The sequence below is a fragment of the Stenotrophomonas sp. VV52 genome, assembly GCF_002893095.1.
Lineage (GTDB): Bacteria > Pseudomonadota > Gammaproteobacteria > Xanthomonadales > Xanthomonadaceae > Stenotrophomonas > Stenotrophomonas aracearum.
In genome coordinates this window covers 340,220-535,788 of the sequence record NZ_PKQQ01000003.1, presented here as the reverse complement: position 1 = coordinate 535,788, position 195,569 = coordinate 340,220, and the positions used below count along the sequence as shown (strand labels likewise).

The window sequence follows — 195,569 nt, the reverse complement described above, 5'->3', positions numbered from 1 at the left end:
TCCGCCACCTGGGCGACTCAGGGGGCGAATTGTGGGCATGTCCGCGAAGGTTGTCAACGCTTTTGTTAAATTTCTTCACATTCCTGCATGGGGGTCGCCAATGACCCATTCTGCACACCGCCACGCGGTACCATGGAGGTCGATGAAAACAAAGAAACCGACCCGGGGCGCGAAAGCCCCCAAGTCTCCGGCGCCCAAGCAGGCCGCCGGTCCGTCGGGCAAGCCCCGCGCTGGCGCTGCCAAGTCTGGCAAGAAGCTGCCGCCCTGGATGCCCGAGTCCATGAACACCCCCGCGCCGCCCCGTGGCGGCAAGCGCAGCGGCCCCCGGCCGGACCACGGCGCACCGGTCCCGACCCGTCGCAATCCGCACCCGATGCCTGCCGGCAGCCCGGTGGACGACCCGTATGCCGCCCGCGAAGCTGAACGGTATGCCCAGCCCATCGCCAGCCGCGAAGCCATCCTGCAGCTGCTCGACCGCTGCGACGGCCCGCAGACCCATGAAGAGGTCGCCGTCCAGCTGGGCCTGACCGAACCCGACCGGGCCGACGCCCTCGGCAAGCGCCTGGGCGCCATGGTCCGCGACGGCCAGCTGGTGCAGAACCGCCGCGGCGGCTTCGCCCCCGTGCAGGCCACCAACCTGATCACCGGCGTGGTGATCGCCAACCCCGAGGGGTTCGGCTTCCTGCGCCCGGTGGAAGGCGGCGACGACCTGTTCCTGGCCCCGTATGAAATGCGCAAGGTCATGCACGGCGACCGCGTGCTCGCCAACGTCACCGGCATCGACCGCCGCGGCCGCCGCGAAGGCAGCATCGCGCGCGTGCTGGAGCGCGGCATGACCCGCATGATCGGTCGCTTCAGCGTCGAGTTCGGCATCAACTACGTGGTGCCCGACGACAAGCGCATCCAGCGCAACGTGCAGATTCCGCCCGACCAGACCGGCGACGCCCGCGACGGGCAGCTCGTGGTGTGCGAAATCACCCAGGCCCCGGACACCCGGCGCCCGCCGATCGGCCGCATCATCGCCGTGCTCGGCGACAAGCTCACCGCCTCGCTGATCGTCGAAACCGCGATCCACGGCCATGAGCTGCCGTTCGAGTTCCCGCAGGCCGTGCTCGACGAAGCCGCCGCCGTGCCGATGCAGGTCGAGCCGCAGATGATCGGCAACCGCGTGGACCTGCGCAGCACGCCGCTGGTCACCATCGACGGGGAAGACGCCAAGGACTTCGACGACGCCGTCTACTGCGAACCCAACGCCGAAGGCTTCCGCCTGGTGGTGGCCATCGCCGACGTCTCCAACTACGTTCGCCCTGGCACCCCGCTCGACGACGAAGCACAGAAGCGCGCCACCTCGGTGTACTTCCCCGGCTTCGTGGTGCCGATGCTGCCCGAGACCCTGTCCAACGGCATCTGCTCGCTGATGCCCAAGGTCGACCGCATGTGCTTCGTCTGCGACATGCAGGTCGGGCGCGACGGTGAAGTGGCGCATGCCCGCTTCTACGAAGCGGTGATGAATTCGCACGCGCGCCTCACCTACAACCAGGTCTGGCAGGCGGTGGGCGAGAACGACCCGGCCGCGCGCAAGCAGATCGAGGCCGTGCTGCCCCAGGTCGAACGCCTGCACCAGCTGTACAAAGTGCTGGCCAAGGCCCGCACCAAGCGCGGTGCGATCGAATTTGAATCGTCCGAAGTGCGCTTCGTGCTCGACAACACCGGTGAGGTCACCCAGGCCGGCATGATGGTGCGCAATGACGCGCACAAGCTGATCGAAGAGTGCATGATCGCCGCCAACGTGCAGGCTGCGCGCTACCTGCTCAGCAAGCACATGCCGGCCCCGTTCCGCGACCACGCCAAGCCGCCGGAAGCGAAGTACGACGACCTGCTGGAGTTCCTGAAGGAATTCAAGCTGAGCCTGCCGCCGTGGTCCAAGGTGCAGCCGGGCGACTACACCAAGCTGCTCAAGAAGGTGCGCGAGCGCCCCGACGCCGCCCTGCTGGAGTCGGTGCTGCTGCGCAGCCAGAGCCTGGCGGTGTATTCGCCGGACAACCAGGGCCACTTCGGCCTGGCGCTGGACGCTTACGCGCACTTCACCTCGCCGATCCGCCGCTATCCCGACCTGCTGGTGCACCGTGCGATCAAGCATGCGCTGAGCGGCAAGCCGCTGGACAAGTTCACCTACACCCAGCGCGAAATGGCCGCGCTGGCGCTGCAGTGCTCCGAACGCGAGCGCCGGGCCGACGAGGCCGAGCGTGAAGTGGACGAGCGTTACCGCGCCGCGTGGATGGAAAAGCACGTGGGCGGCGAGTTCGACGGCGTGATCAGCGGCGTGACCAGTTTCGGCCTGTTCGTCGAACTGGACGAGTCCAAGGTCAACGGCCTGGTCCATGTCACCCAGCTGCCGCACGACTATTACCAGTTCGACGCCACCCGCAAGACGCTGAGCGGTGAGCGCCGGGGCAAGAGCTACCGCCTGGGCGACCGCGTGCGGATCCTGGTGCTCAAGGCCAGCATGGAAGAGCGCAAGATCGACTTCCGCCTGGTCGAAGACAAGGAAGAGCAGGAGCCGACCCTGCCGCCCCGGGGCCAGCCCGCAAAGCGCCAGAAGCAGAAATACTGACCGGTATCGCCGGCCGTCGGCATGACGCCGTAGTGCCGGCCGCCGGCCGGCTCCCCGTAGACCCAGAACGGAGTCCCCACATGAACCCGGTTCCCGAATTCTCCGGTGGCTGCCAATGTGGGGCGATCCGCTTCCACGTCCGTGGCGCGCTGCCCGACCGTTCGATCTGCCATTGCCGGATGTGCCAGAAGGCCTTCGGCGCGTATTACGCACCGCTGGTCTCGGTGCGCGGCGCCGATTTTCAATGGACCCGGGGCGAACCGCGCCGGTTCCAGTCCTCCAACCATTTCCGCCGGGGCTTCTGCGCCGACTGCGGGACCCCGCTGACCTATGAGGGCGAGGACGGCATGGCCGTGGCGGCCGGGGCGTTCGACGACCCCAGCCGGCTGCCGCCGACCGTCCAGTACGGGACCGAGTCCAAGCTGCCGTTCGTGGACCAGCTGGGCGGCCTGCCGGTGATCCTGCTGGAGGACGACCCGGACGCCGAGCGCCTGCGCAGCCTGGTCTCCCACCAGCACCCCGACCGCGACACCGAGCGCTGGCCACCCCGGTGATCCCGGGCGCCCGGCCTCCCGATGCTCTACCATTACCACCCCCTGTACCGGTCCCGCCCCCGCAATGAGCAAGCAAAGCCAGTGGATCGTCGGCGTCAACGCCGTCGCCTCCTCGATCGAGAACGATGCCGATAACGTCCGCGAAGTGCTCATCGAGGCCAGCGCGAAGAACCCGCGGCTGACCGAAATCGAAGAGAACGCGCGCCGAAAGGGCATCGACGTGCGCAAGGTCAACACCCAGGCGCTGGACGGCGTGGGCGGCTCGGTGCGCCACCAGGGCGTGGCCGCGCGCTACCAGGCCGCGCGCACCTACGGTGAGAACGAGCTGGAAGGGCTGGTCACCGCCGCCGAGGGCAAGGCGCTGCTGCTGGTGCTCGACGAGGTCCAGGACCCGCACAACCTGGGCGCCTGCCTGCGCAGCGCGGCCGCCGCCGGAGCTACGGCGGTGATCATTCCGAAGGACAAGTCGGCCACGGTGAATGCCACCGTGCGCAAGACCTCGGCCGGCGCCGCCGACCGCATTCCGGTGGTGGCGGTGACCAACCTGTCGCGCTGCCTGAAGGACCTGCAGAAGCAGGGCGTGTGGATCTATGGGCTGGCCGGTGAGGCCACCACCTCGCTGTATTCGATCGACCTGAAGGGCAACGTTGCGCTGGTGCTGGGCGGGGAAGCTGATGGCATGCGCCGGTTGACGCGTGAGAACTGCGACGGGTTGGTGAAGATTCCGATGCCGGGGGATATCGAGAGCCTGAATGTCTCGGTCGCTGCGGGTGTAAGCCTGTTTGAAGCGGTGCGTCAGCGCAGCTGACGCGGCGCTTCAAACAGGCGGTAGCAGCCGACCGTTGGTCGGATGGCATTCGGGCGGTGCAACCGCCCGCGCGCGGGGGTCACCCCGCGCTTCCCCCCAACGCCTTGAACAACGTCACATCGTTCACCAGCAGCTTCTGCTTCACCGCAGCCAGCGACAACTCCGCGTCGCGACGCGTCTGCTGCGCTTCCAGCCAGGTGCGCAGATCCGTGGCGCCCACCCGGTAACGCACCTCGTACATCCGCTCGATTTCCACCGCTTCGTCATACGACGCCTGCGAGGCCGCCACCTGCGCAGCGAACTGGGTGCGCGCCGACAGCGCGTTGTCCACTTCCGAAAGCGCCGTGTACAACGTGCGCCGGAAGGTGTTCGCCGCGATCTGGTAATCGGTGCCGGCGATCTTCGTGTCCAGCTGCGCCTGTCGGATGTTCAGGAACGGCAGCGACAGCCCCGCGCCCAGTGACGCCACCGGGTTCTTCAACACGTCCGACAACGTGGTCCCTCCCGTGCCGACCCCACCGGTCAAACTCAGCGCCGGGTAATAGCTGGTCGCGGTCACCTTGATGTTCTTCAGGCTGTTGCGCAGCCGCAGCTCGGCCGCGCGCAGGTCCGGGCGACGGCCGAGCAGGTCGGCCGGCAATCCCTCGGCAATTTCCGGCGTGGCCGCGATGTCCAGCACCTGCGGTTCGTCGGCCTGCGGCCACGGCTGCCCGTCCAGCAGCACGGTCAGCGCATTGCGGCTGGCCACGCGCTGCTGCTCCAGCGCGCTCTGCGCGGCCCGCTGCGCCTCCAGCTGCTGGGTCGCCTGGCGCACTTCCAGTCGCGACACCGCGCCGGCGTCGAAGCGCGCCTGGACCAGCTCCTGCGTGCGCTGCAGCCGTTCCAGGTTGGCCTGGCCGGCGCTGATCGACTGGTTGAGATAGGCCAGCGTCCAGTACTGGGTGGCCACGTCGCTGATCACCAGCAGCGCGGTGTTCTGCAGGTCCTCTTCGCTGGCCTGCGCCTCCCACTGGGCGATGTCGCGCTGCGCGCGCAGGCGTCCCCACAGGTCGATCTCCCACTGCAGCGACACGCCTGCCGAACTGCTGCGATTCCAGTCCGCGTTCTGGTCGATGGCGCGGTTGCCATTGCTGCTGACGCTGCCCGAAGGCTGCGGCCACAATGCGTTCCCGGAAAGCCCGACCTGCAGGCGCGCACGCTGCACCGCCAAGCCCGCCGAGGCCAGGTCGGTGTTGGCCTGCAGCGCCCGGTCGATCACCCGGTCCAGGCGCGGGTCGCCGAAGCCGGTCCACCATGCATCATCGCGTACGTCGGCCTGCAACGTCGGCGCTGGGTTCGACACCGTGGCCGGTGCATTGAGCTGCGCATCGCCACGACCATAGACGGCCGGCACGCTGGGAGCGTCCACCTTGTACTGCCCGGTGCTGACGCAGGCCGACAGCATCACGGCAGTGGTGCAGGCCAGCGCCAGTGGGCGCAGGGCAGGAACGGACTTGAACAGGGATGCCATCTTCATTCGCGCGCCAGCGCCTCCACGGGATCGAGTTGGGCCGCATTGCGTGCCGGAAGGAAGCCGAACGCCACGCCGATCAGGCTGGAACACGCGAACGCGGCCACGATGGAAGCGGTGGAGAACAGCATCCTGAAATCAGGGGCGAAGGTGTCGAACACCCAGCCCACCACCAGTGACAGGCCTACGCCGAGCAGCCCGCCGAGCAGGCATACCAGCACCGCTTCGATCAGGAACTGCTGGCGGATGTCGCTCTGCCGCGCACCGACGGCCATGCGTACGCCGATCTCGCGGGTGCGCTCGGTCACCGACACCAGCATGATGTTCATCACGCCGATTCCGCCGACCAGCAGCGCGATCGCCGCGATCGCGCTGATCAGCAGGGTCATGGTGCGCGTGGTCTGCTCCATGGTGTCGCGGATCTCGGCGCTGTTGCTGAGGAAGAAATCCTCGGTGCCATGGCGCATGACCAGCAGCTTGGAGATCGCCGCCTGCGCCGCATCCATCGGGGTGTCATCGTCCACGCGCACGGTGATGCTGGAGACATGGCTCTGGCCGAGCATGCGTGACATCACGGTGGTGTAGGGCACCCAGATCGACAGGCTGGTGCTGCTGCCAAAGCCCATGCTCTGGCGCTGGGCCACGCCGATCACCCGCACCGGCACGTTGCCGAGCAGGATCACCTGGCCGACCGGGTCGGCGCCGTTGGGGAAGAACTGGGTGCGGGTGTTTTCATCGATCACTGCCACCTGGCCCAGCCCCTTCACCGCGTCGGCGTCGAAGAAGCTGCCCGCGCTCAGGGTCACACCCTTGACCCGGAAGAACTGCTCTCCGACGCCGCTGACCTGCGCGGTGGCCGACTGGTTGCGGTAGCGCGCGGTGACCGAGGAGGAGACGCTGGGGGTGACGCTGTCGATGTAGCTCTGCCGCGCCAGTGCGTCGGCGTCGCTGGCCTTGAGCGTCTGCACCCGCGCCGAGCGCATGTCGCCGAAGCCGCGCCCGGGGTAGACGTCGATGGTGTTGGTGCCCAGCGCGCTGATGTTCTGCAGGATCTGCTGCTGCGAGCCATTGCCCATCGCCACCACCGAGACCACCGAGGCGATGCCGATGATGATGCCGAGCATGGTCAGGAAGGTGCGCAGGCGATGCGCGTTCATCGCCAGCAGCGCTATGCGGAACGCTTCGGTGAAGCGGTCGCGCGCGGCGCGCCAGCTGTGGCCCTTGGCCGCGGCCACGGTCGGGGTGCGCTGGGCGCGGTAGGCCGGCGCCTTGTCGTTGCTGCGGTCGGCGATGATCTCGCCGTCGCGGATCTCGATGATGCGCTGGGCGTGTTCGGCCACCGACATGTCGTGGGTGACGATGATGATGGTGTGGCCCTCGGCATGCAGCTCGCCGAGGATGCCCATCACTTCCTCGCCGGATTTCGTGTCCAGCGCGCCGGTCGGTTCGTCGGCCAGGATCACCTCGCCACCGTTCATCAGCGCCCGCGCGATCGACACGCGCTGCTGCTGGCCACCGGACAGCTGGCCGGGCTTGTGCTGCATGCGGTCGCCCAGGCCCAGCCGCTGCAGCAGCTGCTCGGCGCGCGCGCTGCGTACCGGGCCGGGGCTGCCCGCGTAGACCGCCGGCACTTCCACGTTACCGCGCGCGTCGAGGTGGCCGAGCAGGTGGTAGCGCTGGAAAATGAAACCGAAATGTTCGCGGCGCAGTTCGGCCAGTTCGTCCGGCAGCATGCTGCCGGTTTCGCGGCCGGCCACCTGGTAGCTGCCGCGTGTCGGTCGGTCCAGGCAACCGAGGATGTTCATCAGGGTCGACTTGCCCGAGCCGGACTGGCCGACGATGGCCACCATCTCACCGGCGGCGATGTCCAGGTTGACGTCGCGCAGCACGGCGATGGTCTCATCGCCGGCGGGGAACTCGCGGCGCAGGTCGCGCAGCCGCAGCAGCGGCGTGCCGGTGGGGGCGTGTTTCATCGGCGTGGCCCGCCCATGCCCGGGCCGCCCATGCGCATCTGCGCCCCGCCACGGTTGCCGCTGCCAGCGGCCGGGGTGGCGCTGCCTTCGCCGACCACCACTTTTTCGCCTTCCTCCAGGCCCGAGGTCACTTCGGCGCTGGAACCGGTGTTGATGCCGATCTTCACCTTGCGCGGCTGCGGCATGCCGTCCTTGTCGGCCACGCGCACCACGTACTGGCCGTCGCGGGTCTTCGGGCCCAGTGCCACCGACGGGATGATCAGCACGTCCTTGGCCTGCTTGAGCAGCACCGAGACCTGCGCGGTCATGTCGATGCGCAGGGTACCGTCCGGATTCTCCACGTCGAACAGCGCGTTGTAGTACACCGCCGAACTGGCGCTGGAGCTGGACGAACTGGAACTGCTGGAGCTGTCGCTGGCGATCGAGGACGGGGCCGGATTGATCTGGCGCAGCGTGGCGTGGTACTTGCGCTCCGGGTCGCCCAGGGTGGTGAAGTACACCGGCATGCCGGCCTTGATCTTGACCACGTCGGCTTCGCTCACCTCGGCATTGACCGTCACCAGGTCCAGCCGCGCCAGCATCACGATGGTCGGTGCGGTCTGGTTGGCGTTGACGGTGCGACCTTCTTCAGCCACCACCGCCACCACGGTGCCGTCCATCGGCGCGGTGATGCGGGTGTAGGCCAGGTTGGCGTTGGCCGTGCCCAGCTCGGTCTGTCGGCCCTGGATCTGCGCATCGAAGGAGGTGACCTGGGCCTGTGCGGTTTTCAGCTGGGCTTCGGCGGTGTCGAACTCGGCACGCGAGGTGGCTTCCGCCGCCAGCATTTCCTTCTGCCGGGCGAACTCGAGTTCGGCCTGGCGCAGGGTGGCCTGCTGTACCGCCCGCTGCGCGGTGACCTGGTCCAGCGCGGCCTGCGCGTTGAGTACCGCGTTGCGCTGGGTGGTGGCGTCGATCTCGGCGATCAGGTCGCCCTGCTTGACGGTATCGCCCAGCTGCACCTTCAGCGACTTGATCTGGCCCGAGGCCTGCGCACCGACGCTGACCAGCTTGTAGGCATCGATCACGCCGGTGGCTTCGACCGTCTGCTCCAGGTCGCCGCGGGTGACCGGGCTGGTGGCCAGGGTCGGCGCGCCCGGCTTGCGCAGGGTCCATGCGACAATGCCGCAGACCAGCACGAGCAGTGCGATGACGAGCAGCACGCGGCCGCGGCGGGTAACAGGCAGTCGGGGCTTCACGATGATGATCAACTCAACAGGCCGGCATGCGGCGTTGTCAGCATTGTGAAGAGCGGGGCAGGGGGGCTCAACGCTCGCCGTGTAACGCCGGGTAACAGCGGCGCGATTGCATGTGTCGGCATGTATCGCGCGCCGTGCTTGAAACATGCGTACGCAAACCAGAGGATGCGGTTCAGCTCCCGACAGGGGATCATCGCCGCATGGAGACCACAACGATGCAACGCCTGCTGATCGTCGATGACGACAACGACATCCGCCAGCTGCTGGCCGAACAGCTCGGCCGCGCCGGCTACCAGGTCAGCACCGCCAGCGATGGCCAGGGCATGCGCCAGGTGCTGGAACGCGAACACGTGGACCTGATCGTGCTCGACCTCAACCTTCCGCGCGAAGACGGCCTGACCCTGTGCCGCGACCTGCGCGCGCGCTCGAGCACGCCGGTGATCATGCTCACTGCGCGCAGCGAGCCGATCGACCGCGTGCTGGGCCTTGAGATGGGCGCGGACGATTACCTGGGCAAGCCGTTCGAACCGCGCGAGCTGCTTGCGCGGATCCGCAACGTGCTGCGCCGGACCGAAGCGCTGCCGGCCAACCTGGAACCGCTGGCGATCCGCCGTGCGCGCTTCGCGCACTGGACCTTCGACCTGGAAAGCCGCCACCTGGTCGACCCGGACGGGCGCGTGGTGGTGCTGTCCGGCGCCGAGTTCCGCCTGCTGCGGGTGTTCGTGGGGCATGCCAACAAGGTGCTCTCGCGCGAGCAGCTGGTGTCGCTCAGCAGCGGCCGCAGCTACGAATCGCAGGACCGCGCGATCGACCTGCAGGTCAGTCGCCTGCGCAACAAACTGGCCGGTGACGGCGGCAGCGACGGGCTGATCAAGACCGTGCGCAACGAAGGCTACGTGCTGGCGGCGGCGGTCACGCTGGAATGATGCGCCTGCGCCGCTTCTTCGCCTCGATGGTCGGGCGCCTGTTCGTGATCCTGCTGCTGGGCATGAGCGTGGCCGCGATCGGCGCCACCATGCTGGCCGGGACCAAGCGCCAGCAGGAGTTCGAACGCCAGAACCTCACCCGCATTGCCGACCGCCTGCAGGGCTTCGTCAACATGCTCGACGGCAACCCAGAGCTGCGCGACCGGCTGCTGGAGGTGGGCGGGCCGGCGGTGCGCCGCCTGCCGCAGGGCGCGCGGCTGGGTCGCGAAGACACGGCGCTGATGGATCTGCTCCAGGACCGCACGGGTCCGGTGTCGCACGCCACCGTGCATTTCACCTCGTTCCGCTCCTGCCTGCCCAAGGCCCAGGAGCTGTGGCCGCCGCCGTCGCAGCTCCGTCGCAAGCCGCCGCATGAGCGTGATCCGGCCTTCATTCCGCCCAAGTGCCGGGCGGTGCAGCTGCCGCTCAGCGACGGTACCGAGCTGTCGCTGTCGCTGGAGTCGCCGGCCATCGCGCACAACGGCATCCTCGAGGTCGACCCGCTGTTCCTGACCCTGCTGGTGCTGGCCATCGCGGTGCTGGCGTACGTGGTCGCGCGCATGGCCAGTGCGCCGCTGCAGCAGCTGGCGTCGGCCGCGGCCGAGCTCGGCGACGACCTGCAGCGCGAACCGTTGCAGGTCATCGGTCCGCTGGAGGTCCGGCGCGCCGCCGAAGCCTTCAACGCCATGCAGAAGCGCCTGCAGCGCACCCTCGGTGAACGCACCCAGATGCTGGCCGCGATCACGCACGACCTGCAGACCCCGGTGACCCGGCTGCGCCTGCGCCTGGAGAACGTAAGCGACGAAGCACTGCGCGAGCGGCTGATCGGCGACCTCGGCGCGATGCAGGCGCTGATCCGGGAAGGCCTGGAGCTGGCGCGCAGCGCCGAAAGCGCCGAGCCCCGGGCTGCGCTGGACCTGGATTCGCTGCTGGAGAGCATCGTCGAGGATGCGCTGGAAGCCGGCGCAGAGGCGGAGTTCGCGCAGCGCAGTGGCGCGGTGCTGATGCTGCGCCCGCTGGCCATGCACCGGCTGTTCTCGAACCTGGTGGACAACGCGATCAGCTACGGCGGCATCGCCCAGGTGCGGGTCGAGAAGGGTGCCGAGGGGGTCCGGGTGCGCGTCCGCGACCGGGGCCCCGGCCTGGCCGAGGACGAGCTGGAGACCGTGTTCGACCCGTTCGTGCGGCTGGAAACCTCGCGTTCGCGGGCTACCGGCGGGGCCGGGCTGGGCCTGACCATCGCCCGCGCGCTGGCCGAGAAGGACGGCGCCACCCTGCACCTGCGCAACCACCCGCAGGGAGGTCTGGAGGCGATCGTGCACTGGCCGGCACCGCCGCGCCCGCCCGGCAGCCGCGCCGGCTGAGCGCGGCACGGGCAAAGCGGCGCGGATTTGCCTACTATGTGCATCCCCCGCCAGCTTTTGCCGCATGAGTGCGTCCAATCTGGCCGGCTTCCTTTCCAGCTCCCTGCCGGATCCTTGCGGATGAGGCAAGGGGGGCGCTGGACCCGGTGGCGGCCGGTACGAGCAGCATTGACCCTTCAGCGCCTGTGCCTGGCGCTGGCGTTGCTGTGCCTGTTCGCCGCGCTCCCGGGCACGCTGGCCGCGCAGGACGGTCCGCCGCCGCTGCGCGACTACGCCATCGACGTGTGGACCTCGCGCAACGGCCTGCCGCACAACTCGCTGCGTGACATCGCGCAGACCCCGGAAGGGCACCTGTGGTTCGCCACCTGGGAAGGCCTGGTGCGCTACAACGGGCTGGATTTCACCGTGTTCGACCGCAGCACCCGCCCGGGCCTGCGCGACAACGGCGTCGGCGCGCTGTTCGTCGACCGCGACGGCGGCCTGTGGATCAGCGACTCGCGCGGCAACGTGACCCGGCGCAGCGCCGACGGCCGCTGGCAGGTGTTCCCGCACCAGCCGCCGGCGCCGCAGGTGCTGATCCAGGCCATGCAGATGGACAGCCACGGCCGGCTCTGGCTGCTGTACGAAGGCAACGGCATCGGCAGCCTGACCCGCGAGGGGCGCTTCGAGTACCAACGTCCGCCGGCCGATGTGCCGATGGCGATGAGCTTCACCAAGCTGGTGGTCGACGCGCAGGACCGGGTCTGGGTCGGCACGCTCGATGGCCTGGTGGTGCGCGGCACCGACGGCGTGCTGCGCCGGGCGCCGGAAAGCTTCGGCCTGGGCCGTGGCCTGGTCTGGCCCTACCGCGCTCCGGACGGGGTGCTGTGGATCGTCGCCGGCGAACGCATCTACCGCATGCAGGACGGCGTGCCGCAGCTGCAGCACAGCCTGGGCACGGGCATGCATATCACCTCGATGCTGCAGGACCGCCACGGCGACCTGTGGCTGGGCACCGAGAACCAGGGCCTGCTGCGCCTGTCGCGGCACGGCCTGGAGCGCCTGCCTGCGGGACTGTCGCTGCCCGGCGGGCGCGTGGTCAGCCTGCGCGAGGACGCCGAAGGCAGCATCTGGGTGGGCGCCAATGGCGGCCTGTACCGCCTGCGCGAAACGCTGTTCAGCAGCTTCACCGAACGCGACGGACTCAGCGGCGATTACGTGCGCACCGTGCTGGAAGACCGCAGCCGCCAGTTGTGGGTGGGCAGCGCCAGCGGCCTGGACCGACGCGACAGCCAGGGCCGGTTCCAGCCGGTGCCGCTGCGCAACAGCGGGGGCAAGACGCCGTCAGTGCTGAGCCTGGCCCAGGACCAGGCGGACGGACTGTGGGTGGGCACCTTCGGCGACGGCATCCTGCACCTGGACAGCCAGGGCCGCATGCTGCGGCGTTACGGCGCCGAAGACGGCCTGCCGGGCGGCAACATCCGTGCGATGAGCGTGGCCCGCGACGGCGCGGTCTGGGCCGGTACCCAGAAGGGCGTGGCCCGGCTGGACGCCAACGGCGTGACCGTGCCGGACGTGCCGGGCATGCCGACCGGGCTGATCACCGCGCTGGCGCATGACGCGGAAGGCGACCTGTGGATCGGCACCATCGAAGGCATCCGCGTGCTCCGCGGCGACCGCGTGCAGGCCATTGACCTGGCACCGCTGGGCGGCGGGCGCAGCGTGTTCGGCTTCCAGCAGATCGGCGACGCGATGTGGATCAGCAGCGACCGCGGGCTGTACCGCTACCAGGACGGCAAACTGGCCCGGGTCGGGCTGGAGCAGGGCATGCCGGTGGACACCGTGTTCCAGCTGGTGCCCGACCGCATCGGCAACGTCTGGATCAGCAGCAACCGCGGCGTGCTGCGCACCGACATGGCGATGCTCAACGACGTCGCCGACGGACGCACGCGCCGGATCGAAGTCGAGCATTACAACGAAATCGACGGCATGGCCAACTCGCAGGCCAACGGCAGCTCCGGCCCGTCGGCGATCCTGCGCCAGGACGGCACCTTCTGGGTGGTCACCGCCGGTGGCCTGAGCACGGTCGATCCGCTGCGCCTGCAGCGCTTCCGTGAGCGGCTGGCACCGCCGGCGGCGATCGAAACGGTGCTGGTCGACGGCGTGCCGCTGCACTGGCAGGGCGCCAACCACAACACCCTGCCGGGCGGGCGACGGCTGAGCATCAGTTACGTGGGCCTGAGCTACCTGATGTCCGAGCGGATCCGCTACCGCACCCGCCTGGACGGGCTGGACACCGCCTGGATCGAACGCGGCCAGCAGCGCAGCGTGGAGTTCATCGGCCTGCCGCCGGGCGAGTACACCCTGCACGTGGGTGCCGCCCACCCCGGCGGTACCTGGGGCAGCAGCGAAGCGGTGTGGTCATTCACCGTCGAGCCGTTCCTGTGGCAGCGGCGCAGCGTGCAGTTCATTGGCGGCCTGCTGCTGCTGGCCGGGCTGGTGGCGCTGTACCGCTACCTGATCAACCGCTACAAGGCCAGCAACGTCCGCCTGGCGCGCCGCGTCGATGCTGCGACCCGCGACCTGCAGGCGCAGACCGCCAGCCTGCAGGCCTTGAACGAAGAGAAGACGCAGCTTGCCGCGCGCCTGGCAGTGCAGGCCGAGCAGTTCGAACGACAGGCCCGTGAAGACGCGCTGACCGGCCTGCCCAACCGCCGCGCGTTCGACGAAGCGCTGGCACGCGACTTCGCCCGTTCGCAGCGCAGCGGCCATCCGCTGTGCCTGGTGGTGCTGGACATCGACCACTTCAAGGAAGTGAACGACCAGCACAGCCACAGCGTGGGCGACGTGGTGCTGGCGGAAGTGGCGCGGGTGATCGCCTCGGCCTGTCGCGATTCGGACATGCCGGCGCGAACCGGTGGCGAGGAATTCACCCTGCTGCTCAACGACACCCGCCTGGCCGAAGCGGCGCAGGTGTGCGCGCGCCTGCGCGGGCTGTTCCATGACCATCCGGACTGGGCCGGGGTGCCCGGCCTGCAGGTGACCTTCAGCGCCGGCCTGGTCGAGCTGGATGCCGCCGACCGCACCCCGATGCTGCTCTACCAACGCGCTGATCGCGCGCTGTACCGCGCCAAGAGCGAAGGTAGAGACCGGACCGCGATCGGTTGATTACCGGGTAGCCCGGCACCGCGCGGACACGCATGGCGTGTCCCTACGCCGCATTGCCGCCGACCCGCGTAGCGACACGCCATGCGTGTCCCACGGAATCCCAGATCAGGGACGGGGCCAGGCGTTGGCAATGGTGCAGAACAGCTTCGCCGTCTGCTCGGTGTCATACACCGCGCTGTGCGCTTCGTTCGCATCCCAGCCCAACCCGGCGGCGACCGCCGCACGCGCCAGCACCGTCTGCCCATAGGCGATGCCCGCCATGGTCACGGTGTCGAACACGCTGAACGGATGGAACGGGTTGCGCTTGTGCCCGACCCTGTTCACCGCCGCGTTGACGAAGCCCAGGTCGAAATGCGCGTTGTGCCCGACCAGGATCGCGCGCTGGCAGCCATATTTCTTCATCGCCACGCGTACCGGCGCGAACACGTGGTCCAGCGCGTCCTTCTCGCTCTTGGCCAGGCGGAACGGGTGGTCGAGGATGATCCCGGTGATCTCCAGCGACTTCGGATCGATCTCCAGCCCTTCGGCCGGGATCACGTGCGCGCTGGCGGTCTGCCCCGGGTAGAGCAGGCCGTTGTCGTCCATTTCGATCGGCACTGCGGCGATCTCCAGCAACGCATTGCGGTTGCAGTCGAAGCCGCCGGTTTCCACGTCCACCACCACCGGCAGGAAGCCCCGGAAGCGGGTCGCCATCATGCGTTGGCCCAGCGAGGGCGCGTCTACGGCATCCACCGGGGCAGCGGCGGTGTGGGGGAGTTCGTCAGTCATCGACGCAGTTTAGCAGAGCGGTCTGACCGCCCCGTTGCGGCGTCTGGCCAGCCAGCCGTCCACGCTCAGCCGACCGGCCCCGCCCAGCAGCAGCGGCAGCAGCATGGCAATGAACAGCACCGGCAGCTTGAAGTTGCCGAAGCCCTGGTCGCTGATCGCATAACCCTGCACCAGCATGGCCAGCGAGTCCCATTCGGCCGGCCAGTGCACCGTTGCGGTGGCCACCACGGTCAACCCGATCAGCAGGGCGGCGGTGGTGCGGGTGGCCAACCCGAACAACAGGCAGGCGGCGCCCACCAGTTCCAGCCAGGTTGCGGCGTGCCAATTGACGGCCGAGGGCAGCCAGCGGAACGGCAGCGGGAAGTCGGCCTGCACGCTGTCGAACCAGTTCACCCCGTGCAGCTTCTCGCGCCCGGATTCGAAATACTCCCACGCCAGCAGCAGGCGCAGGCCGAGCGGTGCCAGCCAGGGGTCGAGCGCACCCAGGCGCGCGTGCAGTGCGGAAACGGGGGAGGGCATTGGCATTGGAAACTCCAGGCAGCAGGAAGAGTCCAACAAGAGGTCCGGCACGCGGCACTGGATGCGCGCGCCGGGCGCGGGGTTCAGCTGCCGGTCGGGCGCGCCGGACCGATCACCCCGGCGGCCTGCAGCTGCGCCAGCAGCGCACGCCCGGGCTGTTCGAGGGCGGCAACGTCCAGGCCGTTGGCCTCGGCCAGCTGGCGCAGGTGGTCGGCGCCGCTCCGCGCCCCGGCGTCGTCCAGTTGCGCCAGCAGGGCCCCGGCCAGCGGGCTGAGCTGAGAAAACACGATGCTGCTGTCGGCCACCCGCCGCGCGAGCAGGCAGGTGGGTTCGGGTGGTGGGGATGCGGGCTGGAATCCGGCGCCGATCCGCTGCACTGGCCACGCGTAGACCAGTGGCCACGCCAGCGCCGAACGGGCGAGGGCGTCCTGCCATGGATCGAACGCCGCGCCGTCGGCGGGCAGCGGCCGGGCCTCACTCGACTGCAGCGCCAGTTCCACCCACTCGTAGTGCGCCAGCTCGGCCAGGAACGGGCGGGGCAGCGACGGCTGCTGCTGCAGCCACTGCACGAACTCGCCGGCGACCTCTGTAAACAGCGGCGACACGCAGCGGTGCTCGATGAAGTAGCGCCGGCACAGCGCATCCCATTCGTCGGCGCCCAGGACCTGGAGCAGCACAGGGAAACTTCCGCCCAGCAGGCTTCGCAGGTTGTTGAACAGCAGATCGCGGTAGATCTGCAGCCGACGCGGTTCAAGTCCTTCGGGCGCGGGCTGGCCCCGTGGGTCGCGCAGGTGCAGGGTAAGGGCGGACTGCTGGTCGCGAAGAACCCCGCTCATGCGGCCGCTCCGTGTGCCGCATCCCCGCCGTGGAGGATGCGTCGCATCTGCTGCAGTTCCCCACGCAGTTCCGCGTAGGTCGGGAAGTTGAAGTCGCGTTCCAGCAGCGCCGGGCGCGGGCCGAAACGGGCGCGCGCCTTCGCCAGCAGCGCCCACACCGGGTCGATCACCGCGCTGCCGTGCGTATCGATCTTCAGGTCGTCGGCTTCATCGTAGTGCCCGGCCACGTGCAGGCACACCACGCGCGATGCCGGCAGCCCGTCGATGAATTCAACCGGATCGAAGCGATGGTTGATCGCATTGACGTACACATTGTTGACGTCCAGCAGCAGGTCGCAGTCGGCCTCCTCCAGCACCGCCAGGGTGAAGTCCAGTTCGCTCATCGCCGCGTGCGGGGTGAGGTAGGTCGAGACGTTCTCGACCGCGATGCGCCGGCCCAGCCGGTCCTGCACCTGCGCGATGCGCGCGGCGGTGTGGCGCACCGCTTCGTCGGTGAACGGCAGCGGCAGCAGGTCGTACAGGTGCCCGTCGTCGCTGCAGTAGCTCAGGTGCTCGCTGTACAGCCGCACCTTGTGCGTGTCCAGGAAGCGGCCGACCCGGTCGACGAAGTCCAGGTCCAGCGGCGCACTGCCGCCAAGCGACAGCGACAGGCCATGGCAGGTCAACGGGTAACGCGCGCTGAGCCCCCGCAGGCGCTCGCCGGGCATGCCGCCGAGTCCGATCCAGTTCTCCGGCGCGCATTCGAGGAAGTCGATATCGCCCGGCGGCGCCTGTTCCAGATCGTCGAGCAGGGCGCGGCGCAGGCCCAGTCCTACCGCCGCCGCAGGCAGCGGCGGCAGGACCCCGGGGCTCACGCCGACGCGCGGGTCAGTGCCCAGCACCGCACTTGCCTTCACCGCACTTGCCCTCGGCGGTCTTCTTTGCGGCTGGCGCAGGCTTGGCCTTGTCGGCCCCGCACTTGCCTTCGCCGCACTTGCCTTCAGCGGCCTTCTTGTCGGTGCCGTGCTGCTTGGCCTTCTCGGCGCCGCACTTGCCTTCACCGCATTTGCCTTCGGCCGCCTTCGCGTCGGCCTTGGGCGCGGCCTGCGCGGCCAGGGCGTAGCCCTGGGCCAGGTCGGTCATCGACAGCGCCGAGGCGGTGCCGGCCAGGCCGAGGCCGCCGGCGAGCGCGGCGCAGGCCAGCAGGGAGGCGTGTTTGGTGGACAGGGTCATGGAAAAATCTCCTTGTAGAGGCCCGGGGGCCAGGGTGGTGCCAATGAAGCATGCCGGATTTGCCGGCATGCGGGGGACGCTCAGGCCAGGTACTCGCGCGCCATGACGCGGGCGCGGTGCAGGCGGGCCTTGATGGTTTCGGGGGTGGTGGCCAGCCGCTCGGCCAGTTCGGCGATCGACAGGCCTTCCAGGTCGCGCAGCAGGATCACTTCGCGATAGTGCGCCGGCAGCGATTCCAGCGCGGCGGCGCAGTCGCGGCGCAGCGCCACGTCGTCGCACTGCGCGGGTGGCAGGATCTCCTCGCGCAGCTCTTCGTGCCGCCACTGGCACCGCGCGCGCTTGAGCCGGTTGCACTCGCGCTTGACGATGCGGAACGCCCACGAGGTGAAGCACTCCACCAGGCGCAGGTCGCAGAGCCGCCGCGACACGGTGATCAGGCTTTCCTGCACCGCGTCTTCGACATCGTTGATGACGCAGTGGTATTCGGCATAGCGACGCAGGTGCTGGCGCGAATGGCGCAGCACGCGGTCGAGCGCGGCGCGGTCGCCGGCATGGGCGGCGCTGAGTTCGAGCGGGCAGAGGGTCTGCATGCGGCAACGGGATCCTGGTGGGCTGGCACAGGATAAGAGCGCTGCGGGGGCAGGAAGGATGCGCGGGTGGATGGACGGGTACAGGCGCGATTCAGCGCTGGCGGTCCGTTTGCGACAAAAACAACAAGGCCGATACGCAGTATCGGCCCTCGCTTCGCCCGGACGCCTTGCGGCGACGGGCTTACAGCTTTTCGGTGCTGGTCTCGTCACGCTTCTCGCGCGGCGGCAGCGCCTGCTCGCCATGCACCAGGAACCACACGTTCTCGGCGATGTTGGTGGCGTGGTCGCCCACGCGCTCCAGGTTCTTGGCCATGAACAGCAGGTGGGTGCACGGGGTGATGTTGCGCGGATCTTCCATCATGTAGGTCAGCAGCTCGCGGAACAGCGCGGTGTACTGCGCGTCCAGGCGCGCGTCATCGTCGCGCAGGGCGAGTGCGCCGTCGGCGTCATTGTCGCGATAGGCCTCAATGGCGCGCCGGACCTGCTGCGCCGCAAGGCGGCCCAACGAACGCAGGCCCTGGATCTGCGGCAACGGCGGCATCTTGCTGAGCGCGATCGAGCGCTTGGCCACGTTGGCCGCATAGTCGCCGATGCGTTCGATGTCGGCCGGGATGCGCAGGCCGGCCAGGATTTCGCGCAGGTCGCGCGCCATCGGGCCACGCAGCGCCAGGCGCATGACATCGTGGCTGATCTGCTGTTCCAGGCTGTCGATCGCCTCGTCGTTGGCAATGATGCGTGCCGCGGCGTTGTCGTCGCGGCGTTCGATCACGTCCAGCGCCGCTTCCAGCTGTGCCACGGACATTTCGCCCATGCGCACGATCTCGGCCACCAGCCGCTGCTGTTCTTCGTCGTAGCTCTTGACGATGTGGTCGTTCGGAATGTTCATTGTGATTCCCGTGGTGCCGGGCGGTGCCCGGCTGGTTTATCTGGAAACGTGCGGAAGGATCAACCGAACCGGCCGGTGATGTAATCCTCGGTCTGCTGCTTGTTCGGCTGCGAGAAGATCACTTCGGTGCGGTCGTGTTCGATCAGGTCGCCCAGGTACATGAAGGCCGTGTAGTCGGAAACGCGCGCGGCCTGCTGCATGTTGTGGGTGACGATCACGATGGTGTAGTCGTGCTTGAGCTCTTCGACGAGCTGCTCGATGCGGCTGGTGGAGATCGGGTCCAGCGCCGAGGTCGGCTCGTCGAGCAGCAGCACGTCCGGGCGCAGGGCCACGGCGCGGGCGATGCACAGACGCTGCTGCTGGCCACCGGACAGGCCCAGCGCGCTCTGGTTGAGCTTGTCCTTCACTTCGTCCCACAGCGCGCCCTGGCGCAGCGCATGCTCGACGCGGTCGTTCATGTCCGCCTTGGACAGCTTTTCGTGGTGGCGGATGCCATAGGCCACGTTCTCGAAGATGGTCATCGGGAACGGCACCGGCTTCTGGAACACCATGCCGACCTTGCTGCGCAGGCGGTTCATCGGGTACTTCGGCGACAGGATGTTCTCGCCGTCCAGCAGCACTTCGCCCTTGGCTTCCAGCTTCGGATACAGCGCGTAGATGCGGTTGAAGATGCGCAGCAGGGTCGACTTGCCGCAGCCGGAAGGACCGATCAGCGCGGTGACGCGCTTTTCCGGAATCTCCAGGTTGATGTTCTTCAGCGCGTGGAACTTGTCGTAGTAGAAATCCAGTCCGCGTGCAGCCAGCTTGGTCGGCGCCGGGTTGCCAAGGTTTTCATGCGAGGCCGGCACCGCGATGCGCTGCATCGGCACGGCATTGGTGAGGTCGTTCATGGCGATATCCGCGGAAAGGTCAGTCATGGGAGATGCGGTTGCGCAGCAGGATGCCACGCGCGGAGAGGCTGACCAGCAGTACGAACAGGGTCAGCACCAGCGCGCCGGCCCAGGCCAGCGTCTGCCAGGATTCATAGGGGCTGCCGGCAAACTGGTTCATCACCACCGGCACGCTGGCCATCGGCTGGAACACGTTGCTGTTCCAGTACTGGTTGCCGAAGGCGGTGAACAGCAGCGGGGCGGTTTCGCCGGAAATGCGGGCCAGCGCCAGCAGGATGCCGGTGATGATGCCGGCGGCCGCACTGCGGTACAGCACCTGCACGGTCACCTTCCACTGCGGGATGCCCAGCGAGAGCGCCGCTTCGCGCATCTGCGAAGGCACCAAGCGCAGCATTTCGTCGGTGGTACGCACCACCACCGGCAGCACGATGAAGGCCAGCGACAGCGCACCGGCGAATGCCGAGAACTGCCCACCGGTCTGCATCACGTACAGGGTGTAGACGAACAGGCCGAGCACGATGGACGGTGCCGAGAGCAGGATGTCATTGACGAAACGCACCACCGTACCGGCCTTGCGGGCGTTGCCGTACTCGGCCAGCCAGGTGCCGGCCAGCACGCCGAGCGGGGTGCCGATGGCGATGGCGAGCGCACACATCACCGCGCTGCCGAAGAAGGCGTTGGCCAGGCCGCCTTCCTGCATGGGCGGCGGGGTCATCTTGGTGAACAGGTCCAGGTTGATCCCGGCCAGGCCCTTGGAGGCCAGGGTGAACAGGATCCAGCCCAGGAAGAACAGGCCGAACAGCGCGGTCAGGCACGACAGCAGCAGCGCGACGATGTTGACGATGCGGCGGCGCAGGTACAGCGGCTGCGCGTTGGAAGCGACGGCGGTGGACATCAGTTGCCCTCCTTGCGGGACAGGCGCATCAGCATCAGGCGGGCGATTGCCAGCACCACGAAGGTCACGATGAAGAGGACGAAGCCGAGCAGCAGCAGCGCCGAACGGTAGGTTTCGGTAGCCTCGCCGAAGTCATTGGCGATCAGCGCGGCGATGGTGGTACCCGGCTCCAGCAACGACGGCGACAGGCGCACGCTGTTGCCGATCACGAAGGCCACCGCCATGGTTTCACCCAGGGCGCGGCCGAGGCCGAGGAAGATGCCGCCGATCACCGCCGAGCGGGTGTAGGGCAGCACGATGTCCCAGCTCACTTCCCACTTGGTGGAGCCCAGCGCGTAGGCCGATTCCTTCAGGCGGGTCGGCACGGTCAGGAACACTTCGCGCATCACCGAGGAGATGAACGGAATGACCATGATCGCCAGCACGAAGCCGGCGGTCAGCACGCCGATGCCCAGCGGTGGCCCCTGGAACAGCGGGCCGATGATCGGCCATTCGCCCAGGGTTTCATTGAGGGTGGGCGTTACGTACTCGGTCATCACCGGCACCAGCACGAACAGGCCCCACATGCCGTAGATGATCGAGGGAATGCCGGCCAGCAGTTCGATGGCGGTACCGACCGGGCCACGCATCCAGCGCGGCGCCACTTCGGTGAGGAAGAAGGCGATGCCGAAGCTCACCGGCACCGCGATCACCATTGCGATCAGGGCGGTGACCAGGGTGCCGTAGATCGGAGCCAGTGCACCGAACTTGTTCTCCACCGGATTCCAGTCGGAGGAGTAGAAGAAGCTCAGGCCCTGCTCCTGCAGGGCATGGCGGCCGCCCCACAGCATCGAGAGCGCGGCGCAGGCCAGGGCGACCAGCACCAGTACCACGGTGGTGATCAGCACCCATCGAAACAGTTTGTCGTTGCGGGCGTCACGCAGGTCGCGCGTTGACGGTGCGGGTACAGGCTGGGCGATGGCATTCATTGGAAAGGCTTGGGCCCGAGTGTGTGAAGGGTTTTGCCGGGCAGGGCCCGGCACTACAACCGGAGGGGCCTGCGCGTTGCGCAGGCCCCGGTTTTCTTATTTGAATTCAGCAGTCCAGTAGCCTTCGATCTGCTTGACCAGTTCCGCCGGCAGCGGCACGTAGTGCAGTTCGTTGGCCTGGGCCTGGCCGTTCTCGAAGGCCCACTTGAAGAACGCCAGGGTGTCCTTGCTGCGCTTGGCATCCTTGGGCTGCTTGTGCATCAGCATGAAGTTGGTGGCGGTGATCGGCCACGCCTGGTCGCCCGGGGCGTTGGTGATGACCAGGTTGAAGTCCTTGGCGCTGGCCCAGTCGGCGCTGGCAGCGGCGGCGGCGAAGGTTTCAGCGCTCGGCTGCACCCAGTTGCCGGCGGCGTTCTGCATCGAGGCGTACGGCATGCCGTTCTGCAGTGCATAGGCCAGTTCGACGTAGCCGATCGAGCCCTTGATCTGCTTCACGTACGAAGCGACGCCTTCATTGCCCTTGCCACCCACGCCGTCCGGCCACTGCACCGAGGTGCCTTCGCCGACCTTGCTCTTCCAGTCCGGGCTGACCTTTGACAGGTAGTTGGAGAAGTTGAAGGTGGTGCCCGAACCGTCCGAACGGTGGACCAGGGTGATCTTGCCGTCGGGCAGCTTCACGCCCGGGTTGGCGGCGACGATGGCCGGGTCGTTCCAGGTCTTGACCTTGCCCAGGAAGATGTCGGCCAGCAGGGCGCCGCTCAGGCGCAGCTTGCCGGCTTCCAGGCCCTCGATGTTCACCACCGGGACCACGCCGCCGATGGCGGACGGGAACTGGCCGAGCCCGGCCTGGGCCAGCTCTTCGCTGGACAGCGGCTTGTCGGATGAACCGAAGTCGACGGTGCCGGCCTTGATCTGGGCGATACCGCCGCCCGAGCCGATCGACTGGTAGTTGATCTTGGCGCCGGTGGCGGCGTTGTAGTCGGCCGACCACTTGGAGACCAGCGGGAAGATGAAGGAGGCGCCCGCGCCGGAGATCTCGGCGGTCACCTTGTCGCCAGCGGCCGGGGCGGCGGCGGGTGCGTCGGCGGCCGGTGCCGTGGCCTGGCCTTCAGCGGCCGGCTTGCAGGCGGACAGGCCCAGCGCGATGGCCAGGGAAAGGGCGGCAAAGCTGGCCGAATGCAGTTTCATGCGTCACTCCGTAGCGGGATGGGGTGCCGGGCTGGCCGGCTGACGCTGCTATGAAATGATGTTTTTGTTACAGCTTGATGACGTCGTGACAGAGGGCACGTTAAACCCCCGCAGGACAAGGCCTGGCGGGCCCCCAGGCGGGGCAGGGCGCCCAATAAAAAAGCGCGGATCAGCAGATCCGCGCCGGAGAGGTGCCGCCAGGGGGAGAGAGGACCTGGCGGCACCTTTGCCTGGGTGGTGTATCGACCAGCGGTCGATACCTACCGTGGTAGGTCACGACCGCTGGTCGTGACGGCCAATCAATATTTCAGGTTCTGCGACCAGTAGGTCTCGATCTGCTTGACCAGGCTGTCCGGCAGCGGCACGTAGTCCAGCTGCTTGGCCTGGGCGTCGCCGCTCTTGTAGATCCAGCGGAAGAACTCCTGGGTGGCCTTGGCGCTGTTCACGTTCTTCGGCTGCTTGCGGACCAGGATGAAGTTGGTGGCGGTGATCGGCCACGCTTCGGCGCCCGGGGCGTTGGTCATGACCAGGTAGAAGTCCTTGGCGTTGGCCCAGTCGGCGCTGGCGGCAGCGGCGGCGAACGACTCGTCGCTCGGCAGCACGACCTTGCCCGACGCGTTCTTCATCGCGGCGTAGGACATCTTGTTCTGCAGGGCGTAGGACAGTTCGACGTAGCCGATGCCACCCTTGATCTGCTTCACGTACGCGGCAACGCCTTCGTTGCCCTTGCCACCGATGCCGACCGGCCACTGCACCGAGGTGCCTTCGCCGACCTTGCTCTTCCACTCCGGGTTGACCTTGGAGAGGTAGTTGACGAAGTTGAAGGTGGTGCCCGAACCGTCCGAGCGGTGCACGACGGTGATCTTGCCGTCGGGCAGCTTGACGCCCGGGTTCAGGGCGGTGATGGCCGGGTCGTTCCAGGTCTTGATCTTGCCCAGGAAGATGTTGGCCAGGGTCGGACCGTCCAGCTTCAGCGCGCCCGGGGCGACGCCGGCCACGTTGATCACCGGCACCACGCCGCCGATCACCGACGGGAACTGGGCCAGGCCGGCCGAGGCCAGCTCTTCCGGCTTCAGCGGGGCATCGGACGAACCGAAGTCAACCGTCGCGGCCTTGATCTGGGCGATACCACCGCCGGAGCCGATCGACTGGTAGTTGACCTTCTTGCCGGTCGCGGTGCTGTAGTCGGACGACCACTTGGACATGACCGGGTAGATGAACGATGCGCCCGCGCCGGTCACATCGGCGGCATTGGCGGCGAACACGGACGACGCGGCGAGGACGGCAACAGCGGCGCGCGACTTGAAGGCGTGGATCACGGGGTGGCTCCTGGGATGGATGATGGTGCGGGGTTTCCCGCCCGGTGCCTATTCCATAACGGTTCCGTGACAGCGCGTGGTCTGTCATATGACGGGACGGTGACACGCGTCATCGGCGGCCCGGACACGCATGGCGTGTCCCTACGCACACGGAACCGGCACGGACGCATGGGGTGACCCCGGGCGCGATCGCGTAGCGACACGCCACGCGTGTCCCACGGAACCCCAAACGAAAAAGGGCGCAGCCCAAGCTGCGCCCTTTCCATTACACAGGTGACGTGCGACTTACCAGAAGAACTGCAGGCGCGCTTCCAGGATGTTCGGATCGTCATTGACGAAGGTACGGCTGGCCGAGCTGTACTTCTTGCTGTCCACCATCACGTAGTTCAGCGCGAACTTGGTGTTGGAGCGCCAGTAGTAGTTCACGCCCACGGTCCAGATATCCATCTTGCCGCCGAGCACGCCGTCCACGATCGGCGGACGACCGGCAACCGGATTGGCGTTCAGATGGCCGTCGTCCAGGTTCATCGAGTCGTAACGCGCGCCCAGCTGCCACATGCCACGGCCCGGCTCGTCCGGCAGGCCGGTGGTCGGGGTGCCGCCCTTGTAGCCCCAGCTTTCGCCGGTGATGTTCCACAGGCCGCTGACGTAGAAGCCGTCGCTGGTGTAGTTGTCGCGCGTCATGCGCTTGGCTTCGCTGGTGTAGTACTCGGCCTGGGCCTTGAACGGGCCGCCGATGTACATCGCTTCCGCGCCGATCGTCTTGACCCGGTCGGTGTCGGTCAGGTTGCCGCTGTCGACCAGGCGCGCGGTGGCCAGGTCGGCATTCGGACGGGCACGCACGCGCAGGGTGTCGGCGTCGGTGTCGTAGTCGACATAGCTCAGGCCGAAGTGCAGGACCTGGCCCTTCTCGTTGATCGGCGCCCAGGTACCACGCGCGCCGTAGCCGCTGCCGTGGGCCAGGTTGCGGGTCAGTTCGCGGCCGAAGGCGCTGGCGGTGACCGACCAGTTGGCGTCGCCGAAGCTGTACGCGCCACCGAGGCGACGGGCCACGGCGTAGGTGTTGGTGACCGCAGCCTTGGAGATGAAGTCGTTGTTCTTGGTGCTGGACAGTTCTTCCAGGCTGTTGGGCTGCTTGAACTGGCCCAGCTGCACGAAGTGGTTGGCGTTGCCCGCCAGCTTGTACTTCACGTTGGTGTCCAGGAACTTGTCGGCCTTGGCGTCATAACCGACCACCCATTCCACGTTGCCCGGGCCCTTGCCCTTGAGCACCAGCTCGGCACGGCGCAGCTCGAATTCGCTGTCCTTGCCGTTGGCGGCATCGCCACCGTTGAGGTCGGTCACATCGTTGTCGAACCAGTTGCCGTCGGCCTGGACCAGGCCTTCGAAGGTGATCTCCGAGCCGCCGATCACGTCGATGGCCACTTCAGCGTGGGCGGCCGGCACGAACAGCGCAGCAGCCACGGCCGCAGTGAGGAGTTGGCGATGCAGTTTCATGGAAAGGAGCCTTGCAGGCAGGTGGGAAGATGCTGCGCAGGCTAATAAGTGAAGATTGCGTAAATATGACAGTTTCAGACAAAGCGTCCCCAAGCCCGGGCCCGATGGCAGCTGGGGTTGCCCACGCTGCCTGAAACAGATGACTGCCCGGTTGCGTCCAGATGGCAGTCGGAATGCCGGCTCAGGCGGCGGTTTTCTGCTTGAACCGGCACAGGTCGCGGATCACGCACTGCGGGCAGTCCGGCTTGCGCGCCTTGCACACGTAACGGCCGTGCAGGATCAGCCAATGGTGGGCGTCGAGCAGGAACTCGGCCGGAATCGTCTTCACCAGGCCGTCCTCGACGGCGCGGACGTGCTTGCCCGGCGCCAGCCCGGTCCGGTTGGCCACCCGGAAGATGTGCGTGTCCACGGCCATCACCGGTTCGCCGAAGGCGGTGTTGAGCACCACGTTGGCGGTCTTGCGCCCGACCCCGGGCAGGGCCTCCAGCGCGGCGCGGTCGCGCGGCACCTCGCCGCCATGCTGTTCGATCAGCAGCCGGCAGGTGGCAATCACGTTCTTCGCCTTCGCATTGAACAGCCCGATGGTGGCGATGTATTTCTTCAGCCCGTCTTCGCCCAGCGCCAGGATCGCCTGCGGTGTGTTCGCCACCGGGAACAGTTTGCGCGTGGCCTTGTTGACGCCGACATCGGTGGCCTGCGCCGACAGCGCCACCGCCACCAGCAGTTCGAACGGCGTGCTGTATTCCAGTTCGGTCTTGGGATGCGGATTGAGTTCGCGCAGGCGGGTGAACATTTCCACCACGTCGGCCTTGGGCATGCGCGCGCTGCGCGGTGCGGCCCGGGGCGCGGCTTTTGCAACGGTTGGCATCAGGAAGGTTTTCCAGCGGCCTTGGCCTTGGCGCGCGCGAGGATCGCAGCAGCGGCTGGCGGCAGGGCCGGTTTCAGGTCGGGGGTGGGGGCGGGCGGGGCGCGGCGTGCCTCGCGTTCGGCCGCGCGTCGCGCCAGCCGTTGCGCGCGCGCCTGGTAGCGCTCACGCGCGGCCCAGGCGCGCTGCAACTGGCGCTGGGCCTGCAGCAGGCGGGCCGGCAGGTCGGGGTGGCCAGGCACCAGGGTGTCGTCGCCGGGCGCGGGCACGTAATCCATCAACCCCGCCGCGAGCGCCGCGTCCAGATCGTCGGCCAGCACGCAGCGCAGCACCTCACCTCCCTGAACCACGGAGCGGTTGACCGGGCGCGCAGGGGTGGCACCATCGTCGGCAACGGTCAGGGGCACGTCGGCCACGGCGGAAACTCCTGGTAAAACGTTAAAAAAAAGTGATTTTGAACTCTGGAAACGAAAGCAGGTCAAAGCCTCCGTCGTTAGTGGCGGTTCAACGTTGCGGCGGCTATCCTAACCCGTCGCCTCAGGGCGGCCCAATGCGTCCTGAGTTACCACCCCTGGAGAAACGTTTGATGAAGTTGCGTTCTATCGCGGTCGCCGTCGCGGCCCTGGCCCTGACGGGCAATGCCTTCGCCCAGGACACTTCGTCCGAAAAGGGCAAGCTGAGCTATTACTTCGGTTACGACTACGGCAACAACCTGGCCGAGCTCACCCAGCGTGGCGAGCAGCTGGACATCAACTCGGTGGTGAAGGGCCTGCAGGATGCCTACGCCAAGAAGCAGCCGGCGATCACCGCCGAGCAGCTCAAGCCGGCCGTTGAAGCGTTCCAGAAGCGTGAGCAGGGTCGTGCCCAGGCCGCCAAGGCCGAGTACGAGAAGGCTGCCGGCGAAAACAAGACCAAGAGCACCCAGTTCCTGGCCGCCAACAAGGCCAAGGCCGGCGTGCAGACCCTGCCGAGCGGCGTGCAGTACCGCGTCGTTGAAACCGGCTCGGGCGCCAAGCCGACCCAGGCCAGCACCGTGCAGCTGGAAGTGGCTGGTCCGTACCCGTTCGGCCAGCGCCCGGCCGAAGCGCGTCCCGCCCAGCAGATTCCGTCGATCAAGGTCAGCGAAGTCGAAATGAAGGCCATGCGCGAAGTGCTGCTGCAGATGCCGGCCGGTTCCAAGTGGGAAGTCACCCTGCCGCCGGAGCAGGCCTACGGTGCCGATCCGCGCACCCCGTTCCCGCCGAACGTGGCCGTGCAGTTTGAAATCAAGTTGGTCAGCGTCAAGTAACAACGGCTGAAAACAGAAAACGCGTCGATGGCAACATCGGCGCGTTTTTTGTTTCTGGATTCGCGTTACTGTTGCCCCGTGCATTATCCGGAACATTCCCCCCATGCCATGCCCAGCCCCTGCATCGGAATCTGCGCGCTCGACCGCGCGGGCCTGTGCGGTGGCTGCCTGCGCAACGTGGACGAAATCACCCGCTGGTCGACCATGACCCGACACGAACAGGAACACGTGATGCAGCAGGTTTTGCCGCTGCGTGAGCAGCTGCGACAGTCGCTGGGCAGCTCGCTGGCCGCGCACGAGCGCCTGCTGCGCGCGCTGCATCCGCTGGATGCGCCGCCCGGCGGCGATGGCTGGAACCGCAGCGAGCTGGCCGACCTGCTGCCCCCCGGGCCGCCGGTGGAAGCGGCGGTGCTGGCCGGCATCATTCCGCGTGCCAGCGGTGCGCAGGTGCTGCTGACCCGGCGCACCGACACCCTGCGCCAGCATGGCGGCCAGGTCGGCTTTCCCGGCGGACGCCAGGAGCCCGATGACCGCGACGCGGTGGCCGCGGCGATCCGCGAAAGCAACGAGGAGATCGCCCTGCAGCACGACCAGGTGCAGGTGCTGGGCTACCTCGATCCTTTCGTGACCATCACCGGCTACCGGGTGATGCCGGTGGTGGCGGTGATCGACCCGGGGTTCGTGGCGGTGCCACAGCCCGATGAAGTGGCCGAAGTCTTTGAAGTACCGTTCGATTACCTGATGGATCCGGCCAACCTGCACCAGGTCGAGATCGACCACCGCGGCCGGATCCGCCATGTACTGGAGTACGGCTGGCCCGGCCAGCGGATCTGGGGCGCGACCGCCGCCATCCTGTACAACCTGCGCCGCCGCCTGGAGCAAACCGAATGACTGCCCCGAATCCGGAAAGCTGGACCACCCTGGTCGACGTTGCGACCTTGTCGAACGTGCTGGGCCAGGCCGACACCCGCCTGCTCGACGCGCGCGCCACCGCCAGTGCCGCGCCGCGGCTGCTGGATGTGCGCTTTTCCCTGGCCGACCCGCAGTCCGGGGCGCAGGCCTACGCGCAGGGGCACCTGCCGGGTGCCGTGCAGGCCGATCTCAACCGCGACCTGGCCGACATGGACCGGGTCGGACACGGCCGACACCCGCTGCCGGACAGCGAGGCCTTCGCCGCCACGCTGGGGCGTTGGGGCATCGGTCCGGACACGCAGGTGGTGGTGTACGACGGCGGCGATGGCAGCATGGCCGCCGCGCGGGCATGGTGGCTGCTGCGGCTGATCGGGCATGCCCGGGTCGCGGTGCTCGATGGGGGCGTGGCTGCCTGGCAGGCGGCGGGCCTGCCGCTGGATACCGGGGTGCCGCAGGTGACCGCGCTGCCGCCCTATCCGGGCCAGTTCGACATGACCCAGGTCGCATCGGTGGAAGAGGTCGCCGCGCGGCTGAAGCATGCGCCAGGCTGGCTGCTGGACGCGCGCGCCGGCGAACGTTTCCGCGGTGAGGTGGAGCCGCTGGACCCAGTCGCCGGGCACGTGCCCGGTGCGGTCAACCGTCCGTTCGGGTTGAACGTGCACGCGGGCCGGCTGCGCCCCGCCGCCGAGCTGCAGGCCGAACTGCGGCCGTTGATCGGCCGCCATGACCCCAGCGAGGTGGTGGTCATGTGCGGCTCGGGCGTGACTGCATGCCACCTGCTGCTGGCGATGGAAGTGGCCGGGCTGCACGGCGCCCGCGTCTACGCGGACTCCTGGAGCGGGTGGGTAGGCGATTCCTCGCGGCCGGTGGCGACCGGCGGGTAATCAGGGGGCCAACGGCTCCAGCGCCACCGCCGCCAATACCCGTGGCCACGGAAACAGCGGGCCCGGGTCGCGTTTGCGCGCCACCTGGCGTTCGGGGTCGTCGCTGGCCGGTTCCAGGCGCGTGTCCAGGCTTTCGTGCCCTGCAATGTGGCGCAGGCCTGGCAGCGTCAGGCACAGGTGCTGCAGCAGGTCGATCAACGCGGCGATCTGCGCGTCCGGGTAGGCCTCGGCCATTTCCTGGTGGCGCGAGTCCAGCCAGTGCGGATAGCGCCCGCTGTTGACCAGCTCGATGCCGATCGAACGCGGGTTGTAGCCGCTCACATGATGGGCGACGCGCTCCACCGGCACGTACTGCACGATGCTGCCGTCGCGGTCGATGTAGTAATGCCCGCTGTTGCCGCTGCCACTGTCGTACAGCACCCGCTCGCCATAGCGGCGGGCCATCTCCAGGTCCGGCAGTTCGGTGCAGTGGATCACCACCAGGTCCACCTCTGCCGGCGCGCGCTCGCCCAGTTGCGCCACGTAGGGCAGCGGCTGCGGGTCGATCCGGGGCGGGGCGCGTTCGGGCATGCGCCGATGCTAGCATTCAGGGATGAGCGCTTACATCGATTTCCGCCCGGTGGCTGCATGAGCCGCGGCCACTGCATCCTGTCCCATGGCTTTGAAAGCGGCCCCGACGCCACCAAGGTCACCGCACTGGCCGACGTGGCCGAGCGCCTCGGCTGGACCCACGAACGCCCCGATTACACCGACCTGGACGCGATGCGCGAGGTCAGCAGCGTGGGCGACGTGCCGGCCCGCCTGCAGCGCCTGGTGGAACGCGCCCGCGCGGCCGCCGCGCAGGGGCCGGTGGTGCTGGCCGGTTCGTCGCTGGGGGCCTACATCTCGGCCATCGCCTCGTTGCAGGTACCCACCCGCGGCCTGTTCCTGATGGTGCCACCGACCCGGATGGGGCCAATGCCGAGGCTGGACGCGGCGCCGGTGCCGACCAGCGTGGTCCACGCCTGGCAGGACGAGCTGATCCCGGCCGCCGAGGTGATCGCCTGGGCCCAGGCGCGCTCGGCCCGGCTGCTGCTAGTCGAAGACGGGCACCGCCTCGAAAACCACGTCGAGGCCTCCGCGCGCGCGTTCGAAGAGCTGTTGAAAGGCGTGTAAATCGGGGGGTGTGACGGTCCCCCGGCAGCGGTCACGTACAATGCCCGGTCCGCTGACCTGCCGAACCTGATTCCGTGAAATTCTTTGTTTCCTGCGCCAAGGGCCTGGAATACCTGCTCGCCGACGAACTGCTGGCGCTGGGCCTGCCCCGTGCCACCGCCACCATTTCCGGCGTCAACGCCGAAGGCGACCTGCCGCAGGCGCTGAAGGTGGTGCTGTGGTCGCGCCTGGCCAGCCGGGTGCTGTGGCCGCTGGCCGAGTTCGACTGCCCGGACGAGGGTTCGCTGTACCAGGGCGTGTCGTCGATGCCGTGGGCCGACCACATCAGCCCGGAGCTGACCCTGTCCGTGGACGCGCATGTGTCCGGTACCGAGATCACCCACGCGCGCTTTGCCGCGCAGCGGGTCAAGGACGGCGTGGTCGACAGCCTGCGTGCGCAGGGCCTGGAACGGCCGTCGGTGAACACCGAGTTCCCCGACGTGCGCATCAACCTCTCGCTGCGCAAGGGCCGTGCCTCGATCTCGATCGACCTTGGCGGCGGCCCGATGCACCGGCGCGGCTGGCGCATGGCGCAGAACGAAGCGCCGCTGAAGGAAAACCTGGCGGCGGCGGTGCTGATGCGCGCCAACTGGCCGAAGATCCACGCCGAAGGCGGTGGCCTGCTCGACCCGATGTGCGGCAGCGGCACGCTGCTGATCGAAGGCGCGCTGATGGCCGCCGACGTCGCCCCGGGCCTGCAGCGCCACGGCAGCATTCCGCCGAGCCGCTGGCTGGGCTTCGACCGTGACGCCTGGAACAGCCTGATGGCCGACGCGCGCAGCCGCGAAACCGCAGGTCGGGCCGCGCTCAAGCAGGTCATCCATGGCAGCGACATCGACCCGCATGCGATCCGCGCGGCCAAGGAAAACGCGGAGACCGCCGGCGTTGCCGAGGCGATCTGGTTCGGTGTGCGCGACGTGGCCGACGTGCAGGTGCCGCCGCAGGAAACCGGCTGCGTGGTCTGCAACCCGCCGTACGACGAGCGCCTGGCCGCCGACGCGGTGCTGTACCGCCGCCTTGGCGACGCGCTCAAGCGCGCGGTGCCGCAGTGGCGGGCCAGCCTGCTGTGCGGCAGCGCCGAACTGGCGTTTGCCACCGGCCTGCGCGCCAACAAGAAGTACCAGCTGTTCAATGGCGCGATCGAATGCGCACTGATCGTGTGCGATCCCATCGCAGTGCCGCAGCGCGAGAACGCGGGCCAGCCGCGCGAGCTCAGCGAAGGCGCGCAGATGGTGGCCAACCGCCTGCGCAAGAACATCCGCAAGTTCAAGACCTGGAAGGCGCGCGAGCAGGTCACCTGCTACCGCGTCTACGACGCCGACCTGCCCGAGTATGCGGCTGCCATCGACGTGTACCAGGAAGATGGCGGCGCCGGCCGCACCTTCCTGCACGTGCAGGAATACGCGGCACCGGCCACCATTCCCGACGTCGACGTGCGTCGCCGCCGCAATGAACTGCTGTCGGCCGCGCGCGAGGTATTCCAGGTGCCGGCCGAGCAGGTCGCGCTGAAGTCGCGCGAACGCGGCAAGGGCGGCAGCAAGTACGGCCGCTTCGAACAGCGCGGCGAGTTCGTGCTGGTGCGCGAGAACGATGCGCTGCTGCGCGTGAACCTGTTCGACTACCTGGATACCGGCCTGTTCCTGGACCACCGTCCGCTGCGCTGGCACATGGCGCAGGAAGCGCAGGGCAAGCGGTTCCTCAATCTGTTCTGCTACACCGGCGTGGCCAGCGTGCAGGCGGCGGTGGCCGGCGCGGCCTCCACCACCAGCGTGGACCTGTCCGGGACCTACCTGCAGTGGTGTGCCGACAACCTGGCGCTGAACGGCAAGGGCGGCAGCCAGCACCAGCTGATCCAGGCCGACGCGCTGGCCTGGCTGGAGGCGGAGCGGCACCGCTTCGACGTGATCTTCTGCGACCCGCCGACCTTCTCCAACTCGGCCCGCGCCGAAGACTTCGACGTGCAGCGCGAACATGTGCGCCTGCTGCGTGCGGCCGTGGCGCGGTTGAGCCCGGAAGGCGTGCTGTACTTCTCGAACAACTTCCGCCGTTTCAAGCTGGACGAAGAAGCGATCAAGGAATTCGCCGAGTGCCGCGAGATTTCCGCCGACACCATCGGTGAGGATTTCGAGCGGAATCCGCGCATCCACCGCGCGTGGGAGCTCAGGCGCTACGGCGCCTGATGGATTGGCGGGGTTCGCGCGGTGTCACGCCACCGCGCTGATCACACCGACAACCGGCAACACCCACGCCAACGGCGCGATCCAGCGCGGTCGCCACGGGTACAGCCCAAAGGCGATCAGCACCCCGCTGATCGTCATCGCACCCAGCCACAGCACCGGCCCGGCGGCCCAGCCGTGGTCGGCGACACAGATGCCGAACGCCGTGGCCAGCAACGCCCAGCCCAGCCAGCGCCACAGCCGCATGCGCGCCGGTCCCGCATGCGCCTTGCCGTGCAGGTCCAGCTGGTGCTTCTCCATGGCGAGCGACAGCGCAGTGAACGCGGAGAAGCACACCGTGATCGCCAGCAACATCATGCGCTGGCCTCTGCCGTCTGCGCCGAAGCAGCGGCAGCCGCCGCCATCTGGCGCTTCTTTTTCTCCGACGCGCTCAGCGCCGGTTGCCAGCGCTGCATGCGCAGGCCGCAGTACGCCAGCATCGCGCCGAACGCCAGCATCACCAGGTCGAACCCGGCCAGCACCCAGTCGCCGTTGCGCAGGGTCACGCCAAGGTGCGCGTGGGTGGTGAAGGCATTGAGGAGCGGGATCAGCGCGAACAACGCGGCACCCAGGTACAGCTGCCAGGCCCACATCATGCGCTTGGGCCAGATGAAGGCGGCCAGCAGCGCCGCGCCCCACGCGTAGAAGAACACGCTGGCTTCGGCCTCGGCGCGTTCGGCCATCTGCACCGGCAACAGCCGGTTGCCCCAGAAGTAGGCGGCGAAGGCGATCGGCAGGCCGGCCACCGCGCCGATGTTGAGCGCATCCACCAGGCGCAGGCCGAAGCCGATGCGACCGCTCTTGGCATGCTTGGGACGTTCCTTGACCGCCCACAACACCACGCCGCTGGCCACCATCAGGCAGCCGACCAGGCCGGACAGGAAGAACAACGCGCGCAGGCCCCAGTCCGCGAAGCGGGCCAGGTGCAGGCCATACATCACTCCGCGCGTCTGGGTGGCGCCGCCTGGTACCGGGCTGTGTTCCACCAGTGCGCCGGTCACTGCGTTGTAGCGCAGCGATGGCGTGTCGATCGACAGGCGCTTGCCGTCGCGCTGGTAGATGTCGATCACCGCATTGGCCGCGCCCGGATGGAACACGGTGAAGCCACTCACCTGCGCGCCCTTCCACTCGGCCCGCGCGCTGTCCAGCAACTGCTGGATCGGCAGCGAGGGGGCGCTGCCCGCGGCGGGCTCGGCCGGGTCGGCCAGGCGTGCGAACGCTTCGCTGAAGAAGGCGTCCTCGTCCTTCGGATAGGCCACGCTCACGCCCTGCGGCAGGTACATGAACATCAGCGTGACGATGCCGGTGTAGGTGATCATCGCGTGGTAGGGCAGGGCCATCACCGCGCTGACGTTGTGGAAGTCCAGCCACGAACGAAGGCCTTTTTCAGGCCGGAAAGTGAAGAAGTCCTTGAAGATCTTCTTGTGGGTGATCACCCCGGTGATGATCGCCACCAGCATGAACATCGCGCAGAAGCCCACCAGGTAGCGCGCCCACAGCACCGGGATGTAGTGCAGGTCGAAATGCAGCCGATAGAAGAAGTCGCCGCCTCGCGTTTCGCGCGCCGCCACCTCCTCGCCACTGGCCGGGTCCACGGTTGCATCGCCGAAGCGGCCGCCGCCGCGCCGGCGCTTTTCACCTTCCACCGGCGGCTTCACCATCGACTCGGGATTGCGCCAGAACATGCGCATGGCCGGGTTGCGCGGGTCGGGCAGGGTCACGTTCCAGCTCTCGGCCTGCGGCGCCTTGTGCTGCAGGAAGCTGATCGCGCGCTCGGCGGCGACCTCGCTGCTGACGCTGCTGCGCGGCAGCTCCGGGCGCATCCAGCGGCTGATTTCCTCGCGGTAGTAACTCGCGGTGCCGGCCATGAAGATCAGCAGCAGCAGCCAGCCGACCAGCAGCCCGGTCCAGGTATGCAGCCAGGCCATGGACTGGCGGAATCCGTTTTTCATGCGCGCGCCCCCAGTGCGAGCGTGCCCAGCCAGAACAGCACGGCGGGCGCGGCGATCCCGATCCACGCGCGCAGTGCGGTGCGGGTGGCGAAGGCCCACAGTGCGGCGCAGGCGCACAGCACGATGGCCACCAACATGCCGGTCAGGACCGCCTGGGCGCGTGCGATCGGCAGGGCCACGGCAAAGAACATCGCGCAGGTCGCAGCCAGGGCGTAGCCACCGACAATGGCGGCGAGCGAGCGGGAAAGCACGCCCAGCCAGGGGCGGGCGAAGAATCCACCGAAGCGGTTGAACCCGCTGGCAACTGGCGTGCTGTCCACGAACACCTGCATTGTCGAATCGAACAACGGACGTCACCGGCCGGGGCCGGTGACAGGAGAGGGTGGCCATCCGTGGCCAAGCCGCCGCACGGGGCGGGGGTATCCCTGGAGATCGTCTTTTCCCGAAGCGTTCAAGACGACATTCGGGCAAGCATTCAGCTCGTGAATGATAGTCATTATCATTCGCTTCGGCAAGGTCGATGGATGTCGTGCGTGATCCAACCCAGCTACTGCACCTGCGATACTCGGAACATGAACAAAGCACACGCACGCACTCTCGCGCTGGAAGCCCTGCCCGATCCAGTCGGCCGCAATCCGGCGGAAGTTGCCGTCGATGACAACTGGTGGGCGAAGGTCAGGGACCTGTACGACCTCACCGACGACGTGGTCATGCTCGACAACGGCTACTGGGGCTCCATGGCACGGCCAGTGCAGGAGGCGTTCCAGCACGGCACGGCGCTGGTGAACCGGGACAATGCCTGGTTCGGCCGGCGTACCTTCCCGGCGCTGTTCGAACAGGCGCGCGTGCAGTTGGCGCAGACACTGGGCGTGGACAGCGACGAGATCGCGCTGACCCGCGGCGCGACCGAAGCGATGCAGATCCTGATCAGCGGCTACCGCAATCTGCAGCCCGGCGACATGGTGCTGTACGCCGATACCGACTACCCCAGCATGATCACGGCGATGGAATGGCTGCAGGCGCGGCGTGGCGTGGCCGTGCAGCGCATTGAACTCCCCGAGCCGTTCGACCACGACAGCATCATGGAGACGTACCGAAGCGCGCTGGAGCAGCACCCGCGCACGCGGCTGGTGCTGCTGACCCAGGTCAGCCACCGCCACGGCCTGCTGCTGCCCGTCGCCGAGATCAGCGCGCTTGCACGCGCCGCCGGTGCAGGCGTGGTGCTGGATGCCGCGCACGGCATCGGCCAGGTCGACACGCCCTTGCGCGATCTCGATGTCGATTTCATCGGCATCAACCTGCACAAATGGATCGGTGCGCCGGTCGGAGCGGGAGCGGTCTACATCCGGCGCGGTCGCCTGGACGACATCGACCCGTACATGGGCGAGGCGGAGACCGGCCATATCGACTCTCGCGTGCACACCGGCACGGTCAATTTCGCGACCTTCCTGGCGCTGCCGGTCGCGCTGGCGCTGCACGAGCGGATTGGCGTGGCGAACAAACGCGCGCGTCTACTGCGCCTGCGCAATCAGTGGCTCGACGCGCTGCGCGACGACCCGCGCATCCAGCTGCTGGCCTCCGCAGACCCACGCCTTTCCAGCGCCATTGCCGCGTTCCGGCTGCGCGGGCGTTACGACATGGACGCGAACATGGCCACTGCCGAGCGCATGCTGCAGCAATCCGGCGTGTTCGTCGTAGCCCGCGAAGGCCTGGCCTCCGGTGCCTGCATCCGCGTCACCCCCGGCATTTTCAGCACGCCTGCACAGATGCAGGCGCTGGTGGAGGCCATCAAGGGGGTGGCGGGGTAGGGTAGTTCAGCTCCGGGGTGTTAAACCGGGGCAATGATCATGCGAACCCCAAGCGCGGCGAGCACCCGTTGCACGGTGTCAAAACGAGGGTGCGCACCGGGCTTCAACGCCTTGTAAAGACTTTCCCGACCGAGCCCCGACGCTTCGGCCACCTGGGTCATTCCCCGGGCGCGAGCCACTGCCTGCAATGCGTCCTGGAAGTGAACGGCATCGTCCGCTGCCAAGGCTTCGGTGAGATAGGTCGCTATCGCGGCATCGTCGACAAGATGATCGGCGGGGTCGAAAGCGGCGAGGGCTGGCTTGCTCATGTTCGGGTCCTGGAGTGGCAGGAATGCAGTGCGGGCGGCATCAGGAATCATGCAGATGGAGAGAGGCAAGCCTATGTGCGTGCTGGATGTCCGACGCCTGGCTGTCCTTGTCGCCCGCGCATAACAGGATGATGATCTCCCTGCCGCGCCGCGTGAAATACACGCGGTAGCCGGGGCCATGATGGATCCGCAGTTCGCTGAGACCGCAACCCAGCGATTTGACGTCGCCGGGCAGCCCATTGGCCATACGCTGGATGCGTTCGGCGATGAGTGCCCGGGCTCGCGTGTCGCGCAACCGGCGCATCCATTTGCCGAACTCTTCCGTTGCCTGCACCGATATCATGCCGCAACTGTATCCAAATAGATACAGTGCGCAAGTCTAGTTGTCGGATTTGCCTTGTCGCCGATCAGCGCGACGCGCAGGCCTTGGCGATCTCGCCGTTCATGCTTTCAGGAATGGGGCGGCCGAAGGCTTCGCCGAACTCGCGGCGGGACCGCAGTTCCTGACACTGCTCCGGATTGGCAGCGCCATCGATGACGGTGCCGCGTACCGGCGGTTGGTTGCGGCCGGCCTCGGCCTGCATGCGGCGGCGTGCGTCGTAGAGCTCGCGCTGGGCGCGATTGCGCTCTTCCCAGCTCAGATTGGGATCCCGGGTGATCGGCCGGGTCACGCCGGTGTCGTGCTCGGGGGCGCAGGGCACGGTCTGGTACACGGTCTGGCCGCCGACCGCGCACTTGTACACCCGCCCGGCGTGGGCATTGCAGGCCAGCGCACACAGCGCCAGCGTCACGATCATCCTTCGCATCATTCCCCCCGGACGGGCCACTCCAGCCCTGAATGCGCGGCAGAATACGCGAACCACGTCGCAAAAACACCCGGTCAAACTGTCAACCGACTCGCATCGACCCCACCACGGTAGAGCCACGCCCTGCGTGGCTGCCCCGTCAGGCGCCTACCACCGCATCCACACCGTCAACGCATGCAGCAACAGTCCGATCAACCCACCCACCAGGGTGCCGTTGAAGCGGATGAACTGCAGGTCCCGCCCCACGCTCAGCTCCAGCTGTTCCACCAGGTGCCGCTCGTCCCAGCCCTTCACGGTCTGCGCGATATGCGTGGTCACCCCTTCGCGCAGGCGGCTGGTCAGGCGCTCGGCACCGTCCATCAGGTGCTGGTTCAAGGCCTCGCGCAGCGACGGGTCGTCCTGCAGCGCCTGCCCGACCTTGGCCAGGCTGCGCCGCAGATGCCCGGCCAGCGCCGAGTCCTCGCTGGACAGGTCCGCCCGCAGGCTGGCGTGGATGCGCGCCCACAGGCCCTGCACGTAGTCCTGCACGGCCGGGTGGTCGATTACCTGTTGTTTCAGCTGCTCGACCTTGTCGGCCAGCGCAGGGTCGTGGCGCAGGCGCTGGATGTAGTCGCCCAGCCAGGCCTCATAGTCCTTGCGCAGCGGATGTTCCGGCTCGGCCAGGATCTGCTGCAGTTCGGCCAGCACCGCGTGCGCCATGCGCTCGGCCAGGCTGTCGCCGATCTCGTCGATCGGCTTGACCCAGTTCACCGTGCTGGCCAGCTTCGGCCACTCGCGCTGGATGTAACGCACGATCAGCTCGGAGGCGCGCTGCTTTACGGCCTCGTTGTCCATCCACCGGCTGATCCGGTTCAGGCCTTCGTCCAGCACCCGCTGGTGGCGGTTGTCGGCGGTGAGCAGGCCCAGCAGTTCGCCGGCGGTGGCGGCGGCGTTCCACTGCCGCAGTTGCTCAACCACGAAACCCTGGATGCTGCGCCGAACCGCCGCTTCATCGAGGAAGTCCAACGCCTGCAATGCCCAGCCACGCGCCATGTCGGCCAGCAACCGCGAACGCGCCGGATCGGCCAGCCAGCTGCCGAGCCGGCTGGCCGGGTCGAACACCTGCAGGCGGGCCAGCAGTGCCTGCGGCTCCAGGAACTGGTCGCGCACGAACACCGCCAGGCTGTCGGCGATGCGCGCCTTGCTGCGCGGAATGATCGCCGTATGCGGAATCGGCAGGCCCAGCGGGCGGCGGAACAGCGCCACCACCGCGAACCAGTCGGCCAGCGCGCCCACCGCCGCCGCCTCGCAGAACGCCGACACCCAGGCCCAGATCCCGCGCTCACCGTTGAGGTGGCTGATGATGAAGCCGGCCAGCATGGCGGCCAGCATCAGCAGGGCGATGGTCTTCAGGCGACGCAGCTGGGCGCGGCGGGGATCGACGGGAGTGGCGGACGAGTTCATGCGCCCAGTCTATCCACAGCCAGATGATCAACGCTTGACGCGTAGTGCCGGCCGTTGGCCGGCTCCGCACGTTGCCGGATCTGCGTGGAGCCGGCCAGCGGCCGGCACTACGCGCGCCGTGTTGGGTTTACGCGTCGGCGGCCAGCGGCCGGCATCACCCCGCGCGCAGCGCGGCCAGCTGGCGCTTCAGCGCGTCGTTTTCGAGCGTCAGCGCGATGATCCGCTGGCGCAGCTCAGCGGGGCCTTCGCCCAGCGATGCCAGTGCGTCGGCGATCTCCGCTTCCCGACTGGCGTCGACCTCCAGCTCGCCATCGGCACTGTGCAATACCTCCTGCACCGGCTTGCGCGGCTTGCGCTTGGCTTCGCGTACGCGCTTGGCGGCCTGCTTCAACTCGTCCTTGCCGGCGACCGCTGCCGCGCGCTGTTCTTCTTCCGGCAGGTCGGACACCGCTGCCGCCGCGCTGATCGAGATGACGCCGCTCTTGACCGCCTCCACCAGTTCCGGCGCCGCCTGCTTGTGGATGCGTTCGATCATCGTGACCTGGCTGCTGCTCAGCCGCGCTTCGCGCGCCATGTCGGCACGGCTGACCTTCGGCGCCGGCGCCCACGGCGGGCTGTCTTCATCGCCTTCCGGGGTGGCGTCGGCGATCTCGCCGTCGCTTTCGCGCTGCAGCTGGGCCTGGTCAGCGCGGTGGCGCTCGGCCAGGATGTCGCGCTTGCGCAGCGCCAGCACCCCACGCTGGAAGTCGGAGGCGCTGCGCCGGCCCAGGTGCTGCTCGATCATCCACAGGTGCACATCGTCCATCGACTGGAAGCGGGTGTTCTGCACCGTCTGGAACGGCAGGCCGTGCTTCTGGCAGATGCCGAAGCGGTTGTGCCCGTCCACCAGCACGTCGTTCCACAGCACCAGCGCGTCGCGGCAGCCCTCGGCCAGGATGCTCCGCTCCAGGGCCTCGTGCTCGTCGGCGGTGAGCGGATCGATATAGGCCTTGAGTTCTTCTTTGACGACGATGTCCATGCAATCCGGGGCGACGGGTAATGACCCGCCATTCTATCAACCGGTGGCGCGGATCATCTCGCCAAGCACGTCCACGATCCGGTCGATCTGCTCGCGCTCGATGATCAACGGCGGCGACAGGGCGATCACGTCACCGGTGCAGCGCACCAGCAGTTGGCCGTCGCGGAAGCAGCGCTCGAACACCTCGTAGCCGCGGCTGCCCGGCGCACCCTTGCGCGGCGCCAGTTCAACCGCGCCGATCAGCCCGAAGTTGCGGATGTCCACCACGTTCGGCAGCCCGCGCAGGCTGTGCAGCCGGGTCTGCCAGTACTCGCCCAGCTCGATGGCGCGGTCGAACAACCCTTCCGCCGCATAGGTGTCCAGGGCGGCCAGCGCCGCCGCACAGGCCAGCGGGTGACCGGAATACGTATAGCCATGGAACAGCTCGATCGCGCCCGGCGGGCCCTGCATGTACGCATCGTGGATGGCGTCGGAGACCAGCACCGCGCCCATCGGCACCGCGCCGTTGGTCAGTCCCTTGGCCATCGTCAGCAGGTCCGGGGTGACCCCGAAACGCTGGGCGGCGAAGGCGTTGCCGACCCGGCCGAAGCCGGTGATGACCTCGTCGAACACCAGCAGGATGCCGTGCTGGTCGCAGATTTCGCGCAGGCGCTGCAGGTAGCCCGGCGCCGGCAGGATCACCCCGGCCGACCCCGCAATCGGTTCGACGAACACGGCGGCAATGGTCGAGGCGTCGTGCAGCGCTATCAGGCGTTCCAGGTCCTCGGCCAGCTCGGCGCCATGGCGCGGCAGGCCCGGGCTGAACGCGTTGCGCGACAGATCCAGGGTGTGGCGCAGGAAATCGCTGCCGGCCAGCAGCGGGCCGAAGCCCTTGCGGTTGTTCGGCAGGCCGCCAATCGACAGGCCGCCGAAACCGACCCCGTGGTACGCCTTCTCGCGGCCGATGAAACGGGTGCGCTGGCCTTCCCCGCGCAGGCGGTGGTAGCCGAGCACGATCTTCATCGCCGTATCCACGGCTTCGGAGCCGGAGTTGGTGAAGAACGCGTGGTTGAGCGGCCCCGGCGCCAGCGTGGCCAGGCGTTCGGCCAGCACGAACGGCAGCGGCGAGCCCATCTGGAACGGCGGGGCGAAATCCAGCGTGGCGGCCTGCTGCTGGATCGCCTGCACGATGCGCGGCCGCGCATGCCCGGCGTTGCAGCACCACAGCCCGGCGGCACCGTCCAGGATCGGCCGGTCGTCCGCGTCGTGGTAGTACATGCCCTCGGCGCGCACCAGCAGGCGCGGTGCGGCCTTGAACTGGCGATTGGCGGTGAACGGCATCCACCAGGCGTCCAGTGAGTGCGGCCGCCCGTTGTGTGGCATGTCGGTGCGTGGCATGAGGCGACCCCCGGTTCCGGATGACCGCACTGTAGCGCAGCGCGGGGCAGGCAACTGTCACGGTTGCAACCATGCCGCCGGTGCGTGGCATCCGCGTGGCAGAATCGGGCAGCTGATCCTTTCGCCCGTGAACGATGTCCACTTCCGCTGCCGCCACACCTGCCGTCAACTCGCCCCGTCGTGTGCTGCTGGCCAGCCTGATCGGCACCACCATCGAATTCTTCGATTTCTACATCTACGCCACGGCGGCCGTGCTGGTGTTCCCGCACCTGTTCTTCCCCGACAGCAGCGAAGGTGCGGCGCTGCTGCAGTCGCTGGCGACCTTCGCGGTGGCGTTCATCGCCCGGCCGGTGGGTTCTGCGGTGTTCGGCCACTACGGCGACCGGATCGGCCGCAAGGCCACGCTGGTCGCGGCGCTGCTGACCATGGGTGTGTCCACCGTGGCGATCGGCCTGCTGCCCACCCATGCCAGCATCGGGCTGGTGGCGCCGGCGCTGTTGGCGCTGTGCCGGTTCGGCCAAGGCCTGGGGCTGGGCGGCGAGTGGGGCGGGGCGGTGCTGCTGGCCACCGAGAACGCGCCGCCGGGCAAACGCGCCTGGTACGGCATGTTCCCGCAGCTGGGCGCGCCGCTGGGCTTCCTGCTGTCGGCCGGCATCTTCCTGCTGCTCGGCCGCGCCATGAGCGATGCCGACTTCCTGCAGTGGGGCTGGCGCGTGCCGTTCCTGGCCAGCTCGCTGCTGGTCGCGGTGGGCCTGTGGGTGCGCCTCAACATCCATGAGACCCCGCAGTTCCAGGCCGCGCTGGACCGCAACGAACGCGTGCGCCTGCCGATGTGGACCGTGCTGCGCCACCACCCGCGCACGCTGCTGCTGGGCACGCTCGGTGCGTTCGCCACCTTCGTGCTGTTCTACCTGATGACGGTGTTCACCCTGGGCTACGGCACCACCGTGCTCGGTTACAGCCGCGAGCAGTTCCTGCTGCTGCAGATGGTCGGCATCCTGTTCTTCGCCGCCGGCATTCCGATCTCGGCCAAGTATGGCGACCGCTGGGGCACGCGCCGCACCATGATCGTGGCCAGCGGGCTGATCCTCGCCTTCGGTGTGCTGTTCGCCCCGCTGTTCCAGGCCGGCCATCCGTGGATGGTGGTCGCGTTCCTGTCGCTGGGCCTGTTCCTGATGGGCCTGACCTACGGCCCCTGCGGCACTTTCTTGGCCGAGATCTACCCGGTACAGGTGCGCTATACCGGCGCCTCGCTGTCGTTCAACCTGGCCGGCATTCTCGGCGCGGCGCCGGCGCCGTATGTGGCCACCTGGCTGGCCGGGCGCTTCGGCCTGGTAGCAGTGGGCTATTACCTGTGCCTGACGGCGGTGGTGACCATCGTGGCGCTGCTGGCCATGGGCCGGCCGACGCGGCTCAGCGGAAAATCCGCTTGAGCGTGCGGCCCAGCCAGGTGCCCTGCTGGTGGTCGCGGGCGAACTGGTTGAGGTGCTGCTTGACCGTTTCCGCGTAGGCCTTGTCGTCGCCGCGGATGTGGTTGAACAGCCAGCGCGACAGCATGGTGCGCAGTTCGTCGGTGATGTCTTCGCCGGCCTGGAAGCGCAGCCGGTATTCGACCACGCGCTTGCCGAAGATCTCATGCACGCGCTTGTGCGCAGCGCAGAACGGATAGCCGGCCTCCTCCATCAGCTCTTCCTCGAAGGCGAAGTGCGACATGGTGTAGTCCACCAGTTCGTCGATCACCTCGGCCACGGCCAGCGTGTGCAGGCTGGTCTGCGCCACATGCAGGTGGTTGAGCATCTCCACGATCCGCATGTGCTGGTGATCGATCACGTCGATGCCGATGTTGAGGTCGTCCTGCCAGACCAGAAGTGCCATGCTGCGTTCCCATGCGGTGTGCCGGGAACGACTCTAGGCAGGGCAGCGCTACCGTGCGTTGATCTGGATCAAAGCACCAGTGCGGGTTCGCGCGTCGCCGTGGCCACGCCCGTGCTGCAGACCCGGTTGCGGCCAGCGGCCTTGGCCAGGTAGAGCTGGCGGTCCGCTTCGGAAATCAGCCCATGCAGCGCGTCGCCAGCCGGGCGCAGGCAGCACACGCCGATGCTGACGGTCATGCGCAGGATAGTGTGGCCAAGGTCGACTTCCAGCGCGGCGATGCGCTGGCGCAGGATCTCGAAATAATCGATGGCCTCATCTTCCTCCAGCCCCGGAACAAGCAGGCAGAACTCTTCGCCGCCGAACCGCGCGATCAGGTCCTGGTCGCGCGCGTGGTCGGCCACGGCGGCCGCGACCGCGCGCAGCGCATCGTCGCCGGCTTCATGGCCGTGGGTGTCGTTGATGTGTTTGAAGTGGTCGATGTCGATCATCGCCACGGCGACCTGCTCGCCCTTCAGCTCCAGTTTCGGCAACTGGCGCTGGCTCTGCTCCAGGAAACAGCGACGGTTCGGCAGCCCGGTGAGGAAGTCGCGCGTGGCCAGGTCCTGCAGGGTGCCGATCAGCTCCAGCTGGTCCACGTTCTGCGAGACGCGGCAGAAGAATTCCTCGCGCGAAAAGGGCTTGCGCAGAAAGTCGTTCGCGCCGTTCTTGAGGAAGCGCGGGATCAGCGAGGGGTCGGTGTTGCCGGAAATGCCGATCACCGCGACCTTGTCGCGCGAGCGCAGGGTGCGCAGGCGACGGGTGAACTCCACGCCCTCCATGCCCGGCATTTCCTGGTCCACCACCGCCAATCGGATCGCCGGGTGCGCTTCGATGGCCTTGAGGCCTTCGGCACCGTCGGCGGCCTCGTAGACCTCGTGGCCGTACATGCGCAGCAGGGAGGCCGCGTAGAGCCGTGCGGACATCGAGTCGTCCACCACCAGCGCGGCGATCCGGCGGTTGCGGTCCAGCCGCTGCACCAGCCACACCAGGTAGTCCACGCTGCCCGGCGTATTCTTCAGCACGTAATCGATGATCTGCTGCTGCAGCACGCGCTTGCGCAGGTCCTCGTCGTACACGCTGCTGACCACCACTGTGCGCAGCCCGCGCGACAGGAAGAAGTCCACCACGTGGTCGCGGTCGCCGTCGGCCAGCACCAGCCCGGTCAGCACCAGGAACCAGCCCTTCTCTTCGTCCAGCAGGCGCCCGGCCTCGGCCAGGCTGGTCGCCACCGACACCGGCAGCTCCAGCCGCTGCTCGATGGCCTCCTTGAGCATGCTGGTGAACGTGCGCGAGTTCTCGACCAGCAGAATCCGCTGAGGCAGGTCTTCCCCGGGGGCGCTGTCCAAAGCGCCCTGAAACAGTGCCGGCATGTTGCGTACGCTCGAATCCGAGAGGGTCGGAAGTAATAGCGGCGCCTTCACGCCGGACTTTAGGGGCAATCTTCGGATCTGTGAGGTGGGTGTCGTTGGGAAAAAGCGGCCTGTCACATTCCCAGCGGCCATGAGCGTATCCGTAGCGCCGGGCTCTGCCCGGCGGCTTCACCCAATCACGTCCCGCAGCTTGTACCAGGACATCGCCGCCACCAGCAGCGGGGTGCGCAGCAGCTTTCCGCCCGGGAAGCGCTTGTGCGGAATGCGTTCGAATACGTCCAGGCGCTCGTTCTGCCCTGCAATCGCCTCGGCGATCACGTCGCCGGCCAGGCCGGTGGCGGCGACACCATGGCCGGAAAAACCCTGTGCGAAGTACACGTTCGGGGTCAGCCGGCCCCAGTGCGGGGCGCGGTTGCGGGTGATGTCCACGTAGCCGCCCCACACCTGCTCCATGCCCACGTCGGCCAGCTGTGGGAACACCTGGTGCATGCGCCGGGTCATCACCCCCCGCAGGTTGGGCGGCGGCAGCGCCGAATAGCTGGCGCGGCCGCCGAACAGCAGGCGGTGGTCGGCGCTGAGCTTGAAGTAGTCCAGCGCCCAGCTCACGTCGGCCACGGCCATGTCGTTGCGGATCAATGTGCGGGCGCGCGCTTCGCCCAGCGGGGCGCTGGCGCCGATGTAGGTGCCCACCGGCATGATCCGGCTTTCCAGCTCCGGCGCGATGCCCTGCAGCCAGGCATTGCCGGCAATCACCACCTGGTTGGCCGTGAGCGTGCCGTGCGCGGTACGCAGCTGCGGGCGGGCGCCGCGCACCAGCGCCTGCACGGGGCTTGCTTCATGGATCACCACGCCCAGGCTTTCGGCCGCACGCGCCAGCCCCAGCGCATACGCCAGCGGGTGCAGGTGGCCGCTGGCCGCATCGAACATCGCGCCCCGGTAGCGCGGGCTGTCCAGCTGGCCACGCAGCTGCTGCCGGTCCCACCACTGCAGCGGATAGTCGTAGCGTTCCACCAGCGCCTGCATGCCCTGGCGCAGTCCACGCTCCTGGCGCGCATTGATCGGCACGCTGGCGTGGCCGTCGCGCCAGTCGCAGGCGATGGCGTAATGCTGCAGGCGGTGGCGCAGCAGGGCCATGCCCTCGCGTGAAAAATCGAACAGGCGGCGTGCGTCGGGGTGGCCGACCAGGTGTTCCAGCGTGTCCACCTCGCAGCCGTAGCCGACGATGGCTTGGCCGCCGTTGCGACCGGATGCGCCCCAGCCGACCCGGTGGGCTTCCAGCACCGTTACCCGGTAGCCGCGCTCGGCGAGCGAAAGCGCGGCCGACAACCCGGTGTAGCCCGCGCCGAGCACGCAGACATCGGTGGCTTGGTCGCCGCGCAGCGGCGCCCGCAACGGCTGGGCCGGCAGGCTTTCGGCATACCAGCTGGGCGCGTGGGCCAGGCCGGCCTGGCTCATCGGCGGCACCGGGGAACAGGGGAAAGGGCAACGCTCATGGGGCACAGCATGCCAGCAACCGGTGTTCACGGCAGGTGCGCCCGTCGTGACGTGGTTGGTTGCGCCCGTGCAGGGGGCAGGGGTAACGTGCCCGGCATGACCACTCGAACGCGCTCGCGCAAAGCCACGTCCCCGTCGCGCAAGGCCGCTGCGCCTTCGCGCAAGGCGCCGTCCCGCAAGGCCGCGCCCAAGCCGGTGGCCGAAGAGAGCGCGCTGCTCCGCTGGCTCAAGGAGCGCCACATCACCGAGGTGGAGTGCCTGGTGCCGGACATCACCGGCAACGCGCGCGGCAAGATCATCCCGGCCGACAAGTTTTCGCATGACTACGGCACGCGCCTGCCCGAGGGGGTTTTCGCCACCACGGTGACCGGCGAGTACCCCGACGATTACTACGAGCTGACCTCGCCGTCGGACTCGGACATGATCCTGCGCCCGGACCCGGACACCGTGCGCATGGTGCCGTGGGCCACCGACCCCACCGCACAGATCATCCACGACTGCTACACGAAGCACGGCGAGCCGCACGAGCTGGCCCCGCGCAACGTGCTGCGCCGGGTGCTGGACGCCTATGCCGAGCTGGGCCTGCGCCCGGTGGTCGCACCGGAACTGGAATTCTTCCTGGTGCAGAAGAACACCGACCCGGACTTCCCGCTGCTGCCGCCGGCCGGTCGCTCCGGCCGCCCGGAAACGGCGCGGCAGTCGTATTCGATCGACGCGGTCAACGAATTCGACCCGATCCTCGACCTGATGTACGACTACTGCGACGCGATGAAGCTGGACGTGGACACGCTCATCCACGAATCCGGTGCGGCGCAGCTGGAGGTCAACTTCACCCACGCCAATGCGATGGACCTGGCCGACCAGGTGTTCCTGTTCAAGCGCACCATGCGCGAGTCGGCGATGCGGCACGGGGTGTACGCCACCTTCCTGGCCAAGCCGATGGAAACCGAGCCGGGCAGTGCCATGCACATCCACCAGAGCCTGGTGCGGATCAGCGATGGCCACAACGTGTTCAGTGGCGATACCGGCGGCGAGGAATTCAGCCCGCTGTTCGGGCATTACCTGGCCGGGCTGCAGAAGTACGTGCCGGCGGCGATGGCATTCTTCGCCCCGAACGTGAATTCCTACCGGCGGCTGGTGTTCGGCGAGGTTTCCCCGAGCAACGTGCACTGGGGTTTCGACAACCGCACCTGCGGCCTGCGGGTGCCGATGGATACGCCGGAAAACATGCGGGTGGAAAGTCGCTTCGCCGGTTCCGACGCCAACCCCTACCTGGCCTTTGCCGCCACCCTGGCCGCCGGCCTGCTGGGCATCCGCGAGCGGGGCTCGCCGACCGCGCCGGTCAGCGGCAGCGCCAAGGAGCTCGGCTACGAGCTGCCGCGCTCGCTGGGCGAGGCGCTGGACGGGCTGGAAGGGTGCCCGGAGCTGCGCGAGATGCTGGGCGAGCGCTTCTGCCGGGCCTACGTGTCGGTCAAGCGCAAGGAATACGAGACCTTCTTCCGGGTGATCAGCTCCTGGGAGCGCGAGTTCCTGCTGCTGAACGTGTAACCGGCCGAGCCGCCCGATCAGGCATGGCCGGGCGGGCGCCGTGCTGGGAAAATGGCCAGTTGCCCGTTAGGCTGGCACCGTCGTGCCGGTCTGGCCGGTTCCCCCACCTCGCTCCTGACCTGTGGAGAGTCCGATGAAGCTGCGTATCCTCACCCTCGGCATTGCCGTCACCCTGCTCAGCGCCTGCGGTGGCGCCAAACAGGACGACAGCAAAGTGCTGAACGTCTACAACTACAGCGACTACATCGCTGAAGAGACCATCCCGAACTTCGAGACGGCCACCGGCATCAAGGTGACCTATGACGTGTTCGACAGCGACGAGATGGTGGAAACCAAGCTGCTCGCCGGTGGCAGCGGCTACGACGTGGTGGTGCCGACGCTGAACTTCTTCGGCCGCCAGATCCAGGCCGGGGTGTTCCTGCCGCTGGACAAGAGCAGGATCCCGAACCTGGCCAATCTCGACCCGGAGATGATGAAGCGCATCGCGCAGCAGGATCCGGACAACAAGTACGGCGTGCCGTACATGATCGGCACCACCGGCATCGGCTACAACGTGGAGATGCTCAAGGAGCGCTTCGGCGGCAGCACCGAGATCGCCAACAGCTGGGACCTGATCTTCAAGCCGGAAAACATCGCGAAGATGAAGGACTGCGGGATCACGATCCTGGATACCCCGGCCGACATGATCCCGATCGCGCTGCATTACCTGGGCGAAGACCCGCACAGCCATGATCCGGCGGTGATCCAGAAGGCGGCCGACCTGCTCAAGAGCATCCGGCCGTACGTGCAGAACTTCCACTCCTCGCAGTACGTCGGGTCGCTGGCCAATGGCGGCACCTGCCTGGTGGTGGGCTGGTCGGGCGACATCATCCAGGCCCGCGACCGCGCGGCCGAGGCGGCCAACGGCGTGACCGTGGCCTACTCGATCCCGAAGGAAGGCGCACCGCAGTGGTTCGACATGCTGGCCATTCCCAAGGACGCCAAGCATCCGGAAGCGGCCTACGCCTTCATCAACTACCTGCTCGACCCGAAGGTCGCGGCGGCCAACACCAACTTCATCCACTACGCCAACCCGGTGAGCGTGGCCACCCCGCTGGTGGACGAAGCGATCCGCAACGACCCGACCATCTACCCGCCGGCCGAGGTCGCCGCGAAGATGTTCACCTATTCGATCAACCCGCCGGAAGTGGACAAGCTGTACACCCGGTTGTGGACCGAGGTGAAGACCGGTCGCTGATAGCCGGCATTGCGTGGGACACGCGTGGCGTGTCGCTACGTTGACGGTTCCCGCGTAGTGACACGCCATGCGTGTCCTGCGCGGTGGCTGGCGAGGTGGGCCTGGATGTGCGGCAGCAACGCTTCGGCGTCGCGGCCGCCGTTGCACAGGTAGCTGGAACTGACCCGCTGCAGGTTGTACAGGCCGACGAAAAACAGGCCCTGTTGCGATGACACCCCGTACTCGCCCAGCGGGTAGCCGCGGGTGTCGAACACGTTGTCCAGCTCCAGCCACGACCAGTCCGGCGCGAATCCCGTCGCCAGCAGCACCGAGCGAATGCCTTCCGCTTCAAGATCCAGCACGTCGCGCGCGTGCTCAGGCTCCCAGTCCAGGTAGACCTCTTCGGGCAGGTAGCGCGCATCATCGGTGCGCGCTTCCACCGCACCGGCGAAATGCGCATCGGCCACCGCATGCAGGCGCTGGTACTCCACCCGCGTGGCCGCGATCGCGTCGCGCACCTGCGGGCGCACATCGTTGAACCGCGCCACCTGGCCCTGCAGTGACTGCAGCCGGCCCAGCAGCACCACCCCCTGCCGATGCATCGAGAGCAGGCTGATCGAGCTGCCTTTGCCCTGTTCGCCCTTGCCCGACACCAGCGGAAATTCGGCGTTGCGCGCGCTGCGCAATGCCCCCGGCACCCCGGCCAGTACCGCCGGATGCTGGCTCACATGCCGGTGGATCAGCCCCGACTGGATCCACCAGTCCAGCGAATCCCGACCGCGCAGCCGGCGCAGGTTCATCGCCCGCGAGGCGATCGACCAGTAAACGTTGCGCCCGGCCGCGCGCAGGTCCTGGGCGATCTGCGCGCCGGACTGCCCACCGCCCACCACCAGCACACCGCCCTCGGGCAGCTGTCCGGCGTGCCTGTAGTCGCCTGAGTGCAGTACCGAAAGCCCGCGGCAGGGCACGAACGGCACCCGCGGCAACTGCGGCCGCCGGTACTCGCCGGTCGCCACCACCACCGCCCGTGCCCGCAGCGGGCCCTTTCGGGTTTCGATCCGGTACCCGCCCGCATCGTGCGTGACCCGGCGCACCGGGCATTGCTCGATCACCGGCAGCGCCTGCTCACCGGCATAGCGGCCCAGCAGCGCGACCACCTCATCGCCGGTGGCGAATCCCTCCGGGTCGTTTCCGGTATAGACATATCCGGGCAGCGCCGTCGTCGCATTGGGCGTGTTGGTCTGGAACGAGTCCCAGCGGCGCCGCCAGGCGCAGCCCACGGTCTCCGCTTCCAGGACCAGGTGGCGCACGCCGGCACGCACCAGGGTCGCGCTGACCGCGAGTCCGGACTGGCCGGCCCCGATCACCACCACCTCCCATGGAACGGCCCCGTCGTCATCGGCCACGTTGAATGCTTCATCGGGTGCCCACCGGGTGTGCTGCAGCATGCGTCGTTCTCCCTGTTCGATCCTTGGATGACCGGGGAATGTCGTGGTCGCTGGCGAAACGGGTCAACGCGGGGAGAACCAGAATGTGATGCCGCCAGCCCTTCTGCGGATCGGAGCCGCGCAGGTGTGTCCCCGGTCAACATCCCGCGTTTTCCCGCATGTTCCGTGATCGGAAACGTCACCCGCTCCAACGTTTTTGGACCCTTCCATCAGCCGCTGTAGGGGCAGCAGGTCAAGGGGGTGTATCCACATGTTCGAGAAAGGTGCAGAAGTCGACCTCCCAGTGACGTGACCTGCTCGCTCGAAAGACTCCTGGGGAATGGTTTGTGCTGTCGACTTCGTCTGGCAGCTTGCCAGGGACGGCGCAGCGCGAGTTCCGGTGTTCTACGCTGTCGAAGTAGGGGGTGTCTGACGGACGACCAGTCGCCAGGCGGTTAGCGTCATGTGTTGGTGTGCTGAGACGGAGGGTCGTGCCCTGGATTTGCGAACCGCATCTCCTTGCGAACAGGAACGGCTGCACAGAAATGATCGAATGCATTGGATGAGTGCAATTGCGATCCTTGAGGTGAGGTTGATCATGGTAGAAATCGCCCCGCTGCTCTGGTCAATATTTGATAGTGCAGTGAGCCGCCATCTACGTTACAGGATCAAAGATTATGACCTCACGCATCATTGGCAAGATCAACTTGGATTCGTACGACTTCAGTACGGACGTAGCGTTTCTGAACGCCGTTGAGAAAAGTCCGGAGGAATACGACGAATTCGCTTTCGGGTACTGGAAGAACCTATCGCTCTATAACGGGTCCGGGCGAACTGATGACACGCAGTACCGCAATTGCGACGTTGCGAAGCCCACTGAGTACATGAGTGGATGTCCGTCGATCGCCAGGATGCTCTCCGACAACTTTGATCTATCGTTGGTCAAGATGGTTCGTGCCAGGAATTTGATCTCAGGTCTCGTCATTCCGCATCGAGACTTTGTAGAGCTCGATCCCAATGTTTCCTACTTCCGCGTCTTCATTCCGATTGAGTTGAACCTAAATGCTTATCACTCGGATGAGTCCGGAGTGTTCCAGATGAAGCCGGGGGAGGTCTGGTTCCTGGATGCAGCGGTCAGCCATGCAGCCGTGAACTTCTCGAGCGAGAGCAGGATGTTCATCTGTCTCGACTTCGCTTTCGATGGCGCGTTCGCAGAGGACGAAATTTTCGCCGCATCTGCGCAGGTTGCGAGCAGCTCCCGCGACATCCACGTGCTGAGGCCCAGCCTGCCGTCGAATACTCTGAGTGAGATGCTTGATACCTTCACACATGGCATTGATGCCGGCGCCATAAAACAGCAGATTCTTGAAGCTGCGAAGGTCCACTTTCGATTCAACGTCCCAATTGAATCCTGCTATGACTGGCTGATCAAGGCAGCGTTGGCGTCCCCAGTTGCGAGTGCCGATGTTGCCGAGCGGCTCAGGGGGATGAAGAGATATCTCCTGGAGGCCCGTGGCATGAATGAACGTTTCTCCCTCGATTCGCAGTGAGTTGCTGTGGATAGGTCGAACGTCATGCTGAAGCTTGCGCCGTTTGCGTTCCTCGTAACGTGGGGCAGCGGCGCTGTGTTCGTGAAGCTGGGACTTGAAGAAGTGTCAGTCTGGCCATTCCTGGCGGTCAGGGCCGTGGGGGCCTTTCTGGTGCTCACCGCAGTCTGCATTTTTGCATTCAGGGGGCAGATTGCTGCCAGGCTGTTCGGATACCCTGCCGCGGTTCTAGGGAAGATATTGGCGGCTGGTGTTCTTCTGCAGGTCGCTTATCAAGGCGCCTTCTTTCTTGCCATCAGTGAGGGAATGTCTCCGGGCTTGTTGGCCATCATTCTTGGACTTCAGCCCATTCTTGCTTCGCTGATCGGCCGGGAGGATGCCGGCGTCAAGGGGTATCTGCTTCTGGCTTGCGGATTCCTGGGCCTGGCCGTTTCAGTTGCAGGATCACGTGAGATCGGCGGGCTGGGCTTTTCAGGTGCAGCGTTCGGTGTCCTGTCCGTCGCTTCGATCAGCGCAGGTTCTGTCCTCCAGCAGCGCGTTACCGTACACCCGCTGGCGTCCTCGTTTCACCAAAGCTTGGTTGCAGCTGTGGTTTTTCTGGTTGTGATGCTGTTCACTGATGCTCTTTGGGCGCCGGGGGCGAAATTCGTGCTGGCTGCCTCGTGGATGATCGTCGTGGTTTCCACGGGCGCAACACTGCTTCTGCTCTACATGCTCAAGCATGATTCTGCGGGCAAGGTCGGATCATTGTTCTACTTGGTACCCGCCGTGGCGCTTGCATTTGACTACTTGATGTTCGGGCAGAGCGTGTCCTTGATGACAGTGGCGGGCGCTCTTCTTGTAGTGACTTCGATCATTCTCTATCGCAGGCATCAAACAGGAGCGAGCTCGGTCAAACGGACGTCAAGGGGCTGACCCGGACCGCCAGCGGCTCGATCGGCGGTGCGCCTGGGTCCGGGACGTTCACACAGGTTCAGCGGGTGACCGGCTAGGGTTTGCCAGGGGGGCCGGGAGGGGCAAGGTAGGTGCTCGTTGCCCCGATCCGGTATCGCAGCTGTCGCCAACGGTCGCTAAAATGGCCCATTCCCCACCTGATGCCGCTCCCGGAGCCGCTGCCCATGCCATTTGAAGCCAAGCCGGAAGGTGAGGTCGTCCCGGTCCTGGAGCCGGGCTATCTGTCCATCCGCGCGCTGCGCAAGGAATTCGACGGCTTCGTCGCGGTCGACGACGTCAACCTGGACGTGCGCAAGGGCGAGATTTTCGCCCTGCTGGGCGGGTCGGGCAGCGGCAAGTCGACCCTGCTGCGCTGCCTGGGCGGCTTCGAGACCCCCACCGCCGGCAGCATCCAGCTGGACGGCCAGCGCATCGACGCGCTGCCGCCGTACCAGCGGCCGATCAACATGATGTTCCAGTCCTATGCGCTGTTCCCGCACATGACCGTGGAGCAGAACATCGCCTTCGGCCTGAAGCAGGACGGGCTGGCCCGCGACGCCATCCAGCGCCGGGTCGGCGAAATGCTGGAGCTGGTGCAGCTGCAGAAGCTGGCCAAGCGCAAACCGCACCAGCTGTCCGGCGGCCAGCAGCAGCGCGTGGCGCTGGCGCGCTCGCTGGCCAAGGGGCCCAAGCTGCTGCTGCTGGACGAGCCGATGGGCGCGCTGGACAAGAAGCTGCGCTCGCAGATGCAGCTTGAGCTGGTCAACATCATCGAAACCTCGGGCGTGACCTGCGTGATGGTCACCCACGACCAGGAAGAAGCGATGACCATGGCCACCCGCATCGCGGTCATGGACGCCGGCTGGATCCAGCAGGTGGGCAAACCGGACGAGATCTATGAGCAGCCGGCCAACCGCTTCGTGGCCGGCTTCATCGGCTCGGTCAACCTGTTCGAAGGGGTGATCGACGAAGACCTGCCCGAGTACGTGACCGTGCGCACCCCGCTGTTCCCGGCCCCGATCTACGTCGCGCACGGCATCACCTGCTACGAAGGGCAGGAGGTGGCGTTCGCGCTGCGCCCGGAGAAGGTGATGATCGGCAAGGACGAACCGGCCGGGGACACCAACAAGGCGCAGGGCGTTATCGAAGAGATCGCCTACTTCGGCAGCCACTCGGTCTACCACGTGCGGCTGCCCAGCGGCGCCAAGGTGCTGTCCAACTTCGCCAATTCGCAGCGCTGGGCCAGCGACGGCCTGACCTGGGGCGACAGCGTCTGGGTGCACTGGCGCGACAACGACGGCGTGGTGCTCACCGCATGAACGCCACCGGCTGGAAGCGCTGGCTCCCGGGTACGCGCAGCGGCGTGATCGCCGCGCCCTACCTGTGGCTGCTGCTGTTCTTCGCGGTGCCGTTCGTGATCATCCTGATGATCTCGTTCGCCCGCACCCAGGTCGGCTCGCCGCCGTACACCTGGCTGCTGGAATACGTGGACGGTGCGTTCTCGCTCAAGCTGCACCTGGGCAACTACGCGGCGCTGGTGAAGGACAGCCAGTACGCGCTGGCCTACCTGAGCTCGATCAAGATCGCGGTGATCGCCACGCTGTTCACGCTGCTGATCGGCTACCCGATGGCGTACGTGATCTCGCGGATGTCGCCGGCCGCGCGCAACGTGGCGATGATGCTGGTGGTGCTGCCGTCGTGGACCTCGTTCCTGATCCGCGTATACGCGTGGATCGGCATCCTCGACCGCAACGGCCTGCTCAACCAGCTGCTGCTGAAGATCGGCCTGATCGACGCGCCGCTGCAGATCCTGTACACACCCACCGCCGCGTACATCGGCATCGTGTACTGCTACCTGCCGTTCATGGTGCTGCCGCTGTATGCCAACCTGGTCAAGCTGGACAACCGCCTGCTGGAGGCGGCCTACGACCTCGGCGCCAAGCCGTGGCAGGCGTTCCTGCGCATCACGCTGCCGCTGTCGCGCACCGGCATCATCGCCGGCTGCATGCTGGTGATGATTCCGGCGGTGGGTGAGTTCGTCATTCCGGAAATGCTCGGCGGGCCGGACACGCTGATGATCGGCCGCGTGCTGTGGGGCGAGTTCTTCAACAACCGCGATTGGCCGACCGCCTCGGCGGTGGCGATCGTGATGCTGGCCCTGCTGCTGGTCCCGATCCTGCTGTTCAACCGGGTGCAGCAGCGTGAGCTGGAAGGGAAGCTGGCATGAGCATGGTGCGCCGCAGCCGCTGGCTGGGCTGGACGGTCCTCGGGCTGGGCTTTGCCTTCCTGTACCTGCCGATCCTGCTGTTGATGATCTACTCGTTCAACGCCTCCAAGCTGGCCACGGTGTGGTCCGGCTTCTCCACGCGCTGGTACGGCGAGCTGTTCAACAACCGGCAGATCCTCGACGCGCTGTGGATCAGCCTGAAGGTGGCGTTCTGGACCGCCAGCGCGGCCACCGTGCTGGGCACCATGGCCGCCATGGTGATGACCCGCTTCAAGCGCTTCCCCGGCAAGACCATGTTCGGGGCGCTGATCACCGCGCCGCTGGTGATGCCCGAAGTGATCCTGGGTTTCTCGCTGATGACGCTTTTGGTGGCGATGGGCGGCATTCCCGGCTTCCCCAGCCGCGGGGTCGGCAGCATCTGGATTGCGCACGTGACCTTCACGCTGTCCTTCGTGACGGTGATCGTGTCCTCGCGCCTGCAGGAGCTGGACCGTTCGCTGGAAGAGGCGGCGATGGATCTGGGGGCGAGCCGGCTGAAGGTGTTCTTCCAGATCACCCTGCCGATCATCGCACCGGCGCTGGTGGCCGGCTGGCTGCTCGCCTTCACGCTGTCGCTGGACGACGTGGTGATCGCCAGCTTCGTGGCGGGGCCGAATTCGACCACCCTGCCGATGAAGGTGTTCGCCTCGGTGCGCATGGGCATCAAGCCGGAGATCAACGCGCTGGCCACGCTGATGGTGCTGGCGGTGTCGGTGGCGGCGGTGGTGGGCTGGTTCATCACCTCGCGCAGCGAGAAGCGCCGCCAGCGCGACATGCAGATGGCGTTGCAGGACCCCGCGTGATTCCTGCCGGGCAGAGCCCGGCACTACCGAGGACGCGGCATCACGTACGGGGTCGACCTCGTAGCGCCGGGCTCTGCCCGGCCGCCGTTCGCGACGCTGTGTCGCACCTGCGGAACGTGCTTCGCCAGTTCCAGCAACATCCGGCTCACAAGGGCAGGCGCACACTGGTGCCCTGTCTTTCGGAGCACCGCGATGACCGTCGAAATCGTCAACCCCGCCACTGGCCTGGTGACCTACCGCCATGAACTGCTGAAGGCTGCCGAGGTCGAACAGCGCCTGGCCGCCGCCGCCGGGGCCTTCCCGCAGTGGGCGGCACAGACGCTGCAGGCGCGCGGCACGATCCTGCGCGGCATCGCCGCCCAGCTGCGCGCGCGCAAAGACGACATCCAGCACGCCATGACCACCGAGATGGGCAAGCTCAAGGGCGAGGCGCTGGCCGAGGTGGAGAAGTGCGCGCAGGCCTGCGAGTACTACGCCGACCACGCCGCCGACTACCTCAAGCCGCAGCTGATCGATACTGAAGCCCAGCGCAGCTACGTGCGCTACGAGCCGATCGGCTGCGTGTTCGCGGTGATGCCCTGGAACTTCCCGATCTGGCAGGTGTTCCGCTTCCTCGCTCCGGCATTCATGGCCGGCAACGTGGCATTGCTCAAGCACGCCAGCAACGTGCCGCAGTGCGCCGACCTGATCCTGGCGGTGTGCCGCGACGGCGGCTTGCCAGACGGCGTGTTCGATGTGCTGCACATCGACAACGACCAGGCTGCCGAGGTGCTGCGCGACAAGCGGGTCAAGGCGGTCACCCTGACCGGCAGCGAGCGGGCAGGGCGCTCGATCGCGGCCAATGCCGGCGACCAGCTCAAGAAGTGCGTGATGGAACTGGGCGGCAGCGACGCCTTCGTGGTGCTGGACGACGCCGACCTGGACAAGACAGTGGCCGCCGCGGTGAAGTCGCGCTTCGACAACAGCGGCCAGACCTGCATCGCGGCCAAGCGGTTCATCGTGGTCGACGCGATTGCCGACGCTTTCGTGAAGAAATTCGTCGCGGCCGCGGCGGCACGCGTGTACGGCGACCCGCAGGACGAAAAAACCACCCTGGCGCCGATGGCGCGTGCCGACCTGCGCGAGGAACTGCACAAGCAGGTCCAAGCCAGCGTTGCGGCGGGGGCCACGGTGCTGCTTGGTGGCGAACCGGTGCCCGGCACCCACGCCGGCTACCCGGCCACGATCCTGGACAACGTAGTGCCGGGCATGCCGGCCTATGACGAGGAGCTGTTCGGCCCGGTCGCGGCGATCCTGCGCGTGCGCGACGACGCCGACGCGCTGCGGGTGGCCAACGACACCACCTTCGGGCTGGGCGGCAGCGTGTGGAGTGGCGACCCGGTGCGTGGTGAAGGCATCGCAAAGCGCCTGGAATGCGGCGCCGCGTTCGTCAACGCCATCGTCAAGAGCGACGTACGCCTGCCGTTCGGCGGCAGCAAGCGCTCAGGGTTCGGTCGCGAACTGGCCGACCATGGCATCCATGAGTTCATGAACATCAAGACGGTTTACGTCGCCTGACGGATTGCGTCGCGAGGCATGGCATCGCCTGGGTCGGCCAACGGCCGACGCTACCGAGGGGTGGGCGTGTTTCCACGAGTAGCGCCGGCCGTTGGCCGGCCCAGGCGGTCTACAACCACTTCGCCCGCTTGAACAACCAATACAACCCGACACACACCGCCCCAACCCCGACGATCATCGCCGGATACGCCCACGACTTGTCCAGCTCCGGCATGTGCGCGAAATTCATGCCATACCAGCTGGTGATCAACGTAGGCGCGGCCAACAACGCCGCCCAGGCACCCAACCGCTTCACCGTCTCGCCCTGCGCCAGCGTCACCAGCGACAGGTTCACGTTGAGCGCCGTGCCCAGCATCTCGCGCAGGGTGTCGATCACATCGCTGATCCGCACCGCATGGTCGTGCACGTCGCGGATGTACAGCTTGACTTCGTCGGGGATCAGCTCGCCAGGGTAGCGGCGCAGCTGCGCCAGCACGTCCTGCAGCGGCGCCACCGCCATCCGCATCTTGTTGAGTTCGCGCTTGAGCTCATACAGGCGCACCACGGTGCTGCGCTGGTAGCTGTCGGCGAAGATGTCCTTCTCCAGCGAATCCAGCGTGTCGCGGAAGTCGGTGGTGATCGGCAGGTAGTTGTCGACCACGAAATCCAGCACGCCGTACAGGCAGTACGAGGCGCCCATGGTCAGCAGCTGCGGTTCGCGCTCGACCCGCGCCCGCACCGGCGCATACGACAACGAGGCGCCATGGCGCACCGTGACCAGGAAGCGGGGGCCGAGGAACGCATGGGTTTCGCCATACTCGATGCGGTCGTGCACCCGCTGCGCGGTGGTGACCACCACGAACAGCGTATTGCCGTAGGCCTCCACCTTCGGGCGCTGGTGCGCGTTGCGGGCATCGTCGATGGCCAGGTCGTGCAGGCAGAACTCTTCCTGCAGCTTGAGCAGCACCGAATCGGCCGGGTCGTACAGGCCGACCCACACGAACCCATTGTTGCTCGCGATCACATCGCTGATGTCATCCAGCGCGATGTCGTGGCGCTTGCCCTGGTCGTCGTAGTGCACGCAGTTGATGACGCAGGTGGGATTGGCAGTGCTTTCCATGGACGACATCCTGCGTCAGCGACCCGTGACAGCCAGGTCACGACGGCCCAGCACCCACGCCAGCGCCACATGAACCGGCAGCAGCAGCACGATCCATTGCAGGTTGATCTGCGGCTGCAGGGTCAGCCAGTGCAGCACCAGCCCGAGCGCGGACAGCGCCGCCACCGCCCACAGCAGCACCCGGAACCACGCGCGCGGGGTGCGCCCGCGCAGCAGGGTGATCGCGCCCGGCAGCAGCAGCAGGCACAGCGGCGATAGCTGCAGCAGGTTGCGGTTGGCCCAGGCGGCATGGTGCGCGCTGAAGCCCCACAGGAAGGTCAGCAGCGCGCCGGCAATGCCGCAGAACAGCCACAGCGGCAGGGCCAGCCCACCGAGCAGGCGCGGCCGGCGACGCAGCGCGACCACGCCGGCAGCCAGCACCAGCCCGCACAGCAGCCACGGCCACCAGCGGCGCGCGAACTCGGCCGGCTCCGGTGCGATCCGGTGCGGCAGCAGTTCCTGTTCGGACTGCACCAGCGGGCGACCTTCGCTGTTGCGTACTTCGCGCAGGGCCGCAGCCAGGCGCATCGGCACGAACGCTTCCTGCCAGCGCGACAGCGGCTGGTCGGCGAACGGGCCCAGGCCGATGTCGAAGCCCAGCCACATCCACGGCGCCGGCGAGGCCAGCCGCACCGATTCGCTGCGGTAGGTGTTGCCGCGCGAGCGGCCGGACAGCTGCGAATGCAGTCCGCCGCCGAGCGCACCATCGATCGCATCGCGGACCATGGTGGCGCAGTTGGCGGTGTAGTAGTCGTAGCGGTAGCGCGCGTTTTCAGGCTTGGCGCGTTCGGCGAGCGAAGCGGCGAGGGTACGCGCCTGCTCCGGACTGAGGTCCAGCCACTGCAGGTTGGCGCCGCGGCCGCTCTCCTGGTAGTACGACAGGTCCTGCTCCAGCGGCAGCGCCACCAGGTAGTACATCATGTCGCCGCGGATGAAGCGGCTGATGAAATCCGGTTCGCCGGGATCGAAGTAGCCGAAGTTGTACGAGGTGGCCCCGCCCGTGACCGGGTCGACCACCACGATGGCGTCATGCCCGAAGCGCTCGAAGAAGATCGAGCCGGGCTGCATGGTGACGATGCCGATCCGCGGCGGTGGCGTTTCGGCCACCGCAAACGACGACAGGCTGGCCAGCACCAGCAGGAACAACAGGCGGCACAACGGCCACCGCATCAGCAGGGGCCGCATGGCGTGGGTCAATCCTCGATGGAGATGTCGGGCGGCAGCACGGTCACGTGGAACGCCTGCACGCGGCGCGCGTCGGCACGGGCCACCCGGAAAACGAAGCGGTCCAGGGTGAGCTCATCGCCGGTTTCGGGCAGGTGCCCGATCGCCTCGGTGACCAGGCCACCGATGGTGTCGTAGTCGTCGTCGGAGAACCCGGCGCCGAAGCGCTCGTTGAAGTCCTCGATCGGGGTCAGCGCGTCGACCACGTACTGGCCGTCGGCCTGGATCGCGATCTGCGCGGTGTGGTCCTCGGCCTCGTCGTGCTCGTCGTCGATCTCGCCGACGATCTGCTCCAGCACGTCCTCGATGGTGACCAGTCCGGCAACGCCGCCGTACTCGTCGACCACGATCGCCATGTGGTTGCGCGACAGGCGGAATTCCTTGAGCAGCACGTTGAGCTTCTTGGCCTCGGGGATCAGCACCGCCGGGCGCAGCAGCTCGCGCACGTTGGCCGGCCCGTTGTCGGCGACCACGCCGCGCAGCAGGTCCTTGGCCAGCAGCACGCCCAGGATGTCGTCCTTGTTGTCGCCGTGCACCGGGAAGCGCGAATGGCCGGATTCGACCACCTGCTTCATCAGTTCCAGGAAGGGGGCTTCTACCGGCAGCGAGACCATCTGCGAACGCGAGATCATCACGTCGCCTACGGTGAGCTCGGCCACCGAGATCGCGCCTTCCATCATCCGCAGGGTGTCGGCGGCAACCAGGCCGTCGTCGTGCGCGGTGTGCAGGACCGCCACCAGCTCGTCGCGGGTGTGGGGTTCGCCGGAGAAGGCAGAGGTCAGGCGTTCCAGCCAGCTGCGCTTCTTTTCATTTTGCTCCGGGAGGGAGCTACTACTGTCGTCTTCAGACATCTCTGCAAAAAAGGCACCCGGCGAGCCGGGCGTTGGGGCCAATATAGCAGGATGCGGGCCGCTGTCAGCGCTGGTCCACCGGGGTGTTCACGGACGGGGGCAGGGTCCCGGTCGGCGCGGCAGGGGTCTCCGCAGGCGTCGGCGCCTGCTCGTCCTCGGCCGGCAGGTCCAGGCTGTAGGTGCAGCCGGCCAGGGTCTTGCCCGGGTGGGTCTTGACCGTGGACACGCTGAGGATGATGGACTCGATCATCGGCTCCCCGGTGCGCGGATCGGTCACGTCGCGGGCGACCACTTCGCGGCCGGCCATGAATTTGTCCGGATTGTCCACGCCGTCCTCCAGCGCCAGCGCCTTTGCGAGCGGGCGCGGGTCGGCCACGTCCAGGATCGCCATGATGCTGGGGCCGGACACAGTCAGGTACTCCACGCGCTGGCCGAACACCGTGATCGGGCTGGCGAGGCGATACTCGCTCATGAACTGGTTGGTCTGCGGCAGCGGTGCCAGGCCGTTGGCCACCGCCTTGAGCGGGTCGGCCACCACGCCGGCCACGGCGTCATAGTCGGCCACGCGCTGGCGGCATTCGATCAGGGCGGCCAGGTCCAGGCGTGGCGTCGTGCTGGCGGACACCTCGGGGGCGGGCGCCTGCGGAGCTGCCTTTACCGGGGAGGAGGCCAGTACGGCGGCCAAGATCATCGGGCCCAGGCAGGCGGTGCGCAGCAGCGTCATGGACTCAGCGCTCGCCGGCATAGGGGTCGGCGATGCCGAGGTCGGCCAGGATCTCGCGCTCCAGCTGCTCCATCGCCTCGGCTTCCTTGTCGTCCTCATGGTCCCAGCCGAGGAGGTGCAGCGCACCGTGCACGGTCAGGTGCGCGTAGTGCGCATTGAGCGCCTTGCCCTGTTCGACCGCCTCGCTGGCCACCACCGGGGCGCAGATCACCAGATCGCCCAGCAAAGGGAACTTGACCCCCTTGGGCAGGCCTTCGGGCAGTTCCGCCGGGAAGCTCAACACGTTGGTGGCGTAGTCCTTGCCCCGGTAATGCCGGTTCAGCGACTGGCCTTCCTTCGCGTCCACCACCCGGATCGCCAGGTCGGCTTCACGGATGCGGCCCTTCAGCGCGGCGGCCACCCACTTGCGGAAGCTCACCGCCGACGGCAACCCGGCCCGGGGCAGGGCATAGCTGACGGCAACATCGAGGCGGACGGGGCCCTTGGTCATGGCAGATTCCGGTGTTTCACGACAGAAGACGCCCATTATTACGCGCACGCGTCCACCCGCGGTAGAGCCACGCCCTGCGTGGCTGCGCCGCCGGATGCTTCACGCGTCCGGCTTGACCTGCTGCAGATCGCGCCGGTCGTACGCGCCCACGATCCGCGCCACCAGCGGGTGGCGCACCACGTCGCGCGCTTCGAAGAAGGTGAAGCTCACCCCGTCCACGTCGCGCAGCACCTCGACTGCGTCGCGCAGGCCGGACTTCACGTGCTTGGGCAGGTCGGTCTGGGTCAGGTCGCCGGTCACCACGGCGGTGGAGCCGAAGCCCAGCCGGGTCAGGAACATCTTCATCTGTTCCACGGTGGTGTTCTGCGCTTCGTCCAGGATCACGTAGGCATCGTTGAGGGTGCGCCCGCGCATGTAGGCCAGCGGCGCGATCTCGATGACGTTCTTCTCCAGCAGCTTTACCACTTTCTCCACGCCCAGCATTTCGTACAGCGCGTCGTACAGCGGGCGCAGGTACGGGTCGACCTTCTGGCTCAGGTCGCCGGGCAGGAAGCCCAGCTTCTCGCCGGCCTCCACCGCCGGGCGCACCAGGATCAGCCGCTGCACGCGCGATTCGTTGAGCGCGTCGACCGCGCTGGCCACGGCCAGGAAGGTCTTGCCGGTGCCGGCCGGGCCGATGCCGAAGTTGATGTCATGGGTGGCGATCTGGTGCAGGTAACGCGCCTGGTTGGCGCCACGCCCGCGCACCGTGCCGCGCTTGACCTTGATCGCCACGTCCTGCGCTTCGTAGCTGCGCTCGACCAGCTGCTCGACATTGGCCTGGTTGAGCCGCAGGTGGATGGCGTGGCTGTCGAAGGTGGTGTCGGCGGCCTCCACGTACAGCGCTTCGATCAGCGCCTGCGCCTCTTCGGCCACCGCCTTCGGCCCGGTCACCCGGAACACATGGCCGCGGTTGGCGATCTCGACGCCCAGTTTCAGTTCGATCTGGCGCAGGTGTTCGTCGAACGGGCCGGCCAGGTTGGCCAGGCGCTCGTTGTCTTCAGGGGCCAGGGTGAAATCGCGGTGTGCCAGTGCGGTCATTGCGTCCGGCGGCCGCAGTCGCAACGACCGTGCCGCGTAATGAAAGGGGACAGACAGGGTAGCGCGCCCCCGGTGACGGCCGCTACACGCCCGAACTTCTCCACACCCACTGTGCAACAGCGCATCAGCAACCTGTGGATAGCTCCCCGCGAACCTACTCCCGCAACGCCCGCCACCCCATGGTCAAAAAATGGACACAACCGCCCGGGTTTTCCACACCGCTTGTGGGCCGCTGCTGGAGAAACATGTGGATAACCCCGCACACCCCAGCAACCGCAAGGGTCACGAAAGCGTGATCATTTAGTGACCATCGTCCACGCCGCAGTGATCGACATGACCCGTCCTTCACGTAGGCATGCGCAAGGTGATGACTTCACCACCGCCCTGACCGCGCCCGGGATCCGCCGATGCCTGCAGCCCGCTACCTGCCCCTGCGAGGACTCCTGCTGGCGGTTGCCGGGTGCGCGCTGTCCGGCTGCAAACCCACCCCGCCCGCCGCACTCGGCACCCTCGAATGGGACCGCATCACCGTACCGGCACCGGCCGCCGAAACCATCGTCGGCATCGGCGTGCGCGAAGGCCAGCAGGTCGCGGCCGGCGCCGCGCTGCTGCAGCTGGAACCGATCCGCACCGCCGCCCAGCTGCAGGCGCTGGAGGCGCAGGCCAGTCAGGCCGGGCAGGCCCTGCGGGAACTGCGCGATGGGCCCCGCCGCGAAGACATCGACCAGGCCCGCGCCACGCTCGCGTCCGCCCGCGCCGAGGCGGTGGACGCCTCGGCGTACTACCGTCGCCTGCAGCCGCTGGGTCGCCAGCAGCTGGTCGCCGCGTCCGACGTGGACCGCGCCCGCGCCGCAGCGGGCAGCGCGCAGGGTGCAGTGCGCGCGGCAGAGCAGGCGCTGTTGGCGCTGGAGCACGGCACCCGTGTCGAGCAGGTCGCGCAGGGCGAAGCCGCGTTGCAGGCCGCGCAGGCGCAGGCGGCCGCACAGGCGGTGACTCTGCGCAAGCTCGACCTGGTAGCGCCGCGCGCCGGCCGGGTCGACGCGCTGCCCTACAAGCTGGGCGACCAGGCGCCGGTCGGTGCGCCGCTGGTGGTGCTGCTGGTCGGCGAACGCCCGTATGCGCGGGTCTACCTGCCCGAACCCCTGCGGCTGAAGGTCCGGGTCGGGCAGGCCGCGCAGGTGCACCTGCAGGGCCGCGACGGCGCATTGCCGGGTCGCGTGCGCAGCATCCGCAGCGATCCGACCTTTACGCCTTACTACGCGCTCAGTGGCGAGGACGTCTCGCGACTGAGCTGGCTGGCCGAGATCGAACTGGACCCTGCCGACGGCAGGGCGCCCTTGGCGGATCTCCCCGCAGGCGCGCCGGTACGGGTCGAGTTTTGAGCGCCACCGCGCCCGGCAAGGCAGCTGACGATACCCAGCCGCTGGCCATCCGCGCACGCGGCCTGACCAAGCGTTTCGGCAGCCTGGCGGCGGTCGACCATGTCGACCTCAGCGTGCCGCGCGCCAACGTCTACGGATTCCTCGGCCCGAACGGCTCGGGCAAGTCGACCACCATCCGCATGCTGTGCGGCCTGCTCACGCCCACCGAAGGCGAGATCGAGGTGCTGGGCCTGCGCATTCCCGAACAGGCCGAAGCACTGCGCCGTCGCATCGGCTACATGACCCAGCGCTTTTCGCTGTTCGAAGACCTCACCGTGCGCGAGAACCTGGAGTTCCTGGCCGCCGTGCAGGACATCCCGCGTGCCAAGGCCGCGCAGCGGATCGACGCGCTGCTGCAGCAGTACCGGTTCGAGGACCGCCAGAAGCAGCTGGCCGGCACCATGAGCGGCGGCCAGAAGCAGCGGCTGGCCCTGGCCGGGGCGGTCATCCACGAGCCCGAGCTGCTGTTCCTGGACGAACCGACCAGCGCGGTCGACCCGGAGTCGCGACGCGATTTCTGGGAAAAACTCTTCGACCTGGCCGACGCCGGCACCACGCTGCTGGTCTCCACGCACTACATGGACGAGGCCGAACGCTGCCATCGGCTGGCCATCCTTGATCGTGGCGTGCTGGTCGCCGACGGCAGCCCGGCCGAGCTGACTGCGGCATTGCAGGGGCGCACCCTGGAAGTGCATGCCGCGCAGCCGCGGCAGGCGCAGCGTGCGCTGGCCGGCCTGCCGGGCGTGCTCAGCGTGGCCCAGATCGGCAACACCCTGCGCGTGCTGCTCGACAGCGGCGATGACGCGCAGCCGCGCCTGCAGCAGGCTCTGCGCGAGGACGGGCAGGGCGCGGAGGTGGTGCGCAGCGAACCCAACCTGGAAGACGTGTTCGTCTCGGCCACGCGCGGCCGCGAGGCACCGGCTGACGCCGAGGCCACGCGATGAACCTGCGCCGGCTGTGGGCGATCGTGCTCAAGGAACTGCGTCAGATGCGCCGCGACCGCATCACCCTGGCCATGATCGTCGGCATTCCGGTGATGCAGCTGGTGTTGTTCGGGTACGCGATCAACCTCAACCTGCGCAACCTGGACACCGGCATCGCCGACCAGGCCGGCACCTCGGCCTCGCGCGCGCTGCTGATGGACATGGTCGCCACCGGCGTGATCACGCCGACCCTGCACGTGGACACGCCCGAACAGCTGATGACCGCGCTGCGGCGCGGGCAGGTCAGCCTGGGCATTGTGATTCCGCCGGATTTCGAGCGCCGTCGCTTCGACGGCCGCGAAGCGGTGCAGGTGCTGGTGGACGGCAGCGATACCGTGGTGCAGAGCGCGGCGGTGCAGCTGGCGCAGGTGCCGCTGGATACCCAGCCGCTGCGCAATGACCGGCCGCTGCGTGCCGGCGCGGCGGGGTCTGCGGGGCAGATCAGCGTGGTGGCCTTCTACAACCCGGAGCGGCGCTCGGCGATCAACATCGTGCCGGGGCTGATCGGGATCATCCTGACCATGACCATGGTGATGTTCACCGCCGTGGCGATCGTGCGCGAACGCGAGCGCGGCAACATGGAACTGCTTATTGCCACACCGTTGAGCAGCAGCGAGCTGATGGTGGGCAAGGTGCTGCCGTACGCGGCGATCGGGCTGATCCAGACCACGCTGGTGCTGCTGCTGGGGATGTGGCTGTTCCAGGTGCCGGTGCGCGGCAGCGTGCTGGACGTCTACCTGGCGGCGGTGCTGTTGATCGCGGCGAACCTGTCGCTTGGCCTGCTGATCTCGACCAAGGCGCAGTCGCAGTTCCAGGCCATGCAGATGACGATGTTCGTGTTCCTGCCATCGATCCTGCTGTCCGGCTTCATGTTCCCGTTCGCCGGCATGCCGCGCGTCGTGCAGTGGGTGGCGGAGATCCTGCCGCTCACCCATTTCCTGCGCCTGGTGCGCGGCATCATGCTGCGCGGCGCACGCTGGTGGGAGCTATGGCCGGAAGTGCTGGCGCTGCTGGCCTTCATCGTGGTGATGATGACGCTGGCGATTCTGCGGTTCCGCAAGCGATTGGATTGATCAGGCGACCACCAGCCGCCCGCGCAGCGAATTGCTGTACGCCTCGGTGATTTCCACGTCGACCAATTGCCCGACCAACCGCGCCTGGCCCGGGAAATTCACCGAGCGCATGTTCTCGGTCTTGCCGGTCAGCTCGTCTGCATTGCGGCGCGAGGGGCCTTCCACCAGCACCGTCTGCACCGTGCCGACCATCGCCTGCGAAATGGCCGCGGCCTGCTCGTTGATGCGCGCCTGCAGGCGCGACAGGCGTGCATGCTTCTCGGCGTCGGTGATCGTATCTTCCAGGTCCGCCGCCGGGGTGCCGGGGCGACGCGAATAGATGAAGGAGAAGCTCTGGTCGAAGCCCACGTCTTCGATCAGCTTCATGGTCTTCTCGAAGTCCGCCTCGGTTTCACCGGGGAAGCCCACGATGAAGTCCGAACTGATCGAAATGTCCGGGCGCACCGCACGGAGCTTGCGGATCTTCGCCTTGAACTCCAGCGCGGTGTAGCCGCGCTTCATCGCCGACAGCACGCGGTCGCTGCCGGCCTGCACCGGCAGGTGCAGGAAGTTGGCCAGCTGCGGCACGTCGCGGTAGGCATCCACCAGCGAGTCGCTGAACTCCAGCGGGTGCGAAGTGGTGAAGCGGATCCGGTCCACGCCGTCGATCTCGGCGATGGTGCGGATCAGCAGCCCGAGGTCGGCGAGCTCGCCGTCGCCGTACGGACCGCGATAGGCGTTGACGTTCTGGCCCAGCAGGTTGATCTCGCGCACGCCCTGTGCGGCCAGCTGTGCCACTTCCACCACCACGTCCTCGAACGGGCGGCTGACTTCGGTGCCACGGGTGTAGGGCACCACGCAGAACGAGCAGTATTTGGAGCAGCCTTCCATGATCGAGACGAAGGCCGAGCCACCCTCGGCGCGCGGTTCGGGCAGGCGGTCGAACTTTTCGATTTCCGGGAAGCTGATGTCGACCTGCGATTTCCCCGATTCGCGGCGCTGGCGGATCAGTTCCGGCAGGCGGTGCAGGGTCTGCGGGCCGAACACCAGGTCCACGTGCGGGGCGCGCTTGATGATCGCCTCGCCTTCCTGCGAGGCCACGCAGCCCCCCACCCCGATGATCACGCCACGGCCGTTGTTCTTCAGCGCCTTCCAGTAGCCGAGCTGGCTGAACACCTTCTCCTGCGCCTTCTCGCGGATCGAGCAGGTGTTCATCAGCAGCACGTCGGCCTCGGCCGGGTCGTCGGTCAGCTCCAGGCCTTCTTCTGCGGCAAGCACGTCGGCCATCTTGGTCGAGTCGTACTCGTTCATCTGGCATCCGTGGGTCTTGATGTACAGCTTGCCGCGCACCGGGCCGGCCACCTGCGGGCGGGCGCCGGGCAGGGGCAGCAGGTCGGGGCGGGGCGAATCGGTGGCAGGCACGGTGGTGCCGGCCGAGGTCGGCAGGGTCGAAGCTGGCGTCCCGGTCATGGCGCTTATTCCAGTCGGGTGGGCGGGCGCGCGGCCCTGGGTGGGGCGGCGGAATGGGCGGGCATTGTACCGGTTCCGGGGCCGGGCCCCCGGGCAGAACGTGACGCGGTATGTGAATGTCGCGTCAAACCCTTGGCAAGGGCCCGCGAAACGGAGACACTCCGCGCCATGAAGGGGATTCTGGGGATCGCTGCGCTGGCCTTGGCTGCGCTGACCGCTATGCCGGCCAGTGCGGGCACCCTGTACAAGTGCGTCGGCGCCGACGGCATCTCCAACTATGTCAGCAAGCGCCTGCCCGGTGCCAGCTGCAGCGTGGTCAGCAGCTACCGCCCGGACCGCAGCGCCCCGCGCCGCTACGTTCCGCCACCGGCCGCAGCCCCCGCGCCCGCGCCTGCGCCAGCCGCCACGGTGGCGGTCGCAGCTGTCGACGGCGCCAAGACGGCCAGCGCCATCACTCCTGCTTCGGCCCCGGCCCAGCCCGCCACCGTGCTCACCGCCGCCTCGGCCCCGACCGCCGCACCGTCCGCTGGCAAGGCGCCGCGCGTGGTCAACGGGCAGGTCTACTCCTACATGCAGGACGGGGTGCGCCACTACACCAGCCAGCGGCCGGCGCAGCTGGCCAGCCTCGGCCAGGTCCGCACCATCCGCTACAGCTACATCGAGCGCTGCTATGCCTGCGGCGCCAACCCGGGCGTCAACTTCGGCTCGGTCCGCCTCAACACCACCGCCTTCCAGTCCGAGATCTCCGCCGCGGCGCGCGAGTTCGGGGTGGAAGAAGCGATCGTGCGCGCCATCATCCACGCCGAATCGGCCTACAACCCGACCGCGCTCAGCCGCGCCGGCGCGCAGGGCCTGATGCAGCTGATGCCGCCCACCGCGCGTCGCTTCGGCGTCACCGACTCCTACGACGCCGCGCAGAACATCCGCGGCGGCGTGCAGTACCTGTCGTGGCTGCTCAAGCGCTTCAACGGCAACCTGACCCTGGCCGCCGCCGGTTACAACGCCGGCGAAGGCGCGGTCGACCGCCATGGTGGCGTGCCGCCGTACAGCGAAACCCAGTACTACGTGAAGCGCGTGGCCCAGTTGGCCGAGCGCTATCGCGGTGCCACCAGCACGGCGCAATGATGTCCGGATCCCGTCGATCATCGGACTGAATGCGTTGTGCGCAGGACTTTGCTTCCGCTATAGTCGTTCCTGATTCATTGTGGACTGGCCCCCACCGGTCTGCTGGCAGCCTCAAGCTACCTAAATCAATATCGGAGTGCCGGATGGCCAACGATGGGGTAAACGATCCAGTAAACACTGGACGTCGACGATTTCTTTCAGCAACCACTGCAGTGGTGGGAGCGGTCGGCGTCGGTTTTGCAGCAGTTCCGTTCATCAAGTCCTGGAATCCCAGTGCCCGCGCCAAGCTGGCCGGTGCGCCCGTGACTGCCGACATCAGCGCGCTGCAGGAAGGCCAGCGACTGGTCATGGAGTGGCGAGGCCAGCCGATCTGGATCGTCAAACGCTCCAAGGCCATTCTCGAGTCGTTGCCCGGGCTGGACGGTCGACTGCGCGATCCGCAGTCCGAGAACAAGGACCAGCAGCCGGCCTACGTGCTCAAGCAGAACCCCGAATTCCGTTCGATCAAGGCCGAGGTCTCGGTCCTGGTCGGGCTGTGCACGCACCTGGGCTGCTCGCCGGAAATGATCGCCGAGATCCGCCCCGAGCCGTTCGACCCCGAGTGGAAGGGCGGCTACTTCTGCCCCTGCCACAAGTCGCGCTTCGACATGTCCGGCCGCGTCTTCCAGGGCGTCCCGGCGCCGATCAACCTGCTGGTGCCGCCGCACCATTACCAGGACGACAGCACCATCATCATCGGCGTTGATCCGCAGGGGGCAGCGTAAGCATGGCCAACATCCTTTCCCGTACCGCCACCGGCGTCGCCGACTGGGTCAACGCGCGCGCGCCCGGGCTGATGCCGGTGTACCGCAAGCATGTCAGCGAGTACTACGCGCCGAAGAACTTCAACCTCTGGTACTACTTCGGCTCGCTCGCCCTGCTGATCCTGGTCAACCAGATCGTCACCGGCATCTTCCTCACCATGCATTACAAGACCAGCGCGGCGGAAGCGTTCGCGTCGGTCGAGTACATCATGCGCGACGTGGAGTGGGGCTGGCTGATCCGCTACATGCATTCCACCGGGGCCTCGCTGTTCTTCATCGTGGTCTACCTGCACATGTTCCGCGGCCTCATGTACGGCAGCTACCAGAAGCCGCGCGAGCTGGTCTGGATCCTGGGCATGCTGATCTACCTGGTGCTGATGGCCGAAGCCTTCATGGGCTACGTGCTGCCGTGGGGGCAGATGTCGTTCTGGGGCGCGAAGGTGATCATCTCGCTGTTCGGTGCGATCCCGGTGATCGGCAACGGACTCACCGAATGGATCATGGGCGACTACCTGCCCAGCGACGCCACCCTCAACCGCTTCTTCGCACTGCACGTGATCGCACTGCCGCTGGTGCTGCTGCTGCTGGTCGTGCTGCACCTGGGTGCGCTGCACGAAGTGGGCTCCAACAACCCGGACGGCGTGGAGATCAAGAAGGGCCCGAAGGGCAACCGCTGGTCGCCGACCGCGCCCACCGACGGCATCCCGTTCCATCCGTATTACACCCTCAAGGACGGCGTGGGCGCCGGGTTCCTGCTGGTGCTGGCGGCCTTCATCATCTTCTTCGCGCCGGGCTTTGGCGGGCTGTTCCTGGAACACGACAACTTCACCGAGGCCAACCGCCTGGTCACCCCCGAGCACATCAAACCGGTCTGGTACTACACGCCGTACTACGCGATGTTGCGCGTGGTGCCCAACAAGCTGGGTGGCGTGATCGTGATGTTCTCGGCCATCGCCATCCTGTTCCTGGTGCCATGGCTGGACCGCGCGCGGGTCAAGTCGTACCGCTACCGCGGGGTGCTGTCCAAGGCACTGCTGGGGGTGTTCGCGGTGTGCTTCATCTGGCTGGGCGTAATCGGCTCCGGCCCCGGCACCGACGCGCATGAAACCTATGTCGGGCGCGTGCTGACCTTCCTCTACTTCGCCTTCTTCATCACCATGCCGATATGGACCAAGCTGGACAGGACCAAGCCGGTACCGGACCGGGTGACCACGCATGACTGACCACTGGATTGTCCGGCTGGCCTGCGCGGCCGCCCTGATGCTGGCGAGTACCGTGGCCGGTGCCGCCGAAGGCGGCAAGACCCTGCAGGCCGGCAACGACCTGGGCGACCGCGCGTCGCTGCAGCGCGGCGCGCAGCTCTACATGAACTACTGCTCGGGCTGCCACGCGCTCAAGTACCTGCGTTACTCGCGCATGGCCGCGGACCTGGGGCTGAGCGAAGAAGAGGTCATGAACAACCTCAACTTCACCGGCGTGCCGATCGGCGAACCGGTGCCGGTGACCATGCCGCATGCCCAGGCCGAGAAGTGGTTCGGCAAGATGCCGCCGGATCTCAGCCTGATCTCGCGGGTGCGTGGCAGCGACTGGGTCTACACCTACCTCAAGTCGTTCTACCTGGACCCGACCCGGCCGCTGGGCTGGAACAATGCCTTGTTCCCCAATGCCTCCATGCCCAACCCGCTGTGGGAAATGCAGGGCCTGCAGCATGCGGTGAAAGGCAAGCCGGAAGCACCGGGCGCCGATGCGCCGGTGACCGGACTGACCCTGGCCCAGCCCGGCAGCCTCGACCCGGGGCAGTACGACCAGGCGGTGCGGGACATCACCAATTTCCTGGAGTACGCCGGCGAGCCGGCCGCGCTGAAGCGGCAGCAGCTGGGCGTGTGGGTGGTGCTGTTCCTGGCGTTGCTGACCTTCCTGATCTACCTGTTGAAGAAGGAGTACTGGAAGGACGTGCACTGAGGTTTGCGATTGGCGGCGTCTATCTACATCGATCGGCCTATTGGCTTTTGTGATGGGCAGTTGCACACTCGGGACCTGTGACGACTGTCGGCAATGGGCCGGCGGCGCCGATGCAGTCGACGGATATCGGCTGCTGGAGAGCCTTTGATGGCGGCGAGCGTACGCATGCGGAATACCCTGACGCTGTTTTCCTCGAACGACGACGTGCTGTGCCATCGCGTGCGCCTGGTGCTGGCTGCCAAGGGCGTTACCTATGATTTCGTCCCGGTCGACCCGCAGAACCCGCCCGAGGACCTGATCGACCTCAACCCGTACCACTCGGTGCCGACCCTGGTCGAGCGCGAGCTGGTGCTGTACGCGGCCTCGGTGGTCAGCGAATACCTCGACGAACGCTACCCGCACCCGCCGCTGATGCCGGTCGACCCGCTGTCGCGTGCGCGCATCCGCCTGGCGATGCTGCGCATCGAACACGACTGGGTGCCGCAGGTGCAGGCGATCCAGCTCGGCAACAAAACCCAGGCCGAAGCCGGTCGCAAGCGCCTGAAGGAACTGCTGACCAGCGCGGTGCCGCTGTTCAAGGCCAGCAAGTTCTTCCTCAACCCGGAAATGAGCCTGGCCGATTGCGCCATGGCGCCGATCATCTGGCGCCTGCAGTCGCTGGACGTGCCGCTGCCCAAGGACGGCAAGTCGATCGAGGACTATGGCAACCGCATCTTCCGCCATCCCGGCTTCATCCGCAGCCTCACCGACCAGGAAAAGAAGCTGCGCGAGCTGCCGGCCTGAGAACCGTTTCGCTGCGCGGACGCGTACACTTGCGGCATGACTGAAGACACTTTCCGCATGACCAGCCACCGCCCGTACCTGTTGCGGGCCCTGGTGGAATGGATCAACGACAACGACCTGACCCCCCACATCCTGGTCGACGCCGGCATGCCCGGCGTGCAGGTGCCGCCGAGCGCGGTGAAGGATGGTCGGGTGGTGCTCAACATCGCCGAACGCGCGGTGGTGCGCCTGCATATCGACAACGACAGCGTGAGCTTCTCGGCGCGCTTTTCCGGCACCAGCTACCCGGTGCAGGTGCCGATCTCGGCCGTGCTGGCGGTCTACGCCCGCGAGACCGGCCAGGGCATGGCGCTGCCGGACGACATTCCCGGCCACGAGCCGAGCCCGGACGATACGCTGCCGCCGGACGACAGCCCGACCCCGGACGACACCCCGCCCAAGCCCAGCGGTCGCCCGCACCTGCGGGTGGTGAAGTAAAAGCATCGCCGCCCGTTGGGCGGCGATCTCTTTTTCCCTATGCGTCTTCGGCGCCGCTGGTATCCACGCTGCGGCGGATCTCGCTGATGCGCGCCGCCGACGGCCCCACGAACGCCACCAGCTGGTCGCCACGCAGCACCATGCGGCCGGTGTGGCGGTCGATGCCGTCGTGCGAGTACTCGAACCGGTAGGTGCGCTCCCAGCCCAGCCAGCCGTTCTCCTTGCGGCACACGCGGATGCTGCTGGCATGCACGGCCTGGTCCAGCCACTGCACGTCGGCGGCGCGGCAGGCGTTGCGGCCCAGTTCGATCGCGCGCTCGGCGGCGGCGCGCGACGAGTTCCAGAACGCGTAGGCGAAGGCACCGCCAATCATCAACAGGATCAAGCTGGGCATCGGCGGCTCGGCACGGCATCGGGGTCAGGAACCTCCAAGATGGCGACGAACCGGTCGCGGATCAACCCGGCTGCGGTTCGTCCACCTTGTTGGGCGGCTGCTGCGGCTGCTGCGGAGCCGATTGCGGCGACTGCGGCGGCACGGGTCGCGGCGGAACCACGCGCGGGAAGGTCAGCTTCTGCGGCGGCGGGGTCGCCGGTACGCCTGGCTGGGCGGTTGCAGGCGGTGGGGGAGTGGTCGGCGCATACGCGGGCACGGGCGCCGTCGCGGGCGTCGGCGCTGGCGGGTAGCTGGGCGTGTATCCCATCGGCGAGGTCGCCACCAGCTTCAGCAGGGCTGCCCAGTCCTGGCGGTTGAAGTTGCACTCGTCTTCGCGGCCCGGCGTGCAGCCGATGCCGTACGGATCGTAGGAGCGGGCCGGCGGCAGCTGGATGCGGCCGTTGCGGTCCAGCGGCAGTTTACGCATCGCCACCGTGTTCATGACGTTGCCGCCGATCAGGTACAGCGTGTGGTCGCCGCCCATGTTGGCCGCGATCACCACCTCGCAATGCGATTTCCAGTTCGCCACCTTGCCCCCGCTGAGCTGCTGTACCAGTCCGGCGTAGCTCAGCGTCTCGTCGCGGTCGCGCAGGTAGCACAGCAGGTCGCCGGGGGCGGGTTTTTCCTGCGCCGGGTCGCTCATGCGGTACGGGCCGCTGTTCTGGTACGCCGCGCGGATGTAGTCGATGTGGCGCGGCGAGCGGGTAAAGCCCGGCACGCCGGCCCGGCTCATTACCCAGGAAATGAACGCCGCCGACCACGGGTTGTCGATCAGGAAGGCCCGGCAGTCGCTGTCGCTGTAGCGCGTGCCGAACGGCTGCATGCAGCTGGTCGCGCCGGGCTGGCTGCCCATGGGGCCCAGGGTGCCGCTGTCGCGCCAGTACGCAACCACGCGCTGCCAAGCCGGCATGCTGTCGTCGGAAAGGTACAGCCGCTCGGCCTCGCTGACGCCGAGGTTGGCGGCGCGTCCTTCGGCGTCGATGAAGGGCCGGTACCACAGGCGGTGCTCGTTGCAGGCGGTGCGCACGATGCTGACGGCCAGCGGGCTCAGTCCATAGCGCGGTGGGATGTCGCAGACTTCGGCGGCGGCAGCGGTGCCCGGCAGCAGCAGCGCTGCGGGCGAGAGGCAGGCAAGCAGGAGCAGGGGGCGCATACGCGCTCTCCAGGTGGGGGCACGCACAGCGTCGCAAACACGCCTTGCCCGCACCGTGAAAATCCGGAATCCGACGCTACCGCGGCGGATCGCCCAGCTTCAACGACAGATCGATCGCCTGCACATGCTTGGTCAAGCCCCCGATCGAGATGCAGTCCACTCCGTCTTCGGCAATCGCCCGCAGCCCAGCGAGATCCACGCTGCCGGACACCTCCAGCGGAATCCGCCCGGCGGCAATGCGCACCGCCTCGCGCCGCATGGCGGCGTCGAAGTCGTCGATCAGGATCCGGTCGCACCCCACGGCCAGCGCCTCACGCAGCTGGTCCAGGTCTTCCACCTCCACCACCAGCGGCAGCTGCGGCCACTGCGCGCGTGCAGCCTGCACCGCTGCGGTCAGCGACCCGGCGGCGCGGATGTGGTTTTCCTTGAGCATCACCGTATCGAACAGGCCCTGGCGGTGGTTGTCGCCACCACCGCAGCGTACCGCGTACTTCTGCGCCACGCGCAGCCCCGGCAGGGTCTTGCGCGTGTCCAGGATGCGCGTGCCGGTACCGGCCACGGCAGCCACGTAGCGGGCCGTGGTAGTCGCGGTACCGGACAGCGTCTGCAGGAAATTCAGCGAGGTGCGCTCGGCACTGACCAGGCTGCGGTTGCGCCCGTGCAGGATCGCCAACACCGTGCCGGCGGCGACCGTATCGCCTTCAGCGACCCGCCACTCGATCCGCACGTCCGGATCCAGCGCCTGGTGGGTGGCGTCGAACCACGGCCGGCCGGCGATCACCGCGTCCTGCTTGCACAGCAGGTAGGCGCTGTCCGGGCGGTCCGGGAGCAGGGCGGCGGTGACATCGCCGCTGCCGATGTCCTCGGCCAGGGCGCGGGCCACGTCGGCCTGGACCTGCGCCGGGGCCGGAGGCGTCAGCGGGGCCGGGCTCATTTTTCCGGGAAGTTGGCGATCTGCGCGGTGTCGATGGCCTCTTCGGCCAGCAGCACCGGAATGCCGTCGTCCACGCGGAAGACCTGCTTGCGGTCGCGGGTCAGCAGTGCCTCGCGCAGCTTCTCGCCCTGCGGGTCGCCGCTGGCCTTGGCCACGGCACCGGCCGCGATGGCCTGGTTCAGCGCCTCAAGGCCCGTGGCGTCAAGGAGGGACAGGGGCTGGCGGGTGTTCGGCGAGCACAGCCGATCGATGACTTTGCGATCCATGGGGTTCTTCGTAATGCGTGGAAGGCGGCTAGAATACGTCTTTAAGGCAGGTGACGGCCAATGACCCCCAACCAATCCGCGCCGCTCGTCGGCATCGTCATGGGTTCCCGCTCCGACTGGGAGACCATGCAGCATGCGGCGCAGAAGCTCGACGCGCTCGGTGTTCCCTACGAAGTCAAGGTGGTGTCCGCGCACCGGACCCCGGACGTGCTGTTCACCTACGCCGAACAGGCCGGCCCGCGTGGCCTGCGCGCGATCATCGCCGGTGCCGGCGGCGCCGCGCACCTGCCGGGCATGATCGCGGCCAAGACCGCCGTGCCGGTGCTCGGCGTGCCGGTGCAGTCCAAGGCCCTGAACGGCATGGACTCGCTGCTGTCGATCGTGCAGATGCCGGCCGGCATCCCGGTCGCCACCTTCGCCATCGGCAATGCCGGGGCCTCCAATGCCGCGCTGTTCGCCGCGGCAATGCTGGCGCCGGAACAGGCCGCCATCGGCCAGGCGCTGGACGCCTTCCGCGCCCGCCAGACCGAAGACGTCATGGCCCACGACGACCCACGCCAATGACCGTGAAGACCGTTGGCATCCTGGGCGGCGGCCAGCTCGCCCGCATGATGGTCCTGGCCGGCGCCCCGATGGGCCTGCGCTTTGAACTGTTCGACCCGGCCGCCGACGCGTGCGGTGGCCAGGTGGCGCCGCTGCAGGTCGCCGCCTTCGAGGACGAGGCCGCGCTGGCCGCGTTCGCCGAACGCGTGGACGTGGTCACCTTCGATTTCGAGAACGTGCCCGCGCGCAGCGCGCAGTTCCTGGCCGAGCGCGTGCCGGTGTATCCCAATCCGGACGCCCTGGCCGTCGCCCAGGATCGCCTGAGCGAGAAAACCCTGTTCGCCGGACTGGGTATTCCGCTGCCGCCGTTCGCCGACATCCGCAGCCGCGATGAGCTGGCCGCCAGGGTCGGCGAGTTCGGCCTGCCGTGCATCCTCAAGACCCGCCGCTTCGGCTACGACGGCAAGGGCCAGTTCCGCCTGCGCAGCGCCGCCGACATCGACGCGGCCTGGGCCGAACTCGGTGGGCAGGTGGAGCGTACCGGCCTGATCCTGGAAGGTTTCGTCGCGTTCGAGCGCGAGGTCAGCGTGGTCGCCGTGCGCGGGCGGGACGGTGAGTTCCGCGCCTGGCCGGTGACCGGCAACTGGCATGTCAATGGCGTGCTCTCGGCCAGCGTGGCACCGGCAAGCCTGTCACCCGCGCAGTACGAGGCCGCCATCGGGTACGCCCACACCCTGGCCGAGAAGCTGGACTACGTGGGCGTGTTCGCCCTCGAACTGTTCTGCCGGGGCGAGGAACTGCTGGCCAACGAAATGGCGCCGCGCGTGCACAACTCCGGGCACTGGACCATCGAAGGCAGCGAAACCTCGCAGTTCGAAAACCACCTGCGCGCCGTACTCGGCCTGCCGCTGGGCGACACCCGCATGCTCGGCCATGCCTGCATGCTCAACTGGATCGGCGAGATGCCCGAAGCGGCGGCGGTGCTGGCCCAGCCGGGCGGCCACTGGCACGACTACGGCAAGCAGCCGCGCGACGGGCGCAAGGTCGGCCACGCCACCCTGCGCGGCGATGACGCGGCGCAGCTGGCGGCGGAGATCGAAGTGGTGGGCACCCGACTGCAGCGAACCGAACAGGTCGCTCCGGCGCTCGCAACGCTGCGCGGGTAATTACTCGCGCAGCTGCGAGGCCACGAAGTTCCAGTTGACCAGCTTCCAGAACGCCTCGAGGTAGCGCGCGCGGTCGTTCTGGTAGTCGGTGTAATAGGCGTGCTCCCACATGGAGCACGCCAGCAGCGGCGTGCTCTGCCCGGTCAGCGGCGTGCCGGCATTGCGCGTGGCCTGGATCGCCAGCGCGCCGGATGGGTGCTGCACCAGCCACACCCAGCCCGCACCGAACAGGCCCAGCGCGACCCGCTCGAACTCCTCACGCAGGCGCTTGGCATCGCCGAAATGGCGGCTCACCAGCTCGCCCAGCCGCCCCTGCGGATCGCCGCCCGCGCGCGGTGACAGGCACTGCCAGTAGAAGGCGTGGTTCCAGGCTTGGGCCGCCGCGTCGAACAGGCTGCCCTGGCTCTGCCGCACGATCTCCTCCAGCGACAGCTCGGCCAGCTCGGTGCCTTCGATGCGTGCGTTGACAGCCTCCAGGTAGGCCCGATGGTGCTGTCCGTGATGCAGGTCCAGGAGGGTGGCCGACAGGTGCGGCTGCAGGGCGGTACGGTCGTAGGGCAGGCGGGGCAGGTCGAAGGGCATGGGTCGCAGCAGGGCCAGTAGGATTACAATGATCGTTACAGGGAGTCTATCCGACCGCCGAGGTGGGGTGCCCCGTTGCGCAGGGAGAGTGTGGTGGCGGTGATGCAGCAGATCCAGGCCGAAGTGGAGAAGTACCCCCTCGTGTTGTTCATGAAGGGCACGCCACAGTATCCCATGTGTGGTTTCTCCAGCCGGGCCGTGCAGGCCCTGATGGCTGCCGGCGCGGTCGCGCTGCGCACCGTCAATGTGCTCGAGGAACCCGAGATCCGCGCCAACCTGCCGCGCTTCTCCAACCTGCCCACGTTCCCGCAGTTGTTCATCAACGGCGAGCTGATCGGCGGCTGCGACATCGTGCTGGAACTGTTCGAATCCGGCGAGCTCAAGCGCATCGTCGAAGAGGCCTCGCAGCCATGAGCGCGGTCCCGTCCGTCGGGGTCGGGACCGGGGCGCTGGCGGGCCGCGTCATTCTCATTGCCGGCGCCGGCGGCGGCTTCGGCAGCGCCGCCGCCGTGGCCTGTGCCGAAGCCGGGGCCACCGTGGTCCTGCTCGGGCGCAAACCGCGTCGGCTCGACCGCGTCTATGCGGCGGTCGAAGCCGCAGGGCCCGAACCACTGCTGTACCCGATGGACCTGGAAGGGGCCACCCCGGACGACTACGCCACCCTGGCCGAACGCCTGCAGTCCGAACTGGGCCGGCTCGACGGCGTGCTGTACTGCGCGGCCGACTTTCCGGGCCTGACCCCGTTCGAGCACGCCGACCCGGCGGCGTTCGCACGCGCGGTACACGTCAACCTGACCGCCCCGGCCTGGCTGGCCCAGGCCTGCCTGCCGCTGCTGCGCCAGCGCGACGATGCCGCGCTGGTGTTCACCGTGGACGATCCCGAGCGGGTAGGGCGTGCCTTCTGGGGCGGGTACGGTGCGGCCCAGCACGGCCTGCGTGGGCTGATCGCCGCGCTGCACGACGAACTGGCGCGCAGCCCGGTGCGGGTCAGTGGCCTGCAGCCCGGCCCGATGCGCACCGCGCTGCGGGCCCGCGCGTTCTCGCTGGACGAGGACGGCGTCGCCCGCGAACCGGCCGTTCACGCCGCCGCCGCCGTCGAACTGCTGTCCGCCGCTGGCGTGGCGCATCGGGGCCAGGTACTGGCCTTGTCGTAACCGGCCGGACACACCGGCTTGGCACCCTGATCGGGTGTACCCGCGAACCCGGGTTCGCTACCGCACCTGAACGGCGGAAAGTGTCGCATTTGGTCCAATTCAGCCAAATGTGAAGAAGGCGTCACGATCGCGTTGTGATGGCGTGTGTTTTGTCGCCAAACCGTCATACAGCGGGCTTATCGTGTTAATCTAGTGTTAACCGTTGCGGCTGAAACCAGCCTGCGGCAAGGGAACCCAGATAAAAGTCCATGCAGCTGCCTGAACGGCTGCTGCCTGGGCGCGCTTTTTTTTCCGTCATCGCCAACTCGCATCGAGGCTACTCCCAATGATCGACCCACGCTGTCTCCGGATGTCCAAGCTCACCCTTGGCCTCATGGCTGTACTTGCTGCCGCCCCCGCCTTCGCCCAGAGCACCTCTGCCGGTGTCGGCGGCCAGGTCATGTCCGCCGCTGGCCAGCCTGTCGCTGGCGCCGAAGTCACCATCACGCACGTCGAGTCGGGCACGGTCAGCCGCGCCACCACCGATGCTGCGGGTCGTTACAACGCGCGCGGCCTGCGCGTGGGTGGTCCGTACACCATCACCATCACCAAGTCCGGTGAAGGCACCAAGACCGAAGACGGCGTCTATCTGGGCGTGAACCAGACCGGTACCGTCAACGCCGCCCTGACCGGCGACGTCGCTGCCACCAACCTGGAAGCGGTGCAGGTCGTCGCCGTGGCCGGCGGTTCGGAAGTCTTCAGCTCCACCAAAATGGGCTCGGGCACCAACATCAGCCAGCAGCAGATCGAGACGGCCCCGTCGATCGGCGGCAACATCCAGGACCTGATGCGCCTTGACCCGCGCGTGACCTTCATCGACCGCGCCTCGGGCTCGATCTCGGCCGGTGGCCAGAACCCGCGCTTCAACTCGATCAACATCGACGGCGTGTCCGCCAGCGACACCTTCGGCCTGGAAGGCAACAACATGCCGACCCGCCGCCAGCCGGTCGCCATGGAAGCCATCGAAGCGCTGGACATCAACCTGTCCAACTACGACGTCAGCATCGCTGCCGCCGCCGGTGCCACCGTCAATGCGGTGACCAAGTCCGGTACCAACGAATTCCACGGCTCGGTCTACGGCACCTACCGTGACGGCGACTGGTTCGGCGACAACCCGGAAGGCCAGAAGTTCAACGGCTTCACCAAGGAAGAAACCTACGGCATGACCGTGGGCGGCCCGATCGTGAAGGACAAGCTGTTCTTCTTCGCCAACTACGAGAAGTTCAAGCAGGCCGCCCCGGGCGCCGACCTGAGCGGCACCGCGCTGGGCAAGGCCAACCCGCAGTTCACCCTGGCCGACGTGACCCGCGCGCAGCAGATTGCTGAAGGCTACGGCATTGCCGCCGGTGGCCTGGAAAGCAACGGCGACACCGAGATGGAAGAGTACGCGCTGAAGCTGGACTGGAACATCAGCGACGACCACCGCGCCAACATCCGTTACAGCAAGATCGACCAGAGCAAGCTGCGCATCAACGGCATGACCACCAGCTCGGCCTCGCTGAGCTCGTACTGGTACCAGCACGACAAGGTCAACGAGAGCTACGTCGCACAGCTGTTCAGCGACTGGAGCCCGAACTTCTCGACAGAGCTGAAGGCCTCGTACCGCGAGTACTCGGCGATCCGCAACGTGTCGACCGACGCGCCGAGTATCCGCATCTTCTTCGGCGGCAGCGAAGCTTCGCCGAGCGGCGACTCGCTGTACCTGGGTACCGAAGTCAACTCCCAGAACAACATCCTGGAAACCAAGGCGTGGAACTACTACGCCGCGGGTACCTGGACCCTGGGTGACCACGACGTCAAGTTCGGTGCGTCGTACGACACCAACGACATCTACAACTACTTCGGCGCCACCTCGTGGGGTGCCTACACCTTCTACGGCCTGGACAACTTCGCTGCCGGCCGCTGGAGCAGCTACAACTACAACCCGGAGCGCAGCCCGGGCTCGATTCCGGCGGACTACAAGTTCAGCAACCTGGCCCTGTTCGTGCAGGACACCTGGTACGTCAACAACAACCTGACCCTGACCCTGGGCGTGCGTGCCGACCGTGCCGACACCAGCCCGGCGCCGGCCTACAATGCCCCGGCCTCGGCATTCTTCGGTCTGGACAACAGCGAAGTGCTGAGCAACAAGTTCCTGATCCAGCCGCGCGCGGGCTTCAACTACACCTTCGACACCGATCGCCAGACCCAGCTGCGCGGCGGCGTGGGCCTGTTCCAGGGTGATGCCCCGCAGGTGTGGCTGAGCAACAGCTACTCGGCGACCGGCTTCAACAATTCGGTCTACTCCTACACCAGCGGCTACAACCCGGCGCTGCCGTTCAGCCCGAACAAGGACACCCAGCCGGTCCCGACCACCCCGGGTTCGAACCGCCAGAACGTGAACTTCGTCGGCAGCGACTTCAACATGCCGTCGGTGTACAAGGCCAACCTGGCCTTCGACCACGAACTGCCGTGGTACGGCGTGGTGGCCTCGGCCGAGCTGCTGGTCACCAAGGTCAAGGACGCGCTGTACTACAAGAACCTGAACCTGGGTCCGGTGCAGTACCAGGGTCCGGACGGCCGTGACATGTACTACTCCATCGGCAGCACCGGTACGGCCTGGGGCACCGGCAATGCCCGTGCGGGTCGCAACCAGGCCTACGACTCGGTCTACGAGATCGCGAATACCGACAAGGGTCGCACCTCGCAGTTCACCGTCTCCCTGGCCAAGCCGTGGGCGCCGGACAGCGACTGGTCCTGGAACATCGGTTACACCTACACCGATGCCACCGAAGTCGGCACGCTGACCAGCTCCACCGCCAGCTCGGGCTGGGGCTACCAGTACGCCTTCAACGCCAACGACGAAATCGAAAACACCTCGCGCTACCAGATCCGCGACCGCCTGTCGGGTGCGCTGAACTGGAAGCACAAGTTCTTCGGTGATTACGAAACCCGCGTCGGCCTGGTCTACGAAGGCCGCAGCGGCCGTCCGTACAGCTACGTCTACGTGAACGATGCCAACGGCGACAGCCGCACCGCGAACGACCTGTTCTACGTGCCGGCCGGCCCGGGTGACGTGCTGTTCGGCAACCTGACGTCGGCAGGCGTGTTCACTGCCGATGCCGCGATGGAAGCGTCGTTCAACGAGTGGCTGAAGAACAACCCGCAGCTGGCCAAGTACGCGGGCAGCTACGCCCCGGCCAACCAGTTCCGCACCGGTTGGATCAACACCTTCGACCTGCGCGTCAGCCAGGAACTGCCGGGCTTCATGAAGGGTCACAAGTCGGAGATCTGGATCGACGTCCAGAACATCGGCAACATGATCAACAAGGACTGGGGCAACATCTACGACTACGGCTTCTTCGCCGATGCGCGTGTGGCCACCCTGCAGGGCATCAAGGACGGCAAGTACGTGTACAACTTCCGCGGCGCGGACGAGCCGGCAGTGGCCAACAACGACGCAGACGGCTTCGACGTCGGTGTGTCGCAGTGGTCGGTCCAGCTGGGCTTCCGCTACCAGTTCTGATGAACTGAGCGGGTAAAGCAGTAAATGAACGGCCGGGGAAACCCGGCCGTTTTGCTTTTAAAGGGGGCAGCAGTAAAGTTGGCAACCTTAGAGGAAGCGAAAAGAATGGAAATGACCATCATTGAAAAGCCGGCGCGCGCGCTACCGGTGCAGGACGCGCGGATCTACCCGCGCGGTGGACTGGACGTGCTTTCCCGTGCCGAAGTGGCGCGCCTGCGCGACGCCTCCGGCGGCGGCATGCACGAGCTGCTGCGGCGCTGTGCCCTGGCAGTGCTGACCAGCGGCAGTGCCTCCGACGATCCGCGCGCGGCGCGCGATCTGTACCCCGACTTCGACATCCAGGTCGCCCAGCAGGACCGCGGCGTCCGCATCGATCTGGTCAACGCGCCGGCCATGGCCTTCGTGGACGGCGAGATCATCCGCGGCGTGGCCGAGCTGCTGTTCGCGGTGGTGCGCGACCTGGCCTACATGGCCATCGAGATGGGCCCGGCCTATGCGGCCGAGCTGGAATCGTCCGAGGGCATCACCAACGCGGTGTTCGGGCTGCTGCGCAACGCGCGCATCCTCAATCCGGGCGACCCGAACCTGGTGGTCTGCTGGGGCGGCCACTCGATCGGCCGCGACGAGTACCTGTACACCAAGCAGGTCGGCTACGAGCTGGGCCTGCGCGGGCTGGACATCTGCACCGGCTGCGGCCCGGGTGCGATGAAGGGCCCGATGAAGGGCGCCACCATCGCCCATGCCAAGCAGCGCAAGCACACCACGCGCTATATCGGCCTGACCGAGCCGGGCATCATCGCCGCCGAGTCGCCGAACCCGATCGTGAACCACCTGGTGATCATGCCGGACATCGAGAAGCGTCTCGAAGCGTTCGTGCGCATCGGCCACGGCATCATCGTGTTCGCCGGTGGCGTCGGCACCGCCGAAGAGATCCTGTACCTGCTCGGCATCCTGCTGCGCGAGGAAAACAAGGACCTGCCGTTCCCGCTGATCCTGACCGGCCCGACCGTCGCCGCGCCGTACTTCGAGCAGATCGACCGCTTCATCCGCCTGACCCTGGGCGATGCCGCCGCCGAGCGCTACCAGATCATCATCGGCGACCCGGTGGCGGTGGCGCGGCAGATGTCGGCGGGGATCAAGCGCGTGCGCGAGCACCGCCTGGCGCAGAAGGATTCGTTCTTCTTCAACTGGTCCATCGAGATTCCGTGGGAGTACCAGCAGCCGTTCGTGCCGACCCATGAAGCCATGGCCGCGCTCGACCTGCACCACGGGCGCCCGCCGCATGCGCTGGCGGCCGACCTGCGCCGCGCGTTCTCCGGCATCGTCGCCGGCAACGTGAAGGAAGACGGCATGCGCCGCATCGAGCAGTTCGGCCCGTTCGAGATCCACGGCGACGCCGACATGATGCAGGCCCTGGACGAACTGCTGCGCGCCTTCGTCGAGCAGCGCCGGATGAAGATCTCCGGCGAATACCAGCCCTGCTACCGGGTGCTGGCCTGAGCTGAAAGGGCAGGGCGGACGGGGAGTCCGCCCGGCCCGCTCACCGTACGGGTGTCAACGGTTTGACGCCCGTCGCCCTTGGGCGACCGTTCGTCCCTCCGGCGCTTGCCGCTGGGCGGCGGGGCGTTCATTGTCCTGTCATCACGCTGGGGAGCGTCCCATGTCTTTACGCCGGTCCAAAGGCTTCACACTCATCGAACTGATCGTCACCGTGTCCGTGGTGGCCATCCTCGCTGCGATCGCCTTTCCGAACTTCCAGAGCCTGATCCGTTCGAACCGACTCGCCACCACCCATAACCAGGTGATCGGCCTGGTGAACCTCGCCCGCAGCGACGCGATCCGCAACAACCAGGGCGGCGCGGTCTGCGGCAGCAGCACCGGCACCAGTTGTGACGGCAAATGGGACCAGGGCATGCTCGCTTTCAGCGATAGCAATGGAGACGGCGCCTTCAGCAACGCCGAAACCGTGCTGCGCTACACCGCAGTCAACAGTGCGCTGATCGTCGCGGGTCCTACCAACGCCCTGATCGCCTTCGACGGCCGGGGGCGTCGCCGCAACGGCACCGATCAGGAAGTGACCCTGCGTCCGCAGAAATGCGACAACCAGCCGCTGCAGAGCACGATGACCATCAACGCCTCCGGCCAGGTCACGACCGTGAAGGGAGTCTGCAAATGATCCGTAACCCCTATCGTCCGCGGGGCCGCCAGCGCGGCTTCAGCCTGCTTGAAGTGCTGGTCGCCGTGGTGGTGCTGGCGTTCGGCCTGCTCGGCTTCGCGCTGCTGCAGACCATGAACGTCCGCTATGTCCAGAGTGCCAACTACCGCACCCAGGCCACCAACCTCGCCTACGACCTGACCGAACAGATGCGCAGCAACCGGCATGCGTCGGAGTGGTACAGCAATGCCACCTTCGCGGCGGGGACCAAGACCGCCGCCGGGGTGTGCGCGCGTCCGATCAACGACGTCACGGTGGAGCAGAACATCGCCCGCTGGCAATGCCAGGTAGTCAAGGCCCTGGGCAACAACGCCTCGGCGAATGTGACCGTGTCCGCAGGCGTGGCGACGGTCCGGGTCAGCTGGGCCGATGAGCGTTGGAGCAGGACCGCGCCGGATGCAGCGACCACCTTCGAAATCGTGACCCAGCTATGAGAGGTCCGCTCATGATCCGCAGCCGCCAGGCCGGCCTGTCCCTTATCGAACTGATGGTCTCCCTGGTCATCGGCCTGATCCTGATGCTGGGCGTCACCCAGGTCTTCCTTGCCTCCAGCCAGGCATCGCGGCTTTCCGAAGGCGTGGCCCGCGCGCAGGAGAACGGCCGTTTCGCGCTGGATTTCCTCGAGCGCGACATCCGCATGGCCGGGCACATGGGATGCGTGAATGACCAGGCGCACTTCATCAAGGAAACGGGCCTGCCCCGCAACAACTTTGTGGCTGCAACCGGCGCTGGCAGTCCGCTGGACTTCAGCGTAGCCATCCAGGGTTATGAAGCGCCCGGTACCGCGCCAACCGATACGCTCAACGTGGGCGGCGGCAGCCTGCCGACGGGCCTGCCCGCGTCGATCAGCAACCTCAACCCGAAGCCGGTGGCCGGCAGCGACGTCCTGGTGCTGCGTTTCCTGGCGCCGGAAGGCGTCCCGGTGACCGCCATCAATGCCCAGGAGCTGACGCTCGCTGCGGACAACGATCGCTGGAAGCGCCTCACGGAAAACGGAATCGCGACGCCGACCATGTTCGGCATCGCCAACTGCGAATACGTGGATGTGTTCGCAGGGACGCTGGCCGCCAACAAGCTCACCGCCGGTACCGTGGACCTCACGCGCTATGCACCGCAGCCCGAGCCGACCGTGGTGTACCGCGCGGAGTCGATGGTCTACTACATCGGCGACGGTACCAACGGCCCCGGCCTGCGCCGTGCGCGCGCCAATTCGGCCGGCCTGTATACGATCAACGAAGAGCTGGTCGAAGGCATCGAGAACCTGCAGCTGATGTACGGGCTGGATAACACGCTCGACATTACCGGCGCGACCCCCCCGGTCGGCAACATCACCTCGCAGAAGGTGGCCTCCGGGGTATCGGTCGACACCAATGCCGCCGGTGCTGGCGAATGGCGGCGGGTGGGCCTGGTCCAGGTAGGCCTCGTTGCGCGCAGCTCCGACCGGACCGGCAACGCCAAGCCGACGGACGCCGCCGCCCGGCTCGGCGTGCTGGGCATGACCTACAACCAGGATGCCGTCACCGATGGGCGTTATCGCACCGCCTATGAAGTGAGCATCGCCCTGCGCAATCGCCTGTTCGGGAACTGACCATGAACCGCTCGCCGCATCCCCGTGCCTTCCCGCCCGTCCGCCACCAGCGGGGCGCCGTGCTGTACGTCGCGCTGATCATGCTGCTGCTGCTCGCGCTGATCGGCATCGCCGGCATCCAGGTCGCCGGCATGCAGGAAAAGATGGCCTCCAACTACCGCGCCGCCAGCCGTTCCTTCCAGAACACCGAAGGCGCCGTGCGCAACGCGGAGGACGCCGTGGAAGCGATCACCGACCGGGAGACGCCGGCCAACGGCAGCCTGGTCGACGTCACCAGCATCACCCAGAACTGCGAAGACGGGTTCGATCCGGTCCAGTGGGGCAGGGATCTGGCCAAGAACAATGAGGCTGCGCCCAAGGTACGGGTACGCCAGATCGACCAGTGCGGTGGCCCGGGCAGCAATTCGCAGGACCAGGGGCTGCCGATCGACCAGGCGACGGCCACCTTCCAGATTACCGCGTATGCGGCCGACGACCCGGCAAATCCGACGTCGCGCTCCGTCATCGACACCATTTTCAAGCTCTGAGGACCGTGGCCATGGCTACGCGCAGATTCAAGTGGACGGCCGCCGGCTCGGCGGTGGCAGTGATCGGCCTGGCATTCGTGGGCTACAACCTGATTGCCGCGCAGGGGCAGGGCATCCTGGCCCAGAAGCCGCTGAACATTCCGGCCGACACCACGCCGGCCTTCATCATGGCGGTGGATGACTCCGGCTCGATGACCTTCCAGACCCAGTTCCCCGGCCAGGACGGCGAGGGCTGCTGGAGTACCAGTCGGCTGAGCTTCTTTGACGCCAATGGCGTGGTGAACACATCGGGCAACTGCGATTACTTCTATCTGATGCCGGGGCCCCGCATCAGCGGCAGCTACTACGGCCTGCCGCCGTTCGACTCGCTTGGTTTCGCGCGCTCGTCCCAGTACAACCCTACGTATTTCAATCCGACGGTGAGGTATGAACCGTGGAAGGATGACAAGGACGTGTCCTTCGCCCCCTCCATCCCGTCGAAGGCGCGGATCGATCCCAAGCCGACTGCGGCCACCACTACCGTCAACCTGACCAGCAATTATTACGGTACCGAAACCTTCCGTATCCAGCGTGGCATGACGTACCAGGCGGGTGCGTACATCAACGGAACCTCGTACCGCAACGCTGGCACCTGGAACAACAACATTTCAGACACGCGGGTCGAGTACTGGCCGGCGACCTTCTTCGTCAAAGTGATAAACGGCACCAGTGACCCGTACCCGCAGCTGCCAGGCGAGGCCAACGCCTATGCCGGCGCGACCCGTGTGCAGGTGAGCGATGCGTGCGGCACCGGGTGTGCGATGTGGAAGTACACGCTCCCGGCCAGCGACAGCGACGCTGGTTCAAAGAACTTCGCCAACTGGTTTACGTACTATGGCAACCGCAACCGCGCGATGATCGCCGGCATGACGCGTTCGCTGTCGAACGTCGCCAACCTGCGCGTCGGCTACTTCCGGATCAACCAGAACGGCAGCTACGACACGGCCGCCAAGCGCCTGCCGATGCGCAAGATGAGCGTGGACACCGATCGCAAGGCGCTGTTCGACGAGATGCTTGCGCTGCCGGCCAGCGGCGGTACGCCCAACCGCCAGGCGGTGTATTCGGCCACCCAGCAGTTCACCCGCACCGATGATGCAGCGCCGGTGCTGGAGGTCTGCCAGAAGAATGCGGTGATGCTGTTTACCGACGGCTTCAGCAATGGCGGCACCAAGACCGTGGGCAACAACGACCAGACCATGGGGGCGCCGTTTTCGGACAGCTACTTCGACACCATGGCCGACATCGTCAGCAAGTACTACAACAACATCAACGGCCTGCCGCCGCTGCGTCCCGACCTGACCGCGGGCCAGGTGCCGGTGCCGGCGGCGTGCAAGAGCGGAAATCCCGACAAGCAGCTGGATTGCCAGACCAATCTCCACCTGAACTTCTACGGCGTTACCCTGGGTGCGCGTGGCAATCTGTTCAATCCGGACAACCCGCAGAACGCCTACACCACCCCCGCGATCTACAACAACTGGCCGCAGTGGGAGAATGACGCGCGCAGTACGGTCGATGACATCTGGCACGCTGCGGTCAATACCCGCGGCGAGTACATCAATGCCCGCACGCCGGCGGAAATCACCGACGCCATGCGCCGCGTGCTGTCGGCGGTGACGGCCGGCTCCTCGCCGTCGGGCGGTACCGGCTTCAGCGGTGCGCGCATCGGCGCGGGTTCGCTGACGGTCGCGCCGTACTACGAGTACACCAACGAGGGCACCGACTGGTTCGGCAAGTTGACGGCCACCAAGCTGTCGGTGGATCCGACCACGCGTTCGATCGTGCAGACGCCGTTCTGGGAAGCCAGTGAGAAGCTGCAGAGCGCGGCGTCCCGCAAGATCTTCTTCACCAAGAATGGCGCGACCCAGGAGTTCACTTCCGGCAACGTGAGCCTGGGCGACATCTGCAACAAGCCCACGCAGTATCCCGACATGTCGATCTGCAACACCACCCAGGAGTTGATCGATCGCAAGATCGACATCGCCATGGCCGTGAGCTACCTGCGGGGCGACACAACCCGCGAAGTGCGCAATGGCGGCATCCTGCGCGACCGCACCACCCGGATCGGCGACATCGTCACGTCCACGCCGTTCATCAGCTCGCCCAAGGACGACTACGGGTATCGCCGCCTGGCGGACACGACGATGAGCAAGGCTTACGCGGAGTACCTGAAGAAGAAGGCAGACACCGCCAACTACATGATCTACGTGGGCGCCAACGACGGCATGCTGCACGCGTTCAACGGCGGCATGGATGCCAAGGGCGACACGGTTGCCGGTGGCGGTACCGAAGCGTTTGCCTATATTCCCAACACCGCGCTCGGCAACATGGCCAATCTGCTGTTCCGCGCGGAGCCGGAAAAGAAGACCTCGCAGAAGTTCCAGCACCGCTACTTCGTGGACGGCCAGATTGCCGTCGGTGACACCTACTATGGCAATGCCTGGCGGACCACCCTGGTTGGCGCCTCCGGTGCCGGTGGTCGCGGCGTGTTCGGCCTGGACGTGACCCCGGGCACCACGTTCGCAGCGACGTCGAAGAAGTGGGAGATCAGCGACCTCGATACCAACCTGCCGGTCGATGTGCGGAACAACATCGGTTTCGTGTTGTCCAAGCCCGTGATCGTGCCGGTCAAGGTAGGGACCGATATCAAGTGGAAGGCCATCTTCGGCAACGGCTTCAACAGCGCCAATGGCAAGGCGGTGCTGTTCGTGGTGGATGTCGCCGACGGCAGCGCAACCATGATCGACGCGGTCGAGACCGGCACGGGCGTCCCGTCCGGCACCAACGGCCTGGGCAGCATCGTGGTGATCGACCGTTGGGGCGGCACTGACCAGAAGGTGCGCTCACGCGACGGCATTTCCGACACCGTGTACGGCACCGACCAGAAGGGCGCGGTGTGGAAGTTCGACCTGCGCGACATGGCGAAGCCCGACCGGCCGCTGTTCACCAGCCTGCCGTCCACCGACAAGGGCCTGACCGTGCGCCAGCCGATCACCGGCGGCATCACCACCGGCACCGGCCCCAATGGCGGCCTGATGCTCTACTTCGGTACCGGCAGCTTCTCGTTCAATGAAGACGTGCGCGACAACTCGAAGCAGACTATCTACGGCGTGAACGATACCGACGCTGGCCCGACCAGCAGCACCGTGACCCGCGCCAATCTGATGGGGCGGACCGTCAATACCTCCGGCGACTCGCGGACGCTCACCGCCATTGCGGGCGCCCCCGCAAACGCGCGCGGGTGGTACATCGACCTGCCGGTCAGTACGCTCAAGGACGGGCTCAGCGAACGCGTTGTCAGCAACCCGACGCTGGCCAACGGTATCGTCAGCCTCTCCACCTACGCGCCGCAACCGTCAACGTCGGGTGGCTGTGCCGCGACGGGCATCAACTGGTTCTTTGCGCTGACCCCGTTGACCGGTGAGGGCGCGCTGGGCCGTGCCACCTTGAACTCGCCGGGCGGTACGGGCTTCGCAGTGGGGACCGCCGGACTCAAGAACCGGAGTACCGGCAGCGCGCCCGTGCTCAACAACACCCCGTTCGCGCTTCCGCGCGTGCCGGTGGCGTCGCTGAGTGGTGGCGGTGGCGGTGGTGGTGGTGGTGGTGGTGGCGGCGCTGGACCGGCTCCCTCACCTCCGGGCGGCCCCGGCTGCTACATGGGCTACCCCAACGGTCCTGACATTGTCTACGTCCCCTATCCGTGCGGTCGCCAATCGTGGAGGCAGATCCAGTGAGCAAGACTTCCTTCCCGCCAGGACGCCGCCCGTACAAGGTCGGCGGCTTCACCCTGATCGAACTGATGGTCACCGTCGCCGTGGTCGCGATCCTGGCGTCCATTGCGTACCCGTCCTATACCAGCCAGGTGCGCAAGTCCAAGCGCGCCGCGGCCAAGGCCGAACTGGTCGAGTACGCGCAGCGTGCCGAGCGCCATCACACGCTCAACAACAGCTACTCCAGCTTCACCTTCGCCGAGAGCGGCGCCACCACGATCGCCTCGCCGCGCGATGGCAGCAAGGCGATCTACCAGGTGACCTTCAACGCGCCCACCGCCAATACCTTCACGATCACTGCCGTTCCACAGGGTGACCAGGCGAAGGATCCATGCGCCACGATGTCGGTGAACCAGGCGGGAGTGAAGACCCCCGCCAACACCAGCGCGCAGGAATGCTGGTAGGCGCATGTGGACCTTGCAACAGCCTCGATGAACGTCTAGAATTCGCGTCCCCGCCCGAATAGCTCAGCCGGTTAGAGCACTTGACTGTTAATCAGGGGGTCGTTGGTTCGAGTCCAACTTCGGGCGCCAGTATCTGCAGAAGCCGCGAGCAATCGCGGCTTTTGTCGTTTCAGGGCGGGCATTCGGGGGTGTCGCGTATCCGTGGTGCCCGGGTCCGCCCCACGTTGTTGACGATCACCTGGCCGCGCAGCGCGCCAGCCGCGCAGATGTCCACGGTCAACGGGCTGCCGCTGCTGCGGCCGTCGCGCTGGAAGCGCAGGCGCTGTCGTCCCTGGCTGGACGTGGCCCGCAGCGCCGCGTCCAGGTAGCCGGGGCGGAACTGGAAAATGTCGTCCTGGGCCGGCGGGACGCCGCTGTCACCGTGGTCCCGATGAATCAGCCAGCCGCGGCTCCAGTCGCTGCCGCAGGTGCGGCCATCTGCGCTGGGACACACCGCCACCGGCTCATGGCGCGTGATCGCGGTGCTGCGTGCGCTGTTGAACACCGACACCAGTTGCATGCGCAGGCTGTCGGCGCGCATGCGGGAGACCGTGGCACCGAGCGAGGGCAGGGCCAGCAGGCACAGCAGGGCGACAATGGCGAGCGCCAGGCTCAGCTCCAGCAGGGTCATGCCGCGCAGATGGCGGGAAGGGCGGCGCCGTGGCTGCATGTGGCGATCCAGGAGGACGGGGCCCTTTACCCTGAGTCCTGCCGGCGCCCAGGCCCATCGGCGCTTCACGCCTTGCCGCGTAGGCCACCCCCTCAGCCAGCCGTCACCCAACCCCCCGGTATAATGGAAGGCCCGGTCTATGGCGGCACCATGAGCGATCGCTTCGAACTTGTATCTCCGTACTCCCCGGCGGGCGACCAGCCGGCGGCGATCGAGAAGCTGACGGCCAACTTCGAGGCCGGCATCGCCAAGCAGACCCTGCTCGGCGTGACCGGCTCGGGCAAGACCTACACCATCGCCAACGTGATCCAGCAGGTGCAGAAGCCGACCCTGGTGATGGCACCGAACAAGACCCTGGCCGCGCAGCTGTACGGCGAGTTCAAGGCGTTCTTTCCGCACAACGCGGTCGAATACTTCGTCAGCTACTACGACTACTACCAGCCCGAAGCCTACGTGCCCTCGTCGGATACCTTCATCGAGAAGGACAGTTCGATCAACGAACATATCGAGCAGATGCGCCTGGCGGCGACCAAGACCCTGTTGTCGCGCCCGGATGCGATCGTGGTGGCCACCGTCTCGGCGATCTACGGCCTGGGCGCGCCCGAAGATTACCTGTCGCTGCGCCTGATCCTGTCCACCGGCGAGCGCATCGACCAGCGCGACCTGATCAACCACCTCACCCAGCTGCAGTACACCCGCAACGAGTACGAGCTGCATCGCGGTACCTTCCGCGTGCGTGGCGAGGTGATCGACATCTTCCCGGCCGAGTCGGACAGCGAAGCGGTGCGCATCGAGCTGTTCGACGGCGAGGTCGAGCAGATCAGCATGTTCGACCCGCTCACCGGCGAAAGCCTGCGCCGCCTGCAGCGCTACACCGTGTACCCCAAGACCCACTACGCGACCACCCGCGAGCGGGTGCTGTCGGCGGTCGATACGATCAAGGCCGAACTGAAGGTCCGGCTGGAGCAGCTGTACGAACAGAACAAGCTGGTGGAAGCGCAGCGCCTGGCGCAGCGCACCCAGTTCGACCTGGAGATGATGGCCGAGGTCGGCTTCTGCAATGGCATCGAAAACTACTCGCGACACCTCACCGGCAAGGCTGCGGGCGAGCCGCCGCCGACCCTGTTCGACTACCTGCCGCCGGACGCGCTGCTGGTGATCGACGAGTCGCACGTGACCATTCCGCAGATCGGCGCGATGTACAAGGGCGACCGTTCACGCAAGGAAACGCTTGTCGAATTCGGGTTCCGGCTGCCGTCTGCGCTGGACAACCGACCGCTGCGTTTCGAAGAGTGGGAAGCGCGCTGCCCGCGCAGCATCTACGTGTCCGCGACGCCTGGGCCGTACGAACTGCGGGAGGCCGGCGACGAGATCACCGAGCTGGTGGTGCGCCCGACCGGCCTGATCGATCCGGTGGTGGAAATCCGCCCGGTCGGCACCCAGATCGACGACCTGATGAGCGAGGTCACCGAGCGCATCAAACTCGGCGACCGCGTATTGGTCACCACGCTGACCAAGCGCATGGCCGAAAACCTCACCGAGTACCTCACCGAACACGGCATCCGCGTGCGCTACCTGCACTCGGACATCGACACCGTGGAACGCGTGGAGATCATCCGCGACCTGCGCCTGGGCAAGTTCGACGTGCTGGTCGGCATCAACCTGCTGCGCGAAGGCCTGGACATGCCGGAAGTGTCGCTGGTGGCGATCCTGGATGCCGACAAGGAAGGCTTCCTGCGTTCGACCGGCTCGCTGATCCAGACCATCGGCCGCGCCGCGCGCAACCTGCGTGGCAAGGCGATCCTGTACGCGGACAAGATCACCCGTTCGATGCAGGCGGCGATCGAGGAAACCGACCGGCGTCGTGCCAAGCAGGTGGAGTACAACGAAGCGCACGGCATCGTGCCCAAGTCGGTGCTGCGCCCGATCGTGGACGTGCTGGAAGGCGCGCGCTCGGAAGCGGCGGAAAAGGAAGCGCGCGGCAAGGGCAAGGGACGCGGTGGCAAGGTGGCCGAAGACGCGGTGGATTACCGCACGCTGGAGCCGGCCCAGATCGCCAAGCGGCTGCAGGCGCTGGAGCAGCAGATGTACCAGCACGCACGCGACCTGGAGTTCGAAGATGCCGCACGCGTGCGCGACCAGATCCGCCAGCTGAAGGAGCTCAGCCTTGGCTGAACAACCGGTTGTTAAAAACCTTCACAAAAGTGTTGCTCTTCACGCAGGACGTCCGTAATATACGCGGCCTGCACCGACGCAAACGCAGCGGGGCAGCGAGAAAAACGGGCGGTTAGCTCAGCGGTAGAGCACTACCTTGACATGGTAGGGGTCACAGGTTCGAACCCTGTACCGCCCACCACTCCAGTCCCAGCGACTGCGGTGGAACAACAGAAAAGCCGGCCATCAGGTCGGCTTTTTTGCTTTCTGCGCCCTGCGCCAGCGGAACTTCCCGACACCCTGTTTCGCACCCGGCCGATGGCACGCGCGACGCCGCCCATCCACGCTGTGCGTTCCATCGCAGCGGGTGAGCTGCATGTCGTGCGTGTCGCAGCAGTCCCCACGAATCTTTGCAGCGCCGTTGCCGATATTCGGCAAAGCCGCCGCAGCTGCGCTGCTGTGCGGCGCCTGCGGGGTGGTGTTCGCGCCGTTGCTGATGCCAGTGGGCACGGCGTGGTGCGCGCTGTGCGCCGGCGTCCTGCTCTGGTGCAGCTGGGGGCGTGGACGCTGGTGCGGCGCGTTGCTGGTGGGCATCGGCTGGACCACGGTGCAGGCGCAAGCCGGACTGGACCTACAGCTACCGGCCCATGCGACCTCCCGCGAGTACACCGTGCAGGGCAGGGTGGTGGACCTGCCGCAACACGGGCCGCGCAGCACCCGGTTCCGTATTCGCGTGGATGACGATCCAGCCCAGCCGACCCTGCTGCGCGGTCGCGAGTTGGCGCTGGCCTGGTACGACGCCACGCCTACCCGCGCGCCTGCACCGCGCCTGGCCGTGCAGGCCGGTGCCCGCTGGCAGTTCCAGGCGCGGCTGCGCCCGCCGCGTGGACTGCGCAACCCCGGCGGTTTCGATGCCGAGCGGCACGCGCTGCTGCAGCGGCTGGCCGGCACCGGGCATGTGCGCGCGGGCAGGGCACTGGGCCCGTCGACGGGACTGCCGGCCTGGCGCGAGCGCATGGCCGCGGCCATCGCCGCGCAGGTGCCGGGCCCCGCCGCACGCTTCGTACAGGCGCTGGCACTGGGCGACACCCGTGCGCTGGGGCAGCGTGACTGGGATGACCTGCGCGCGCTGGGCCTGACCCACCTGATCGCCATTTCCGGGTTCCACGTCGGGCTGGTCGCGGGGTTTGCAGCCGCACTCGCGTCGCTCGTGTGGCGGGTGCTGCCGGAGTTGGGCCGGTACTGGCCACGGCCACTGGCCGCCGCCCTGGCGGCCGTGGCCGGAGCCGTGCTGTACGCCGCAGCGGCCGGCTTCGCCCTGCCGACCGTGCGCACGGTGCTGATGATCGCAGTGGTGGCGCTGGCCCGGTGCACGCGGCGACCCGGCACGGTTGGCCAGTCGCTGGCCCTGGCGGCACTGGCGGTGCTGCTGGTCGACCCGCTGTCGCTGCTGGCGCCCGGGTTCTGGCTCAGCTTCGCGGGCGTGCTGTGGCTGGTCTGGTGCCTGCCGGGCCGCGACCTGCACTGGCTGCGTACCTTCCTGGCCGCCCAAGGCGTGGCCACGCTGGCGCTGCTGCCGCTGACCGTGGCGCTGTTCGGCCAGGCCTCCCGCGCCGGGCCGCTGGTGAACCTGCTGGCGATTCCCTGGTGGAGCCTGGTGGTGGTGCCGCTGTCGTTGATGGGCACGGGACTGGAAGCCGTGTACGAGGGCGCCGGGCGCTGGCCGTGGCGCGCGGCCGCCGCCTGTTTCGAGGCGAGCTGGTGGCTGTTCGGCACCGTCGCGCGGCAGCCTTGGGCGCTGTGGTGGGCGCCGTTGGCAGGCGCCGGCGCGGTGCCGGCCGCGCTGCTTGGCGTGTTCTGGCTGCTGCTGCCGCGCGCCGCCGGGGCACGCTTTCCGGCCCTGCTGCTGTGCCTGCCGCTGCTGTGGCCGGCCCGCGACCGCCCTGCGCCCGGCGAGGTCGAACTGCTGGTCATGGACGTGGGGCAGGGCCTGGCGGTGTGGGTGCGCACCCATCGCCACCGCCTGCTGTACGACGCCGGGCCGGCGGCAGAGGGCGGCTTCGACGCCGGCGAGCGGGTCGTCGTGCCTACCCTGCATGCAGTGGGCGAAGCCGGCCTGGACCGCGTGCTGCTCAGCCACGGCGACCGCGACCATGCGGGCGGCATGCCGGCAGTACGCCGACATTTTGGCAATCCACCCCTGCATGCTCCAGCCGATTCGGTGCGCGCGGAGATCACGCCCTGCGAGAGCGGCGACACCTGGCGCTGGGACCAGGTCGACTTCGCCATCCTGCATCCGCCCGCGGGAATGGCCTACGCCGGCAATGCCAGCAGCTGCGTGCTACGCATCCAGACCCTGCATGGCGCCGTGCTGCTGACCGGCGACATCGGCCACGCCGAGGAAGCGCGCCTGCTGGCGGCTGCCCCCGGCGCGCTGCGCGCCGAGGTCGCGCTGGTGGCCCACCATGGCAGCGCGGGGTCCTCCAGCCCTGACTGGATACAGGCGGTGGCGCCACGCCTGGCCATCGTCTCGGCCGGGCACGGCAACCGCTTCGGCCACCCGCGCCGGGAGGTGGTGCAGCGCTGGCGCGCGGCCAGCGCCGAGGTGCTGGGCACCGCAGACAGCGGCGCGCTGCGGATCTGGCTGGGCCGGGACGGGCTCCAGGTCCGCGAACAGCGTCTTTTCGAACGCCGTTGGTGGGATGCCGCGGAGCGGGCGCGGTCGGCTGCTATCCTATCGGCGGTCATGAACACGGTCGATGGGCCGGAGGGTTGAAACGTGTGGGAACTGGTCAAGGCCGGTGGCTGGCCGATGCTGCCGCTGCTGCTGTTGGGCGTACTGGCTTTGGCAATCGTCCTGGAGCGTTTCTGGACCTTGCGGCGCAATGAGGTCCTGCCCCCGGGGCTGGGGCAGGAAGTGCGCAACTGGGCGGCGCGCGGCAAGCTCGACCCCACCCATATCCAGTCGCTGCGGGCCAACTCGCCGCTGGGCGCGTTGCTGGCCGTGGCGCTGGAAGCGCGCAATCGCCCGCGCGACCAGATCCGCGAGCGCATCGAGGATGCCGGCCGGCACCTGGTGCACCGCATGGAGCGTTTCCTGAACGCGCTGGGCACGATCGCCTCCGCCGGCCCGCTGCTGGGCCTGCTCGGTACGGTGGTCGGCATGATCCAGATGTTCATGGGCATCCTCGACCACGGCGTGGGCGACGTGAACCAGCTGGCCGGCGGTATCGGCAAGGCGCTGGTGTGCACCGCCACCGGCATGATCGTGGCCATTCCGGCGCTGATGTTCCATCGCTACTTCAAGGGCCGCATCGGCGGTTACGTGATCGAGATGGAAATGGAAGCGTCGGCACTGCTCGATGCGTTGGACGGCCGCCCCAGCGTTCTGAACACGCCGCCCCGCGCCGGCGCCGCCTCTGCGGCCGCTGCGCCTGTCACGGCCAAGGGCTGACGGATGCGCATCCGCAACGACCGGGTCCAGGACGAGGTGCATATCGATCTGGTGCCCCTGATCGACGTCATCCTCGTACTGATCATCTTCTTCGTGGTCACCACCACCTTCGACGCGCGCTCGACCCTGCAGCTGCAGCTGCCGACCGCCAGCCAGCAGGACACCACCGAGCCGCCGCGTTCGCTGAGCGTGCTGGTCAACGCCGAAGGCCGTTACTTCATCAACGACCAGGAAGTGCTGCGCACGGACGTCGAGTCGGTCAAGCAGACCATTGCCGCCGTCGCCGGCAGCGACCGTGAGCAGACCGTGCTGCTGCGCGCCGACGCGCGCACCCCGTACCAGGCCGTGGTCACCGCCCAGGACGCCCTGGGCCAGCTCGGTTTCCGCCGCATCGCCATCGCTACCGCGCCGGAGGTGCGTCCATGAGTAAACAACACGCGCCGATCTGGCCGATCTACAAACGCCTGCTCGGCTACACCCGCGCCTACTGGGTGTTCATGGTTGCCGCCGTCATCGCGATGGTGGTCGAAGCGCTGGCCGGCTACCACTTCACCAAGCTGATGGAGCCGCTCGTCAACCGCGGCTTCGTCAATCCCGAGCCGCGCATGGCGGTGATCCTGCCGCTGACCATCCTCGGCCTGTTCATGATGCGCAGCCTGGCCACCCTGGTCAGCGATTACGCACTGGCCCGCACCGGCCGCAGCGTGGTCCGCGACCTGCGCGAGCAGGTGCTGTCCAAGTACCTGCACCTGCCGTCGTCGCACTTCGACAGCGAAGCCACGCCGGTCATGGTCAGCCGCCTGAACTACGACACCGAGCAGGTCACCCAGGCCAGTGCGGACGCGCTCAAGACGCTGGTCGCCGACACCCTGACCATCATCGCCATGCTGGTGGTGATGCTGCAGATGAGCGTCAAGGTCACCGTGGCGATGCTGGTGGTGGTGCCGCTGATCGGCGTGATCGTGTCGTTCGTGGGCAAGCGCTACCGGCGCATCAGCCGCGGCATCCAGGACGGCATGGGCAGCATGGCGCAGACCGCCGAGCAGTCGCTGGCCGCGCAGCAGGAGGTGAAGGTGCACGGCACCCAGGCGCACGAGATTGCGCGCTATTCGCGCCTGGCCAACCGCATGCTCGGCCTCAACATGAAGGTGGAAACCACGCGCGCGCTGGCCTCCAGCACCGTGCAGTTCCTGGCCGCGCTGGCGCTGGCGGTGATCGTGTGGGTGTCCACCCGCGAGGCACTCGCCGGGCGCTTGAACGCCGGCCAGTTCATGGGCCTGATGACCTCGATGATGGCCATCATTCCCTCGCTGCGTCGCCTGACCAGCGTGCAGACTTCGATCTCGCGCGGCGTGGCCGCCGCCGAACGCCTGTTCGGCATCCTCGACCTGCCGGTCGAGCGCGACCAGGGCAGCACGCGCGCCCAGCGCGTGCGCGGCGAACTGTCGTTCGAGCACGTGATGCTGCGCTATCGCGAAGATACCGGCATCGCGCTCGACGACATCACCTTCGTGGCCAAGCCGGGCACCGTCACCGCCATCGTCGGCCGCTCCGGCAGCGGCAAGACCAGCCTGATCCGCCTGGTGCCGCGCTTCTACGAACCCAGCGGCGGCTGCATCCGTCTCGACGGCGTGCCACTGGACGACTACCCGCTGGCCGACCTGCGCCGCCAGGTCGCGATGGTCGGGCAGAAGGTCATGCTGTTCGACGACACCGTGGGCGCCAACATCGCCTATGGCATGGATGCCACCGACGAACAGATCCGCAAGGCGGCCGAAGCGGCCAACGCGTGGGAGTTCATCGAACGCATGCCGCAGCAGCTGCAGACCCCGGTCGGTGAGAACGGTGCGCTGCTTTCCGGTGGCCAGCGCCAGCGCCTGGCGATCGCCCGCGCGATCCTGCGCGACGCGCCGGTGCTGATCCTGGACGAAGCCACTGCCGCGCTGGACAACGAATCCGAGCGGCTGGTGCAGGACGCACTGCAGCGCCTGATGCCCGAACGCACCACGCTGGTGATCGCGCACCGCCTGTCCACCATCGAACACGCCGACCAGGTGCTGGTGATGGACCACGGCCGCATCGTCGAGCGCGGCACCCACAGCGAGCTGCTGGCGCTGGGCGGGCTGTACGAGCACCTGCACAAGATGCAGTTCCGCGAAAGGCAGCCCTGATGGCGTCGAAGGGGTCCCAGACGCCGTCGTACTGGTATGACGGCAGTGCGGTTCCGTTCGCCGCGCGCGTGCTGGCGCCGGTGTATGGTGGCGTGGTGGCGCTGCGCAGGGCGCTGTACCGGCGCGGCTGGTTCAAGCGCCACGCATTGCCGGTGCCGGTGATCGTGGTCGGCAACGTGACCGCCGGCGGCACCGGCAAGACGCCGCTGACCATCGCGCTGGTCGACCGCCTGCGCGAAGCCGGCTGGAAACCCGGCGTGGCCAGCCGCGGCTACGGCCGCGAAGACGCCAAGAGCGCGCGCTGGGTGGATGCGGATACCGAAACCGCGCTGGGCGGCGACGAGCCGGTACTGATCGCCTGGAAGACCGGCGTGCCGGTGCGGGTCGACGCCGACCGCGTGGCGGCCGGCAAGGCGCTGATCGAAGCCGGCTGCGACATCATCGTCTGCGACGACGGCCTGCAGCACTACCGGCTGGCGCGCGACGTCGAGATCGAAGTGGTCGACGCGCAGCGCCGCTATGGCAACGGGCGGCTGATCCCGGCCGGTCCATTGCGCGAACCGGCCAGCCGCGCGCGCGACTGCGACTTCCGCGTGGTCAACCTGGGCCAGGCCAGCGCCGACCCGGCCGCGCTCGCGTCGTGCGGGTTCGGCGAATGGGCGATGCAGCTGCATATCGACCGCGCCCAGCCGCTCAGCGGCGGCCGCGCCCGCGCGCTGTCGCACTTCCGTGGCCAGCGCGTACACGCGGTGGCCGGCATCGCGCACCCGCAGCGCTTCTTCGACATGCTGCGCGCGCAGGGCATCGGCGTGGTTCCGCATGCCTTCGCCGACCACCATGCCTACCAGCCGGCCGACCTGCGTTTCGGCAGCGAGCTGCCGGTGCTGATGACCGAAAAGGACGCGGTGAAGTGCAAGGTGTTCGCCAACGAATGGCATTTCGCCGTGCCGTTGTCGGCCGACCTGCCGGCCGCGTTCTGGGTCGCACTGCTCGACCGCGTGGATAAACTCGGCAAGCGCTGAGCGCTGCCGTTTCGTTGCGTTTTTACCGGAGGTGCCCGCATGAGCCAGCCCGTCGATTTCGTTGTCGCCATTCCGGCGCGCTACGCCGCCTCGCGCCTGCCCGGCAAGCCGCTGCGGCTCGTCGGCGGCACCCCGCTGGTGCTGCACGTGGCCGAGCGCGCCCTGCAGGCCGGGGCACGCGAGGTCTGGGTGGCCACCGATGACACCCGCATCGCCGACGCGCTGCAGGGCCTGCCCACGGTGAAGGTGGCGATGACCGACCCCAACCACGCCTCGGGCACCGATCGCCTGGCCGAGTGCGCGCGGCAGGCGGGTTGGCCGGACGACACCCTGGTGGTGAACCTGCAGGGCGACGAACCGTTCGCGCCGGCTGACGGCATCCGCGCCGTGGCCGAAGCGCTGGTCTACAGCGGGGCCGACATGGCCACCCTGGCGACCCCGGTCGAAGACGCCGAAACCCTGTTCGACCCGAACGTGGTCAAGGTGGTGCGCCAGCAGAACCTGGACGCGCTGTACTTCAGCCGCGCGCCGATCCCGTGGGACCGCGACGGCTTCGCGCGCTCGCGCGACAGCCTGTCCGGGCCGCACTGGCTGCGCCACATCGGCATCTATGCCTACCGCGCCTGGTTCCTGCAGCGCTTCGCCGCGCTGCCGCCGGGCCGGCTCGAACAGCTGGAGTCGCTGGAGCAGCTGCGGGTGCTGGAGGCCGGGCACCGCCTGAGCGTGGCGCTGTCCCCGGCGGCGTTCCCGCCGGGCATCGACACCCCGGCCGACCTGGAGCGTGCCGAGGCCTGGCTGGCCCGTCGTCAAATTGACGGTGGCACGACGGTTGCATGACGCGCAGTCCTGCATAATCACCGCATGAACGTACAGCTCGTCCAGGACCTTCCCGAATTCGCCACGTGGCTCAACGCCGCGCCGACCACCCTGACCGAACTGCGTGGTCGCCCGGTCGTACTCGCCTTCGTCAATGCCGGGTCGGTCTGGTGCGCACAGCGCCTGGCCGAGCTGGGCCAGTGGCAGTCGCGCAACCCGGGCAAGCTGCAGCCGTTGATCCTGCAGGTGCCGCGCTTCGACTTCGAACGCACGCCCGAGCAGGCGCTGAAGCTGCTGCGCCGCCATGGCGTGGGGTCGCCGGCCTTGCTTGATGCGGACTGGGATGGCTGGCGCCGTTTCAACGTGTCCGCCTGGCCGACCCTGGTGCTGCTGGACGCGCAGGGCAGGGAAGTGGACCGCCTGGTTGGTTTTGGCGACGACCTGGACCGCGCGCTCAACGCCCTGTGCCAGGGCATCGCCAGCCCGCTCGACGGCGACGCGGCTCGCCTGCGCGAGCTGAGCCCGGAGCCGCGCCTGCCGCTGCTGTTCCCGTCCGCGTTGGCAGTGAGCACCGAGCGGCTGTACATCGCCGACAGCGGCCACCACCGCATCCTCGAATGCAGCCATGCCGGCCGCGTGCTGCGCCAGTTCGGCCTGGGCACTGCCGACATGATGGACGGCGGCCCCGGCGAGGCCGCCTTCAACCGGCCGCAGGGGCTGGCGCTGGAGCGCGAGTGGCTGTACGTGGCCGACACCGGCAACCACGCGCTGCGCCGCGTCCATCTGCTGACCGGCCAGGTCGACACCCTGTGCGGCAACGGCCGTCCGGGCGAGCCGCGCGAAGGCGCGGTAGCCGACCCCCGCCAGGCGCCGTTGAACCATCCGCAGGGCATCGCCGTGGCCGACAACCAGGTCCACATCGCGATGGCCGGCGACAACCGCATCTGGAGCTACCACCTGGGCCAGCGCACGCTGTCCTGGCGGGCCGGCTCCGGCGCGATGGACGAGCGCGACGGCAGCGGCCACATGGCCGCCTTCGCGCAGCCGACCGCGCTGGCCGCCGTGCAGCAGGTCCTGTACGTGTGCGATGCACTGGGTTCGTCGATCCGCTCGATGCAGCTGCGTGGCGACCTCGTCCAGACCCTGGTCGGGCAGGGACCGTGGTCGTTCGGCGAACAGGACGGCCCGCGCACCACCGCGTTGCTGCAGTACCCGCAGGCGATCGCGATGAGCCCGGACGCCCCGGTGCTGTGGATAGCCGACGCCGGCAACGGCCGCCTGCGCACCCTGCGCCTGGGCGGCGGGGAATTGAGTACGGTGGAGCTGCCGCGCCGCCTGCACGGCCCGTCCGGACTGGCACTCGGCGGCGGGGCGGTCTGGATTGCCGAAACCGACGCCCACGCCGTGCTGCGGTTCGACCCGGTCAGCGGCGTACTGAGCGACGTGCCGATCAGCGAATGACCCTGCCTACCGCACCGGCCTTCGACGGCAAGGCATTCGCGGCCCACCTGAGCACCGCGCCCGGCGTGTACCGCATGTACGCCGCCGACGACACCCTGTTGTACGTCGGCAAGGCGCGCGCCCTGCGCAACCGGGTAGGCAGCTATTTCAACGGCGCGCCCAAGACCACGCGGATCATGTCCATGCTGTCGCAGGTCGCGCGCATGGACGTCACCGTCACCCGCTCCGAAGCCGAAGCGCTGCTGCTGGAAAACCAGCTGATCAAGTCGCTGTCGCCGCGTTACAACGTCTCGCTGCGTGACGACAAGACCTACCCGCACGTGTTGCTGACCCGCGAGGAGTGGCCGCGCATCGCGCTGCATCGCGGCCCGCGCGCGGTACCCGGGCGCTACTTCGGCCCGTACCCGGGCGTAACCGCGGTGCGCGAAACGCTCAACCTGATGCACAAGCTGTTCAAGCTGCGCAACTGCGAAGACAGCGTGTTCCGCAACCGTTCGCGGCCGTGCCTGCAGTACCAGATCGGTCGCTGCAGCGCGCCCTGCGTGGCGCTCGTCGCGGAAGCCGACTACGCCGAGTCGGTGCGCCGCGCGTCGCTGTTCCTGGAAGGCAAGAGCGACCAGCTCACGCGTGAACTGGGCACCCAGATGCAGGCCGCCAGCGAAGCGCTGGAATTCGAACAGGCCGCACGCCTGCGCGACCTGGTCACCTCGCTGCGCAGCATGCAGACCCGCCAGTACGTCGACGGCCGGGCCGCCGACCTGGACGTGCTCGCCTGCGCCACCCAGGGCGCCAATGCCTGCGTGATGCTGCTGGCGTTCCGCGACGGTCGCAACATGGGCACGCGGCCGTTCTACCCGCGCACCAATGGCGAAGAAAGCGCCGAGGAAGTGCTGGGCGCCTTCGTGTCCCAATACTACGCCGAACAGACCCCGCCGCGCGAGATCCTGCTCGACCGCGAGATCCCCGATGCCAGCCTGATCGAGTCCGCCCTGAGTACCTCGGCCGACTACAAGGTGCAGCTGAAGTGGAACGTGCGCGGCGAGCGCGCCGGCTATGTGGAGCTGGCCAGCCGCAACGCGCAGATCACCCTGGTCAGCGAGCTCACCAGCCGCAGCGCGCAGCACGCGCGGAGCGAAGACCTGCGGCAGATGCTCGGCCTGGCCGAACAGGTCAAGCGCGTGGAGTGTTTCGACATCAGCCACACCATGGGCGAGGCCACGGTGGCCTCGTGCGTGGTGTTCGACGCCAGCGGCCCGGTGCGCAGTCAGTACCGCCGCTACAACATCAGCGGCATCGAGCCGGGCGACGACTACGCCGCCATGCGCCAAGCGATCGATCGGCGCTTCCGCCGCGCGGTGGAAGAAGAGGGCGTGCTGCCCGACCTGCTGTTGATCGACGGCGGCGCCGGCCAGCTCGCCCAGGCCCAGGCGGCCCTGGCCGACCTCGGCGTGGAAGGGGTGATGCTGGTGGGCGTGGCCAAGGGCGTGGAGCGACGCGCCGGGCATGAAGCGCTGGTGCTGCCCGACGGCCGCGAGCTGCGCCCGGGCGCGGCGTCGCCGGCGCTGCAGTTCATCCAGCAGGTGCGCGACGAAGCGCACCGTTTCGCGATCACCGGCCATCGCGGTCGCCGCCAGAAGGCGCGCATGACCAGCAAGCTGGAAGACATTCCCGGGATCGGGCCGCGCCGTCGCGCCAGCCTGCTCAAGCATTTTGGTGGCCTGGTCGGCCTGAAAGCGGCCGGCGAAGCGGAAATCGCGAAGGTCGAAGGCATCAATGACGCCCTTGCCGCACGCATCTACGCTAACCTTCATGGACTGCCCACGCCCCCTGCGGCCGGCGAGTAGAGAGACGCAATGAAGTTGACCCTCCCCACCTGGCTGACGCTGCTGCGGATCGTGATGATCCCGGTGCTGGTGCTGGTGTTCTATCTCCCCTACACCTGGACCAACTTCGCCTCGGCGGCGATCTTCGGGCTGGCGGCGCTGACCGACTGGCTGGATGGCTGGATCGCCCGCCGCTACGACCTGGCCTCGGCGTTCGGTGCCTTCCTCGATCCGGTCGCAGACAAATTGATGGTGGCGGTGGCGCTGTTCCTGATCGTGCAGGGTCACCCGACCCCATGGATGGCGTTCTGGGCGGCGGTGATCGTCGGCCGCGAGATTGCGGTGTCGGCACTGCGCGAATGGATGGCCGAGATCGGCCAGCGCGCGAAAGTGCGCGTAGCGCTGATCGGCAAGATCAAGACCACCGCGCAGATGGTCGCGCTGTTGTGCCTGCTGTATTCGGTCGCGCCGAACACGCCGGTGTCCGACATCTGGATGGGCGAACCGGTGTTCCATATCGGTGACTGGACCCTGGCCATCGCGGCCGTGCTCACGCTGTTCTCCGGGCTGCAGTACCTGCACGCCGCATGGCCGAGCCTGCGCGAGGACGAGCGCGCCGCACGCGAAACCGCGCGTGCGAAAAAGAAGGGCTGAGGGCTGTTGACAGCACCGCATTTGGCTGTAGAATTTCGCCTCCCAAGCGGGAATAGCTCAGTTGGTAGAGCGCAACCTTGCCAAGGTTGAGGTCGCGAGTTCGAGTCTCGTTTCCCGCTCCAGATACAGAGAAAAGCGACCCATGGGTCGCTTTTTTCATTTCAGGCCGTCGCAGTCGAATCACGCTGAATATCGCTGCATAAACCTGTTGACGACGTGAAGGATTACCGACACAATAGCGCTCCTTCGACGCAGGTCGACGGAAAACGCAACAAATCTGCGGGAATAGCTCAGTTGGTAGAGCGCAACCTTGCCAAGGTTGAGGTCGCGAGTTCGAGTCTCGTTTCCCGCTCCAGATTGTGTCGCGATGTGAAAGAGCTGGTGTGTTTCCAGTGGTTTTGGTAATATATCCGCTTGATTCTGCGGGAATAGCTCAGTTGGTAGAGCGCAACCTTGCCAAGGTTGAGGTCGCGAGTTCGAGTCTCGTTTCCCGCTCCAGATTCCCGGCCTGGTGGCAGAGTGGTCATGCAACGGATTGCAAATCCGTGTACGCCGGTTCGATTCCGACCCAGGCCTCCAGTTGTTGAGAAACCCCGCTTCGGCGGGGTTTTTCGTTTCTGCTGCCGTCCTTCACCCGCCCCGTACAACGCACTGCCTACTGTGCAGGAACGTTCCTGATCGAGGTGTTCGATGTATCTGGCCATGTGGATTGCGGCTGCCGGGGTGCCCGGTTCGTTCTGGGATTCGCCCAGCAACGTCAGCGGCGCGGTGGTGCTGGGGTTCGGGGTGGCGGCCATCGCCCTCTCGTTCGGCCTGGCCAAGGTGTTCAAGCGCTTCAACGGCGTGGCCTGGATGGTCCTCGGGGCAGGCCTGGCCATTGCCGCCTACGGCATCTGGCGGATAAGCGCCTGACATCATCCTGTCACCGCTGCACCGGCATGCTGTCAGCGTGTCGGTTTCAACTTGCTGAACGGTTCAGTTCACCAGCGAGGCCGGTTGCGCCACTGGTTGACTTCGCGCGAAGAGCGTGAAAGGGTGGAGTGAAACGTGGGTGAAGTTCCGTTGCCACCCAGCACCGGAGCGGCAGGCGCAAGCCTGGCAGGGGGGAATTGCTCGTCTCGATCGCAGAGCAGGTCCAAGGGAGGTCGTATGCAATACGGCGCGAATGACCTGGCCAACGGTGTGCGCACCGAGCTGGAGGCCAGTTACAGCAAGCATGGATGTGGGCCGGAGTTCTGGACGACGTATCAGCAGGTGCTGGAGCGCCTGGTGCCGCAGGGGCGCAGCCGGACCCAGGTGACCAACGAGCTGGCCATGATCATTGAGCAGCTCGGGATCGTCCGGCGCGCGCAGATGGTGCCGCCGCCGAGCACGCGGGTGCGCTGAATCCGGTTGGGGAACCGGCGCCAGGGAATCAGCCGTTACAGCTGTTGAACACCCAGTCCCAGCAGGACCAGCAGGCATGCCAACGCTGCCAGCACGCGCGGACGCACCCAGCGTCTGGGCTTGCCCTGAAGCGCATTGGCACTGGCCATCCGGACCAGCCCGGGCGGGAACCGCCACGCGCGCATCTGCGCATCGCAGGCGTCCACGCAGGTGCCGCAGGCGATGCAGTCCGGCAGCGGAGCGCTGCGCACGTCCAACTGCATCGGGCATACCTGCACGCAGGCCGCGCAATCCAGGCAATCGCCCAGACGGTCTTCGGCAAACCGCGGTGGTGGCCCCGCCAGCGCCGGGTGCGCCGCGCGGAACGCATAGTCGCTGGCGCTGGTCGGATCGAGCAGTCCGCGGCCGCGTTGCTCCACGCTGCCCGCACCTGGCCCGCGCGGGCCCCGCGGTTCGGCACGGCGCGCGTCGTAGCAGGCGTGCGGAGTGTCGTCATCGCACAACAGCGGCACCACGCGTGCATACGGGCACAGGTCGATGCAGACCTGCTCGCGCAGGAAGCCTGCGTTGCCCCAGGTTGCGGTGGCGTAGAACAGGACCCAGAACCGTTCCCAGCCGCTCCAGCTGGACGGCCAGAACCCGGCCACCAGGTCGTGGATGGGCGTGAACAGCCCGACGAAGGTGATCCCGGTCCACAGCGCGACCAGCGCCCACGCCAGCTGCGTGGCCGCCGCTGCGGCGCTGGGTCGGGGCAGCCATCGCATGCAGCCGCGCTCGATCCAGCGGAACAGGCCGCTCCACAGCGTCTGCGGACAGGCATGGCCGCACCAGACCCGGCCGGCCACGGTGGTCAGCAGCACCAGCGAACAGGCCATCACCGCGATCAGACCGAGCAGCATGCCGAGGTCCTGTGGCCACAGGGTCCAGCCGAACAGGTCGAAGCGACGCCCCGGCAGGTCCAGCAGCAGCGCCTGGCGGCCCTCCCAGCGCAGCCAGGGCAGGGCGTAGAAACCGCCCAGCAACAGCCCGGACAGCAGCGAACGCCAGCGCAGGGCAGGGCGCGCAACCGGGGCGCAGGACGTGTTCACCCGAGCGGCAGCTCGTCGTCGTCGCGCGGCAGTGGTCGGAGCAGGTAGCCGGTAACCGCACTGGCCATTGCCGTCACTGCCCAGAACATGAAGAAGCCCAGGGTGTAGCCCAGCTCGCGGCTCACCGCGTGGCCGGGAAAGCTGATCTCGCGCAGCCGCAGCGGGTCCACGAACGCGAAGAACACCACGCTGGCCAGCCCGGCTGCGATGAAGCTTGGCCAGAGCACCGCGCCCCAGTGCTGGACCAGCGTGCGGCGGTGGCGTCGGGTCGTTTCGTTCAGCGGCGTCATGGCCTGCACGGTAGGCCCTGCGACAGCACGCCACATTGATCCTGATCAAACCGGCGTAGCATCATGCCCACCTTACCGTGTGCCGTACGCTGCCGAGGAATCCATGTCGTCCCCCGCCGTTCCCGACCTCCCCGTGGCCTCGCTCGGTCTGTGCAGCGAACAGGAGGTCACGCGGCTGGTGCACGACTTCTACGCCCGGGTGCGCCAGGACCCGCAGCTGGGCCCGGTGTTCGACGCCCGCGTGCACGACTGGGACGCGCACCTGGCCCAGCTGGTCGATTTCTGGTCGGCCATGCTGCGCGGTACGCGCCGCTTCAGTGGCAACCCGATGTCCAAGCACATGGCCATGCCCGAGCTGGAGCGCGCGCTGTTCGATCGCTGGCTGCTGCTGTTCAGCCAGACCACCGCCGAATCGGGCAGCCCGCCGATGCAGCGCCTGGCCGACGACGTGGCGGTGCGGATTGCCGACACCTTCTGGCGGCGCATCCAGATGCAGCGCTGGCCGGAACTGCCGGTCGTGCGCACTCTGCGCCCGGATTGATCTGGCTCAATGCGTGAAGGCGCCCGGGCGCGCACGCTGGCGCCATGGACACCCTTTCGCCTGCCGCCGCCGGGCTTGCCTGGCACTTCGATCCCGAGCTGCTGCGCCGCCATGACCGGCCCGGGCCGCGCTACACCTCGTACCCGACCGCACCGCACTTCCACGACGGCTTCGGTGAGCACGGCCTGCGCGCGGCGATCGCCGACAGCAACGGGCAGGCGCTGCCGCTGTCGCTGTACGTGCACGTGCCTTACTGCAGCAGTCCCTGTTTCTACTGCGGCTGCAACCGGGTCATTACCCGCGACCATGGCAAGGGCATCGCGTACGTGGCGCGCGTGCTCAGCGAAGCGGACCTGATCGCGCCGTTGTTCGATCCCTCGCGGGAGGTGATCCAGCTTCACCTGGGCGGTGGCACGCCGAACTTCCTGGCGCGCGCGCAGATGCGCGAACTGATCGACGGCCTGCGCCGCCGGTTTTCCTTCAGCAGCGCCGCCGACCGCGACTTCTCGATCGAACTGGATCCCCGTTTCGTCAGCCGCGACGATATTGCCGAGCTCGGCGCGCTGGGGTTCAACCGGGCCAGCCTGGGCATCCAGGATTTCGACCCGGGGGTACAGCGGGCAATCAATCGCGAGCAGGGGGTGGAGGCGACGCTGGACGTGCTGCGTGCCTGCCGCGAACACGGTCTTTCCTCGGTCAACGTCGATCTGATCTACGGACTGCCGCACCAGACGCTGGATGGCTTCGCGCGCACGCTGGAAACGGTGCTGCGCGAACGCCCCGACCGCCTGGCGATCTACGGCTACGCGCACCTGCCGAACCTGTTCAAGGCGCAACGGCAGATACCGGATGCGTCGCTGCCCAGCCCGGAACAGAAGCTGGCCCTGCTGGGCCTGGCAGTAAGGCGGTTGTCGCTGGCGGGCTATCAGTACATCGGCATGGACCACTTCGCGCTGCCCTGTGAGAACCTGGCGCGCGCGCAGCGTGCCGGCCAGCTGCACCGCAACTTCATGGGCTACACCACGCACGCCCAGACCGACCTGGTCGGGCTGGGCGCCAGCGCGATCAGCCGCATCGGCAGCAGCTACAGCCAGAACCCGCGCGACCTGCCGGGCTGGGAAAGCGCCGTGGACAGCGGCCGCCTGCCGGTATGGCGCGGCCTGACCCTCAACGCGGACGACGAACTGCGCGCCGAACTGATCAACCAGCTGATGTGCCAGGGCGAAGCGGACGGCCACGCGCTGGGCGCGCGCCATGGTGTCGATTTCGACCACTACTTCGCCGACGCCTTGGCGTCCCTGTCCGCGCTGCAGGCCGATGGGCTCGCCGAATATCGCGACGGCACGGTGCGCGCTACCGAACGCGGTCGCCCCCTCCTGCGCCTGCTCGCCATGTGCTTCGACCGCTACCTGGCGCAACCCGAACAGCCGGTGCGCTACTCGCGGGCGATCTGAGGCGGCGCTTTCTGGCGCAGGCAATGAAGTGTCTGGTGCCCGGAGCCGGAATCGAACCGGCATGGGGTTGCCCCCGGCGGATTTTAAGTCCGATGCGTCTACCAGTTTCGCCATCCGGGCGCGCTTGGCGGGGTGAAGTGTAGCGGAAAGCAGGCCCGGCGCTGCGCTAGCATGGTGCAACCCTCCTGCCCGGATCCGCTGGCCATGCTCGAGCTGCATATCGGCAACAAGAACTACTCCTCGTGGTCGATGCGGCCGTGGGTGCTGATGACCCAGGCCGGCATCCCGTTCAATGAGGTGGTGCTGCGCTTCGACAGCTTCGACCCGGACTCGCAGTTCAAGCGCAGTGCCGAGGCGTTGTCGCCCTCGGGCACGGTGCCGGTGCTGGTGGATGGCGAGCGGGTGGTGTGGGATTCGCTGGCCATTGCCGAGTACCTGGCCGAGGGCTTCCCCGAACCTGCGCTGTGGCCGCAGGACCGCGGCGAACGTGCGCTGGCGCGCAGTGCTACCGCCGCCATGCACAGCGGGTTCGGCGCGCTGCGCTCGCATTTCCCGATGAACATCGAAGCGCGGCTGCCGGAGATCGGCGCGCGCGTGCTGCGCAACCAGCCGGACGTGGTCGCCGACCTGCAACGCCTGCAGGCGCTGTGGGAACGACTGCTGGCGCGCCATGACGGCCCGCTGCTGTTCGATCGTTTCAGCATCGCCGATGCCTTCTTCGCGCCGGTGGTGATGCGCCTGCACACCTATGCGGTACCGGTCTCGCCGCGCGTGGCGTCCTACATGCAGCAGGTGCAGTCGCTGCCGGGCGTACAGGCCTGGGTAGCCGCGGCGCTGGAAGAACACGACTTCCGGCCGTTTGAAGAACCGTACCGGCAGGCGCCGGACGGAGCCTGAGCATGGCCCGGGCGATCGCAGCAGGCGTCCTGCTGGCGGGGTTGGCCTGCGCCGGCCTGTCCGAGGGCAGGGCGCAATCGTCGCCGCCGGAGGTGGTCGACCTGGCCCCGGTGGTGGTGTCCGGGGTGCAGCCCGGGCCCGGCATGTGGCAGGTGCGCAACGCCCAGGGCCACACCCTGTGGATCCTGGGCACGGTGTCGCCATTGCCGGCCAGGCTGGACTGGCGCGCCGACGAGGTCGAGGCGGTGATCGCCAGTGCCGACGCGGTACTGGGTTCGCCGGGCTGGTCGCTGGATGCCAACGTCGGCTTCTTCGGTCGGCTGACCCTGCTGCCGTCCGCGATGAAGGCCGCGCACGATCCCGAAGGGCGGCGCCTGCAGGACATTCTTCCCGCCGATCTTTACGCGCGCTGGCAGCCCCTCAAGCAGCGCTACCTCGGTCGCGGCGATGGCGTGGAAAAAGACCGACCGCTGGTGGCGGCGACACGGCTGTACGCCGCCGCGCTGGATGAGGTCGGACTGACCCCGCGTTCGGGCGTGGGAAAACAGCTGTCGAAGGCCTACAAGCGACGCGGGTTGACGCCGGTCGTGACCAAGGTCGAGATCAAGGTCGACGATCCGCGCAAGGCATTGAAGGAAGTGCGCGCCAGCACGCTGCAGGACGTGACCTGCCTGCAGCGCACGCTGGACGTGGTTGAACACCAGTTGCCGCTGCTGGTTGAACGCGCCAATGCATGGGCCGTAGGCGACACCGAGGCGTTGCAGCAGCTCGCATTGAAGAGCCAGTACGACGCCTGCGTCGGCGCCATCGCCAGCAGCGAGCTTGGACAGCGACGTGGCATGACCCAGCTGGACGCGCGCGCGTCCGCGAAGTGGCTGGCCGCCGCACGCGACGCATTGGCCCGCCACCCGGTGACCTTCGCCACGGTGCCGGTGCATTCGCTGGTCGAGCCGGGGGGGTATCTCGACCGGCTGCGCCAGGCCGGCTACACCGTGCAGTCGCCTTGAGCATCTGGCCGCGCGTCTTTTCCACCGCGCGCGCTTCATGGCATAGTCGTCTGGACAACACCGGGGGTGCATATGGCATTGCACGCGTTCGCCTACGTCAGCGAAGCGGTCGAAGGAATCGACGGGTCGGACATCGACCGCATACTCGCCGCCGCATCGAGCTTCAACAAGGTCACCGGTGTCACGGGTGTCCTGATGTTCGACGGCCAGCGCTTCCTGCAGTACCTGGAAGGGCCGGACGATGGCGTGGCCTCGGTCGAACAGCGGGTCTTGAACGCCCGCAGCCACCTGCGCGTCCGCGCGCTGGCCCGTGGCGAAGTGGCCACCCGCCATTTCCCGCGCTGGACCATGGCGTCTTCCCGGATCGACCCGGAGGTGATGAGCGCGATCGTCGATGCCGAGTGGCTGGGCTTCAGCGCGGCCCCACCGGTGGAGGGTCAGCGGCGGGTGGGTTTCGCACGCCTGCTGGAACTGTGGACCGGCGTTTCCGGCGAGCTGGAGCCGGCCGCGGTGACCCTCGGTTCGTGATTGCGTGCGCGCCGTAACAGAAAGATCACAGTGCAGCGCCTACGATGTGTCTACCAGCTGTGACCGGTCCGGGGGAGGCCCCCGGGGTTGTCTGAAAGGGTAGTAACCGCAGCTGGACCACTTTGTTGGCCGTCGTCCGTACTCTCCGCGGGCGGCGGCTTTGTTCTTTGTAGGCCTGCCTGCGACACGTTAGGCTTGTCGCACCTGCATCCTGCCTCCTGGCCACGAATGACCGAATCCAACCTGCCGTTCCCGCACGCGGCCAGCGCCGCCGCGCAGGCGCGCATCTGCGTCATCGGGCTGGGCTATGTGGGCCTGCCGCTGACCGTGGCCTTCGGCGCGGTGCAGCCGACACTGGGCTATGACATCGACGCTGCACGGGTCGCCGAGCTGCAGCAGGGCCGCGACCATACCCTGGAGCTGGAACCGCAGGAACTGGCGGCCGCGGTGCACGCGCGCTACAGCGCCGACCCCGACGACCTGTCCGACTGCAACGTCTACATCGTCACCGTGCCGACGCCGATCGATGCACACGAGCAGCCCGACCTCGGCCCGCTGCGCGCCGCCAGCATCCTGATCGCCAGCGTACTCAAGCGCGGCGACCTGGTGATCTACGAATCCACCGTGTATCCGGGCACCACCGAAGAAGTGTGCGTGCCCCTGCTGGAAGCCGGCTCGGGCCTGCGCTTCAACCAGGACTTCCACTGCGGCTACAGCCCGGAACGGATCAACCCGGGCGACCGCCAGCGACGCCTCGCGGACATCCGCAAGATCACCTCCGGCTCCACCGCCGAAGTGGCCGCGGTGGTCGACGCGCTGTATGCGCGCATCATCCATGCCGGTACCTGGCCGGCGCCGTCGATCCGCGTGGCCGAAGCGGCCAAGGTGATCGAGAACATCCAGCGCGACGTCAACATCGCGCTGGTCAATGAACTGGCGTTGATCTTCGACCGGCTCGGCATCGACACCCAGGACGTGCTGGACGCGGCCGGCAGCAAGTGGAACTTCCTGCCGTTCCGGCCGGGCCTGGTCGGCGGGCACTGCATCGGCGTGGACCCGTACTACCTGCTGCACAAGTCCGAAAGCGTGGGCTACCACCCCGACCTCATCCACACCGCGCGCAAGGTCAACAACCGGGTCGGCGCGCACGTGGCTCAGCGGGTGCTGGCGCTGCTGCAGGCGCGGGGCCATGCGTTGCCGCACGCGCGCGTGCTGGTGCTGGGCGTGACCTTCAAGGAGAACTGCCCGGACCTGCGCAACAGCCGCGCGCTGGAGCTGGCCCAGGCCCTGCAGGACGCCGGTGCCCAGGTACAGGTGCAGGACCCGTGGGTGGGCCCGGCCACGCTGCACGGCAGTGGCCTGCACTGGGTGGACGCGCCGGACCCGCAGGGCTACGACGCGGTGGTGCTGGCGGTGGCGCATGACCGGTTCCGGAGCATGGACCGCGCCGCGATCCAGGCGCTGCTGCGCCCGGGCGGGGTGGTGTACGACGTGAAGTCTGTCTGGCCGCGCGACGTGGTCGACGACCGGCTGTAGACCGGAACGGTTGTAGACTCCGCCGCATGTGTTGATTGAGGAACGCCATGCACCGGTACCTGGCCTACGTGCTCGCCATCCTGTTGTTCCCGCTCTGCGTCTGGCTGGCCACGATCTGGCCGGCCTGGTACTGGGGCGTGGGGATCACCGCGGCCATGGTCGTGATCGGCACCTGGGACCTGGTCCAGAAGCGCAGCACGCTGCGCCGCAACTACCCGGTGCTGGCCCACTTCCGCTATGGGCTGGAATCGATCGGGCCGGAGATCCGCCAGTACTTCGTGCAGAGCGACCTGGAAGACGTGCCGTTCTCGCGCCAGCAGCGCGCGCTGATCTACCAGCGCTCCAAGAATGAAATGGACGTGGTGCCGTTCGGCACGCTGCGCAGCACCTATGCGGTGGACTACGAGTGGATCAATCACTCGCTGGCGCCCACTGAAGTAGCCGACCATGACTTCCGCGTGCTGATCGGGCCGAACTGCGCCAAGCCGTATTCCGCGAGCGTGTTCAACATCTCGGCGATGAGCTTCGGCTCGCTCTCCGCCAATGCGATCCGCGCGCTCAACGAAGGCGCGCGACGTGGCGGGTTCTACCACGACACCGGCGAAGGCTCGATCTCGCCGTACCATCGCGAAATGGGCGGCGACCTGGTGTGGGAAATCGGCTCGGGCTACTTCGGCTGCCGCGACGAACACGGCGCTTTCAGCGAAGAGCGGCTCGTGGCCAACGCCAACACCGACCAGGTGCGCATGATCGAGATCAAGCTGTCGCAGGGCGCCAAGCCTGGCCACGGCGGCGTGCTGCCGGCGGCCAAGGTCAGCGCCGAGATCTCGGTCACGCGCGGTGTGCCGATGGGCGTGGACTGCGTGTCGCCGTCGAAGCACTCGGCGTTCAACACGCCGGTGGAACTGCTGCAGTTCGTGGCGCGGCTGCGCGAACTCTCCGGCGGCAAACCGGTGGGATTCAAGCTTGCGATCGGACATCCGTGGGAGTGGTTCGGCATTGCCAAGGCGATGCAGGAAACCGGGCTGCTGCCGGACTTCATCGTGGTCGACGGCGCCGAGGGCGGCACCGGCGCGGCACCGGCGGAGTTCATCGACCATGTCGGCGTGCCGATGCACGAGGCGCTGCTGCTGGTGCACAACACGCTGGTCGGGCTGGACCTGCGCGACCGCATCCGGGTCGGCGCGGCCGGCAAGGTCAGCAGTGCGTTCGAGATCGCCCGCACCATCGCGCTGGGCGCGGACTGGTGCAACGCCGGTCGGGGTTTCATGTTCGCGCTGGGCTGCATCCAGTCGCTGAGCTGCCACAGCGACCGCTGCCCGACCGGCATCGCCACCCAGAATCCGAACCGCTGGCGCCACCTGGACGCGGCCGACAAGGCCACCCGCGTGCACAACTACCACGAGAACACGCTGCGCGCGCTGCGCGACCTGCTCTGTGCGGCCGGCCTTCAGCACCCGGCCGAGCTGGGCCCGGAGCACATCGTGCGTCGCGTCTCCCCGGTCGAGATCCGATCGCTGGCCTCGCTGTACCGCTACCTCAGTCCCGGTGAACTGCTGCGCCGCGTTCCCGACCATGCCGTCTTCCACGACTTCTGGTCCGACGCCCGCAGCGACTCGTTCGAGCCGCCCGCACGCATCCGGGCATTGAGAAACAGCAAATCGCGGTAGCGATTTGCGGTAGTGCCGGCCGCCGGCCGGCTCCTCGCGGTCCTGCATCGTGCGGAGCCGGCCGGCGGCCGGCACTACGGTTGGACGCGACTCAAATGGTCGATGACCCCACGCCCAGCCCGCATCCCGCTCGCAAAGCACGCCGTCAACAGGTACCCGCCGGTCGGCGCTTCCCAGTCCAGCATCTCACCGGCACAGAACGTGCCGGGCATCGCGCGCAGCATCAACTGCGCATCCAGGGCCTCCAGCCGCACCCCGCCAGCGGTGCTGATCACCTCGGCAATCGGACGCGGCCGCAGCAGCGACAGCGGCAGGCGCTTCAGCGCGGTGGCCACGGACTCGGCCGGCAGGTCGCCCGCCTGCTTGCCCAGCACCTCGAACAGCAGCGCCGACTTCACCCCGCCCAGGCCCAGCTGGCGACGCAGGTGCTCGCCGAAGCTGCGGCCTTGGCGCGGCTTGCGCAGCTTCTCCAGCACCTGCGCTTCGCTCTGCCCGGGCAGCAGGTCCAGCTGTACGACCACCTCGCCATCGCGCGCCAGCGAGTCGCGGAGGTCGGCCGCCATCGCGTACACCAGGCTGCCTTCGATGCCGTCGGCGCTGATCACGCATTCGCCCTGCTGCGAACGCGGCTGGCCGTCCAGCGCGGTCCAGTGGGCCACCACCGGCTTGAGCGGCGCACCGGCCTGGCGTTCGCGGAAGTAGGGCGTCCAGGCGATGTCGAACCCGCAGTTGGCCGGCTTGATCGGCGCGATTTCCACGCCGCGCGCGGCCAGCGGTGCCACCCACGCCGCATCCGAGCCGAGCTCGGGCCAACTGCCGCCGCCCATTGCCAGCACCACGGCATCGGCCTGCACGCGCGCCACGCCCTCCGGCGTATCGAACCGCAGCGCGCCGTCCGCGTCCCAGCCGGTCCAGCGGTGCTGCACATGGAAACGCACCCCGGATTCCTTCAGGCGGCGCACCCAGCCGCGCAGCAGCGGCGCGGCCTTGCGGTCCATCGGAAACACCCGGCCGGAGCTGCCGACATAGGTGTCGATGCCGAAGCCCTGCGCCCACGTGCGCAGCGCGGGGCCGTCGAAATCGGCGAGCCACGCGCCAACCTCCGCAGCGCGCTCGCGGTAGCGCGCCACGAACACGTCCAGCGGATCGGAATGGGTCAGGTTCAGGCCACCCTTGCCGGCGATCAGGAACTTGCGCCCGGGCGAGCCCTTGGCCTCGTACACGTCCACGGCATGGCCGGCGGCGCGCACGGTTTCGGCCGCCATCAGCCCGGCCGGGCCGCCACCGATGATGGCAACGCGTCGCATCGCGGGTACGGCTTCGTCCATGCCGGTCAGCGCGGCTTGACGTCAAGCAGCTCCACGTCGAACACCAGCGAGGCGTTCGGCGGGATCGGGCCGGCGCCGGAGGCGCCGTAGCCGTATTCGGCGGGGATCATCAGAGTGCGCTTGCCGCCGACCTTCATGCCGGCAAACCCTTCATCCCAGCCCCGGATGACCTGGCCCTTGCCCAGCCCGAAGCTGAACGGCTCGCCGCGGTCGACCGAGCTGTCGAACTTCTCGCCGTGCTTGTCGGCCGCTTTCTCGTCGTACACCCAGCCGGTGTAATGGACCACGATGGTGCTGCCCGGGGTGGCCTCGGCGCCGGTGCCGGGCTGGGTGTCGATCTTCTCGAACGCGGCGATGCTGCCACCCGGCGGCGGGCCGGGCGGGGTACAGGCGGCCAGCAGCGAGAGCAGCGCGGGAACCAGCAGGAATTTCGGCAGACGACGCATGGGCGGCACCGGTGGTAAAGGGGGACGCAAGGGTAGCGCATCGCCGGGCGCTATCATGGGCGCATGTCGAAACTGCTGCTCAACCTGCGCAACGTCGCGGACGATGAAATCCAGGACGTGACCGCCCTGCTGGACCAGGCGGGCATCGCCCATTACCGGACCGAGCCCAGCCCCTGGGGGATCTCGTTCGGCGGCATCTGGGTCCGTGATGACGCCGACCAGCCACGGGCCAAGGCGCTCATGGCCGAGTACCAGCAGGCGCGCAGCGTGCGGGTCCGTGCAGAGCGCCAGGCCGCCTTGGCCGATGGCAGCGCGGAGACCTTCGGCACGCTGCTGCGACGCCGCCCGCTGTTCGTGGTGGCGGTGCTGGCCGGCATGCTGGCCGCCGCCGCCCTGGTGCTGCTGCCGTTCGTGCTGCTGCGCGGGTGAGCGCGGGGTAAAATGGGCGGATGATCGCCAATACCGCCGCCTACCACTTCACCCCCGTTGCCGACCCGGACGCGCTGTGCGCCACGCTGCTGGCGCGCGCCGAGGCCGCCGACCTGCGGGGCACGGTGCTGGTGGCGGGGGAGGGCATCAACCTGTTCCTGGCCGGCAGCGAAACGGGCATCGACGGCTTCTACGCCACCTTGCACGCCGATCCGCGCTTCGCCGGGATGCGGGTCAAGACCAGCTACAGCCGGATGCAGCCGTTCGCCCGGCTCAAGGCCAAGGTCAAGCCGGAGATCATCAGCTTCCGGATCGATGACGGCCAGCCGCTGGCCTATCCGCGCGCGCCCTCGGTAGACCCGGCTACGGTGCAGCGCTGGCTGCGCCAGGGCCACGACGATGACGGCAAACCGGTGGTGATGCTCGACACCCGCAACACGCAGGAGATCGAGTTCGGTACCTTCCAGGACGCGCTGGTGCTGCCGATCACCAAGTTCACCGACCTGCCTGAAGCCCTGGCCCCCCACCGCGACGCGCTGCGCGACAGCACGGTGGTCAGTTTCTGCACCGGCGGCATCCGCTGCGAAAAGGCCGCGCTGTGGATGCGCAACGACGGCATGGACAACGTGCTGCAGCTCGAAGGCGGCATCCTCGGCTATTTCGAGGCGGTTGGCGGCGAAGGCTACGACGGCCGCTGCTTCGTCTTCGACGAACGCGTGGCGCTGGACCCGGCGCTGAACCCCATGGTCGATCACGCCGCGGAATGACCCGCGCGGGAATCAGCATCCCGCCAACGCCCATGGAATCGGCCGCTGGGCACCCCATCTCAGGTGCATAACCTGGAATGGAACGCGTCCATGCAATTGTCGATTCTCGATCTGGCCCCGGTCTGCGAAGGCAGCGACACCACCGGCGCCTTCGCCAACATGCTCGACCTGGCCCAGCACGCCGAAGGCTGGGGCTACCACCGCTACTGGTTGGCTGAACACCACAACATGCCTGGTATCGCCAGCGCTGCCACGGCGGTGCTGATCGGGCACGTGGCCGGCGGCACCCAGCGGATCCGGGTCGGCGCCGGCGGCATCATGCTGCCCAACCACTCCCCGCTGCAGGTGGCCGAGCAGTTCGGCACGCTGGCCTCGCTGTACCCGGACCGGATCGACCTCGGCCTGGGCCGCGCGCCGGGCACCGACCAGCCGACTGCACGTGCGCTGCGCCGTTATTTCGACAGCGCCGACCAGTTCCCGCAGGACGTGCGCGAACTGCTGCACTACTTCGAACCGGCCCAGCCGGGGCAGGCGGTGCGCGCGGTGCCGGGTGCCGGTATTCCGGTGCCGGTGTGGCTGCTGGGCTCGAGCCTGTTCAGTGCGCGCCTGGCCGCTGCGATGGGCCTGCCGTTCGCCTTCGCTTCCCACTTTGCGCCCGACGCAATGGATGAGGCGCTGGCGGTGTACCGCCGCGAATTCCGTCCTTCCCAGTACCTGACCGCGCCGTATGCGGTGCTGGGCCTGAACGTAGTCGCCGCCGAATCCGAAGCCGAAGCCAAGCGCCTGTTCACCACGCAACAGCAGAGCTTCGTCAACCTGCGGCGCGGCAAGCCCGGCCTGATCCCGCCGCCGATCGACGACATCGAGGCGTTCTGGCAGCCGCACGAAAAGCTGGGCGTGCAGAACGCGCTGGCCTGTGCGGTGGTCGGCGACCTGCGCCAGGTCAGCGAAGGGATGGCTGCGTTCGCCGCGCGGCACAAGCCGGACGAACTGCTGCTCACCGCCAACATCTACGATCACGGCGCGCGTAAGCGTTCGTTCGGGTTGGCTATGCAGGCGTGGCAGTCCGCGCAGCGCACCGCCACGCTGTGACCTGCGAAGGCGACGTGACCAATCGGTTCACGTCGCCATTCCGGCATTTCCGGTGAGATGAAGCTCCCAAATGCAGGAGCTTCACCATGGCCGAGCACGATCGCCAGCAGCACATCAAACAACTGGCCGAACTGATCCGCGGCGTGGACATCGCCATGTTCACCACCACCGGCGTCGACGGCCGGCTCTACAGCCGTCCGCTGGGCACCCAGGAAGTCGAGTTCGATGGCGACCTGTGGTTCGCCACCGCCGCCGACAGCCCCAAGGTGGCCGAGATCGCGCTCAATCCGCGCGTCAACGTGGCCTACGCCTCGCAGTCGAAGAACACCTATGTGTCGGTCGCCGGCGTCGCGCGCGTGGTCGACGATCGTGCCAAGGTCGAGGAACTGTGGTCGCCGCCGATGAAGCTGTTCTTCCCGGGTGGCAAGGACGATCCGAACCTGCGCCTGATCCACGTCAGCGCCGAGTCGGCCGAATACTGGGACGGCCCGGGCACGCTGCTGGGCAAGGCGCTGAGTTTCGTGTTGTCGGCAGTGACCGACGAGCCGGGCGCGTTGTCGGACAACGGCGTAGTAGATCTTCGCTAGGGTCAATACCGGTAGCGCCGGCCGTTGGCCGGCCCAGGCGGTCCGTGGGCCGGCCAACGGCCGGCGCTACCGTGTCAGAACCACTTCTGGAACAACTCCGTCAGGTACTGCACCAGCTGCCCCGAGCTGAAGCTGAAGAACAGCACCGCTGCGATCGCGCCGATCCAGTTGACCAGCATCAGCGTGCCGTCCCGTTCCAGCAGCGCCAGCGAGAACAGCAGCAGCTGGAATCCGAACAGATAGTTGGTGAACGGGATCGGCAACGACAGCAGCACGCCGGTCAGGATCAGCAGCAGCCCGGTGAATGCATGCGCCGGCAACGGCACCAGGAACCACGAACGCCGCGGCTTCAACATGCGGTCCAGGCGCCGCAGTGGCCCGTCGATCCGGGCCAGGAACCTGTGCATGGTGCCGCGTCGCGGCCCACGATTGGCAATGAAGCCCGGCAGCCAGGGCCGTCGCATCCCACACAGCATCTGCGCGCCGATCAGGACCACCAGCGGTCCGCTGACCGCGCCGCCGATCCCCGGAATCGGGATGAACGATGGCAGGATCGCAACGAACAGGAACACCCCGAACGCGCTCTGCTGCAGGCCCTGCAGGATCTGGCCAAGGCGCAGGCGCTCGTCCGGGTCGCCATGGTCGAACATCGCCAGCAGGGTGCGGATGCCCTCGTTCTGGTACTCGGGCCGGCGCTGGTCCGGCCCCGACGGCGGATCAGCCGGTGAGTTCATCGCTCTCCTCTTCGGCCAGGGCGCGCATCAGCAGCTTGTCCACGCGCGCGCCGTCCAGGTCGACGATCTCGATGCGCCAGCCGGCCCAGTCGAAGTACTCACCCGCATGCGGGATGCGGCCGAAGTAGTGGATGCACATGCCGGCCAGGGTGTAATAGTCGCCGTCTTCCGCGTCGGGCAGTTCGGCATTGCCCATCAGTTCGCGCAGGTCTTCGATCGACAGCGAGCCGTCCACCAGCAGCGAGCCGTCCTCGCGGGTCACCACCAGGGCGTCCTCGTCGACGTTCTCCACCGACTGCATGCGGCCGACCACCGCGCCCATCAGGTCGCTGATGGTGACCAGGCCCTGGATCTCGCCGTATTCGTCCACCACCAGCGCCATCGATTGCTGCTCTTCGCGGAAGATCTCCAGCAGCTTCATTGCGTGGGTGGATTCGGACACGTACAGCGGCTCACGCAGCTGCTGGAACAGCGAGTGTTCGTCGCGCACCAGGCGGGTGACCAGGCTCTTCACTTCGAGCACGCCGACGATGTCCTGGTCGTTGCCGCGGTACACCGGGTAGCGCGAGAACTCATGCTCGCGCATCGCCGTCAGGTTCTTCTCGGCGTCGGCCTGGGTGTCCAGCCAGGCGATCCGGTTGCGCGGGGTCATCAGGCTGTCGGCGGTGCGGTCGCCCAGGCGCATCACGCGGTTCATCATGTCGCGCTCATGCGCGTCGATCACGCCGGCCTCGTGGCTTTCGGCCACCAGCATGCGGATCTCTTCTTCGGTGACGCTGGCCGCTTCATCGCTGCCCAGGCCGAGCAGGCGCAGGACCAGGCGGGTGGTCTTGGACAGCAGCCAGACGAACGGGAAGGCCAGCTTGGCCAGCCAGCTCATCGGCAGGGCGACCAGGCCGGCGATGTCTTCCGAACGGGTCAGGGCCAGGCGCTTGGGCACCAGTTCGCCGAAGATCAGGGTGACGAAGGTGATCAAGGTGACCGCCAGGCCCTTGCCGACCAGTTCGGCATGGCCGAAGCCGGGCATCAGGCCCTTGATCCAGCTGGCGATGGCCTCGCCGATGGCGTCACCGCCGAGCAGGCCGGTCAGCACGCCGATCACGGTGATGCCGATCTGGACGGTGGAAAGGAAGCTTTCGGGCTTCTCGGACAGCTCCAGGGCCTTCGCGGCACGCTTGGAGGAGCCGGCCATCTGCTTCAGGCGGCTCTTGCGCGAGGTCATGACCGACATCTCGGACATGGCGAAGAACCCGTTGAGCAGGATCAGGGCGAAAACAAGCAGGATCAGTTCAAACACGGGCGTCGTCCCCGGTTGGTGGCAGGGAGGGCGTGTTCAAGCGGCGGCGGCTACCGGGCCAGGTCAGGCCTGGCGGGCGCGGCGGGGGGTAAGGGTCGTCGTCCATAGAGTGCACCCGAAGGTGCCCGCGCATCTTAACAAAAGCCGGGGGGAGGGAAGCAAACAGGGTCGTTCAGGGAGCCCGGAGACGGTGTGAAGACGACGGGAGTACCCAGTTTGGACATCAAACCGTCATAATTCCGCCCGGTGCCGTCCTTCCTCGACGGCGAATAGGTTTCTCAATGTTCTCTCTGCAGACCATTTTCGGCTCCGGCAAACAGTTCTACACCCTGCTGGACGAGGCTGCCCAGGCCGCCCACGACAGCGCCAAGGCGCTGCATTCGATGCTGCGCGAAGCGGACCGCCAGCCGGCGCTGGACGCGTTCAAGCTGGCCCGCCTGCGCGAGCGCGCGGCGTCGGACAAGATCAGCCAGGCGCTGGTGGACAGCTTCATGACCCCGATCGAGCGCGAGGACATCGAAGCGCTGGGTTCGGCGCTGTACAAGATTCCCAAGCAGGTCGAGAAGTTCGCCGACCGCTACTCGCTGGCGACCAAGCACCTGGAGCACATCGACTTCGCGCCGCGCGCGGCGATGCTGGAGCAGGCGGCCAGCGTGGTGGTGGAGATGGTCAGCGACCTGCGCCACATGAACCTGGACCGGATGACGGCGCTCAACGAGAAGCTGCGCGCGCTGGAGAACGAAGCGGACCGGCTGATGCTGGAGCTGTACCGCGACATCTATTCCGGTCGCCTGGACAACCTGCAGATGTTCCTGCTCAAGGAGTTCTTCGAGATCCTGGAAAAGGCCATCGACCGCTGCCGCGAGGCGGGCGTGGTGGCGTACCAGATCGTGCTGAAGAACAGCTGACGGACGCCACAGCATGCTGACCCTCGTTCTGGTGGTGATCCTGGCCGCGCTCGTCTTCGAGTTCATCAACGGCTTCCACGACACCGCCAACTCCATCGCCACGGTAGTGGCGACCAAGGTGCTCTCGCCCGGCTGGGCGGTGATGCTGGCCGCTTTCATGAACCTCATCGGCGCGCTCACCGGCACGGCGGTGGCACTGACCATCGCGTCGGGCCTGATCAACACCAACGTGGTCGACGTGACGCCGCAGGTGATCCTGTGCGCGCTGCTGGGCGGCATCATCTGGAACCTGATCACGTGGTGGAAGGGACTGCCGTCCTCGTCCTCGCACGCCTTGATCGGTGGCCTGTGCGGTGCGGGCCTGGCAGCGGCGCACAACAACTGGGACGCGCTGATCTGGTCCGAGCGGATCGGCACGTGGGCACAGAACAAGGGCCTGCTGTGGAAGGTGTTCCTGCCGATGATCACCTCGCCGATCGCGGGCTTCCTGCTCGGCATCCTGGTGATGCTGCTGCTGTGGGCGATCATCGCGGGCATGGCCAAAGCCGGTGGCTGGCTGGGCCGGATGGCACGGCCGCGCATCGTCAATGCGTTCTTCGGCAAGGCGCAGATCGTGTCGGCGGCCTACATGGGCTTCGCGCACGGCCACAACGATGCGCAGAAGACGATGGGCATCATCGCGATGACGCTGATCGGCGCGGAAGCGACCGGTGCGCTGAACGACCTGCCGTCGTGGCTGGCGTTCATGCACCCGGACGCGCACGCGGGCGAGGGCATCGCGATGTGGATCGTGCTGACCTGTGCGGTGGTGATGGCGGCCGGTACGGCGTCGGGCGGCTGGAAGATCATCAAGACGCTGGGCCACAAGATGGTCAAGCTGCACCCGATCCACGGTTTCGCGGCGGAAACCAGCTCGGCGACGATCCTGACCCTGGCCGCGCACTTCGGCATGCCGGTCTCGACCACGCACAGCATCTCCACCGCGATCATGGGCGTGGGTTACGCCAAGAACCCGCGCTCGCTGCGGTTCGGCGTGATCGAGCGCATCGTCTGGGCCTGGATCCTCACCATCCCGGCCGCCGGCGGCTGCGCCTACCTGATCCTCAAGCTGTTCGAGCTGTTCGGCTGGGCCTGATCGGTCTGGTCTAAGCCACAAAAAAACCCGGCTCCGGCCGGGTTTTTTGTGTTCGACCCGGTAGTGCCGGCCGCCGGCCGGCTCCTCGGATTGCATGAGATCCGGTAGAGCCGGGCTCTGCCCGGCTCGCTGTTGGATTCAGGCGAACAGCCCTCGGCGGAGAGATTCCCTGGTGTTGGGCCGGCGGGTGGGGGGTACGGGACACGCCTTAAATCTCCCGTTAGGCTCGGGCGGCACATCCATGTGCCTTCACGGTCCCGTACCCCCCACCCGCCGGCCCATCGACCGTGCGTCGGCAGCCATGGGAAAAGCCGGTGTGTCGACCGATGGTCGACACGTCGGCCGACTGCCGGCGCCCGCGTTTCCCGTGGCCACCGGCCCACTGTCAAAGGGTCGCCCGGGGTCGGTTTGCGGGGGACTCGGCGCCATGGATGGCGTCCGCGTAGCCTACACGGACGTACTTGCGGCGACCCCGCAAACCGGCACCGGGCGGCCCAAGCCAGGGAAGCCGCGCACCCTGCGGCTGTTCGCCTGAATCCAACAGCAGCCGGGCAGAGCCCGGCTCTACGGTCGTCAGCCAATACCGGGCAACAAAAAACCCGCCGAAGCGGGTTTTTCGTAGCCCTCAGACTTCCAGCGAAGCCAGGTCGCCCTTGTTCTCCAGCCACTGCTTGCGGTCGCTGGCGCGCTTCTTGGCCAGCAGCATGTCCATCAGCGCGCTGGTCTGCTCGCCGTCGTCGATGGTCAGCTGCACCAGGCGGCGCGTATCCGGGTGGATCGTCGACTCGCGCAGCTGCTGCGGATTCATTTCGCCCAGGCCCTTGAAGCGCGTCACGCTGACCTGGCCCTTGATCTTTTCCCGCTCGATCTTGTCCAGCAGCGAACGCTTTTCTTCCTCGTCCAGCGCGTAGAACACCTGCTTGCCCACGTCCACGCGGAACAGCGGCGGCATCGCCACGAACACGTGGCCCGCGTCCACCAGCGCCGGGAAGTGCTTCAGGAACAGCGCCGTCAGCAGCGTCGCAATGTGCAACCCGTCCGAGTCCGCGTCCGCCAGGATCACCACCTTGCCGTAACGCAGCCCGGTGATGTCCTCCTTGCCCGGATCGCAGCCGATCGCGATCGCCAGGTTGTGCACTTCCTCCGACGCCAGCACGCTGCCCGACGACACCTCCCACGTGTTCAGGATCTTGCCGCGCAGCGGCATGATCGCCTGGAAGTCCTTGTCGCGCGCCTGCTTGGCACTACCGCCCGCCGAGTCGCCTTCCACCAGGAACAGTTCCGTGCGCGACAGGTCCTGGCTGATGCAGTCCGCCAGCTTGCCCGGCAGGGCAGGGCCCTGCGTGACCTTCTTGCGTACCACCAGCTTCTCGGTCTTCAGGCGCGCACTGGCACGTTCGATCGCCAGCTGCGCGATCTGCTCGCCCAGCGCCACGTTCTGGTTCAGCAGCAAGCTGAAAGCGTCATGCGCCGCGCCCTCCACGAACCCCGCCGCCTGGCGCGACGACAGCCGCTCCTTGGTCTGCCCGCTGAACTGCGGGTCGGTCATCTTCAGCGACAGCACGAACGAGACCCGGTCCCAGACATCTTCCGGGGCCAGCTTCACCCCGCGCGGCAACAGGTTGCGGAAGTCGCAGAACTCGCGCAGCGCCTCGGTCAGGCCCGTGCGCAGACCGTTCGCATGCGTACCGTGCTGCGCGGTCGGAATCAGGTTCACGTAGCTTTCCTGGACCAGCTCGCCTTCCGGCAGCCACGCCACCGCCCAGTCCACCACCTCGGTGTCCTTCTTCAGCGACCCCACGAACAGGTCCGCCGGCAGCATCTCGCGCTCGCCCAGCTCCGCCTTCAGGTAATCGCTCAGGCCGTCCTCGAAATACCAGGTGTCCTGCTCGTCGGTGGCCTCGTCGCGCAGCTTCACGGTCAGGCCCGGGCACAGCACCGCCTTGGCGCGCAGCAGGTGGCGCAGCGCCCGCAGGTTGTACTTGGGCGTATCGAAGTACTTCGGGTCGGCCCAGAAGCGCACCCGGGTGCCGGTATTCTTCTTGCCGACGCTGCCCACCACTTCCAGCGGCGTGGCGCGGTCGCCGTTGCGGAAGGTGATGCGGTGCTCGCTGCCCTCGCGCTTGATGTGCACTTCCACCAGCGTCGACAGCGCATTGACCACGCTCACGCCCACGCCGTGCAGGCCGCCGGAGAACGTGTAGTTCTTGTTGCTGAATTTGCCGCCCGCATGCAGCCGGGTCAGGATCAGCTCCACGCCCGGGATCTTCTCTTCCGGGTGGATGTCCACCGGCATGCCGCGGCCGTCATCGCTGACCTCGCAGCTGCCGTCCTTGTACAGGGTGACCTCGACCGTCCGGGCATGCCCGGCCAGGGCCTCGTCCACGGCGTTGTCGATCACTTCCTGCGCCAGGTGGTTCGGGCGGGCGGTGTCGGTGTACATGCCGGGACGGCGCTTGACCGGGTCCAGGCCAGACAGGACTTCAATATCGGCGGCGTTATAACGGGTGTTCATCGGTCTTCAGATTGCGCAAAGCGACGGCGAAGTTTGCGGTCTGGGCGGCTTTTTTGCACGCCACACGTTCAGGGGGCGGCCGAACACCCCGCGATAGAATGGCCACGTACCACCCCAGCCATAGCGAGGAGACCTCCCCATGAAGAAGTTCCTGACCATCGTCGCCATTGCCGCCGCCGTCGTGGCCGTGCCGCTGGCCATGGCCCAGAACGCCGGACAGGGCCAGTCCACCGCGCAGCAGGGCGACCAGGCCGAGGCCAAGGCCCAGTCCGAAGCCGACGCCAAGGCCAAGCGCCGTGCCGCTGCCACCGCCGAAATGAAGGCCAAGGGCCAGCAGGCGCCGCAGCAGGAAGAGGAAGAAGAGGCCAAGAAGAAGCGCTGAACCCGCTTCCTGGCCCCCCAGACGCCCCGGCTTGCCGGGGCGTCTTCGTTCCAGCCCCCTTGGGCTTGGGCGCTTCACTCTGTAAACTATCGCTTTCCGGGAGCAGTACGTGTCATCCATCAGCGAATGGACGGGTCCGGTCGTGCGCGACCGCCCGCAGGGCAGGCAACAGGTGACGGTCCCCTTGGCGACCGGCACGGCCCTCCCGACCTCGCAGGATGCTCCGGCGCGTGACCTCTCCGCCGCCGCCCCGATCCACCCCGATTCCCTCTTCACGTCGTCCGCCGCCTTGCGCGCCGGCGTCGTTTCCCCCTTCCTGACAGGACACCTCCAGCCATGACTCCCTTGATCTTCGTAACCGGCGGCGTGGTTTCCTCGCTTGGCAAAGGCATCGCCGCCGCCTCGCTGGCGTCCATCCTCGAAGCCCGTGGCCTGAAGGTCACGATGATGAAACTCGACCCGTACATCAACGTCGACCCCGGCACCATGAGCCCGTTCCAGCACGGCGAGGTCTACGTGACCGACGACGGCGCCGAAACCGACCTCGACCTGGGCCACTACGAGCGGTTCGTGCGCACCCGCCTGAGCCGCAAAAACTCGGTCACCACCGGCCGCATCTACGAAAACGTGATCCGCAAGGAGCGCCGCGGCGACTACCTGGGCGCCACCGTGCAGGTCATTCCGCACATCACCGACGAAATCCGCCGCTGCATGGACGAGGCCACCGAAGGCTTCGACGTCGCGCTGGTCGAGATCGGCGGCACCGTCGGCGACATCGAATCGCTGCCGTTCCTCGAAGCGATCCGCCAGGTGCGTACCGAACGCGGCCCGGAAAAGGCGCTGTTCATGCACCTCACCCTGGTTCCGTACATCGCCGCCGCCGGCGAGCTGAAGACCAAGCCGACCCAGCACTCGGTGAAGGAGCTGCGCTCGATCGGCATCCAGCCGGACGTGCTGCTGTGCCGCTCCGAACAGCCGGTGCCGGAGTCCGAGCGCCGCAAGATCGCGCAGTTCACCAACGTCTCCGAACGCGCCGTGATCAGCGTGCCCGACGTCGACGTGCTGTACCGCATCCCGATGGGCCTGCACGAGCAGGGTCTGGATGAGATCGTCATCAACCAGCTCAAGCTCGGCGACAAGGCCGGCCCGGCCGACCTGCACGAGTGGGAAGCGGCGGTCGACGCCACCCTGCACCCGCTGGACGAGGTCACCATCGCCGTGGTCGGCAAGTACGTCGACCACCAGGACGCCTACAAGTCGGTCGGCGAAGCGCTCAAGCACGGTGGCCTGCGCCAGCGCACCAAGGTCAACCTGAAGTGGCTGGAAGCGCAGGACCTGGAAGGCACCGACATGGCCGCGTTGCAGGACGTGGACGGCATCCTGGTGCCGGGCGGTTTCGGCGACCGGGGCTTCGAAGGCAAGGTGCTGACCTCGAAGTTCGCCCGTGAGGAAAAGATGCCGTACTTCGGCATCTGCTACGGCATGCAGGCCGCCGTGGTCGACTTCGCCCGGAATGTGGTGGGCCTGGAAGGCGCCAACAGCACCGAGAACGACCGCCAGTCGCCGAACCCGGTGATCGGCCTGATCACCGAATGGCGCACCGCCACCGGCGATGTCGAGAAGCGCGACGACAAGAGCGACCTCGGCGGCACCATGCGCCTGGGCCTGCAGGAGCAGCGCCTCAAGCCGGGCACGCTGGCCCGCGAGCTGTACGGCAAGGACGTGGTCGCCGAGCGCCACCGCCACCGCTACGAGTTCAACAACCGCTACCGCACCCAGCTGGAAGATGCCGGCCTGGTGATCGCCGGCAAGTCGATGGACGACACCCTGGTCGAAGTGGTCGAGCTGCCGCGCGACCAGCACCCGTGGTTCCTGGCCTGCCAGGCGCACCCGGAATTCCTGTCCACCCCGCGCGACGGCCACCCGCTGTTCATCGGCTTCATCAGCGCGGCACGCCAGCGAAAAGCGCAGCGAACTGCTGCATAATCACGACGCTTGTTTCACGCGCCGCCGGAAGGGCGGCGCGTTTCCCTTACCGACTGGAAATTGGCCCGCCATGACCGCGATCCGCAGCATCCACGCCCGTGAAATCCTCGACAGCCGTGGCAATCCCACGCTGGAAGCCGAAGTCACCCTGGAGGACGGTTCGTTCGGCCGCGCCGCCGTACCGTCGGGTGCGTCCACCGGTACCAAGGAAGCGGTCGAGCTGCGTGATGGCGACAAGACCCGCTACCTGGGCAAGGGCGTGCGCAACGCGGTCAACAACGTCAACACCACCATCGCGTCCGCGCTGAAGGGCTTCGACGCCGCCGACCAGGAAGGCCTGGATCGCCGCCTGATCGACCTGGACGGCACCGAGAACAAGGGCCGCCTCGGCGCCAACGCGCTGCTCGGTGTTTCGATGGCCAACGCCCATGCCGTGGCCGCCTCGAACAAGCAGGCGCTGTGGCAGTACCTGGCCCACGGCCGCGACGTGACCCTGCCGGTGCCGATGATGAACATCATCAACGGCGGCGCGCATGCCGACAACAACGTCGACTTCCAGGAGTTCATGGTGCTGCCGGTCGGCTTCACCTCGTTCTCCGAAGCCCTGCGCGCCGGTACCGAAATCTTCCATTCGCTCAAGTCGGTGCTCAAGGGCCACGGCCTGAGCACGGCGGTGGGCGACGAGGGCGGCTTCGCCCCGGACTTCCGCAGCAACGTCGAAGCGCTGGACACCATCCTCGAAGCGATCGGCAAGGCCGGCTACACCGCCGGTGAGGACGTGCTGCTGGGCCTGGACGTGGCCTCCAGCGAGTTCTACGAGAATGGCAAGTACAACCTGGTCGGCGAGAACAAGCGCCTGACCTCCGAGCAGTTCGTCGACTTCCTGGCCGACTGGGCCGCGCAGTACCCGATCATCACCATCGAAGACGGCCTCGCCGAAAACGACTGGGCCGGCTGGAAGCTGCTCACCGACCGGATCGGCAAGCAGGTGCAGCTGGTCGGCGACGACCTGTTCGTGACCAACCCGAAGATCTTCAAGGAAGGCATCGAGTCCGGCACCGCCAACGCGATCCTGATCAAGGTCAACCAGATCGGCACGCTGACCGAGACCCTGGAAGCGATCGCGATGGCGCACAACGCCAACTACGCGGCCGTGGTCTCGCACCGTTCGGGCGAAACCGAAGACACCACCATCGCCGACATCGCCGTGGCCACCACCGCCACCCAGATCAAGACCGGCTCGCTGTGCCGCAGCGATCGCGTGGCCAAGTACAACCAGCTGCTGCGCATCGAGGAAGCCCTGGGTGCCGGCGCGCGTTACGCCGGGCGTGACGCGTTCGTTTCGCTGAAGCGCTGACCCGCATGCGCAACTGGCGCTGGCTGCTGCTGGTGCTCGCGGTACTGCTGGCATGGCTGCAGTACCGCTTCTGGTTCGGCCCGGGCAATTCGGGAGAAGTGATGACGCTCGAAGCCCAGGTCGAAGCCCAGAAGCGCGACAACGAAGGCCTGCAGCAGCGCAATGACGCGTTGGCGGCCGAGGTCAAGGACCTCAAGGAAGGCGAGGCCGCCATCGAGGAACGCGCGCGCAGCGAGCTGGGGATGATCAAGCCCGGCGAGAAGTTCTATCGCGTGGTCGAAAACGCCCCGGTGGCGGCGCCGCGCGCGCCGACCCAGGTGGCCGACCCGAACGCGCCGCACCAGGAAGTGCCCTGATGGGCAGCGTCTGGGCCGTGGTCCCGGCCGCTGGCCGTGGCACCCGTTTCGGTGGACCGGTGCCCAAGCAATACCTGGTCGCCGGCGACCGGGTGCTGCTCGCCCACACCCTGGAAGCGCTGCTCTCGCACCCGGTCGTGGCCGGGGTGATGGTGGTGATCGCCGAGCATGACGCCGACTGGCCGGGCTGGCAGTCGCTGGCCGACAAGCCGATCCTGACCTGCACCGGCGGTGCGACCCGCGCCGAATCGGTGCTGGCCGGTTTGCACGCGCTGCCCGACAGCGTGCGCGCCGACGATTTCGTGCTGGTCCACGACGCCGCGCGGCCGAACCTGGCCGCAGCCGACCTGGGCCGCCTGCTGGAAGTGGGGCGCAACGACCCGGTCGGGGCGATCCTGGCCGCGCCGGTGCGCGACACCCTCAAGCGTGCCGGCGACGACGGCGGCATCGACGGCACCGAGCCGCGCGCGCGCCTGTGGCGTGCGCTGACCCCGCAGCTGTTCCGCCGCCACCAGCTGGCCCGCGCGCTGCAGGACGCGGCCGGCGCTGGCGTCGAAGTGACCGACGAGGCCATGGCGATGGAGCGGCAGGGGCTGCGTCCGTTACTGGTCGAGGGCAACGAAGACAACTTCAAGGTCACCACCCCGGCCGATCTGTCACGTTTCGAATTCGAGCTGTGGCGCCGCGGGGCCTGAGTCCGCCGCGCGTCGCCCATTACTGCAGGTTTTTGCCATGAACACCCCGTTTCCACCCGTCCGCATCGGCCAGGGTTATGACGTCCACGCCTTCGGCGAGGGCGACCACATCATGCTCGGCGGCATCCGCGTCGACCACAGCTGCGGCGTGCTCGCCCACAGCGACGGCGACGTGATCCTGCACGCGCTGTGCGATGCCATGCTCGGCGCGCTGTCGCTGGGCGACATCGGCCAGCACTTCCCGCCCTCGGACATGCGCTGGAAGGACGCCGACAGCAGCCGCTTCCTGGAACACTGCAACAGCCTGCTGCGCGAGCGCGGCTGGCAGGTCGGCAACACCGACATCACGGTGATCTGCGAACGCCCCAAGGTCGGCCCGCACGCGCTGGCGATGCGCGAGCGCATTGCCGGCGTGCTCGGGATCGCCCTGGATGCGGTCAGCGTCAAGGCCACTACCTCGGAGAAGCTCGGCTTCACCGGGCGCGGCGAAGGCATCGCCGCGCAGGCCGTCGTGCTGCTGGTGGCGCTGTGATTCCGCTGCCGCTGGCGTTCGGCGCGCCGCTGCTGCGCGCCGACATCCGCACCGCGCCGGAGGATTTCCAGGTCGACGAGCTGCCCGCGTTCGAGCCGAGCGGGGAGGGCGAGCACCTGCTGCTGACCATCCGCAAGCGCGGCGCCAACACCGTGCACGTGGCCAAGCTGCTGGCCAAGTGGGCCGGCTTGCCGGAGATGGGGGTCAGCTTTGCCGGTATGAAGGACCGCCATGCGGTCACCACCCAGCGCTTCAGCGTGCACCTGCCCAAGCGCGTCGCGCCGGACATAGCAGCGCTGGCCTCCGACGAAGTGGAGGTGCTCGAGTCGACCTGGCACAACCGCAAGCTGCAGCGCGGTGCGCTGGCCGGCAACCGGTTCCGGCTGGTGCTGCGCAACGTGCAGGGCGATGCGAAGGCGATCGACGAACGCCTGTCGCTGATCGCCGCGCGCGGGTTGCCGAACTGGTTTGGCGAACAGCGCTTCGGTCGCGACGGCGGCAACGTGGCGGCCGCGCTGGCGATGTTCGGCGGCCGCCGGATGCGCCCCGACCAGCGCTCGCTGCTGCTCTCGGCCGCCCGTTCGGCGCTGTTCAACCAGGTGTTGGCCGAACGCGTGGCGCAGGGCAACTGGGACGCGCCGCTGGACGGCGAAGTGTGGATGCTGGACGGCAGCCGCAGCGTGTTCGGGCCCGAACCGTGGACCGACCTGCTGGCCGACCGCCTGGGCCGGTTCGACATCCATCCGAGCGGCCCATTGTGGGGCGAGGGTGAGCTGCGCAGCAGCGGCGACGCCGCCGCGCTGGAGCTGGCGGCGATCAGCGACGAGCAGTCGTTGCAGCTGCGCGCGGGGCTGGAAGGTGCACGGTTGAAGCAGGAGCGGCGCGCGCTGCGGCTGCGACCGGCGAACCTGCAGCATCGTTGGCTGGAAGCGGACGTACTGGAGCTGACGTTTGCGCTGCCGCCGGGGTGTTATGCGACGGCGGTGCTGCATGAGCTGGGCCCGGTGAATGACGTTGCCGGGGTGTCGGCCTCGGAGTGACGGCGCAGCCACGCCCTGCGTGGCTGCACCGCCCGATCTACCTGTTCGCCAACAACACCAACACCGCGCCGGTCCCGCCTTGCCCCGCCGGCGCCGAATGGAACGCCAGCACGTCGTTGCGCTGGCGCAGCAACCGGTCCACCAGGTTCTTCAACACCGGCGCGCCGCCGTCCGACTGCAACCCCTTGCCGTGGATGATCCGCACGCAGCCATGCTCGTGCGCGTGCGCCTCGAGCAGGAACTGGCGCAGCAGGGTCTCGGCCTGGGCCACGGTGGCGCCGTGCAGGTCCAGCTCGTCCTGCACGGAATACTGGCCACGCTTGAGCCGCTGGAACATCCGTGCCGGCAGGTTGTCGCGCCGGTAGCTGGCGGTGTCGCCGGCCTCCAGCGGGCTGCTGTCGCGCAGCAGCCGGGCGAACTCCCCGCGTGCCGCATCTTCGTCCTGTTCGGCCATCCGTGCGCGCGGCTTCGGCCGCGGCGTGGCCGGCGGCGCGGCGACCGGTTTACGCAGCGGCGTGACCTCGCCGATGGCCGCGCGGAACAGCGCCGCCGGATCTTCGTCTTCAGGATGTGACATGCGTACAGCCTAATGCCCCGGATCGGCCCTGCCTACCTCCCGGCGGGGTAGGCCGATCTGCCCGCTTGCGGCACAATAGCTGACGCACTTGCGCGGTCGGTGATCCCGGAACGGGTGAAGGCCGGCCCCGCCAACGCTGGAAAGTGATGGAAATGAAGTCTTGAACAATCAAGCGGTTAAAACCCCGATGCGGATCCTGGTCAGCAACGACGACGGTGTCGACGCGCCGGGCATCAGGATGCTCGCCACGGTCCTGCGCGAGGCCGGCCACGACGTGATGGTGGTCGCCCCCGACCGCGACCGGTCCGGCGCCAGCAACTCGCTGACCCTGGACCTGCCGGTGCGGGTCAAGCGGATCGACCACTACACCTGCTCGGTGGCCGGCACCCCGACCGACTGCGTGCACCTGGCCCTGACCGGCATGCTCGAGTACGACCCGGACATCGTCGTCTCCGGCATCAACAACGCGGCCAACCTGGGCGATGACGTCATCTATTCCGGCACCGTCTCGGCGGCGATGGAAGGGCGTTTCCTCGGCCTGCCGGCGGTGGCGATGTCGCTGGTCTCGCACAACCACGACCCGCGCAACTTCGAAACCGCCGCGCGCGCGGCGGTCGAGATCGTGACCCGGCTCAAGGCCGACCCGCTGCCGGCCGACACCATCCTCAACGTCAACGTGCCCGACCTGCCGTGGGCGGAGGTGCGAGGCTTCGAAGTCACCCGGCTGGGCAACCGCCACCGCGCCGAAGGCTGCATCGCCCAGCGCGACCCGCGCGGCAATGAAGTGTTCTGGATCGGCCCGGCCGGTCGCGAACAGGACTCCGGCCCCGGCACCGACTTCCATGCGGTGCGCAACGGCTACATCTCGATCACCCCGATCCAGGTCGACCTGACCCGCTACCAGGCGCTGGAAAAGGTCGCCAGCTGGGTCGGCGGCCTGACCGCCGCGCTGGACCGCCCGGCATGAGCCAGCGCCTGCGCCTGCAACCCGAAGCGGTCGGGATCGGCATGACCTCGCAGCGCGTGCGCGACCGACTGGTCGAACGCCTGCGCGAAAGCGGCATCGTCGACGAAGCCACCCTCAATGCGATCCGGGTGGTACCGCGCCACCTGTTCATCGACGAGGCGCTGGCCTCGCGCGCCTACGAAGACACCGCATTGCCGATCGGCCACGGGCAGACCATCTCGCAGCCGTGGGTGGTGGCGCGGATGACCGAAGCCGTACTGCAGTCGGCCCCCAAGCGCGTGCTCGAGGTGGGCACCGGTTCGGGTTACCAGGCGGCCGTACTCGGCGCGCTGGGCCTGGAGGTCTACACCGTCGAGCGCATCGGCGACCTGCTGCGCCAGGCGCGCAAGCGCTTCCGCGCGCTGGGCATGAACATCCGCAGCAAGCATGACGACGGCCGCGTCGGCTGGGCCGAGCACGGTCCGTTCGATGCCATCGTGGTCACCGCCGCGGCGTCGGCGCTGGTGGACGCATTGGTCGAGCAGCTGGCCGTGGGCGGGCGCCTGGTGGCGCCGGTGGGCGGGCCGGGCGCGCAGTCGCTGATCCAGCTCACCCGCCGCGAAGACGGCAGTGTCGAACAGCAGGTACTGGCGCCGGTCACGTTCGTGCCGCTGCTGTCTGGCATGCTGGACTGATTCCAAGGAGCGTTGCGTCATGAAGATTTTCGGTCCGCTGTACGAGCGGGCAATGAAGTGGGCCGCGCACGAGCGCGCCCCGACCTACCTGACGGTACTGAGCTTCATCGAGGCGATCATCTTCCCGGTGATGCCCGAAGTGATGCTGGCACCGATGTGCGTGGCACAGCCCAAGCGCGGCTGGTGGTTCGCCACGCTCAGCCTGGCCGGCTCGATGGTCGGTGCGCTGGTCGGCTACGCGCTGGGCCACTACGCCTTTGAAGCGGTCAAGCCGTTGTTCGCGGCGATGGGCATGCTGACCAGCATCGAAGGCGGCATCGCCATCGTGCAGGCCAAGATGACCGAGTCGCCGTGGGCGGTGTTCACTTTCCTGGTGCTGGGCGGCTTCATGCCGATCCCGATGAAGGTCTTCACCTGGGCATCGGGTATCGTCGGCGTGCCGCTGCCGCAGTATTTCCTGAGCATGCTGATCGGTCGCGGCAAGCGCGTGTACGTGCTGGCTGCGGTGATCCGCATCGGCGGCGCGCGTGCCGAAGCCGCGCTGCGGCGCTGGATTGAACCGCTGGGCTGGATCGCCACCGTACTGGTGGTCGGTCTGGTGGCCTGGCTTGTATGGAGGTCGAAGTTCGCATGAGTGCTGATCGTTTGAACGGAAGCGCGCGCCTGGCCGCGCTGCTGCTGGTGGTGTCCACGCTGAGCGCCTGCGGCACCGCCACCGTGGTCAAGCCCTCCGGTGGCCGCACCGCGCACAGCACCCCCCAGACCTCGGTGGCCAAGCCCGGCCAGACCGCCGTGGTGCGCCGGGGCGACACGCTGTACGCGCTGGCACGCATCCACAACATCACCCCGCGCGACCTGGCCGCCTGGAACGGGCTGGCCGAGCCGTACACCATCTACCCGGGCCAGAGCCTGCGCCTGTACCCGGGCGGCAGCCCCGGCCGCGCGCCGACCACCGTGGTCACCGCGCCGCGCCCGGGCAATGCCAGCACCCCGGCGCCGGCACCCACGCCGTCGCCGACCACCGCGATCAAGAGCAACATCGGCTGGCGCTGGCCGGCCGATGGCGCGCTGGTCGGCCGTTTCGTCGGTGCCGACGTCACCAAGCAGGGCGTGGACATCGCCGGCAGCAGCGGCCAGCCGGTGCGGGCGACCGCTGCCGGTGTGGTGGTGTACTCCGGTGCCGGCCTGGTCGGGTTCGGCGAGCTGATCATCGTCAAGCACAACGACCAGTGGCTGTCGGCCTACGGCCACAACCGCAAGCGCCTGGTCAACGAAGGCCAGAGCGTCAAGGCTGGCGAGCAGATCGCAGAAATGGGCCGCACCGGCACCACCCGCGACATGCTGCACTTCGAGATCCGCTACAACGGCAAGCCGGTGGACCCGCTGCTGTATCTGCCGCCGAGGTAATGGCGGTGGGCGCAGCCACGCCCTGCGTGGCTGAACCGCCGACCAGACATCAAAAAGGCTGCCATCGGCAGCCTTTTCTGAACGAAATCACCTATTTTCAGCCGGCCAGCAGGATCGCCGCGGCCACTTTCCGGCCTTCGCTGGCCAGCAGGTTGAAGGTGCGGGCAGCGGCCGCATTGGTCATCACTTCCAGGCCGATGCCACGGGTCAGGCACGCGCCCAGCACCGCCGCGGACGGGAACTGCTGGGTCGCCCCGGTTCCAAGGATCACCAGCTCCGGCTCAAGCGCCAGCACCGGCGCCAGGTCCTCCGGGACCAGCGCATTGGCACTGGCCGCCACCGGCCAGGTTTCCACCAGCGTATGCGGGGTCAGGATGAAGCTCTGGCCCAGCTCGCGGGTGCGGACCTGCTCGCGGTCCTCGATGACCACCGAACTGCTGCCGACAGCGCGGAACGCGTAGGCATAATCCGGGATTTCGTGGTGCAGTTGCATGCCGGGCTCAGCCGCGCGGCAGCACGATCTGGCGCTGTTCCTTGCTCGGGCGGTACAGCACGGCGGTATGGCCGATGCGCTGCACCAGCGCGCTTTCGGTGGCCTGGACCAGCTCGGCGATCATCGCGTCACGGGTATCGCGGTCTTCCGCGCCGACCTTGACCTTGACCAGTTCATGGCGTTCCAGCACCTCGTTCAGCTCGGCCAGGAAGGCCGGCGTGATCCCCTTGCCCCCGATCTGCAGCAGGGCTTTCAGGTCATGGGCCTGGCCGCGGAGGAAGCGGGTCTGGGAGGAGGTGAGCTGGGTAGACATTCAGGAACAAGCGGTTAACTGGGGCGATCAGGGTATCATGACCACCCCGTCCGGCCCTATTTCCAATGGCTTCCCGCAGCAAAAGCAGTCAACGCTGGTTGAAAGAGCACTTCGCCGATCCCTTCGTGAAGAAGGCCCAGGCCGAAGGCATGCGCTCGCGCGCGGCCTACAAGCTGGAGGAGCTGCTCGAGCGCGACCGGCTGCTGAAGCCGCACATGGTGGTGGTCGACCTGGGCGCCGCCCCGGGCGGCTGGTCGCAGCAGGTGCGGCGCCAGATCGGCGCCACCGGTCGGGTACTCGCGCTGGACATCCTGGAGATGCCGCCGCTGGCCGGAGTCGAGTTCCTTCACGGCGACTTCAGGGAGCAGGCCGTCCTATCGCAGTTTGAAGCCATGCTCGGGGACACCCCGGTAGACCTTGTGCTCTCGGATATGGCCCCCAATAAGAGTGGAGTGGACGCGGTCGACCAGCCGCGGATGATGCACCTGGCCGAGCTGGCGATGGAGTTTTCCGACAACCATCTCAAGCCGGGTGGCGCGTTCCTGATCAAGCTGTTCCAGGGCGTGGGCTTTGACGACTACGTGCGCGAGATGCGGCGCCGGTTCGACAAGGTCGTGATCCGCAAGCCTGAAGCCTCCCGTAAGCGCTCGCCCGAGGTGTACGCCCTGGGGCAGGGCAAACGCGCCCAGATCAAGTAAGCTCAACCATACCAATAGCGTCAGGCATTAGAGGAACACCGGAGCCAATGAGGATGAACGACTTGACCAAGAACCTCCTGCTGTGGGTGGTCGTCGCCGTGGTGCTCATGGTGGTGTTCCAGAGCTTCTCGCCGAAGACCTCCGGCGCCGGCGCCCAGGGCTCGACCTATTCGCAGTTCCTGGACCAGGTGGACAGCGGCAACGTGCAGAAGGTCACCTTCAGCGGCGACCTGCGCAGCGGCACCAACCAGCTGACCTACACCACCCGTGGCGGCCAGTCGGCCACCATCAACGCACCGCTGGATCGCGACCTGATCAACGTGCTGCGTGGCAAGAACGTGGAAATCGTCCAGGAAGAGCCCTCCAGCGGCATCTCGCTGGGCGCGATCCTGATGAATTTCCTTCCGGTGATCCTGATCATCGGCTTCTGGCTGTTCATCATGCGCCAGATGCAGGGCGGTGGCGGCGGGGCCAAGGGCGCGATGTCCTTCGGCAAGTCGCGCGCCAAGCTGCAGGGCGAGGACCAGATCAAGGTCACCTTCGCCGACGTCGCCGGTTGCGACGAAGCCAAGGAAGAAGTCGGCGAACTGGTCGACTTCCTGCGCGATCCCACCAAGTTCACCAAGCTGGGCGGCAAGATCCCGCGCGGCGTGCTGATGGTCGGCCCGCCGGGTACCGGCAAGACCCTGCTGGCCCGCGCCATCGCCGGCGAGGCCAAGGTGCCGTTCTTCTCGATCTCCGGTTCGGACTTCGTGGAAATGTTCGTCGGCGTCGGCGCCAGCCGCGTCCGCGACATGTTCGAGCAGGCCAAGAAGCAGGCCCCGTGCATCATCTTCATCGACGAAATCGACGCTGTCGGCCGCCACCGTGGCGCCGGCCTGGGCGGCGGTCATGACGAGCGCGAGCAGACCCTGAACCAGCTGCTGGTCGAGATGGACGGCTTCGAGGGAGGCGAGGGCGTGATCGTCATCGCCGCGACCAACCGTCCGGACGTGCTGGACCCGGCGCTGCTGCGCCCGGGCCGCTTCGACCGCCAGGTCGTGGTCGGGCTGGCCGACGTCAAGGGCCGCGAACAGATCCTCAAGGTGCACATGCGCAAGCTGCCGCTGGCCGACGACGTCGAGCCGATGGTCATTGCCCGTGGTACCCCCGGCTTCTCCGGCGCCGACCTGGCCAACCTGTGCAACGAAGCGGCGCTGTTCGCCGCGCGCGGCAACGAAAAGGAAGTGCGCATGGAGCACTTCGACCGTGCCCGCGACAAGATCCTGATGGGTGCCGAACGCCGTTCAATGGCCATGAGCGAGGAAGAGAAGACGCTCACCGCCTACCACGAAGCCGGCCACGCCATCGTCGGCCGCCTGGTGCCCGAGCATGACCCGGTCTACAAGGTCACCATCATCCCGCGCGGTCGCGCGCTGGGCGTGACCATGTACCTGCCGGAAGGCGACAAGTACTCGATGAACCGCGTGGCGATCGAATCGCAGCTGTGCTCGCTGTACGGCGGACGCGTCGCCGAAGAGCTGATCTTCGGCGCCGACAAGGTCACCACCGGTGCCTCCAACGACATCGAGCGCGCCACCAAGATGGCCCGCAACATGGTCACCAAGTGGGGCCTGTCCGACGAGCTCGGCCCGATCGCCTATGGCGAAGAGGACGACGAGGTGTTCCTGGGCCGTTCGGTGACCCAGCACAAGAGCGTGTCCGACGATACCGCGCGCCGCATCGACGAAGTCGTGCGCAGCATCCTGGACAAGGCCTATGCGCGCACCACCGAGCTGATGAGCGCCAACCTGGACAAGCTGCACGCGATGTCGCAGCTGCTGCTGCAGTACGAAACCATCGACGCGCCGCAGATCGACGCCATCATGGAAGGCCGCGATCCGCCGCCGCCGGCCGGCTGGGGCAAGTCCAACAAGGACGGTGGCAGCAACAACGACAAGGGCGGCGACGCCCGTCCGCTGCCGCCGATCGCCGGTCCTGCAGAGCAGATCTGACGATGAACCGATGACGCGCGAAGGCCGGGGCAACCCGGCCTTCGTCGTTTCCGGGGTGTCGTTCCGGGCGACAATGGGGCTCCTGCCTGCGCGTTGTTCCGGAGTTCGAGATGTCCACCCCACCGCCCCCGGTCTCCCACACCACCGAAATCGTGATCGCCACGGTGGTCGGCGCCGCCGTCGGCCTGATCAGCGGCAACTACTTCCTCGGCGGCGTCGCCGGCATCGTGCTCGGTATTGTGTTGAGCGTGGGCAAGACCCTGTACCTGGACCGCAAGCGCCGGCGTTGACGCCGCGCAGCGTGCGTAAACTACGTGCCTGCGCACTTCCTGGATGGCCCATGTTCGACACTTCTCCCCAGCTTGACTGCGGCGGCCGCGTGCTGCGGCTGGACCGCCCGCGCGTGATGGGCATCGTCAACGTCACCCCGGATTCCTTCTCTGACGGCGGCGCGCACGACACGGTGGAGGCGGCGGTCGCGCACGGCCTGCAGCTGGTCGCCGAAGGCGCCGACCTGCTCGACATCGGCGGCGAGTCGACCCGCCCGGGCAGCGCACCGGTCCCGCTGGAGGAAGAGCTGCGCCGCGTCGTTCCGGTGATCGAGCAGCTCGCGCGGCAGGTCACAGTGCCGATCAGCATCGACACCTTCAAGCCCGAGGTCATGCGCGCGGCGGTGGCTGCCGGTGCCGGGATGATCAACGACATCCACGCGCTGCGCCAGGACGGTGCGCCCGCGGCCGCGGCCGAACTCGGCGTGCCGGTAGTGCTGATGCACATGCAGGGCGAGCCCGGCAGCATGCAGGACACCCCGCACTACGACGACGTGGTCGCCGAGGTGCACCGCTTCCTGGCCGACCGCATCTTCTCGGCCGAAATGGCCGGCATCGCCAAGAAGAACCTGGTGATCGACCTGGGCTTCGGTTTCGGCAAGACAACCGACCACAACATGATCCTGCTGGCGCGGTCGGAACGCTTCCTCGAGCTGGGCCTCCCGATGCTGGCCGGACTGTCGCGCAAGCGCAGCATCGGCGAGCTGACCGGGCGCGACGTCCCGCGCGAACGCGTGGCCGGTTCGGTGGCCGCGCATCTGATCGCCGCCCAGCGCGGCGCGCGCATCCTGCGCGTACATGACGTGGCCGCCACCGTCGACGCGCTCAAGGTGTGGGCGGCGGTCGACGCGGTGCCGATGCCGCGCGTGGACGCTGCCCCGGCCATGCCGCGCTGGCCGGACGAGGACTGATGGGCGCCGACCAGCGCCCGCTGGCGATCGCGGTGATGGGCCCGACCGCGTCGGGCAAGACCGCCACCGCCATCGCCCTGGCCCGGCAACTGGGCGGCGAGATCGTCAGCGTCGATTCGGCGCTGGTCTACCGCGGGCTGGATATCGGCTCGGCCAAGCCCGACGCCGCCGAACGCGCGCAGGCCCCGCACCACCTGCTCGACCTGCGCGATCCCTGGCAGACCTATTCAGCGGCCGAGTTCGCCGCCGACGCCGCGCGTGCGGTGGCTGACATCGTCGCGCGGGGGCGCATGCCGATCCTGGCCGGCGGCACCGGGCTGTATTTCCGCGCGCTGCTGCAGGGGCTGTCGCCGATGCCCCCGGCCGACCCGGCGATCCGTGCGGCGATCTCCGCCGAGGCTGCCGTACTGGGCTGGCCGGCGCTGCACGCGCAGCTGGCGGCGGTCGACCCGGCCGCCGGCGCGCGCATCCACGCCACCGACCCGCAGCGCATCCAGCGGGCGCTGGAGGTGTACCGCCTGACCGGTCGCGCCATCACCGATTGGCAGAAGGCGCCCGGCGTGGACCGGCTGCCGGTGCGCTGCCTGAAGCTGGTGCTGGCCCCGCGCGAACGCAGCGTGCTGCACCAGCGGATTGAAACCCGCTTCGACCGCATGCTCGAACAGGGCTTCCTGGACGAAGTGCGCGCCCTGCGCGCGCTGCCGGCGATGGCGGCGGTGGCCGCGCCGCTGGACCTGCCGGCGGTGCGCGCGGTCGGCTACCGCCAGGCCTGGGAGTTCCTGGACGGGCAGGGCAGTGCCGCCGAACTCCGCGACCGGGGCATTTACGCCACCCGGCAGCTGGCCAAGCGCCAGCTCACCTGGCTGCGCGGCGAGCTTGATGCGCGCTGGTTCGACCCCCATATGGATCAGGCTTCCCTGACGGACGCCGTTTCGGCCTTTGTGGGCCGCTGAGCCACAGCGTCCGGTCCCGAGCCCGTGTACCATCGGAGATTCCGGTGGCGGGGGCCGTGGCAGTTGCCGGAAGACCATAAAAACAATAATGAGGAGTGTGCAATGTCCAAGGGGCAATCGCTGCAGGATCCGTTTCTGAATGCACTTCGGCGCGAACGCGTGCCGGTGTCGGTGTATCTGGTGAATGGCATCAAGTTGCAGGGAACGATCGAATCGTTCGACCAGTTCGTTGTCCTGCTGCGCAATACGGTCAGCCAGATGGTGTACAAGCACGCCATTTCGACCGTGGTGCCGGCACGCAATGTCCGGGTCGGTCCCGGTGGCGGCTATGTGCAGTCCAATGAAGGTGGCGCTGACGGCGCCCAGGAAGAAGACGACGTTGAATGAAGTAAGTCACTGCGGAGACGCGCGTGTTTGACCGTTCCAAGCGAGGCGAACACGCGCTCCTGATCCAGCCGCACTCCGGCCGGCTGGAAGAAGACGTGCTGGAGGAATTCACCGACCTGGCCCGTTCGGCCGGGGCCAGCATCGCGGCCACCCTGACCGCGCGGATCGACCGTCCCAACGCGTCGATCCTGATCGGCACCGGCAAGCTGGACGAGATCAAGGCGGCCGCCGAGGCCACCGGCGCCGACCTGGTGCTGGTCAACCATGCCCTGTCGCCGTCGCAGGAGCGCAACCTGGAGAAGTTCCTGGAGCGCCGGGTGATCGACCGCACCGGCCTGATCCTGGACATCTTCGCCCAGCGTGCGCACAGCCACGAAGGCAAGCTGCAGGTGGAACTGGCGCAGCTGCGCCACATGTCCACGCGGCTGATCCGCGGCTGGACCCACCTGGAGCGCCAGCGCGGCGGTTCCATCGGCCTGCGCGGGCCGGGTGAAACCCAGCTGGAAACCGACCGCCGCCTGCTGCAGAAGCGGGTCGAACGGCTGCAGAAGCGACTGGAAAAGGTCGAAGTGCAGCGCACCCAGATGCGCCGCGCCCGCGTGCGCAGCGAACTGCCTCGCGTGGCGCTGGTGGGGTACACCAATGCCGGCAAGTCGACCCTGTTCAACGCGCTGACCGGCGCCGAGGCGTATGCGGCCGACAAGCTGTTCGCCACCCTGGACCCGACCGTGCGTCGCATCGCGGTGCCGGGCGGCAACGTGGTGCTGGCCGATACCGTCGGGTTCGTCCGCGACCTGCCGCACGAGCTGGTGGCCGCGTTCCGCGCGACCCTGAGCGAAGCGCGCGAGGCCGACTTCCTGCTGCACCTGGTCGACGCCGCCGATCCGCATCGCGAGGAGCGCATCGCCCAGGTCGATGAAGTGCTGAACGAAGTCGGCGCGGGCGAACTGCCGCAGATGCTGGTGTTCAACAAGATCGACCGGATCGAGGGCAGCGAAGTCCGCCACGACGGCCAGGACGGCATTCCCGATACCGCGCGCCGCGAACGCGTCTGGATCTCGGCGCGCGATGGCCTCGGCCTGGACCTGCTGCTGTCGGTGCTGGGCAAGCGCCTGGGCCTGCAGCACGTCAGCGGCGACCTGCGCCTGCCGCCGTCGGCCGGCCGCCTGCGCTCGCGCCTGCACCAGCTGGAAGTGGTGCGTGGCGAAACCGCCGACGAGGACGGCTGGCTGCTGCAGGTCGAGATTCCGATCGCCGAAGCCGAGAAGCTGGCCGCAGGCGATGACGGTGCGCCGATCCGTGCGATGTTGCCGGAAAAGGTGCCTGAATGGTGACTTCGGTTCCCACCGACGCGCAGCTTTCCGACCTCGCGCGCGAGGTCGGTCAGCGCCTGCAGCAGGCCTCGCTCCAACTGGTCACCGCTGAAAGCTGCAGTGGCGGCTGGATCGCCAAGGCGATGACCGACATCGCCGGCTCCTCGGCGTTCTTCGACTGCGGCATGGTGGTCTACAGCTACGAGGCCAAGCAGCGACTGCTCGGCGTGCGTGCGCAGACCCTCGAACAATTCGGCGCGGTCAGCCGCGAGACCGTGCTTGAAATGGTTTCCGGCGCGCTGGTCAATTCCGGCGCCGGCATGGCCGTCGCCGTGACCGGCATTGCCGGCCCCGGCGGCGGCAGCCCGGACAAGCCGGTTGGCAGCGTCTGGATCGGCTGGAAGCAGCGCGGTGGCTATGCCCGCGCGCAGCTGTTCCAGTTCGACGGCGACCGCGACGCGATCCGCCGCCAGACCGTCCTGCAGGCACTGACGGGAATTTTCCCGGCGGTGTGACATCCTTCACCCGGGTTGTCGAACGAGGGTGCACCGATGTGGGAAACGCTGGGAACCGTCCGTGACCTGGGGCGCCTGCAGGAAATCGCCTCGGTCCTGATCCGCTACGGCTTCGGCGACCTGGTGCGCCGGATCGGCCTGGCTGACGTGCTCGAACGCGCCGGCCGGCTGCTGCACTGGAACGACACCCAGCAGATCCTGCGCATGACCGCCCCGGTCCGCGTGCGCCGGGCGATGGAAGACCTCGGCCCGACCTTCGTCAAACTCGGCCAGGTCCTGGCCACCCGCGTCGACCTGTTCCCGCCGGACTGGATCGCCGAGTTCTCCGAGCTGCAGAACGCGGTCCCGGCCTTGCCGTATGCGCAGGTCCGCGAGCAGCTGGAACACGACCTTGGCGCGCCGGCGCATGAGGTCTTCGCCTGGCTGGACGAAACCCCGATGGCGGCCGCGTCGCTCGCCCAGGCCCACCGCGCCACCCTGCACGACGGCAGCGCGGTGGTGCTGAAGATCCGCCGCCCCGGCATCCGTGAGGTGATCGAAGCCGACCTGCGCCTGCTGGCACGGCTGGCGGACATCGTCGAAGCGCGGCTGCCCGACCTGCAGCGCTACCGCCCGGCCGAAGTGGTGCAGCAGTTCCAGGTCTCGCTGCGGCGCGAGCTGGATTTCGCCGCCGAATGCCGCAATGCCGAGCGCATCGCGCGCAACTTCGCCGGCCGCAACGACATCCTGATCCCCAAGGTGCATTGGCAGTGGACCTGCGAGAGCCTCAACGTGCAGGACTTCGTCGACGGCATCCCCGGGCGCGACCTGGCCGGCGTCGATGCCGCCGGTCTCGACCGTGTCCGGCTTGCACGCACCGGGGCCCGCATCGTGCTGAAGATGGTGCTGGAGGACGGCTGTTTCCACGCCGACCCGCACCCGGGCAACATCATCTACCTGCGTGACGGCCGCATCGGCGTGATCGACTTCGGCATGGTCGGTGCGATCTCCGAACAGCGCCGCTTCCAGGTCGCGCAGCTGCTGCACGGGCTGGTCGGGCAGGAGCCGGAGGCGGTCACCGACGTGCTGCTGGACTGGTCCGGTGGCGGCGACGTGGACGAATCGCGCCTGCAGCAGGACATCAGCGCCTTCGTCGACCAGTATCGCGGGGTGCCGCTGAAGGACCTGCACATGGGCCTGATGCTGGGCAACATCACCCAGATCCTGCGCCAGTACGCGCTGACCCTGCCGGCCGACCTCGCCTTGATGATCAAGACCTTCCTGACCCTGGAGGGCATGGGCCGCCAGCTCGACCCGCAGTTCGACATGGCCACCGCCGCGCGCCCGTTCCTGGAACGGGTGATGTGGCAGCGCTTCGCCCCGTCCGCGCTGCTCAAGCGCGGCAAGCGCAGCGTGGCCGGCCTGCTCGACCTGGCCGGCGACCTGCCGCGCGACGTGCGCCAGCTGGTGCAGATGGCGCGCCGCGGGCGCCTGCAGTTGAAGGTGGAGACCACCGCGCTGCAGGGGTTTGGGGAGCAGGTGAACCGGGCGGCGAACCGGCTGGTGGTCGGGATCGTGACTGCGGCGCTGATCATTGGCTCGTCGATCGTGATGCACAGCGTGGGCGGGCTTTCCAGTCGCTGGCTGCTGGCGCTCGGCGTGGCGGGGTTCGTGGGGGCGGGGCTGTGCGGGGTGTGGATCCTGTTTTCGATCTGGCGGAGCGGGCGGGGACCGTAATGGGGGGCATGAACCTCTGACGGGTGGCTTCGGTTCGTCCAAACGTCGGAGGGTCGGCGGCCAAGGTGGGGCATGGATACGGACGCATGCCTTCGCTTTTTTGTGTCGGCACTTGTAGAAACGACGCGTTAGTAGTATTACTACTAACCATGGACCTTACCGACACCCAGCAGGCGATCCTGCAGTTGATCGCCGAGCGTATCGAGACCGACGGCGCGCCGCCGTCGCAGACGGAAATCGCCCGTGCGTTCGGCTTCAAGGGCGTCCGGGCCGCGCAGTACCACCTGGAAGCGCTGGAACAGGCCGGGGCGATCCGTCGCATTCCCGGCCAGGCGCGGGGCATCCGGCTGGTCCAGGCGCCGCCGCTGCAGGACGGCCTGCCGGGCGCGCTGGCGGTGCCGGCGCTGCCCGACCACGTGCTGCGCCTGCCGGTGCTGGGCCGGGTCGCGGCCGGCCTGCCGATCGGCGCGGACATCGGCTCGGACGACTTCGTGGTGCTGGACCGGGTGTTCTTCTCGCCCGCGCCGGACTACCTGCTCAAGGTCCAGGGCGACTCGATGATCGACGAAGGCATCTTCGACGGCGACCTGATCGGCGTCCATCGCACCCGCGACGCCCGCTCGGGCCAGATCGTGGTGGCCCGCATCGATGACGAGATCACCGTCAAGCTGCTCAAGATGGGCAAGGACCGGATCCGGCTGCTGCCGCGCAACCCGGACTACCAGCCCATCGAAGTCCTGCCCGACCAGGACTTCGCCATTGAAGGGCTCTACTGCGGGCTGCTGCGCCCGAACCGCTGATGCCTTCAACGCGCGAAATGCACGGTCTTTTGTGGCGATTCTCTGGTTCTGCTGAGGTTGGTACGGATGTCCGATAATTTTTTTCCGAATGCCGGGCAGAATCTCAGCCTGTGCGATACGCCAACTTTAAAGTGACCCCGTGGCCAAGAAGACCTCCAAAGACAACACCTCCAACGACATGACCTCTGCAAGGACCAATCCGATGGACGAGAACAAGAAGCGCGCCCTCACCGCCGCCCTGAGCCAGATCGAAAAGCAGTTCGGCAAAGGCTCGGTCATGCGCATGGGCGACCGCGTCATCGAAGCCGTCGAGGCGATCCCGACCGGCTCGCTGATGCTCGACATCGCGCTCGGCATCGGCGGCCTGCCCAAGGGCCGTGTCGTGGAAATCTACGGTCCGGAATCCTCGGGCAAGACCACCCTGACCCTGCAGGCCATTGCCGAATGCCAGAAGAAGGGCGGCACCGCGGCCTTCATCGACGCCGAGCACGCCCTGGACCCGATCTACGCCGCCAAGCTGGGCGTGAACGTGGATGACCTGCTGCTGTCCCAGCCGGACACCGGCGAGCAGGCGCTGGAAATCGCCGACATGCTGGTCCGTTCGGGCTCGGTGGACATCGTGGTGGTCGACTCGGTCGCCGCGCTGACCCCCAAGGCCGAAATCGAAGGCGAAATGGGCGACCAGCTGCCGGGCCTGCAGGCCCGCCTGATGAGCCAGGCGCTGCGCAAGCTGACCGGCAACATCAAGCGCTCCAACACCCTGGTGGTGTTCATCAACCAGCTGCGCATGAAGATCGGCGTGATGATGCCGGGCCAGAGCCCGGAAGTGACCACCGGCGGCAACGCGCTGAAGTTCTACGCCTCGGTCCGGCTCGACATCCGCCGCATCGGCGCGATCAAGAAGGGCGACGAGATCATCGGCAACCAGACCAAGATCAAGGTCGTCAAGAACAAGCTGGCGCCCCCGTTCAAGCAGGTCATCACCGAGATCCTGTACGGCGAAGGCATCAGCCGCGAAGGCGAACTGATCGACATGGGCGTGGAAGCCAAGCTGGTCGAGAAGGCCGGCGCCTGGTACAGCTACGGCGAAGAGCGCATCGGCCAGGGCAAGGACAACGCCCGCGGTTACCTGCGCGACAACCCGCAGGTGGCCCAGCGCCTGGAAGCGGAGCTGCGCGAGAAGTTCCAGCCGGCCGAAGCCGCCCGTGAGGCCGGCGACGACGAAGGCGACGACGAAGAGTGAGTTTCCTGCGGGGCAGGGCGGCGCCGTCAGTGACGCTCGCCCTGTCCCGCAGTTTCAGTAGCAGAGGTTGCCATGTTCGACTCCGATGCCCCGGAACCCGGCCGCAGGAAGCGCCGCGTACGTGAACAGACTCCCGTCCAACGGGCGCTGGGGCTGCTGGTCCGCCGGGAGCACTCGCGCAAGGAACTGACCCGCAAGCTCACCGCGCGCGGCATCGAGACCGAGGCCGCCACCGCAGCGGTGGAGAAGCTGACCGAAGCCGGCTGGCAGGACGACACCCGCTTTGCCGAGAACCTGGTCCGCATGCGCGCCAACACCGGCTACGGACCGCTTCACATCCGTGCCGAACTCGGCACCCACGGCCTGGACAGCGAGCAGATCGCCGCGGCCATGGACACCTTCGAGGGCGACTGGACCGACAACGCCCGCGACCTGGTCCGCCGTCGCTTCGGCGAGGCCGGCCCGCAGGAGCTGGCGCAGCGCCGCAAGGCGGCCGATCTGCTGGCCCGCCGGGGGTTCGACGGCGACAGCATCCGCCGGGCCACCCGATTCGATCCCGAAGATTAAGGCCGGGCACGCGCCGCGTGTCCCCATGCCCCGGGCCTGTTACCCTTGGTGGTTTCGGCGGTCCTGTAGGTGACACCCGGCCATAGGGGCCGCGTGCCAGGGGCCGACCGGCCCGCAGACAGCCAGCCCCCCATGACCGAATCCGCCAAATTCACCACCTCCCAGATCCGCAGCGACTTCCTTGAGTTCTTCAAGGGCAAGGGCCACACCATCGTGCCGTCGGCGCCGCTGGTGCCGGGCAACGACCCGACCCTGCTGTTCACCAACTCCGGCATGGTGCAGTTCAAGGACGTGTTCCTTGGCGCCGAGAAGCGCAGCTACGTGCGCGCGGCCGACGTGCAGCGCTGCCTGCGCGCCGGCGGCAAGCACAACGACCTGGACCAGGTCGGCTACACCGCGCGCCACCACACCTTCTTTGAAATGCTGGGCAACTGGTCGTTCGGCGACTATTTCAAGAAGGACGCCATCGCCTGGGCCTGGGAGCTGCTGACCCAGGTCTGGAAGCTGCCGGCCGACCGCCTGCTGGTCACCGTCTACCAGACCGACGATGAGGCCTACGCGCTGTGGCGCGACATGGTCGGCATTCCGGAAGAGCGCATCGTGCGCATCGGCGACAACAAGGGTGCGCCGTTCGCGTCGGACAACTTCTGGCAGATGGCCGACACCGGTCCGTGCGGCCCGTGCACCGAGATCTTCTACGACCACGGTGCCCACATCGCCGGTGGGCCCCCGGGCTCGCCGGACGAAGACGGCGACCGCTATATCGAGATCTGGAACCTGGTGTTCATGCAGTTCGACCGCCAGCCCGACGGCAGCCTGGTGCCGCTGCCGGCGCCGTGCGTGGACACCGGCATGGGCCTGGAGCGCCTGGCCGCGATCCTGCAGCACGTGCACACCAACTATGAAATCGACCTGTTCCAGGCGCTGATCCGCAAGGCCAGTGAACTGACCGGCATGGCCGACCTGGAGAACAAGTCGCTGCGCGTGATCGCCGATCACATCCGCGCCTGTTCGTTCCTGATCGTCGACGGCGTGCTGCCGTCCAACGAAGGCCGTGGCTACGTGCTGCGCCGGATCATCCGTCGCGCGCTGCGCCATGGCTGGATGCTGGGCGTGCGCCAGCCGTTCTTCAGCAAGCTGGTGCCGACCCTGGTCGAGCAGATGGGCGAAGCCTACGCGGAACTGCCGGCCCAGGCCGACACCGTGGTGCCTGCGCTGCAGGCCGAAGAAGAGCGCTTTGCGCAGACCCTCGACTCGGGCATGAAGATCTTCGACGACGTGGCGGCGCAGGTGACCAATGGCGTCATCCCGGGCGTGGATGCCTTCCGTCTGTACGACACCTACGGCTTCCCGCTCGACCTGACCCAGGACATCGCGCGCGAGCGCGACCTGACCGTCGACATCGACGGCTTCAATGCCGCGATGGAAAAGCAGCGCGACGACGGCCGCAAGGGCGGCAAGTTCGGCGGCGGCGTGACCCTGTCGGCCGAGCTGGTCGCGACCCTGACGCCGACCGTGTTCCTCGGCTATGACCGCCTGCAGGCCGACGGCCTGACCGTGGTCGCCCTGCTCAAGGACGGCCGCCCGGTCGACAGCGCGCAGGCCGGTGACGAGCTGATCGTGCTTACCGACAAGACCCCGTTCTACGCCGAATCCGGCGGTCAGGTCGGCGACACCGGCCAGCTGCTCGGCAACGGTGCGCAGCTGCAGATCACCGACACGCAGAAGTTCGCCGGCCAGTTCCATGGCCATGTCGGCACCCTGGCCCAGGGCAGCCTGAAGGTGGGCGACGTGCTCAGCGGCCAGGTCGATGGCCAGCGCCGCGGCGCCACCATCCTCAATCACTCGGCCACCCACCTGCTGCACGCCGCCCTGCGCGAAGTGCTCGGCACGCATGTGCAGCAGAAGGGTTCGCTGGTCGCGCCGGACCGCCTGCGCTTCGACTTCTCGCATTTCCAGCCGATCAGCGCCGACGAACTGGCGGTGATCGAGCGCAAGGTCAACGAACAGGTGCGCGCCAACAACGCCGCCGAAGTCCACACCATGGCCATGCAGGAAGCGCTCGATTTCGGCGCGATGGCCCTGTTCGGCGAGAAGTACGGCGAAAACGTGCGCGTGCTGAAGATGGGCGACTACTCCACCGAACTGTGCGGCGGTACCCACGTGTCGCGCACCGGCGACATCGGCCTGTTCAAGATCACCTCCGAAGGCGGTGTGTCCTCGGGCGTGCGCCGCATTGAAGCGGTGACCGGGCAGGGCGCCTTGGATTACGTGGCGCACGAAGAAGCGCAGCTGGCCGAAGCCGCCGCGCTGCTCGGCGGCAACGTCGGTGAGGTGGTCGACAAGATCCGCCAGCTGGCCGAACGCCAGAAGAAACTGGACCGCGAACTGGAGTCGCTCAAGGCCAAGCAGGCTGCTGGCGCGACCTCGGATCTCGGTTCCAGCGCAGTTGAGGTCAAAGGCGTCAAGATTCTGGCCGCGCGTCTGGAAGGTTTCGACGCCAAGGCACTGCGTGAAGCGATCGACCGCCTCAAGCAGCAGCTGGGCGATACGGTGATCGTGCTGGCCGGTACCCAGGACGGCAAGGCCGCCCTGGTGGCGGGCGTGAACGGCAGCGCAACCGGCAAGGTCAAGGCCGGGGAACTGTTGTCCCACATCGCCGGTCAGATCGGAGGCAAGGGCGGCGGCCGCCCGGACCTCGCCCAGGGTGGTGGTGAGGACGGGCCCGCCCTTGCTTCTGCACTGGCGGCTGTCGTGGACTGGGTCACCCCGCGTATCTGAACGCCTGAAGCCTCCTGCTCCTTGATGGCTCGGGAGGCCTGACGGTACTATGGCTAATCCTTTCCCTTTGTCGTGTGGCGTACCCCAAGGGCGCGCCGAGCCGGTGGGGAAAATCCACCGGTTCCCTGGAGACTTGCAAAAATGTTGATCCTGACTCGCCGTGTTGGCGAAACCCTGATGATCGGTGACTCGGTCAGCGTGACCGTGCTCGGCGTCAAGGGCAACCAGGTGCGTATCGGTATCACCGCTCCGAAGGACGTGGCCGTGCACCGCGAAGAGATTTACCAGCGCATCCAGCGCGGCGACGAGCCGAATGCATCGGGAAGTGAAAATTCTTCCGATTAAGGCTTTACGTTGGGGTGTGAAAAACGTTATTCTTCGCGCCCCCGCTGAGAAGAAACACGCAGCGGCAGGACCAGATCTGGAGCGGTGCCCGAGTGGCTGAAGGGGCTCCCCTGCTAAGGGAGTATACGGCCAAAAACTGTATCGAGGGTTCGAATCCCTCCCGCTCCGCCAGTAGTAGAAAAGGCCTTCGTACGCGAGTACGAAGGCCTTTTTCTTTTACCGCTTGCCGCGATTACAGCGGCAGGTCGAACACCAGTACTTCGGCATCATTGGCGTTCTCCAGCACCACCTGCGACTCGTCGGTGATCTGCAGCGCGTCGCCGGTATCCAGGGTGATGCCATTGACCTGCAGCTGGCCACGGGCCACCTGTACATAGGCGCCACGCTTCGCGCCGAGGGCAAGGTGCGCGCGCTCGTCGCCGTCCAGGATCGTCGCGTAGATGTTGGCGTCCTGGTGGATCAGCAGCGAGCCGTCGCGGCCGTCCTTCGAGGCGATCAGGCGCAGCTGGCCGCGCTTGGCCTCCGGGGCGAAGTGGGTTTCCTGGTAGCTCGGGGTGATGTTCTCGGTATCCGGGAACAGCCAGATCTGCAGGAAGTGCACGGTCTCGTCGGCCGAGTGGTTGAATTCGCTGTGGCTGACCCCGCTGCCGGCGCTCATGCGCTGCACGTCGCCGTAGCGCAGCACCGAGCCGGTGCCCATCGAGTCCTTGTGCTCCAGCGCACCGCCAAGAACGTAGGAGACGATCTCCATGTTGCTGTGGCTGTGGGTGCCAAAGCCCTGGCCGCCGATCACCTTGTCCTCGTTGATCACCCGCAGCGGGCCGAAGCTGGTGTAGCGCGGGTCGTAGTAGTTGGCGAAGGAGAAGGTGTGCTGGGAGTTCAGCCAGCCATGGTTGGCCTGGCCACGGGTAGCGCTCTTGCGGATCTGCAGCATGGTGGTTCTCCTCGGGTGTTCGATGGTTTCGATGGTGGTCCGGGGTGGTTTGGGCCGCCACCTTTCCTGTTGGGGCCCAGTATCCGCTTGCGCCTCCGCTTTGAAAAACGGATAGTTTTGGCAGCCATCATCGAAAATTTCGAATGCTCAAGCTCAGCCTCGACGCGCTGCAGATCCTGGATGCCATCGACCGCCGCGGCTCGTTCGCCTCGGCCGGCAAGGAACTGCACAAGGTGCCCTCGACCATTTCCTACACGGTCTCCAAGCTGGAGCAGGACCTGGGGGTGCAGCTGTTCGACCGGATCGGCCCGCGCGCGGAGCTGACCGAGGCCGGCGTGGCCCTGCTCGAGGACGGGCGGCACCTGCTGCGCGCGGCCCGTGAGCTGGAGATGCGGGTGCGCCGCGTCGCCTCCGGCTGGGAGGCCGAGCTGACCCTGGGCATCGACTCGATGTTCCAGCCGGCCCTGCTGGCCGGGGACATCGCCGACTTCAGCGCGGTGGCCGAGCAGACCCGGGTGCGGATGATCAGCGAGGCGCTGTCGGGCACCTGGGAGGCGCTGCTGGACCGGCGTGCCGACCTGCTGGTGGGCGCGGCGGGCGAGGGCCCCAGTGGCGGCGGCTACGTGGTGGAGCCGCTGGGCGTGGTCCGCTTCGTGTTCGCGGTGGCGCCGGGGCACCCGCTGGCCGCCGTGACCGAGCCGCTGGGCCGGGAGCAGCTGGCCGCCCATTGCGCGATCGCGGTGGCCGACTCGGCGCGGCGGCTGCTGCCCCGCACGGTGGGCCTGCTGATGGGCCAGGACACCGTGACCGTGCCGGACATGCTCAGCAAGTACCGGCTGCAGTGCGCCGGCCTGGGCTTCGGTTTCCTGCCCGAGCCCTACGTGCAGGCGGCGGTGGCACAGGGGCGGCTGGTGGTGCGGCAGGTCGAGGAGCCCAAGCCGGACGAGACCTTCTGGCTGGCCTGGCGCACCGGCGAGGAGGGCGCGGCCCTGCGCTGGTGGCGCGAGCGCCTGCAGCAGCCCGGGCATATGGAGGCGTGGTGGGGGCAGATGCAGGGCTGGCTGGCATCCTGAACGATTGCCGGCGTGTCACGGTTCGGTCATCTGGTTGCGGTAGAGGGGCCGCGGGCGCCTCGGTAACCTGCCGGGCTCCACGTCGTGCACCTGATTCCCATGAAACGCCTCCTGCTGCTGTTGCTGGCGGGCGCCGGCCTCTGGCTGGCGGCCTGCTCGTCCCTTTCAACTTCGTCTGCCTCCACCTCGCTCAGTGACCGGCTGGTTGCGCCGGGCGGCGTCTCCACGCTGTTGGACACTGCCCGCATCGCCGAGGCGGTGGAGGCGGTGCCCAACCGTCATGGTTTCGTGACCGGCCGCGCCGGCGTGCCGCTGTTCTGGCGTGCGTTCGACCCGGGCCGCTACGGCCTGCAGTACCACTACCTGGCGCAGCATCACGACAACGGCGAACCGCTGGATACCGGCCTGCAGCTGGCGCTGCCCACGCCGTTCCAGGCGCAGGCGCCGCGCGGCACCGTGGTGCTGCTGCACGGCTGGATGATGAACGGCGATTCGATGCTGCCGTGGTCATTGCAGCTGGCCCAGTCCGGCTACCGGGTGGTCACCATCGACCTGCGCAACCACGGCCACTCCGGCGCCGGCCCGTCCGGCTACGGCACGTTCGAGTCCGACGATGTGATCGACGTGATCGACGCGCTGCAGGCGGGGGGTGAGGTGGTCGGACCGCTGTACCTGTTCGGCGTCTCCTACGGCGCGGCCACCGCGCTGTTCACCGCCGACAAGCTCGGCGACCGGGTCACCGGCGTGGTCGCGATGGAGTCGTTCGCCAATGCCGGCGATGCGATCCGCAGCATGATCCCGCACCTGATGTCGCTGCAGCCCACCGCATGGAAGGCGCAGGCCCTGGCCGCCTATGGGCGCTGGCTGTACGGCGGGCAGGACATCGACAAGGTGATCGCGGCGGCCAGCCAGCGCCTGGACCTGGACCTGGACCGCGTGGATGTCACCCGCGCGGTAGCGGACTCACGCGCGTGCGTGCTGCTGCTGCACGGCCAGGACGATGCGCATGTGCCTGTGGGGCAGGGCCGTTTGATCGCGGCGGCCAGCGATCGCGTGCAGTACATCGAACTGCGTGGCGAAGACCACATCACGCTGCCGCTGCGGCTGGACCTGCTGGGCGGGGTGGTGGACGACTGGCTCGCACACGACGATCACGCGGGCGGCAAATGCCCGGCACCGGGACTGCCGGCAGAAGCGGACAGGCTGGCAATGGCAGATGCAATGTCCAAGCGCGCAGGGTAGAGCCACGCCCTGCGTGGCTGCGGACCCAACAAAAAAGGCAGCCCATGGCTGCCTTTTTTCTCATCGCTGCAATGGTGCGCCCGGAGAGATTCGAACTCCCGACCGCCTGGTTCGTAGCCAGGTACTCTATCCAACTGAGCTACGGGCGCATTTGCATTGATCTGTCGCGATGTAATGGTGCGCCCGGAGAGATTCGAACTCCCGACCGCCTGGTTCGTAGCCAGGTACTCTATCCAACTGAGCTACGGGCGCATTTACATCACGTTTTTCTACAACCCTGTTGATGGTGCGCCCGGAGAGATTCGAACTCCCGACCGCCTGGTTCGTAGCCAGGTACTCTATCCAACTGAGCTACGGGCGCGTCAACAGGAGCGGAATTATGCGGATCGACGCCGCATCCGTCAACGTTTTTGTGAAGGACTTCATTCAAATGAATGAAAAAGCGCTTTCACCACGGCATCCGGCGACTTCATCCATGCGAAGTGATCGGCCCGCGCGCCAAGCGTATCGGCGGGCAGTACCGACAGTGTCGCGGCGACCTGCGGCAGCTTGGCCAGCAGGCCCTGCATGGAGCTGGCGGGGGCGAACCAGTCGTCTGCCAGCACCACCGCGCTGGCCTGGCCGTGCAGGCGGCGCATGCCGGCTTCCAGGTCGGCGCTGATGCCCACGCCCGCGTAGTGGTTGCACCGCCCGACGCGCGCCCAGTCGGCGATCAGTCCGCGCGCCTCGGTGCCGCCAAAGCCCAGCCGGCGCCCGTGCAGCACGCCCTGGCGCTGCGCCAGCCACGGCAGGAAGCGGTACACCAGCGGCAGCAGCCAGCCGCGCGGGGCGGGGAAGGTGCGCCAGTACGGCGTGCCGGTCGCGACCAACCAGAACCGGGCGAACAGGTCCGGGTGCTGCCCGGCGAACACGCAGGCCAGCTGGCCGCCCAAGCTGTGCCCGCCGATGATCAGCGGCGCGTTGCCGTGCAACCGGATCGCCGCCAGGCTGGCCGGCAGGTCCTGTTCGAGGATCTCGCGGTAGCCCCAGTCGCGCTCGCGCGAGGGGCGCAGGCTGCTGCTGCCGTTGCCACGCCATTCGTGCAGGAACACGGCGATGCCGCGTGCTGCCAGCGCATCGGCAAACGACTCGTAGTTGCGCGCCGACACGCCCAGTGCCGGCAGCCACAGCAGCTGTGCGCGCGGCTGCGCCGGGATCCGCGCGATCAGCTCGAAGTGGTGGCCGTCGGTGGTCTCGACCGGAACTCGCACGGAACGGGTCACGCCGGCCGACCCGCGCCGAAGTGGTCGAGCACCAGCACCGCGCTGCGGCCGGGCGTGTAGCCGCCCTGCAGTGCGCGCGCGACGTAATCGATGCCGGCTTCGCAGGCGTTGGGCAGCGAGAGCCCGCAGCACAGCTGGGCCGCAATGGCCGAGGCCAGCGTGCAGCCGGTGCCGTGCGCGTCCACCGGCAGGCGTGCGTGGATGAACTCCTCGCGGGTGACGCCGTCGAAGTAGCGGTCGATCACGCGCGCGCCCTCGGCCAGGTGGCCGCCCTTGAGCAGCACCGCACCCGCGCCAAGGTCGAGCAGCGCCGCAGCGGCATCCTCGGCCTCGTCGGCGGTTTCAATCGGGTGGCCCAGCAGCAGCTCGGCTTCGGGGATGTTCGGGGTCAGCAGCGTGGCCAGCGGCAACAGCCGCGTGCGCAGTGCCTGCAGCGCGCTGTCCTCGAGCAGCTTCGCGCCGCTGGTGGCGACCATCACCGGATCCACGATCACGTGGGTGGGGCGATGGCGCTGCAGGGCATCAGCGACCAGCTCGATCACCCCGGCATTGGCCAACATGCCCAGCTTGACCGCATGGATGTCGAAGTCGGCAAAGCATGCGTCGATCTGCGCCTGCAGGAAGTCCAGCGGCGGCACGTGCACTGCAGTGACCCCGCGGGTGTTCTGTGCAGTGAGTGCGGCAATCGCCGACAGGCCATGCACGCGGTGCGCGGCGAAGGCCTTCAGGTCGGCCTGGATCCCGGCACCACCGCCGGAATCGGAGCCGGCGATGGTGAGGGCGGAAACGGGAGTCGAAGGGCTCATGCCCCGATTGTGCCACGCGGTTCCGCGATCAACGGTCCGTGGGCGGACCATTGAACTGGATTTCCGAAAATGCGTTCGTGGCCGGATCGAACACCGCGCCCCAGAACATCCGCCCGCCATCGCAGACGCGGATCGCCTCGCGCGAGGGATCCACATCGCTGTGGTCGGGCAGGCGGAAGGCGTTGAGGTAGATCACCCTGCGTCCTTCCATTTCGATGCCGACGTACTGGCGGTTGAAGTCGGTGACCCCGGGAATCTGCGCGGCCAGTGTCGGCAGCTGGGCTTCCAGCTGCTCGACCTGCTGGCGGCTCGGCGCCCAGTAGCCGGTGACCCGGCCCGGGGTCTGGCCCGGGCTGGGACGCGAGCAGGTGTCGAGCACCTGCGCAACGATCACCGGGCGGGTCACCACCCAGGACTGGCCGGTCTTGACCGCGGTCGGCACGGTCGCGCCGGGGCGCGTATTGGCAGGCGTGCACGCCGCCGCCAGCGCGGCGAGCGCCAGTGGCACGACTGCTCGGGACAGGGAACGGTTCACAACACCTCCGAAGCGTAGTCGGCCAGGCGCGAACGCTCGCCCCGGCGCAGCGTGATGTGCGCGCTGTGCGGCCAGTTCTTGAAGCGGTCCACCGCGTAGGTCAGGCCCGAGGTGGTTTCAGTCAGGTACGGAGTGTCGATCTGCTCGACGTTGCCCAGGCAGACGATCTTGGTGCCGGGACCGGCACGGGTGATCAGCGTCTTCATCTGCTTCGGGGTGAGGTTCTGCGCCTCGTCCAGGATCAGGTAGCGCGACAGGAAGGTGCGGCCGCGCATGAAGTTCAGCGAGCGGATCTTGATCCGGCTGGCGATCAGGTCGTTGGTGGCCGCGCGACCCCATGCTCCGCCTTCCTGGGTGTGGGTAAGCACTTCCAGGTTGTCGGTCAGCGCGCCCATCCACGGCGTCATCTTCTCTTCTTCGGTGCCGGGCAGGAAGCCGATGTCTTCGCCGACGCTGACCGTGGCGCGGGTCATGATGATCTCGCGGTAGCGCTGCTGGTCCATGGTCTGGGCCAGGCCGGCGGCCAGCGCCAGCAGGGTCTTGCCGGTACCGGCGGTGCCGAGCAGGGTGACGAAGTCGATCTCCGGGTCCATCAGCGCGTTGAGCGCGAAGTTCTGCTCGCGGTTGCGCGCGCTGATGCCCCACACCGCGTGGCTGCCGTGGCGGTAGTCGTTGACCAGCGACAGGATCACCTTGCCGCTGGCGTCGACCTTGGCCACGCGCAGTTCGACTTCATCGTCGCCGGGCAGGTAGGCGTACTGGTTCGGATGCCAGTCTTCGTCGTCGCTGGCGTGGATCTCGTAGCTGGTGCGGCCCTTGTCGCTCCAGCTGCGCAGGTCGTCGGTGTGCTTTTTCCAAAAGTCTTCCGGCAGCTCGGTGGCGCCGGTGTAGAGCAGGCTGAAATCGTCCAGCGCGCGGTCGTTCTCGTAGTCTTCGGACACGATCCCGGCGATCGCCGCCTTGATCCGCAGGTTGATGTCCTTGGAGACGAACACCACCGGAATGTCCGGGGTCTGTTCCTTCAGCGCGAGGATCGCGCCGAGGATGGCGTTGTCCGGAATCACCGCGCCGAAGCTCTTGCCGGCGTCGAAGTGGCTGGTCTGGAAGCGGAGCAGGCCCACGCTCTGCTTGCCGCGCAGCTGCAGCCCGTTGGGACGCTGCAGCGGAATGCCGTCGGCCAGGTTGTCCAGGCCCGAGGCCTGCACCAGCTCGTTGAGGAAGCGGCTCACCTGGCGGGCGTTGCGGCTCGCTTCGGAAGTGCCCTTCTTGCCGTTGTCCAGCTCTTCGATCACCTGCATCGGCAGGTAGACATCATGCTCCTCGAACTTGAACAGCGCGGTTGGATCGTGCATCAGCACGTTGGTATCCAGTACGTAGATGCGCTTGCCTCGGGTCATCGTCATTTCCTGGTGGCAGAACAGGGACAAGCCACCGCGGCCTGCGGGGCAGGGCGATGGCCATTGTGGGGTGCCGGGTTGGTCACTGGGTTTTCGCGGCCTTCAGGGCTTCAAGGACGGATTCGGCGTGGCCGGCGACTTTCACCTTGCGCCACGACTGCACGATACGACTGTCGGGAGAAATGAGGAAGGTGCTGCGTTCGATGCCGCGCACCTGCTTGCCGTACATGTTCTTCAGCTTGATGACGTCGAAGGCGGTGCACAGCGCTTCGTCGGCGTCGCTGATGAGCGGGAAGGCGAACCCCTGCTTGGCGCAGAAGTTGTCGTGCGACTTCACCGAGTCGCGCGAGACGCCCAGCACGCGGGCGCCGGCGCGCTTGAACTGCGGCAGCAGGGCGTTGAAGTCGATGCCCTCGGTGGTGCACCCGGGGGTGCTGTCCTTGGGGTAGAAGTACAGCACCAGCCACTGGCCGGCCAGCGTGCCGAGGGTGGTGCTGTCGCCGCCGGACAACGCCAGCGGAAGCGAAAGGGTGGTGCTGTCCAGGGTATCGCCGTTGTTCATGAGGTCCTTGCTGCGGAGCCTGAGTGACGCGTTTTACAACTGCATGAAACACCGCGCCCGGGTGACGGGCGCGCGAAACCGTCAGAACTTCATCGGGTCCATGATCGCGTCCAGGTTCAGGTGGTCGCAGAACTCGAGGAAATCGTCGCGCAGGGCGGCGATGTGCATGTTGGCCGGCACGCCGATGGTGACCTGCGCCGAGAACATCTCCGCGCCGGTCTGCATGGCGCGATAGCGGGTGCTCTGCAGGTTTTCGATGGTGATGCCCTGGCGGTCGAAGAAGTCGGCCAGCTGGAACAGGATGCCGGGCTTGTCGGCGGCGATCACTTCGACGATGTAGGGCAGCAGGTTGGACTGCGCCTGCTTGGCGCCGGTGCGGTACCACACCAGCTTCAGGCCTTCCTCGCGCTCGAGCCGGGTCAGCATGGCTTCGAGCTTGGCCACGGCGTCCCAGGAGCCGGTCGCCAGGGCGGTGACCGAGACGTCGCGGCCCACGGTGGACAGGCGGGCGTCGACCAGGTTGCAGCCGCTGTCGGCGATGCGCCGGGTAACGGGCAGCAGGGGAGACTCCGGATGCGTCGTGTAGGCGTTGATCAGGAGGTGGTTTTCGGTCGGCGCAGGCCGCGGCGTGGAGTCGGTCAAGGGGGTTCCGGTAATGCGGGGTGAGTCTGAACGGCGCCGAGGGGCGCACGTTCGCCGGAGTCCAGCATACTTGCCCGCGCTTTCGACCCGCAAGTAACATGCAACGTACCTCAGGCCGCGCTTTTCCGCGGCCTTTGGCCCCCTTACTTCCGAGCATCGTTTCCTTGTCCCTTTCCGGTCTCATCACCGCGCTGGCCACGCCTTTCCAGGCCAATGGCGCATTGGATCCCGACGGTTGGCAGCGCCTGCTGCACCTGCAACTGGAGGGTGGCGTTCACGGGGTGGTGGTCGCCGGTTCGACCGGTGAAGCCTCGACCCTGTCCGACGACGAGTACGACCAGCTGCTGCGCAGCGCGGTCAAAACGGTCGCCGGGCGCATTCCGGTGCTGGCCGGTACCGGTCTGTCGGGAACGGCCAAAACGATCGCGCAGACCCGCCGTGCGGCGGCCAGCGGCGCCACCCATGCGCTGGTGGTGACGCCGCCGTACGTGCGCCCGACCCAGGCCGGCCTGGTCGCGCATTACCGTGCGGTGGCCGACCAGGGTGGCCTGCCGGTGGTCCTGTACAACGTGCCGGGCCGTACCGGCTGCGACATGCTGCCGGAGACGGTGGCCGAGCTGGCGGCGCACCCGAACATCGTGGGGATCAAGGAAGCGGTGGGCGACATCGGCCGGGTCCAGGCCCTGCTGGCGCTGCGTTCGCCGGACTTCGCGATCCTCAGTGGCGACGACGGCACGGCGGCGCGCTCGATCCTGTCGGGCGTGGACGGGCTGATCTCGGTCGGCTCGAATGCGCTGCCGGGCGCCTACCGCCGGATGTGCGACCTGGCTGCGGCCGGGGAGCGCGAGGCCACCGAGGCGTGGGATGCACGCCTGGAGCCGTTCCATGAATTCTGCGGGGTGGAGCCCAACCCGATTCCGGTGAAGGACCTGCTGCGCCGCATCGGCATCGGCCAAGGCCTGCGCCTGCCGCTGCTGCCGCTCTCGGCCGCCCACCACGCTGCCGCCGAACACCTGGCCACCGACATCGGTGCGCTCGAAGCCCTTTCCAGCCACTGAATACAGTGGCCTGACCCAGGAGATCCACATGCGTCAATCCGTTTCCGTCCTCCGCGTGCTGTCGTTCGCGATCGTGGCCACCGCTACCCTGGTCGGCACCACCGGCTGCTTCAAGCGCGGCGCCCGCGGCGACTACGCCATGGCCCCGGAAGTGCGTCCGCTGGAAGTCCCGCCGGACCTGAACGCGCCGGGCAACAACCCGGCCGCGCAGGTGCCGGTGCTGGCCTCGCAGGCGGCCAAGCCGGCCCCGACCCAGGCAGCCGCCAACACCGCCGGTTTCACCATTCCGGGCACCAAGGAAGAGGTGTTCGGCAAGGTCGGCACCGCGCTGGAGTCCGTTGAAGGCGTGAAGATCGCCAGCAAGGCCCAGCTGCTCGGTTCCTACGACGTGAACTTCGAGGGCAGCGACTTCCTGGTCCGCGTGGTCGCCGTCGAAGCCGGCGCCTACATCTCGGCCGTCGACCCGCGCGGCCTGCCGGCCACCGGCGCCGCCCCGACCAAGCTGCTGGGCGAGCTGAAGGCCAAGCTGGCGCAGTAATGCTTGCCGCGCCGGGTTCATTGCCTGGCGCGTTTCTCTGATTGCATGCAATCACCTGGAGCCGGGCTTTGCCCGGCTTCATGCGTTTCGGCGAACAGCCGTTGGGTGCGGGGTTTCCCTGGTCAGGGCCGTCGGGTGCGGGTTTGTGGGGGACGCCGTAAATACATCCATGTAGGCTCATCGCCGCATCGATGCGGCTCGTGCCCCCTCAAACCCACCCCCGCCGACCCTCCGACGGTGGGTCGCAGGCCACGGGAAAAGCCGGTGTGTCGACCGATGGTCGACACGGAAGTGGGGGCTGCTGGTCTACGGGGGACACGCATGGCGTGTCAACACGGGTAGGGTTGGTTCCCAAACAACCGCCGTGAACGAAACAACGCCCGATAACGCATGACAAATGAACGAATCAATGCGTCGGCCGCAGGCCGATATCGGCGTTTCCTATGGCTACCTGCATCCTGTCGATGGGTCGGCGGGGGTGGGGGTACGGGACCGTGAAGGCACATGGATGTGCCGCCCGAGCCTAACGGGAGATTTAAGGCGTGTCCCGTACCCCCACCCCCGCCGGCCCCAACCAGGGAACCCGGCAGCCACCGGCTGTTGGCCCAAATGCACGAAGCCGGGCAACGCCCGGCGCCAGGTCATCAATCGCGACCGAGCACAAAAAAGGCGCCATTAGGCGCCTTTTCAGCTTCACCGCTCCAGATATTGGAGCTTGTCCGGCTTGCCATCCCATTCGGCGGCGTCCTCCGGCGGGTCCTTGCGTACGGTCAGCACCGGCCAGGCCTTGGCCAGCTCGGCGTTGAGCGCTACGAAGCCTTCCTGCCCGGCGGGCACGTCGTCTTCCGGGAAGATCGCGTTGACCGGGCATTCCGGCTCGCACAGGGTGCAGTCGATGCACTCGTCCGGGTCGATCACCAGGAAGTTCGGGCCTTCGTGGAAGCAGTCCACGGGGCACACTTCCACGCAATCGGTGTGTTTGCACTTGATGCAGTTTTCGGTGACGACAAAGGGCATGGCTGGATCTGGATCCGACGTTGAGCCGGACAATTCTAGAACAGTTGCGGCTTTGACGCAGTGCACGATGCGCTGGGGGCCGCCGCTGGGGTTGAATGCGTTGGCTAGCGGTAGACAGGCTGGGGAGCCGGGACCGCCTGTTGCGTTGACTCGTCGCTGTTCCCTTCCTGCCAGGGTCCTTCATGTCCACAACACTCAGCGCCACCGCCGTCCGCGGCGAAAACACCGCCTTCATCGTCCTGATCAGCTGCGTCGCCACGATCGGCGGCTTCCTGTTCGGCTTCGACAGCGGCGTCATCAACGGCACCGTCGACGGCCTCAAGCAGACCTTCCAGTCCAGCGAGGCCGGCATCGGCTTCGAGGTCGCCTCCATGCTGCTCGGCTGCGCCGTGGGTGCCTTCTTCGCCGGCCGCCTCGGCGACCGGATCGGCCGGCGCGGCGTGCTGATCATCGCCGCCGTGATGTTCCTGCTGTCCGCGCTCGGTGCCGGGTCCGCCCACACCTCGCTGGCCTTCGTGATCGCCCGCGTCGTCGGCGGCATCGCCGTCGGCGCCGCCAGCGTCATGTCCCCCGCCTACATCGCCGAAGTCGCCTCCGCGCGTTATCGCGGCCGGCTTGCCACCGTGCAGCAGATCGCCATCATCAGCGGCCTGTTCTGCGCGTTCCTCAGCAACTTCCTGCTCGCCCGCGCCGCCGGCGCCTCCACCGAAGTGCTGTGGCTGGGCCAGGAAGCCTGGCGCTGGATGTTCTGGATGCAGGCCATTCCCTCCGCACTGTTCCTCGTCCTGCTGCTGGCGATCCCGGAAAGTCCGCGCTACCTGATGGTCAAGAAGCGTCGCGCCGAAGCGCTCGCGGTCATGACCCGACTGTACGGTGCCGACGAGGCCCAGGCCAAGATCGCCGAGATCGAAGGCTCGCTCGCCCAGGACCAGCATCGCCCGCGCCTGTCCGACCTGGTCGACAAGACCACCGGCAAGCTGCGCACCATCGTCTGGATCGGCATCGGCCTGGCCGTGTTCCAGCAGCTGGTCGGCATCAATGTCGTGTTCTATTACGGCGCGGTGCTGTGGCAGGCGGTCGGCTTCTCCGAAAACGACGCGCTGCTGATCAACGTCCTGTCCGGCGCGCTCAGCATCGGCGCCTGCCTGCTGACCGTGGTGCTGATCGACCGCATCGGCCGCAAGCCGCTGCTCTGGGTCGGCTCGGTCGGCATGGCCGTCTCGCTGGCGCTGATGGTGGTGGCGTTCTCCAGCGGCCACCTCGCTGATGGCCGCCTGCAGCTGTCCGATGGCATGGGCCGCCTGGCGCTGGTCGCCGCCAACGTCTACGTGGTGTTCTTCAACATGTCCTGGGGCCCGGTGATGTGGGTGATGCTGGGCGAGATGTTCCCCAACCAGATCCGCGGCTCGGGCCTGGCCGTGGCCGGCGCCGCGCAGTGGAGCGCCAATTTCGCCATTACCGTGACCTTCCCGGTCCTGCTGGCCAGCATCGGCCTGGCCGGTGCCTACGGCATCTACACCGTGGCGGCGGTGGCCTCGATCTTCTTTGTGCTGCGCTACGTGCGTGAGACCAAGGGCAAGGAACTCGAGCAGATGGTCGGGTAGGGGACCCGGCCGCCCGCAACGCAAAAACCCCGCCGAGGCGGGGTTTTTCGTAGGTCAGCGCGGCAGATGGTGCTCCCTAGGGGACTCGAACCCCTGTTTTAGCCTTGAGAGGGCCACGTCCTAACCTCTAGACGAAGGGAGCATGCTTTGTCGCGAACTGCGCAGCGCGCTAGTATATGGACCACGATGCCATTGGGCAATCCCGAAACTTCAACCGGAAGCGCCAACATCAATTCCTCCGCTACATCACCGTTCAGTCTGCGCGTGATCCCCCGCGACCAGCACAACATCTCCCGCAAGGACATCAGCCCGAACGCCCTGCGCGTGCTCTACCGGCTGCGCGACTCGGGCTTCGGCGCCTACCTGGTGGGCGGCGCCGTGCGCGACCTGCTGGTCGGCGGCAACCCCAAGGATTTCGACGTGGCCACCGACGCCACGCCGGAGCAGGTCAAGGCGCTGTTCCGCAACTGCCGCCTGATCGGGCGCCGCTTCCGCCTGGCGCACGTGGTGTTCGGCCGCGAAATCATCGAAGTGGCCACCTTCCGCGCCAACAGCGATGACGGCAGCGGCGACCGCGAGATGGAAAACGGCATGCTGGTGCGCGACAACGTGTACGGCAGCATCGAAGACGATGCCGTGCGCCGCGACTTCACCTGCAACGCGCTGTACTACGCCATCGAAGATTTCTCGGTGCGCGACTACACCGGCGGCTTCGAAGACGTGCAGGCGCGCCTGATGAAGCTGATCGGCGACCCCGAACAGCGCTACCGCGAAGACCCGGTGCGCATGCTGCGCGCGGTGCGCCTGGCGGCCAAGCTTGGTTTCCAGATCGAAGACGCCACCGCCGAACCGCTGCCGCGCCTGGCCAGCCTGCTCGGCGAAGCCGCGCCGGCGCGCCTGTTCGAGGAAGTGCTCAAGCTGTTCCTGTCCGGGCATGGCGTGGCCAGCTTCGAAGGCCTGGAACGGTACGGCCTGCTCGACGTGATGTTCCCCGAAAGCGCCGCCGCGCTGCGCAGCAACCGCAGTGGCGCGCTGCGCCGCATGGTGATCGAAGGCCTGCGCAACACCGACCTGCGCGTGGCCAACGACGAGCCGGTGTCGCCCTCGTTCCTGTTCGCGCTGCTGCTGTGGCCGGCGTTCTGCCGCGCGCTGGCGACCCTGCAGAAGCAGGGCGTGGCGCTCGAAGAAGCGCAGCGTCGCGCTGCTGATCGGGTCACCCTGCACCAGCTGACCACCATCGCGCTGCCGCGCCGGTTCTCGCTGCCGATGCAGGAAATCTGGCTGCTGCAGGGCCGTTTCAGCTCGCGCCAGCGCAAGCGCGTGATCCGCACCCTGACCCATCCGCGCTTCCGTGCCGCGTTCGACTTCCTGGCCCTGCGCCAGGTCGCCTCCAGCGAGCACGCAGCCGACGTGGAGTTCTGGCGCGAAGCGCAGCTGCAGTCCGGCCCCGAACTGGACTCGACCCTCGACGCGGCGCATGCCGAAGCCGAACTGGACGAGAACGGCGCACCGCGCAAGCGCCGCCGCCGCCGCCGTCGTCCCGGTGGGGCCGCAGGCGAGTAAGCCGTGACCCTGGCCTGTATTGGACTGGGCGCCAACCTCGGCGATGCCGCGCAGACCCTGCGCGGCGCGTTCGAGGCGATGGCCGCGCTGCCGCTGACCACGCTGCGCGCGCGCTCGCAGCTCTACAGCACCCCGGCCTGGGGCAATGAAGACCAGCCTGCCTTCGTCAACGCCGCCGCCGTGCTCGAGACCGGGCTGGAGGCGACGGCGCTGCTGGACGCGCTGCTGGGGATCGAACGCGGCTTCGGACGGGTCCGCGATGCGGCCGTGCACTGGGGGCCGCGGACCCTCGACCTGGACCTGCTGCTGTACGGCGAAGCGGTGATCGACCTGCCGCAGCTCAAGGTGCCGCACCCCTACCTGCACGAACGCGGGTTCGCGCTGTTGCCGCTGGCCGAGATCGCCCCGGAGGCGGTGATTCCCGGTCACGGCCGCGTGCGGGATGCTGCGATGCGTATCGAGGCCTGCGGGATCGCGCCAATAGGAGGATAATGCGGGGCTTATCGCCACCGGTTATCAGCTAATGAGTACCCACGCAGACAGCAAGCCCTGGACCGTCCCCGCCCTGGCCGAGGCCAAGCGCAACGGCCAGAAGCTGGTGATGCTGACCGCCTACGACGCCGGCTTCGCCCGCGCGTTCGACGCCAATGGCGTCGACCTGATCCTGATCGGCGACTCGCTGGGCATGGTGGTGCAGGGGCACGATTCGACCCTGCCGGTGACCACCGACGACATGGTCTACCACACCCGCGCGGTGGCCCGCGTGCTGCAGCGGGCGCTGCTGGTGGCCGACCTGCCGTTCGGCGCCGATGCCACGCCGGAACGCGCGCTGGACGCCTCGCTGCGCCTGCTCCAGGCCGGTGCGGAGATGGTCAAGATCGAAGGCGCCGGGTTCAAGCTGGACATCATCCGGTACCTGGTCGAGCGCGAGATCCCGGTGTGTTCGCACCTGGGCTTGACCCCGCAGTCGGTACTGCGCCTGGGCGGCTACAAGGTGCAGGGCCGCGGCGACGCCGCCCAGCAGCTGCGTGACGACGCCAAGGCGGCGGTAGAGGCGGGCGCCACCCTGGTGGTGCTGGAGTGCGTGCCGACCCCGATCGCCACCCAGGTCACCGCCGACATCGCCGTGCCCACCATCGGCATCGGCGCCGGCCCCGGCTGCGATGGCCAGGTGCTGGTGCTGCACGATTTCCTCGGCCTGGACAGCGGCCATCGCCGTCCCAAGTTCGTCAAGGATTTCCTTGCCGAAGGCGGGTCGGTGGCCGGCGCGGTCCGTGCCTACGCCGACGCCGTGCGCGACGGCTCCTTCCCCGACGCAGAACACGCCTACGCCTCATGATCGACACCGTCACCGACCTGTCCCGCCTGCGCACCGTCGTCAATGGCTGGAAGCGCGAGGGCCTGCGCGTTGCGCTGGTCCCCACCATGGGCAACCTGCACGCCGGCCACTATTCGCTGGTCACCCTGGCCCGGCAGTACGCCGACCGCGTGGTCTCCAGCGTGTTCGTCAACCCGACCCAGTTCGGGCCCAACGAGGACTTCACCCGCTACCCGCGCACCCCCGAAGCCGACACCACCGGGCTGGAGCAGGCCGGCTGTGACGTGCTGTGGCTGCCCACGGTCGAATCGATGTACCCGTTCGGGGTCGAACTGGCCGCCAGCGTGAACGTGCCGGGCATCTCCAGCCTGCTCGAAGGCGCGCACCGGCCGGGCCACTTCGACGGCGTCTGCACGGTGGTCTCGCGCCTGTTCAACCAGGTCCAGCCCGACGTGGCCGCGTTTGGCAAGAAGGATTACCAGCAGCTGGCAGTGATCCGCCAGATGGTCGAAGACCTGGCCTTCCCGATCCAGATCGTCGGCGGCGACATCGTCCGTGAAACCGACGGCCTGGCGATGAGCTCGCGCAACCAGTACCTCAATGCCGAACAGCGCCCGGTCTCGACCACCATCCACCAGGTGCTGCTGGGCATGCGCGAAGGCTTCATCACCGGCAAGCCGCGCAGCCTGATCGAGGCCGAAGCCGCGGCCGCCCTGCAGGCGGCCGGCTTCCAGGTCGACTACGCGGTGGTGCGCAAGCCGGACCTGTCCGAGCCGGCCGACAGCGAGGTCGGCAACCGCGTGGCCCTGATCGCCGCCCGGATCGGCAGCACCCGGTTGATCGACAACTTGGAGTTCTAGGTCCGACGCCCACGGTCACGACCCGATGATCAAGAAAGGACGCCTCATGGCGTCCTTTTTTTAAAAAGCGTCAGATTCGTTTGAATCCGAGAAAATAGACTGAGGGTTAGCTATATGGGGTTTTTAAAGTCAATTGCAACTGGGCGCGCTGCTGATTTGGTGGGAATGATTGGATTTGTATGCTTGTTTCTGTATTCGATCTGGGTGATCGTTTCCATAGTTATGGCAGGCGAGCGGATCACCATTCTTAATCTGATCGTCTCTGTCATTCTTGCGCTGCTTGTACTCAGGTCGACGGCCAGGTTCATCAAGCGTCGCACTCCCAAGGCGTAGCTACTGGTTGACCCGGGCCGGTGCCTGGGTCAATCCCGCGCCCTCATCTCCCTGAACGGCGGGCAGCGACCGGGAGGCAGCGACTTCTCCAAGATCCCCGGGTGCTAGAATTTCCCTTTCCTTTTACGTCGTCCCGTGCCATGCACCTCTCCCTGCTCAAGACCAAGATCCACCGCGCTACCGTGACCCATTCGGAGCTGAACTACGAAGGTTCCATCGCCATCGATGACAACCTGCTGCTGGCTACCGGCATCCGTGAGTTCGAACAGGTGCATATCTGGGACGTCACCAACGGTGCGCGCTTCTCGACCTATGCCATCCGTGCCGAAGCGGGCAGCGGCGTGGTCTCGCTCAATGGTGGCGCCGCGCGCCACGTGCAGGTCGGCGACATCATCATCATCGCCGCCTTCGCGAGCATGAGCGAAGAAGAAGCTGACAGCTTCCGGCCGAAGTTGGTATATGTGGACGGCAACAACCAGATCTCCCACACCAACGACAGCATCCCGACCCAGGCCGCATGACACAGAACAACGGATTCGACCCGCTTCATTCCCATGCCCAGCGCCTGCGTGGCGCGAGCATCCCCGCACTGATCGCCGCCGAGCCGGGCCGCGCACAATCGCTGGGGCTGCGGGTCGGTCCGTTGTATGCCAACTTCGCGCGGCAGAAGTACGACCGCGCGGCGCTGGATGCGCTGCTGCAGGTGGCCGCCGAGCGCGATGTCGCCGGCGGTTTCCAGCGCCTGTTCCGCGGTGAGACAGTCAACGTGACCGAAGGCCGCGCCGCGCTGCATACCGCGCTGCGGGGCGACGCCACCGGCGCCCCGGTCGCGGCCGACGCGTTCGCCACGGCCGCGCAGGTGCGCGCGCAGATGGGCGAGCTGATCGCCGCGCTGGAAAAGACCGGCGTCACCGATATCGTGAGCGTGGGCATCGGCGGTTCGGACCTCGGTCCACGCCTGGTGGCCGACGCGCTGCGTCCGGTCAGCGGTGCGCGCTTCCGCGTGCATTTCGTCTCCAACGTGGACGGCGCCGCCATGCAGCGCACCCTGGCCACGCTGGACCCGGCGACCACCGCCGGCATCCTGATTTCCAAGACCTTCGGCACCCAGGAGACCCTGCTCAACGGGCAGATCCTGCACGACTGGCTGGGCGGCAGCGACCGCCTGTACGCGGTCAGCGCCAACCCCGAACGCGCCGCCAAGGCCTTCTCCATTGCCGCCGGCCGCGTGCTGCCGATGTGGGACTGGGTGGGCGGGCGTTATTCGCTGTGGTCGGCGGTCGGCTTCCCGATCGCGCTGGCGATCGGCTTCGACCGGTTCGAGCAGCTGCTGGCCGGTGCGGCCGAGATGGACGCGCATGCGCTCAACGCGCCGCTGGACCAGAACCTGCCCGTGCTGCACGCGCTGACCGACATCTGGAACCGTAACCTGCTCGGCCATGCCACGCACGCGGTGATGACCTACGACCAGCGCCTGGCGCTGCTGCCGGCCTACCTGCAGCAGCTGGTGATGGAAAGCCTGGGCAAGCGCGTGCAGCTGGACGGCAGCCCGGTCGGCAGCGACACCGTGTCGGTGTGGTGGGGCGGGGCGGGCACCGACGTGCAGCACAGCTTCTTCCAGGCGCTGCACCAGGGCACCAGCGTGATTCCGGCCGACTTCATCGGCTGCGTGCACAACGACGACCCGTACACGGTCAACCACCAGGCGCTGATGGCCAACCTGCTGGCGCAGACCGAGGCGCTGGCCAACGGCCAGGGCAGTGACGACCCGCACCGCGAGTATCCGGGCGGGCGGCCGAGCACCCTGATCCTGCTGGATGCGCTGACCCCGCAGTCGCTGGGCGCATTGATCGCGATGTACGAACACGCGGTGTACGTGCAGTCGCTGGTGTGGAACATCAACGCCTTCGACCAGTTCGGCGTGGAGCTGGGCAAGCAGCTGGCCAGCCAGCTGCTGCCGGCGCTGCAGGGTGAGGCGCATGCGATCACCGATCCGGTGACGCTGGAGTTGCTGGGCCGCCTGAAGGCCTGAACGCTCGACACCGCGTGCGGTTGAACGCCTGGATGTTCGACACCGCGTAGTGCCGGCCGCTGGCCGGCTCCTCGCGTGACCCATCTCCGCGCAGAGCCGGCCAGCGGCCGGCACTACGTCGGGATTCGGGCAATGCGAGGTTCGAGCAGAGCCCGGGTTATCCCGGACGCTCGGGGCTCGGTCTTTTCGCCAGCTTCCGCTGCAACGAGCGCCGATGCATGCCCAGCAACCTCGCCGCCGCCGACACATTCCCGCCCGTCTCATGCATCGCCTGCTGGATGTGTTCCCACTGCAGGCGGCTGATCGGGGTCATCGCATCCGGTGGTTCCATTTCGCCGTCGTCTGCAGGGCCGTCGTCTTCCTCGCCCAGTGCGCGCAGGATCATCGGCACCGTAGCCGGCTTGGGCAGGTAGTCGTCGGCGCCCAGTTTGATCGCCTCCACCGCAGTGGCGATGCTGGCGTAGCCGGTCACCAGCAGGATGCGCATGTCTTCGCGCAGCGCCCGCAGCGGCTGGATCAATGCCAGCCCGGATTCCGAACCGAGCTTGAGGTCGATCAGTGCGTAGGCCGGCGGCTGCTGCCGGGCCAGCACCAGCGCAGAGGCGATGTCGCTGGCGGTCATGGTTTCCAGGCCCTTGCGGGCCAGGCTGCGCTGCAGCGTGCGCAGGTACAGTTCGTCGTCGTCGACCAGCAGGCCATGGCTGGCGCCGGGCAGGGCAGGAGTAGTCATTCGGGTTTCTCCGGTGCAGCCAGGGGCAGGCGGAAGCCGACGCGGGTGCCGGCCCCCTGGGCCGGGCGCATCCACAACTCGCCGTCCAGGCGCTCGATGGTGGCATGGGACAGGGCCAGGCCCACGCCCATGCCCTGGGTCTTGCCGCTGTTGAACAAGGTGCCGGGCAGCACCGCGTCGCGCGCGTCGAAGCCACGGCCGTAGTCGCGCACCTCGCCGATCAGGTCGGCGCCCTCGATGCGCAGGCTCAGGTCCACCTGCGGGCGCCCGGCCTGTTCGCCGGCGTCGGCGGCGTTGTTGAGCAGCACCATCAGCAGGTGCCCGACGCCCGGGTCCAGTGGCAGCTGCAGCGGCGCGTCGTCATTGCGGTTGAGCGTGATGGTCGGGCGCACCAGGCGCCACTGTTCCAGCACCTGCGGCAGGGTCACCCGGTCGCGCGCGCTGGACTGTCCCGCCGCCGGTCGCGCCAGCGCCAGCACCCGTTCCCGGCACTGCACCAGCAGCTCGCGCAGGGTGTCGACGTCGTCGCGTACTTCGGGGTTGTCGGTCTGGTCGGCGATGTCGTCGGCGAGCAGGGTCATCGTCGCCAGCGGGGTGTTCAGCTCATGCGCGACCGATGCGGCATGGGTGGCTAGTGCGACGATGCCTTCATTGCGCGCGAAGCGCTCGCGCAGCAGCGCCACTTCGTGTTCGCGGCGACGCAGCGCCATCGCCAGCCGGGTCGCGAAGGCCAGCACGACCGCGGCCGAAAGCAGGAAGTTGGCGACCACGCCCCACTGGTGCAGGTCCATCGCGCTGAAATAACCGTGCGGCAGCGGCTTGCCGAAGATCCCGCTGACCGCGTAGCCGAGCAGGCACGCCGCCGCGACCGCCAGCGTCCAGCGCACCGGCAGGGCCAGCGCCGCCAGCGCGATCAGGATCAGGAACAGCGAGCCGAACGGGTTGGCCACGCCGCCGCTCCAGCCCACCATCCAGGTCAGCACCGCCACGTCCACCAGGATGTGGCAGAACGCGGTCAGCGGCGCGGTGTCGTCGTCCAGCACCCGCAGCTGCGCGTACAGGTTGAACAGGATCAGCACCAGCACGCCCGACCACAGCGGCAGCTGCGGCAGTTCCAGGCCCAGCACCCGGCTGGCCACCAGGATGGTCGCGGCCTGGCCGGCCACGGCCAGCCAGCGCAGGCTGCACAGGGTGCGGAGGAAGGGGGCGTCGGTACCGGTCATCGGCTGCCATCGTATGCGCTTGCGCGCCGGCGTGCCTGCGACAATCGGCCGCGCCCGGTCCGCGCGAGTGCGTTAAAATGGGCAATGCACGACGCCGTCAGCCAACCGACCCAACCTTCCGACACCACCGTGTGGGCCCGCCGCCAGACCCAGGCCGTCCGTATCGGCGGCGTGGTCGTGGGCGGGGGCAAGCCCGTGGTGGTGCAGTCGATGACCAACACCGACACCGCCGACGTGGCCTCCAGCGTCAAGCAGGTGGCTGAACTGTGGCGGGCCGGCTCGGAAATGGTCCGGCTGACCGTGAACAATCCCGAATCGGCCGCCGCCATTCCCCGCATCGTGGAAAAGCTGCGGATGATGGGGATCGAGGTCCCGCTGATCGGCGACTTCCACTACAACGGCCACCAGCTGCTGACCCAGGAACCGGCCTGTGCCGAAGCCCTGGCCAAGTACCGGATCAACCCCGGCAACGTCGGCTTTGGCAAGAAGAAGGACACCCAGTTCGCGCAGCTGATCGAGTTCGCGATCCGCTACGACAAGCCGGTGCGCATCGGCGCCAACTGGGGCTCGCTGGACCAGTCGCTGGCCGCGCGCCTGATGGACGAGAACAACCACCGCGCCCAGCCCTGGGACGCCGGCCGGGTGCTGCGCGAAGCGCTGATCCGTTCGGCGCTGGACTCGGCGCATACCGCCGTGGAGCTGGGCCTGCCGCGCGACCGCATCGTGCTCTCGGCCAAGGTCAGTGGCGTGCAGGAACTGATCGCGGTGTACCGCGACCTGGCCCAGCGTTCGGACTTCGCCCTGCACCTGGGCCTGACCGAAGCCGGCATCGGCAGCAAGGGCATCGTCGCCTCGTCGGCGGCACTGGCGGTGCTGCTGCAGGAAGGCATCGGCGACACGATCCGCATTTCGCTGACGCCCGAGCCGGGCCAGTCGCGCACCCAGGAAGTGATCGTCGCCCAGGAACTGCTGCAGACCACCGGCCAGCGCGCCTTCACCCCGCTGGTCACGGCCTGCCCGGGCTGCGGCCGCACCACCTCCGAGTTCTTCCAGGAGCTGGCCAAGGTCGTGCAGAACCACGTGCGCGAGAAGATGCCGCTGTGGAAGATCAACCACCCGGGTGCCGAAAACATGACCCTGGCGGTGATGGGTTGCGTGGTCAACGGTCCCGGTGAGTCGCGCCACGCCAACATCGGCATTTCGCTGCCGGGTACCGGTGAAGCGCCGTCGGCGCCTGTGTTCGTGGACGGTGAGAAATCCGTCACCCTGCGTGGCGAGAACATCGCCCAGGAATTCGTGGAACTGATCGACGCCTACGTCGAACGCACCTATGTCAGAAACGCCGGATAAGCCCCCGGTCATGGCGGCGCCGGAACCGGCCGCCGGCTTCCGCCACTGGATGGCGCGCAATGCCTGGCGCTTCTTCCTGCTGTTTGCCGGCGTACTGCTGCCGCTGGCCGGTTTCGTCGCGCTGGCCGAAGACGTGCATGAACTGGAAGCGTTCTATTTCGACGCCCCGCTGCTGTGGCGCATGCACGACGTGGCCCGGCCCGGCCTGGACGCCGCCTTCGTGCTGATCTCGAAGATCGGCTACCAGTGGGGCGTAATTCCCGGCGACATCCTGATCGTGCTGGCCCTGCTGCTGTACCGGCGCTGGCGCGAGGCCAGCTTCGCGGCGATCAGCTTCGCCGGCTCGGCGTTGCTCAACATCGGCAGCAAACAGTTCTTCCAGCGCGACCGGCCGACCCTGTGGGAGTCGATCGCCCCGGAAAGCACCTACAGTTTCCCCAGTGGCCACGCCATGGGCTCGATGACCCTGGCCGCCGTGCTGGTCCTGCTGGCCTGGAACACCCGCTGGCGCTGGCCGGCCGTGGTATTCGGCGTGCTGTTTGCCGGCTCGGTCAGCCTCTCGCGGGTCTACCTGGGCGTGCATTACCCCTCCGACATCCTGGCCGGGTGGTGTGCCGCGCTGGTTTGGGTGGTAGGGTGCTTCCTGGTGATGTTCCGCCGCCGCCATCCCTGGCGCCGCCGGAACTGACACCCGCCCGCAGGGAACGGGCTGCAAGCGGCAACGGTTTCCGCGGACTTCGATAGGCCCGGTATACCGAAAAGACCCAGCTTGAAAGACGGCGTCTTGGGTAATGCACTTCGTATGTGATGTGGGCATCAGAACGCGCTGATGGGGAGCGAACTTCCTTGTTATCGCAGGACCCCGGGGCTAGGCTTGCCCCGGATTGCAGCGTTTGGAACAGGGTGGGTGGGATGACGATTCGAGTGTATCTGGTGGACGACCACGCGCTGGTGCGTACCGGCATGAAGATGATCCTGTCGAACGAGACAGACATCGAAGTAGTGGGTGAGGCCGAATCCGGCGAAGACGCCCTGCCGGAGATCCGCAAGCTGCGCCCTGACGTGGTGCTGTGCGACCTGCACCTGCCCGGCGTAAGCGGCATGGAAGTGACCGAACGCGTGATCCGCGGCGACCACGGCACGCGCGTGGTGATCGTTTCGGTGCTCGAAGACGGCCCCATGCCCAAGCGCCTGCTCGAAGCCGGCGCCTCCGGTTACATCGGCAAGGCCTGCGACGCCCAGGAACTGCTGCGCGCCGTGCGCGACGCCGCCCTCGGCCGCCGCTATCTGGGCAGCAGCATTGCCCAGAACCTCGCACTGTCCAACGTTGAAGGCAGCCAGTCCCCGTTCGACACCCTCTCTCCGCGCGAACTCGAAGTCGCCCTCCTGCTGACCCAGGGCCTGCGCCAGGAAGACATCGCCAAGCGCCTCAGCCTGAGCGCCAAGACCGTCAACACCCACAAGGCCCGCCTGTTCGAGAAGATGGGCATCCACGACAACATTGCGCTCGCACGCATGGCCAGCCAATACGGACTGGTGGACCCGGCGCGGCCGATGTAATCGTTGAGACAGCGCATAGAAAAATGCCCGGAAAAATCCGGGCATATATCGTTACGCCGGAATTGGGGCGTCAATGCGACCGAACGCGCGCGACAATCTTCGCCGCCTGCGCCGCGCTCTCGCGCACCTTGTCCCATTCGCCGTTCTCGATCCAGTTGTTCGGCACCATCCACGACCCGCCGATGCAGACCACGTTCTTCTGCTCCAGGTACTCCGCCGCCGTGGTTTCCGTAATGCCGCCGGTCGGGCACAGCTTCAGGTCCGGGATCGGACCAGCCAGGCCCTTGATCATCGCCAGCCCGCCCACCGCCGACGCCGGGAACAGCTTGCACACCCGGAACCCGCGCGCATACAGCGCCAGCATCTCGGTCGGCGTGGCCGCACCCGGCACCACCGGCAGCGGCGCCGCCGCCAACGCATCGGCCATGTGCGCCGGCGTACCCGGCGTCACCAGGAAATCCGCGCCCGCATCGATGGCCTGCTGCATCTGCTCCACGGTCAACACCGTGCCCGCACCCACCACCACATCCGGCAGCTCGCGCTTGAGCATCGCCAGCGCTTCCATCGCCACCGGGGTGCGCAAAGTAAGCTCGATGGCCGGCAGGCCGCCTTCGAGCAGGGCAGCGCTGACCGCGCGGGCCTGGTCGAGGGTGTGGACGGTAACGACCGGCAGGATGCCCGCAGCAAGCAGCAGGGATTCAGCGCGTTTCTGGTGTTCAGCGATAGACATGTTTTTTCCCGATTCGCCGACGCCAACGAGGCGCCGAAATGTGTGGTGAGGCGGCGGCGGGGGCCTCCGTAGCGACGCTAGAAAACATGGATGTTTTCTAGCAGCCCCCATGGATGGGTTCACGGCGTGTCGCGGAGGAGGCCCCCGCCGTCGCCTCACATCAGGCGAACCCCACCGCCGCCGTTCGCGTCAGGCCATCCGTGGAGCCGGCCAGCGGCCGGCACTACGCCGTTTTTCGTTTCAGTTCATCCGTGCGACCGGTTCAGGCATCTTTGGCTTCATGCGGCGCAAGCGCTGCAGCAGCGTCGTGCCCCAGCTCGTACTCCGCGTCGTAATTCCAGACATCGCCATCGTCGGCCGCCGGCCCGCACGAGATCGAAATCGCGCCCTGGTCCGCCGGACCCACCAGACGGCGGTTCATCGCGAACAGATTGCGGCCCAGATCGTGCGCCGCCGGCGCCGTGTTCGGCGCCAGCTCGCGCGCTGCCCACTCCGCCGCGTCCACCAGCACCTCCAGCGTGCCGGCTTCACCATCCAGGCGGATCATGTCGCCCTCGCGCATGCGCGCCAGCGGACCGCCACGCGACGCCTCCGGCGTCATGTGGATCGCCGCCGGGAACTTACCCGACGCACCCGACAGACGACCATCCGTCACCAGCGCCACCCGGCGCCCCTGGTTCTGCAGCAGCCCCAGCAGCGGCGCAAGCGAATGCAGCTCCGGCATCCCGTTCGCACGCGGACCCTGGTAACGCACCACCGCCACGAAATCCTGCGGCAGCAGTCCCGCCGCGTGCAGCTTGTTGAGCACCTGCGGCGCATCCACCACCACCGCCGGCGCCTCGATCGTCCGGTACTGCGGTTTCACCGCCGACAGCTTGATCAGCGAACGGCCCAGGTTGCCGCGCAGCAGCCGCAGCCCGCCCTGTGCCTCGAACGGCTCCGCCACCCCGCGCACCACCTCACGGTCCGCACTTTCCGCGATCCCGTCGATCCACGTCAGCCCGCCTTCGCGCAGCGCCGGATCCTGCGTGTACTGCCGCATCCCGCCCTCGGCCACCGTCACCAGGTCCGCATGCATCAGCCCCGCATCCATCAGCTCCCGGAACACGAACGCCGTCCCGCCCGCCGCCGCGAAACGGTTCACGTCCGCCTCCCCGTTCGGGTACACCCGCGCCAGCAGCGGCACCAGCTGCGACAGCTGGTCCATGTCGTCCCACGTCAGCACGATGCCCGCCGCCCGCGCCACCGCGATCCAGTGGATCGTGTGGTTGGTCGAACCGCCCGTCGCCATCAGCGTCACCACCGCATTGACGATCGCCCGCTCGTCGATCAACCGCCCCAGCGGACGGAAATCGTCGCCCAGCGCACTGATCTCCAGCGCCCGCGCCGCCGCATGTCGCGTCAACGCATCGCGCAGCGGCGTCTCCGGGTTCACGAACGACGCGCCCGGCAACTGCACCCCCATCGCCTCCAGCAGCGTCTGGTTCGAATTGGCCGTCCCGTAGAACGTGCACGTACCCACGCCGTGATACGACGCCGACTCCGCCTCCAGCAGCTCCTCGCGCGTTGCCTGGCCCGCCGCGTAACGCTCGCGGACCTCCGCCTTCTGCTTGTTCGGAATGCCCGGCGTCATCGGACCGGCCGGCAGGAAGATCGCCGGCAGATGGCCGAACGCCAGCGCCCCGATCAACAGCCCCGGCACGATCTTGTCGCACACGCCCAGGTAGACCGTGCTGTCGAACATGTCATGGCTCAGCCCGATCGCCGTCGACTGCGCGATCACATCGCGCGAGAACAGCGACAGCTCCATCCCGCCGCGACCCTGCGTGACACCGTCGCACATCGCCGGCACGCCACCGGCCACCTGCGCCGTCGCACCCAGCGAGCGCGCCGTCTCGCGCAGGATTTCCGGGTAATGCTCGAACGGCTGGTGCGCCGACAGCATGTCGTTGTACGCCGTGATGATGCCCAGGTTCGGCGTCACGCCGCCGCGCAGGCGGCTCTTGTCGGTCGGCCCGCACGCAGCGAAACCGTGCGCCAGGTTGCCGCAGCTCAGGCGCGAACGGAACGGACCATCGCGCAGCGCAGCGTCGATACCGGCCAGGTAGGCCGCGCGCGACGCAGCGCTGCGCTTGACGATCCGCTCGGTGATGGCATGGAGGGTGGGGTGCAGGCTCATTGGCTACTACCGGCTATGAGAAGACGAAAAGAAATACGTGGCATGCGTTCAGTCGCACCAATGGATGCGCAGCTTCGGGCCGTCGATGTCGATCGCGTTGAGGATGGGATACAGCTGTGCGTTGTTGCTTTCCAGCGCCTGTTTCAGCACTTCCAGCTTCTGCTTGCCGCGCAGCAGCAACAGGCGCTGGCGGCAGGTGCGCAGACCACGCGGGGTCAGCGTGATGCGCAGCGGCCACTGGTTCGCGCCCGGGCACCCGGTCGCATCCAGTGCCGCGTAGGGCAGGGTGCTTTCCAGCGCTTTTGCCAGATCGCGCGACCCCGGGAACAGCGACGCCGTGTGCCCGTCGTTGCCCATGCCCAGTACCGCGACGCTGGGCGCCTGGTTGTGCTGGGCCTGCAGGTTGGCCGCGTACACGCACTCCGGCAAGGGCTTGCCGACCCGCACCAGCGGATCGAAGTGTGCACCTTCGGCGCGCTTGAGCAGGTTCTCGCGCACCAGCCACGCATTGCTGTCGCTGTCCTGCGGCGACAGCCAGCGCTCATCGACCAGGCTGACTTCCACCCGGTCCCACTGCACATCCAGTTCGGCCAGCGCCTGGTACACCGGCGCCGGCGTCGAGCCACCGGACAGCAACATGCGTGCGCGGCCGGTCTCGGCGATGTCGTGGTTGAGGATCTGCGCCATTTCCGCAGCCACCGCCTCGATCCACGCCTCGGCATCGCCATGCCGGACGAAGGTGAAACGATCCGAATTTTCAAGCGAAGTCATGCAGCGCCTCCTGGCAGGTCACGTTCAAGATCGGCGGCGTACGCGGCTGCGCCGAGCAGCCCGGCATGCGGATGCATTACCGCCAGCGACGGCACCCGCGCCATGATCGAAGAGAACCGGCCCTTGTGTTCGAAGCGCTGGCGGAACCCCGAATGCTGCAGCGAATCGAGCATCTTCGGCACCAGCCCGCCGGTCAGGAACACGCCGTCCCAGGCGCCCTGGATCAGCACCAGGTCGCCGGCGATCGCACCGAACACCGCGCAGAACACATCCACCGTGCGCATCGCCTGCGGGTCGCCGTGCAGTGCACGCGCAGTGACGTCCACCGGCTGCAGCTGGCCCGGATCCACATCGGCCATCTCGCACACCGCGCGATGGATGTTGACCAGGCCCGGGCCGCAGATCAGGCGCTCATTGGAGACCCGCCCGAACTGTTCGGACAGGATCTCCAGGATCCGGATTTCCTCCGGCGTACCCGGCGGGAAGCTGACATGGCCGCCCTCGGTTTCCAGCGGGTAGCAGCGGCCGTGGCGCAGGATCAGCCCGCCCACGCCCAGCCCGGTACCCGGTCCGATCACCGCGTAGTTGCGCGGCTGGCCGGGCTTGCCCGGTACCCACGCCGCGCCGCCGACCTGGACCACGTCCTGCGGCTGCAGCAGCGAGATCGCCATTGCCTGCGCGGCGAAGTCGTTGATCAGGTGCAGCTCGTTGAAGCCCAGCATGTGCGCGGTGCGCATCCGCGAGATCACCCACGGATGATTGGTGATGCGCGCTTCATCGCCATCGACGCGGCCGGCCACGGCGAACACGCCGCGCTGCGCTTCCGCACCGATCTGCTCCAGGTAATGCCGTGCGGCGTCGCCCAGCGACGGGAAATCGGCGACCACGAATTCGCGGATGCTGTCGTTGATCAGCGGTGCGGCCAGGCTGGTATCGGCCAGCGCGAAGCGGGCGTTGGTACCGCCGATGTCGGCGACCAGCGCCGGTTGGGTCGACACCGTCATGCCGGTTCCTTGCGGGCGGCGTCGGCGTTCACGTCGGCAGGCAGGAAGCCGAAGGCCTGTTCCGGGCCCCACTCACCGGCCGGATAGGGCTGCAGCGGCAGGTCCGCCGCCTTCCACGCATCGCTGACGCTGTCGATCCAGGCCCAGGCCGCGCGCACTTCGTCGTCGCGCACGAACAGCGCATGGTTGCCGTTGAACGCGTCCAGGAACAGGCGCTCGTAGGCAATGCGGCGGTGCAGGCCGGTCGGCACCGACAGTTCCAGTTCCAGCGGGTGCAGTTCCAGCGCGCCCCATTCCGGGCCGGCCAGGCTGCTCATCAGGCCCAGCTCGATGTTTTCCTGCGGCTGCAGCTGGAAGGTGATGCGGTTGGGCGTGGCATTGCCACGGTCCGGGCGCTCGAACAGCCAGTGCGTGACCGGCTTGAGCGTGACCACCACGCGGCTGGTGCGTTCGGCCAGGCGCTTGCCGGTGACCAGGTGGAACGGCACGCCGGACCAGCGCCAGTTGTCGATGTGCGCGGTGACACCGACGAAGGTTTCCACGTCGCTGCCTTCCGGCGGCTGGTAGGCCTGCGCCGGTTGGCCATTGATGGTGCCGGCGGTGTAGCGGCCACGCACGCTGTCGCGCGCTGCGTGCTTTGCATCCAGCGGGCGCAGAGCGCGCAGCACCTTGACCTTCTCGTCGCGGATGCGGTCGGCTTCCAGCGACGCCGGCGGCTCCATCGCCACCAGGCACAGCAGCTGCAGGATGTGGCTCTGGACCATGTCGCGCAGCGCGCCCGAGCGTGCGTAGTAGGCATCGCGGCCATCCACGCCTTCGCTCTCGGCGACCAGGATGTGCACCGACTCGATGTAGTTGCGGTTCCACACTGCCTCGAGCAGCGTGTTGCCGAAGCGCAGCGCGATCAGGTTCTGCACCGCGGCCTTGCCCAGGTAATGGTCCAGGCGGAACACGCGGTCTTCGTCGATCCACTGGCCGATGGTGGTCAGGATCTGCTGCGCGCTCTCGCTGTCGCTGCCGATCGGCTTTTCCAGCATCAACCGGTGCGGTGCGGCGAGTGCGCCGCCCAGGGCCAGGCCTTCGCAGGTGGAGATGTACAGGCCCGGCGGAATGGCCAGGTAGCTCACGCAGTTGCCGTGCACCAGGTCGCGCACCGAGTCGGCCACCGACTGCGCATCGCGCAGGTCGACCGAACGGTAATCGATGCGATCGAGCAGCGACTGGATGTCGTCCTGGCTGGCACTCGGCATGGCCTGCTGCAGGCGCGGGCGCAGGATGTCGCGGAATGCTTCCGTGTCGTGCGCGGACAACGCCAGTGCGCGGATCTTGAAGTTTTCCGCCAGCAGGCCGTCGCCAAGGAGGCGCAGCAACGAGGGGAACAGATAGCGCTGGGCGAGGTCGCCGGTGGCGCCGAACAGGAAGAGGGTGTCGTGCATCGCTCGAGTTTCAGATCCGGGTGACATCGTTGTCAATCGCTTCTCGTCTATGTTCTCGGGGGTCCCGCGGGGCGCGATGTCCGGTTGCTGCTTTGCAACATGAACAGGCGCGTACCCGCTCATCATGGGGCATGTCACGGGCAGAGTGCGACGTGGTCATGACCGACCATTGGATACTGCCACGTGAAAACGTTTACATGGCAGAATGAGCAGACTGTATTCGATTGCAGTGGTCGCCGTCATGCGGCACCACGCCATCGACCTGCCATCGGGAGGGCCGACGGCAGTTCCGCACAACAGCCCGGCAGCGGGCGGACTGGAATGGGTGATATGGCAAAAGTGCAGTTGCAGGGCGTGCGCAAGGTGTATGACAACGGCCAGGTGGCCGTGCAGGGCGCGACCTTCGAAGTGGCCGATGGCGAGTTGATGGTGCTGGTCGGGCCGTCGGGGTGTGGCAAGTCGACCCTGCTGCGCATGGTCGCCGGCCTGGAGGAAATCAGCGGCGGCACCCTGAGCATCGGCGACCGGGTGGTCAACGACGTGGCGCCCAAGGACCGCGACATCGCCATGGTGTTCCAGAGTTACGCGCTGTACCCGCACATGACCGTGGCCGAGAACCTGGCGTTCGGGCTGAAGCTGCGCGGGCACGACAAGGCGACGATTGCAAAGCGCGTCAACGACGCCGCGCAGACGCTGGGCCTGACCGAGATGCTCGACAAGCTGCCCAAGGCGATGTCCGGCGGCCAGCGCCAGCGCGTGGCGCTGGGCCGGGCGCTGGTGCGCGAGCCGGCGGTGTTCCTGCTCGACGAACCGCTTTCGAACCTCGACGCCAAACTGCGTCACAGCGTGCGCACCGAGATCGCGCAGCTGCACCGCAAGCTGGGCACCACCATGATCTACGTGACCCATGACCAGGTCGAAGCGATGACCCTGGGCCAGCGGATCGTGGTGCTCAAGGACGGTGTGATCCAGCAGATCGACACGCCGATGGCGCTGTACGACCGCCCGGCCAACCTGTTCGTGGCCGGCTTCCTCGGCAGCCCGGCGATGAACGTGCTGCGCGGGCGGCTGGAGCAGGGCGTCGAAGGTGTCGTGGTGCAGGACGGTGCGCTGCGTGCGCCGCTGGGCAACGCGACCATCGATCCGGCCTGGATCGGTCGGACCTTGGCCGTGGGCGTGCGCCCGGAGCACCTGCAGCCGGCAGCGGCAGGCGATGCGACTGCATTCGAGGCGGTGATCGACGGCATCGAGCCGGTGGGCAACGAGATCTTCGTCAACATGACCCACGGCAGCCAGGCGCTGGTGATGCGCGTGGCGCCGCAGGCGTTGCCGGCGGTGGGCGGCACGATCCGCGTGGCGATCCAGCCGCAGGGGCTGCATTTCTTTGATGCGGACAGCGGCGAGCGGTTGAACCACGACGTTTGAGGGTAGGGCGGCACGTTGTTCGTGCCGCCGCCAATGGGTCGAACGGTGCGGGTGGTGCGTGGGACACGCGTGGCGTGTCGCTACGCGTGGTGGGTCGAAGCGCGTAGAGACACGCCATGCGTGTCCCACGGAACCCGTCAGCGGGCGAGCCCGTCCAGCAACGGCACGCCGTGCGCTTCCACGCCACCCACGCTCAACGCGCCCTCGGCCAGCTCCAGCGGCAACACCGCCAGCGCCAGGTCCCCGGCTACGCTGGCCACGGTGCCGATGTCGGCGCCGTTCTGCTGCACCTTGGCCCCGCTTTCCACGCCGTCGGCCACGCGCAGCAGCTGCAGGGCGCGTTTGGCCTTGCCCAGGAAATGGGTGCGCGCCACGATTTCCTGGCCCGGGTAGCAGCCCTTCTTGACGCTGTAACCGTTCAACCGGTCCAGCCCCAGCTGCTGCGGCGTCCACTGTTCGCGCTGGTCGGCGGCAAGCCTCGGCAGACCGTAGCGCAGGTCGGACTGGCGCCAAGCCATCTCGAAGCCCGCGTCCGGCGCGGGCGCCTCGGCCGGCGCCGGGCCAATCTTAAGCGTACGCGGCAGGGCATCGCTGCCCACATCCAGCTCCAGCGTCTCACCGTCAACGGCGATTGCTGCGCCACTGGCCGCTTCCGGCGCAGTGAAGCTGCCGGCCACCCAGAGGTCGCTGCGCACCTCCACCTTGACCTTCCGCCGGAACACAAAGCGCTGCAACTGCGACGCAATCGCATCGGCGTCGCCGTCGGCGAGCACCAGCAGCACGTGCTCGGCGTCCACCTTCAACAGCTGGAACACCGCCAGGGTGCGGCCCTTGGCGCTCAACCACGCGCTCCACTGCCAATGCCGCTCGGGCAGGGCAGTGACGTCGCTGGAGAACTGGGCGTGGGCGAATACCGCCGCATCCGCGCCGCGCAGACTGAGCAGCGCGTGACCGGAAAGCCGCGGAAAACCGATGAAATCGAGGGGCAGGTTGTCAGGCACGTGAACGGGGTCTAAAATTTGTGCGTTGCGAGACCACCCATGATAGGCCAAACAACCCCCACTCCAGATTCCGAACCTGAAGCCCCGCTGGTGCCGGAGGAGCAGACGCTCGTCCCGACCCCGGTGGAGCCTGTGGAAATCGGCGGCCGCGGCGGACTTGATCCGGTGCGGTATGGAGATTGGGAGAAAAACGGACGCTGCATCGATTTCTGATCAGCATTGAGCCAACGCGGCATTGTGCCGCCCAGCCGAGACAACGAGCCCAGCGAATGGCCGCCAGAGAACGTCCCCTTTCCCCGCACCTTCAGGTGTATCGCTGGCAGATCCAGATGGCCACCTCGATTCTTCATCGAGCGACCGGCATCTTTCTGTCTGTTGGAGCCTTGATCATCGCCGGCGGCCTGCTGGCCCTGATGATGGGTCCTGAATCCTGGAACTGCTTCACCGGCCACGCCGGCAGCTGGTATGGAAAGCTGTTCCTGTTCGCATGGACGTGGTCGTTCGCCTACCACCTGTGCAACGGCATCCGCCACATCGTGCAGGACTTTGCGATCGGCTTCAGCATTCCCGCCTTCGTGCGCAGCAGCTGGATCTCGGTGTTCGCCAGCCTGGTGATCACCGCGCTGGTCTGGGCCTATGTCTTCGTGGGAGCCGCCGCATGAACAAGTTCCGTACCCCGCTGAAGAACGTGCGCGGGCTTGGCGCGGCCAAGACCGGCACCGAGCATTTCGTGCTGCAGCGCCTGACCGCCACCGCCCTGGTCCCGCTGACCATCTGGTTCCTGGTGTTCGTGCTCAGCCTGCTCAACGCCGATTACGTGACCGCCGCCGACGCGGTGGCCAAGCCGTGGAACGCGATCCTGCTGGTCGGCTTCCTGGTGGCCATGTTCTGGCACGCCCAGATCGGCCTGCAGGTGATCCTGGAAGATTACATCCACAACTCGCTGCTGGCCCTGGCGCTGCAGACCACGGTGAAGTTCATCGCCGTGCTCGGCGCGATCGTCAGTGTTTTTGCGGTCGCCCGCATTGCGCTCGGCGTTGCCTGAGTCCAGGCACCAAGACAGGAATCCAGATTAGATGTCCGCTTACAAGATTACGGAACACAAGTACGACATGGTCGTGGTGGGCGCCGGCGGTGCCGGCCTGCGCGCCACGTTCGGTCTTGCCGCCAAGGGCCTGCAGACGGTCTGCCTGACCAAGGTCTTCCCGACCCGTTCGCACACCGTGGCCGCGCAGGGCGGTATCTCCGCCGCGCTGGGCAACATGGGCGAAGACGACTGGCGCTACCACTTCTACGACACTATCAAGGGCTCGGACTGGCTGGGCGACCAGGACGCCATCGAGTACATGTGCCGCGAGGCCATTCCGGCGATCATCGAGCTGGAACACTACGGCGTGCCGTTCAGCCGCACCGAAGAGGGCAAGATCTACCAGCGCCCGTTCGGTGGCATGACCACCAAGTACGGCGAAGGCCCGGCGGCGCAGCGCACCTGCGCGGCGGCCGACCGTACCGGCCACGCCATGCTGCACACGCTGTACCAGCAGTCGCTGAAGCACGACGCGCGCTTCATGATCGAGTACTTCGCGCTGGACCTGATCTTCGATGACGAAGGTGCCTGCCGCGGCGTGCTCGCGCTGGACATGTCCGACGGCTCGCTGCACCTGTTCCGCGCCCAGGGCGTGGTGCTGGCCACCGGCGGCTACGGTCGCGCCTACTTCAGCGCCACCTCGGCGCATACCTGCACCGGCGACGGTGGCGGCCTGGCCATGCGTGCGGGCATCGCCATGCAGGACATGGAGTTCGTGCAGTTCCACCCGACCGGCATCTACGGCGCCGGCTGCCTGATCACCGAGGGTGTCCGCGGTGAAGGCGGCATCCTGCGCAACAGCAACGGCGAGCGCTTCATGGAGCGCTATGCACCGCATTACAAGGACCTGGCCTCGCGCGACGTGGTGGCCCGTTCGATGACCATCGAGATCCGCGAAGGCCGCGGCGTCGGCGAGCACAAGGACCACATCCTGCTCGACCTGACCCACCTCGGCCCGGGCGTGATCGACGAGAAGCTGCCGGGCATCGCCGAAAGCGCCCGCATCTTCGCCGGCGTCGACGTGCACAAGCAGCCGATCCCGGTCATCCCGACCGTGCACTACAACATGGGCGGCATTCCGACCAACTTCCACGGTGAAGTGGTGCGCAAGGTCGGCGACAACAACGACGCCGTGGTGCCGGGCCTGTACGCGATCGGCGAAGCCGCCTGCGTCTCGGTGCACGGTGCCAACCGCCTGGGCTCCAACTCGCTGCTGGACCTGGTGGTGTTCGGTCGTGCGGTGGCCAACCGCTGCGCCGAGACCATCAAGCCGGGCGCGGCGCACAAGCCGCTGGCCGCCGATGCCTGCGACAAGGCGCTGGGCCTGCTGGACAAGCTGCGTTACGCCAACGGCGACACCCCGACCTCGGTCATCCGCGACAACATGCAGCGCACCATGCAGGCCGACGCGGCGGTGTTCCGTACCAGCGAAACGCTGAAGGAAGGCTGCGCGAAGATGGCGCAGGTGTTCGATTCGTTCCAGGACGTGAAGGTCACCGACCGTTCGCTGGTCTGGAACTCCGACCTGATCGAAACCTACGAGCTGAACAACCTGCTGCTCAACGCGGTGGCGACGATCAACTCGGCCGAACAGCGCAAGGAAAGCCGCGGTGCCCACGCACACGAGGACTATCCGGATCGCGACGACGTCAACTGGCACAAGCACACCCTGGTCAGCGTCGACGACAAGGGCAAGTGCAGCTTCGACTACCGTCCGGTGCACATGTACACGCTGACCGACGAGGTTGCCGTGGTGCCGCCGAAGCCGCGCGTGTACTGATCGCGACCCCCGCCTACCATGCAATCCGCGCCTTGAGGGCGCGGGCCGCCTGAGCCAACGAGAGCAGCCATGGCCGAGTTTTCCCTGCCAAAGAATTCCAAGATCACGAAGGGCAAGCACTTCCCCGCCAAGAGCGGTGGCAAGAACCTGCGCACCTTCAAGGTCTACCGCTGGAGTCCCGACGACGACAGCAATCCGCGCACCGACACCTACGAGATCGATCTGGACGCCTGCGGCCCGATGGTTCTCGACGCGCTGATCAAGATCAAGAACGAGATCGACCCGACCCTGACCTTCCGCCGGTCGTGCCGTGAAGGCATCTGCGGTTCGTGCGCGATGAACATCGACGGCACCAACACGCTGGCCTGCACCCGCGCCATCGCCGACTGCGGCAAGGCCGAAGTGCCGATCTACCCGCTGCCGCACATGAGCGTGGTCAAGGACCTGGTGCCGGACCTGACCCACTTCTACGCGCAGTACGCGTCGATCAAGCCGTGGATCCGCACCCAGACCCCGGCACCGCCGGACCGCGAGCGCCTGCAGTCGCCGGAAGACCGCAAGAAGCTGGACGGCCTGTACGAGTGCATCCTGTGCGCGTGCTGCTCGACCAGCTGCCCGAGCTACTGGTGGAACGGCGAGCGTTACCTGGGCCCGGCGATCCTGCTGCAGGCCTACCGCTGGATCATCGACTCGCGCGATGAAGACACCGGTGCGCGCCTGGACGACCTGGAAGACCCGTTCAAGCTGTACCGCTGCCACACCATCATGAACTGCGCCCGGACCTGCCCGAAGGGCCTGAACCCGGCCCTGGCGATCGCCGAGATCAAGAAGTTGATGATGGCGCGCCGCGCCTGATGAAGGGTGCTTCGGGCACCGCGGGGACACGCATGGCGTGTCACTACGCGGGGTTGCCCGGAATGCCCGATCGCGTAGAGACACGCCATGCGTGTCCCTCGCACCAATGATTACCCGGTAGAGCCACGCCCTGCGTGGCTTTACCGTATCCGGAGCCAGCGAAATGGAAGAAGACGTCCTCCTGAAGAAACTCCGCTGGCGCTGCCGCCGCGGCATGCGCGAACTGGACCAGCTGTTCGGCCGGTATCTGGACCGCGAATGGCCCACCGCCCCTACCGAAGAGCGCGAGGTTTTCCTGTTCCTGCTCGACTGCGAGGACGATAAGTTGTGGCGCTGGTTCATGGGATACGAGCAGTGCCCGCATGCCCACGCCGTCCCCCTCCTCAACAAGATCGGCGCCCTGCCGGCTTGAGTGGCGCCCCTCGCGCTGGCAGCTTGCCGCGCATCTGGTGTTCGCCGCGCTGATGCCTTGGGCGGCCACCGCCACGGCACTGCCTGCCGCCGCGCAGTGGCCGGCGGGCCTGTTGGCCGCCGCGATGGCGGCAGGGCAGGGCTGGCGCCATGCCCGCCGCCCGTCCCGCGCCTTCGTCATCCCCAGCGGAGAAGGTCCAGCCTGTGTCGATAGCCAGCCGGTAGAAGGCCTTACCCTGCACGACCGCGGCCCACTGCTCGAGCTCCGCTGGCGCTTGGACGGCCGCCGCCAGGCCTGCCTGTTCTGGCCGGACACGCTGCCGGCACCCCGGCGACGTGAACTCCGACTGGCGATCCAGGCCCGTCCCATTTCCCGTTCACGTCCGTGATGGCACCATAGCCTGAACTGTCCGGCGTACCTGCATGTTCAAACCCATACCCGTCTCCATCGGCCTGCGCTACCTGCGGGCAAAGCGCCGCAACGGCTTCATCTCCTTCATCTCCATGGCCTCGATCCTCGGCATCGCGCTGGGCGTGACCGTACTGATCACCACCCTGGCGGTGATGAGCGGCTTCCAGAAGGAGATCCGCGACCGCCTGCTGCAGATGACCGCGCACACCACGGTGACCACCGACGGTGCGCCGATGTCGGACTGGCAGCGCACCGTCGACATGGCGCACAAGGATCCGCGCGTGGCCGGTGCCGCACCGTACATCGAGATCCAGGCGATGCTCAGCGGTCCGCGCGTCCAGGGCGCGATCGTGCAGGGCATCGATCCGAAGCTGGAACCGGCGGTCTCGGTGATCAACACCAAGGTCACCAAGGGCAGCTTCGACAGCCTTACCGAAGGCAGCTACAACCTGCTGCTCGGCCAGGAGCTGGCGCTGTGGCTCGGCGTGGACGTGGGCGATACCGTGCTGGTGACCCTGGCCGAAGTGCAGGGCACGCCGATGGGCGCCATGCCGCGGCTGAAGCGTTTCACGGTGAGCGGCATCTTCGAGGCCGGCTACAACGAGATCGACCGCGGCGTGGCTTACGCCAACATGGCCGACCTCGAGCGCGTGCTGCGCATGGACGGGGTGACCGGCGTGCGCCTGAAGCTGCATGACATGGACAAGGCGCTGGACGTCGGCGTCGATCTCGCGCAGAACCTCGGTGGTGCCTACCGGGTCAGCGACTGGACCAAGCAGAACGCCAACCTGTACCACTCGCTGCGCATGGAGAAGGTGGTGATGGGCATCCTGCTCTCGCTGATCATCGCCATGGGCGCGTTCAACCTGGTGTCCTCGCAGGTCATGCTGGTCACCGACAAGCAGGCCGACATCGCCATCCTGCGCACGCTGGGCCTGACCCCGGGCGGGGTCATGCAGGTGTTCATGGTGCAGGGCTCGCTGATCGGCATCTTCGGCACCGTGCTCGGCGTGGTCGGCGGCATCACCCTGACCCTGAACCTGGAGCGCATCCTCGGCGCCATCGAGTCGCTGTTCAACGTCAAGCTGCTGCCGGAAGACGTCTACTACATCACCGGCCTGCCGACCGACATGCAGACCCCGGACATCGTCATCATCACCGTGGTTGCGCTGGTCATGAGCTTCCTCGCCACCCTGTACCCCGCGTGGCGCGCTGCCCGCACCCAGCCGGCCGAGGCCCTGCGTTATGAATGAGCCGATCAACCGCGGCGACGAAGTAATCCGTGCCCAGGGCCTGGCCAAGACCTATGCCGAAGGCCGCATGCAGACCCCGGTGTTCAACGGGCTGGACCTGAGCGTGGCCGCCGGCGAAACCGTGGCCATCATCGGGGCCTCCGGTGCCGGCAAAAGCACCCTGCTGCACCTGCTGGGCGGGCTCGACACGCCGACCGCCGGCGAAGTGTTCGTGGCCGGCCAGAAGATGTCCTCGCTGTCCGACGGCCAGCGTGGCCAGCTGCGCAACCGCGCGCTGGGCTTCGTGTACCAGTTCCATCACCTGCTGCCCGAGTTCACCGCGCTGGAAAACGTGATGATGCCGGTGCTGCTGGCCGGCGCCGAGGTCAACGATGCGCGTCAGCGTGCGAACGCGCTGCTGGAATCGGTCGGCCTGGGCCACCGCCTGGAGCACAAGCCGGGCGAGCTGTCCGGCGGCGAGCGCCAGCGTGCGGCGGTGGCGCGCGCGCTGGTCAACCGTCCGGCCTGCGTGCTCGGCGACGAGCCGACCGGCAACCTGGACGACAAGACCGCCGGCACCGTGTTCGAGCTGATGCTGGACCTCAACCGCGCGCATCACACCAGCCTGGTGCTGGTGACCCACGACCGCAGCCTGGCACGCAAGCTGGACCGGGTACTGGAGCTGCGCGAAGGGCGGCTGCACGCGCTGGCCCACGCCGACGTCTGAGCTGGCAGCTGAACAGCTTCGGGTCGACCGCTGCCGGTCGACCCGGACCGGTGCATCATCGCGGTAACCCCTCGCAGGCACCTGCCATGAAGAAGCTGATCGCCATCGCTGTGCTGGGTCTCACGCTCGCTGGCTGCGCCACCGGCCGGCTGACCAGCGCCGAGCGGCTGGACCTGTACCGCGCCCACGCCGGCCCGCCGCAGAACTCGATGCCGTACTTCGGCACGCTCAGCGGCTGGACAGAACTGGGCGACAGCGCGCTGGCGGTGTGGACGCGTCCCAGCGAGGCCTACCTGATGGAGCTGCGGGGTCCGTGCTACGGGCTGAGCTACGCCACTGCGATTGGCTTGACCAGCCGCACCGGCCAGGTTTCCGCGCGGTTCGACAAGGTGCTGATACGCGATCCGAACCAGGGCCCGAGCGTGCCGTGCTTCATTGGCAGCATCCGCAAGCTGGACATCAAGGCGCTGCGCGCCTCCGAGCAGGAAATGCGCCAGGCCCAGGTGGAAGAACGCGAACCGTAGTGCCGGCCGCCGGCCGGCTCTGCATGAATCCGCCATCGCACGGAGCCGGCCAGCGGCCGGCACTACGATGGCTTCGGAACGGGAAGCAGTGGATTACGCCTCCGGAACGAACCCGGCCGGCTTTTCAGCGCCACCTGCGAACAGGAACTTCACCAGCTCTTCTTCCAGGAACGCGCGATGCTTCGGGTCGCGTGGCGACAGGCGGTTCTCGTTGATCAGCATGGTCTGGTGCGCCAGCCACTTGCTCCAGGCGCTCTTGCCGATGCCATTGAAAATGCGCTGGCCCAGATCGCCGGGATAGGGCACGAAATCCAGGCCTTCGGTGTCGTGTTGTTCGTACTGGCAGAAAACGGTGCGGGACATGGCTTACTCGATGTTCTTCAAGGGCGCTCCAGCGCGTAGTTTACGTCGCGCAGCGGGCGCGGGCGGAATGCTGCCGGATTCCAGCAGCTTGCGGATCGGTGCAGGCAGCCCCAGAGCGGGCAGCTCGTTGTCGGCGACCCAGCGCATTGCAGGGTCATCCGCGCGCAGGCCTTCAACGCGTCGCGCCAGAATCTGCAGGTGCAGGCGGTAGTGGCTGAAGGTGTGCTGCAGTACCGGCAGTTCCTCGGCATCTTCCAGCGAACCGCGTACGTGCACGTCGAACCAGTCCTGCAGGGCGCTGCCGCTGTCGGCCTGGGGCAGGGTCCACAGCTGCGCCCAGATGCCGGTGTCGGGGCGCTTCTGCAGCAGTACGCGGCCCTGCGCATCGCGCAGCAGCAGCGCGACCGCCTCGCGTTCGGGCAGGGCCTTGGTCGGTTTCGGGGTGGGCAGCTGGTCGCTGCGGCCCTCGCGGCGAGCCACGCAGTCCTGCTGCAGCGGACAGATCACGCAGGCCGGCTTCGCCCGCGTGCACACCGTGGCGCCAAGGTCCATCTGCGCCTGGGTGTAGTCGGCAAGGCGACCGGCGGGCACCGCTTCTACATGCGTCTGGGCGAGCGCCCACAGTACTTTTTCCACCGCCGGCAGGCCGGGGAACCCCTCAATACCGTGGTAGCGGCTCATCACGCGCTTGACGTTGCCGTCGAGGATCGCGAACCGGTCGTTCCAGGCCTGGCTGAGGATCGCGCCGGCGGTGCTGCGGCCGATGCCGGGCAGCGCGTGCAGCGCGTCGACGTCGCGCGGCAGCTCACCGCCGTGCTGTTCGACGCAGCGTTTCGCGGCCGCGTGCAGGTTGCGCGCGCGGGCGTAGTAGCCGAGGCCGGCCCATTGCGCCATCACCGCATCATTGCTGGCGGCGGCCAGGTCGGGCAGGGTGGGGAAGACCTGCAGGAATTTCAGGAAGTACGGAATGACCGTCGCGACCTGGGTCTGCTGCAGCATGATTTCGGAGAGCCAGACCCGGTAGGGCGAGCGCGGGTGCTGCCAGGGCAGGTCGTGCCGGCCGTGGTTGTCGAACCAGGGGAGCAGGCGTTCTACGAAGGCATCCGTTGTCATGGACGTGCGGCCAGGGTTCCGTGGGACACGCATGGCGTGTCGCTACGCGGGGTACCGGCAGCCGTGGCCATACTGGAATGGCCTCGCGTAGGGACACGCCATGCGTGTCCGCGCGGTGCATCAGCCACCCAGCGCTTCCGGCAGCAATGCATCGACGAAGGCTTCGGGATCGAACACGCGCAGGTCTTCCGGGCGCTCGCCGATGCCGGCAAAGCGGATCGGAATGCCGAACTCACGCGCCAGGGCGAACACCACGCCGCCCTTGGCGGTGCCGTCGAGCTTGGTCACCACCAGGCCGGTCACGTTCACCGCAGCATGGAACTGGCGCAGCTGCGACAGCGCGTTCTGGCCGGTGGTGCCGTCGATGACCATCAGCACTTCGTGCGGCGCGTTGGGGTCGATCTTGCCGAGCACGCGGCGGATCTTGCCCAGTTCGTTCATCAGCCCGCCCTGGGTGTGCAGGCGGCCGGCGGTGTCGGCGATCAGCACGTCGGTGCCACGGGCCTTGCCGGCCTGCAGCGCGTCGAACGCCACCGAGGCGGCGTCGGCATTCTGGCCCTGGGCGACCACGGCCACGCCGTTGCGTTCGCCCCAAGCCTGCAGCTGGGCCACGGCGGCGGCACGGAAGGTATCGCCGGCGGCCAGCATCAGGCTGTGGCCGTCGTCCTTGAAGCGCTTGGCCAGCTTGCCGATGGTGGTGGTCTTGCCGACGCCGTTGACGCCGACGGTGAGGATCACGAACGGCTTGGCGGTGCGGTCGATGACCAGCGGCTTGGCGACCGGCTGCAGGATCGCGATCAGCTCGGCGCGCAGCGCCTTGAGCAGGGCCGGGGCATCGGCGAACTCGCGCGCCTTCATGCGTTTGCGCAGGTTTTCGACCAGCGCGGTGGTGGCGCCCACGCCGACGTCGGCGGTGATCAACGCGGTTTCAAGTTCGTCGAGCAGGTCGTCGTCGAGCTTGGGATTGCGCGAGAACAGGCCGCCGAAGCTGCGCGCGATGACGCTGTTGCGCAGGCGATCGCGCCAGCCGGTCTTGCCGGGGGCGGCCGGGGCGGCCTCGTCGATGGCGGCGGGTGAGGCCAGTGGCTGGGCCGCTTCCTGCACGATTTCGGTGGTGACCAGAACCGGAGCAGGGTCCGCGAGCAGCCGGGCAGAGCCCGGCTCTACGGGCGACGGCGGAGAAGGAATCGAGGCCGACGGCGGAACCGGAACCGCGGTCGACGGCGGTGCAGCCAGCGGCGCCGCGGGGACGGCGGGCGCTTCGGACACGACGTGCGGCGATGCGGCCGGTGCAACGGCCGCATCGGCACGCGCGACCGGTGTAGCGCCGGGCTCTGCCCGGCCGACCGGAGCCGAGGTGTCTTCGGCAACCGGGGCGTGGTCGGCCTGCGGGAACGCGGCGGCGAGCTCTTCAGCCGTGTAGTGCTGGGTCTTGGGCGCGTCCTGCGGAGCGTCCTGGGGCTTTTTGCGACGGAAGAAACTGAGCATGGGAATCGGCGCTGAAATCAGGGGGATATGCTAGCACCCGGGCCCGTTGGGCCCGCGTGCAGTGACCACTTGGCCGGCCCCGGGTGGGGCCGGCCCGCAGCGTCAGGCTGACAGTTCCAGCAGCAGCTTGTTGAGCCGGCGCACATAGGCGGCCGGGTCCTTCAGGGTGTCGCCTGCCGCCAGCGCGGCCTGGTCGAACAGCACCCGGCTCAGGTCGCCGAAGCGGCCGGCGTCGGCTTCCTGGTCGAGCTTGCCGATCAGCGGGTGGCCCGGGTTGAACTCGAACACGGGCTTGCTGTCGGGCACCCTCTGGCCGCTGGCTTCGAGGATCTGGCGCATCTGCAGGCCCAGGTCCTGTTCGCCGATGGCCAGGATCGCCG

192 protein-coding genes and 12 tRNA genes (1 of these 204 cut by a window edge) are annotated in these 195,569 nt (G+C 67.6%); 124 read left to right on the top strand and 80 right to left on the bottom strand.

Annotation, left to right across the window (positions count from 1 at the left end; genetic code table 11):
* The first annotated feature begins 142 nt into the window (after positions 1 to 142).
* From rnr to rlmB, 3 genes are all read left to right on the top strand, one after another.
* Positions 143 to 2,614, top strand: a complete 2,472-nt coding sequence (gene rnr / locus C2U58_RS11105) for a ribonuclease R (protein ID WP_102945887.1) — start codon at positions 143 to 145, stop codon at positions 2,612 to 2,614.
* A gap of 80 nt (positions 2,615 to 2,694) precedes the next feature.
* On the top strand, positions 2,695 to 3,168 hold the full coding sequence (locus C2U58_RS11100) for a GFA family protein (protein ID WP_102945886.1): 474 nt from the start codon (positions 2,695 to 2,697) through the stop codon (positions 3,166 to 3,168).
* Between the two features lie 64 nt (positions 3,169 to 3,232).
* Positions 3,233 to 3,976 (top strand): 23S rRNA (guanosine(2251)-2'-O)-methyltransferase RlmB, encoded by a 744-nt coding sequence (gene rlmB, locus C2U58_RS11095; protein WP_070208083.1) that lies wholly within the window; start codon positions 3,233 to 3,235, stop codon positions 3,974 to 3,976.
* A 79-nt stretch (positions 3,977 to 4,055) separates the two neighbouring features.
* Here rlmB and C2U58_RS11090 read toward each other — a convergent pair whose 3' ends face one another.
* The 3 genes from C2U58_RS11090 to C2U58_RS11080 all read right to left on the bottom strand — a co-directional run bounded on the left by C2U58_RS11090 (position 4,056) and on the right by C2U58_RS11080 (position 8,694).
* Positions 4,056 to 5,420, bottom strand: a complete 1,365-nt coding sequence (locus C2U58_RS11090) for a TolC family protein (RefSeq protein WP_343125472.1) — start codon at positions 5,418 to 5,420, stop codon at positions 4,056 to 4,058.
* A gap of 68 nt (positions 5,421 to 5,488) precedes the next feature.
* Entirely contained in the window at positions 5,489 to 7,459 is a 1,971-nt protein-coding gene (locus C2U58_RS11085; protein ID WP_102945885.1) for a MacB family efflux pump subunit, read from the bottom strand.
* On the bottom strand, positions 7,456 to 8,694 hold the full coding sequence (locus tag C2U58_RS11080) for an efflux RND transporter periplasmic adaptor subunit (RefSeq protein ID WP_253256705.1): 1,239 nt from the start codon (positions 8,692 to 8,694) through the stop codon (positions 7,456 to 7,458). The genes C2U58_RS11085 and C2U58_RS11080 overlap by 4 nt, the downstream gene beginning before the upstream one ends.
* Before the next feature lie 200 nt (positions 8,695 to 8,894).
* Here C2U58_RS11080 and C2U58_RS11075 point away from each other — a divergent pair, with 200 nt between their 5' ends.
* From C2U58_RS11075 to C2U58_RS11065, 3 genes are all read left to right on the top strand, one after another.
* Positions 8,895 to 9,620: a response regulator transcription factor gene (locus C2U58_RS11075; RefSeq protein WP_070208081.1), complete on the top strand. Its 726-nt coding sequence runs from the start codon at positions 8,895 to 8,897 to the stop codon at positions 9,618 to 9,620.
* Positions 9,617 to 11,023, top strand: coding sequence for an ATP-binding protein (locus tag C2U58_RS11070; protein WP_102945883.1), 1,407 nt, complete (start codon positions 9,617 to 9,619; stop codon positions 11,021 to 11,023). The genes C2U58_RS11075 and C2U58_RS11070 overlap by 4 nt, the downstream gene beginning before the upstream one ends.
* Positions 11,024 to 11,143: 120 nt before the next feature.
* A complete protein-coding gene (locus C2U58_RS11065) occupies positions 11,144 to 14,170 on the top strand; it encodes a ligand-binding sensor domain-containing diguanylate cyclase (protein WP_102945882.1) in 3,027 nt (1,008 codons plus the stop codon).
* A gap of 105 nt (positions 14,171 to 14,275) precedes the next feature.
* On the opposite strand, the gene rnt is transcribed toward C2U58_RS11065, so the two are convergent.
* The 15 genes from rnt to C2U58_RS10990 form a co-directional block, all read right to left on the bottom strand.
* Complete coding sequence (rnt, locus tag C2U58_RS11060; protein WP_102945916.1) at positions 14,276 to 14,863, bottom strand: ribonuclease T; 588 nt, start codon at positions 14,861 to 14,863, stop codon at positions 14,276 to 14,278.
* A gap of 84 nt (positions 14,864 to 14,947) precedes the next feature.
* Positions 14,948 to 15,463 (bottom strand): DoxX family protein, encoded by a 516-nt coding sequence (locus C2U58_RS11055; RefSeq protein ID WP_102945881.1) that lies wholly within the window; start codon positions 15,461 to 15,463, stop codon positions 14,948 to 14,950.
* Between the two features lie 77 nt (positions 15,464 to 15,540).
* Positions 15,541 to 16,293 carry a putative DNA-binding domain-containing protein gene (locus tag C2U58_RS11050; RefSeq protein ID WP_102945880.1) on the bottom strand — a complete coding sequence of 251 codons (753 nt, stop codon included), beginning with the start codon at positions 16,291 to 16,293 and terminating at the stop codon, positions 15,541 to 15,543.
* A complete protein-coding gene (locus C2U58_RS11045) occupies positions 16,290 to 17,102 on the bottom strand; it encodes a DUF692 domain-containing protein (RefSeq protein WP_102945915.1) in 813 nt (270 codons plus the stop codon). The genes C2U58_RS11050 and C2U58_RS11045 overlap by 4 nt, the downstream gene beginning before the upstream one ends.
* A gap of 58 nt (positions 17,103 to 17,160) precedes the next feature.
* Entirely contained in the window at positions 17,161 to 17,505 is a 345-nt protein-coding gene (locus C2U58_RS11040; RefSeq protein ID WP_102945879.1) for a hypothetical protein, read from the bottom strand.
* Between the two features lie 80 nt (positions 17,506 to 17,585).
* Positions 17,586 to 18,095, bottom strand: a complete 510-nt coding sequence (locus C2U58_RS11035) for a sigma-70 family RNA polymerase sigma factor (RefSeq protein ID WP_102945878.1) — start codon at positions 18,093 to 18,095, stop codon at positions 17,586 to 17,588.
* Positions 18,096 to 18,276: 181 nt separating this feature from the next.
* On the bottom strand, positions 18,277 to 18,981 hold the full coding sequence (gene phoU, locus C2U58_RS11030; protein WP_102945877.1) for a phosphate signaling complex protein PhoU: 705 nt from the start codon (positions 18,979 to 18,981) through the stop codon (positions 18,277 to 18,279).
* 59 nt (positions 18,982 to 19,040) lie between these two features.
* Positions 19,041 to 19,871: a phosphate ABC transporter ATP-binding protein PstB gene (gene pstB, locus C2U58_RS11025; RefSeq protein WP_070208073.1), complete on the bottom strand. Its 831-nt coding sequence runs from the start codon at positions 19,869 to 19,871 to the stop codon at positions 19,041 to 19,043.
* Between the two features lie 19 nt (positions 19,872 to 19,890).
* The gene (gene pstA, locus C2U58_RS11020) at positions 19,891 to 20,766 is read right to left on the bottom strand and encodes a phosphate ABC transporter permease PstA (protein WP_102945876.1); all 876 of its coding nucleotides are present in this window, start codon (positions 20,764 to 20,766) and stop codon (positions 19,891 to 19,893) included.
* Positions 20,766 to 21,734, bottom strand: coding sequence for a phosphate ABC transporter permease subunit PstC (pstC, locus tag C2U58_RS11015; protein WP_102945875.1), 969 nt, complete (start codon positions 21,732 to 21,734; stop codon positions 20,766 to 20,768). Before pstC ends, pstA begins: the two co-directional genes overlap by 1 nt.
* A gap of 96 nt (positions 21,735 to 21,830) precedes the next feature.
* Positions 21,831 to 22,922, bottom strand: a complete 1,092-nt coding sequence (gene pstS / locus C2U58_RS11010; protein ID WP_102945874.1) for a phosphate ABC transporter substrate-binding protein PstS — start codon at positions 22,920 to 22,922, stop codon at positions 21,831 to 21,833.
* Positions 22,923 to 23,221: 299 nt separating this feature from the next.
* Positions 23,222 to 24,241 (bottom strand): phosphate ABC transporter substrate-binding protein PstS, encoded by a 1,020-nt coding sequence (gene pstS / locus C2U58_RS11005; RefSeq protein WP_102945873.1) that lies wholly within the window; start codon positions 24,239 to 24,241, stop codon positions 23,222 to 23,224.
* A gap of 285 nt (positions 24,242 to 24,526) precedes the next feature.
* Complete coding sequence (locus tag C2U58_RS11000) at positions 24,527 to 25,738, bottom strand: OprO/OprP family phosphate-selective porin (RefSeq protein WP_172448123.1); 1,212 nt, start codon at positions 25,736 to 25,738, stop codon at positions 24,527 to 24,529.
* Between the two features lie 181 nt (positions 25,739 to 25,919).
* On the bottom strand, positions 25,920 to 26,606 hold the full coding sequence (gene nth, locus C2U58_RS10995) for an endonuclease III (protein ID WP_102945872.1): 687 nt from the start codon (positions 26,604 to 26,606) through the stop codon (positions 25,920 to 25,922).
* Positions 26,606 to 26,953 (bottom strand): hypothetical protein, encoded by a 348-nt coding sequence (locus C2U58_RS10990; RefSeq protein ID WP_102945913.1) that lies wholly within the window; start codon positions 26,951 to 26,953, stop codon positions 26,606 to 26,608. The genes nth and C2U58_RS10990 overlap by 1 nt, the downstream gene beginning before the upstream one ends.
* A gap of 236 nt (positions 26,954 to 27,189) precedes the next feature.
* Between C2U58_RS10990 and C2U58_RS10985 the strand changes: the two genes are divergently transcribed.
* From C2U58_RS10985 to C2U58_RS10975, 3 genes are all read left to right on the top strand, one after another.
* A complete protein-coding gene (locus tag C2U58_RS10985) occupies positions 27,190 to 27,891 on the top strand; it encodes an FKBP-type peptidyl-prolyl cis-trans isomerase N-terminal domain-containing protein (protein WP_070208063.1) in 702 nt (233 codons plus the stop codon).
* A 108-nt stretch (positions 27,892 to 27,999) separates the two neighbouring features.
* Positions 28,000 to 28,782 carry a CoA pyrophosphatase gene (locus tag C2U58_RS10980; RefSeq protein ID WP_102945871.1) on the top strand — a complete coding sequence of 261 codons (783 nt, stop codon included), beginning with the start codon at positions 28,000 to 28,002 and terminating at the stop codon, positions 28,780 to 28,782.
* A complete protein-coding gene (locus tag C2U58_RS10975; RefSeq protein WP_102945870.1) occupies positions 28,779 to 29,687 on the top strand; it encodes a sulfurtransferase in 909 nt (302 codons plus the stop codon). Before C2U58_RS10980 ends, C2U58_RS10975 begins: the two co-directional genes overlap by 4 nt.
* Here the strand turns inward: C2U58_RS10975 and C2U58_RS10970 are convergent, their stop codons facing one another.
* Positions 29,688 to 30,257 carry an N-acetylmuramoyl-L-alanine amidase gene (locus C2U58_RS10970; RefSeq protein ID WP_102945869.1) on the bottom strand — a complete coding sequence of 190 codons (570 nt, stop codon included), beginning with the start codon at positions 30,255 to 30,257 and terminating at the stop codon, positions 29,688 to 29,690.
* Positions 30,258 to 30,314: 57 nt separating this feature from the next.
* Between C2U58_RS10970 and C2U58_RS10965 the strand changes: the two genes are divergently transcribed.
* Positions 30,315 to 30,842: a hypothetical protein gene (locus tag C2U58_RS10965; RefSeq protein WP_102945868.1), complete on the top strand. Its 528-nt coding sequence runs from the start codon at positions 30,315 to 30,317 to the stop codon at positions 30,840 to 30,842.
* A 74-nt stretch (positions 30,843 to 30,916) separates the two neighbouring features.
* The gene (gene rlmKL / locus C2U58_RS10960) at positions 30,917 to 33,061 is read left to right on the top strand and encodes a bifunctional 23S rRNA (guanine(2069)-N(7))-methyltransferase RlmK/23S rRNA (guanine(2445)-N(2))-methyltransferase RlmL (protein WP_102945867.1); all 2,145 of its coding nucleotides are present in this window, start codon (positions 30,917 to 30,919) and stop codon (positions 33,059 to 33,061) included.
* Positions 33,062 to 33,085: 24 nt separating this feature from the next.
* On the opposite strand, the gene C2U58_RS10955 is transcribed toward rlmKL, so the two are convergent.
* The 3 genes from C2U58_RS10955 to C2U58_RS10945 are packed head-to-tail and all read right to left on the bottom strand — an operon-like array spanning position 33,086 to position 35,381.
* On the bottom strand, positions 33,086 to 33,415 hold the full coding sequence (locus tag C2U58_RS10955; RefSeq protein WP_102945866.1) for a DUF3325 domain-containing protein: 330 nt from the start codon (positions 33,413 to 33,415) through the stop codon (positions 33,086 to 33,088).
* Entirely contained in the window at positions 33,412 to 35,049 is a 1,638-nt protein-coding gene (locus C2U58_RS10950; protein ID WP_102945865.1) for a PepSY-associated TM helix domain-containing protein, read from the bottom strand. The genes C2U58_RS10955 and C2U58_RS10950 overlap by 4 nt, the downstream gene beginning before the upstream one ends.
* Entirely contained in the window at positions 35,046 to 35,381 is a 336-nt protein-coding gene (locus C2U58_RS10945; protein ID WP_102945864.1) for a DUF3649 domain-containing protein, read from the bottom strand. The genes C2U58_RS10950 and C2U58_RS10945 overlap by 4 nt, the downstream gene beginning before the upstream one ends.
* A gap of 240 nt (positions 35,382 to 35,621) precedes the next feature.
* On the opposite strand from C2U58_RS10945, the gene C2U58_RS10940 reads away from it, so the two are divergent.
* A complete protein-coding gene (locus C2U58_RS10940) occupies positions 35,622 to 36,857 on the top strand; it encodes an aminotransferase class V-fold PLP-dependent enzyme (protein WP_253256704.1) in 1,236 nt (411 codons plus the stop codon).
* A gap of 20 nt (positions 36,858 to 36,877) precedes the next feature.
* Here the strand turns inward: C2U58_RS10940 and C2U58_RS10935 are convergent, their stop codons facing one another.
* The 6 genes from C2U58_RS10935 to C2U58_RS10910 all read right to left on the bottom strand — a co-directional run bounded on the left by C2U58_RS10935 (position 36,878) and on the right by C2U58_RS10910 (position 41,809).
* Positions 36,878 to 37,165: an addiction module antidote protein gene (locus tag C2U58_RS10935; protein ID WP_102945862.1), complete on the bottom strand. Its 288-nt coding sequence runs from the start codon at positions 37,163 to 37,165 to the stop codon at positions 36,878 to 36,880.
* A 40-nt stretch (positions 37,166 to 37,205) separates the two neighbouring features.
* On the bottom strand, positions 37,206 to 37,508 hold the full coding sequence (locus C2U58_RS10930; protein ID WP_102945861.1) for a type II toxin-antitoxin system RelE/ParE family toxin: 303 nt from the start codon (positions 37,506 to 37,508) through the stop codon (positions 37,206 to 37,208).
* Positions 37,509 to 37,572: 64 nt separating this feature from the next.
* Positions 37,573 to 37,962 (bottom strand): DUF4124 domain-containing protein, encoded by a 390-nt coding sequence (locus C2U58_RS10925; RefSeq protein WP_102945860.1) that lies wholly within the window; start codon positions 37,960 to 37,962, stop codon positions 37,573 to 37,575.
* A gap of 156 nt (positions 37,963 to 38,118) precedes the next feature.
* Positions 38,119 to 39,414: a DUF445 family protein gene (locus C2U58_RS10920; protein WP_102945859.1), complete on the bottom strand. Its 1,296-nt coding sequence runs from the start codon at positions 39,412 to 39,414 to the stop codon at positions 38,119 to 38,121.
* 154 nt (positions 39,415 to 39,568) lie between these two features.
* Entirely contained in the window at positions 39,569 to 40,432 is an 864-nt protein-coding gene (locus tag C2U58_RS10915; protein WP_102945858.1) for a plasmid replication/partition related protein, read from the bottom strand.
* A 36-nt stretch (positions 40,433 to 40,468) separates the two neighbouring features.
* The gene (locus C2U58_RS10910) at positions 40,469 to 41,809 is read right to left on the bottom strand and encodes an aspartate aminotransferase family protein (RefSeq protein WP_102945857.1); all 1,341 of its coding nucleotides are present in this window, start codon (positions 41,807 to 41,809) and stop codon (positions 40,469 to 40,471) included.
* Positions 41,810 to 41,943: 134 nt separating this feature from the next.
* On the opposite strand from C2U58_RS10910, the gene C2U58_RS10905 reads away from it, so the two are divergent.
* Positions 41,944 to 43,242, top strand: a complete 1,299-nt coding sequence (locus C2U58_RS10905) for an MFS transporter (RefSeq protein ID WP_102945856.1) — start codon at positions 41,944 to 41,946, stop codon at positions 43,240 to 43,242.
* Here C2U58_RS10905 and C2U58_RS10900 read toward each other — a convergent pair.
* The 3 genes from C2U58_RS10900 to C2U58_RS10890 all read right to left on the bottom strand — a co-directional run bounded on the left by C2U58_RS10900 (position 43,223) and on the right by C2U58_RS10890 (position 46,548).
* Positions 43,223 to 43,684: a bacteriohemerythrin gene (locus C2U58_RS10900; RefSeq protein WP_102945855.1), complete on the bottom strand. Its 462-nt coding sequence runs from the start codon at positions 43,682 to 43,684 to the stop codon at positions 43,223 to 43,225. The genes C2U58_RS10905 and C2U58_RS10900 overlap by 20 nt on opposite strands.
* A 68-nt stretch (positions 43,685 to 43,752) precedes the next feature.
* The gene (locus C2U58_RS10895) at positions 43,753 to 45,093 is read right to left on the bottom strand and encodes a diguanylate cyclase (protein WP_102945854.1); all 1,341 of its coding nucleotides are present in this window, start codon (positions 45,091 to 45,093) and stop codon (positions 43,753 to 43,755) included.
* A 168-nt stretch (positions 45,094 to 45,261) separates the two neighbouring features.
* Positions 45,262 to 46,548, bottom strand: a complete 1,287-nt coding sequence (locus C2U58_RS10890; RefSeq protein WP_102945853.1) for an FAD-binding oxidoreductase — start codon at positions 46,546 to 46,548, stop codon at positions 45,262 to 45,264.
* A gap of 135 nt (positions 46,549 to 46,683) precedes the next feature.
* Here C2U58_RS10890 and C2U58_RS10885 point away from each other — a divergent pair, with 135 nt between their 5' ends.
* Both C2U58_RS10885 and C2U58_RS10880 read left to right on the top strand, forming a co-directional pair.
* Positions 46,684 to 48,135, top strand: coding sequence for a glutamine synthetase family protein (locus tag C2U58_RS10885; RefSeq protein WP_102945852.1), 1,452 nt, complete (start codon positions 46,684 to 46,686; stop codon positions 48,133 to 48,135).
* Positions 48,136 to 48,268: 133 nt separating this feature from the next.
* Positions 48,269 to 49,372: a polyamine ABC transporter substrate-binding protein gene (locus tag C2U58_RS10880; protein WP_102945851.1), complete on the top strand. Its 1,104-nt coding sequence runs from the start codon at positions 48,269 to 48,271 to the stop codon at positions 49,370 to 49,372.
* A gap of 35 nt (positions 49,373 to 49,407) precedes the next feature.
* Here the strand turns inward: C2U58_RS10880 and C2U58_RS10875 are convergent, their stop codons facing one another.
* Positions 49,408 to 50,799 carry an NAD(P)-binding domain-containing protein gene (locus C2U58_RS10875; RefSeq protein ID WP_102945850.1) on the bottom strand — a complete coding sequence of 464 codons (1,392 nt, stop codon included), beginning with the start codon at positions 50,797 to 50,799 and terminating at the stop codon, positions 49,408 to 49,410.
* A gap of 656 nt (positions 50,800 to 51,455) precedes the next feature.
* On the opposite strand from C2U58_RS10875, the gene C2U58_RS10870 reads away from it, so the two are divergent.
* The 6 genes from C2U58_RS10870 (at position 51,456) to C2U58_RS10845 (ending at position 57,884) form a co-directional block, all read left to right on the top strand.
* Positions 51,456 to 52,328 (top strand): aspartyl/asparaginyl beta-hydroxylase domain-containing protein, encoded by an 873-nt coding sequence (locus tag C2U58_RS10870; protein WP_102945849.1) that lies wholly within the window; start codon positions 51,456 to 51,458, stop codon positions 52,326 to 52,328.
* Between the two features lie 24 nt (positions 52,329 to 52,352).
* Complete coding sequence (locus C2U58_RS10865; RefSeq protein WP_102945848.1) at positions 52,353 to 53,240, top strand: DMT family transporter; 888 nt, start codon at positions 52,353 to 52,355, stop codon at positions 53,238 to 53,240.
* A 203-nt stretch (positions 53,241 to 53,443) separates the two neighbouring features.
* Positions 53,444 to 54,577: a polyamine ABC transporter ATP-binding protein gene (gene potA, locus C2U58_RS10860; RefSeq protein WP_102945912.1), complete on the top strand. Its 1,134-nt coding sequence runs from the start codon at positions 53,444 to 53,446 to the stop codon at positions 54,575 to 54,577.
* The gene (locus C2U58_RS10855; RefSeq protein ID WP_102945847.1) at positions 54,574 to 55,485 is read left to right on the top strand and encodes an ABC transporter permease subunit; all 912 of its coding nucleotides are present in this window, start codon (positions 54,574 to 54,576) and stop codon (positions 55,483 to 55,485) included. Before potA ends, C2U58_RS10855 begins: the two co-directional genes overlap by 4 nt.
* Positions 55,482 to 56,327: an ABC transporter permease subunit gene (locus C2U58_RS10850; protein ID WP_102945846.1), complete on the top strand. Its 846-nt coding sequence runs from the start codon at positions 55,482 to 55,484 to the stop codon at positions 56,325 to 56,327. The genes C2U58_RS10855 and C2U58_RS10850 overlap by 4 nt, the downstream gene beginning before the upstream one ends.
* Before the next feature lie 192 nt (positions 56,328 to 56,519).
* Positions 56,520 to 57,884 (top strand): NAD-dependent succinate-semialdehyde dehydrogenase, encoded by a 1,365-nt coding sequence (locus C2U58_RS10845; protein WP_102945845.1) that lies wholly within the window; start codon positions 56,520 to 56,522, stop codon positions 57,882 to 57,884.
* Between the two features lie 109 nt (positions 57,885 to 57,993).
* On the opposite strand, the gene C2U58_RS10840 is transcribed toward C2U58_RS10845, so the two are convergent.
* From C2U58_RS10840 to C2U58_RS10815, 6 genes are all read right to left on the bottom strand, one after another.
* Positions 57,994 to 58,992 (bottom strand): magnesium and cobalt transport protein CorA, encoded by a 999-nt coding sequence (locus C2U58_RS10840; protein WP_102945844.1) that lies wholly within the window; start codon positions 58,990 to 58,992, stop codon positions 57,994 to 57,996.
* A 6-nt stretch (positions 58,993 to 58,998) separates the two neighbouring features.
* Positions 58,999 to 60,207 (bottom strand): DUF4105 domain-containing protein, encoded by a 1,209-nt coding sequence (locus C2U58_RS10835; protein WP_102945843.1) that lies wholly within the window; start codon positions 60,205 to 60,207, stop codon positions 58,999 to 59,001.
* An 8-nt stretch (positions 60,208 to 60,215) separates the two neighbouring features.
* Positions 60,216 to 61,097: a transporter associated domain-containing protein gene (locus C2U58_RS10830; RefSeq protein WP_102945842.1), complete on the bottom strand. Its 882-nt coding sequence runs from the start codon at positions 61,095 to 61,097 to the stop codon at positions 60,216 to 60,218.
* A gap of 64 nt (positions 61,098 to 61,161) precedes the next feature.
* Positions 61,162 to 61,821 (bottom strand): hypothetical protein, encoded by a 660-nt coding sequence (locus C2U58_RS10825; protein ID WP_253256703.1) that lies wholly within the window; start codon positions 61,819 to 61,821, stop codon positions 61,162 to 61,164.
* 4 nt (positions 61,822 to 61,825) lie between these two features.
* Positions 61,826 to 62,311 (bottom strand): rRNA maturation RNase YbeY, encoded by a 486-nt coding sequence (gene ybeY / locus C2U58_RS10820; protein WP_102945841.1) that lies wholly within the window; start codon positions 62,309 to 62,311, stop codon positions 61,826 to 61,828.
* Between the two features lie 99 nt (positions 62,312 to 62,410).
* Positions 62,411 to 63,391, bottom strand: coding sequence for a PhoH family protein (locus C2U58_RS10815; RefSeq protein ID WP_102945840.1), 981 nt, complete (start codon positions 63,389 to 63,391; stop codon positions 62,411 to 62,413).
* A gap of 407 nt (positions 63,392 to 63,798) precedes the next feature.
* Between C2U58_RS10815 and C2U58_RS10810 the strand changes: the two genes are divergently transcribed.
* The 3 genes from C2U58_RS10810 to C2U58_RS10800 are packed head-to-tail and all read left to right on the top strand — an operon-like array spanning position 63,799 to position 66,868.
* Positions 63,799 to 64,773, top strand: a complete 975-nt coding sequence (locus C2U58_RS10810; protein WP_102945839.1) for an HlyD family efflux transporter periplasmic adaptor subunit — start codon at positions 63,799 to 63,801, stop codon at positions 64,771 to 64,773.
* A gap of 47 nt (positions 64,774 to 64,820) precedes the next feature.
* Positions 64,821 to 65,756, top strand: a complete 936-nt coding sequence (locus C2U58_RS10805) for an ABC transporter ATP-binding protein (protein WP_102945910.1) — start codon at positions 64,821 to 64,823, stop codon at positions 65,754 to 65,756.
* Positions 65,753 to 66,868, top strand: coding sequence for an ABC transporter permease (locus tag C2U58_RS10800; protein WP_102945838.1), 1,116 nt, complete (start codon positions 65,753 to 65,755; stop codon positions 66,866 to 66,868). The genes C2U58_RS10805 and C2U58_RS10800 overlap by 4 nt, the downstream gene beginning before the upstream one ends.
* Here C2U58_RS10800 and miaB read toward each other — a convergent pair whose 3' ends face one another.
* Complete coding sequence (gene miaB / locus C2U58_RS10795; protein WP_102945837.1) at positions 66,869 to 68,317, bottom strand: tRNA (N6-isopentenyl adenosine(37)-C2)-methylthiotransferase MiaB; 1,449 nt, start codon at positions 68,315 to 68,317, stop codon at positions 66,869 to 66,871.
* Between the two features lie 168 nt (positions 68,318 to 68,485).
* Here miaB and C2U58_RS10790 point away from each other — a divergent pair, with 168 nt between their 5' ends.
* The 6 genes from C2U58_RS10790 to C2U58_RS10765 all read left to right on the top strand — a co-directional run bounded on the left by C2U58_RS10790 (position 68,486) and on the right by C2U58_RS10765 (position 73,467).
* Entirely contained in the window at positions 68,486 to 69,442 is a 957-nt protein-coding gene (locus C2U58_RS10790) for a lytic transglycosylase domain-containing protein (protein WP_102945836.1), read from the top strand.
* A gap of 143 nt (positions 69,443 to 69,585) precedes the next feature.
* Entirely contained in the window at positions 69,586 to 70,206 is a 621-nt protein-coding gene (gene petA, locus C2U58_RS10785; protein ID WP_102945835.1) for a ubiquinol-cytochrome c reductase iron-sulfur subunit, read from the top strand.
* 2 nt (positions 70,207 to 70,208) lie between these two features.
* Positions 70,209 to 71,468 (top strand): cytochrome bc complex cytochrome b subunit, encoded by a 1,260-nt coding sequence (locus tag C2U58_RS10780; RefSeq protein ID WP_102945834.1) that lies wholly within the window; start codon positions 70,209 to 70,211, stop codon positions 71,466 to 71,468.
* 37 nt (positions 71,469 to 71,505) lie between these two features.
* Positions 71,506 to 72,207 carry a cytochrome c1 gene (locus tag C2U58_RS10775; protein ID WP_253256716.1) on the top strand — a complete coding sequence of 234 codons (702 nt, stop codon included), beginning with the start codon at positions 71,506 to 71,508 and terminating at the stop codon, positions 72,205 to 72,207.
* Positions 72,208 to 72,354: 147 nt separating this feature from the next.
* Positions 72,355 to 72,990 (top strand): glutathione S-transferase N-terminal domain-containing protein, encoded by a 636-nt coding sequence (locus tag C2U58_RS10770; protein WP_070206934.1) that lies wholly within the window; start codon positions 72,355 to 72,357, stop codon positions 72,988 to 72,990.
* A 36-nt stretch (positions 72,991 to 73,026) separates the two neighbouring features.
* Positions 73,027 to 73,467: a ClpXP protease specificity-enhancing factor gene (locus C2U58_RS10765; RefSeq protein ID WP_102945832.1), complete on the top strand. Its 441-nt coding sequence runs from the start codon at positions 73,027 to 73,029 to the stop codon at positions 73,465 to 73,467.
* Positions 73,468 to 73,504: 37 nt separating this feature from the next.
* Here C2U58_RS10765 and C2U58_RS10760 read toward each other — a convergent pair whose 3' ends face one another.
* The 4 genes from C2U58_RS10760 to C2U58_RS10745 form a co-directional block, all read right to left on the bottom strand.
* The gene (locus tag C2U58_RS10760) at positions 73,505 to 73,861 is read right to left on the bottom strand and encodes a DUF3301 domain-containing protein (protein ID WP_102945831.1); all 357 of its coding nucleotides are present in this window, start codon (positions 73,859 to 73,861) and stop codon (positions 73,505 to 73,507) included.
* Positions 73,862 to 73,922: 61 nt separating this feature from the next.
* On the bottom strand, positions 73,923 to 75,053 hold the full coding sequence (locus C2U58_RS10755) for a DUF2272 domain-containing protein (protein WP_102945830.1): 1,131 nt from the start codon (positions 75,051 to 75,053) through the stop codon (positions 73,923 to 73,925).
* Positions 75,054 to 75,129: 76 nt separating this feature from the next.
* Positions 75,130 to 75,987: a carboxylating nicotinate-nucleotide diphosphorylase gene (nadC, locus tag C2U58_RS10750; protein WP_102945829.1), complete on the bottom strand. Its 858-nt coding sequence runs from the start codon at positions 75,985 to 75,987 to the stop codon at positions 75,130 to 75,132.
* Complete coding sequence (locus C2U58_RS10745; RefSeq protein ID WP_102945828.1) at positions 75,984 to 76,253, bottom strand: hypothetical protein; 270 nt, start codon at positions 76,251 to 76,253, stop codon at positions 75,984 to 75,986. Before C2U58_RS10745 ends, nadC begins: the two co-directional genes overlap by 4 nt.
* A 60-nt stretch (positions 76,254 to 76,313) precedes the next feature.
* Between C2U58_RS10745 and purE the strand changes: the two genes are divergently transcribed.
* Positions 76,314 to 76,817 (top strand): 5-(carboxyamino)imidazole ribonucleotide mutase, encoded by a 504-nt coding sequence (gene purE, locus C2U58_RS10740; RefSeq protein WP_070206940.1) that lies wholly within the window; start codon positions 76,314 to 76,316, stop codon positions 76,815 to 76,817.
* Positions 76,814 to 77,962, top strand: a complete 1,149-nt coding sequence (locus C2U58_RS10735) for a 5-(carboxyamino)imidazole ribonucleotide synthase (protein WP_102945827.1) — start codon at positions 76,814 to 76,816, stop codon at positions 77,960 to 77,962. Before purE ends, C2U58_RS10735 begins: the two co-directional genes overlap by 4 nt.
* Here the strand turns inward: C2U58_RS10735 and C2U58_RS10730 are convergent, their stop codons facing one another.
* The gene (locus C2U58_RS10730; protein ID WP_102945826.1) at positions 77,963 to 78,544 is read right to left on the bottom strand and encodes a Fe-Mn family superoxide dismutase; all 582 of its coding nucleotides are present in this window, start codon (positions 78,542 to 78,544) and stop codon (positions 77,963 to 77,965) included.
* A gap of 93 nt (positions 78,545 to 78,637) precedes the next feature.
* Here C2U58_RS10730 and grxD point away from each other — a divergent pair, with 93 nt between their 5' ends.
* The 11 genes from grxD to C2U58_RS10675 all read left to right on the top strand — a co-directional run bounded on the left by grxD (position 78,638) and on the right by C2U58_RS10675 (position 91,911).
* Positions 78,638 to 78,958 carry a Grx4 family monothiol glutaredoxin gene (gene grxD, locus C2U58_RS10725; RefSeq protein WP_102945909.1) on the top strand — a complete coding sequence of 107 codons (321 nt, stop codon included), beginning with the start codon at positions 78,638 to 78,640 and terminating at the stop codon, positions 78,956 to 78,958.
* A complete protein-coding gene (locus C2U58_RS10720) occupies positions 78,955 to 79,698 on the top strand; it encodes an SDR family NAD(P)-dependent oxidoreductase (RefSeq protein WP_102945825.1) in 744 nt (247 codons plus the stop codon). Before grxD ends, C2U58_RS10720 begins: the two co-directional genes overlap by 4 nt.
* 349 nt (positions 79,699 to 80,047) lie before the next feature.
* A complete protein-coding gene (locus C2U58_RS10715; RefSeq protein ID WP_102945824.1) occupies positions 80,048 to 83,242 on the top strand; it encodes a carboxypeptidase regulatory-like domain-containing protein in 3,195 nt (1,064 codons plus the stop codon).
* A 111-nt stretch (positions 83,243 to 83,353) separates the two neighbouring features.
* Positions 83,354 to 84,742, top strand: coding sequence for a nucleotide 5'-monophosphate nucleosidase PpnN (ppnN, locus tag C2U58_RS10710; RefSeq protein WP_102945908.1), 1,389 nt, complete (start codon positions 83,354 to 83,356; stop codon positions 84,740 to 84,742).
* A 160-nt stretch (positions 84,743 to 84,902) separates the two neighbouring features.
* Positions 84,903 to 85,418 (top strand): Tfp pilus assembly protein FimT/FimU, encoded by a 516-nt coding sequence (locus C2U58_RS10705; RefSeq protein WP_102945823.1) that lies wholly within the window; start codon positions 84,903 to 84,905, stop codon positions 85,416 to 85,418.
* Positions 85,415 to 85,891, top strand: a complete 477-nt coding sequence (pilV, locus tag C2U58_RS10700; protein ID WP_102945822.1) for a type IV pilus modification protein PilV — start codon at positions 85,415 to 85,417, stop codon at positions 85,889 to 85,891. Before C2U58_RS10705 ends, pilV begins: the two co-directional genes overlap by 4 nt.
* An 11-nt stretch (positions 85,892 to 85,902) precedes the next feature.
* A complete protein-coding gene (locus tag C2U58_RS10695) occupies positions 85,903 to 87,045 on the top strand; it encodes a PilW family protein (RefSeq protein WP_102945821.1) in 1,143 nt (380 codons plus the stop codon).
* Between the two features lie 2 nt (positions 87,046 to 87,047).
* The gene (locus C2U58_RS10690) at positions 87,048 to 87,572 is read left to right on the top strand and encodes a PilX N-terminal domain-containing pilus assembly protein (RefSeq protein ID WP_102945820.1); all 525 of its coding nucleotides are present in this window, start codon (positions 87,048 to 87,050) and stop codon (positions 87,570 to 87,572) included.
* Between the two features lie 11 nt (positions 87,573 to 87,583).
* A complete protein-coding gene (locus C2U58_RS10685; RefSeq protein ID WP_102945819.1) occupies positions 87,584 to 91,342 on the top strand; it encodes a PilC/PilY family type IV pilus protein in 3,759 nt (1,252 codons plus the stop codon).
* The gene (locus C2U58_RS10680; RefSeq protein ID WP_301182354.1) at positions 91,339 to 91,782 is read left to right on the top strand and encodes a type IV pilin protein; all 444 of its coding nucleotides are present in this window, start codon (positions 91,339 to 91,341) and stop codon (positions 91,780 to 91,782) included. The genes C2U58_RS10685 and C2U58_RS10680 overlap by 4 nt, the downstream gene beginning before the upstream one ends.
* 52 nt (positions 91,783 to 91,834) lie before the next feature.
* A tRNA-Asn gene (locus tag C2U58_RS10675) sits at positions 91,835 to 91,911 on the top strand.
* Between the two features lie 40 nt (positions 91,912 to 91,951).
* Here the strand turns inward: C2U58_RS10675 and C2U58_RS10670 are convergent.
* Positions 91,952 to 92,491: a GspH/FimT family protein gene (locus tag C2U58_RS10670; protein ID WP_102945818.1), complete on the bottom strand. Its 540-nt coding sequence runs from the start codon at positions 92,489 to 92,491 to the stop codon at positions 91,952 to 91,954.
* 150 nt (positions 92,492 to 92,641) lie between these two features.
* Between C2U58_RS10670 and uvrB the strand changes: the two genes are divergently transcribed.
* The 17 genes from uvrB (at position 92,642) to C2U58_RS10585 (ending at position 107,432) form a co-directional block, all read left to right on the top strand.
* Positions 92,642 to 94,666, top strand: coding sequence for an excinuclease ABC subunit UvrB (gene uvrB, locus C2U58_RS10665; RefSeq protein ID WP_102945906.1), 2,025 nt, complete (start codon positions 92,642 to 92,644; stop codon positions 94,664 to 94,666).
* Positions 94,667 to 94,772: 106 nt separating this feature from the next.
* Positions 94,773 to 94,847: transfer RNA gene (locus tag C2U58_RS10660), tRNA-Val, on the top strand.
* Positions 94,848 to 95,021: 174 nt separating this feature from the next.
* Complete coding sequence (locus C2U58_RS10655; protein WP_102945817.1) at positions 95,022 to 97,421, top strand: DNA internalization-related competence protein ComEC/Rec2; 2,400 nt, start codon at positions 95,022 to 95,024, stop codon at positions 97,419 to 97,421.
* Positions 97,422 to 97,424: 3 nt separating this feature from the next.
* The gene (locus tag C2U58_RS10650) at positions 97,425 to 98,099 is read left to right on the top strand and encodes a MotA/TolQ/ExbB proton channel family protein (protein ID WP_070209311.1); all 675 of its coding nucleotides are present in this window, start codon (positions 97,425 to 97,427) and stop codon (positions 98,097 to 98,099) included.
* 3 nt (positions 98,100 to 98,102) lie between these two features.
* The gene (locus C2U58_RS10645; RefSeq protein ID WP_070209310.1) at positions 98,103 to 98,525 is read left to right on the top strand and encodes a biopolymer transporter ExbD; all 423 of its coding nucleotides are present in this window, start codon (positions 98,103 to 98,105) and stop codon (positions 98,523 to 98,525) included.
* Positions 98,522 to 100,270: a lipid A export permease/ATP-binding protein MsbA gene (msbA, locus tag C2U58_RS10640; RefSeq protein WP_102945816.1), complete on the top strand. Its 1,749-nt coding sequence runs from the start codon at positions 98,522 to 98,524 to the stop codon at positions 100,268 to 100,270. The genes C2U58_RS10645 and msbA overlap by 4 nt, the downstream gene beginning before the upstream one ends.
* Complete coding sequence (gene lpxK / locus C2U58_RS10635; protein WP_102945815.1) at positions 100,270 to 101,292, top strand: tetraacyldisaccharide 4'-kinase; 1,023 nt, start codon at positions 100,270 to 100,272, stop codon at positions 101,290 to 101,292. The genes msbA and lpxK overlap by 1 nt, the downstream gene beginning before the upstream one ends.
* Before the next feature lie 39 nt (positions 101,293 to 101,331).
* Positions 101,332 to 102,129, top strand: coding sequence for a 3-deoxy-manno-octulosonate cytidylyltransferase (kdsB, locus tag C2U58_RS10630; protein WP_102945814.1), 798 nt, complete (start codon positions 101,332 to 101,334; stop codon positions 102,127 to 102,129).
* Between the two features lie 24 nt (positions 102,130 to 102,153).
* The gene (locus tag C2U58_RS10625; RefSeq protein WP_102945813.1) at positions 102,154 to 103,569 is read left to right on the top strand and encodes a hypothetical protein; all 1,416 of its coding nucleotides are present in this window, start codon (positions 102,154 to 102,156) and stop codon (positions 103,567 to 103,569) included.
* A complete protein-coding gene (gene uvrC, locus C2U58_RS10620; RefSeq protein ID WP_102945812.1) occupies positions 103,566 to 105,413 on the top strand; it encodes an excinuclease ABC subunit UvrC in 1,848 nt (615 codons plus the stop codon). Before C2U58_RS10625 ends, uvrC begins: the two co-directional genes overlap by 4 nt.
* A 9-nt stretch (positions 105,414 to 105,422) precedes the next feature.
* Positions 105,423 to 106,046, top strand: a complete 624-nt coding sequence (gene pgsA / locus C2U58_RS10615; RefSeq protein ID WP_070209304.1) for a CDP-diacylglycerol--glycerol-3-phosphate 3-phosphatidyltransferase — start codon at positions 105,423 to 105,425, stop codon at positions 106,044 to 106,046.
* Between the two features lie 46 nt (positions 106,047 to 106,092).
* Positions 106,093 to 106,168 (top strand) — tRNA-Gly (locus C2U58_RS10610).
* Positions 106,169 to 106,325: 157 nt separating this feature from the next.
* Positions 106,326 to 106,401, top strand: a tRNA-Gly gene (locus tag C2U58_RS10605).
* A 67-nt stretch (positions 106,402 to 106,468) separates the two neighbouring features.
* Positions 106,469 to 106,544: transfer RNA gene (locus tag C2U58_RS10600), tRNA-Gly, on the top strand.
* Positions 106,545 to 106,551: 7 nt separating this feature from the next.
* Positions 106,552 to 106,625 (top strand) — tRNA-Cys (locus C2U58_RS10595).
* A 111-nt stretch (positions 106,626 to 106,736) separates the two neighbouring features.
* On the top strand, positions 106,737 to 106,958 hold the full coding sequence (locus C2U58_RS10590; protein ID WP_102945811.1) for a hypothetical protein: 222 nt from the start codon (positions 106,737 to 106,739) through the stop codon (positions 106,956 to 106,958).
* A gap of 237 nt (positions 106,959 to 107,195) precedes the next feature.
* On the top strand, positions 107,196 to 107,432 hold the full coding sequence (locus C2U58_RS10585; RefSeq protein ID WP_070207242.1) for a hypothetical protein: 237 nt from the start codon (positions 107,196 to 107,198) through the stop codon (positions 107,430 to 107,432).
* A 35-nt stretch (positions 107,433 to 107,467) separates the two neighbouring features.
* Here the strand turns inward: C2U58_RS10585 and C2U58_RS10580 are convergent, their stop codons facing one another.
* The gene (locus tag C2U58_RS10580) at positions 107,468 to 108,520 is read right to left on the bottom strand and encodes a 4Fe-4S dicluster domain-containing protein (RefSeq protein ID WP_102945810.1); all 1,053 of its coding nucleotides are present in this window, start codon (positions 108,518 to 108,520) and stop codon (positions 107,468 to 107,470) included.
* On the bottom strand, positions 108,517 to 108,810 hold the full coding sequence (locus C2U58_RS10575; RefSeq protein WP_102945905.1) for a hypothetical protein: 294 nt from the start codon (positions 108,808 to 108,810) through the stop codon (positions 108,517 to 108,519). The genes C2U58_RS10580 and C2U58_RS10575 overlap by 4 nt, the downstream gene beginning before the upstream one ends.
* 103 nt (positions 108,811 to 108,913) lie before the next feature.
* Between C2U58_RS10575 and C2U58_RS10570 the strand changes: the two genes are divergently transcribed.
* Positions 108,914 to 109,351: a group III truncated hemoglobin gene (locus C2U58_RS10570; RefSeq protein WP_102945809.1), complete on the top strand. Its 438-nt coding sequence runs from the start codon at positions 108,914 to 108,916 to the stop codon at positions 109,349 to 109,351.
* Positions 109,352 to 109,395: 44 nt separating this feature from the next.
* Positions 109,396 to 110,805, top strand: a complete 1,410-nt coding sequence (hemN, locus tag C2U58_RS10565; RefSeq protein ID WP_102945808.1) for an oxygen-independent coproporphyrinogen III oxidase — start codon at positions 109,396 to 109,398, stop codon at positions 110,803 to 110,805.
* A gap of 33 nt (positions 110,806 to 110,838) precedes the next feature.
* On the opposite strand, the gene C2U58_RS10560 is transcribed toward hemN, so the two are convergent.
* Positions 110,839 to 110,925: transfer RNA gene (locus tag C2U58_RS10560), tRNA-Leu, on the bottom strand.
* Between the two features lie 84 nt (positions 110,926 to 111,009).
* On the opposite strand from C2U58_RS10560, the gene C2U58_RS10555 reads away from it, so the two are divergent.
* The 5 genes from C2U58_RS10555 (at position 111,010) to C2U58_RS10535 (ending at position 116,443) form a co-directional block, all read left to right on the top strand.
* The gene (locus tag C2U58_RS10555) at positions 111,010 to 111,702 is read left to right on the top strand and encodes a glutathione S-transferase family protein (protein WP_102945807.1); all 693 of its coding nucleotides are present in this window, start codon (positions 111,010 to 111,012) and stop codon (positions 111,700 to 111,702) included.
* 2 nt (positions 111,703 to 111,704) lie between these two features.
* On the top strand, positions 111,705 to 112,709 hold the full coding sequence (locus tag C2U58_RS10550) for a TraB/GumN family protein (RefSeq protein WP_102945806.1): 1,005 nt from the start codon (positions 111,705 to 111,707) through the stop codon (positions 112,707 to 112,709).
* Positions 112,710 to 112,781: 72 nt separating this feature from the next.
* Positions 112,782 to 113,237 carry a BLUF domain-containing protein gene (locus C2U58_RS10545; RefSeq protein ID WP_102945805.1) on the top strand — a complete coding sequence of 152 codons (456 nt, stop codon included), beginning with the start codon at positions 112,782 to 112,784 and terminating at the stop codon, positions 113,235 to 113,237.
* 228 nt (positions 113,238 to 113,465) lie between these two features.
* Positions 113,466 to 114,773 carry a nucleotide sugar dehydrogenase gene (locus tag C2U58_RS10540; RefSeq protein WP_102945804.1) on the top strand — a complete coding sequence of 436 codons (1,308 nt, stop codon included), beginning with the start codon at positions 113,466 to 113,468 and terminating at the stop codon, positions 114,771 to 114,773.
* A 47-nt stretch (positions 114,774 to 114,820) separates the two neighbouring features.
* Positions 114,821 to 116,443, top strand: a complete 1,623-nt coding sequence (locus C2U58_RS10535) for an FMN-binding glutamate synthase family protein (protein WP_102945803.1) — start codon at positions 114,821 to 114,823, stop codon at positions 116,441 to 116,443.
* A 74-nt stretch (positions 116,444 to 116,517) separates the two neighbouring features.
* Here the strand turns inward: C2U58_RS10535 and C2U58_RS10530 are convergent, their stop codons facing one another.
* Positions 116,518 to 117,771, bottom strand: coding sequence for a TIGR03862 family flavoprotein (locus C2U58_RS10530; RefSeq protein ID WP_102945802.1), 1,254 nt, complete (start codon positions 117,769 to 117,771; stop codon positions 116,518 to 116,520).
* Positions 117,772 to 117,776: 5 nt separating this feature from the next.
* Positions 117,777 to 118,217, bottom strand: a complete 441-nt coding sequence (locus tag C2U58_RS10525) for an FKBP-type peptidyl-prolyl cis-trans isomerase (protein ID WP_102945801.1) — start codon at positions 118,215 to 118,217, stop codon at positions 117,777 to 117,779.
* 63 nt (positions 118,218 to 118,280) lie between these two features.
* Here C2U58_RS10525 and C2U58_RS10520 point away from each other — a divergent pair, with 63 nt between their 5' ends.
* From C2U58_RS10520 to C2U58_RS10505, 4 genes are all read left to right on the top strand, one after another.
* Positions 118,281 to 118,646, top strand: coding sequence for a DUF6164 family protein (locus C2U58_RS10520; protein WP_102945800.1), 366 nt, complete (start codon positions 118,281 to 118,283; stop codon positions 118,644 to 118,646).
* Between the two features lie 20 nt (positions 118,647 to 118,666).
* Positions 118,667 to 119,413: a sulfurtransferase gene (locus tag C2U58_RS10515; protein WP_102945799.1), complete on the top strand. Its 747-nt coding sequence runs from the start codon at positions 118,667 to 118,669 to the stop codon at positions 119,411 to 119,413.
* 90 nt (positions 119,414 to 119,503) lie between these two features.
* On the top strand, positions 119,504 to 120,505 hold the full coding sequence (locus C2U58_RS10510; protein ID WP_102945798.1) for an LLM class flavin-dependent oxidoreductase: 1,002 nt from the start codon (positions 119,504 to 119,506) through the stop codon (positions 120,503 to 120,505).
* A gap of 86 nt (positions 120,506 to 120,591) precedes the next feature.
* Positions 120,592 to 121,092 carry a pyridoxamine 5'-phosphate oxidase family protein gene (locus C2U58_RS10505; protein WP_102945797.1) on the top strand — a complete coding sequence of 167 codons (501 nt, stop codon included), beginning with the start codon at positions 120,592 to 120,594 and terminating at the stop codon, positions 121,090 to 121,092.
* Between the two features lie 74 nt (positions 121,093 to 121,166).
* Here the strand turns inward: C2U58_RS10505 and C2U58_RS10500 are convergent, their stop codons facing one another.
* Both C2U58_RS10500 and C2U58_RS10495 read right to left on the bottom strand, forming a co-directional pair.
* On the bottom strand, positions 121,167 to 121,826 hold the full coding sequence (locus C2U58_RS10500; protein WP_102945796.1) for an exopolysaccharide biosynthesis protein: 660 nt from the start codon (positions 121,824 to 121,826) through the stop codon (positions 121,167 to 121,169).
* On the bottom strand, positions 121,810 to 123,123 hold the full coding sequence (locus C2U58_RS10495; RefSeq protein ID WP_102945795.1) for a hemolysin family protein: 1,314 nt from the start codon (positions 123,121 to 123,123) through the stop codon (positions 121,810 to 121,812). The genes C2U58_RS10500 and C2U58_RS10495 overlap by 17 nt, the downstream gene beginning before the upstream one ends.
* 281 nt (positions 123,124 to 123,404) lie before the next feature.
* On the opposite strand from C2U58_RS10495, the gene C2U58_RS10490 reads away from it, so the two are divergent.
* Positions 123,405 to 124,031, top strand: a complete 627-nt coding sequence (locus C2U58_RS10490) for a DUF47 family protein (protein ID WP_070207259.1) — start codon at positions 123,405 to 123,407, stop codon at positions 124,029 to 124,031.
* A 13-nt stretch (positions 124,032 to 124,044) separates the two neighbouring features.
* Positions 124,045 to 125,166, top strand: a complete 1,122-nt coding sequence (locus tag C2U58_RS10485; RefSeq protein WP_102945794.1) for an inorganic phosphate transporter — start codon at positions 124,045 to 124,047, stop codon at positions 125,164 to 125,166.
* Between the two features lie 625 nt (positions 125,167 to 125,791).
* On the opposite strand, the gene parE is transcribed toward C2U58_RS10485, so the two are convergent.
* A complete protein-coding gene (gene parE, locus C2U58_RS10480) occupies positions 125,792 to 127,681 on the bottom strand; it encodes a DNA topoisomerase IV subunit B (RefSeq protein WP_102945793.1) in 1,890 nt (629 codons plus the stop codon).
* Positions 127,682 to 127,820: 139 nt separating this feature from the next.
* Between parE and C2U58_RS10475 the strand changes: the two genes are divergently transcribed.
* The 7 genes from C2U58_RS10475 (at position 127,821) to truD (ending at position 134,029) form a co-directional block, all read left to right on the top strand.
* Positions 127,821 to 128,063: a hypothetical protein gene (locus C2U58_RS10475; protein ID WP_102945792.1), complete on the top strand. Its 243-nt coding sequence runs from the start codon at positions 127,821 to 127,823 to the stop codon at positions 128,061 to 128,063.
* 336 nt (positions 128,064 to 128,399) lie between these two features.
* Complete coding sequence (locus tag C2U58_RS10465; RefSeq protein WP_102945790.1) at positions 128,400 to 130,049, top strand: CTP synthase; 1,650 nt, start codon at positions 128,400 to 128,402, stop codon at positions 130,047 to 130,049.
* A gap of 70 nt (positions 130,050 to 130,119) precedes the next feature.
* Positions 130,120 to 131,406: a phosphopyruvate hydratase gene (eno, locus tag C2U58_RS10460; protein WP_102945789.1), complete on the top strand. Its 1,287-nt coding sequence runs from the start codon at positions 130,120 to 130,122 to the stop codon at positions 131,404 to 131,406.
* Positions 131,407 to 131,411: 5 nt separating this feature from the next.
* Positions 131,412 to 131,762 carry a cell division protein FtsB gene (gene ftsB / locus C2U58_RS10455; RefSeq protein ID WP_070207266.1) on the top strand — a complete coding sequence of 117 codons (351 nt, stop codon included), beginning with the start codon at positions 131,412 to 131,414 and terminating at the stop codon, positions 131,760 to 131,762.
* Positions 131,759 to 132,457, top strand: a complete 699-nt coding sequence (gene ispD / locus C2U58_RS10450) for a 2-C-methyl-D-erythritol 4-phosphate cytidylyltransferase (RefSeq protein WP_102945788.1) — start codon at positions 131,759 to 131,761, stop codon at positions 132,455 to 132,457. The genes ftsB and ispD overlap by 4 nt, the downstream gene beginning before the upstream one ends.
* A gap of 37 nt (positions 132,458 to 132,494) precedes the next feature.
* Entirely contained in the window at positions 132,495 to 132,989 is a 495-nt protein-coding gene (gene ispF, locus C2U58_RS10445; RefSeq protein WP_070207267.1) for a 2-C-methyl-D-erythritol 2,4-cyclodiphosphate synthase, read from the top strand.
* Entirely contained in the window at positions 132,986 to 134,029 is a 1,044-nt protein-coding gene (gene truD, locus C2U58_RS10440; protein WP_102945787.1) for a tRNA pseudouridine(13) synthase TruD, read from the top strand. The genes ispF and truD overlap by 4 nt, the downstream gene beginning before the upstream one ends.
* A 37-nt stretch (positions 134,030 to 134,066) precedes the next feature.
* Here truD and C2U58_RS10435 read toward each other — a convergent pair whose 3' ends face one another.
* On the bottom strand, positions 134,067 to 134,606 hold the full coding sequence (locus tag C2U58_RS10435) for a Smr/MutS family protein (protein WP_102945786.1): 540 nt from the start codon (positions 134,604 to 134,606) through the stop codon (positions 134,067 to 134,069).
* Positions 134,607 to 134,793: 187 nt separating this feature from the next.
* Here C2U58_RS10435 and surE point away from each other — a divergent pair, with 187 nt between their 5' ends.
* Genes surE through C2U58_RS10415 form a run of 4 tightly spaced genes read left to right on the top strand, consistent with a single transcriptional unit; the run spans position 134,794 to position 137,654 of the window.
* The gene (gene surE, locus C2U58_RS10430) at positions 134,794 to 135,573 is read left to right on the top strand and encodes a 5'/3'-nucleotidase SurE (RefSeq protein WP_070207270.1); all 780 of its coding nucleotides are present in this window, start codon (positions 134,794 to 134,796) and stop codon (positions 135,571 to 135,573) included.
* Positions 135,570 to 136,247: a protein-L-isoaspartate(D-aspartate) O-methyltransferase gene (locus C2U58_RS10425; RefSeq protein ID WP_102945785.1), complete on the top strand. Its 678-nt coding sequence runs from the start codon at positions 135,570 to 135,572 to the stop codon at positions 136,245 to 136,247. The genes surE and C2U58_RS10425 overlap by 4 nt, the downstream gene beginning before the upstream one ends.
* Positions 136,248 to 136,266: 19 nt before the next feature.
* Positions 136,267 to 136,881 carry a YqaA family protein gene (locus C2U58_RS10420; protein WP_102945784.1) on the top strand — a complete coding sequence of 205 codons (615 nt, stop codon included), beginning with the start codon at positions 136,267 to 136,269 and terminating at the stop codon, positions 136,879 to 136,881.
* Entirely contained in the window at positions 136,878 to 137,654 is a 777-nt protein-coding gene (locus C2U58_RS10415) for a peptidoglycan DD-metalloendopeptidase family protein (RefSeq protein WP_102945783.1), read from the top strand. Before C2U58_RS10420 ends, C2U58_RS10415 begins: the two co-directional genes overlap by 4 nt.
* Positions 137,655 to 137,751: 97 nt before the next feature.
* Here the strand turns inward: C2U58_RS10415 and C2U58_RS10410 are convergent, their stop codons facing one another.
* Positions 137,752 to 138,147: an Mth938-like domain-containing protein gene (locus C2U58_RS10410; protein WP_102945782.1), complete on the bottom strand. Its 396-nt coding sequence runs from the start codon at positions 138,145 to 138,147 to the stop codon at positions 137,752 to 137,754.
* 7 nt (positions 138,148 to 138,154) lie between these two features.
* A complete protein-coding gene (gene yhbY / locus C2U58_RS10405; protein WP_102945781.1) occupies positions 138,155 to 138,460 on the bottom strand; it encodes a ribosome assembly RNA-binding protein YhbY in 306 nt (101 codons plus the stop codon).
* A 65-nt stretch (positions 138,461 to 138,525) separates the two neighbouring features.
* Here yhbY and rlmE point away from each other — a divergent pair, with 65 nt between their 5' ends.
* The 15 genes from rlmE (at position 138,526) to C2U58_RS10330 (ending at position 153,183) form a co-directional block, all read left to right on the top strand.
* Complete coding sequence (gene rlmE, locus C2U58_RS10400) at positions 138,526 to 139,158, top strand: 23S rRNA (uridine(2552)-2'-O)-methyltransferase RlmE (RefSeq protein ID WP_102945780.1); 633 nt, start codon at positions 138,526 to 138,528, stop codon at positions 139,156 to 139,158.
* A gap of 53 nt (positions 139,159 to 139,211) precedes the next feature.
* The gene (gene ftsH / locus C2U58_RS10395) at positions 139,212 to 141,152 is read left to right on the top strand and encodes an ATP-dependent zinc metalloprotease FtsH (protein ID WP_172448122.1); all 1,941 of its coding nucleotides are present in this window, start codon (positions 139,212 to 139,214) and stop codon (positions 141,150 to 141,152) included.
* 110 nt (positions 141,153 to 141,262) lie between these two features.
* On the top strand, positions 141,263 to 141,442 hold the full coding sequence (locus C2U58_RS10390; protein WP_070207278.1) for a hypothetical protein: 180 nt from the start codon (positions 141,263 to 141,265) through the stop codon (positions 141,440 to 141,442).
* 50 nt (positions 141,443 to 141,492) lie between these two features.
* Positions 141,493 to 142,392, top strand: a complete 900-nt coding sequence (gene folP / locus C2U58_RS10385) for a dihydropteroate synthase (RefSeq protein ID WP_102945778.1) — start codon at positions 141,493 to 141,495, stop codon at positions 142,390 to 142,392.
* Positions 142,392 to 143,345 (top strand): tRNA (adenosine(37)-N6)-dimethylallyltransferase MiaA, encoded by a 954-nt coding sequence (miaA, locus tag C2U58_RS10380; RefSeq protein WP_102945777.1) that lies wholly within the window; start codon positions 142,392 to 142,394, stop codon positions 143,343 to 143,345. The genes folP and miaA overlap by 1 nt, the downstream gene beginning before the upstream one ends.
* Positions 143,346 to 143,447: 102 nt before the next feature.
* Positions 143,448 to 143,732, top strand: coding sequence for an RNA chaperone Hfq (gene hfq / locus C2U58_RS10375; protein WP_068850887.1), 285 nt, complete (start codon positions 143,448 to 143,450; stop codon positions 143,730 to 143,732).
* Positions 143,733 to 143,755: 23 nt separating this feature from the next.
* Positions 143,756 to 145,066: a ribosome rescue GTPase HflX gene (hflX, locus tag C2U58_RS10370; protein ID WP_102945776.1), complete on the top strand. Its 1,311-nt coding sequence runs from the start codon at positions 143,756 to 143,758 to the stop codon at positions 145,064 to 145,066.
* Positions 145,060 to 145,560 carry a CinA family protein gene (locus C2U58_RS10365; protein WP_102945775.1) on the top strand — a complete coding sequence of 167 codons (501 nt, stop codon included), beginning with the start codon at positions 145,060 to 145,062 and terminating at the stop codon, positions 145,558 to 145,560. Before hflX ends, C2U58_RS10365 begins: the two co-directional genes overlap by 7 nt.
* 36 nt (positions 145,561 to 145,596) lie before the next feature.
* Positions 145,597 to 147,276 (top strand): 2-polyprenylphenol 6-hydroxylase, encoded by a 1,680-nt coding sequence (gene ubiB / locus C2U58_RS10360; protein WP_102945774.1) that lies wholly within the window; start codon positions 145,597 to 145,599, stop codon positions 147,274 to 147,276.
* A 149-nt stretch (positions 147,277 to 147,425) separates the two neighbouring features.
* Positions 147,426 to 148,076: a transcriptional repressor LexA gene (gene lexA / locus C2U58_RS10355; protein WP_102945773.1), complete on the top strand. Its 651-nt coding sequence runs from the start codon at positions 147,426 to 147,428 to the stop codon at positions 148,074 to 148,076.
* A gap of 202 nt (positions 148,077 to 148,278) precedes the next feature.
* A complete protein-coding gene (recA, locus tag C2U58_RS10350) occupies positions 148,279 to 149,319 on the top strand; it encodes a recombinase RecA (RefSeq protein WP_102945772.1) in 1,041 nt (346 codons plus the stop codon).
* Between the two features lie 72 nt (positions 149,320 to 149,391).
* Positions 149,392 to 149,886 (top strand): recombination regulator RecX, encoded by a 495-nt coding sequence (recX, locus tag C2U58_RS10345; protein WP_102945771.1) that lies wholly within the window; start codon positions 149,392 to 149,394, stop codon positions 149,884 to 149,886.
* Between the two features lie 132 nt (positions 149,887 to 150,018).
* Entirely contained in the window at positions 150,019 to 152,667 is a 2,649-nt protein-coding gene (alaS, locus tag C2U58_RS10340) for an alanine--tRNA ligase (RefSeq protein WP_102945770.1), read from the top strand.
* Positions 152,668 to 152,808: 141 nt separating this feature from the next.
* A complete protein-coding gene (csrA, locus tag C2U58_RS10335; protein ID WP_019183311.1) occupies positions 152,809 to 153,012 on the top strand; it encodes a carbon storage regulator CsrA in 204 nt (67 codons plus the stop codon).
* 78 nt (positions 153,013 to 153,090) lie between these two features.
* Positions 153,091 to 153,183: transfer RNA gene (locus tag C2U58_RS10330), tRNA-Ser, on the top strand.
* Positions 153,184 to 153,244: 61 nt separating this feature from the next.
* Here the strand turns inward: C2U58_RS10330 and C2U58_RS10325 are convergent.
* Positions 153,245 to 153,946: a pirin family protein gene (locus tag C2U58_RS10325; protein ID WP_070207288.1), complete on the bottom strand. Its 702-nt coding sequence runs from the start codon at positions 153,944 to 153,946 to the stop codon at positions 153,245 to 153,247.
* A gap of 143 nt (positions 153,947 to 154,089) precedes the next feature.
* Between C2U58_RS10325 and C2U58_RS10320 the strand changes: the two genes are divergently transcribed.
* Positions 154,090 to 155,019 (top strand): LysR family transcriptional regulator, encoded by a 930-nt coding sequence (locus C2U58_RS10320; RefSeq protein WP_102945769.1) that lies wholly within the window; start codon positions 154,090 to 154,092, stop codon positions 155,017 to 155,019.
* Positions 155,020 to 155,118: 99 nt separating this feature from the next.
* Positions 155,119 to 156,261, top strand: coding sequence for an alpha/beta fold hydrolase (locus C2U58_RS10315; RefSeq protein ID WP_102945768.1), 1,143 nt, complete (start codon positions 155,119 to 155,121; stop codon positions 156,259 to 156,261).
* Positions 156,262 to 156,333: 72 nt separating this feature from the next.
* Here the strand turns inward: C2U58_RS10315 and C2U58_RS10310 are convergent.
* From C2U58_RS10310 to C2U58_RS10270, 9 genes are all read right to left on the bottom strand, one after another.
* Positions 156,334 to 156,410 (bottom strand) — tRNA-Arg (locus tag C2U58_RS10310).
* 26 nt (positions 156,411 to 156,436) lie between these two features.
* A tRNA-Arg gene (locus C2U58_RS10305) sits at positions 156,437 to 156,513 on the bottom strand.
* 32 nt (positions 156,514 to 156,545) lie between these two features.
* Positions 156,546 to 156,622, bottom strand: a tRNA-Arg gene (locus C2U58_RS10300).
* A 61-nt stretch (positions 156,623 to 156,683) separates the two neighbouring features.
* Positions 156,684 to 157,523 (bottom strand): alpha/beta fold hydrolase, encoded by an 840-nt coding sequence (locus C2U58_RS10295; RefSeq protein WP_102945767.1) that lies wholly within the window; start codon positions 157,521 to 157,523, stop codon positions 156,684 to 156,686.
* The gene (gene thiD, locus C2U58_RS10290) at positions 157,520 to 158,329 is read right to left on the bottom strand and encodes a bifunctional hydroxymethylpyrimidine kinase/phosphomethylpyrimidine kinase (protein ID WP_102945766.1); all 810 of its coding nucleotides are present in this window, start codon (positions 158,327 to 158,329) and stop codon (positions 157,520 to 157,522) included. Before thiD ends, C2U58_RS10295 begins: the two co-directional genes overlap by 4 nt.
* Positions 158,330 to 158,357: 28 nt before the next feature.
* Positions 158,358 to 158,837 (bottom strand): hypothetical protein, encoded by a 480-nt coding sequence (locus C2U58_RS10285; RefSeq protein ID WP_172448127.1) that lies wholly within the window; start codon positions 158,835 to 158,837, stop codon positions 158,358 to 158,360.
* A 23-nt stretch (positions 158,838 to 158,860) separates the two neighbouring features.
* Positions 158,861 to 160,261: a PhoH family protein gene (locus tag C2U58_RS10280; RefSeq protein WP_102945904.1), complete on the bottom strand. Its 1,401-nt coding sequence runs from the start codon at positions 160,259 to 160,261 to the stop codon at positions 158,861 to 158,863.
* A gap of 82 nt (positions 160,262 to 160,343) precedes the next feature.
* Entirely contained in the window at positions 160,344 to 160,823 is a 480-nt protein-coding gene (locus C2U58_RS10275; RefSeq protein WP_102945764.1) for a peroxiredoxin, read from the bottom strand.
* A gap of 81 nt (positions 160,824 to 160,904) precedes the next feature.
* The gene (locus tag C2U58_RS10270) at positions 160,905 to 161,465 is read right to left on the bottom strand and encodes a glycine cleavage system protein R (protein WP_102945763.1); all 561 of its coding nucleotides are present in this window, start codon (positions 161,463 to 161,465) and stop codon (positions 160,905 to 160,907) included.
* Positions 161,466 to 161,629: 164 nt separating this feature from the next.
* On the opposite strand from C2U58_RS10270, the gene dapA reads away from it, so the two are divergent.
* Both dapA and C2U58_RS10260 read left to right on the top strand, forming a co-directional pair.
* Entirely contained in the window at positions 161,630 to 162,523 is an 894-nt protein-coding gene (dapA, locus tag C2U58_RS10265) for a 4-hydroxy-tetrahydrodipicolinate synthase (RefSeq protein ID WP_102945762.1), read from the top strand.
* A 28-nt stretch (positions 162,524 to 162,551) separates the two neighbouring features.
* Positions 162,552 to 163,061 carry a hypothetical protein gene (locus tag C2U58_RS10260; RefSeq protein ID WP_102945761.1) on the top strand — a complete coding sequence of 170 codons (510 nt, stop codon included), beginning with the start codon at positions 162,552 to 162,554 and terminating at the stop codon, positions 163,059 to 163,061.
* A gap of 693 nt (positions 163,062 to 163,754) precedes the next feature.
* Here C2U58_RS10260 and fdxA read toward each other — a convergent pair.
* Complete coding sequence (gene fdxA, locus C2U58_RS10255; RefSeq protein ID WP_070208875.1) at positions 163,755 to 164,078, bottom strand: ferredoxin FdxA; 324 nt, start codon at positions 164,076 to 164,078, stop codon at positions 163,755 to 163,757.
* Between the two features lie 182 nt (positions 164,079 to 164,260).
* Here fdxA and C2U58_RS10250 point away from each other — a divergent pair, with 182 nt between their 5' ends.
* Entirely contained in the window at positions 164,261 to 165,682 is a 1,422-nt protein-coding gene (locus tag C2U58_RS10250; RefSeq protein ID WP_102945760.1) for a sugar porter family MFS transporter, read from the top strand.
* Between the two features lie 67 nt (positions 165,683 to 165,749).
* Here the strand turns inward: C2U58_RS10250 and C2U58_RS10245 are convergent.
* A tRNA-Glu gene (locus C2U58_RS10245) sits at positions 165,750 to 165,824 on the bottom strand.
* Between the two features lie 50 nt (positions 165,825 to 165,874).
* Between C2U58_RS10245 and pcnB the strand changes: the two genes are divergently transcribed.
* The 6 genes from pcnB (at position 165,875) to pgi (ending at position 171,788) form a co-directional block, all read left to right on the top strand.
* Positions 165,875 to 167,245 carry a polynucleotide adenylyltransferase PcnB gene (gene pcnB / locus C2U58_RS10240; protein WP_102945759.1) on the top strand — a complete coding sequence of 457 codons (1,371 nt, stop codon included), beginning with the start codon at positions 165,875 to 165,877 and terminating at the stop codon, positions 167,243 to 167,245.
* Between the two features lie 3 nt (positions 167,246 to 167,248).
* Positions 167,249 to 167,737 (top strand): 2-amino-4-hydroxy-6-hydroxymethyldihydropteridine diphosphokinase, encoded by a 489-nt coding sequence (folK, locus tag C2U58_RS10235; protein ID WP_102945758.1) that lies wholly within the window; start codon positions 167,249 to 167,251, stop codon positions 167,735 to 167,737.
* Between the two features lie 31 nt (positions 167,738 to 167,768).
* Positions 167,769 to 168,584 (top strand): 3-methyl-2-oxobutanoate hydroxymethyltransferase, encoded by an 816-nt coding sequence (gene panB, locus C2U58_RS10230; RefSeq protein ID WP_102945757.1) that lies wholly within the window; start codon positions 167,769 to 167,771, stop codon positions 168,582 to 168,584.
* Positions 168,581 to 169,423, top strand: coding sequence for a pantoate--beta-alanine ligase (panC, locus tag C2U58_RS10225; protein WP_102945756.1), 843 nt, complete (start codon positions 168,581 to 168,583; stop codon positions 169,421 to 169,423). The genes panB and panC overlap by 4 nt, the downstream gene beginning before the upstream one ends.
* A gap of 473 nt (positions 169,424 to 169,896) precedes the next feature.
* Positions 169,897 to 170,277: an aspartate 1-decarboxylase gene (gene panD, locus C2U58_RS10220; RefSeq protein ID WP_068850963.1), complete on the top strand. Its 381-nt coding sequence runs from the start codon at positions 169,897 to 169,899 to the stop codon at positions 170,275 to 170,277.
* Entirely contained in the window at positions 170,274 to 171,788 is a 1,515-nt protein-coding gene (pgi, locus tag C2U58_RS10215; RefSeq protein WP_102945755.1) for a glucose-6-phosphate isomerase, read from the top strand. The genes panD and pgi overlap by 4 nt, the downstream gene beginning before the upstream one ends.
* A 157-nt stretch (positions 171,789 to 171,945) precedes the next feature.
* Here pgi and C2U58_RS10210 read toward each other — a convergent pair whose 3' ends face one another.
* Entirely contained in the window at positions 171,946 to 172,518 is a 573-nt protein-coding gene (locus tag C2U58_RS10210) for a response regulator transcription factor (protein ID WP_070208868.1), read from the bottom strand.
* Positions 172,515 to 173,741: an ATP-binding protein gene (locus C2U58_RS10205; RefSeq protein ID WP_070208867.1), complete on the bottom strand. Its 1,227-nt coding sequence runs from the start codon at positions 173,739 to 173,741 to the stop codon at positions 172,515 to 172,517. Before C2U58_RS10205 ends, C2U58_RS10210 begins: the two co-directional genes overlap by 4 nt.
* 84 nt (positions 173,742 to 173,825) lie before the next feature.
* Here C2U58_RS10205 and ispG point away from each other — a divergent pair, with 84 nt between their 5' ends.
* From ispG to C2U58_RS10190, 3 genes are all read left to right on the top strand, one after another.
* Positions 173,826 to 175,091, top strand: a complete 1,266-nt coding sequence (gene ispG, locus C2U58_RS10200) for a flavodoxin-dependent (E)-4-hydroxy-3-methylbut-2-enyl-diphosphate synthase (protein ID WP_102945754.1) — start codon at positions 173,826 to 173,828, stop codon at positions 175,089 to 175,091.
* The gene (locus tag C2U58_RS10195; protein ID WP_102945753.1) at positions 175,072 to 175,779 is read left to right on the top strand and encodes a phosphatase PAP2 family protein; all 708 of its coding nucleotides are present in this window, start codon (positions 175,072 to 175,074) and stop codon (positions 175,777 to 175,779) included. Before ispG ends, C2U58_RS10195 begins: the two co-directional genes overlap by 20 nt.
* Positions 175,780 to 176,003: 224 nt before the next feature.
* Positions 176,004 to 176,651 carry a response regulator gene (locus C2U58_RS10190; protein WP_102945752.1) on the top strand — a complete coding sequence of 216 codons (648 nt, stop codon included), beginning with the start codon at positions 176,004 to 176,006 and terminating at the stop codon, positions 176,649 to 176,651.
* 70 nt (positions 176,652 to 176,721) lie between these two features.
* On the opposite strand, the gene C2U58_RS10185 is transcribed toward C2U58_RS10190, so the two are convergent.
* The 5 genes from C2U58_RS10185 to zwf all read right to left on the bottom strand — a co-directional run bounded on the left by C2U58_RS10185 (position 176,722) and on the right by zwf (position 182,771).
* Complete coding sequence (locus C2U58_RS10185) at positions 176,722 to 177,381, bottom strand: bifunctional 4-hydroxy-2-oxoglutarate aldolase/2-dehydro-3-deoxy-phosphogluconate aldolase (RefSeq protein ID WP_102945751.1); 660 nt, start codon at positions 177,379 to 177,381, stop codon at positions 176,722 to 176,724.
* Positions 177,382 to 177,643: 262 nt separating this feature from the next.
* A complete protein-coding gene (edd, locus tag C2U58_RS10180) occupies positions 177,644 to 179,560 on the bottom strand; it encodes a phosphogluconate dehydratase (protein WP_102945750.1) in 1,917 nt (638 codons plus the stop codon).
* Between the two features lie 48 nt (positions 179,561 to 179,608).
* The gene (gene pgl, locus C2U58_RS10175; RefSeq protein WP_102945749.1) at positions 179,609 to 180,331 is read right to left on the bottom strand and encodes a 6-phosphogluconolactonase; all 723 of its coding nucleotides are present in this window, start codon (positions 180,329 to 180,331) and stop codon (positions 179,609 to 179,611) included.
* Positions 180,328 to 181,335: a glucokinase gene (glk, locus tag C2U58_RS10170; RefSeq protein WP_102945748.1), complete on the bottom strand. Its 1,008-nt coding sequence runs from the start codon at positions 181,333 to 181,335 to the stop codon at positions 180,328 to 180,330. Before glk ends, pgl begins: the two co-directional genes overlap by 4 nt.
* Complete coding sequence (gene zwf, locus C2U58_RS10165) at positions 181,332 to 182,771, bottom strand: glucose-6-phosphate dehydrogenase (RefSeq protein WP_102945747.1); 1,440 nt, start codon at positions 182,769 to 182,771, stop codon at positions 181,332 to 181,334. The genes glk and zwf overlap by 4 nt, the downstream gene beginning before the upstream one ends.
* 330 nt (positions 182,772 to 183,101) lie before the next feature.
* Between zwf and ugpC the strand changes: the two genes are divergently transcribed.
* Positions 183,102 to 184,196 carry a sn-glycerol-3-phosphate ABC transporter ATP-binding protein UgpC gene (gene ugpC, locus C2U58_RS10160; protein WP_102945746.1) on the top strand — a complete coding sequence of 365 codons (1,095 nt, stop codon included), beginning with the start codon at positions 183,102 to 183,104 and terminating at the stop codon, positions 184,194 to 184,196.
* A 137-nt stretch (positions 184,197 to 184,333) separates the two neighbouring features.
* Here the strand turns inward: ugpC and C2U58_RS10155 are convergent, their stop codons facing one another.
* Positions 184,334 to 185,197, bottom strand: a complete 864-nt coding sequence (locus C2U58_RS10155) for a folate-binding protein YgfZ (protein WP_102945745.1) — start codon at positions 185,195 to 185,197, stop codon at positions 184,334 to 184,336.
* A 39-nt stretch (positions 185,198 to 185,236) separates the two neighbouring features.
* Between C2U58_RS10155 and C2U58_RS20380 the strand changes: the two genes are divergently transcribed.
* From C2U58_RS20380 to C2U58_RS10105, 10 genes are all read left to right on the top strand, one after another.
* A complete protein-coding gene (locus C2U58_RS20380; protein WP_084739082.1) occupies positions 185,237 to 185,410 on the top strand; it encodes a DUF1674 domain-containing protein in 174 nt (57 codons plus the stop codon).
* 56 nt (positions 185,411 to 185,466) lie between these two features.
* Positions 185,467 to 185,859: a succinate dehydrogenase, cytochrome b556 subunit gene (gene sdhC, locus C2U58_RS10145; protein ID WP_070209072.1), complete on the top strand. Its 393-nt coding sequence runs from the start codon at positions 185,467 to 185,469 to the stop codon at positions 185,857 to 185,859.
* A complete protein-coding gene (gene sdhD, locus C2U58_RS10140) occupies positions 185,856 to 186,242 on the top strand; it encodes a succinate dehydrogenase, hydrophobic membrane anchor protein (RefSeq protein WP_102945744.1) in 387 nt (128 codons plus the stop codon). Before sdhC ends, sdhD begins: the two co-directional genes overlap by 4 nt.
* Before the next feature lie 31 nt (positions 186,243 to 186,273).
* Entirely contained in the window at positions 186,274 to 188,064 is a 1,791-nt protein-coding gene (gene sdhA, locus C2U58_RS10135; protein ID WP_102945743.1) for a succinate dehydrogenase flavoprotein subunit, read from the top strand.
* Positions 188,065 to 188,133: 69 nt separating this feature from the next.
* A complete protein-coding gene (locus tag C2U58_RS10130) occupies positions 188,134 to 188,919 on the top strand; it encodes a succinate dehydrogenase iron-sulfur subunit (protein WP_070209075.1) in 786 nt (261 codons plus the stop codon).
* 163 nt (positions 188,920 to 189,082) lie between these two features.
* Positions 189,083 to 189,331 carry a succinate dehydrogenase assembly factor 2 gene (locus C2U58_RS10125; protein ID WP_102945742.1) on the top strand — a complete coding sequence of 83 codons (249 nt, stop codon included), beginning with the start codon at positions 189,083 to 189,085 and terminating at the stop codon, positions 189,329 to 189,331.
* Entirely contained in the window at positions 189,282 to 189,719 is a 438-nt protein-coding gene (locus C2U58_RS10120; protein WP_102945741.1) for a hypothetical protein, read from the top strand. The genes C2U58_RS10125 and C2U58_RS10120 overlap by 50 nt, the downstream gene beginning before the upstream one ends.
* 34 nt (positions 189,720 to 189,753) lie before the next feature.
* The gene (locus C2U58_RS10115; RefSeq protein WP_102945740.1) at positions 189,754 to 190,995 is read left to right on the top strand and encodes a lipoprotein-releasing ABC transporter permease subunit; all 1,242 of its coding nucleotides are present in this window, start codon (positions 189,754 to 189,756) and stop codon (positions 190,993 to 190,995) included.
* Positions 190,988 to 191,701, top strand: coding sequence for a lipoprotein-releasing ABC transporter ATP-binding protein LolD (gene lolD / locus C2U58_RS10110; RefSeq protein ID WP_102945739.1), 714 nt, complete (start codon positions 190,988 to 190,990; stop codon positions 191,699 to 191,701). Before C2U58_RS10115 ends, lolD begins: the two co-directional genes overlap by 8 nt.
* A gap of 86 nt (positions 191,702 to 191,787) precedes the next feature.
* Positions 191,788 to 192,225, top strand: a complete 438-nt coding sequence (locus C2U58_RS10105) for a DUF6491 family protein (protein WP_102945738.1) — start codon at positions 191,788 to 191,790, stop codon at positions 192,223 to 192,225.
* Positions 192,226 to 192,318: 93 nt separating this feature from the next.
* Here the strand turns inward: C2U58_RS10105 and C2U58_RS10100 are convergent, their stop codons facing one another.
* The 4 genes from C2U58_RS10100 to htpG form a co-directional block, all read right to left on the bottom strand.
* Positions 192,319 to 192,588 carry an oxidative damage protection protein gene (locus tag C2U58_RS10100; RefSeq protein ID WP_102945737.1) on the bottom strand — a complete coding sequence of 90 codons (270 nt, stop codon included), beginning with the start codon at positions 192,586 to 192,588 and terminating at the stop codon, positions 192,319 to 192,321.
* A 3-nt stretch (positions 192,589 to 192,591) separates the two neighbouring features.
* On the bottom strand, positions 192,592 to 193,701 hold the full coding sequence (mutY, locus tag C2U58_RS10095) for an A/G-specific adenine glycosylase (protein ID WP_343125471.1): 1,110 nt from the start codon (positions 193,699 to 193,701) through the stop codon (positions 192,592 to 192,594).
* A gap of 120 nt (positions 193,702 to 193,821) precedes the next feature.
* Positions 193,822 to 195,189, bottom strand: a complete 1,368-nt coding sequence (gene ftsY, locus C2U58_RS10090) for a signal recognition particle-docking protein FtsY (RefSeq protein ID WP_102945735.1) — start codon at positions 195,187 to 195,189, stop codon at positions 193,822 to 193,824.
* A 102-nt stretch (positions 195,190 to 195,291) separates the two neighbouring features.
* Positions 195,292 to 195,569, bottom strand: the 3' end of a protein-coding gene (gene htpG / locus C2U58_RS10085) for a molecular chaperone HtpG (protein ID WP_102945734.1). 1,648 nt of this gene lie beyond the right edge of the window; 278 of the gene's 1,926 nt are visible here — the last part of the coding sequence; its start codon lies off the right edge, out of view — the gene reads right to left on this strand; the stop codon is at positions 195,292 to 195,294.

Bases quoted from the DNA above. Each gene is read 5' to 3' on its own strand.
- C2U58_RS10825 (WP_253256703.1), bottom strand. From the start codon at position 61,821: ATGACGCTGCTGCGCACCGCCTGCCTGGGCCCGATGATCTTGGCCGCC.
- panB (WP_102945757.1), top strand. From the start codon at position 167,769: ATGAGTACCCACGCAGACAGCAAGCCCTGGACCGTCCCCGCCCTGGCC.
- C2U58_RS10505 (WP_102945797.1), top strand. From the start codon at position 120,592: ATGGCCGAGCACGATCGCCAGCAGCACATCAAACAACTGGCCGAACTG.
- C2U58_RS10755 (WP_102945830.1), bottom strand. From the start codon at position 75,053: ATGCGCCCCCTGCTCCTGCTTGCCTGCCTCTCGCCCGCAGCGCTGCTG.
- C2U58_RS10745 (WP_102945828.1), bottom strand. From the start codon at position 76,253: ATGGATCGCAAAGTCATCGATCGGCTGTGCTCGCCGAACACCCGCCAG.
- C2U58_RS10940 (WP_253256704.1), top strand. From the start codon at position 35,622: ATGAACAAAGCACACGCACGCACTCTCGCGCTGGAAGCCCTGCCCGAT.
- C2U58_RS11040 (WP_102945879.1), bottom strand. From the start codon at position 17,505: ATGACCCTGTCCACCAAACACGCCTCCCTGCTGGCCTGCGCCGCGCTC.
- C2U58_RS10770 (WP_070206934.1), top strand. From the start codon at position 72,355: ATGGCGGCGAGCGTACGCATGCGGAATACCCTGACGCTGTTTTCCTCG.
- ybeY (WP_102945841.1), bottom strand. From the start codon at position 62,311: ATGACCAAGGGCCCCGTCCGCCTCGATGTTGCCGTCAGCTATGCCCTG.
- C2U58_RS10190 (WP_102945752.1), top strand. From the start codon at position 176,004: ATGACGATTCGAGTGTATCTGGTGGACGACCACGCGCTGGTGCGTACC.
- C2U58_RS11050 (WP_102945880.1), bottom strand. From the start codon at position 16,293: ATGAGCGGGGTTCTTCGCGACCAGCAGTCCGCCCTTACCCTGCACCTG.
- C2U58_RS11085 (WP_102945885.1), bottom strand. From the start codon at position 7,459: ATGAAACACGCCCCCACCGGCACGCCGCTGCTGCGGCTGCGCGACCTG.
- C2U58_RS10590 (WP_102945811.1), top strand. From the start codon at position 106,737: ATGTATCTGGCCATGTGGATTGCGGCTGCCGGGGTGCCCGGTTCGTTC.
- ftsH (WP_172448122.1), top strand. From the start codon at position 139,212: ATGAACGACTTGACCAAGAACCTCCTGCTGTGGGTGGTCGTCGCCGTG.
- C2U58_RS10250 (WP_102945760.1), top strand. From the start codon at position 164,261: ATGTCCACAACACTCAGCGCCACCGCCGTCCGCGGCGAAAACACCGCC.
- ppnN (WP_102945908.1), top strand. From the start codon at position 83,354: ATGACCATCATTGAAAAGCCGGCGCGCGCGCTACCGGTGCAGGACGCG.
- C2U58_RS10845 (WP_102945845.1), top strand. From the start codon at position 56,520: ATGACCGTCGAAATCGTCAACCCCGCCACTGGCCTGGTGACCTACCGC.
- C2U58_RS10950 (WP_102945865.1), bottom strand. From the start codon at position 35,049: ATGAAAAACGGATTCCGCCAGTCCATGGCCTGGCTGCATACCTGGACC.
- C2U58_RS10930 (WP_102945861.1), bottom strand. From the start codon at position 37,508: ATGATATCGGTGCAGGCAACGGAAGAGTTCGGCAAATGGATGCGCCGG.
- mutY (WP_343125471.1), bottom strand. From the start codon at position 193,701: ATGACAACGGATGCCTTCGTAGAACGCCTGCTCCCCTGGTTCGACAAC.
- hemN (WP_102945808.1), top strand. From the start codon at position 109,396: ATGGACACCCTTTCGCCTGCCGCCGCCGGGCTTGCCTGGCACTTCGAT.
- nadC (WP_102945829.1), bottom strand. From the start codon at position 75,987: ATGAGCCCGGCCCCGCTGACGCCTCCGGCCCCGGCGCAGGTCCAGGCC.
- surE (WP_070207270.1), top strand. From the start codon at position 134,794: ATGCGGATCCTGGTCAGCAACGACGACGGTGTCGACGCGCCGGGCATC.
- pstC (WP_102945875.1), bottom strand. From the start codon at position 21,734: ATGAATGCCATCGCCCAGCCTGTACCCGCACCGTCAACGCGCGACCTG.
- C2U58_RS10900 (WP_102945855.1), bottom strand. From the start codon at position 43,684: ATGGCACTTCTGGTCTGGCAGGACGACCTCAACATCGGCATCGACGTG.
- ubiB (WP_102945774.1), top strand. From the start codon at position 145,597: ATGTGGGAAACGCTGGGAACCGTCCGTGACCTGGGGCGCCTGCAGGAA.
- C2U58_RS10125 (WP_102945742.1), top strand. From the start codon at position 189,083: ATGGAAGAAGACGTCCTCCTGAAGAAACTCCGCTGGCGCTGCCGCCGC.
- sdhA (WP_102945743.1), top strand. From the start codon at position 186,274: ATGTCCGCTTACAAGATTACGGAACACAAGTACGACATGGTCGTGGTG.
- C2U58_RS10870 (WP_102945849.1), top strand. From the start codon at position 51,456: ATGACCTCACGCATCATTGGCAAGATCAACTTGGATTCGTACGACTTC.
- C2U58_RS10100 (WP_102945737.1), bottom strand. From the start codon at position 192,588: ATGTCCCGCACCGTTTTCTGCCAGTACGAACAACACGACACCGAAGGC.
- C2U58_RS20380 (WP_084739082.1), top strand. From the start codon at position 185,237: ATGATAGGCCAAACAACCCCCACTCCAGATTCCGAACCTGAAGCCCCG.
- C2U58_RS11070 (WP_102945883.1), top strand. From the start codon at position 9,617: ATGATGCGCCTGCGCCGCTTCTTCGCCTCGATGGTCGGGCGCCTGTTC.
- miaA (WP_102945777.1), top strand. From the start codon at position 142,392: ATGGGCGCCGACCAGCGCCCGCTGGCGATCGCGGTGATGGGCCCGACC.
- C2U58_RS11065 (WP_102945882.1), top strand. From the start codon at position 11,144: ATGAGGCAAGGGGGGCGCTGGACCCGGTGGCGGCCGGTACGAGCAGCA.
- sdhD (WP_102945744.1), top strand. From the start codon at position 185,856: ATGAACAAGTTCCGTACCCCGCTGAAGAACGTGCGCGGGCTTGGCGCG.
- C2U58_RS10925 (WP_102945860.1), bottom strand. From the start codon at position 37,962: ATGATCGTGACGCTGGCGCTGTGTGCGCTGGCCTGCAATGCCCACGCC.
- C2U58_RS10985 (WP_070208063.1), top strand. From the start codon at position 27,190: ATGAAGTTGCGTTCTATCGCGGTCGCCGTCGCGGCCCTGGCCCTGACG.
- C2U58_RS11035 (WP_102945878.1), bottom strand. From the start codon at position 18,095: ATGCAGACCCTCTGCCCGCTCGAACTCAGCGCCGCCCATGCCGGCGAC.
- C2U58_RS10730 (WP_102945826.1), bottom strand. From the start codon at position 78,544: ATGCCCTTCGACCTGCCCCGCCTGCCCTACGACCGTACCGCCCTGCAG.
- C2U58_RS10840 (WP_102945844.1), bottom strand. From the start codon at position 58,992: ATGTCGTCCATGGAAAGCACTGCCAATCCCACCTGCGTCATCAACTGC.
- C2U58_RS10465 (WP_102945790.1), top strand. From the start codon at position 128,400: ATGACTCCCTTGATCTTCGTAACCGGCGGCGTGGTTTCCTCGCTTGGC.
- alaS (WP_102945770.1), top strand. From the start codon at position 150,019: ATGACCGAATCCGCCAAATTCACCACCTCCCAGATCCGCAGCGACTTC.
- C2U58_RS10525 (WP_102945801.1), bottom strand. From the start codon at position 118,217: ATGCGTCGTCTGCCGAAATTCCTGCTGGTTCCCGCGCTGCTCTCGCTG.
- C2U58_RS10105 (WP_102945738.1), top strand. From the start codon at position 191,788: ATGAAGAAGCTGATCGCCATCGCTGTGCTGGGTCTCACGCTCGCTGGC.
- C2U58_RS10435 (WP_102945786.1), bottom strand. From the start codon at position 134,606: ATGTCACATCCTGAAGACGAAGATCCGGCGGCGCTGTTCCGCGCGGCC.
- lpxK (WP_102945815.1), top strand. From the start codon at position 100,270: ATGGCGTCGAAGGGGTCCCAGACGCCGTCGTACTGGTATGACGGCAGT.
- C2U58_RS10625 (WP_102945813.1), top strand. From the start codon at position 102,154: ATGAACGTACAGCTCGTCCAGGACCTTCCCGAATTCGCCACGTGGCTC.
- fdxA (WP_070208875.1), bottom strand. From the start codon at position 164,078: ATGCCCTTTGTCGTCACCGAAAACTGCATCAAGTGCAAACACACCGAT.
- edd (WP_102945750.1), bottom strand. From the start codon at position 179,560: ATGAGCCTGCACCCCACCCTCCATGCCATCACCGAGCGGATCGTCAAG.
- ugpC (WP_102945746.1), top strand. From the start codon at position 183,102: ATGGCAAAAGTGCAGTTGCAGGGCGTGCGCAAGGTGTATGACAACGGC.
- lexA (WP_102945773.1), top strand. From the start codon at position 147,426: ATGGACCTTACCGACACCCAGCAGGCGATCCTGCAGTTGATCGCCGAG.
- C2U58_RS11100 (WP_102945886.1), top strand. From the start codon at position 2,695: ATGAACCCGGTTCCCGAATTCTCCGGTGGCTGCCAATGTGGGGCGATC.
- C2U58_RS10520 (WP_102945800.1), top strand. From the start codon at position 118,281: ATGTCGAAACTGCTGCTCAACCTGCGCAACGTCGCGGACGATGAAATC.
- C2U58_RS10965 (WP_102945868.1), top strand. From the start codon at position 30,315: ATGAGCCGCGGCCACTGCATCCTGTCCCATGGCTTTGAAAGCGGCCCC.
- C2U58_RS10880 (WP_102945851.1), top strand. From the start codon at position 48,269: ATGAAGCTGCGTATCCTCACCCTCGGCATTGCCGTCACCCTGCTCAGC.
- C2U58_RS10690 (WP_102945820.1), top strand. From the start codon at position 87,048: ATGAACCGCTCGCCGCATCCCCGTGCCTTCCCGCCCGTCCGCCACCAG.
- rnr (WP_102945887.1), top strand. From the start codon at position 143: ATGAAAACAAAGAAACCGACCCGGGGCGCGAAAGCCCCCAAGTCTCCG.
- C2U58_RS10885 (WP_102945852.1), top strand. From the start codon at position 46,684: ATGACCACTCGAACGCGCTCGCGCAAAGCCACGTCCCCGTCGCGCAAG.
- recX (WP_102945771.1), top strand. From the start codon at position 149,392: ATGTTCGACTCCGATGCCCCGGAACCCGGCCGCAGGAAGCGCCGCGTA.
- C2U58_RS10830 (WP_102945842.1), bottom strand. From the start codon at position 61,097: ATGTCTGAAGACGACAGTAGTAGCTCCCTCCCGGAGCAAAATGAAAAG.
- C2U58_RS10120 (WP_102945741.1), top strand. From the start codon at position 189,282: ATGCCCACGCCGTCCCCCTCCTCAACAAGATCGGCGCCCTGCCGGCTT.
- C2U58_RS10575 (WP_102945905.1), bottom strand. From the start codon at position 108,810: ATGACGCCGCTGAACGAAACGACCCGACGCCACCGCCGCACGCTGGTC.
- C2U58_RS10315 (WP_102945768.1), top strand. From the start codon at position 155,119: ATGAAACGCCTCCTGCTGCTGTTGCTGGCGGGCGCCGGCCTCTGGCTG.
- purE (WP_070206940.1), top strand. From the start codon at position 76,314: ATGACCCCCAACCAATCCGCGCCGCTCGTCGGCATCGTCATGGGTTCC.
- pgl (WP_102945749.1), bottom strand. From the start codon at position 180,331: ATGACTTCGCTTGAAAATTCGGATCGTTTCACCTTCGTCCGGCATGGC.
- C2U58_RS10585 (WP_070207242.1), top strand. From the start codon at position 107,196: ATGCAATACGGCGCGAATGACCTGGCCAACGGTGTGCGCACCGAGCTG.
- C2U58_RS10130 (WP_070209075.1), top strand. From the start codon at position 188,134: ATGGCCGAGTTTTCCCTGCCAAAGAATTCCAAGATCACGAAGGGCAAG.
- sdhC (WP_070209072.1), top strand. From the start codon at position 185,467: ATGGCCGCCAGAGAACGTCCCCTTTCCCCGCACCTTCAGGTGTATCGC.
- recA (WP_102945772.1), top strand. From the start codon at position 148,279: ATGGACGAGAACAAGAAGCGCGCCCTCACCGCCGCCCTGAGCCAGATC.
- C2U58_RS10320 (WP_102945769.1), top strand. From the start codon at position 154,090: ATGCTCAAGCTCAGCCTCGACGCGCTGCAGATCCTGGATGCCATCGAC.
- C2U58_RS10275 (WP_102945764.1), bottom strand. From the start codon at position 160,823: ATGAACAACGGCGATACCCTGGACAGCACCACCCTTTCGCTTCCGCTG.
- C2U58_RS10685 (WP_102945819.1), top strand. From the start codon at position 87,584: ATGGCTACGCGCAGATTCAAGTGGACGGCCGCCGGCTCGGCGGTGGCA.
- csrA (WP_019183311.1), top strand. From the start codon at position 152,809: ATGTTGATCCTGACTCGCCGTGTTGGCGAAACCCTGATGATCGGTGAC.
- C2U58_RS10185 (WP_102945751.1), bottom strand. From the start codon at position 177,381: ATGTCTATCGCTGAACACCAGAAACGCGCTGAATCCCTGCTGCTTGCT.
- C2U58_RS10855 (WP_102945847.1), top strand. From the start codon at position 54,574: ATGAACGCCACCGGCTGGAAGCGCTGGCTCCCGGGTACGCGCAGCGGC.
- pstB (WP_070208073.1), bottom strand. From the start codon at position 19,871: ATGAACGACCTCACCAATGCCGTGCCGATGCAGCGCATCGCGGTGCCG.
- C2U58_RS10890 (WP_102945853.1), bottom strand. From the start codon at position 46,548: ATGAGCCAGGCCGGCCTGGCCCACGCGCCCAGCTGGTATGCCGAAAGC.
- C2U58_RS10510 (WP_102945798.1), top strand. From the start codon at position 119,504: ATGCAATTGTCGATTCTCGATCTGGCCCCGGTCTGCGAAGGCAGCGAC.
- msbA (WP_102945816.1), top strand. From the start codon at position 98,522: ATGAGTAAACAACACGCGCCGATCTGGCCGATCTACAAACGCCTGCTC.
- C2U58_RS11075 (WP_070208081.1), top strand. From the start codon at position 8,895: ATGGAGACCACAACGATGCAACGCCTGCTGATCGTCGATGACGACAAC.
- C2U58_RS11090 (WP_343125472.1), bottom strand. From the start codon at position 5,420: ATGCTGTCGGCCTGCGTCAGCACCGGGCAGTACAAGGTGGACGCTCCC.
- hfq (WP_068850887.1), top strand. From the start codon at position 143,448: ATGTCCAAGGGGCAATCGCTGCAGGATCCGTTTCTGAATGCACTTCGG.
- C2U58_RS10850 (WP_102945846.1), top strand. From the start codon at position 55,482: ATGAGCATGGTGCGCCGCAGCCGCTGGCTGGGCTGGACGGTCCTCGGG.
- potA (WP_102945912.1), top strand. From the start codon at position 53,444: ATGCCATTTGAAGCCAAGCCGGAAGGTGAGGTCGTCCCGGTCCTGGAG.
- C2U58_RS10910 (WP_102945857.1), bottom strand. From the start codon at position 41,809: ATGCCACGCACCGACATGCCACACAACGGGCGGCCGCACTCACTGGAC.
- C2U58_RS10970 (WP_102945869.1), bottom strand. From the start codon at position 30,257: ATGCCCGAACGCGCCCCGCCCCGGATCGACCCGCAGCCGCTGCCCTAC.
- C2U58_RS10260 (WP_102945761.1), top strand. From the start codon at position 162,552: ATGCGTCAATCCGTTTCCGTCCTCCGCGTGCTGTCGTTCGCGATCGTG.
- C2U58_RS10695 (WP_102945821.1), top strand. From the start codon at position 85,903: ATGATCCGCAGCCGCCAGGCCGGCCTGTCCCTTATCGAACTGATGGTC.
- ftsY (WP_102945735.1), bottom strand. From the start codon at position 195,189: ATGCTCAGTTTCTTCCGTCGCAAAAAGCCCCAGGACGCTCCGCAGGAC.
- uvrC (WP_102945812.1), top strand. From the start codon at position 103,566: ATGACCCTGCCTACCGCACCGGCCTTCGACGGCAAGGCATTCGCGGCC.
- C2U58_RS11000 (WP_172448123.1), bottom strand. From the start codon at position 25,738: ATGAAACTGCATCGCCAACTCCTCACTGCGGCCGTGGCTGCTGCGCTG.
- panD (WP_068850963.1), top strand. From the start codon at position 169,897: ATGCACCTCTCCCTGCTCAAGACCAAGATCCACCGCGCTACCGTGACC.
- parE (WP_102945793.1), bottom strand. From the start codon at position 127,681: ATGAACACCCGTTATAACGCCGCCGATATTGAAGTCCTGTCTGGCCTG.
- kdsB (WP_102945814.1), top strand. From the start codon at position 101,332: ATGAGCCAGCCCGTCGATTTCGTTGTCGCCATTCCGGCGCGCTACGCC.
- C2U58_RS10515 (WP_102945799.1), top strand. From the start codon at position 118,667: ATGATCGCCAATACCGCCGCCTACCACTTCACCCCCGTTGCCGACCCG.
- petA (WP_102945835.1), top strand. From the start codon at position 69,586: ATGGCCAACGATGGGGTAAACGATCCAGTAAACACTGGACGTCGACGA.
- lolD (WP_102945739.1), top strand. From the start codon at position 190,988: ATGAATGAGCCGATCAACCGCGGCGACGAAGTAATCCGTGCCCAGGGC.
- C2U58_RS10475 (WP_102945792.1), top strand. From the start codon at position 127,821: ATGAAGAAGTTCCTGACCATCGTCGCCATTGCCGCCGCCGTCGTGGCC.
- ispG (WP_102945754.1), top strand. From the start codon at position 173,826: ATGCACGACGCCGTCAGCCAACCGACCCAACCTTCCGACACCACCGTG.
- C2U58_RS10570 (WP_102945809.1), top strand. From the start codon at position 108,914: ATGTCGTCCCCCGCCGTTCCCGACCTCCCCGTGGCCTCGCTCGGTCTG.
- C2U58_RS10895 (WP_102945854.1), bottom strand. From the start codon at position 45,093: ATGCCGGCACTGTTTCAGGGCGCTTTGGACAGCGCCCCCGGGGAAGAC.
- C2U58_RS10530 (WP_102945802.1), bottom strand. From the start codon at position 117,771: ATGGACGAAGCCGTACCCGCGATGCGACGCGTTGCCATCATCGGTGGC.
- C2U58_RS10420 (WP_102945784.1), top strand. From the start codon at position 136,267: ATGAAGATTTTCGGTCCGCTGTACGAGCGGGCAATGAAGTGGGCCGCG.
- pstA (WP_102945876.1), bottom strand. From the start codon at position 20,766: ATGTCCACCGCCGTCGCTTCCAACGCGCAGCCGCTGTACCTGCGCCGC.
- C2U58_RS10425 (WP_102945785.1), top strand. From the start codon at position 135,570: ATGAGCCAGCGCCTGCGCCTGCAACCCGAAGCGGTCGGGATCGGCATG.
- rlmE (WP_102945780.1), top strand. From the start codon at position 138,526: ATGGCTTCCCGCAGCAAAAGCAGTCAACGCTGGTTGAAAGAGCACTTC.
- ispF (WP_070207267.1), top strand. From the start codon at position 132,495: ATGAACACCCCGTTTCCACCCGTCCGCATCGGCCAGGGTTATGACGTC.
- uvrB (WP_102945906.1), top strand. From the start codon at position 92,642: ATGAGCGATCGCTTCGAACTTGTATCTCCGTACTCCCCGGCGGGCGAC.
- miaB (WP_102945837.1), bottom strand. From the start codon at position 68,317: ATGACCGGGACGCCAGCTTCGACCCTGCCGACCTCGGCCGGCACCACC.
- C2U58_RS10875 (WP_102945850.1), bottom strand. From the start codon at position 50,799: ATGCTGCAGCACACCCGGTGGGCACCCGATGAAGCATTCAACGTGGCC.
- C2U58_RS10540 (WP_102945804.1), top strand. From the start codon at position 113,466: ATGACCGAATCCAACCTGCCGTTCCCGCACGCGGCCAGCGCCGCCGCG.
- eno (WP_102945789.1), top strand. From the start codon at position 130,120: ATGACCGCGATCCGCAGCATCCACGCCCGTGAAATCCTCGACAGCCGT.
- C2U58_RS10390 (WP_070207278.1), top strand. From the start codon at position 141,263: ATGTCCACCCCACCGCCCCCGGTCTCCCACACCACCGAAATCGTGATC.
- nth (WP_102945872.1), bottom strand. From the start codon at position 26,606: ATGCCAACCGTTGCAAAAGCCGCGCCCCGGGCCGCACCGCGCAGCGCG.
- C2U58_RS10205 (WP_070208867.1), bottom strand. From the start codon at position 173,741: ATGACCGGTACCGACGCCCCCTTCCTCCGCACCCTGTGCAGCCTGCGC.
- C2U58_RS10760 (WP_102945831.1), bottom strand. From the start codon at position 73,861: ATGCCCAGCTTGATCCTGTTGATGATTGGCGGTGCCTTCGCCTACGCG.
- pilV (WP_102945822.1), top strand. From the start codon at position 85,415: ATGATCCGTAACCCCTATCGTCCGCGGGGCCGCCAGCGCGGCTTCAGC.
- C2U58_RS10410 (WP_102945782.1), bottom strand. From the start codon at position 138,147: ATGCAACTGCACCACGAAATCCCGGATTATGCCTACGCGTTCCGCGCT.
- C2U58_RS10500 (WP_102945796.1), bottom strand. From the start codon at position 121,826: ATGAACTCACCGGCTGATCCGCCGTCGGGGCCGGACCAGCGCCGGCCC.
- C2U58_RS10715 (WP_102945824.1), top strand. From the start codon at position 80,048: ATGTCCAAGCTCACCCTTGGCCTCATGGCTGTACTTGCTGCCGCCCCC.
- glk (WP_102945748.1), bottom strand. From the start codon at position 181,335: ATGACGGTGTCGACCCAACCGGCGCTGGTCGCCGACATCGGCGGTACC.
- yhbY (WP_102945781.1), bottom strand. From the start codon at position 138,460: ATGTCTACCCAGCTCACCTCCTCCCAGACCCGCTTCCTCCGCGGCCAG.
- C2U58_RS10720 (WP_102945825.1), top strand. From the start codon at position 78,955: ATGAGCGCGGTCCCGTCCGTCGGGGTCGGGACCGGGGCGCTGGCGGGC.
- C2U58_RS10810 (WP_102945839.1), top strand. From the start codon at position 63,799: ATGCCTGCAGCCCGCTACCTGCCCCTGCGAGGACTCCTGCTGGCGGTT.
- C2U58_RS10780 (WP_102945834.1), top strand. From the start codon at position 70,209: ATGGCCAACATCCTTTCCCGTACCGCCACCGGCGTCGCCGACTGGGTC.
- C2U58_RS10535 (WP_102945803.1), top strand. From the start codon at position 114,821: ATGCACCGGTACCTGGCCTACGTGCTCGCCATCCTGTTGTTCCCGCTC.
- pgi (WP_102945755.1), top strand. From the start codon at position 170,274: ATGACACAGAACAACGGATTCGACCCGCTTCATTCCCATGCCCAGCGC.
- C2U58_RS10670 (WP_102945818.1), bottom strand. From the start codon at position 92,491: ATGCAGCCACGGCGCCGCCCTTCCCGCCATCTGCGCGGCATGACCCTG.
- C2U58_RS10280 (WP_102945904.1), bottom strand. From the start codon at position 160,261: ATGACCCGAGGCAAGCGCATCTACGTACTGGATACCAACGTGCTGATG.
- C2U58_RS10815 (WP_102945840.1), bottom strand. From the start codon at position 63,391: ATGACCGCACTGGCACACCGCGATTTCACCCTGGCCCCTGAAGACAAC.
- phoU (WP_102945877.1), bottom strand. From the start codon at position 18,981: ATGAACATTCCGAACGACCACATCGTCAAGAGCTACGACGAAGAACAG.
- C2U58_RS10920 (WP_102945859.1), bottom strand. From the start codon at position 39,414: ATGAACTCGTCCGCCACTCCCGTCGATCCCCGCCGCGCCCAGCTGCGT.
- zwf (WP_102945747.1), bottom strand. From the start codon at position 182,771: ATGCACGACACCCTCTTCCTGTTCGGCGCCACCGGCGACCTCGCCCAG.
- C2U58_RS10790 (WP_102945836.1), top strand. From the start codon at position 68,486: ATGAAGGGGATTCTGGGGATCGCTGCGCTGGCCTTGGCTGCGCTGACC.
- C2U58_RS10915 (WP_102945858.1), bottom strand. From the start codon at position 40,432: ATGGACATCGTCGTCAAAGAAGAACTCAAGGCCTATATCGATCCGCTC.
- pstS (WP_102945874.1), bottom strand. From the start codon at position 22,922: ATGAAACTGCATTCGGCCAGCTTTGCCGCCCTTTCCCTGGCCATCGCG.
- C2U58_RS10765 (WP_102945832.1), top strand. From the start codon at position 73,027: ATGACTGAAGACACTTTCCGCATGACCAGCCACCGCCCGTACCTGTTG.
- thiD (WP_102945766.1), bottom strand. From the start codon at position 158,329: ATGAGCCCTTCGACTCCCGTTTCCGCCCTCACCATCGCCGGCTCCGAT.
- ftsB (WP_070207266.1), top strand. From the start codon at position 131,412: ATGCGCAACTGGCGCTGGCTGCTGCTGGTGCTCGCGGTACTGCTGGCA.
- C2U58_RS10775 (WP_253256716.1), top strand. From the start codon at position 71,506: ATGCTGGCGAGTACCGTGGCCGGTGCCGCCGAAGGCGGCAAGACCCTG.
- C2U58_RS10485 (WP_102945794.1), top strand. From the start codon at position 124,045: ATGCTGACCCTCGTTCTGGTGGTGATCCTGGCCGCGCTCGTCTTCGAG.
- C2U58_RS10550 (WP_102945806.1), top strand. From the start codon at position 111,705: ATGGCCCGGGCGATCGCAGCAGGCGTCCTGCTGGCGGGGTTGGCCTGC.
- C2U58_RS10975 (WP_102945870.1), top strand. From the start codon at position 28,779: ATGACTGCCCCGAATCCGGAAAGCTGGACCACCCTGGTCGACGTTGCG.
- C2U58_RS10415 (WP_102945783.1), top strand. From the start codon at position 136,878: ATGAGTGCTGATCGTTTGAACGGAAGCGCGCGCCTGGCCGCGCTGCTG.
- C2U58_RS10655 (WP_102945817.1), top strand. From the start codon at position 95,022: ATGTCGTGCGTGTCGCAGCAGTCCCCACGAATCTTTGCAGCGCCGTTG.
- rlmB (WP_070208083.1), top strand. From the start codon at position 3,233: ATGAGCAAGCAAAGCCAGTGGATCGTCGGCGTCAACGCCGTCGCCTCC.
- panC (WP_102945756.1), top strand. From the start codon at position 168,581: ATGATCGACACCGTCACCGACCTGTCCCGCCTGCGCACCGTCGTCAAT.
- C2U58_RS10195 (WP_102945753.1), top strand. From the start codon at position 175,072: ATGTCAGAAACGCCGGATAAGCCCCCGGTCATGGCGGCGCCGGAACCG.
- C2U58_RS11055 (WP_102945881.1), bottom strand. From the start codon at position 15,463: ATGCCAATGCCCTCCCCCGTTTCCGCACTGCACGCGCGCCTGGGTGCG.
- C2U58_RS10645 (WP_070209310.1), top strand. From the start codon at position 98,103: ATGCGCATCCGCAACGACCGGGTCCAGGACGAGGTGCATATCGATCTG.
- C2U58_RS10945 (WP_102945864.1), bottom strand. From the start codon at position 35,381: ATGCAGGTGTTCGTGGACAGCACGCCAGTTGCCAGCGGGTTCAACCGC.
- C2U58_RS10800 (WP_102945838.1), top strand. From the start codon at position 65,753: ATGAACCTGCGCCGGCTGTGGGCGATCGTGCTCAAGGAACTGCGTCAG.
- C2U58_RS10555 (WP_102945807.1), top strand. From the start codon at position 111,010: ATGCTCGAGCTGCATATCGGCAACAAGAACTACTCCTCGTGGTCGATG.
- C2U58_RS10325 (WP_070207288.1), bottom strand. From the start codon at position 153,946: ATGCTGCAGATCCGCAAGAGCGCTACCCGTGGCCAGGCCAACCATGGC.
- C2U58_RS10865 (WP_102945848.1), top strand. From the start codon at position 52,353: ATGCTGAAGCTTGCGCCGTTTGCGTTCCTCGTAACGTGGGGCAGCGGC.
- C2U58_RS10935 (WP_102945862.1), bottom strand. From the start codon at position 37,165: ATGAGCAAGCCAGCCCTCGCCGCTTTCGACCCCGCCGATCATCTTGTC.
- folP (WP_102945778.1), top strand. From the start codon at position 141,493: ATGTTCGACACTTCTCCCCAGCTTGACTGCGGCGGCCGCGTGCTGCGG.
- C2U58_RS10980 (WP_102945871.1), top strand. From the start codon at position 28,000: ATGCCCAGCCCCTGCATCGGAATCTGCGCGCTCGACCGCGCGGGCCTG.
- C2U58_RS10115 (WP_102945740.1), top strand. From the start codon at position 189,754: ATGTTCAAACCCATACCCGTCTCCATCGGCCTGCGCTACCTGCGGGCA.
- C2U58_RS10905 (WP_102945856.1), top strand. From the start codon at position 41,944: ATGTCCACTTCCGCTGCCGCCACACCTGCCGTCAACTCGCCCCGTCGT.
- C2U58_RS10210 (WP_070208868.1), bottom strand. From the start codon at position 172,518: ATGACTACTCCTGCCCTGCCCGGCGCCAGCCATGGCCTGCTGGTCGAC.
- rnt (WP_102945916.1), bottom strand. From the start codon at position 14,863: ATGGCGACCCGCTTCCGGGGCTTCCTGCCGGTGGTGGTGGACGTGGAA.
- C2U58_RS10545 (WP_102945805.1), top strand. From the start codon at position 112,782: ATGGCATTGCACGCGTTCGCCTACGTCAGCGAAGCGGTCGAAGGAATC.
- C2U58_RS10365 (WP_102945775.1), top strand. From the start codon at position 145,060: ATGGTGACTTCGGTTCCCACCGACGCGCAGCTTTCCGACCTCGCGCGC.
- C2U58_RS10955 (WP_102945866.1), bottom strand. From the start codon at position 33,415: ATGATGTTGCTGGCGATCACGGTGTGCTTCTCCGCGTTCACTGCGCTG.
- pgsA (WP_070209304.1), top strand. From the start codon at position 105,423: ATGAAGTTGACCCTCCCCACCTGGCTGACGCTGCTGCGGATCGTGATG.
- C2U58_RS10490 (WP_070207259.1), top strand. From the start codon at position 123,405: ATGTTCTCTCTGCAGACCATTTTCGGCTCCGGCAAACAGTTCTACACC.
- C2U58_RS10735 (WP_102945827.1), top strand. From the start codon at position 76,814: ATGACCGTGAAGACCGTTGGCATCCTGGGCGGCGGCCAGCTCGCCCGC.
- C2U58_RS10705 (WP_102945823.1), top strand. From the start codon at position 84,903: ATGTCTTTACGCCGGTCCAAAGGCTTCACACTCATCGAACTGATCGTC.
- C2U58_RS10835 (WP_102945843.1), bottom strand. From the start codon at position 60,207: ATGCGGCCCCTGCTGATGCGGTGGCCGTTGTGCCGCCTGTTGTTCCTG.